The organism is Maricaulis parjimensis, assembly GCF_016817355.1.
In the GTDB taxonomy this organism is placed as follows: domain Bacteria; phylum Pseudomonadota; class Alphaproteobacteria; order Caulobacterales; family Maricaulaceae; genus Maricaulis; species Maricaulis parjimensis.
This window is the reverse complement of the sequence record NZ_JADOTT010000004.1, coordinates 115,344-317,556: the sequence shown is the minus strand read 5'-3', so window position 1 is coordinate 317,556 and position 202,213 is coordinate 115,344. Positions and strand designations below refer to the sequence as shown.

Below are 202,213 nucleotides of genomic sequence, written 5' to 3'. Positions count from 1 at the left end.
CACCATCCGGCTTGTTGCGCTGGTCCGGGGCTTTTCTTTGTCCCGACCAATTCCGATTTGGGTTGTGACAGAAAACAACTTAAAATAGCCTCATGAAACAAAGCGATCTCGGAGTGTTTGTCCCCGTCGCATAATCGGGAGGTAGTCATGGCGCGTTACACGATTTTCGGAGCGGGGCCGGGCGGCCTCTACACCGCCTGGCGGCTGGCCAGCAGCGGCAAGCTGGCGGCGGGCGATGCAATCGAACTCATTGAATGGGGCCAGTACAGTTTTGCAGCCGGCGATGGCGGGACGCGCTTGCCCGCTGGCCGTATCTGCACGCATCACTATCAGGGTGATGCCGGCAATTCCTATATCGAGATCGGCGGTATGCGCTATCTGGAATGGAGTGAAAGCAATCCGGGAGAGGGGCACCAGCTTGTCACCAAAACGATCTCTGCCCTGGGCCTGGATGACGAGGTCGTGCCTTTCCTGACAACGGACAATCCGGCCTTCTATCTGCGCGGTGTGAATTTCTACCAGGACGATCTCGGGGTGAACGGCTTCGTCGCGCCCTACAATACGCCGGGAAACAACGCCAAGCCGGCGGATACATTGTTCGGGAACATCTCGGCCCTGATGACGTCCGGTGCCAATCCCCAAACCCGGGCAGAGCAGTGCCAGTTCTATGCGTCAGGCGTGCTCCCGGACACGACGAATTCCTTCGTCTACAGCGCGGGCGATACCGTGTCGAATATCGGCTACTGGAACTTCTTCTATGACCAGGCCGGCAATGAGGGCTTCTCCTATGCGGCCGATGCCGGCGGGTATTCCTCAAACGTGATCAACTGGAATGCGGCGGACGCGGCCATCTATAATGGCGAATTCGCGCCTGGCGGGGCCTTCAAGACGCTTAAGACCGGCTATTCCAGCCTGTTCACATCCTTGTTCAACGCTGCACAGACGGCGGCTGGGCAAGCGGGCGTGAGCTTCACACTGACGCAAGGGCGCCGCCTGCACTCCATCTGGCTGGAAAATGATGTGCCGACCTATTGCACGGCACCGGCCAGTGATCCTGATCACGCGGACGGGCCGGCTCAGTCGACGGATCATGCCTTTCTCGCCATGCCGCCGAAATGTGTGGAACTTGTCGCCCGCGCGACCCGCTATGCTGACATGACGGGCAAGCTGGACTTCCTCAACGCGCAGACGGTCCAGAACAATCTCCAGGCCGTCATGGAACAGCCGTCCTACAAGGTCGCCATGTTCTTCGACACGCCCTGGTGGGAGACAGCGAAATATCCGCCGAAACTGGTGAGCTCGCAGGGCGACACGAATATTTTCGGACCAACCATCACGGACATTCCGCTGCGCCAGATCTATTATTTCGGCAATAACGCGCCGTCCGGCGGCGGCGCGCCGGTTTACGGCATGCTGGCATCCTATGACGACATGCGCTTTGACGGGTTCTGGCGGGGCATGGAATTACCGCTGGATCAGCGCCGGACCCTGCCGATTTCGGAGGATCTCCAGCCTCTGGAAGGCGGTCGCGCGGCTCCGCCGTCGATGGAGAAAATGCTCCTGCTTCAACTGGCCAAGGTTCACTATAATGACCCGGACGCGGCCTGGCAGATCCCGCAGCCGCTGGAAACCGTGTTCATGGATTGGGGGCTCAACCCGTTCGGGGCCGGCTATCATGCCTGGGCGTCAGATTATGACATCTGCGCTGTGATGAATGATATTCGCGCGCCGGCCTTGCTGGCGGGCGCAGCCACCGGTCCGGTCTATCTGGTTGGCTCTGCCTTCTCCAACGACCAGGCCTGGGTGGAGGGCGCGTTCTGTACGGCGGAATCCGTGCTGGTGGATTATCTGGGTATTCCCACGATCGCGGACACGGCCGCCTATCCGCTGATTTGCCCTTGCAGTTCAGGCGGTTCGCCGCGGACGCAGCCGTCTGCTGCAGAGTTGACGCCGGCGCAATAGCCCAAACGAAAGAAGGGCGCCCGGGGGAAAGGCGCCCTTCATCATTCGGGGGGATCGAATGCCGGCTGAAGACGGCCGGTTTTTATGGGGTCTTCCGGAGCGCGAGGGGGATCAGAACTCCGGTGTCTTCACAATCCCTATGTGTCATCCTCACCCGGTAATTGCACTGAATAAAAAAAGCCCCGGGTTTTTTGCCCGGGGCTTTTCTTTCGTTAACCTTTTTTCGGGTCGTCAGTTCAGCGTGGAGCGGAAGGAGACGCCGATGATGCGCGGCTCGTTGACGAAGCCGGTATTGTTGTTGAAGTCGATCCCGCCGACGAGGTTCTCTTCATCCGTGATATTGCGGACGAACAGGGCGGCCTCGTAATCGCGGCCGGCTTCGCTGGTGCCGGCATAGCCCAGACGCAGACCTCCCTCGAAATTGCCCTCGGAATAGAATTCCTCGGACTCGTATAGGAAGAGGTTGGTGTGACCCTGGTAGAACCAGTCCGTGTAGGCGAACCATTCGCCATTTTCACCGGCCGGGATGGAATAGCGGGCGGTGAAGGACAGGATCATGTCCGGGGCCTGCGGGAAGGGATTGCCGTCGACTTCATAAAAGCCGTCCAGATCCGCATCCGGGTCCAGCACGGTGCACTGGGCGCAGGCGCCGACTTCCAGCGTATTGTCCTGCAGCTCGGTCTCGTTCCAGGAGAAGCCGGCCGTCACGAACAGATTGTCGGTGACGAAGAATTCGCTGTCGACTTCGAAACCATAGCCCACGCCGCGATCGGCATTGATCAGCTGGACCAGATTGCCGCCGCCGCCGACGGCCGAGAGCTGAAGATCATCCACCTGGTAGTAGAAGGCCGTGGCATTGAAGCGGGCCCGGCCGTCAAACGGTTCGGACTTGTAGCCGATCTCATAGGAGATGGAGGTTTCGCTGTCGGCGATAGAGGGCGGATTGAAGAAGGCGACGTCACGGGCCTGGATGGACGGGCCACGGAAGCCGCGGGCGATGCGGGCGAAGACCGCCTGGTCATCGTCCAGATCATAATAGGCCGACAGGTCCCAGCTGATCTGTTCGTCTTCCACCGATACCGGCTGGACGGGGAAGTTCGTGACGATGCCCGTCAGGAATTTCTCGTCATTGGTGAAGCGGATGCCGCCGGACAGTTCCAGGCGCTCAGTGGCCTGGTGGCTGACCTGGGCGAAAGCCGACCAGAGCTGGTTCTTGTGGCGCACCGTGGTGGAGGGCGGGAAACCGCCATTCGGGCCGACCGTGGTGATATTGAACTGACTGTCGAAATAATAGGCACCGATCTGCCAGGTCGTGGCCTGGTCGTCAGCAGACGCCAGCCGGATTTCCTGGGTGAATTGGTCCAGCTCGTCGATCCCGTCCTGGGTTTCCGACGGGAAGGGGATGAAGCCCGGGCCGGTGACCAGATTGCCGCCATCGATATCGCCCAGGCTGTAGCCTTCAGCGCGCTCGATCGCCGTGATGGAGGTCAGCGTCAGGCCGTCCATATAATAGTTCACATTGGCGCTTGTGCCCCAGCTGTCATAGGCCTGCGGGTTATTGAACGTGCTGTCGAACCAGACCGTGTCACGGTCAAAATTGCCGTTCAGATTATTATTGCCCGGGCCCACAATATTGGCGCGGAATACGGCGGAGGTGCCGTTCAGCGAGCGGGCATGGACATTGAACAGGGCTTCCAGGCTTTCTGTCGGCGTGAACAGGAATTGCGCACGGCCGGCCCATTCCTGGTGGCCACCCAGGGCGTCGCTTTCACCGGTGAAGGCATTATCGATCCAGTCGGCGCGGTTTTGTGTCATCACCGAGATGCGGGCGGACAGGACGTCCTCGATCAGGCCGCCACCGATGGCACCCTCTACATTGACCGTACCCAGCGTGCCGGCTGCGACCTGGAAATAGCCGTCGGTTTCCTGCGTTGGACGGGCCGAGCTGAAGGAGATTGTGCCGGCCGTCGTATTGCGGCCGAACAGCGTGCCTTGCGGGCCGCGGGCGATTTCCACCTGCTGGATGTCGAACAGCGGGAAGGATTTCAGGATGACATTCTCCATCACCACATCATCAATGATCACCGAGACCGGCTGGGATGCGGCGAGGTCGAAATCGGTATTGCCCAAGCCACGAATGTAGAAGCGCGGCGCGACACGGCCATTGGAGCTCTCGGCATAGAGGCTCGGCACGCGGGCGGCCAGGGACAGGATGTCGGCTCCGCCCTCGGTGAAGGGGGCCAATTCCTGGCCAGACGCTGCCGTGACGGAATTGGCGATGTCCTGGACGTTTTCTTCACGGCGCGTGGTCGTGACGATGATGGTTTCCACCGTGGAGGTGGACGGAGCGCCTTGCGCCAGAGCAACAGGCGCAGCGGAGAGCGTCAGGGCGAGTGCGCTGGCACCCGTGCGAATGATCGCTTTGCGGGAGAGGGGCGGACGGGTCATGGATATCCCTTTCGAGGCCGGTCGAAGCAGAACGCCGCAAAGGCCCGAGCATGGCCGGGAGCGGCGTACCGGTGAGTGATTTTGCTCCGTTACCGGATATTGAGAATTTATGACAGGTTCCGGGCGGGCAGGGTGTGCGAATCCGCGGGTGGTGTTGCGCTGCAGCAACCGGTGGGCTGGCAGGCTCAGTCTTGGTCCTTATCGTCCTGCCAGAGCGGATGTTTGCCCATGATGGCCGCAAACCTCTCTGATGTCAGATGCTTGGCCAGCCAGGCTTGGAGATGTGGCAGGTCTTGAGCGTCAAACCAGGTCTTGTCGGTATGGGCAAACTGTCTGACGAAGGGAAAAATGGCGGCGTCGGCGAGCGTCATCATCGATCCGTTGAGTTGACCTCGATCTGCGATCAGGGTTTCAAATTTGCGCAAAATATCGAAACAGCTGGCGCGATGGGTGTCCGGATCCGCATCCTCGTATCGGGTCGCGTATTTGTAGCGGTCGAGATGGTGCTTGAACGGGCCGTCGCACAGGCCGATCAGCTCTTCCCGGGTGGCGCGATCATCGTCCAGCCAACCCTCCGGGTCAGATTGTTCCAGCGCCCAGTGCATGATGTCCAGGCTTTCGTCCAGGACCTGTCCATTCGGCATGACGAGTACGGGAACAGTCCCCTTGGGCGAGGCCGCCAGCATGGAGGCTGGCTTGTCGCGCAACAGGATTTCTCGATGCTCAAACTCCATTTCACTGGCATGCAGGGCCAAACGCGCCCGCATGGCATAGGGGCAGCGGCGGAAGGAATAGAGAATGGGGCGGCTGCCCGTCATTCCGCCTCGGCCTTGCGGCCGACATGCCGCTCGCCCCGTGCTTGGGCCAGAATTTCCTGCCGGTGCCGTTCGGCATAGCCCTCGCGTTGGGCGGCATCGCGCGCGTCATGGCAATAGGGGCAGCTCTCGCCCTCGATGAAGAGAGGCGAGGCGCGATCTTCGGCGCCCAGCGGCTCGCGGCAGGCATGGCAGAGGCTGTGCGTGCCTTCCGCCAGACCATGACCAACCGCCACCCGGCGATCGAAGACGAAGCATTCGCCCTGCCAGAGGCTGTCCTCGGCCGGTACGGTCTCGAGATATTTCAGAATGCCGCCCTTGAGATGGAAGACATCCTCGATGCCTTCCTGCTTCACAAAGGCCGTGGCCTTCTCGCACCGAATCCCGCCCGTGCAATACATAGCGATCCGGGCATTGGGACGCGTTTCCCGGAAGCGCCGGAACCAGTCGGGGAATTCCCGGAAGGTCGTGGTGTGCGGATCGACAGCTCCGGCGAATTGGCCGATGCGCACTTCATAATCATTGCGCGTATCGATGGTGACGACATCCGGCGCCTGGATGAGGTCGTTCCAGTCCTCCGGTTCGACATAGGTGCCGACGGTCTCGTTCGGATCGATGCCGGGAACACCCATGGTGACGATTTCCCGCTTGAGCCGGACCTTCAGTCGGAGGAAGGGCTGGTCTTCGGACCGGCTCTCCTTGTGTTCCAGGTCCCTACAGCCGGGCAGGCCGCGGAGAAATTCGAGGACTGTGCGCAGGCCCGTTTCCGGTCCGGCAATCGTGCCATTGAGCCCCTCGGGCGCCAGCAAGAGCGTGCCGGCGACTTGGTTCTCGGCGCAGACATCATGAATGCGCGCCTGCAAATCGGCATCGGCTTTGAGGGGCGTGAATTTGTAGAGCGCAGCGATCAGATAGTCGGACATGTCGGGCACAAGGGTAGCGGGCGGCCTGTATAACGGGCGCGGCGCTCGCCGTCATCGCCCGGTGTGCTCAATGATCATTGGACGCCATGCGTTGCGCGTCCCCGGGCGTATCGGCGGCAGTTTGCGGGATAAACAGATAAAAGCGGCTGCCCAGTCCCGGTTCGGACTCGACCCATATCCGTCCGCCATGCAAATCCGCGGCGCGGCGGCACAGGGCAAGGCCGATGCCCGAGCCCTCGTATTTTTCGGCGGTGTGCAAGCGTTCGAAGACCTCGAAGATACGGCCGAAATGCTCCGGCTCGATGCCGATCCCGTTATCCTCCACGCAGAGCGTGCAACCGTGTTCTGATTGGCGGCTGGAAATGCGGATATGGGGCATGGCATCGCCCCGGTATTTGAGACCGTTTGAAACAAGGTTCTGGAGGGCTCGGGTCAAGAGAAAACGGTCGGCCTGGACGGGACCGTCGAAATCCCATTCCAGCCTGGCACCGCTTTCCTGAATCGGGGCTTCCAGCAATTCCTCGATTTCCTGGGTCAGATCCTGTGGGGCCAGAGTCTCCGGATTGAGCCGGGCGGCATCGGCCTTTGTGTAGGACAGCAGGTCCTGAACCAGGCGCTGGGCGCGTTCGGCCCCCCGATTGATCCGCGCCAGCATGTCCTGGCTTCGGTCGTCCAGCTCGGCATGCCGTTGCACGAGCAGGGCTGACATGCCCTGCATAATACGCAAGGGCGCCTGAAGATCATGGGAGGCATGTGAGGCGAAGCGGGCGAGGTCATGATTCTTGGCCTCGATAATGGCGTGGCTCTCCTTCAACTCGATCGTCTTGCGCGCCACCTCGATGCGGATGTCCACAGCGCGGCGGGCATCTTTCAGCGCCAGCGCGCCCAGTGTCATCGTGGCGAACATGGAAAAAGCCAGGACCAGCCAGGGCAGAGGACCGATGCTCAGGAGGAAAGAACGCCTCGGAATGAGAGAGAGTTCCAAACCTTCGAAGGCGTTTGGCCCGGTCCAGCCGACGCGGAAGGGCGCAGAACGCAGCAGCTCGTTCACAGGCGGCAAGTTTTCGGGCACAGCATCCGAACCGCCGGTGGTCACGACAACTGGATCATCGCCCGGCATGCTGGCGATGACCCACAGGATGGGCGATGGGCTGGTGTCGGGCGGCAACAGGTCTTCCATGGGAGCCGCAGCGTAAATGCGCGATGGCAGGCTTTCCGGTCTGTGGCGCACCAGCGCAATACGAAGGCTCGACACACCGTCATTCGGCAAGGCGATCAGCCTGTGTTCACCGGGCGGTGCAGGCGGCAGGGCGGAGGAAGACAGAGTGAGGTCAATCTGATGGGCGATCTCATCCTGCACGCCGGTGAGGGGCCGTCGGGTATCGCTTGGCGATGGTAGATGGCCAAGTTGTGGCAAGCCCTCGGTACTGGATGAGGCGAAGACGGATTGAACTACCTCGGCACTGAGACCAGCGTCCAGGGCACGGGCATAGGCGTTCAATTGAACTTCCATGTGGTTCAGTTCGGATTCGAATTCCCGGCTGAGCCCTTCAGCGGCCGCCCGGAATTCGCGTTCCTGCGCGCGGCTTTGATTGACCAGGGTCGCGAAGAACAGGGCCAGTGACACGATGAGACCGAACAGGATGATGGTTACAGGCGTGCGGTAGGCATCCAGCAAGCCGGTCAGCGTCTCATAGCGCTGATGCGGCGAGACTTCCGGATCCTTTCCTGGCGCCTGCTGGGTCATCGGGCCTTAGTCCGCCGTGTCACGGATGCGGGTGAACCGGTCTATCAGGACCGGCACAAGCGGCAGCATGAGGACTGCGGTGGCAACGGAGGCAGCGGCCGTCATCAGTTTCAGTATCCCTTCGACATAGTAGAGCGGGTGCCAGAGCACGACGATATTCATGACGTGATTGATGCCGCAGAAGAGAATGAAAATTCCGAACATGATGAATGCCCAGCGAAAGGGCACCGGCCGGTCGAGACGGCGCAGAAAGACCAGGATCGTGATCGGGATGGAAAAATAAGCGAGGGCGATGGCCAGATCGGCGATGACATGCATGCCGACAAGCTCGGGGCGCCAGAGATAACACATGCCATGGGGCATGAAGTTATTGATGTCGAAATAGTCCATGGATCGTCTGCCCCCCGCAACGATCCCGGCTCAAGGCCGGGGCGGATACCTGGTGAGTGCGGCGGTCAATCTAGGACATTCAGGCGAGGGAATACCACAAGTTCATATAATATGAGGTGCGGTCACCGGCTTGCCCGCTCCGACCTCTTCTTTCGCCGCAAACGCCATCAGGGCAAGAAAAAGCCCGGCGTGATTGGCATCACGCCGGGCCGTTTCAAAATTATGACGGGGCCGGATCAGTCGAGCGCCGGCAGCGCCGCTTTCAGGGTATCGGATGCCGCCACGATCATATCGGCATCGGCGGACAGCGTCTCAGGACGCAGAGGCGTCGGGAAAGCGGTCTGCAACAAGGCGATCGCGCTTGCCAAGCCGGCCGCGGCCGTCGGGTCGGCCAGTGCGATAGTGTTCATGTGGCGGTCGGCATAGCGTTCGGCGCCCTTGGTAAAGCCATATCCATCCAGATAGGCCTCACCCGCATCCGGTGTGGAGGCCACGAGACGGTATTGCAGGGCGGCGCGTTCGACCAGGTCGGCCAGGATGCGTGCCTGGACGGCACCGGCGCTCGCGTCGTTCTGCGGGGCATAGGCTTCAGCGTCGTCGAGCGCGGTGATCACGGCTTCGACCTTTGCGGCGATCTCTTCATCGCTCTCACCGCTATAGGGCGCCACAGCTGCAGCCGTCATGGTTTCGCCGAAGAGCGGTGAGCCCAGCGCTTCCAGAACCGGTTCGAAATCGATGTAGATCTCGGAAATCGGGTGGGCGAACATTTCAGCACCCGCCGTTCGGTCACCCGCCTGAAAGGCGTCGATACCGGCCAGATAGTGCGCCCGCATCACTTCAATGGCGATGCCATAGACCACGGGGTCGTTTTCAGCCGCGACGGGGTCAATGCCGAATTCACCGCCGCCACCGCCGCCTTCGCCTTCGCCGCTCTCGCCTTCACCTTCGGAGAAGGCCGGCGTGGACGGGGCCTCGAAGGAGCCGTTTTGTGCGTGTTCGGAGGTGGCAGGGTTGTGCGCGCCAGACTCGCCGACTTCACCGGCCGGATCGCTGCAGGCGGCCAGTCCGCCCACCAGAGCGGCTGTGCCGACAGTGGTCCAGATACGCGTGCGACGCTTGATGCCCATGAAACTTCCCCTTGCCGATGGCATGACTTGTGTTGGACGTAGGAAACCGCCTAAACCCATTTTCAGTAAATGACAATTAGTCGCAGGTGAAATCATGCTGTTGTGTCTGCAAAATCTCTGTTCCCCGGAGGAAGTGGCCCAGTTGCGCCGTTTGGCTGAGGAAAGTGAGTATGCGGACGGGCGCAAGACGGCCGGATGGGCTGCGCGTGAGGTGAAGCGTAATGAACAGGTCGAGGCGGGCCCGCGGATCGACCTGATCCGTACGACGGTGCGCAAGGCGTTGGAGCGTCATCCGCTGTTCAAGAGTTTTGCCCAGCCTAAGGCGATCACCCGTATGCTGGTTTCCCGTTACACGGCCGGCATGGAGTATGGCCGTCATGTCGACGACGCGCTGATGGGCGGGCGCCGTGTGGACCTCTCCTTCACCCTCTTCCTGTCCGACCCGACCAGCTATGAGGGCGGAGAGCTTGTCATGGAAGGCACGGACGGGGAGACCGAGATCAAGCTCGCCCCGGGTGAGGCCGTGATCTATCCCACTGCAGCCCTGCATCGTGTTGCAGAGGTGACTGCGGGGGAGCGTCTTGCAGTGGTCGGCTGGGTGCGCAGCCTGGTCCGGCGGGCTGACCAACGCGAGATCCTGTTCGACCTCGACCAGGTCTGCCGCAGCCTGTTTGAAAAATCCGGAAAAACGCAGGAACTGGATCTGTTGTTGAAGACCAAGTCCAATCTGCTGCGTCAGTGGGCGGAAGACTAGGCTTTCACGCCCTCGATCACATCGGCCCAATCGGGATGCTTGTCGGCCTGCGTCTTGAGGAAGGGGCAGAGCGGAACAATGATGAATCCATTTGCCCGGGCTTCGGCCACGACGTGCAGGGCGAGGGCCTGGGCTATGCCCATGCCGCGGAGTTCGTCAGGCACGCCCGTGTGGTCGACAATGATCCGCGTCGGACTGATGCGGCTGAAGGTCATTTCGCCTTCAGCCTGCTGCCCGGCGATGCGGGCGACATAGCGGCCCTTGCTGCCGGTCTCTTCGAGAGAAATCTGGATATCCATGCCCAATTCGGTTCGGCTTTTCTGTCAGACCGCCTCCATTGACTCCACAACGCCGTCTGCGCCGCGAATAACGAGAGAATGCCCGCTGTCAGGGGCAAAGGATAGAAAAAGCGTGGTCGTGATGCCCAGAATGGCGATCGACAATAGCAAACCGGTCCAGCGCATGATGTGTCTCCTGTTCGGGGAGCACAGATCGGTATCGCCATCAGCATGCGCCAGTACCAAGAGCTGATCGGCGGGTTTGCAAATCTGCATAGCCCGCAGACTTGATTGGGTCGCGTCAGCCCCCAAGGGGCAGGTCCCGCGCCTTGGCGGGCTGGAAGCCTTCGGCGAGGGAGCGCGCTTCCCATGGCACCATCCGGATCATGCCAGGAGTGACGTCCAGGCAATTGAAAGCGGCCGGCTCGTCTCTTGTTCGCAGGGAAAAGGTTGTGCCGGCTCCGACGAACCAGCACGTGCGCTGGTCGATGGTGCAGGGTTCCGCGAAAGTCTCGTGCAAATGGCCGGTGAGGACGAGATCACAAGATTGTGCAGCCAGGCGTGCGGCTTGCGCAGCGCGTGCCGTGCGGGCCCGCCCCCTTGCACCACCCGGCGCCAGAAGAGGGTGATGGCAGGTCAGGACACGCAGGGCAGCCATTTCGCCTGCCGGATTGAGACGGTCTAGCGCCTGTTTCAGAGCGGGCAGAGCGACGCGACCGAGAGACCAGTCCGGCCGCCATTGAGCGCGGCGCGCGGTCAGCAAGGTCTCGATCCGGACCTGCTCGCTGTCATGGCGCGGCTGCAAATGGGGCCGCAAACGGGACTCGAACCGTTGCCAGGGCCGAGTGAAGCGCTCGTGCAGGGCTCTGACCGGTGTGTCGTGATTACCGGGCATGCCGATGGCCGGGACGTTGAGCGCGGCGAAAAAGTCAGCAGCTTGTTCGAACTCGCGTTTGCGGCCCGATTGCGTGAAATCTCCGGCCGCGACTATCAGGTCAGGTTTCAGAGTGCGGGCAGTGTCCTTGAATGCCGCCACGAGAGAGGGGTGTTCGGCGCCGAAATGCAGATCGGCGATGTGAAGGATGCGGGTCATGACGACACCGGGATCAGCTGGAGAGGGGTTCGAGCTCGGCTCAGTTTGACCGCGTTTTCGGTGAAGACAGGCTCGCCATCAATCATCGCGGCCAGGGGTTTCCGGGCCAGGGCTTCGAGCCTTTCGATCTCGCCGGTCGGCAGGCGGTCGGGGTCTGACAGCAATGTCCAGCCGGTCCGAGCAATATCGCCCATTTCGCGCCAGTGCACCGCGATGTAGCGCATGGAGTGCGCGTCGAGATCCGCAAGGTCGACATAAACACCGCTGGCCCGATGACGCCGGTTTCCATCATTGGTCGTGTAGCGGATCCCCGGCGTGAAAGCCTGACGGATCGATGCGGCTACCCGTTTGGAAAAGGAGGGCAGGGGTGGCGGGCCCTCGAACTCGCGCAGGCGCTCTCGGGCCCGGGCAATCGTGGATGGGAAGCCCAGTCCGGCGGCAACCAGGAACACGGAGTCGTTGAGAAGGCCTGGACGGAACTCGCGCATGGGGCCTTCGCAAATGTGGTCCAGCAGATCGATCGGGTCGCGGTCTCCGTAGACGCGTTTGACCAGGAGATTGGCCGTCCCGAAAGGCAAGGGCAGGAGGGGGCAATCCGGCCGGTGCCGATAGACATGTTGTGCGACGGACCGGATCGTGCCGTCGCCGCCGGCAATGGCGATCCCGCCGATGCCGGACTCCCAGCCTGCTGCCAGCCTGTCGGCATTGAAATCGTCAAGCGGCCAGACTTCTGTGATCCGGTTGTGCGATTGTACAGCGTCGGCCACCTCGTCCGCGCCGCCGCGGACGAAGCGGCCAGACGAGGTGTTCACGACAAGGGCAAGGCGCTCTCCCGGTTTCCTGTCAGCCATGGATTCCCCTTGCTCTGTGTGGCGACGGGCCCGGTCCTACTCCGCCGGAACGGCGACCGCTGGCATGTCGGTGAAGGGCTGGATGCCGAATTCCGGGTAGACTTCTGTCGGGTAGTAGAAAGTCCCGTTGGAAGCGACCAGGGAGATCGTCTTGATTTCCCGCAGGTCTGCGGTCGGGTCACCTGGCACCAGGAAGAAGTCGGCCAGCTTGCCCGGCTCGATCGAGCCCAGTTCATCGCCGACCCCCAGATAACTCGCCATGTCCTGGGAGGCCCAGGCCAGGATTTCCGGCGCCGTCATGCCAATGGATTGATAGAGTTCCAGTTCGCGGTGATAGCTGAAGGACCCGCCCAAATCCGTACCCGGCACGATGAAGATCCCGGCTTCACGCATCATGCGCAAGGTCTCGGTGATCTGGTCAAAGGCACCGCGATAATTCTCGTCATCCTCCGGCGTTGCGATATCCGCCCAGGCTGAACGGGCCTGGCGCTGGAAGTCGACCGGCATGTGATCGACATAGTCCACAACACCCGGCGAAACGGTGCCATTTCGGGAGAGCAGCAGGGCTTCGTGAATGGCAAAGGTCGGGTCGATGGCGATACCGCGATCCGCCATTTCCTGGATCGTGGATTGAACCGCCTCCGATTGCAGATCCAGAGCCGGAAGGCGGCGCAGGGCGGTCAGGCGCAGCAGGGTCCGCGTATCCTCGCCATCCTCGAGCACCCAGCCCAGCATGACCTGGTTGATATGGGTCATCTCGTCATAGCCGGCCATGATCATCGTGTCGGCATTGGTGAAGGCGGGTACGTGACCGGCGACGCGCAGGCCCCGTTCATGGGCCCGTTCGATCATGGCGGGCACCCAATCCGGGTTCATCGAGTTGTAGATCTTGATCTGCCAGAAATCGCCGGCATCGGCATAGGTGTCGACGGCCGCGACGGCTTCCGCCTCACTGGAGACGAGGATGCCATTGTTGGAATTGAACTCGGAGCGGCCCTCGATGAAGCCGGAGCGCGTGATGCGCGGGCCGGCAATCTCGCCCGCCTCGATCCGGTCGATCAGGGCCCCGAGGACTTCGTTGTTATTGCCCATGTCCCGAACGGAGGTGACGCCGGCCAGCACGTTCAGCATGGCCGATCCTTCGCCCATATGTCCGTGCATTTCGAACATGCCGGGCAGGAGCGTGCCGCCGGCACCGTCGATCTCGACTTCGCCGTTTGCGGTGGGGATATCCAGCGGATCAATCGCGGTGATGCGTTCTCCGCTCACGACCACGGAGACCGGTTCGCCGAGTGCCTGGGTTTGCGGATCGAAAATCCGCACATTCCGGATCCGCACCGGCGCGTCATAGTCATGGGCGAAACGGGCCTGCATGTCTGCATAGCGCTGCGCCCCGTACCCGGCGGCCAGGCCGCGCAGGCGCTCATCCTCACCTTCATAACCGGTTTCCAGAACTGCAAAGCCCGGCGTGATCAGGCCGAAAAAGGCCTCGCCGGACATCAGGAAATAAGTCGGGTTGGTGCTGGTGCCGGAGAGGGCGTAGACCGTGACGTCGCGCTCACCACCCTCACCATTGACGGTGAGTTGGTCGATTTCGCTCATGCTCAGCGTGCCACCGGGCAGGGCAGCCAGGGTGCCATCCTCCGAATTCATCAGCGCCCGGGCCGCAATGGCCAGCCAGTAGGGGCTGGCATTGTTCGGCACGTAGAAAGCCGGTCCGGCAGGCAGGGCCTGATCCGAACCCGTTGAATCGGTCCAGCGGGCCTCGCTGTCGACCATGGCGAAGCTCTCTTCCACCGGATTGCCGAAGGTTTCCGCACCTTCCACGCTCCAGCTGGAGGGCAGGCCGTCCGCGTCCAGCGTCACGGTTTCGGCCAGGGTCGGGCCGCGGCCATTATTGCGGTATTCGAATTCGACCGTGTAGCCGCCCTCGCCCGGCGTGACGTCCATGGCGCCGATCGGTGTGCCGCCGACCAGGACAACGAAATGCGTGGCTTCCTCGCTGGCCGAGGCGGCCGCGCTCGAAGCATCCGGCGTGGACGGCGCGCTGCACGCGGCCAGTCCGGCCAGGACGACGGCCGCAAGGGCCGGGCGAATATGGGATGACATGGAAACTCCCCCGAAGTTCAAGATGGCCAACGGGTTAACATTCTTCTGGAAGGGAGTCTTGCGAAAGCGGGGCCGGGTGCAACCGGAGTGTCAGATGGCGGCCACCCGCTTGGGAATGGCCGCCATCCGACGGAGGGATTATCCGCGGGGCCGGATCAGGCGACCCACATCATGTCCACAGCCGGTACGGGCTCGAACGCTGCTTCGCCCATCTCCATGGCAGGCTCTGCGTCTGCGCCGCCCATCACGGTCAGGCTGTCCGTGTCGGACCAGCGATAGATCACGGTATCGCCATCGGTTTCCACGGTCGCATCGGACAGGGAATAGCCGTTCAGCTCGAGCACATCGGCATCCGTGAAGTCCATGATGATGTCATTGCCGCCACTGAAGACGAAGGTATCGCTGCCCTGGCCGCCGATCATCACATCATCTCCGGCACCACCGTCGAGATAGTCGCGGGACTTGCCACCATCGAGCCAGTCATTGCCATCGCCGCCTAGCAGGGTGTCCTGGCCGTGATCGGCGATCAGCACATCATCACCGGCACCGCCATCGATCACGCCGTCAATGCGGCCATTGCCGACTGCGGTATAGGTGTCATTGCCACCACCCAGATGTATGTCGCCTTCGATGCGTCCAGCATTCGAGACGATCTCGACAAAGTCACTGCCCTCAATCGCCGTGACGCCGCTGATCAGTCCGCCTTTTTCATTGATGATCGTATTGGTCGTGCCAGCCGGCGGGGCTGGGTAGCCGAACACGCCCAAGCCGGCGCCGGGGTCGACGATGATGGCGGCGTCATGATCCGAACGGATCGTCCCGGAATTGGTGACCACAGCGCCGTCCCAGTTGAGGAACACGGCGGCGGCATGGCCTTCATTGCCGAATGTGGCGTCCAGGGCTTCACCCTCGGCGGCGATCAGGCCGGTATTGGTCAGCTGGGTCGCCCCGGCAACATAAAGACCCGTGGCTCCGTCTCCGGTGGACAGGATCGTCCCGGAATTCACGATGTCGCCATCACCGGAAAAGATCCCGGTCGCGTATTGGCCGGTCGTCATGATGCTGCCGGCATTGCTGACCGGACCCGCACGGACCGCAAACACGGCTGCCGCACCATCCCCGCTCATGTGGATCGAACCGCCAGACCCGATATCGGCGGAGGCGGTCGGGGCGTTCAGGACGAGCCCGTTGGCACCGGCACCGCCCATGTCGATCCCGCCCGACAGGCTGATGTGTCCGTCTCGTACGGCTGCGCCAACGGCCCCTGAACCGAGCAGACGGATCGCGCCGTCAATGTCTATGCTTGTGTCCGGGCCAAGAGCCAGGATGCCAACATCACCATTGCGCGCGCCCTCGATGGATGAGCCGGCTTCCAGGGTGATCGTGCTGCCTGCTCCCAGCGAGAGGATGCCACCGGGTGGATCGCCTTCGGTCAACAGGATGATCTGTCCCTGCTCCAGAACTATCTGATCATCAGCCAGTGCTGACATGATCGGGTCGACATATTCGGTTTGAATCGGTTTGGACTTTGCCACGGCTCTCTCCCTTTTGCGCCTCCGACACGGACCTCCCCGGCGCCTGGCAGGTGGGCAGACGCTGTCCGGGAGCGAGCTAATCGTCCCGAGCGAATTCTGATAAATTTCTGAGAACTGGGCCGAAGCCTTGCTCGCGGCGGGAGATAAAATGCGATATGCAACCCACACCCCGTGAGCCAAAAGAGTGAGCCGTGTCAGAGTCTTCGGATGCTTCCAACCCGACAGGAAATGCCCGGGACGCGGCGATACTCTCGACGTCCAGACTGACGCTCGACCGCCTCAATCACAACGTCACACTTGATGGACAGCCTGTCGCCTTGCGGCCCACCCCGTTCAAGCTTCTCTGGACGCTTATGGCTTCAGCACCGCAGGTGCAGTCCAAGAGCGACCTTCTCGAGACGGTCTGGGACGGTGTCGTGGTCGGGGATGAGGTTCTGACGACGGCAATTCGCGACATTCGCCGGGCCCTGGGCGAAGAGATCCGCGACCCGCACTTTATCCGGACCGTGCCGCGTCGTGGTTATGCTTTCATTCAGCCCGTACAGACCGGCCCTCAAGGAATCGAGGACGCCGCCCAGCCAGAACCGGTTCAGATGAAATCCTGGCTCCCGGCAGGCCTGATTGCAGGGCTTGTCATGGCAGGTGGGCTCGCCCTGGCCTGGCTTGCGGGGATGCTCACGCAGGACGGTGAGGCGCCGTATCGCGCAGCCCTGGCCGCCAGCTTGCCGGACACTGTCACGGCACGGTTTCCCGATCTCGACCGGCATTTGCAGAGCGAAGCCCGCGGAAGTTCCGCCTTCGTAAGCCGCGGCGAGCCGTCCGACCATGTCCTGGATCTGGACGTGGCAGACGGGCAAGACCGGTTGAACGTCCGCATTCTTGGCGCGGATGACACCGTGCCGGAGCACGGGTTTGAGTTGGATCTCACCGGAACCGACAGTGAGGGCCTGGCCCGTCGCATCATCCTGATCACCACGGACCTACTGCACTGTGCAGAAGATGTGCAAGCCATGCTGTTGCCCGCGAACCGGCGGAACCGGAGTGTGGCTAGCCTGGTCTTTGCGCTCTGCGAGACCAGCCGGGTGGCGTCGTCACCCTATGATCGGGTCAACGCTTCGGAGACCTTGCTGAGCGCCATTCCCGATGATCCCGGTGCCATGGCCCTGCAAGCGATCATGCTCGCCAGCCGGCCGGACCAGCACTTGTTCGGCCGGACCGACCCGCGTGCCGAAGAGCTGGAGCAGCGCATTTCCGATTTGCTGGCCAATGCCCGCGCGGAAGGCGGACCGGAGACAGCCATCGCCATGGGCGAGCGTCTCCTGGCGGCCCGCCAGGCCAGTCTAGTCGACCAGGCTGCACTCCTTGATACCGCTCCCTTCAACGACTGGGTCGCCTTGCGGCTCCTGTTCTGGCGTGTGGTCCTGTTGCGCCGGACCGGTCGACTGGCCGAAGCCGCACACTTGCTGGACCAGGCCCGGGCGCGCTGGCCGACCCATTCCGAGCTCCGCATCATTCTCAGTCTCACCCAGACCATGCAGGGCCTGCATGCAGATGCCGCCGCAACGCTTGCGGACGCCGGGATTCTGCTGCCCGAAATTTCAGCCTTCTCGGCGACCCTGGACCGGCAACTGGCCTTTTACGGTCCGGAGGAGGATGCGCGGACGCGCGGCGTGGCGGGAGCGCCGCCACATATCGTCGACTGCATGCAAGCTTTCAATAATGCCCGGTTCGGACAAGCAGACGGGTTCGGAACCAATTGCGACCGGCTGGACATTTCCCATCGGGCCCAGATGTACGCCATCCTGGGCGATGTCGACGGCGCCCTTCGCCTGGTGGAAGACTTCGACCCCGAGGCGGCTGGTATCGGCATCATCCTGCACTACAGCGAGTTCGCACCCCTGTGGGCGACCCCGCGCATGTGGGCCATCGCCGACCGGTTCGGACTGCCTGATTTCTGGCGAGAGACCGGCATCCGTCCGGACATGTGTTTCCAGGAGCGCTTGCGGGAAATCTGCGACGCCTATCTGTGAGGCTCAGGCCTTCTTCACGAATTCCGATTTGAGCTGCATGGAGCCGATCCCGTCGATGCGGCAGTCGATGTCGTGATCACCTTCGATCAGGCGGATGTTTCGGACCTTGGTGCCGACCTTCACCACGAGTGAGGAGCCTTTCACCTTGAGGTCCTTGATCACGGTGACCGTGTCGCCATCGGCCAGCTCAGTTCCGTTTGAATCTCGCCAGATCGGACCAGTCTCGGCCTCGGCAGGTGGTGCATCCGCCGACCATTCATGTGCGCATTCCGGGCACACCAACAGGGCGCCATCCTCATAGGTGTAGACGCAGCTGCATTTGGGGCAGGGAGGAAGCTCGCTCATGTCCGGACTCCTTGAACACTGAGCCCGTTCCTATGACGTCCCGCCCCGGGCTTGTCCATGGACTTGCCCGGGGCGCATTGACGCGGTTCTAGCCGGCCATCTGGTCAAACCAGCCGCGATACATCGGGGCCACGGCTTCGCCATAGTAGAGAAATTCCGGGATGTCCCGGCGCAGGGCGACATGATCGTCCGCCCAGGCCACGAATCCGGCCGTGTCATGGGTCGGCGCGCCGAACCGGTTCGACAGGGCGCTCAGGTGGCCGCTTTCCTCGGAGGCTTCGGTCAGGACCCAGATAAAGGCCAGCTGATCATCCGCAAAGACGAATTCGGCGAGGCGTTCTGCGCCGGCATGATCGAAGCCCTGGCAGTCGATCTGGACATGGCTTGTCTCGGCGATCGGCAGCTCGGCCGGATCCAGCGTGCGGACGTCATAGCTCTCGCACAAGGTGTCGAAGGCCGGGGTCAGGGCCTCAAGTCCGGCTCCGAATTCAATGGCGGCCGGCAGGTCGAGATCATCGGCCTGGGCCGGAGCGCAGGCGGCAGCCAGCAGCAGGGCCGCCAGAATCGGGGAGGCCAGGGTCGGGGTGGAGAGAAGCTGGGATCGCATGGTCATGTCCTTTCAGGTTTCGCAATCTGCGATCTTGAAAGCGCACAATCGGAGCGGCGTCGTCCCGATTCAGGTTTCTGGCCGCTCCTGATCCTGTTTCGGGACCGATTTCCTGTTTCGGGCCGCCTGAAAGGCGTCGGTCGGGGTCTGGCCCGTCATCTCCCGGTAGATCCGGTTGAAGGCGGATTTGGAATTGAAACCGACATCGAAGGCCATATCCATCAGTGTCCGATGGTGGTTGGCCGGATCCGCCATGAGCGTGTCCAGCGCCGCGATGCGGTAGCGATTGATGAAGCGGGAAAAGCTCTCCTCGGTGTGGAGATTGACGGCACGGGAGACTTCGCGCGGACTGATTTGCAGACGTTTGGCCAGGTCGGCGACTGACAGGCGCGGTTCACGCCATGTCTGCTCGGACTGCAGGACGTGCTGGATGCGTTGGAAGGCTTCGCCGTAGCGGCCGGGGTCTTCGCCCGGGGTGTCCGGATCCGCTGGCGCGATGGGCAGGTCGGGCAGGGCACCCTGTGCATCATCATGGGCGCAGGCGGCGACCATCATCGCCGTCAGCAGGGCGATGACCCCCGCAATCACGCCGGTCAGGGCCAGATCATCGGCGATGGCCTGGCTGGTAAAACCGATAACCTCACGCAGAATGTCCAGTCCCGCCAGACCGGCAAATCCGATCAGCGCATAGACAACCCAGTCGAGCGAGATGGCCAGATCGTCCGAGCGCCACTGGCCACGCAGGGCGCGGTGCCGATACAGGGCCCGCAGGGCGAGGCCGATATAGATGAGGAGGCTGGGCAGGCCGAACAGGTAAGGAATCGGCGGTTCCGGCTGCCAGACGGCAATGATGATGGCCGGCAGGGCGTGCAGTCCTGTCAGGGCCGACCAGTCCGAGCCCTCCCGCGTCAGTCCGCGTACAAAAAGGTAGAAAGCGGGACCGTAGAGCAGGCCAAAGGCGCTGGTGATGTCCAGTTCAGGCCCGATGATCTGCGTGCTGACACCCAGATTGGTGGCCATGTGAACCGCGAACACCCCGCAAAACAAGGTCAGCCCGGCCAGGCGGGGCCGGCGTGCCAGGTGAAGCGCCAGCAGGGCCGCATGATAGGCCGCCAGCAATTGGGTCAGATCGAGAAAGCTCAATGTCATGCCGCCGGATCGTATTCATCCGGCCCGATGTCTCAAGTGTTTGGAGCTGCCGGGGCACGCCTTGCCGGGATGATGCATTGCACCCGGCTGCGATCCGGTGGAGAAGAGGCGCGATGACCGGGACTTTTTTGACCATTGCCTATGCCATCGCGGCGGGATCCATCGGTTTTGCGCTGGCGATCGCGCTGACCAAGCCGGGTCAGCGCGTCGACCGGCTTGGCTTCTTCTGCCTGCTCCTGATCGTGCTGCTCGATCACATATTGGGTCAGCTGCTCATCGTGTCGGAGGCCTATCAACTCGCGCCGCATCTGGTGGGGTTCGACCTGGCGATCAAGACATTGCTGGGGCCGGCCGTCTATTTCTACACCCGCTCCCTGATCTCGCCGGACCGCTCGCATCTGGGCGGGCTGGACTGGCTGGCCCTGCTGGCGCCTGTCCTTGTGGTTCTGGCGAGCCTCCCCTTTGCCAGCTTGAGCGCGGCCGAAAAGCTCGCCCTTGTTGATCCGGCCACGCGAAACCCGGACCATTTCAGGATTGCCCTGTTCACCTGCACCGCAGCGCTGGTCATTTTCCTGGCTTTCACGGCCTTCTACCTGGTCTTTGCCCTCCGGCTGCAGGCCCGCCACCGCCGGGCCATGATGCAGCAATTCGCCAATGTCGAGAGACGCTCGCTCGATTGGCTGCGGACCCTGCTTTACGTCTTCGCCGCCGCTTGGCTGTTTTTCGCCATCAAGCAATTGCTCTGGCTTTCCGGTATTTCGATACCGGTTTTCAATATCGGCTTGGCGTTCACCGAAGCTGTTGCGATTGCGGCCCTGGCCTATCTCGGCCTGCATCAACCGGATCTGCCCTTCGAGGCTTCACCTGAAAACAAGACCCGGGACCGGCGTCCCATTCTGTCAGAAGAGCGCCTCGCCCGCACGGCCGGCAAGCTGGTGCGGGCCCTCAATACGGACAGGCTTTATGCAGACAGCAATCTGTCGCTGCGCGTTCTGTCCGATGTCACTGGCGTCACCAAGAACCACATCTCCGAAACGCTCTCCCAGCATTTGGGGATGAATTTCTTCGACTTCGTCAACAGTCATCGCGCGGCCGAGGCCCGACGTCTTCTGACCGAGACCGATCTGAGCATTCTGGAGATCGGGCTGGAGGTCGGGTTCAACTCCCGCTCCACTTTCAATGCGGCCTTCAACAAGCATGTGGGCATGCCGCCCAGCCAGTACCGCGCGGGGGCCAAGGATGAAAAACCGGCCCCGACCCTGTCCGAATAGCCCCATCCGGACGACAGGAGGACTGGGCGTGAGCCATCAGGAAGCACCGGTGATCGACACCGGATTGTTTCACTGCTTCCTGACAGGGGTGCTCACTCAATGTCTGCCCAATACCACCCCAGCCCGTCCGCCGGCCGCATGGCCCGGCTGGCCGGGCTGTCCTATCTGATCTACAGCGCGGCCGGGATCTACATCACCTTCGGACCGATCCCGCCCCTGCGCGCCTTCACAACACTCTCGGCCGCCACTGAGCCGCTGGAATTCCTGTTCCGCACGGGCTTTCTGGCCGAAACGCTGATGTACATCTTCGTCTGTGTCTCGGCGGCAGCGATGTATGGCGTGCTCAGGTCGGTCAACCAGGCGGGCGCCTTGGTGGCCGCTTTCTGTCGGCTGATCGAGGGCGCGCTGGGCGTAACCTTCATCCTGTTCAAATACGCGACGTTTTCAGTGCTTGTTCATCCGGAACTGACGCCGGGCTTCACCGATGACCAGCGCGTTTCGCTGATGATGCTGTTGCGGGACATCTACGGGTCCGGCTTGTACTTCCTGCTGATGCCGATGGCCGTGGGTGGAATCCTCTACTTCTTCCTGTTCCACCGCTCGGGCTTCATCCCTCGCTGGCTGTCAATCTGGGGCATGTTCACCTATCTGGTGATCGGCACGGTGGCCGCCCTGGTCGTCCTGTTCCCGGAAGCCGAAGACCAGGTCATGCTCTTCTTCCTGCCCGGCGCCCTGTTTGAATGGGTTGCGGCAATCTGGTTGCTGTTCGTGGGCATCCGCAAGCCGAAGCTTCGAGATGTGCAGGTGAGCGCCGGTTAGCAAGCCTGGCGTCAACGGACCTGTTGGCCGTTCGCCCGATCAGCGTTGGGAACAGATGCAGTAGTCCTGCTCCACCACGCCAAGATCAGCGCGAACGGCCGCGATCCGGTCAGCCAGATCGAACAGGCGGCGCGCGCCCACTTCCGCGTGGGCGCCGACCAGCATCCAGGCCTGGACTTCCTCTGCCTTGATCTCGATGTCCGGCCAGGTGAGCAGGACATCCTGTGCCAGCTCGGCGGCCTGCAGCGTGACGGTCAGGACGTTGACCCGATCCATTTCCGTGGAGATCAGTCGGGCCACATCAATCTGGCTGGGGCGCAGCAGCTGCAGGGGAGGCAGGATGCGGTCATTGAGCACGGGCGTGGCGGCTGAGAAGGCAGTTGAGGCGGTCCAGCTGGCGAAGTTATTGCCGAAGTCATGATCCTTCCCGACCGGGATGAAGCGTTCATCCTCCATCAGCCGGACATCGCGTTCGATCTCCCGCAGCCAATGGGCCTGGATCTGTTGGGCTGTGTAGAGAATGGTCCGGTAGCGTTCGGCCGCGGACAGGGCGGCCTGCCGGGCTTCCTCGAGCTCCGCATCGCGCAAATCGGCCTCGCGCCCGCAGGTCCGGTACCAGTCGCCGGTCTGGATCGCGGCGAGCAGAATGTCGAGACGTTCCTGACCGGCGCTTAAAACACCGCCCTGGAAGGGCCAGCGCTGCAATTCCGGCAGGATCCCACGATTGTACACGATCGGATCGATCACGCCCATCACATCAATGCTCGTGCGCAGGCTGGAATCTTCGGCGAAGCGCTCAACCAGCGCGTCGCTGACCACGCCGGGCCGGGCCAAGGGCCATTCGCCGTCGAGCTGGTCGTTGGGCCGAAGGGCATTGGCCAGGGCCGTACGGGCTGCCTCGACCGATCCGGTCTGCCGGGTCACTTGCTGAAGTGCCGGGCCGAAGGCTTCTTCGCACCAGGCGAAATCCAGCGCGAGTGTATCCGGCGCCTGTGACTGCCAAGCGGCATTATCGCGATCCTGGATTTCGCTCCAGGCGCGGATACTGGGCTGGAGCCGGGCGCCATTGGGCAGGTCGGCAGGCGGCTCTTCCGGTGTGTCCAACCGAAGGGACAGGCGCAGGGGCAGATTGGAGCCGTCACTCTCCAGAAGGCATTCCCTGTCCGAGACCGGCTCACACGCAGCGCTGCCCGGCAGGAGCGTAAAGGGCAGGTCAGCACTAAGGCGGGCCCGGATGCGATCCGGGGTATCCCCCGACTCCAGGGTGAATTCAGCCGCTATATCGGCGCGGCTGTCTCCGGCGGGGCGGGGCAGGGGAAGAGGGCTGGAAATGGGCTGATCCACCAGGGTCAGGCGCGCTGACACCCGGCCGGTTTCCCGGATCTCGCCGTCCAGGGATATGCGTTGACGCAGGAGTTGGCCCAGGGCTGGCGCTTCGGTGACATTTCCGGCCAGCACGCCGGTGGAGAGCGCCATGGCGCTGTCGGTGACTTCTTGGTGAAGGCGCCAGAAAGCGGCGAGCTGGTGCAAGGCATTCGTCCGGTCTGACGCCTGTGTCCGCGGATTTTCGAGCACCGCTCGGACATTGAGCAGAAAGGCGTGGTGGTGGTCGAAATAGCCGTCGCGGTGCAATAGGCGGGCCTCTGCATCCAGCGGCGCACCGGAACAGCCAAGCCGCGTCTGGTCGAACTGGCAGAGCATGCGCGCGTCGGGCGGGTTCGCGACGGGGTCGAGCGCGGTGGCGAGCTGGTCGAAAGTCCGGCGTAAATCGGATCCCGGCGCGAAGCGGGCGATCCGGTCCATGGGCAGCATGGCATTGAGCAGGCCGGGCGGGACGGGTGTTCCACGCTCGGCCATAGCGTCCAGGTCGTCAGCCGAGTGAACCGGTCCGCGATACATAAAATCCATCGGTGTCTGGGCCTGAACCGGATTCGGCAGACAGAACAGGACCAACCCGGCAAGGAGAGATCGCAACCGCATCATGCCGTGACCATGGCCGCCAAGCGCCCGGCTGACAATGCTGTGCTTGAAGATTTAAAAGGGGCTGGCGGAGAGGATGGGATTCGAACCCACGAGACGGGGACACCGCCTACTCCCTTAGCAGGGGAGCGCCTTCGACCACTCGGCCACCTCTCCACCTGCCGGTTTAGTCGTCCGGCGCGGGTGCATCAAGTCTGACTTGCCGCTAAACACCAACGGATTGCATCAGCTTGCAGCGATCAACTTCGCGAGCGCGCCATGTCGAGCCATTTGCGATGAGTCTTGCGCACGAAGCCGGGAGCATGCTTGGCGCCGGTCAGGATTTCCTGCCAGCGCAAACGGGCGGATTCCCTTGCGCCTTGCTGTTCGAGCAGCATGGCCCAGCGCGCGCGGGCTTCCGGTCCGGGATAATAGCTGGCCGCCTGCTCGTAGGTTTCCAGCGCGTCCTCAACACGGCCGAGCGCTTCCAGTGTGCGGGCATAGAGAAGATGGCCTTCGGGATGGCGCAAGTCAGGTTGAGCCGCTTTCATCGCTTCAAGCTGGAGGCGCGCCTCCTCGTAGCGTTCATTCGCGAACTGGGCCTGGGCGAGCGTGAACATGATGGCCGAATCTTCCGCGAACGGACCCGAAGCGGCTTCCTCGGCCAGGATCAGGGCATCACCCATCTTGCCGATGGCCAGCAGGGCATGGGCGGCCCGCATGAGATTGCCCGGCGTGCGGCTGATCTCCAGCTGGGTGAGGGCCTCACGCGCTTCGCGTCCGGGGTCGAGTGCCTTGCGGGCGGCCGTTCCAGCCTTGCGTGCGGTGGATGAACCGAAAACGTCCGGCAGGATTTCAGCGATCACATAGACTGCCGAGCCCAGACCCGGGAAGATGAAGAGTATCATCAACCAGTACATGGCACGGCCGGTCTTCACGACGTGAACCGCGCACAGCAGCGCCACCAGAATGTGTGCCCCGAACAGAATTGGCATGTGGTCCCCCCCGGCAATCCCGATTCGCCTGAACCGGTGATTGTCTTGATACGGGGAGACACGCCAGCCAACAAGCGCGCAATCGTGCCGGGCCATACCGGCCCGGCACCTTGTCTTTTCAGGCGTCTAGAAGAAGGCCTGCAGGCCGGTCTGGGCACGGCCCAGGATGAGGGCATGCACGTCGTGGGCACCCTCATACGTGTTGACGGTTTCCAGATTGACCATGTGGCGGATGACCTGGAATTCTTCGGAAATCCCGTTGCCGCCATGCATGTCACGCGACATCCGGGCGATATCCAGGGCCTTGCCGCAATTATTGCGCTTGATCAGGGAGATCATTTCCGGAGCGGCACGGGCCTCGTCCATCAAGCGTCCCACGCGCAGGGCAGACTGGAGGCCGAGCGTGATCTCGGTCTGCATGTCGGCCAGCTTCTTCTGGTAGAGCTGGGTCTGGGCGAGCGGCTTGTTGAACTGCTTGCGGTCCAGACCGTACTGGCGGGCGGCATGCCAGCAGAACTCGGCGGCCCCCATGGCACCCCAGGCGATCCCGTAGCGGGCGCGGTTGAGGCAGCCAAACGGGCCTTTCAGACCGGAGACATGCGGCAGGAGTGCGTCCTCGCCAACCTCGACCCCGTCCATCACGATCTCGCCGGTGATCGAGGCGCGCAGGGAGAGCTTGCCACCGATCTTCGGAGCTGAGAGGCCTTTCATGCCCTTTTCCAGCACGAAGCCACGGATCTTGCCCTCATGGGCGTCCGACTTGGCCCAGACCACGAAGACATCCGCGATCGGGGAGTTGGAGATCCACATTTTCGAGCCGGTCAGCTTGTAGCCGGTGGCGGTTTTCTCGGCGCGCGTCTTCATGCCGGCCGGGTCGGAACCGGCATCCGGTTCGGTCAGGCCGAAACAGCCGATCCATTCGCCCGAGGCCAGCTTGGGCAGGTATTTCTGGCGCTGTTCTTCGGAGCCATAGGCATAGATCGGATACATGACGAGGGAGGATTGAACCGACATCATGGAGCGATAGCCGCTATCCACGCGCTCGACCTCGCGGGCGACCAGGCCATAGGCGACATAGCCCAGGCCGGCCCCGCCATACTCTTCCGGCAGGGTGCAGCCCAGCAGGCCGCTTTCACCCATTTCGCGGAAGATTTCCGGATCGGTCTTTTCCTCGCGGAAGGCCTCGATCACGCGGGTCTGCAGGTTTTCCTGCGCATAGGCATGGGCCGTGTCGCGGACCAGGCGTTCTTCCTCGGTCAGCTGGTCATCCAGGTAGAACGGATCGTCCCACTTGAAATCGGCCAGGTCGGGCTTGTCTTTGGCTTTCAGTGCGGGCTTGTCGCTCATCGCTTCGTCTCTTCCCCTCAATGGTCGGCTTTTCTTCCCGAAAAGTCCGGTTTTCTCTTTTCCAGAAAGGCCTTGTAGCCCTCCTTGAAATCGGCGCTGGAAAACGCATTCGCGAACCAGGCGCGAGTGTCGTCATCATCATGATCTTGGCCGTCCAGAATCCGCGCAATCATGGCCTTGGTGTATGTGGCCGAGCGTGGTGACATGTCCAGCAGACGGTTGCAGTAGGCCTCGATTTCTCCATCCAGGGCATCGGGCGAGAACAGGCGGTCGATCAGTCCGCAATCGAGGGCTTCCTCGGCGGCCAGGACCCGTGCGGAGAACAGCATGTCCTTGGCCATGGCGGGCCCCACGGTCTCCACCAGGCGTTTCGTGTCGCCGAACGGATAGAGCAGGCCCATCTTGGCGGGCGTGATGGCCAGGCGGGAGCTCGTGTCGGCAAAACGAAGATCGCAGGCCAAGGCAATGCCGCAACCGCCGCCGACGCAGGCGCCGCGTACAGCCGCAATCGTGGGGTGGGGGAAGCGTGCCAGCGCTTCCAGGCCCGCTGCAATGCTGGCCGAATTGGCTTCGCCGCGTTCCTGCGTCTCATAGATGGCTTCGAATTCGGAAATGTCGGCGCCCGACGCAAAATGCTCGCCAGCGCCGCGCACGACCAGAACCCGGCAACGCTCGGCCAGACTGGCCAGCAGGTCGGGCAGCTGGGCCCACATGGCCTCGGTCATCGCATTGCGTTTTTCCGGCCGGTTGAGGATCAGTTCGGCCCGGTCGCCGGCATGCCGGATCAGAAAGGGTTCAGAAGTCGTCATGAGGGCTGGATCGGTCGGTCGGCGGGTTGGTGATTGGCTGCGAACCAGCTTAAACCTCGTGCTCTGGGCAGGAAACGCACCAGCTGCGTTTTGCGCGAACGGGCCGGGGAGGGCTTGATGAGCGGGGATAACTGGATCGTGCTGGTCACCTTGGTGGCCTACAAGCTCGTCCTGGTCGGTGTGGGGATCTGGGCATCATCACGCAACCGGACCGAGGGGGATTTCCTCCTGGCCAGCCAGGGGTTGGGGGCCTGGGTCGCGGGCCTGTCCTATGCAGCCTCCACCTCGTCGGCCTGGGTATTGCTGGGCTTTTCCGGCTTCGTTTACGCCAATGGTTTGTCCGCCCTGTGGATGGTGCCCGGTATCTGGGGCGGCTATGTCGCGGTCTGGCTGTTCTTCGGCAAGCGGCTGCGCGCGGAAACCCATACGCAAGGCCATGTCACGCCGACGGATTTCATCATTGCCGGTCTGGGCAAACAGTCGCGCCGCATCATCGCGGCGATTGCCTCGGCGATGATCCTGTTTTGTTTCATCTTCTATATAGCGGCCCAGTTCGGGGCTGCGGCGGCCGCCTTTGAAACCCAGTTCGGCTTGGGCGTGACGGAAAGCGTGCTGATCGGCGCGGCGGTGGTCCTGGTCTATGCGGTCCTGGGCGGTTTCTGGGCGGTCAGCGTGACCGACATGTTGCAGGGCGCCTTGATGGCGCTGGTGGCCGTGATCCTGCCTGTGGCCGCATTCCTGGCAGCGGGTGGGGTCAGCGGCATTGCCGAAGCGCTCAGCCAGTCTGCGCCGGACGGCTATCTCGACATCACCGGTGGGCATGGCGGTTTTGTCCTGCTCGGTTTCGTCCTCGGCGTATGGGGGGTCGGCGTGAATGCGATGGGCCAGCCCCAACTGACGGCGCGTTTGATGGCGGTGAAGGATGAGCAGGCCCGCATGCGCGGCTTTTCCATTGCCATCATCTGGGCCGTCATGGTGTTCACCGGGATGACGGTGCTGGCCCTTGCCGGTCGCGCCCTTGTCGGCGGCAGCGCAAATGGCGAGTCGCTCTTCTATGCCCTGTCCAACCAGCTCTTCCCGCCGATCCTGGCAGGCCTGGTGATCGCCGCCGTTTTGTCGGCCGTCATGTCGACCGTGGATTCCATCCTTCTCTCGGCATCGGCTGCCGTGGCGCATGATTTGGGCGTGGCGCAACGGTTCAAGGGGCGGGAAGTCCTGGTCTCACGCATTGTCATGGTGTCGATTGCGGCGATCGCGGTGTGGATGACACTGAGCGTGCCCTCGACGATCTTCGCTCGGGTCCTCTTCGCCTGGTCGGCCATCGGTGCGGCCTTCGGACCGATCATCGCCATGCGCGTCCTGGGTTTTGAGCCCAAGGGCTGGGCAGTCGGCAGTGCGATGTGTCTGGGTTTCGGCCTGACCGTGGTGTTCAATTTCCTCGGCAGCCTGCCTTTGGCCCCGGAGGGGTCGATGTTCCTGATCCAATGGGCCCATGCGCCGGGGGATCCGTTTGAACGGGTGGTCCCCTGGATTCCGGCCTTGTTTGTTCTCTGGCTGGGTGGAAGAGAGCGCTGACATCACCCCTGCGACACCGTGCGCCTTGACCTGCGGGCTTTCCCGTAAGAAGTCCCCCGCATGATTGCAGAACTCGGGCAGTTTGCCCTCATCCTGGCCTTTGTTGTCGCGCTGGCGCAGTCCGTCCTCACCCTGGTGGGGCTGAAGCTCCGTGACCCCGTGATTCACGCATACGCCCGCGCCGGTGCGCTGACCCAATTCGTGCTTCTGGCCGCGGCCTTTGCCTGTCTGACCTTGTTGTTCGCGGTGTCCGATTTCTCGGCCCTCGTGGTGGCCGAGAACTCCCACACGGACAAGCCTCTGATCTACAAGCTGACCGGTGTCTGGGGGAATCATGAAGGCTCCATGCTGCTCTGGTCGGTAATCCTGACAGCCTATACCGCCGCGCTTGCTCTCGCGGCCAAACCCGTGGAGGCGCGGCTTGTCTCGCTGACCTTCGCCGTCCAGTCCCTGGTGACGTCTGCCTTCACGGCTTTCCTGATTTTCACCTCCAACCCCTTCGCCCGGCTTTGGCCGGCGCCGGAGAATGGACAGGATCTCAATCCGCTGCTCCAGGACCCGGGGCTCGCCTCGCACCCGCCAATGCTCTATGCGGGCTATGTCGGCTTCTCGATTACGTTCGCCTTTGCGGTTGCCGCGCTCATTGAAGGGCGCGTGGATGCCCGCTGGGCGCGGATCGTGCGGCCCTGGGCGCTGACGGCCTGGACCTTCCTCACCATCGGCATCGCCCTGGGGGCCAGCTGGGCCTATTACGAGCTGGGCTGGGGCGGCTGGTGGGCCTGGGACCCGGTCGAAAACGCCTCCCTCATGCCCTGGTTGGCGGGGACAGCCTTCATCCACTCCCTGCGGGTGATGGAAAAGCGCGACACGCTGAAGGCCTGGACGATCCTGCTCGCCCTGCTGACTTTCTCGCTTTCACTGGCGGGCGCGTTTCTGGTGCGTTCAGGCGTGATCACCTCGGTGCATGCCTTCGCCGTCGACCCGGCGCGCGGTGTCTTCATTCTGGCCATTCTGATCGTCGTGATTGGCGGTTCGCTGGCCCTGTTCGCCCTACGGGCCGGTCATTTGCGGCCGACAGGCGTATTCTCGATCGTCAGCCGGGAAAGCACGCTGCTGGTCAATAACCTTTTCATCGGCGCGGCCTGTTTCCTGGTCTTCTTCGGGACCTTCTATCCGCTCTTCGTCACGACCGTGTCCGATGAGACGATCACGGTGGGGGCGCCTTTCTACAACGCGACCTTCAACCCGCTGATGGGCGTTCTGATCTTGCTGGTCCCCATTTCAGGCATGCTGGCCTGGAAGCGTGGAAAGCTGAAACGCATCCTGCGTCTCCTGACGCCGGCAGCGATGGCGGCGCTGGCGGCTGCGGTACTGGCCTTCTGGATTGCAGATCGCGTGCGCATTGCAGGGGCGCTTGGTACGGGCCTGGCCGTCTGGGTCGGGATTGGCGTGCTGATCGATCTGGCCCAGCGTATCAAACTGTTCGATCTGCCCCTTGGAGCCAGCCTGACCCGTGCCCGCAATCTGCCTCTGGGCATTTGGGGCATGATTGTCGCGCATCTCGGGCTGGCGGTGACCATATTCGCGATTACCGGCGTGAGTGCGTGGAAGCAGGAAGCCAGCGCCTTCCTCATGCCAGGCCAGTCCATGCGGATGGGGGCCTACACGCTGACCCTGGACGATGTGCAGCGCCAGGACGGGGCCAATTATATCACCGAGATGGGGCAGTTCAGCGCCGCGCGGGGGCAGCGTCCCATGGGCGAGATGGTGGCTGAGCGCCGCTATTATCCGGTGCGCCAGATGTCCACCACGGAAAGCGCGATCCGTACGCGCCTGACCGGTGATCTCTATGTCACCATCGGTGAGCCTGTTCAGGATCGCGGGTGGCCTGTTCACGCCTATGTGTATCCATTTGCAGTGTGGCTCTGGATCGGCTCGGCCATTCTGGCGCTCGGGGGCTTTCTGTCGATTGCCGACCGTGGCCGCCGGGCGTTGATTGCGCGCAAGGACAAGGCTGCGGCCGGGTCTGATGAGGTGCAGGCATGAGCCGTCTCGTACTCTTTCTGCCGCTGGTCCTGTTCGCCGTAATGGCGGTCTATTTCGGTATGGGTCTGCGTGAAGACCCGTCGGAAATTCCCTCGCAGCTGATTGACCGCGAATTGCCTGCTTTCGACCTTCCGGCGATTTCCGGCGATGTCGAAGGCCTGTCCAATACGGATCTGGTGGGGCAGGTGAGCCTGCTCAATGTGTTCGGATCCTGGTGCCCGCCTTGTGCCGTCGAGCATCCCATGCTGATGCAGATCGCCCGCAGTGGCGTCGTGCCGATCTACGGCATCGACTGGAAAGACCCGCCCGGCGCCGGTTCGGCCTGGCTGGAACGCAATGGCAATCCCTATCAACGCGTCGGCGATGACGCGTCCGGCCGGACGGCGATTGATCTGGGCATTACCGGCGCTCCGGAAACCTTCATCATCGATCATCTTGGACGTGTGCGTTACCGCCATGTCGGCGTGATCACAGAACAGGTCTGGACCGACAGGCTGCGCCCACTGGTCGAACATCTTCAGGCGGAGGCCGCAGAATGAAAGCCTTCCTGAGCGCCCTTCTGGCCCTGTTCACCCTGACCAGCCTGGCCCTGGCATCGCCGGGACCAGACGAGCGGCTGGATGATCCGGCGCTCGAAGCCCGGGCCCTGACCCTGTACGCCCAATTGCGCTGCGTGGTCTGCCAGTCCCAAAGCATTCGCGACTCCAATGCGCCGCTGGCTGAAGATATGCGGGCTGTCGTACGCGAGCGTCTCCTGGCCGGGGAAAGTGATGCCGAAGTGCTGGACTATCTCCAGGCGCGCTATGGCGACTATGTCCTGATGATGCCGCCGCTGCAGGCAAATACGCTGGGCCTTTGGCTGGTCCCGGCCCTGGTCTTCTTGGGCGGAGCTGCGGGGCTCGTGATTTTCGTGCTGAGTCAGCATGGGCGGGGTGGCGAAGATGAAGATGACGGCCTTGATTCCGAACGGGCTCGGGCGCTGGACGAGGAAGAGGGGCTGTCATGATCTGGGTGCTGATTGCGATCCTGGCCAGCCTGGCGGTTCTCGCTCTGGTCCTGCCGGTGATGCGCCGGGACAGTGCCGACGTGACACGCCGGGGGCTCGGCGTGTTTGCCGGACAATTGGATGAGTTGAAACGGGACCTTGAACTGGGTCTGGTAGAGCCGGAGGCGGCCCAGGCCGCGGAGCGCGAGATCCGTCGCCGCGAGGCGGCTGCCGAGGCCATCGGTCCGGACGCTGAAAGTGTCCGGCCAGGTTTGCGACTATCCCTCATCCTGTCCAGCGTGGCCGCATCCATGCTGGCAGTCGTCATCTATATGGCGATCGGCAGCCCGTTTCTGGTCGGGCGTGAGGCGCCCGCACAGCCGGAAATGCCACAGGAAATCCAGGCCGTGATGGCCGAGATCGATGCGCTGGCAGCTGATCTGATGGCCAATCCGGACAATCCGCAGGGCTGGGCGGTTCTGGGCCAGGCCTACACGACACTGGGCCGCTATAGCGAAGCCGTTGTCGCCTTCGAGAACGCCATCAATGGTGTGCCGGACAGCGCTTTCCTGTTTTCCGCCCTGGGGCAGGCCTATCTGTTCGAGGCGCAGGGCACCGTCACGCCGGCAGCGCGCGAAGCCTTCTCGCGGGCGCTGGATCTGGACCCGACGGATGTGCGGGCCCGCTTCTTCCTCGCTGAAGCGCAATACCAGTCCGGAAATAGAGAAGCAGCGCTCGCCGCATGGCAAGCGCTGCTAGAGGATGCGCCAGATGACGCGGGGTATCGCCCAATGATTGAGGATCGTCTGGCTGCAGCGCGGGAAGCGCCGGCCGACTAGACCTGGATGCCGTCCTGTTCGTCGTCGTCCTCGCGCGTCTCTTCGTTGCGCTTGGGACGTTCGCCGTCACTCAGGGCCCAGTTGATGAAGTATCCAAGCTGGCGCTCGGCTTCCAGGTAGACATTTTCGGGAAGATTGGTGCGTTCGGCGACATCCGAACGAACGGCCTGCGGTGTGAGGGCAAAGGTCGCCCCGACCATGGCCAGTCCTCCAAGAACAAACATGCTGCCGCGCATCGGTGCCTCCCCAGGCCGTGAATCGAGCATTGCGTATGCTTACGAAAGCGTAATGTCGGACGGGGGTCTATCGCGAGAAACGATAAATCGTCGTTTTTTCGAGCAAATCGGGCAGCGGATACACGCTCTACGGCTCCCGATGGACCGCAAGCTACTCATCCTTGTACGGATTTCGTGCCACGAAAAAGCCCGATTCTGAACGGTATTCACTTATGAGCCCGGGGAGGGAATCGATAACCTTTGCTGCACCCGACTCCGGCTAGGATCAGAATCATAATTGACCCACCGCCCGGGAGACCGGACATTGCGGCCGGGTCGCAGGACCCGACAACCGAATTCTTGACGAGTGAACCCCATGAATCTTGACCGACGGATCGTTGCGCGCTCCGAGGCCATTTTGAAGTCTTGGAAGACTTTGAACTGGGCCAGCGCTTTCTCCGCCTTCATCTATCCCGCGCTCGGCGTGGCTCTGCTCACCACCATGCTGATTCTCGGCCTGGCGCTGAACGGGCTGACCCTGCACTGGTGGTATGCCCCGATTTGCCTGGGCGTTGTCGCCTTCACCATTTTTCTGTGCAATCAGGGCATCGGTCCGCTGCACCGGATCTGGCAGCACCGCGCCGGTGAGATCAAATGGCCGGCCCAGGTGTTGATCATGTTCAACTGCATCCTGGCGATGCAGGGCTCGCTGCGGGACTGGGTGAACTACCACTCCCAGCATCACCGTTTCGCCGACAAGCCGGGTGATCCGCACAATCCGTTCGAGTCCAAACGCTGGGCCTGGGTTGGCTGGATCCTGTGGCGCGACGAGAAGGATCTCGCCCGCCCCATGCCGATGTGGCTCAAGGATAATGCGGTGGTCCGCTTTGCCGACCAGTTCCACATTTCCCTGTCCCTGATCATGCACCTCGCCGTGCCCGCCGTGATCTATCTGATCGTGGCGCTGAGCGGCGGTTCGCTGATCTTCACGGCCCTGATCCATGCTTCGGTGATCATCGGCCGGGCCATCCAGTTCCACGCCACCACGCTGGGTGTGAACGTGTTCGGCCACCTCAAAACGCCGCTCTGGTTTGATTACGTCCTGGCGCTGCTCACGGGCGGTGAGGCTCTGCACGATCATCACCATGATTACCCGCGTTCCGCCCTGCACCTTCCCAAGAAGGGAATCTGGAACCGGATCGTCGATTACAATGGCACCATGCTTCTGGTCCTGCGCCGTCTCGGCCTGGCCAAGAATCTGGAAATTGCGCCGCAATTTGCCTGATCTTCCGGATCAGACTTCGCATACTTGAAAGCCCCGGCCCATCGGCCGGGGCTTTTTCGTTTGTGCAGGAAGGGCTGGACAGCCTGCGACCATAAATCCGCTGAAATCGCCGCATCTCCCCATGGACGGTTTGCTGCAAGGGCGCTAACGTCTTCGCAAGTGCATCATACCGAATGCTCGAAAAATAGACGGAAGGGGAGTCGCATGGCTGATCTTGAAGCATTCCGCCAGGAGGCGCGGGAGTGGCTTGAGGCCAATTGTCCCGATGAAATGCGCCAGCCAATGCAGTCTGAGGCTGATGCGGTCTGGGGTGGCAAAAAGTTCAAGTTTTCCGAACCGCAAAAACTGTGGCTTGACCGGATGGCCGAAAAAGGCTGGACGGTGCCGGAATGGCCGACCGAATATGGCGGTGGCGGATTGTCCAAGGAAGAAGCCAAGATTCTGCGCGAGGAAATGCGCCGCATCAATGCGCGCGTCCCGCTGCAATCTTTCGGTATCTGGATGCTCGGCCCGGCTCTTCTGAAATACGGCACGCACGAACAAAAGCTGGAACACCTGCCGCCGATCGCGCGTGGCGAGATCCGCTGGGCGCAGGGCTATTCCGAGCCGAATGCCGGTTCTGATCTGGCCTCCCTGATGACCAAGTGCGAGGACAAGGGCGACCATTACATCGTCAATGGCCAGAAGATCTGGACCTCCTATGCCGACAAGGCCGACTGGATCTTCGTCCTGGTCCGCACCGATTTCGAGGCGTCCAAGCACAATGGGATTTCCTTTATCCTCGTCGACATGGATCAGCCTGGCGTCACGACCAAGCCGATCAAGCTGATCTCCGGGGCCTCGCCCTTCTGCGAGACCTTCTTCGACGATGCCCGCGCCGAGAAGCACAATCTCGTCGGCGAGCTGAATCGCGGCTGGGATGTGGCGAAATATCTGCTCACGCACGAACGCGAGATGATCGGCGGCATGGGCTCCGGCGGCATGCGTCCGATGGGCGATGTCGCGGTCCAGCAGGTGGGCCTCAACGAGGCCAGTCAGCTCGCAGATCCCTTCCTGCGCGCTGACGTGGCCCGGGCCGAGATCGACGGCATGGCCTTCATGTTCACCATGGAACGCGTGGCCGACGAGGCGAAAGCCGGGCAGGGCACGGGCGCCAATTCTTCCGTGCTGAAATACTATGGCACCGAATTCAACAAGCGCCGCCTGGAGCTGATGATGGACAGTTCCGGTTCCGAGGGCCTGGAGTGGGGTGGCGAGGAAGACGTCGCCCGGGGCTGGCTGCGGTCAAAAGGCAATTCGATCGAGGGCGGGACGAGTGAAGTCCAGCTCAACATCATTGCCAAACGCATCCTGCAATTGCCGTCTGCCTAAGACGCACCACTCAACGGAGAATTGACCTATGGCCATGGTGCTCAATGAAGAAGCCGGCATGCTCAAGGATGCCGCCAAGGGATTCCTGACCGACAGCGCGCCGGTCAGCCAGTTGCGCAAACTGCGTGATGAAAAGTCTGAAGACGGTTTCGACCGCAAAACCTGGTCCGCCATGGCGGAGATGGGCTGGACCAGTGTCCTCGTGCCGGAAGCGCACGGCGGGGTGGAAATGGGCTATGTCGCTGCGGGCGTCATTGCTGAGGAAATGGGCCGTACGCTGACCGCATCGCCCTTCCTGTCCACCGCCATCATGGGCGCGACGGCGTTCAGCCGGTTCGGATCGGATGCCCAGAAGTCGGAATGGTTGCCGCGGATTGCGGCTGGTGATGCGATCACGGCCCTTGCGGTCGACGAGAGCGGCAAACACAGCCCGTCCAAGGTCACTGCTACGGCAGAACGCTCGGGCAATGGGTTTAAGCTGAACGGCAAGAAGACCTTTGTCGCCGAAGGTCATGTCGCCGACATGCTGATCGTGTCGGCGCGCACCGCCGGCAGCGAAGCCGAGGCCGAAGGGATCACGCTCTTCCTCGTGCCGCGCGATGCCGCCGGCGTCGCCGTCGAGCGCAGTGACATGGTCGACAGCCGCAACTCGGCCCGCATCACGCTGGACAATGTCGAGGTTACAGCCGACGCGGTGCTGGGTGAGGTCGATGGGGGGCTGAAGGCATTGGAGGGCATTCTGGATGCCGGCCGTGCAGGCCTGTCCGCGGAAATGTCCGGCTCGGCCCAGCAATGCCTGGAAACGACGGCGGACTATCTCAAGGAACGCAAACAGTTCGGCGCCATTATTGGCACCTTCCAGGCGCTGCAGCACCGGGCGGCGCATCTCTATTCGGAGGTCGAACTGGGCAAGTCCATCGTGCTCAAGGCCCTGCAGACGCTGGACGTCGCGCCGGACCATGCCGCGCTTCTGGTCTGCGCCGCCAAGGCCAAGATGGGGCAGGTCGCCCAGCTGGCTACCCAGGAAGCCCTGCAGATGCATGGTGGGATCGGCATGACGGACGAGTTCGATATCGGCTTCTTCATGAAGCGTGTTCGCGTGGCTGAGGCGCTCTACGGAGACGCCAATTTCCACGCCGACAAATTCGCCCGCATGCGTAATTATTGATCCACGAGATCGGGGAGAGATCGATGGATTATACGGGAAAAGTTGTTGCCATTACCGGCGGGGCTCGCGGCATCGGCTATGCCATGGCGATGGCCTTTCATGACCGCGGTGCCAAGATCGCGCTGGCGGACCTGAACGGTGCGGAAGAGGCTGCCAAGGATTTCGGCGGCGTCGGCGCCACAGTGGATGTGACGAAGGAAGCCGATATCGAGGCCTTCCTGGACATGGTCGAGGCCGAACTCGGCCCGGTCGACGTCTATGTCTCCAATGCCGGAATCCTGCGCACGGATGAACCCAGCTGGGATGCTGCAGGCGCGTCAGACAAGGATTGGCTCGACAGTTTCCAGGTCAATGTGATGGGCGCAGTTCATGGTGCGCGCCAGGTCTGGCCGCGCATGAAGCCACGCGGGGGCGGCATCTTCGTCCTCGTGGCCTCCGCTGCCGGTCTGCTCGCCCAGATCGGTGCGACGTCCTATACCGCGACCAAGCATGCCGCCGTGGCTTTCGCCGAAAGCCTGGCTGTCGCCCATGGTGATGACGGCCTGCAGGTCGTGTGCGTCTGTCCGCAGGCGGTTCGTACGGACATGCTGGGCAATAGCGAGAGTGATGGTGGCATCGCCGGCGCGGACGGGATCAAGGAGCCCGCCGACGTGGCCAATGAAATGCTCGCGGCGATCGAGGAAAAGCGCTTCCTCGCCCTGCCGCATGATACGGTGGCCGGATACGAACAGGCCCGGGCCGGTCAGCGGGATCGCTGGCTGGGCGGAATGCGGAAATTCCGCCGCATGATGATGGGCGATCGGGGCCGTCCGGTCTGATCACGCCGAATACACACAGAAACCAGTGACGAGAGAGACGATAAGGGGAGTTGAATATGGATCTTGGTGTCAGCGAAAAAGTGAAGCCGCTTATCGATCAGGTTCGCGCCATGGTGCGGGACGAGATCATGGAAGCCGACGTCGAATATCATGGCGAAGTCGGCCGCGAGGGGGATCGCTGGTCCTTCACCGCCCGCCAGACGGAAATCCTGGAAGGCCTGAAAGCCAAGGCCCGTGAGCGCGGCCTATGGAATTTCTGGCTCACTGACAGCTCTCGTGGCTATGGTCTCTCCACCGTGGAGTACGCTTACCTAGCCGAGGAAATGGGCTGGTCCCCGCTGGCTCCGGAAGTGTTCAACTGCGCCGCGCCGGACACCGGCAATATGGAAGTCATCGAGCGCTACGGGAATGAAGAGCAGAAGGCCAAATACCTCAAGCCGCTGCTGGAAGGTCAGATCCGCTCCGCCTATCTGATGACCGAGCCGGACGTGGCCTCTTCGGACGCCACCAACATTGCCTTTGATGCCAAGCTCGATGGCGATGAGTGGGTCCTCAATGGCGAAAAATACTGGTCCTCGGGCGCTGGCGACCCGCGTTGCGCCGTCTACATTCTGATGGCCAAGACGGAAGGCGATGACGCCCCGCGCCATGGCCGCCACTCGCAATTCCTCGTCGATGCCAAGACGCCTGGCATCGAGATCCTGCGTCCGATGATGGTGTTCGGCCATGACGACGCACCGCACGGCCACATGCATATCCGCTTCACCAATGTGCGCGTGCCTAAGGATGCGCTCATCCTCGGCCGTGGCCGGGGTTTCGAGATCTCACAAGGTCGTCTCGGGCCGGGCCGGATCCACCACTGCATGCGCGCCATCGGCCAAGCTGAACGGGCCCTGGAACTCCTGTGCCGCCGCTCGCTGAGCCGCGAGGCTTTCGGCAAGCCGCTGGCCAAGCTGGGTGCCAATTACGACATCATCGCCGAGCGCCGCATGGCGATTGAACAGGCCCGTCTGCTCTGCCTGAAAGCCGCCTGGATGATGGATCAGGGCGATCCGCGCGCTGCGGCACCGTGGATTTCCCAGATCAAGGTGATCGCACCGCGGGTTGCGCTGGATACCGTGGACGAAGCCATCCAGATGCATGGCGGTGTCGGCGTGTCCCAGGATACGCCGCTGGCCAGCATGTGGACCGGTCTGCGCACGCTGCGCTTTGCGGATGGTCCCGATGCCGTCCACCGCATGGTGATCGGCCGCAAGGAACTCAAGCAATACATCAACGAATCCCTGGAGGGCTGACGACTCATGGCCCAACGCAAACCCGCGCCCCCCAGGGCACAGCTTGAAGCCATCGCCAAACAGGTCACCCAGGCCGAGGAAGTGCTGAATGTCGGCGAGACGGATGTTCTCGGCGTCAAACAGCTTGCCTATGTCAACGCACCGCCGGACCTGCGCTTCCTGCTCGCCAAATGCCTGGAGCATGGCGATGCGGAAGCGGTCGTGTTCGAGGATCAGCGCTGGACCTTCAACGAGCTGGCGGGCAAGTCCGTCGCCGTGGCCAATGGTCTGATCGAGAAGCATGGCGTCACGCCGGGAACGCGTGTGGCCCTGGCCATGCGCAATTCCCCGGAATGGATGGCCGTCTTCCTCGGCGTGCTGGCAGCCGGTGGTGTCATCGTGCCGATGAATGGCTGGTGGACAAGCGAGGAAATGGCCTTCGCGCTCAAGGATTGCGAAGCCAAGATCGTGATCGCCGGCGGCCGCCAGATCGAGCGTATCCGTCCCCACAAGGACGCCCTGGGGCTGACCCTGATCGATGGGCGCGGCGGAGCCGAGGATGTCGACGATACGCTGGCAGCCGTGATGGCGGCCGGTGCCGGCAAGCCCTTGCCGGAGATCGAAATCGATACCGACAGCGATTTCGCGATTTTCTACACGTCCGGTTCGACCGGTAAGCCCAAGGGTGCCGTCCTGACCCAGCGCGGGGCGGTGACGACCATCCTGTCCTTCGCCCTGCTGGGCGCGGCCCTGCGTCTGGCCAATGGCGACCAGGATTTCACCGATGGCACGCCCAGTATCCTGGTCTGCCTGCCGCTCTTCCACTGCACGGGTTCGCACGCCGTCTTCATGCTGTCGGTCTTTTCCGGCCGGAAAATGGTGCTGATGCGCAAATGGGACCCGGCCGTTGCCGTGGATCTGATCCAGAAGGAGAAGATCACCGATGTGACTGGCGTGCCGACCATGTCGCACGAGATCGTGCTGGAAGCGGAGCGCCGAGGCGTCACGCTGGACAGTCTGCAGAGCCTGGGGACCGGTGGCGCCAAGCGTCCGGAAGCCCATGTGAAGAAGATCAACGAGGTCTTTCCGCAAGCCTGGTCCGCCTCGGGCTATGGCCTGACCGAGACCAATGCGCTGGGCACCTATAATGGTTTGGCGGAATACCAGGCCAAACCGGGTTCGGCGGGCGCACCGCTGCCGGCGGTGACCTTCATCAAGACGGTGGACCCTGAGGGCAATGAGACCCCGGTGGGCGAACCGGGCGAAGTCTGGATCCAGTCTCCGGCCGTGTTCCGCTGTTATCTCAACCAGCCTGAAGCAACCGCCGATGTCCTGACCGAGGATCGCTGGTTCCGCACGGGCGATGTCGGCTATATCGACGAGGACGGTTTCCTCTTCATCGTCGACCGTATCAAGGACATGGTCCTGCGCGGTGGCGAGAATGTCTCCTGTCTTGAGGTGGAGGGCGCTCTGGCCAAACACCCCGACATTCAGGAGGCCGCCGTTATCGGCGTGCCGGACGAACGTCTCGGCGAGACGGTGGGTGCAGCCCTTTACCTGCGTGAAGGGGCGAACCTGTCCGATGAGGACATTCGCGCCTTTCTCAAGCCGCACCTGGCGGCTTTCAAGATTCCCGAAACGATCTGGCGCATGGACGAACCGCTGCCGCGGGGCGGAACGTCGAAGATCGACAAGCCGGGACTTCGCAAAATGCTTCTGACGGACAAGGAGAGCACGTAATGGCCGTAGTGAAGGCACAGGACCTGGCCGGCATGGTCGGCCAGGAAGTCGGTGTGTCCGACTGGATCGAGATTGACCAGGAGCGGATCAATGTGTTCGCCGATGTCACCGAGGACCATCAATTCATCCATATCGATGAAGAGAAGGCCAAGATGACGCCGTTCGGCGGTACGATCGCTCACGGCTTCCTGACCCTTTCCATGCTCTCGGCCCTGGCCAGCGGGACTTCGCTGGTCATCGACGGCATCCAGATGGGCATCAATTACGGCTTCGAGAAAATCCGCTTCCTGCAGCCTGTGCGGGCCGGGAAGAAGATTCGCGGCCGGTTCACCCTGGCCGAGGCGACCGAGCGGAAGCCGGGCCAGTGGATGCTGAAATATGCGGTCTCCGTGGAGATCGAGGGCGAGGAAAAACCGGCCCTGATGGCCGAATGGCTGACGCTTCAGATCGTCGGCTGACAACCAATCGAGTGAAGGGGACACCCGCATGAGTGAAATTCGTTATGACGGCCGTGTGGCCATTGTCACCGGCGCCGGTCTGGGTTTGGGGCGTTGCCATGCCATGGCGCTGGCAGCCCGTGGTGCCAAGGTCGTGGTCAATGATCTGGGCGGCTCGGTCGATGGCGCCGGCTCCGGTTCGGCGGCGGAAGATGTGGCCGAGGAAATCCGGGCCGCGGGTGGCGAGGCCATCTCGCACAAGGCCAATGTGACCAAGGCCGACGAAGTCGCCGACATGGTCGCCCAGGCGATGGACAAGTGGGGCCGTATCGACGTGCTGGTGAACAATGCCGGCATCCTGCGCGACAAGTCCTTCTCCAAGATGGAACTCAGCGATTTTGAAATGGTCGTCGACGTCCACCTGATGGGCTCGGTGGTCTGCACCAAGGCTGTCTGGGAGATCATGCGCGAGCAGAATTACGGCCGCATCGCCATGACCTCGTCTTCCTCGGGCATTTACGGCAATTTCGGCCAGTCCAATTACGGTGCTGCGAAAATGGGCCTGGTCGGCCTGATGAACACGCTGCACCTGGAAGGCCAGAAATACGACATCCGCGTCAACTGCCTGGCCCCGACGGCCGCGACGCGCATGACGGAAGGCCTGCTGCCGCCGGCCGCCCTGGAGCTGATGAAGCCGGAAACCGTGGCCACGGGCCTGGTCTTCCTGGTTTCCGAGGATGGTCCCTCGCGCACCATCCTTTGCGCCGGTGCTGGTGGCTTCGCTGCGACCAAGATCTACGAGACCGACGGTATCTATCTGCCGCCGGAAGAGCTGACGCCGGAAAATGTCGCGGCCCAGTTCGACGCGATCCTGGACCCGTCCGCCCAGAAGGAATTCACCACGGGTGGTGAGCAGACGATCAAATTCCTCACCAAGGCTGCGGCCCATCACGGTGTGAAACTGGGCTGATCGCCCGGACCTGACAGCAAAGAGACGGAGGTCTCCTATGAAAGCGCTTCTGTGCCGGGAATTCGGACCGGAAAAGAACATGACCGTGGAAGAGGTCGCGGACCCGCAAATCAAGCCGGGTCATGTCCTCATTGATGTGAAGGCCGGCGGGCTCAACTTCCCCGACCTGCTGTGCGTACGCGGCCAGTACCAGTTCAAGCCGGAACTGCCCTTCGTGCCCGGCACGGAAGGGGCGGGTGTCATCGCTGAAGTGGGCGAGGGCGTTGAAGGCTATGCGGTGGGTGACAAAGTCATCTTCCGCGGCGCGACCGGCGCTTTTGCCGAAAAGGCTGTCTGTCCGGCCGAGGCCCTGACGAAGTTTCCCGACAGCATGTCTTTCGAGGCGGCTGCCGGTCTCACCATCGTCTACGGCACCTCCTATCACGCACTCAAACAGCGGGCCGAACTCAAGCCGGGTCAGACCCTGCTGGTGCTGGGTGCGGCTGGCGGTGTCGGCCTGGCCACGGTGGAGCTGGGCAAGGCAATGGGCGCCAAGGTCATTGCGGCAGCCTCCAGCGACGAAAAGCTGGCCGTCTGCAAGGAGCACGGCGCGGATGAGGTCATCAACTACTCCACCGAAGACCTGAAGGCCCGGACCAAGGAATTGACCGGCGGCAAGGGTGTGGACGTGATCTATGACCCGGTCGGTGGCGATTACTCTGAAGCGGCATTCCGCGGCATTGCCTTCGGTGGCAAGCATCTGGTGATCGGCTTTGCAGCCGGCGACATTCCCAAACTCCCGCTCAATCTGCCGCTTCTGAAAGTGGCCAGCGTGGTGGGTGTGTTCTGGGGTGCCTGGGCCGGTGCCATGCCGGGCGAGCACGTCAAGAACATGGAAGAAATGTTCGCCATGTTCGAGAAGGGCCAGATCAAGCCGCACGTCGCGGGCACCTACAAGTTCGAAGACTTCCTGGCTGCATTTGACGAGCTGTCGGGGCGTCGTGCGATCGGCAAGGTCGTTCTGGTGCCCTGATCCCGATCAGGAAACCAGACACAAAAAATAGGGCGGTCCCGCAGGGCCGCCCTTTCTTTTTGTTGGCGGGGTGCGCCTAGGCCCCTTTCGGATTGGGACCGTATTTGTTGGAGCCGGACTCGCTGTCGCCGACATAGAAGATGATCAGCACGATCGCACCGACCAGCGGGATCAGCGCAATGAACATCCAGAAACCAGACCGGCCTGTGTCGTGCAGGCGGCGGACACCCATGGCAATACTCGGCAGGATGGTGGCCAGCGTGGCCAGGCCGCCCAGAAGATAGGTGCCGATAATTCCGTCAATAATGCCGGCCACAACGCCAAGCAGGAAGGTGAACAGGATCCAGAACCAGTACTCGCTCCGGCGGGCGCGGCCCTGGAAATTCACGTAGTTGGAAAAGCCGCTTTTTACGGCGTCGACGAAGCCCATATGCTCCCCCCATGTTGAATTGCAGGATTACTGTGTTCCCGTGTGCGGCGAAAAAGCAAGCGCCATAACGTGGTTGTTGGGGAAAACTCCTCGCAGGCAGGCACAGTCTGCGCCTTGACCTCGCTCTCTGTCGGCCCACACTCCGGTTAGCTCAATTGGGGAGTCTCGTGATGCGTCATCTTTTTGCTCCGGCCCTTCTGGCCTGTCTGTCGGCACCGGCCCTGGCCCAGACCCAGGCTCCGCCATCGGAGGTCCTCGCCGTGCATGATTACGTGGCAGCGGTGTCCGCGGACCGGATCGAAGCGGATATCCGGACCCTGGTGGAATTCGGCACGCGTCACACGCTATCGGAAACGGAAAGTGACACGCGCGGCATCGGTGCGGCCCGGCGCTGGATCTTTGACGAATTCGAGCGCATTTCCGCGGAATGCGGTGGCTGCCTGGAAGTCATGTATGTCTCTGACACGATCTCCGGTGAGCGCCGCATCCCCGAGCCGACTGAAGTTGTCTCCGTCATTGCCATTCAGCGCGGCCGGATCGATCCGAACCGCTATGTCATGATGTCGGGCGATATCGACAGCCGGGTCACGGATCCGCTTGACGGAACATCCGACAGCCCCGGCGCGAACGACAATGCTTCCGGCATGGCCGGTGTGATAGAGGCCGCGCGTGTCCTTTCGCAGCACGAGTTCGATGGGTCGATCATCTATGCTGGCCTGTCCGGGGAAGAGCAGGGCCTGTTCGGCGGCCAGATCGTGGCGGCCCATGCCTTGGAAGAGGGCTGGCGCATCAAGGGCGTGCTCAATAATGACATGATCGGGAATATCTCGGGCATTAATGGCGTCACGAACAATACGACGGCCCGGGTGTTTTCCGAGGGGACACGCGATGTGGAAACGCCGGAAGAGGCGCGCATCCGCCGCTTCACGGGTGGTGAGGTCGACAGCCCGTCCCGCAATCTGGCGCGTTTCGTGGACCGCACAGCCGATCAATACATCCCCAATCTTGATGTGATGATGGTCTACCGCCTCGACCGGTTCGGACGCGGCGGTCACCACCGCCCCTTCAATGCCGTGGGCATTCCGGGCGTGCGGATCATGGAGACCAATGAGCATTATGATCGCCAGCACCAAGATTTGCGCACCGAGGACGGCCGTCCTTTCGGGGATACGCTCGACGGGGTCGATTTCGATCATGCGGCGCGTCTGACCTCGCTGAATGTCGCCGTGATGGCGCAGATGGCAGGGGCGCCGCCATTCCCATCTGATGTGACGATCGAGGGGGCGGTGCAGCCGTCCACGACGCTAAGCTGGACCGCGGCCAGCGGCGAAGCCGCCGAAAACCTCGCCGGCTATCGCATCTACTGGCGCCTGACGGACCAGCCGCAATGGCAGTGGAGCCGTTTTGTTGGCCGGGTCGACAGCTTCACGCTCGAGAATGTGGTGATCGACAATTACTATTTCGGTGTGTCAGCAGTGGCGCTGGACGGTTCGGAAACCCCGGTCGTCTTCCCGGGGCCGGCGGGGTCGTTCGGTGAATAGATCCTCGCGGGCTTTTGCGGCTTGCCTTCTGGCAGCCTGCTGTTTGGCACCGGTCTCAGCCAGTGCGCAAACGACCGATTCCGAGCTTTCCGAGCCGGTTTCCTGGAACCTGTCTGACCTCATGACGCCTGAAACGGGGCGCTTTGCGGTGACCAATTGGGTGATGAGGGGACCGGGCCAGAGTGTGGAGCTCGACTTTCTTGTCGACACCCGCCCGGTGCTGGATGGGCAAGGCATCCGAACGGTCTGGCGTGAAGCCGGGACAGGTCGCTTTTTTGGGGAGCTGACACGGACGCAGGACCCTGAAACCGGTGAGCTGGTTCAGCATTGGTATGCGGCCAACGGACAGGTCTGGTCGCAAACCCGCCGCCGTATTGAAATCGTCGCGGGCGGGTATGACGAAGCGTTTGAGGGAGAGGATCCGTTCGGGGCGTTTGAGGCGCGGGTCAGAACGCGCCACGGGCCGGACGGGTATCGCTGGACGATTGAGCGCCGCTATCCCGGAACGGACTGGTTCGTCGTGGATCGGGGCGAGGCTGTACGCTTTGAGGAATGACGGGCGGACACCGGTCCGCCCGTTGGAAATCCGGATCAGCCGCGCGGCACGATCGTGTAGGTGACGGTCACACCCATGGTCGGGTTTTCCGCGTCCCAGGTGTCACCCAGGCCCAGGCCTTCCTGCAGGGGCTGGCAGCCGCCTTCGCCCGTGGAGCGCTGGACGCACAGGTCGGAGCCCTCCAGCCACCAGGTGCCTTCCACGCCAATCGTGGTCGTGTACGTACCGTCTTCATTAAAATAGGTGATGTAGGAGCCGGCGCTGGTCGAGATTTCCAGCGCATTCTCGACCAGGATATCGGCTGCGGAGCCTTGCAGCAGAATGGCCATCGCCATTGTCGTGACAATCATGATTTCCCCCTTGGAAATGTGGTTTGGAAGTCCGGACCGGTTGTTCTGTTTTGGGTCCGGAGGCGGAACGCTACGGCAAAGACTTCGCCTGCTCAATGAAGAAAATTGAGAAATTCGCGTGACAGGCGAGGACTAGCCGTCACTGCCGCACTGCGTCTCCATACGGGCAATCCAGTCAGTGATCAGGGCGATGCCTTCCTCATGCCGGACGCTGCGTCCCAGCTCCGGCATCATCGAGCCGGGATCATTGATTTCCAGCCGGTAGACCAGGATGGATTCTTCAGGATGTCCCGGCTGAATGCCGAAGCGCCGTCCGCCGGTTCCGCCCCCCGCCGCAATCGGCAGTTTGCACAGGCCCAGATTGGGGCCCTCCGGCGCGTCGGCATTGAGGTGCAGGCCGGATGTGTCCGCCGGGCCAACCGGGTTGTGGCAATGCGCGCAATTGATGTCGAGATAGGAGCGGGCCCGGTCATTCAGCGGTGCATCCGGATCCGTATAGACGGCCGCTTGCGGCGTGTCCGCTAGATCAGGGTGTCCGTCCAGATAGCCGGCATTCACCAGCGCGATGAGCTGGTTCTGCGTGCCGGTACCATAATCGTAGTCACGATTGATATGCCGTGCTGCCGGGCCGATCGGCTGGATCTGGCGCGTCGTGTTGTTGATGGCATGGCAGCCGGCACACTGATTAGCATTGGGCACGGCATAGGGCAGGGCCTGGCGCTCGCCATCCTCGCTGACCAGGGTGAAATGCTGCAGATCGCCGGCGCGGCGGAGCTCGGCATCCGTCTGCGCGTCATTCCAGACATAGGGCAGGGCCAGCCAGCCAGTTTCCCGGTGAACAAGAACCCGGGTCTCCACCAGATGGATGTCAGCGAGATCCAGACCGTCCGGTCGCCACCCCGGCGCCCGTGACGTGGTTTGCAGAACTTCGCCCGGCGTTTCACCGCGCGGATAGTAGAAGGTTTTGGTGATCACCGTGCCGACCGGAAAGTCCAGGACGTCTCCCTCGCGATATTCCGCGCTGACCCCCTCGGGCATCCAGATCGTGCGTTGCTTGTGTGCGTAGTCGGAGAAGAGCGGCGTGTTGAGGTCATAGGGCAGGACGCCCTCCGACAGGGTCAGGCTTGCTCCGTCCGAGACCATCATGCCCCAATCGCTCAGCAGGGGCGGATTGCCTTCTGCGATGAAGCTGGGTGTCGCCGTGCGCGGGCCGCCACAGGCGGCCAGCAACAGGGACAGCGCGATCAGTCCGAACCGCATGATCATTCAGCCGCGAGCGGCAGGTCCACGGCGGGCAGGGGCGGCAGTGAGCATTGGTGTTCATCCGTCACCACGGACGGATTGGCATAGCTGTTTGGGCCGTCCGCATTGACCAGTCCGGCCTCGCCATTGTCGAGGCAGATACGGAGTTCGGCCGGCATTTCACCATCGACCATTTTCTCCGCGTCATAATACCCGTCCCACAAAACGTCGGGCATTCGGCCGAGCGGGCCGGCGACGACAAGCTTCAGGCCCTGCAGATCCAGACCGTCCGGATTATTGCCACCGCCGGAGAAGGCATTGCCATGGATATGGATGCCTTCGGGATAAGGATCGAAATCCTCCTGCACGGCGTAGTCGGAATAGCCCGTGGAGTGGAGCGAGGAGATGATGATGTTGGCGGTCCGGTTGTCGGCGATCTGATTGTCGAAAATCTCGACCTGGTCATTGGAGTTCACGACAATGCCCGATCCGGCCGGGATCGAGGCGACCGGCGTGCCTTCATGGCCGAAATTGCCGGTATTGTTGGCAAAGACGTGATTGTTGTAGACGCGCGTCCAATAGCCCGGCTGGGGCAGGTTGGGCATGTTGAAGACCAGGATGCCGCCGGTGTTTTCGGTGGCGACATTCTCATAGACGTCCGCTCCGATCGTGTTCTCGATCTCGATACCGGCGACATTGCGTTCCGCCCGGTTCCGGCGGACCACAACATTGCGGGACTGGCCCACATAAATGCCGGCATCGGCAGCACCGATGGCGATGGAATTCTCGACCAGCACATTCGTCGTCTGCACCGGGTAGATGCCATAGGCGCCGTTATTCGTGTCCGGACCATTCGTCCATTCCACACGCACGCCGCGGATGATGATGTTCTCGCCCTCATTCACTTTCAGCCCATCGCCGACCGTGTCTTCGATCGCGAGGTTCTCAATGGTGAAATCGCTGGCGGTCACCAGCAGGCCTTCAGCGCCCTGGGCCTGGTCCTGGAAGGAGAGAATGGTGCGGTCTGCGCCCTGGCCACGAATTGTCACGCCGTCCACCGTCAGGCTGAGCGAGCGGTCGAAGGCGAACACGCCTTCGGGAATCTCGATCACATCGCCCGGCTGCGCGTCGATGAGTTGTTCGATCAACTGGCTCTGGTAATCGCGGTCGGCGCTGGCGAGGTCCCGCTCGGCAGGACCGCCGCATCCGGTGAGGGCCATTCCGGCCAGGCTGAACCCGGCCAGTGCCCACATGGCGTGGTGCGTGTTCACAATCAACTCTCCCCGTCTGAGCCCTTTTTACAGGGCTTCAGACTAGGAGTGAACAATGTTCATGTCGATTCGGGAAGCGTCTGCCAAGCGGGGGCAGGCGGTGAGGCGGCGGTTAGCCAGCCTCGCGCATGGAGCCCGAGCTGCGCTCACGGGAGCCCAGTTCGCGGTGCGTGACTTCCTGGCCGCTTTCATTGGCGACCTGGATGGGAGCCAGCGTTTCTCCGGTGCGATTATCGAAGACCTCGATCGGCACGTCGCCATCGCCATAGATCCACTTGTCGCCCCATTGCTGCATGGCCATGAGGATCGGGAAGAGAGCTTCGCCGCGCTCGGTCAGGACATATTCCTGACGCTGGCCGCGGACGCCGACTTCTTCACGCACCATGATGCCATTATCGACAAGCTTGTTGAGACGGTCGGTCAGGATGTTCTTCGCAATTCCCGTGCTTTCATGGAAATCTGAAAAACGGCGAGCGCCTTTCATGGCGTCACGGACGATCAGCAGCGTCCACCAGTCCCCAACCTGGTTCAGGGTTTGTGCGATAGCGCACGACATTTCATCGAAACGTTTCCGACCCATTCGAAGGTCCCCCAAATCACGGCTACTGCCCAAGTAGCCTTTTGGATTGATACGCGAAACCAAACGAAATCCCGGCCCTGGCCCTCGGGGTCTCATCTGGTCTACTCAAACAGACTAGCCCTCATCGGGCGGGTCTGCGCATAAAAAAATGTCCAGACAGAATACATGGTCGAACCGTTTTGGCGAGCCCCTCATTGGAATGACAACCATTTGCATCTGACCTAGGCTCGTAATGGTTCAAAGAAAAAAATTTATAACGTGTTGATAGGGCGAGGATTTATGACCCCGGAAGAAATCGATTCCCTCAGGGTAATAGTTGATGACCAAACACGGCTTGCCATGGCGGTCATCCTGGTCGGCATGATGTTCACCGTCGCGCTCGGCTTGCGTGTCAGTGATTTTTCGAACGTCCGGAATGCCCCGGGTCGGGTTCTTGGCGGGGTTTTGACCCAGATTCTGGGCCTGCCGATTCTCACACTCGGCCTGATTCTCCTGTTGCAGCCGCCGGCGAGCATCGCTCTGGGCATGATCGTTGTCGCCTGTTGCCCGGGCGGTAATGTCTCCAATCTTCTGACAATGTTTTCCCGCGGAAATACGGCCTATTCGGTGAGTTTGACCGCTATCTCCAGCGTCATTTCTGCCGTTTTGACGCCGGTCTCGATCTTCGTCTGGTGCTCGGTCTACGGCCCGACCGCAAGCCTAATCGACCGTCTTGATGTCCAGCCGGGTCCCTTCATCACGCAGACGGTCGGCCTGCTGGCGATTCCCCTGGTGGCCGGCATGCTGGTGGCGGCGCGCTTTCCCGGGCCGGCGGCGCGGATCCGCCAGGTCCTCATGCCGCTCGCCATGATCGGGATAGCCGTTCTCATTGTGGTCGGTGCCGCGACCAATTGGACGATCATCGTCCTGTCCGGCGCCATCATCATCCCGCTCACCGTCATTCATAATGCCGCCGCCTTCGGCCTGGGCAATCTGTCCGGCCGGCTGATGCGGCTTGATGGACCGCATCGTCGCTCGCTGACTTTCGAGGTCGGGATCCAGAATTCCGGTCTTGGCCTGCTCATCCTACTCAGCCAGTTCGAGGGGCTCGGCGGGGCCGCCGCCATCACCGGCATGTGGAGTTTGTGGCACCTGATTGCGGGAAGCGCACTTGTCGGCTTGTTCCGGCTGCTCGATTGGCGGACAGTGAAATCATCCTGAAACACGCGCCCAAAAGAGGTGCGGGATAACAACCAGAACGGGGAGGTCAGACCATGTATGATCTGAAAATCACAGGCGGAATCCTGCATGATGGGTCCGGTGCGCCGGGCCGTGTCGCGGATATTGCCGTCAAGGACGGGCGCATTGCCGCCATCGGTTCGGATCTTGGCGAGGCGGCGCGGACGATCGACGCCACCGGCAAGATCGTCACGCCGGGTTTCATCGACATTCACACGCATTATGACGGCCAGGCGAGCTGGGATGACGAGCTGCGTCCTTCCATCGATCATGGCGTCACCACGGCCATCATGGGCAATTGCGGCGTCGGTTTCGCCCCGGTCCGCGAGACCGACCATGACAAGCTGATCAAGCTGATGGAAGGCGTGGAGGATATTCCCGGCACGGCGCTCCATGAAGGCCTGACCTGGGACTGGGAAAGCTTCCCCGACTATCTCGATGCGCTGGCGAAAATCCCGCGCACGATCGATATCGCGGCCATGCTGCCGCATGATCCGCTGCGCATGTATGTGATGGGTGATCGCGCTGTCTTCTCCGAGCCGGCCAATGATGACGACATTGCCCAGATGCGCCGCCTGACCCGCGAGGCGCTGGAAGCCGGTGCGATCGGGTTCGCGACCGGACGGTCCGATGTCCACAAGACCTCCGACGGGGACTGGACCCCGTCCTCGGAATCCACGCGCGAGGAACTCACCGGTATTGCCAAGGCATTTGACGGGCTCGATTTCGGCGTCGTTCAGGCTGTCTCCGATTTCAATCTGGAGCGGGGCGAGCAGGATTTCGACGAGGAATGGGAGATTATCGCCGACTACGCCAAGGCGTCCGGCCGGCCTTTCTCCTTCTCCCTGATGCAGCGGGATTTCGCGCCGGATCAATGGCTTAAACTGATCGAGCGTACCGAGAAGCTCAAAGCCGAGGGCGTGGATGCCCGCATGCAGGTCGCGCCGCGCGCCATCGGTGTCTTCCTGGGCTTCAACTGCACCTTCCACCCCTTCATGGGCTATCCGACCTACAAGACGATCGCGCACCTCTCCCTGGAAGAGCGGGTCGCGAAGATGAAGGATCCGGAATTCAAGGCGAAAGTCCTGGCCGAGAAGACTGACAAACTGTCCGGACCAGGCTCGTCCGTTCCGCCGCTGGCTGATCTCCTGATGGAGCATATCGAGTTCGTGGCGGAGAAATTCTTCCAGCTGGGCGATCCGCCGGACTATGAACAGCCGCCGGAAAATTCGCTCGCCGCTCGGGCCCGGGAGAAGGGCGTGCCGCTGATGGAGATGATCTATGACACCCTGCTGGAACGCGAGGGTCACGAGCTCATCTATCTGCCGCTCTATAATTACACCGAGCTCAATTACGACAATGTGCTCAAGATGATGGAGCACCCCCAAGCGCTTTACGGCCTGTCCGATGGCGGTGCCCATGTTGGCACGGTGTGCGATGCCTCCATGCCGACCTACATGCTCACCCACTGGACTCGCGACCGCAAACGCGGCCGCAAGCTGGACCTGCCCACCGTGGTCAACATGCTGACCGGCCGTCAGGCCGACTATCTGGGCATGAAGGATCGCGGCTATCTGCGTGAAGGGCTCAAGGCCGACATCAATGTCATTGATCTCGACCAGCTCCAGTCCGAACCGCCGCACATGGAGCAGGACCTGCCCGCCGGCGGTCAGCGTCTCCTGCAGGGTGCGCGCGGATATGACGTCACGCTCGTGTCCGGTGAAGTCGTGATGGAAAAGGGCCAACTCACCGGTGCCCGTCCGGGTACGCTGTATCGCGCGGGTCAACATGCGGCCGTCGCGGCGGAATAGCCTGTCCAAGATTTAATCCCACGGACGCATCCGGTTTCATCGCCGGATGCATCCCTTTCCCGTTATCAGGGAAGGGGACAGGTGATGATGATCGGGACAATGCTCGGATTGGCTCTGGGCCTGCAGGCGGCTGCCGCCAGCGAGCCGGAGCCGGTGCCGGCGCAATTGGAGACCTTCATGGCCGAACTGGTCGAGAGCGGCCAGTATGAAGGTGCCATCCATATCGTGTCGGCAGACGGGCCGCTGATCGACCGGGCCTATGGCCATGCTGATGTGGAGCAGAGCCGGGCCAATACGCCGGACATGCGTTTCCACATTGCCTCCATCACCAAGGCCTTCACGGCGACGCTGGTGCTGGGCGCGATGGAGCGGGGCGAGCTGTCGCTGGAGGATCCGGCCGCGCGCTGGATTCCGGAGCTGGATGCAGAGCAATACGGGGATGTCACTCTCCGGCATTTGCTGGAACACACCAGCGGCCTGATGCGCGATCATACCGAAGCGCTGGGTGGGGCGGATAACTCGCCCGAGGCGATGATCGAGGCTCTCAATTCCGTCGGGCCGCAATCCGTTGTCGGCGAGCTCTATAACTATTCCAATTCTGGCTATGCGCTCCTGGCCCTGGTGCTGGAACGCGCCACGGGTGAAACTTATGCCGACCTGCTGCAGGATCGCATCCTGACGCCAGCGGGCCTGGCGGCTACCAGTTATGGTCTTCCGGGTGATCCGGAGCTTCTGGCCGTTGGTCTGGACATGCCCGACCTGGTCAGCCGCGTGCCGGTCGACCCGACGAGTTTCCGAGGCGGTCTGCCCGGCGCGAGCGGGATTTTCTCAACGGCCCGCGATCTGGTCCGGTTCGGCCAGGCGCTGGAGCATGAGGAACTCCTTTCTGTCGACAGTCTTGCCATCATGCTGGCCGGGATCGAGGCGCCGGGCTCGGACGGCACCAATTCCATGGGCTGGATGCGTGTGGGCCTGGGGGATGAGTCCTATGCCTGGGCGGCGACCGGCGCATCGGATGGCTATCTGTCCCTGCTGATGATCGACAATCTGGAAGCGGACGTGTTTGCCGCATCCGTGCAAAACAATACGCGGGCCGGACGGTCCGGCTCGGTCGGCCTCTTGCTGGGCGTGATCTACATCACCGAGCTGGGCAGTCCTGAGTCCGCGGCCATTCCGCCCACGCCACTGGATGACTTCCTGTCGGCGCTCAATACGGTTGGTGTCGAGGCGGCACGCGACTATCGGGATGCGCTGGACATGAGCCGGGCGCCGGTTGCCAGCGCTGCGGATTTCCAGGCTCTGGGCGAGCCGGATGGCGGCGTCGGAGAGACATCGCTCGCCTGGGCCCCCGCCACGGCGGATGCCGGTGCGGAATGGCTGGAGCTGGGCTTTCCGGCCGTGGCCGATGCGCGCTATCTCGACATCCATTTTACCCAGATCCCCGACGCGCTGCAGTCGGTGCGGTTGAGCTCCGGTGTGGTGCTCGATGCGGGGGCGGCCGTGCGGCTGACCTCTGAGGCCGGGGCACCGATTGTCCGCTTTGCCCTCGCAGGTGGCACCGGTCCTGACACTGTCCGTCTGGAACTGGAAACAGCTCAGACGCCGGGCTGGCCACAGATCGATGCCGTCGCCCTGATCGATGCTGCCGATGAGGCACACTGGGCTATCTCGGCGGATGCCAGTACGAGTGCTTTCCTGTCCGGCGGCGTTGCGGCCCATGACCTGCCCAGCGATGCCATTCTGGGCAAGCTGGCCAGTCAGCTGGACGCGCACGGTCATGACGAGATGGCCGGTCGGGTGAGGGCCTTCCTGGCCGCAACGGCGGAACGGGCCTCCGGCATGCCCTGACGCTCGCCATTTCCGGTTCCCGGACGGAAGCTGCTAAGGGTGACAGGAATCGATCCTGTCACCCGGCAGGACGCGGCGGCTGGGGAGTCTTGAATGAAAGTGTTTTCGGGCGTTGTGGTCCTGGTGGCCGGGCTCATTCTGACCTGTGCCATTGCGCTTCTTGTCGTTGATCCGTCCAGCTGGCCGGTGGCCCTGATCGCCATCATCTTCCTGCCCTTCGCCGCCTTTTTCATGCAGACCGTGGCCCGCATCCGGGGCCGTACGGGTTCGAAACGCGGCACGGCCGCTGTGCGGGCCTCCATGGTGGGTGGTGGCGCACTGCTGATCTCCGCCCTGGGCAGCCGGATTGCCGAAACTCAGGGCTGGCTGGGCGATGAGACGCAAGGCCGTTTCGTCGTCAGCATTGCGTTTGTCCTGGTCATCGTCGCAGGAGATTTCCTGGCTGCCCGGATGGGGCAGCAGGATGACGACTAGGCACAGGACTAGCTAGCGCACATAGCTCGCGCCATTGATGTCGATGCAGGAGCCGGTCGCGCTGCGGCAGGCACCGGAGGCGAGGAAGGCGCACATGGCGGCGATCTCTTCGGGCTGGGCGAGATCGCCGATCGGGATCTCCGCCTTGGCCCGGGCCCGGTCTTCCTCATGTTGCGGTCCCATCCGCGTGTCGATCCAGCCTGGCGCCAGGGCATAGGCATAAATGCCGTCACTGCCCCATTGCCGCGCAATCGTCTTGGTGAGGGAGAGGAGGGCCCCCTTGGAGGCGCCATAGGCCATGTGATTGCGGTCCTCGCCGCGATAGCCGGCCCGGCTGGCAATATTGATGATCGAGCCGCCACCCGAGGCGACCATTTCCGGAATGGCGGCCCGGCAGATATCCGCCACGGCCATCAGATTGACCTGCAGCGTCACCGCCCAATTCGCCTCCCACTCCGCATCGCTGCTGTCCAGCGGCGTGGCCCAGTGGATGCCCGCATTATTGACGATGATGTCCAGCTGGCCGGAGGCGAGATGGAGCGCTTTCTCGTAAAGGTCTCGCCCCGCCCCGGGCTGGGAGAGGTCCGCCTGGACGGCGCCGAGCGCCTTGGGACCGATGGCCTGCACCGCAGCATCCGCATCCGCCATATTGGCATTGCCATGCAAGACCACATCCGCCCCCTGCGCCGCAAACAGATGCGCCGACGCCAGACCGACACCATGACTGGAACCGGTGATCAGGGCTTTCTTGCCGGAGAGCGGAAGCGACATGGGACAGGTCCTCGATTGCGAATCTGGTGCGAGTATATCGCTGCTGGCTGAGGGCGGGGGTGGAGATGTGCAGGAGGGCTTCCATCTCCTTTTCCCCCGGGCGAAATCCCGGGGCCGACGGGGCGTGCCGCCTTTTCATCGGATGAGGATGCGGCACCTTCGGTTGGCCCCGGAACAAGTCCGAAAAAAATGCGGTGGGTGCGGGGTATGGGGCCTCTTTCTCCTGAAGAAGAGCGTCTGATTGTCATCCAGGATGGATGCCTCAGAACTTCATTTTCCCCGGGCGCAGTCCCGGGGCCGACAGGGTGTTCCGTCTTTTCATCGGATGAGGGTGCGGCGCCTTCGGTTGGCCCCGGAACAAGTCCGGGGAAAATGCATTTGTGTTTCACGGCGTTCAGCGCCACGGCGTTTCCGCCTGGCGGTATGAGAGGTGTGCGGGAGGCCGGCGACTGCCTGCCGGCATGTTTTCTAAGTGTGTGTGACAGGCACTTGCCTCCCGCACGCGGAGATTTCCCGAACGCTCTCGCCCCCGTTTCCAATCCGGCCGGTACTCAGGTCGGGCGTTTAGTGCCGTCAGACCGGGCCGGACGCCCTGCCGGAGCTCGGGATGTCACCCCCTCGCGCGGACAGGCTCCGCAAACCTCCGGGCACAAGGGACTGAGCTCGCGCCTCTCTTCCCGGAAGTCGCCTGTATTGTGCCTGAGGTTTTGAGGGTGGGGATAAGTTGGGCGCGCTGCGAGGGACATGTACCTTGGGTACGTGTCCTGGGAAGGGGTATCCAAAGGCATTCGCTGCGCGGTTTTCTCCGGGACACGTACCCAAGGTACATGTCCCTCTGCCCCTCATCCGGCGCATGCGCGCCACCTTCTCCCCTGTGGGGGAGAAGGGGTGCCTGCGGCTTGCCCTAACTCAGCTGCTTCTTCGAAATCCGCTCGAACAGTTTCCCATAGGGCGGCGCCAGCAGGCGTGAGGGGTGCCATTTGCCGGTGGAGAAGACTGAGCGGTCATGGGTGAAAGTGTCGAACCCGTCCTTGCCGTGATAGGCGCCCTGGCCCGACGCACCGATCCCGCCGAAGGGCAGGTCGGGGACGGAGAGGTGGAGGAGGTTGATATTCACACCGGCACCGCCCGACTGGGTCGCATCCAGCACGCGCTGGGCCTGGACCTTGTCCGTGGAATAGACATAGAGCGCCAGCGGATGGTCGCGGTCGGTGACATAGCCAATGGCGCTGTCGAGCTCGGAATAGCCGATCACCGGCAGGACCGGGCCGAAGATTTCCTCACTCATCACTTTTGAATCGGCCGGCGGATTGATCAGCACGGTCGGCGGGATCTTGCGGGCGGCCTGGGCGGCTTGGGCATCATGCTCCGGCTGCAGCACGGTGGCGCCGCCCTTGCGGGCCTCGTCAATCATCGCATTGAGCCGCTCATAATGCCGGTCCGAGACGATGGCGGTATAGGCGTCATCGGTGGAGGCATCGGGGAATTGGTGCTGGACGGCGGAGACAATCGCTTCCCCCATCGCGGTTTCCGAGCCCTTGGGCGTCATCACATAATCCGGGGCGACACAGGTCTGGCCGGCATTGAAGAACTTGCCCCAGGCGATGGATTTGGCGGCACTGTCGCGCGGATAGTCCGGCGTGACGATGGCGGGCGATTTGCCACCCAGTTCCAGCGTGACAGGGACCAGATTCTCCGCCGCCGCCTTGGCGACCAGACGGCCCACCTGGGTCGAGCCGGTATAGAAGAGATGATCGAATTTGAGGCCGGTAAAGGCCTCGCCCACGGCCGGACCACCCGTGATGACGGCGACATGGTCCTCCTCGAAGGCAGAAGCCAGCAGGGTCTTCATCAGCTCTGCCGTGGCGGGTGTGTATTCGGACGGTTTGATGATCGCCCGGCAGCCCGCGCCCAGCGCCGCCACCAGCGGCGCGATGGCCAGCTGGAAGGGATAGTTCCACGGCGCCACGATGCCGACCACGCCCTTGGGCTCGCGGCGGATCTCCGCCTTGCCCGGCATCAGCGTCATGGGCACGCCGACGCGGCGCGTCTTCATCCATTTGGCCAGATGCTTCTTGGTGTGGGCCACGTCCTGAATGACGAAGGCGATCTCCGCGATGATGCTTTCCTCGCGGGCGCGATTGCCGAAATCCCGGCTGATCGCCTCTGCGATGGCCTCGGCATTGTCCCGGCACAGCTGGGCGACGCGGTCCAGATCCGCCTTGCGCTTGTCGATGGGACGGTGGCGCTCGGCCTTGAAGGCCGCTTTCTGGGCCTCCAGCATTTGCTTCATGCGTTCGATTTGCTTGGCTTCGGCTTCACTCATCATCCGTCTCCCTAAGCATTGTCTTCAGCGATCATCGCGGCAGCCCGCGTGGCGATCATGATGGTTGGTGCATTGGTATTGCCGCCAACAAGGCGCGGCATGACCGAGGCATCCACGACCCGCAGGCCTTCAATTCCCTTCACCCGGCAGCGGCTGTCCACCACCGAAAGCTCGCCCGAACCCATCGCACAGGTCGAGGTCGGGTGGTAGAGCGTCTCGGCCCGGGCCCGGACATCATCCCGCAGACCGGCCATGGTGGTGATATGCGCGCCCGGGAAGCGTTCCTCCCGGCGATCATGATCAAAGGCCGGAGCGTTGAGGATATCACGAACCTTGGCCAGCCCATCGGTCAAAACATCGAGATCGAACTCGTCCTCAAGATAATTGGGCTGGATCGCCGGGTGATCATTGGGATCCGTTGTCTTGAGGGTAATCTCGCCGCGGCTTCTGGGATAGAGCTGGCACACGTGGAGCGTGACGCCGTGGCCCCGGGCCTTTTCCATGCCGTGAGCGTTGGAAATGGCCGGAATAAAGACCAGTTGCAGGTCGGGAAGATCGTTCTCCGCATAGGCGGACTTGATGAAGGCACCGCCCTGGACCGGATTGTGCGTGAAGGGGCCATCGCCCTTCAGCGCCCAACGCGCGACCATATACATGTGCTGGGGCAGTGAGCGCAGGGAATTGCCGATCGAGGTCGCGGATTTCGTCCAGACCTGGGCCGTGACATCCAGATGGTCCTGCAGATTCTTGCCGACGCCGGGCAGGTCATGCTCGACAGAGACACCGGCCTCGCGCAGCTCATTGGCCGGCCCCACGCCGGACAGGAGCAGGGTTTGCGGTGAGTTGATCGCGCCGCCTGACAGGATCACTTCCTTGCGGGCATTGAGCGTTTTGACCTCGCCCTCGATCTCCACTTCCACACCGGTGGCGCGGCCGTTCTCGATGATGACCCGGCGCACCATGGCACCGGTCTGGACGGAGCAGTTCTCGCGCTCCAGGGCCGGGCGGAGGAAGGCATCCGCGGCCGAACAGCGCTTGTATCCGCGCTGCGTGACCTGGTAGGGGCCAAAGCCTTCCTGCTGGGGGCCATTGAAGTCGTCATTGCGTTTGTACTGAAGCTGGTCCGCGGCCTTGAAGAAGTCCTCGGTCAGCGGGTTCAGCTTTTCGATGTCCTGCACCCAGAGCGGACCGCCCGTTCCGTGCAGCTCGCTCTCGCCACGGGTCTGGTGCTGGACTTCCTTGAAGGCGGGCAGGGCGGACTTCCAGTTCCAGCCTTCCGCGCCATAGGCGCTTTCCCACTCATCATAATTCTCCGGTGCGCCGCGCATGTAATGCATGGCGTTGATCGAAGAGGACCCGCCCAGTGTCTTGCCGCGCGGCCAGAGGAGTTTGCGGTCATTGAGATGCTTTTGCGGCTCGGTCCAATAACCCCAGTTGAACTGTTCGCCGGTCACCGCGTATTGCAGCAGCATGGGTGTGCGGATGATCGGACTATTGTCGGATCCGCCCGCTTCCAGGACGAGGACGCTGGCCGAAGGATCACGCGACAGGCGTTCGGCGACGGTACAGCCGGCCGACCCGGCGCCACAGACGATATAATCAAACTCGGTATTACTCATTCTCGCCTCCCTGGGCCTCGGCATTGTCCTGCGGGGCAGGGGTTTCGATCGGATCTCCGAAATGGGCGGAGAGGGCGCGCATGGCGGCGATGGATTCGGCCAAGCGTTCGCCCCATTGCGTGTCCGCTGCGGTGCGGGCGATCACGATATTGCGGCGTTCATCCACCCAGACATATTGGCCGTAGACACCGGCCATGAAGTATTCTTGGTCATAGCCCTCCGGCACCCAGAAATGCAGGCCATAGCCGCGATGGTCATAGACGCCATCAGGGCCGGGTTCCTGGAAATCGGCATTCGGGCGAGTGGCGCTCTGCACCCAGCCCTCCGGCAGCAGCCGCGTGCCATTCCAAACCCCGTCCTGCAGGTAGAACTGACCGAAGCGAGCATAGTCTTCCAGCGTGGCATTGAGGCAGCAATAGCCAATCGCCATACCGTTCTCGCCCGGAATGTTCTGGTTCCAATAGGCGTCGCCCGTCATGCCCAGCGGTTGCCAGATTTCCTGTTCCATCACCGTGGCGAGCGGGGCGTTCCAGACGCCGCGGACCACGGCAGAGAGAACCTGCGTATTGGCCGAGACATAGTGAAGGTCTTCACCGGCCGGACGATTGCGTTCGATATCGGCGACGAGCGTGTCGATATTCTGGCCGTAGATATTGGCGCCCAGGAAGAGACGCCGGATATCGGAATCGGGAGCATCATAGTCTTCCTCGAAATCCATGCCGGCCGACATCATCAAAAGGTGGCGCAGCGTGGTGGCACCGAAATCACTGCCGGCATATTGCGGCGCGAACATTTCGGCGGTCTGGTCGAGATTGGCGATGCGGCCGTCTTCCATCGCCATGGCGATCAGCGTGGCCACGAAACTCTTGCCGACCGACCAGGATGTGTGGCGTGTGTCAGGCGTCGAGCCCAGCAGGTAGTTCTCGTAAACGACCTCGCCATTGTGCAGGACCATGAGCCCTGTCGAGCGCGATTCCGCGAGCCAGTCATCGACGGGACGGGTGGTTCCGTCAAAGCTGTAGCTCACCGTCGCAGGCGCAATCCGGCGGGGCAGGGGTTGGGCCGATTCGGCGGGATGAATCTCTCTGTAGGGAAATACGTCCGCCATGTTCCGGAAGGTCTCCGGCAAGCGGTCCGGTTGCGTGGCCGCCTGTATCTCGGCGGGTGAATATTCCGACCAGGGCCGGTAGAACCAGCCCGCTCCCGCCAGGCCCACGGCCACGGCAAGGGCGACCAACCCCATGATAATTTTCTTCATTTTTCTCCCCAGTGACAGCTTTTTTGAACGCTGTTCACCGGGCAGCCTAGCAGAGATGCACGTATTGAAAAGAGGTGTTTGGCGCGGCGCGTCTTTACCCGTGTGTGAGGATTACGTGCATCAATAGGCCGGGTTTTTTCGGGATTTGGGATAAAGCGGCTGACAATTTCCGCGAGCGGTGTTCATATATCGGATACCAACGCGGAACGGTTGGCAAAAAAAACCCGCGTTTAGAGGGGAGAAATCCATGAGTAAATTCAACAAGGCGGCCGTGCTGGGTACGACCGCAATTCTGGCTGGTCTTATCGGGGCCACCAGTGCAATGGCGCAAGTCGACGTCATCACCGTGACGGCGCAGAAGCGTGAGCAGACCCTGCAGGACACCCCGGTATCGGTGGCTGCTGTAACGGGCGAACAGATCGAGCAATCCCAGATCCGCGATGCGGCTGACCTGCAGACCCTGGTCCCCTCGCTGCGCGTTTCGGAATTCGCGACCTCCACCAATACGGAATTCAATCTGCGCGGCATTGGTACGTCGAGCTTCAACCCGGGTCTGGAACCGTCTGTCGGCGTGTTCATCGACGGTGTCTACCGTCCGCGCTCCGGTTCCGCGATCAACGACCTCCTGTCGGTTGAGCGCGTCGAAGTGATCCGTGGCCCGCAATCCACCCTGTTCGGCCGCAATACGCCGGCCGGCGTGGTCTCCGTGATCACGCAGGAGCCGGAATTCGAATTCGGCTATGTCGGTGAGATCAGCGCCGGCAATTACGGCATGCGTCTGGCGCGCGCCTCCGTCACCGGCCCGCTGAATGACACGATGGCGATCCGTCTTGACGGCACGATGCACCAGAATGACGGCTATATCGAAATCGAAGACGGCCGCATGGCCAATAATCGCGCCCGTCACTCCTGGCGCGGTCAGCTGCTGTGGAATCCGGGCGATGCCACGGAAGTCCGCATCATCGCCGACTATGGCAATATCGATGAGAATTGCTGCGCGGCGCCGTTTGGCTATTACGACCCGATCGACCTCGGCGCCCTGGTGGGCCTGGGCGGTACCGCGGTTCCGGCCGATCCGGATGGTGGCGACCGTATCGCCATTGACGGCGACCTGAACACGCAGCTCGTGACCCAGGGTATCTCGGCTGAAATCAACCATGATTTCGATGCCTTCACCCTGACCTCGATCACGGCTTTCCGCACCTATGATGAAGACCAGAATTTCGACGCGGACTTCTCCGATCTCGACCTGGTCAGCATTCGCAACATCATGAACAGCTATGAAAGCTTCACCCAGGAGTTCCGCGTGACCTCCACGGGCGACAACTTCATGGACTGGATGGGCGGTGCCTTCTACTACCGCAATGATCTGAACTTCGCGAACACGACGCCCTACGGCGCCGATGCCCGCACCTTCTTCGACGCCGCGTCCGCGCCGTCGGTCGCACCGATCGTTGCAGGCCTGGGCCTGCCGGCCGGTACGGGTGGTGTGAGCCTGCTCGAGATCTTCCTGAACATGAATGCGGCGGCCGGTGTCGGCAATTTCGTGCCGCTGCCGTCGGGCAATGCCGCTCTGCCGGGTGTCCCGGCTGAAGGTTTCGTGGCGACCAGCCATGGCCTGATCTCCGAGCAATACCAGTACGACACCGAAGCCTGGTCGGTCTTCGGTCAGCTCGACTTCCACTTCACGGACCAGTTCACCCTGACCGTGGGTGGCCGTTACTCGGATGAAAGCAAGGAGATGGTGACCTCCATCGACCAGCCGGATCCGCTCTCGGCCTTCTCCTTCGTGGATCTGGGCCAGGACCTGCGTCTGGTTTCGCCGGCGACCTGTGATCCGGGCCTGTTCCCGATCGTGGGCGGTGATGCCTGTGCCTATCTGGTTCCGACCCTGCTTCTGGGCCAGGGCCTGACGCTGTATCCGGACGGGTCCCCGATCGACCCGACCAGCCCGCTCCCGGCCATTTTCGCCGGTACGGCGCTGAACCCGTTGCTGGGCTTCACGGCCTTCCAGAACTTCCCGCCGGTCAATGCGGGCAACTTCCCGACCTCGCGGAACGACACGAACTTCTCGGGCAATATCATCCTGTCCTATGACGTGTCGGACGAGCTGAACCTGTATGCGTCCTACGCAACGGGCTTCAAGCCGGGCGGTTTCAACGTCTCGACCAATGCGGCCTTTACCGGTGTGTTCGAGTTTGAGGAAGAGATTTCCGAGAGCTTCGAAATCGGTGCCAAGGGCACGCTCTTCGATAATCGTTTTGTCTATGCGGTGGCCTATTTCAACCAGACCATCGAAGACTTCCAGACCAATAATTTCGTCGGTAATGGCTTCGCGCTTGAAAATGCCGGTTCGATTGATGTGTCCGGTATCGAATTCGAAGGCCAGTGGTCGCCGGTCGACAATCTGCTCTTCACGGGTGGTTTCACCTACCTGTTCGACAGCTCCTATGGCGATTATGAATTCGCCCCGTGCCCGGACGGGTTCGGCGGTGTTGGCGTGTGGGCTGCGGGTGATCCGAACTTCGCCCTCTGCGAACTGGGCAATGAGCGGACCAATGATGCCGGTGTGACCGCGCTGTTCAACGACCTGACCGGTCGTGATCGCGGCAATTCGGAACTCGTCGGCGCCCTGACCGCCACCTATACGATGCCCCTGTCCAATGGCTGGGAAATCGACTGGCGCGGTGAGGCGACCTATGTCTCCGAATTCCTGCACACCACCTCGCAGGATCCGCGTCCGTTCGCGATGCAGGATGCCTTCACCCTGTTCAACGCGTCGGTCACGATCGGCAGCGATACGGACAGCTGGGCCCTGCAGCTGTGGAGCCGCAACATCACCGATGAGGACTACACCAAGGGTGGTTTCCCGTCGGTCGGTTATCTGGGTACGTCCTACAATGTCTATCCGGGCGACCCGCAGACCTATGGCGTGACGCTCCGCATCCGCGGCTAGTGAACATCGTTCAAAAATGACATTGACGGCGGGCGAAGGCAGGTTAGCCTTCGCCCGTTGTTGTTTTGGCTGTCGTTTCTGAGGCGGATACCAACATGCTCATTCTCTGGGTCCTGCTGGGCTCTGTTGTCGGGATTTCCGCCATGGTGGCGGTCAATGCCTGGCTGGGGCTCTACACGCCCGCCAAGCTGGACAGTCTGGATGACGCGATCGCGCGTCTGGATACCGACTCGGTCGGGTTTGAAGCCGGCGAGGGGGAAATGGCCCCCGACGGGCGCAGTGCCCTGGTCTCCGACGCGACCCAACCGCGTCTGGCCATGCTGGTGGCCCGGGGCAGCGATTTCGTGATCCGCTATCTGGAACCCGGCATCGTCAAATCCGTGGCGACCGAGGGCAGCGAGATTGCTCTCAAACTCAATGATTTCACCTTTGCGCCGGCGCGCCTTGCTTTCGAGACGCCCGAACAGGCCCGTAAATGGGCCGGCCGGCTGGAAACCCTGCAGGGGTAGGATATGGACGCGCCCGCCTTCGTCGAGAATTTCGATCCGGTCTGGATCGCCATTCCCTTTTTCGTGCTCTCGGTGTTCGCCGAGATGCTGTTCTCGCGCATGACCGGCAAGGCGCGCTTCGAGGCGCATGACAGCGCCGCCAGCCTGATGATGGGGTTCGGCAATACCGTGTCCGGCGTGATCTTCGGCGGCGCGATCGGCCTGTGGGCCGTCTTTGTCTATGAACACCGGCTGACCACGATCGGGTTTGCCTGGTGGGCGTGGATCCTGGCCTTCGTGCTGGATGATTTCCTGTATTACTGGTCGCACCGCTGGGCGCACACCGTGCGCTGGTTCTGGGCGGATCACGTCGTCCACCACTCCTCCCAGCACTACAATCTGACCACGGCGTTGAGGCAGCCCTGGCTGAGCCCGCTGACGCTGAAATTCCTCTGGCTGGGTTCGACCCTGATCTTCATCGGTTTCCATCCGGCCATGGTCGCCTTTGTTGGCTCCTTGAACCTGATCTACCAGTTCTGGATCCACACCGAGGCGATCCGGAAAATGCCGCCCTGGTTTGAGGCCGTGATGAACACGCCTTCGCACCACCGCGTCCACCACGCCACCAATCCGCTCTATCTCGACCGGAACTATGCCGGTGTCTTCATCATCTGGGACAAGATGTTCGGCACCTTCCAGCCGGAGCTGGACGAGGAGGCCTGCCGCTACGGGATCGTGAAAAACCTGGGCACCTACAATCCGATCAAGATCAGCCTGCATGAATGGTGGGGGATCGTGAAAGACATGGCGACGGCCAAGAACCCCAGGGATGCGTTGATGTACCTGCTGGCACCGCCCGGCTGGTCTCCCGATGGATCCCGTGCCACATCGAAGCAGATTCTCGATCGCTGGAAGGCGCGCCAGGAGACGGCGGCGCCTGCCCCCGAGGCGGCCGAGTAAGCCTTAGGTCTCAATCTGTTGCGTCACGCGCTTAAAGAGCGCAGGGTGGCTGGCCGTCCAGATTTCAACCGGTCGAGCCATGTCGAAAAAACCACCCCAGCAATTCCCGCCGAAGGCCTATAAGGACGAGGCTTTCATGAATTCCCCGGAAGCGCGCCCGGTGCGCATGCTGGCGGAATATATCGAGCCGCAGACGCGATTCGAGGAATACGGCATCCAGGACACGATCCTGTTTTACGGATCCGCCCGCATCCTGTCGCGCGAAGAGGCCGAGGAAGCACTCGCAGCCTGTGAGAAAGAGGGTGGGGACGTCGAGGCGGCCAAGCGCCGTGTCGAGATGTCCAAATACTATGAAGCCACGCGCGAACTGGCCAATCGGCTGACCCAATGGTCCAAGGATTTGCGCGATGAAAGCGGCCGGCGTTTCGTGATCTGCACGGGCGGTGGTCCGGGCATCATGGAAGCCGCCAATCGCGGGGCCTCCGAAGCGCAGGGCGAGAATGTCGGCCTGGGCATTTCCCTGCCGTTTGAAGTGGGGAATAATCCCTGGGTGACGCGGGCCTTGAGCCTGGAATTCCACTATTTCTTCACGCGCAAATTCTGGTTCCTCTACCTGGCCAAGGCGCTGGTGCTGATGCCGGGCGGGTTCGGGACGATGGATGAATTGTTCGAAGCACTGACGCTTCTTCAGACCCGCAAAATGCGCAAACGCCTGCCGATCATCCTGTTCGGGCGGGAGTTCTGGGACAAGGTGATGAATTTTGAGGCGATGGTCGAGTTCGGCACGATCAGTCCGGAGGATGTCGAGCTGATGGTGAAGACCGACAGTGTCGATGAAGCCTTCAAATACATCACGGATGAGCTGTGTGAACACGCGCTGCATTGTCCCGGTGGGCGGCTTTAAGCGAACGCTGTTCGTTACATTCATCACATTTGTCGGTTTTCCCTTGCCAAGCGAGCGATTTTGAATCACGTTGTGAATGTGAACATTGTTCACCAAAGAACAAGTTCATCCTGACAACGATTGGTCGCCCCTGGGGAGGAATAGCGCCATGGCATCGCTTCGCGAACTCTATCCGATGCCGGACATCGACAAGCACTGGTCGATCCCGCAGCAATTCGACGCCACCTTCGATTTCGAATATGACGAAGGCCGGTCCACGCTCATGCACTTGTACCAAAAGGGCAAGGACATGCAGTGGGATGCGGTCAACCGGATCGACTGGACGCTCGAGCTCGATTTCGAGAATCCGATGCAGCTGCCCGATGAAGGTATTGCGCTGCACGGCTCTCCCATGTGGGACAAGATGACGAAGAAGGAACGCATCGAGTTCCGCCGTCACGCCCAGTCCTGGAACATCTCCCAATTCATGCAGGGTGAGCAGGCGGCCTTGATCTGTGCTGCCAAAATCGTGGAATCGGTGCCGGATCTGGACGCCAAATTCTACGCAGCCACCCAGGTGATGGACGAGGCCCGCCATGTCGAGGCCTACAAGAATCTCATGAAGAAGTTCGGCGTCGCCTATCCGATGACCGAACCGCTGCGTCAATTGGTCGATGAGGCCCTGCGCGATAGCCGCTGGGACTTCACCTATCTGGCCATGCAGGTCGTCATTGAAGGTCTGGCTCTGGCCGCTTTCGGTACGATCCGCGACCTGGCCCAGAACCCGCTGGCCAAAATGGTCAATGCCTATGTGATGGAAGACGAGGCCCGCCATGTGGCCTTCGGTCGTCTGTCCCTGCGTGACTATTATCCGCACCTGACCCAGGCCGAGCGCGATGAGCGCGAGGAATTCCTGGTCGAGGCCTGCTATCACATGCGCGACCGCTTCCAGGCCCGGGAAGTCTATGAAGTCATGGGCCTGCCGGTCGAGGAATGCATCGAGTGGGCGGAAAACTCCGAGATGAACAAGCTCTTCCGCACACTCCTCTTCCAGCGCATCGTGCCGGTGGTGAAGGATATCGGCCTGTGGGGTCCGAAGATCCAGAAGGCCTATGCCGATATGGGCGTGCTCCACTATGCCGACCAGGATCTCGATGTCCTGGCCAAGCAGGACGAGGAAATCGCCAAGGAACTCGACCTGGTCAAGCACCAGGATGTCCGTACCGCCTATGTCCAGGCTGTGGCAGGTCACGCCGAATAGGGCAGGGCAGCGCACCGGGTTGCGCGCTCTGTCAGAACAGGAAAGGGCTCCGCTTGCGGAGCCCTTTTTTGTGCCTAATCCTCGTTGAAGGCGTAGGGGGAGGCGCGCAGCATGTGGGCGTCCAGGACGAGTTTGCGGTTCATGGGCGGGAAGGCGCGCTGGGCGCAGTTTTCCCGGTCGCAGAGGCGGCAAGCAATTCCCACCGGTGCGGCTTCCGCCTCGGCGATTGTGTCGGCGTGGACAATGCGCCCGGCATGCTCCCAGTCGCAGCCCAGGGCGATGGCGTGGATCACCGGCGGCTGGCCGGCCGGCGCGGCGCTGACCTGGCCGCGGGCGAGGGAGAGCATGGAGGCGCCATCCGGCAATTCGAACCGCTGGGCCAGGATGCGTTCCGGTGTGCGCAGGGCGTCATAGAGATTCCATTTCGGGCAGCCGCCGCCGGCGCGGGCAAAGGGCATGATGCCGCCGCCAAAGCGTTTGGAGACATTGCCCGCCGCATCCACCCGGATCATGAAGAAGGGCAGACCGCGCTCACCGGGGCGCTGCAATGTCGTCAGCCGGTGGCAGATCTGTTCATAGGAAACCTCGAAACGCCGTTGCAGGCGGATGATGTCATAGCGCGTCTCTTCCGCATGCTTGAGGAAGGCGGCATAGGGCATGTGGGCGGCGCCAGCGAAATAATTGGCCAGGCCAACACGGTAGAGCTTCTTTGCTTCCGGGGCCTCCAGCTTGGCGGCCTCGGTCAGTGCATCCAGCGTGTCACCCAGTTCCAGTGTCGCGAGGACCACCGCCATGTGGAAGGCGCGTGAGCCAGGGGCCAGGGCCTCGGACAGGAGGAGGCGGCGTCCGTGGAAATCCAGCCGGCGCCGTGCGCCGGCCATGATCTCCTCGTCCAGGACACGCACGGTGAAACCGTGCTGGCTCTGCAGATAGTCCGACAGGATGCGATCACGATTGCGGGGCTTCAGCCCGATCCGCTGACTCAGGGCTTCTGCGGCCTCTTCCAGTTCGGGGAAATGGTTCTGACGGGCATCCAGCGCGTCCCGCACGCTTTCCAGCACGGCTCCCGGTCCTCCGGAGGTCGCGCCAGGGCCGGCCATGCGTGTGGCCAGGTCCGCCGTGGCGGCATTCACTTCGCGGAAAGCGTGGAAGAGGCGGGCAAAGGCTTCGGCCGCACGCGGCTGGGCGTCGGCAAATTCCGACAGCTCCATCCGGTCCATTTCCATGCCGGACAGGACCGGGTCCGCGGCCGCTTCCTGCAGATCGGCGATCAGCTGGCGGTCGCTCTCATTGGCAAAGGCGCGCACATCGACATCGAAAGCGTCGGCGAGTGAGAGAAGGACGCGGGCCGTGACCGGGCGCTGATTGCGTTCCAGCAGGTTGAGATAGCTGGCGGACAGGCCCAGGGCTTCGGCGGCTTCGGCCTGGGTCAGGCCGCGCTCGCGCCGCAGGCGGCGCAGGCGGGCGCCGGCGAAGATTTTTTCTAGGGCCTGGTTCTCACTCATGATTTGTACCAAAATTTACAGAGTTACTTCTACACAATGTAATTATCATACATCTGATCCTCTTTATAGGAAAAGCTGTATCGACACCATCCCTGCCGTTTGACAGTTTCGACGCAACGCATACCGCGTCAGTTCAAAAACCCGTCAGGGAGAAAAATGATGACGAAATTCACGGATCTGGTTCCCTCCGCCCCGGCTGGTCGCTTCGATGGCATCGAGCGCCCCTACACCCCGGAAGATGTCCTGCAGCTGCGCGGCTCCGTGCAGATCCAGCACACGCTCGCTGAACAGGGTGCCGTGAAGCTGTGGAACCTGCTGAAGACCGAGCCCTACATCAATGCGCTGGGTGCCCTGTCGGGTAACCAGGCGATGCAGATGGTGCGCGCCGGCCTGAAAGCCATCTACCTGTCCGGTTGGCAGGTTGCCGCCGACGCCAATACCGCTGGTGCCATGTATCCGGACCAGTCGCTCTATCCGGCGAACTCCGCTCCGGAACTGGCCAAGAAGATCAACCGCACGCTCCAGCGCGCCGACCAGATCGAAATGTCCGAAAGCGGCAAGACGACCCGTGACTGGTTCGCCCCGATCGTGGCCGACGCTGAAGCCGGTTTCGGCGGTACGCTGAACTGCTTCGAGATCATGAAGGCCTTCATCGAAGCTGGCGCCTCGGGCGTTCACTTCGAAGACCAGGTCGCGGCAGAGAAGAAGTGCGGCCATTTGGGCGGCAAGGTCCTCATCCCGACCTCCGCGCACGAGCGCAATCTGGCAGCAGCCCGTCTGGCGGCTGACGTGATGGGTGTTTCCACGATCACCGTCGCCCGGACCGACGCTGAATCCGCCACGCTGATCAATTCCGACATCGATGAGCGCGATCATGAATTCATCGATTTCGACGCTGGCCGTACGCCGGAAGGCTTCTTCCGTCTGAAGCAGGGCGTTGGCGTTGATCACTGCATCAAGCGCGGCTTGGCCTATGCCAAAGTGGCTGACCTGCTGTGGTGGGAAACCTCCAAGCCGAACCTGGAAGAGGCCAAGCGCTTCGCTGAAGCCATCCAGAAAGCCTATCCGGGCAAGATGATGGCCTATAACTGCTCGCCGTCCTTCAACTGGGAAGCCAATCTGGACAAGGCCACGATCGAAACCTACCAGCGTGAGCTGGGTGCGATGGGTTACAAGTTCCAGTTCGTGACGCTGGCCGGTTTCCACCAGCTCAATCACGGCATGTTCCAGCTGGCCCAGGGCTATCGCGATCGCGGCATGGGCGCCTATTCGGAACTGCAACAGGCCGAGTTTGCGTCGGAAGTCGATGGCTACACCGCAACGCGCCACCAGCGCGAGGTTGGCACCGGCTATTTCGACAAGGTCAATCTGGCCATCTCCGCGGGCAAGTCGTCCACGACGGCCATGGGTGAATCGACCGAAACGGCCCAGTTCACCGCCGCTGAATAAGACCGTTTCCGGTCTGCCATACAGGTTGGGGCGCGCCGCCGGGCGCGGCCGCCCCACCTCTCTGCCTCAACCCCAAAGGAGCCTGTCATGACTCTCGTTGCTCCCACCGGTGTCGAAGTTCTGGGCCATCTGGAACCCGGCTATCGCGACATTCTCTCTCACGAGGCGCTGAGCTTCCTCGCGGGTCTGCACCGCCGCTTTGAAAAGCGCCGTCAATCCCTGCTGCGTTACCGCAAGGAACGCCAGGCCGAGCTGGACCAGGGTGCTCTGCTCATGTTCCCGCACGAAACCGCCGACATCCGTGCCGGCGAGTGGACCGTGCGTCCGGCCCCGGCCGATCTGCAGGACCGCCGTGTCGAGATCACCGGCCCCGTCGACCGCAAAATGGTGGTCAATGCGCTCAATTCCGGCGCCAAATGCTTCATGGCCGATTTTGAGGACGCCACGGCCCCGCTCTGGTCGAACCTGGTCGAAGGCCAGATCAATCTGCGCGATGCCATCCGTCGCGAGATCGATTTCACCGACCCGAAAAATGGCAAGCGCTACCAGGTCAATGATGACGCCGCCGTCCTGATCGTCCGCCCGCGCGGCTGGCATCTGGACGAACGCCATGTCCTGATCAATGGCGTCGCCATGTCCGGCTCGCTGTTCGATTTCGGCCTCTATGTCTTCCACAATCACGCGGCTCTGAAAGAGCGTGGCACGGGTCCGTATTTCTACCTGCCCAAGCTGGAAAGCCGTCTGGAAGCGCGTCTGTGGAGCCTGGTTTTCCAGCATGCCGAGGACGAGCTGGGCCTGGATCGCGGCACGCTGCGCGCCACCGTGCTCATCGAGACCCTGCCGGCGGCCTTCGAGCTGGATGAGATCCTCTACGAGCTGAAAGACCATATCGTCGCTCTGAACTGCGGCCGTTGGGACTATATCTTCAGCTACATCAAGCGGTTGAAGTCGCGCAAAGAGCATGTCCTGCCGGACCGTGCGGCCGTGACCATGGCTGTGCCCTTCATGAATGCCTATTCGCGTCGCGTGATCGCGGTCTGCCACCGCCGGGGCGCCCATGCGATGGGCGGCATGTCGGCCTTCATTCCGGTGAAGGGTGATGCCGAAGCCAATGCCGCCGCGCAGGAAAAAGTCCGTCAGGACAAGCTGCGTGAAGTGAAAATGGGCCATGACGGTACCTGGGTCGCGCACCCGGATCTCGTTCCGGTCGCCAAGGCGGTGTTCGACGAATTCATGCCGAAGGCCAATCAGGTCGACCGCGCTCCGGATCCGCATGAACTCCCGGTGACGACCCAGCAATTGCTGGCCGCGCCGGAGGGAGACATCACCGATCAGGGTGTGACGGGCAATATCGATGTGGCGATCCGCTATATCGCCGCTTGGCTGGGTGGCCGTGGTGCCGTGCCGATCCATCATCTGATGGAAGATGCGGCGACCGCCGAGATTGCCCGGGCCCAGCTCTGGCAGTGGCGCACCTATGATTGTTCCACCAAGGAAGGCACGGCTCTGACGGCGGCCTTCCTGGAGAACAAGATCGCGGATATCTGCGCGGCCATCCAGGACGAGGTTCCCGGTCAGGACGAGCTCATCGCCCGTATCCAGACGGCTGCCGACATCCTGGCTGATCTGGTGCTGAACGAGGAATTCGCCGAATTCCTGACCCTGCCGGCCTATGACCGCATCACCTCGGATCTGAAAAAGCCGATGGCTTTGGCCGAATTCGAGGACTGACCACGCCGAAGGCGTGCGAAACGGAAAGCGGGGCCCCCTCAGGCCCCGCTTTTTGTGTGTCCGGATGTCAGATTTGCGATCAGCGCGCGCCGGTATTCACCGGGGCGACGGGCCGTGTATAGCCGCACAGATCGGCCAGTTTCCAGCCGGACGCGGTCTGTTCGAAGCGGCAGGACAGATAATCGCGGCGCGCCACGCCATAGGGCGGCGGTGCATCCACCAGCGGTGTTTCCGGCAGTGGGGCGACGCGGTCGAAATTCTCCTGCGGATAGACCAGGATCTGGCGCATCGCATCGGTCGGCGGCGTGCGCATATCATCCAGGATGCACAGGGGCGGGCGGGCCAGCAGACCGGTCACCGACCCGCGCGTTATGCCCTGGGAGCCCCAGACATGACTGGTCACAGCCGGATCGGAATAGCTCACGGCATCGCGCAGCGGACCCGGGGCTGTGGCATTGGCCAGCGCGGCGCGGTCATGGCTCATGATGGCCCGGAAGGCCTCCATTTCATAACTCGCCGGAGCCCGGCAGGCGGGCACGGTTTCGGTGGCACAGCCGGTCAGGATCGCTGCACTGGCGGCAAGGGAGGCAAACAGGACACGCTTCATCGGTTCTTCCGATTCTCGATCAGCTCGTCGACGACGCTCGGGTCTGCGAGTGTAGACGTGTCACCCAGATTGCTGAACTCATTTTCGGCGATCTTGCGCAGGATGCGCCGCATGATCTTGCCGGAACGGGTTTTGGGCAAGCTTGGCGCGAACTGGATCAGGTCGGGCGTCGCGACCGGGCCGATCTCCTGGCGCACCCAGGCTTTCAGCGCGGCGACATCCTCGTCGGCGGCTTCGCGTCCGCCCATCAGGGTGACATAGCAATAAATGCCCTGACCCTTCACATCGTGCGGATAGCCGACGACGGCCGCCTCGGCGACATCATCATGGGCGACCAGCGCGCTCTCGATCTCCGCCGTGCCCAGACGGTGGCCGGACACGTTGAGCACATCATCCACCCGGCCGGTGATCCACCAATATCCGTCCGCATCCCGGCGGGCACCGTCACCGGTGAAATAAAGGCCGGGATAGGTGGAAAAATAGGTCTCGAAGAAACGCTGGTGATCGCCATAGACGGTCCGCATCTGGCCCGGCCAGGAGCGGGTGATGACGAGATTGCCTTCCGCAGCACCCGTATCCGGCAGGAATTGGCCTTCCGCATCCACCAGGGCCGGCGTGACACCGAACATCGGCGTCGTGGCCGATCCCGGTTTGAGGTCGGTTGCGCCGGGCAGGGGCGTGATCAGCGCGCCGCCCGTTTCCGTCTGCCACCAGGTATCCACGATCGGGCAGCGCTCATCGCCGACGACGCTGTGATACCAGGTCCAGGCTTCCGGATTGATCGGTTCGCCCACCGTGCCCAGCAGGCGCAGGGAGGCCCGCGAATGCTTCTTCACCGGTTCATCGCCTTCGCGCATCAGGGCGCGGATCGCGGTCGGTGCCGTGTAGAAGGTGTTGACCTTGTGCTTGTCCACCACCTGCCAGAACCGGTCCGGTCCCGGCCAGGTCGGCACGCCCTCGAACATCAGCGTGATTGCGCCATTCGCGAGCGGGCCGTAGACGATATAGGTGTGGCCGGTGACCCAGCCGACATCGGCCGTGCACCAGTAGATGTCGCCCGGCTTGTAATCGAACACGTATTCATGGGTCATCGACGCCCAGACCATATAGCCGCCGGTCGTGTGCAGCACGCCCTTGGGCTTTCCGGTCGAACCGGAGGTGTAGAGGATGAAGAGCGGATCTTCCGCGCCCATCACTTCCGGCTCGCAATCGGTGTCCTGGGCGGCGGTCAGCTCGGTATAGTCGACATCCCGGGTCTCGTCCCAGGCGACATCATTGCCGGTATGGCGCACGACGATCACCCGGTCGACATCGCCCGCCGACGCAATCGCCTTGTCGACATTGGCTTTCAGCGGGATCGGCTTGCCGCCCCTGACGCCTTCATCGGCGGTGATGACAAAACGGCTCTCGCAATCCGTGATGCGGCCCGCCAGCGCGTCCGGGGAGAAACCGCCAAAAACGACGGAATGGACGGCCCCGATCCGCGCGCAGGCCAGCATGGCATAGGCGGCCTCGGGGATCATCGGCATGTAGATCGTGACCCGGTCGCCCTTCTGGACGCCGAGGGATTTCAGGCCATTGGCCAGGCGGCAGACCTGTTCGTGCAGTTCGCCATAGGTGATGGTCTTGGACACATCCGGATCATCGCCCTCCCAGATGATGGCCGTATCATCGGCCTTTTCCGGCAAATGGCGGTCAATGCAATTGGCTGAGGCGTTGAGCCGGCCATCGCCGAACCAGCGGATATGGAGATCATCCTTGTCCCAGCTCACATCGGAGATTTCCGTGAAGGGCGTGATCCAGTCGATCCGGCGGGCTTCCTCGCGCCAGAACTTGTCCGGATCCTCGATCGACTGGCGGTATTTCTCTTCATACTGCGCCTTGTTGATCAGCGTGGTCTTGGCGCGATCAGCGGGCACGGGATAGAGGGCGTTGGGGTCATGGTGGGACATAGCGGGCTCCGTGGGTCGCCAGGAGACGGCACGATACTGATTCAGTGCGGCCAGGCAATCGCGCGGTCCGCGAAATGATGTCCCGTTTGGTCTTTAAATGCTGCGGGAAATGTGAAAAGACCGGATGAAGGTTAACGCGGGGGCGTTCACCGTCGGAGGGGGAAACCATGTCTGTATGTCAAACGATGAAGCTTTCTTTGCTGGCCGGTGTCGCCAGTCTGGCCATTTCCGCGGGCGCCGAGGCGCAGACGGTTTGTACACCGACCTTTGAGGACGTCCTCTTCGGACTGACATGTACGGGCGACCAAGGCAGCACGCCCGTGACCTTCGATACAGGCGATTTTATCGTCCTGGACGGGAACTGGACGTCAACGGCGACAGCGATCTTCGAGGACATTCCCTACCAGGTGTTTATCCACGGCGATATCGACACGTCCGCCTCGCTGGCATCGGCCGTTATCCTCACCGGAGGAGCGGGCGGCTCGACCTATAGCTTCCACAATCGGGGAAGTCTGGTTTCAGGGTTTGGAACGACCGTGCAGGTCGCAGGGGATTACGAGCTCGGCGGTTTCTTGAACAATGGAGATATCACCGGCGATGGCATTGCTGTTTCGCTGAGCGGCGTGACGGGGGATGTCGTGAACAACGGATCGATCCGGGGCAGTACGGGACTCCGGCTGGGCGGGCCGGTCGGGGGCAGTATCCTGAATTTCGGAGACCTGACAGCGGGTGCCTTTGGCTTGGTGGTTCTGGGTGACGTCGGGGGCGATGTATTCAATGCGGGGACGATTGCATCGGACACATCTCTTTTCGGTCTCGGAGTTCAGCTTAGCGGTAATATCGGCGGCATTTTCTACAATGGCGGGATAATTTCGAGCAATTATTTCGGTGTTTTGATTGATAGCGACAGTATTGCCGGCGTGTTTGAGAATACTGGCGATATTATTGCCGACGTGGCCGTCGCCAGTATCAGTTCCGATTCCAGTGTTGGCGGGTTTCGCAATTCAGGGACGATTACCGGATATACCGGCGGCATCCAGCTGAGCCGGGTGCTCGGTTCGATCGAGAACAGGGGAAGTATCAGTGCCGGATATGGTTCGTTTTACATCAGCGGGCTCGTGTCGGGAAATTTTGAGAACTCCGGCTATATCGGAGGCACCAGCGAGCTGGGCAATCAGTTTGGTTTGCAGTTCTTCACGGGCCTTGCTGGTCGTTTCGAGAATACCGGCAGGATTTCAGGCAATTACGCGGTCTCCATCAACGCGCTGGGCGGGTATTTCTACAATGGTGGAACCGGTGAGATCGTCGGCAACAACTCGGGTGTGTACATCGGGGACTTCGGCGGGCCGGTTTTCCTGAATGATGGTCTCATCCAGGCCAGTGGCTTCGGGGTTGCGTTGAACAATTCCTACCTGGGTCAGTCGTTCATCGAGAATACCGGAACCATTTTGGGCGAACAGCTGTACGGCCTTGCCCTCGTATCCACGGATCCGGCCAGCGCCCAGACCGCGTTTATCCAGAACTGGGGGTTGATCCAGGGCGGGGATCAGGGCGTGTTCACCGCGGGGCATGACCAAGTCAGCATCTTAAACTTGGGTATCATCCAGGCCACCAATCCCGATGGCGTCGCCATCTCAGCGGCAGATTCCATTGTTGAGGTCTTCAATGGATTCGGTGGTGTGATCGAAGGCGAAGTGGGTATCGAAGCGTCTGACGGTCAGGTCGTGGTTGTCAATTCTGGCACGATCCGGGGATTGTCGGGGCCGGCGATGGATTTGGGCGATGGCGATAGTCTTGTCATCAACATGTCGACGGGCCATTTGGTCGGCGATTTGATTGGCGGGGGTGGCCGGGATGAGTTGGTCCTGAACGGTGGTACCTACTTTCTGGACATGCTGATCGACGGCTTTGAGGAGGTGGTTTTCCTGGGCATCGGCACCGGCTCGCGTGCCGGGCAGACCTATGTCGCGCTGCGTCGGGACCTGATCGCGCTCGAAGAGGGTCGCAATTCGGGTTGGCTCGATATCGCCGATCACACGTTCGAGGCGCAAAACTTCGAAAATTACGGCACCCTTGTCAGTCGCGGTGGCACCATTGATGCCTCCCTCTTCAATGCCGGGGAGTTGCTCGGCTCCTCGCTCACTGTCACCGGCGATGTCATCAATCTGACCCGGATTGATCCGGCCGGAACCGGGATCGGAACCTTCACTTTCCAGGGCGACTTCTTCAATCTGGCAGAAGGTGAAGAGTTCAGCCTGCCCTCACAATCGAGCGGGATGACCGCGTCGGCTGAACCCCTCACGCCCGCTTCGATCACCTCTCCTCAGGACGGGACACTCATTTTCGATGTGTCCGGTACGACGCATGACCAGCTGATCATCGGCGGGGCCGCGTCCATCAACGGCACCATTGCCTTGCGGGGTGACTGGACCGAGCTGGCCCGGTCGCGCCAGACCGCCAGCCTGATCACCGCGGCGGGTGGCATGTCCGGTTCGCCGGACCTGGTCGCTACAGCGGGCCTTCTCTTCACGCCTCAGCTCAGCCTCTCGGCCAACAGTCTGGACCTGATTTTCCAGGCCGCAGATTTCGCCACCGCACTGGCGCCATCGACCTATAATCAGACGCAGGCAGCCTTGGGTCTGCAGGCGCGCTGGAATGCCGGCGCGAGCGCGGTGGATGATCTGATCCTGGCGCTGAATGCGGGCCTGGCTTCCGGGCCGGTTCTGCAAGGCCTGTCGGCCGAGGAAGTGCCAGCCGTCATGCGGGCCGGGGCGAGGCAGGGCAGCCATGTGGCGCAAGCCGTGTCTGATTGCGCACTGGGTCGTCGGGGTTCCGCCTGCAATTCGGCCGGAAACGACCAGGGTGTGACCCTGTGGGCGTCCTACACGACCGGATCGGCGACGCTGGTCGCGGACAGCAATGCCGCTGACGTGGAAGAGAGTTTCGGCGTTGCGACGCAGGGCGTCCAATACGCGCTGTCGGGCGATCTGGCCGTTGGCGGCTTCATCGCGGCCGGCCGGGGTCAGGCGCGGGTCGGTGATGCTATCGGCAATGGCACGGTGGACAGCCTCGGGGGCGGCCTTTACGGCAGCGCCCGGTTCGGCGGGCTCGGCCTGGCGCTGACGGCAGGCTATGCAGACCTGGATATCGAGACCGGACGCGCCACGCCCGGTGGACGGGTTGAAGGCAGCACAGGCGGCAGTGTCGCTTTCGCGCGCCTCGATGCCCGCCTTCAGCGTGAATCCGGGGCGGCCCGTTACGGGATCGACCTGTCCGGACGCTATGCCTATTCGGAGATCGATGCCCATTCGCAAATGGGTGCCAGCCTGTACACGCTGGATGTCCATTCCGACGGCTTCCGCAGCCTCACCTGGACGGCAGACGCGTTCGTTGAGTACACGGCGGCCCCCACCCAAACTGGCCACCACTTCGTTTTCGGGGCTTCGGGCGGCTTCCTGTCCGGTACGGGCGAAGATGCGGCCAGCGGTATTCTGGAAATCCCGGGTGCTGGTCAGGCCTATGAAGTCCGGGGGCCGGCCACGGGTATCGGTGATCTCGGGATGCAAGCCGGTGGCTTTGTCGGATTGCAGAGTGCTGGCGGCGATCTGACCATTCGGGTGAGCCTGGACGGCTATCGGCTGGGTGAGGAGAGCGGCAGCCAGGCCAGCGCCCGGATCGCCTGGCGTTTCTGACCGCGGTCGCTTGCATAAACATATGCAAAATCAATGTGGTGCTTTGAGGCAACGCGGTGATTGTCGTTTCGCGAATTAGGCGAGTTAAACCTTTTTCTCAACGCGTCCTTGTGGAACAAGGTGGCCGTGTTTTGGCGTTCGGGGACGATCATGCGTGCATTGACAGTCATCAAGTCCGGCCTGACGGCTGGCGTGAGTGCGTTGGCTCTTTCGGCGGCGGTGCAGGCTCAGACCTGCAGCTTTGAACCGGATGCCGAAGCGGGCGCTGACAATGTGACGTGTACGTCGGGTCTCGACTACGCGATTTTCTACATTCCCGGTTTTCATGATGTGACGCTGGAAGCCGGTTTTGATTCCCGCGGCCTGGTCTTCATCGACAATAGCGGTGTCCTGACCGTGCGCGGCACGACCGACACGAATGGCTCGATTGGGACGTCCGCCATCCTCATCCGTGCCGGTATCGATTTTGAGGCTTTTGTCCATGAAGGCGTTCTGACGAGCGACGACATGCACGGGGTTGAGCTGGAAGCAGGCGTCACGGTCGGGGAGTTCGTGAATACGGGCTCCATCACGAGTTTCGATCCGGATGCCAGCGCCATCTATCTGGCAGGCACCGTAAGTGGGGATTTCCGCAATTCCGGACTGATCGATTCAGCGGGCACTGGCGTCCACATTCTCGGAACGGTGGGCGGCGACTTCATCAATGATGCGACTGGTGTCATCACGACGGACAATACGGACTATCTGGTCGGCTTTGGCCTGGTCGTGGATTCGGGGGCCGGTATTGGCGGCGACCTGATCAATCGCGGCTTGATCTATGGCGCGGAAGGCGGCGTTTTCCTTCGCACGACGACGCCGCTCGGGGGTGATTTCGTCAATTATGGCGCCATCGTCGGTGATCCCGATGATTTCAGCTATGGCGTGGTCTTCCTCGCCGGCGTGGACGGCAATTTCTACAATTCCGGCGACATCATCGGGGGTTATGGCGGTGTTCTCGCAATTGGCGGCGTCGCTGGCGAAGTCGTCAATTCAGGCACCATTCTGAGTATGACGGATGACGCACTCGTCATGACCGATATCCAGGGCAATTTCTCCAATGAATTGGGCGGTGTGATCGCCGGCGCCTGGGACGGGGCACAGCTGCAGAATTATCTGGGCGAATTCGTATTCAATGCGGGAGAAATCTACGGCGGAACCGGCAATGGATTGTCCGTATGGAATTTCGCGCCGCACGAACTGACCCTCTTCAATGGTGCGACGGGCACCATTTATGGCGGCTATCGCGGGCTCTACGTCTATCCAGATGGTGATTTGCACGTGCTCAATGCCGGCCATATTTACGGCAATCAGAACGGCGCGTACGCGGCCAGTGAAGGCACCGTGCGGTTCGAAAATACCTATTCCGGATTTGTCGGCGCGGATGTCGATGAAGACAGTTCGATCGGTCTGCGAATCCAGGGGACGAATACGCTTGTGTCCAATTTCGGCGTGATCGAAGGCGGACGCGGAATTGTGGGTGATACCGGCTCGGACAGTGTGGTCAATGCAGGTCTGATTACCGGCGGATCGGGCGTTGCGGTCAGTCTGGGTGATGGTGATGATATGTTCGCGATGTCAGACGGCGGGCAGGTCGATGGCGATATCCTGGGTGGCGATGGCCATGACACTTTCATCGTCCAGGGAAGCTGGACAGGAACAGCCGGCATTGCCGAATTTGAAGAGGGTGTCGTTGGCGTCGCGGGTTCGCTGACCCTGGCGCGGGACGACTGGGCCTTCGACATTTTCACCAATCTCGGCACAACCGACCTCGCGGGCCACACTCTGCTGGCTCAGGATACGCTCAATCTGGGTTTCCTCCTGGGCGGTCAGGGGATTTTGGACGGCAATCTCGACAATCAGGCGCTTGTTGATGTCGACGGTCTTCATGTCACTGGCCAGCTCGTCAATTCCGGGGCTCTGCGGTTCGACGTCACTGGATTGCTGGTCGACTCGATGACGGTGGCAGGTTCAGCGACGCTTGGCGGGCAAATCCTGATCAATGGCGACTGGAGCGAACTGGCCCGCGCGCGGCAGGGTGTGACCCTGTTGACGGCTGGTGGCGGTGTCTCCGGTTCGCCCGTCTTGAACGCAGCGACAGGCGTGCTCTTTACGCCCTATCTGTCTCTGGGGGCGACCACACTCGACCTGAATTTCCTGACCGAGAATTTTGACACGGCGCTGGGCGCCTCGACCTATAACCAGACCCAGGCCGCGCTGGGCCTGCAATCGCGCTGGAATGCCGGGGCGAGTGCGGTGGATGATCTCATTCTCTCGCTCAATGCCGGGGCCTCATCCGCGCCGGTCCTGGCGGCTTATTCGGCTGAAGAGACGGCCGCGATCACGCGTTCGGCCGCCCGTCAGGGCAGCCAACTGGCCCGGCTGGTCTCCGACTGTGCCATCGGGCGTCTCGGTGCGGCCTGCGACTCAAGCGAAGAGCGGGGCCGGATCAGCACCTGGACGGCCTATACTAGCGGATCAGCCGATCTGGAGAGCGACGGTAATGCCGCCGCGGTGGAAGAAAGTGTCTCGGTTCTGGCCCAGGGGCTCAATTTCGCACTCAATGACCGGCTCTCCCTCGGCGGTTTCCTGGCTGGTGGCCGCAGTCAGGTTCGCGTTGGTGCAGGGCTGGGTTCCGGCAATTCCCAAAGCCTGGGTGCCGGCGTCTATGGCCGCGCGAAACTGGGCGGTTTCACGGTCGCGATGACTGCCGGTTATTCCGATCTTGATCTGGAAACCCTGCGTCCGGTACCGGGCGGGTTTTCAGAGGGTGAAACGGGCGGTTCGGTGACCTTTGCTGAGCTGGACGTCCGGGCAGAGCATGTCGTCGGCCCGCACGTGGTCGGCCTCGATGCCAGCGGCCGCTATGCCTATTCGGAAATGGATGCCCATACCCAGTCCGGCGGTGGCCTGTTTGATCTGGCGGTGCAGACCGATGGTTTCCGCAGCCAGACCTGGTCTCTCGATGCCTTCTACGAGCATCGCTCGGAGCGCGGGGCGTCCGGCCATGCCTGGCTCTATGGCGCGTCAGGTGGCGTTCTTACAGGACGTGGCGAGGATGCCGCCAGCGCGACCGCCATGGTCCCGGGCGCGACGCACCCGTTCGATGTGCGGGGGCCGGCCAGCGATGTGGATGATCTGGGTGTTCATGCCGGCGGATTTGTCGGGCTGGAAAGCCAGGGCCGTCAATTGACGATCCGTCTGGCGCTGGACGCCTTCCAGTTGGGCTCTGAGACCAGCCAGCAAGCCACAGCCCGTCTCGGCTGGCGTTTCTAGGCAGGCGGTTCAGGCGTCCTCGGCGGGCGTGACACCCTCGGCCCGCAGCGTTGTCTCCGGGTCGAGGCTGCGCAGGGCGGCATAATGGGACAGGAAGACATCTCCGGTCAGGTCTTCGAACAGGCCGGCCTTGATGAGCCCGTCCGCGACCGGGCCCTTCACCTCTGACAAATGGAGGCGGACGCCGGCATCCTTGAGGCGGTCATTGATCTCGCGCAGGGAGCCCAGCGCGCTGGCATCGACGAAATTGACGGCCGGGAACATCAGGACGAGGTCTGTCGTGTCGGGATGTTCGGCCATCAGCCGGGCCACCAGGTCTTCCAGGAAGCGGGCATTGGCAAAATAGAGCGCACTGTCCACGCGCAGCGAATAGACATGGGGCGACACCACCACATCATGCCGGTTCACATTGCGGAAATGGTGTGAGCCCGGGACCTGGCCCAGCCGCGCCCAGTGCGGGGCCATCGTCCGTTGCAGGATCAGGCCGACCGAGACGGTCACGCCCAGTGTGAGGCCGAACTCCACGCCCAGGAAAAGCACGCCGAACAGGGTGAGGAAGGCCGCCGCGCCATCGGCCCGGGCATATTGCCAGGCCTCCCAGGTTTCCTTGAAATCCGCCAGTTTCCAGATCGCTGCCAATATGGTCGCGGCGAGCACGGCCTTGGGCAGATGGTGGAAGGCCGGGGTCAGGAAGATCGCCACGGCCAGGATGATGAGAGCGGTGAAGATCCCGGCAATCGGTGTACGGGCGCCCGCGGCATCATTGACCACGGAGCGGGCAAAGCCACCGGTGACCGGATAACCACCGGACAGGGCGGCGGCCGCATTGGCCGCGCCCAGCCCGACCAATTCCCGATTGGGCAATATGTGCTCGCGCTGGCGGGCGGCCAGGGACTGACCGACTGACACGCTCTCCACAAAACCGATCAGCGAGATCAGGGCGGCCGGACCGATCAGGGCGCGCAACGTGGTCAGGTCAATCAGCGGGAAGGCGAGGGGCGGCAGCCCGGTGGGCAGGGTGCCGACAATCGCCAGCCCGGTGGTTTCATGCAGGTCGAGCTGCCAGGCCAGAAAAGTGGCCGTAGCAACGAGAATGGCCGGGGCTGCCCGCACGATCGCGTCGCCGATTGCCGATGGCAGGCCGGCACGCTTCAGCAGGCCGGGCAGGACCTCCCGCGAACCCAGCAGGAAGGCCAGGCTGGCGCCGCCCACGATGAGCGGCACCCAATGAACCGAAAGTCCGCTTTGAAACAGGGAATGGACCAGTTCGGGCACGGTGGCGCCGTGCATGTCCAGGCCCAGAATGTGGCGCAGCTGGCTGCCGATGATCAGGATGGTCGAGGCGGTGATGAAGGCATGCACGACCGGGCGCGACAGGAAGTTCGCCACACTGCCCAGACGGAAAATCGCGAACAGAAAGAGGAAGCCGCTGGACAGCAGGGCCAACGCTCCGGCTGCCGCCATGATCTCGGCCGGGTCCTGCAATCCCAGCGATCCGATCGCGGCGGCGGTCATGAGGGACACAACGGCCACCGGCCCCACGGCGAGCACCCGGCTCGAGCCGAACAGGGCATAGGCGATCAGTGGTGTGGTGGAGGCATAGAGCCCGGCCTGGGGCGGCAATCCGGCGAGCAGAGCGTAGGCCAGGCTCTGCGGGATCAGCAATATGGCCGTGATGATGCTGGCCAGCGCGTCAGCGCCCAGCGTGGCACGATCATAGGATCGCAGCCATCCCAGAAGCGGGAGATATCGGCTGGGTTTCAGGTCAGACAGCATCGATCGGGAGTTTGAGATAGCGCACGCCATTATCGGCGGGCTCCGGAAGATTGCCGGCGCGCATATTGATCTGGACCGAGGGCAGGATCAGGCGCGGCATGGACAGGGTCGCATCCCGTTCCTCGCGCATTTTGACAAAGGCTTCCTGCGTGGTGTTGGCATTTAGATGGATGTTTTTCGCCTTTTCCTCCGCCACCGTGGTCTCCCAAGCGAAATAGTCCCGGCCCGGGGCCTTGTAATCATGGCACATGAAGAGGCGGGTTTCGTCGGGCAGGGCGTAGATTTTCTGGACGGACTGATAGAGCGTCGCCGCATCGCCGCCGGGGAAGTCGCAGCGTGCCGTACCGAAATCCGGCATGAAGAGCGTGTCGCCGACAAAGGCCGCATCACCGATATGATAGACCATGCAGGCCGGCGTATGGCCCGGCGTCCAGATGGCTTCCGCTTCCAGATTGCCGATCCTGAACGTCTCGCCATCGGTGAAGAGATGGCCGAACTGGGAGCCGTCCCGGGCAAAACCGGGTTCGGCATCGAACAGATCGCCGAAAACTTTCTGGACATCGGTGACATGGCCGCCAATGCCGATCGTTCCGCCGACCTGTTTGTGCAGATAGGGGGCAGCGGACAAATGGTCGGCATGGACATGGGTTTCCAGGATCCAGTCGATCGTGAACCCCTTGTCCTTCACATATTGGAGAAGCTGGTCGGCCGAACGGGTCGAGGTGCGGCCGGAGGCCGGATCGAAGTCCAGTACGGAATCGACAATGGCGGCCCGTCCGGTCTCAGGGTCGCTTACGACATAGCTCACGGTGAACGTGTCCGGGTCGAAGAAGGCCTTGATCTGGGGAGTCTGTGCCATGTCGTCTCTGCTTTCGGTCAAACGCGATGCACCGCATCTCGCTGTTGATATAGTGTACTTGCAGAGTTATGCAAGTATGCGATTTGCGGATATCCGGAACGGCCGGGCCGTCCGGACAGGAAAGATGAGTGACTATGACAGACCTGCGAGAATTTGAACCCGCCGAAGTGCAGGCGGAGCTGGACGCTGGCCGCTGCCTTCTCATCGATGTCCGGGAACCGGGCGAGCATGCGCGCGAACACATTGCTGGCGCCATTCTCTGTCCGCTGTCCAAACTGGAGGCGGGTCAGCTTCCTAAAGCCAAGGGGAAGAGCGTCATCCTGCATTGCCGGTCCGGCATGCGATCGCGTTCGGCCTTCCAGCGCCTGCGTGAGGAGGGACTGAAACCGGCCGGTCACATGCGCGGCGGGATCATGGCCTGGAAATCGGCGGGCCTGCCGGTGGAAGGCAAGGGGGGAGGCGGTCTCTCCCTGCCGGGCCTGCCCTGGATCCTGGGCTTTTTCGCCGTCATCATCCTGGCCCGCCTGATCGGCAATTGGGCCAGCTAGGTCTGGCAGTAGGTCGCGTACAGGGCGGACATGATGCTGCGCAGTTTTTCGTCCGCCAGGGCGTAATACACGGTCTGGCCGGACTTGCGCGTCTTCACCAGGCCCTTGTTCCGCAGGATCGCCAATTGCTGCGACATGGCCTGCGTGGTCAGTCCCAATTGCTCCGCGAGTTCCCCGACAGAGCGTTCTTCCTCCGTCATCGCACAAAGGGCGAGCAGACGGTTGGGGTGCGCCAGGGTTTTCATCAGTTCGGCGACATCTTCGGCCACCGGGAGCATGGTCTGGTAGTTCATGGCGCATATTCTGCGCTTATGTGCAGACTTGTGCAAATAAGAAGTGATGTTGAATAGCAGGGCTCGCCGGGCCGGGTGCAGCGGAAGCGGCGGTCAGCCTGCTTGTCATCCCGCTTTTCCGGGCGGTACTTTGTCCTCAAATGGGGAGAAACAGGACAACATGGTCGAGACGAGTGTAGACACCGCCGAACCGGGTGAACTGGCAGACTGGACTGAATTTCTGGAAGACTATGCCCGTGATTGGGATGCGACCTTTGCCGGTCAACCGCACTATTTCACGCAGGAATTCTGGTATCTTTTCGTGGCCTGCCTTCGCGCCAAATGGCGCGGTGCGCCGCTGACGATTTCCCAGGCCTGCCAGGTCATGAAAACCGGCTCCAACCGGACGCGGGAAGAGCGGATCAATCGTGCGGTATCCGATGGTTTCCTGAGCAAGGAAAAAGCCGGGGATGACCGCCGCCAGACGGTGTTGATGCCATCCCCGCGCCTGGAAGACATGCTGCGCTCCCATTTTGAACGCACCCTGGTCATGGCGAAAGGCGTTCTGCCCCGGATCTGATACGGCTTGCGGATGCCCGCAAGCGGTGCGCGGAAATACCCGCAGATTTTGCGGCTATTCTCTCCGCTATATCTCCCGTTGAGCCGATCAGCCCTCATTCCCGATGATGGCGCCACTTGGACAGTTCCGGCGATGAATCGGAACGCAGGGAGGGCAAAATGAAGAAACAACTCACTCAATCCGCATCTTTGCGCGTTCTGGCATTGGCGGCTGCAGGCCTGGGCCTGGCCACCACGGCTCCGGCCGTGGCACAGGACAATGCGCCGTCCAGCCGCGCCAGCGAGGACGTCATCACCGTCACGGCGCGCCGCCGCGAGGAATCGCTGCAGGACGTGCCGCTTTCGGTTTCCGCTTTCGGCGAGACCCAGCTGGAAGACTTGCAGGCGACCGACATCACCACGCTGCAGAATGCGGTTCCCAATCTCACCATCCATACCGGCGATGCCGAGAATGCCGTGATCTATATCCGCGGTGTCGGTCAGGTGGATTCGCTGGCTTTCGCGGAACCCGGGGTCGGCGTCTATCTGGATGATGTCTATCTGGCCCGCACCCAGGGCGCGATCCTCGATGTCTTCGATGTCGAGCGCGTGGAAGTCCTGCGCGGCCCGCAGGGTACGCTTTATGGCCGCAACACGATCGGCGGCGCCGTCCGATTCATTTCCACACGCCCCGGCGACAATCCCGGTCTCCAGCTGGAGATGGGCTATGGCAGTTATGACCATGTCTTCGGTCGGGCGCGCCTGTCCGGTGATCTCGTCGAGGATCAGGTCGCCGGCAAGCTGGCACTCTTCTATTCGGCCCGTGACGGTTATGCCACCAACGAGCTGGACGGTACGGATGATGGCGATGTGAACCGGATTGCGGGCCGGACGGGGCTTCTGTTCACGCCGCGTGATGATTTCGAATTCGAGATCACGCTGGAAGGCATGGTCGACCGGCCCGACACGTCACGGACCCCGGCACGGGCAACGGCGGTGGCCGGTGTCGATCCGGGCACGGGCAATATCGCAATCTTCGATGCCCAGGATGATCCCTATTCCATTCGCGCCAGCTTCAATGATCTGGACGACCTGTCCAGCTGGGGCGTGACCGCGCGCGCCGAGTGGCAGGTCAGCGATGCGATCAAGCTCACCTCGATCACCGCGCTGCGCCAGATGGATTATGACAGCAATCTGGATCTCGACGCGACCGAGCTGGAGATTTTCGAGATTTTCGTGCGCCAGGAAGCCGAGCAGTTCAGCCAGGAATTCCGGGCTGAATATGATGCCGGTGGCCCGCTGCAGATGACCGGGGGTGTCTATTATTTCGACGATGCCGATGACACGTTCAACGGTCTGGCCGGTGCCTCCATCGCCCTGCCGCTTGGCGGGGGTGTCTACTTCCCTTATCCGCTGCAGAGCGCCTCGACCAATGACCAGGACACGCAGGCCTGGGCGGCCTATTTCGACGCCAGCTACGCGTTGAGCGATAATCTGCGTCTCTCCGGTGGGCTGCGCTATACGCGGGAAAGCAAATCCTTCGCCCGCATCCAGGAACTCTATGCTCCGGGCACGCCCAATCCGCCGCCCTTCCGGGACGGAACCGGATTTGAGGTCACCAATGTCGATGTCGAGGAAGACTTTGAAGCGCTCACGCCGCGCATCGGCCTCGACTATCGGGTCAATGATGATCTCCTGCTCTACGCGCTCGCTTCGCGGGGCTTCAAGAGTGGCGGTTTTGACGGACGCTCGAATACGCCTTTCGACGCAGAACCCTATGATCCCGAATTTGTCTGGTCCTATGAGGCCGGGGTGAAGTCCACGCTGGCAGATGGCGATGTCACGCTGAACTTTGCGCTCTTCCGCAATGACTATACCGATCTCCAGCTCTCCAGTTTCACGGCCAATCCGGGAACCGGCGCCTTCGAGGCGCAGTTCACCAATGCCGGTGAAGCCGTGATCCAGGGGCTGGAGGCTGAAGCCATCTGGCGCGCGGCACCGGGCCTGACCTTCAGCGGCCATGTCGGCGTGATGGATGCCCATTACGAGGAATATATCGGCCCCGGCGGGATCGATATTTCTGATCAGCGCGAACTGGTGAATGCGCCCGCCTGGAGCGGGGGTCTGGCCGCGACCTATGAATGGGTGTTGGACAATGACCTCTTCGCCCGGGTCCATGCCGACGCCGCCTGGCGCTCCAAGACCTATCCCACCGTGTCCAGCTCGGAGACCCTGGCCCAGGACGGCTATGCGGTGGTGAACGGTTTCATCGCCTTCGGCGCGGGCGATGATGCCTGGGAAGTGCGGACCGGTGTGCGCAATCTGTTCGACGAACACTATGTCACTCAGGCTTTCGATCTGGCTGAATTCCCCGGCTATCAGCTGGCCTATTACGGCGCGCCCCGCACCTTCGATGTGCGGCTCGTCCTGCGGCGATAGGCCGGACCCATGTGGTTCAAACCCTACTCCTCTCGGCCCGTCGGCGTGCGTGAGGCACGCCGGCGGCCTCTTTCTCGGGGAACCCGGGCCTTTCTGGACAGTGCGGATCCCGACGCGCCGCCGATCCGGGACATGCCGCTGGACCAGGCCCGCGCCGTGATGGACGCCATGATGGGCGAGATCGACCAGCCGGGACCTGCCGTGAAATCCGTAGCGGACGTCACGGGGCCGGAGGTCGAGGGTCAGTCTGCCAGCTTGCGCGTTTATGAGCCCAAGGGCAGGGCGCGTGGCATTCTGGTCTTCTTTCATGGTGGCGGTTGGACGCTGGGCGGTGTGGCCTCCTATGACGGGTTTGCCCGCCGCCTGTGCCAGGCGACCGGCCAGATTGTCGCCAGTGTCGATTATCCGCTCTCACCGGAGCACAAATATCCACTCGCCCTGCAGGCCGGTCTCTCGGCTGTGCATTGGGCGCGGGAGGAGATGGTCCGGCGCAAGCTGAAGACGGACGCGATCAGCCTGGCTGGCGACAGTGCCGGCGGCACGCTGGCTGCCGCGCTTGCCCTGCGGCTGGCCAAACAGCCGGAGTTTGCGCTGGCCCATCTGGCGCTTTTCTATCCGGTGATGGTGATCCCGGATCTGCCGGAACATGCCTCCCGTGAGCTCTTGGGCGATGGCCGCTATTTCCTTTCGCGGGAGGATGTCAGCTGGGCGGCGGGCAATTATCTCGCCGATCCTGATCTGGCGACGACACCGGATGTTTCGCCGCTTCTGGCGGAGGATTTCACCGGTTTGCCGCCGGTCAGTGTGATCACGGCGGGTTATGATCCGCTGCGGGATGAGGGTGCTGATTTTGTCCGCCGCGTCCGGCGCGCGGGCGGCCAGGCCGAACTCTTCTGTTTCGAGACCACTGTGCACGGTTTCATGGGCCTCAGCGGGGTCATGCCGGAAGCCAGGCCGGCCTTTCAGGTCGTGAAGAAACGCCTGGGCTGACACCGGCCTCATTCGGAAATGAGATGCTTGGAAAGGCGGTCTTCGGGCCGCCTTTCTGCATTTCACCGCAGTTGAGCTATTGTGTTAGCGCGCTAACACGCTATATCGGCGGTCAAGGAGCAAAATCCATGGCCGAAATGACTGCCGATACCCGTTCCGCCCAGCCTGATCTGGGCCCACTTTGCGAGGCGATCCTGCTGATCGAGGACCGTGCTGAAGCCGAACGCTTCCTGCGTGATCTTCTCACACCGGGGGAGATCAAGACGCTGACCGAACGCTGGCGCGTCGCCCGTCTGCTCAATGAGGGCGGGATTTCCTATCGCGAGATCGCCGAAATGACCGGTGCCTCCACCACCACGGTCACCCGGGTCGCCCGTTTTCTCAGCCAGGAACCCTGGCAGGGCTATCGCACCATTCTCAACCGATTGAAGGAGCAGGACTCGTGAGTTCGCGTCTGCGTATTGCCGTTCAAAGCAAGGGCCGCCTCGCCGAGGGCGGCATGGATCTGCTCAAGCGCTGTGGTCTGCGTTTCGCCTATGGCCGTGACAAGCTGCACCAGCGCGCCGAGAACATGGATGTCGATCTCATGCTGGTACGGGATGACGACATTCCGAACTTTGTCGCCTCCGGCGCCTGTGATTACGGGATTGTCGGTGAGAATGTTCTGGCCGAGGAGCAGGCCGCCGGTGGCCGCGCCCAGGAATTGGAGATCGCCCTGCGTCTCGGTTTTGCCGGCTGCACGCTGAAACTCGCTGCGGCTGAAGGCGGAGAGATCACCTCGGTGAAGGATCTGGACGGCAAGGCCGTTGCGACATCCTATCCCGCGCTGACGGCGAAATACCTGGCCGATAATGGCGTGAAAGCCGAGATCGTGGAAATGCGGGGTTCGGTGGAAGTGGCCCCGCGTCTGCGCATCGCTGACGCTATCTGTGACCTGGTCTCTTCCGGTGCCACGCTGCAGGCCAATGGGCTCAAGGCTTTCGAGACCGTGCTGGAGAGCGAGGCGGTTTTGATCCGTCGCAAATCCGGCCGGGATGCGACCGCCGACGAGATTGCCAATATCCTCATGCGTCGCGCCCGCGGCGTGATCGATTGCGCCCAGACCAAATACATCATGCTGAACGCGCCGGTGGACCGTCTGGAAGCCATCCGCTCGCTTCTGCCGGGGGCTGATGCCCCGACCGTGGCCCAGATCGCCGGCCGCGATGATGTCGTCGCCCTGCACGCGGTCTGCCGGGAGCGGGTCTTCTGGGAAACCCTGGAAGCCCTCGAAAAGGAAGGTGCCCGCGCCATCCTCGTCCTGCCCATTGAGAAAATGCTGGCCTGATCATGAGCATGCTTGAAACCCTGATCTGGAGAGACGCCTCCGAGGCGCAGCGCCGCCAGGCTCTGGCCCGTCCGGTCGAGACCGGAACGGCCGATGCGGCCGCCCGCGAGATCGTCGATGCCGTACGTGCCCAGGGCGAGACCGCCGTGCGGGCCTATGCGTCGCGGCTGGATGGCTATGCGCCGGAGGATTTCCGCATCCCGGCTGAGGCCCTGTCTGCAGCCCGCGCAGCCATGGACGCGGCGGATGTCGAAGCCATCAAGGCCGCTGCCGATGCGGTGCGCCGTTTCCACATCAAGCAGGGGTATTCGTCCTATTCCGTGGAGACCTGGTCCGGTGTGAAGGCGTCTCGCCGCGCGACCCCGGTTGATGTCGCAGCACTCTATGTGCCGGCCGGCAGCGCGCCTCTGGTTTCCACCCTGATCATGCTGGCCGTGCCGGCCCAGCTGGCTGGCGTGCCGCGGATTGTCGTCGTGGCGCCGCCGAACGGGCAGGGCGGGGTGAATCCGGCTCTTCTGGCCGCCGCCGAAATCCTCGGCCTTGACGAAGTCTACGCCATTGGCGGGGCCCAGGCCGTGGCGGCCCTGGCGACGGGTACGGCCGGCCTGCCGCGTGCCGACAAGATTTTCGGACCGGGCAATGCCTATGTCGCGGCCGCCAAATCCTATGTCGCTGGCCTGCCGGGCGGACCCGCCATCGATCTGCCCGCCGGACCCAGCGAGGTCATGGTGATCGCCGATGCTGAGGCCGATGTCGACTTCGTTGCCAGCGATTTGTTGAGCCAGGCTGAACACGATCCGTCCGCCCAGGTCGTCCTGGTCTGTTTCGACACCGCCACGCGCGACCGCGTACTGGCGGCCACAGAAACCCAGCTCGCCCGATTGCCGCGCGAAGAGATTGCCCGCGCGGCTCTGGAGAATTCCCGCACCGTGATCTGCGAGAGTCTTGAAGACGCCGCGGAGGTCGCCAATCAATATGCGCCGGAACACCTGATCCTGCAGACGGAAAGTGCGGAACGCCTGGTCGATCTGGTGCGTCATGCCGGCTCGATCTTTGTGGGCGCGTGGACCCCGGAAGCTGCCGGTGATTATGCCGCCGGACCCAACCACACCCTGCCTACCTCGGGCGCCGGCCGCGCCTATGGCGGGGTGTCGGTGGAAAGCTTCCAGAAGACCACGACCATCCTGCGCGCGTCGGCCGAAGGCGCTGCCGGGCTCGCCCCGACCGTGGAACGGCTCGCCGCCCTGGAAGGTCTGGAAGCCCACGCCACGGCCATGCGTCTGCGCCGCGAGAAGGCCGAAGCGCTGAAGGTCCAGTCCACGGCGGCCGCCGGTCCGCGCGCGGGCACCAAGCGCCGCAAGACCGGCGAAACGGATGTCACGGTCACGGTCAATCTGGATCGCAATGGCCCCAACCGGATCGAGACCGGCGTGGGCTATTTCGACCACATGCTGGACCAGATCGCCCGCCATGGCGGGATTGCGCTGGACGTGGCGGTGGAGGGGGATCTCCACATCGATGCCCACCACACGATCGAGGATGTCTGCCTGACCTTCGGGGAAGCCCTGCGCGAAGCCCTGGGTGACAAGCGCGGCATTGCCCGTTTCGGCTTTGAACTGCCGATGGACGAGACGCTGGCCTCGGTCTGGATCGATCTGTCCGGCCGGCCCTACGCCAAGTTCGAGGGCGAGATCCCGGGCGAGATGGTCGGCGGTTTTCCCGTCGAGATGACGCCGCACGCTTTCCGCTCCATCGCGGAAAGCCTGGGTGCGGCCATCCATGTGAAAGTGGAGGGCGAGAACGCCCACCACATGGTGGAAGGCTGTTTCAAGGCCTTTGGCCGGGCCCTGCGCGGTGCGGTTCGCATTGAGGGCGATGCCCTGCCATCCACCAAGGGCATGCTGGCATGACCATCGGTTTGATCGATACCGGCTGTGCCAATATTGCCTCGGTCCGCTTTGCCCTGGAACGGGCCGGGCTGGATCATGTCGTGGTGCGTGATCCGTCCGAGACCGGCGATTGCGACCGGCTCATCCTGCCCGGTGTCGGTGCCGCCGGTGCCGCCATGGCGCGGCTGGACGAGCGCGGCTGGCCGGAGGCCTTCCGCACGGATGACCGGCCGCTCCTGGGCATTTGCCTGGGCATGCAGCTCCTGTTCGAACACTCCGCGGAAGGCGATGTGGATACGCTGGGTCTGATCCCGGGCCGGGTGGAGAAACTGCCTCTGACCGAAGGCCTGGTCTGGCCGCATATGGGCTGGAATGCCCTGCAGGCCTTTGCCAGTGACGAGCCGCTTCTGCGCCATGTGTCGCTGGGTGAATACGCCTATTTCGTCCACGGCTTCTATGCCCCGGTCGGGCCCGCCACGGTGGCGCAGGCCGATTATGGCGCTGAAGTCTCCGCCATCGTCCGTTCCGGACACATTGCCGGCTGCCAATTCCACCCGGAACGCTCCGGCCGTGTCGGTGCCCGTATCCTTTCCAACTTCGCGAGTTGCTAGTCCCGTGATCCTCTATCCTGCAATCGATCTGCTCGACGGCCGTGTCGTGCGTCTTCACAAGGGCGCTTTTGACGCGGTCACCGATTATGGCGACGACCCGGTGGCGGTCGCGGAACGCTTCGGCGAGGCCGGGGCCAGCTGGGTGCATGTCGTCGACCTCTCCGGCGCCCGCGATGGCAAACGCCGCCAGAGCGATACGATCCGCGAGCTCTGCCGCACGGGTCTGCGCGTCCAGACGGGCGGCGGTGTGCGTTCCGCGGAAGATGTGGAGAGCCTTCTGGCCATTGGCGTTGAGCGGGTGATTGTCGGCTCGCTCGCCGTCACCGAGCCTGAACAGGTCTCGCGCTGGCTGGAACGCTATGGCCCCGACCACATCACCCTGGCACTGGATGTGAAACGCACAGGCGGCCAATACCGTCCGGCCCTGTCCGGCTGGACCGATTTGATGATGACCACGCTGGATGATGTCGTGAAAGCCTATGACGGGACGGGGCTGGCCCATGCCCTGGTGACCGATATCGGTCGGGATGGTGATCTGTCCGGTCCGAATCTGGCGCTTTATCGTGGTCTGGTCGAACGCTTTCCGGATGTGCAATGGCAGGCCTCTGGCGGCATTGCCTCGCTGGAAGATATCGAAGCGGCCCGGGAAACCGGCGTGGCCGGGGCCATTTCCGGCAAGGCGATCTACGAGAAACGCTTCACCATCGAAGAGGCGCTGGCATGCTCGCAAAGCGCATAATTCCCTGCCTCGATGTGCGCGATGGCCGCGTCGTGAAAGGCGTGAAATTCCGCGACCACGAGGATGTCGGCGATATCGTCAAACTCGCCCGCCGCTATGCCCGCGAAGGGGCCGACGAGCTGGTCTTCTACGACATCGCCGCTTCGGCGCGCGGCGATACGGTCGAACCGGAATGGGTCAGCCGGGTGGCCCGCGAGATTGATATTCCCTTTTGCGTGGCGGGTGGAATCCGCTCTGTCGAGGATGCCCGCGCGCGTCTCTTCGCCGGGGCCGACAAGATTTCCATCAATACGCCGGCGCTGGAAAACCCGGACCTGATCGACACGCTGGCCCGCGAATTCGGCAGCCAGTGCATCGTGCTGGGAGTGGACAGCCGCATCATTGACGGGGCCTGGCGCGTGCACCAGTTCACCGGCGATCCCGACAAGACGCTGACCGATCATCGCAAGACGCTCGACTGGGTGCGCGAAGGCATTGAACGCGGTGTCGGTGAGGTCGTCCTCAATTGCATGGACATGGACGGTGTGCGCGATGGCTATGACATCGAGCAATTGGCCGCCGTGCGGGCCGTGTGTTCCACACCTTTGATCGCTTCGGGCGGCGCGGGACGGAAAGAGCACTTCAAATCCGTCTTCGAATTGGCCAATGTCGATGGAGCGCTGGCGGCCAGCGTGTTTCACAAGGGGGTCATCGAAATCGGCGATTTGAAAGCCTATCTCGGTGATGAGGGACTCAGAGTCAGACCATGATTGATGCCAAAAGCCTGGACTGGAAAAAGTCCGACGGGCTCATCCCGGCCATTATCCAGGACCATGCCACCCGCCAGGTCCTCATGCTGGGCTATATGAATGAAGAGGCGCTCGCCCGGACGGTCGAGACCGGCAAGGTGCATTTCTATTCCCGCTCGCGCCAGGAACTCTGGAAAAAGGGCGAAACCTCCGGAAACACGTTCAAACTCGTTTCCCTGGCGGCTGATTGCGACAATGACACTCTGCTGGTCGAGGTGAAGCCGAAAGGCCCGGCCTGCCATACCGGCACGGTGACCTGTTTCGGCGATGACCCGGCTCCGGGCCTGGGCTTCCTGGCGCATTTGCGGGCGATCATCCGCAAGCGCAAGAAGGACAAGCCCAAGGGCTCCTATGTCGGAGGCCTGATGGCCCGCGCCCCGAAACGCCCGGCCCAGAAGGTTGGCGAAGAGGGCGTCGAGGTCGCCATGGCCGCCGTGTCGGAAAGCAAGGCCGCGCTCAAGGGCGAAGCGGCGGACCTGCTCTTCCACCTCATGGTCCTGCTGGAATCCCGCGATCTCAGCCTGGATGATGTCGTGGCCGTTCTGCGCAAACGCCATGCCGTGCGGGCCTCCAAACCGGGTGAGAAATAAGGATCAGACCGATGATGAAGTCCGCAGCGCTGGGTCTGTCAGCCCTTTTCCTGGTCTCCCTTCCAGCCTGCGCCCAGGACTATGTCCCGCCCCGCGGGGATGAAAACTGGGAACATCGCGACCCGGCATCGCTCGGACTTGATCCGGTCGCTCTGCAGGACGCCATCGATTTCGCCATCGCCAATGAGACCGCTGCGCCGGAAGGCTATGACGGGATTGATGTCCGTGATCTCTCCCTCATGGTGCCGTTGACCTGGGCCTATGAACCCCATTCCAGCCCGGTCGGTGAGCTGCGTCCGCGCGGCGAGCCATCCGGCATCATCCTGCGTGACGGCTATATTGTGGCTTCCTGGGGCGAGCTGGAACGGGTCGACATGACCTTCTCCATCTCCAAGACCTTCCTTTCCCACACGATCGGCCTGGCCCTGGCCGATGGGCTGATCGGGGATGTCAGCGATGCGGTCTCGTCCGACGTCGCCGACCCGCTCTTCCACACAGACCACAACGCACCGATCACCTGGGACCAGATGCTGCGCCAGACCTCGGGCTGGTGGGGCACGCTCTGGGACAAGCCGGCCTGGGCGGACCGTCCGGCGCGTGACAATCCCGCTCGCGATTTGGTTGCTGGTCCGCCGGAGCCGGGTTCGGCCTGGGAGTATAATGATGTCCGTGTGAACGCCCTGGCCCTGGCCGGGCTGCATGTCTGGGGGCGTGAACTGCCGGACGTGCTGGCCGAGCGCATCATGGATCCGATCGGTTCCTCCGGGACATGGGAATGGCACGGCTATGAAAACAGCTATGTCACGCTGAATGGCGAGGAGATGTGGTCCGTGTCCGGCGGCGGGCATTGGGGCGGCGGGATGATGCTGTCCGCCTATGACCAGGCCCGTTTCGGCCTGCTGGGTCTGCGCCGCGGCAATTGGGGCGGTGAGCAGCTCGTGCCGGACGCGTTCTACACGGCGGCGACCACGCCGACCGATGTCATGCCGTCCTATGGCTATATGAACTTCTTCCTCAACACGCCCAGCGATGATCGCGCCGCCATTTCGGTCGAGGAAGCCCCGGCCTCAAGCTTTGCGTATCTGGGTGCCGGCGCGAACATGATCTATATCGATCCCGAGCACGACATCATTGCCGTGGTCCGCTGGATCCAGGCCTCCGAGCGCAATGAATTCATCCGCCGGCTGATGGCGGCGATCGAAGACGAGTAGGGCGCTTCGCCGTCAGGGTTGCTTGACTGGCGCTTTCAATTTGAAATTGCTTCGCGGGCCCGTTCACTCCAAAATACGCCTCAGAAGCGAGTCCTTGCCGGGTCTCGCGACAATGGGAGGGGCGTGGCATGGATATGCGGGATCTGCGTGCGTTGAGTGTGGTTCTGTTGGGGACTTGGCTTCTGGCGGCGTGTTCATCGCCCGAGACTGAAGCGGCGACCGCCGAAGCCGAACCGCCTGCCGAGGCGGTCCGTAGCGATGATCCGCCCCCGCGGGCCGATGCTTTCGAGCATGTTTCGAATTTCCTTGCCTGCAGCGGCAATCCCTATGCGCTCTGCTATTATTCCGGTCCTCCGGGTGCCCAGCCGACGCTGGATGGCAGCACGCAGATCCTGCCCTGCAATCCGAATTCGACGGAAACGGCGGCCGACTGCACCTGTTTTGCGGTGACAAACGGGGTCTATGTCGAGGATGGCGAGCCGCTGGTCTATAATTTCGTGGAGATCGGTTCGATCCTGAACCCGCGCGTGCGGGCGGAAACGATTGAGGTCTGTCACGAGGACGGCTCAAACTGTCTCAACATGGCGAGCCTGGCGACGGGGCTGTGCGATTACAGCGACAATCCGATCATTGCGGCGCTGGAGGCTTGCCAGCCGGCCCCGGTCTGCAGCTATCTCGGCGATGTCGTCACCGGTACGCCGCAGACGCTCTATCCCGACCAGCCCGATGTCGAGCTGATCTCGACCTTCTCCATGGCCTATCAGGATGTGATGTATTTCGGCTCGACCGACTGCTCCAGCGAGGCGGACCCGCTTTATGCCGGCTGCATGACGGCCCCGTGCACGGGGCCTGACGAGAACGGCCAGACGACGTGTACCTGTCCGACCTATGACGGTCCCTATCAGGTCGGTCAGGAATATCCGCAAAGCACGCCTTCGGACCCGAATGCGCCGCAAGTGCAGTGCGATATCTCACCGAATGTCTGGTCGGCGGCCTACAATAATATGGATCTGCCATCCCTGCCGCGGGATTGAGCCGGGCCTAGGCCCCCGGGCCGAAACGCTCGGTCATGGAGTGCCGGTTGCCCGGGTGGATGAGGCGGGCATAGGTAACCACGTCCTCGCCCTGGAAGGTCCGGCGTTCCAGGACCAGGAGGGCGTCACCCGGGGCCGTGCCCAGGCGGCGGGCCTGGTCGGGCGTGGCATTGACGGCGGAGACCGTGTGTTCCGCCTCGGTCCAGGGGGCTGCACGCAACAGCCAGCTGCCCGGCCCGACCTCTGAAAAGTCTGCCCGGGCGGCTTCCGGCAAGAGATTGAGATTGATCCAGCGCTGCTCGTATTCGACGATCTTGCCATCGGCCGTGTGCAGGCATTCCACATGCTGCAGCCGTGTCCCGAAGGGCAGGCGCATGCGCTTGGCAATCGCGTCCGGCGCCGGAATGGTCTCATTGATTTCAAGCCGGTAGCCATAGGTCTCGCCCCGGGCGGGAATGGCCGTCGCCATGTCGACAATCTGCAAAATGGCGGCTGGAGCGTCCGGCTGCGCCACGAAGGTTCCGGCGCGACGCTTGCGGACGAGGAGGCCATCCTCGGTCAATTCCTTTAGGGCGCGATTGACGGTCATGCGGGCGATGGAGAGGGCGTCGCTGAGCTCAGATTCGGCGGGCAGGCGGTGGCCGGGTTTCCAGTGGCCCGAGCGGATCAGGCCGGAGATGGCGCGCTTGATCTGGTCATAGACCGGTCCCTCGCCATCAAGCCGGATATCGCTGATCACATTGCTCATCCCAATCCCTCCATCACGTCTGTCATCGCGCGGCGCCAGGCCTTGTCCACGCTGTCGCGGGCGAGGGCGCGGCCCTCGCGCACGCATTCTGTCCCGCCGACATGGACGGAGCGGACTAGGCTTCGCTCGCCGCAGAACAGCCAGCTATCCAACAGCGAGTCGCCACGACGCCCGATCAGACTGGGATGGTCCATGTCCAGTTCCACGAAATCGGCGCGATAACCGGTCGCCAGCCTGCCCTGTTTCTGCATCAGCGCCCGGGCACCGCCGGCAAGACAGGCCTCGAACAGGCGGCGGCCCGTACTCTGTCCCGCCTCAGCGAGCACATTGCGTTCGCGCCGGGTGAGGCGCTGGCCATATTCCAGCAGGCGGATTTCCTCGGCCAGATCGATGCGGATATGGCTGTCCGACCCGATACCGATCGCGCCGCCGGCGGCCAGGTAATCCACGGCCGGGAAGAGGCCGTCGCCCAGATTGGCTTCGGTCAGCGGGCACAGGCCGGCGACAGCCCCGCTGCGGGCCAGATCGCCTGTCTCGCCAGCGTCCATATGGGTGGCGTGGACGAGGCACCAGCGCTCATCCACCGGCTGATGGTCCAGCAGGAAGCGCACCGGCCGCGCCCCGGTCGTCGCCTGACAATCCTCCACTTCGCGCACCTGTTCGGCGATGTGGATATGGATGGGCGCATTGTCTGCCAGCGGCCGGATCTCGTCGATATCCGACAGGTCTGCCGCGCGCAGGGAGTGCGGCGCGATCCCGATCTGTCCATGCTCCAGCACTGCCACATGACGGGCCGCAGCGGCGTGCAGCTCGGCATAGCTGTCCGGCGTGTTGAGGAAGCGTCGCTGGCCTTCGCTGGGCGCCTGCTGACCAAAACCGGACCAGCGATAGAAGACGGGCAGGAGGGTGAGGGCGATGCCGCTTGTCCCCGCCGCGGCACAGATCCGGCCCGCCATTTCCGCGGGGTCGTCATAGCGCGACCCGTCGGGGGCATGGTGGAGATAGTGGAATTCGCCGACGGATGTGTATCCCGCCTCCAGCATCTCCACCTGGACCAGGCCGGCAATCGCTTCGACATGGTCCGGGGTGAGGCGTTCATTGAAGGCGTACATCAGTTTCCGCCAGGACCAGAAACTGTCCGAACCGGGTCCACGGCGCTCGGTCAGACCGGCCATGGCACGCTGAAAACTGTGCGAATGCAGGTTCGCCATGCCGGGCAAACAGCATCGCAGACGTATCGAATGGGGATCAGGATCAGCGTCCGGCGTCACTGAAACAATATCACCGTGGGCGTCCACACTGATCGCAACACGATCAGCCCAACCTTCCGGCAGAAGGGCGCACTCGGCGAAAAATTCAGTCATCACGGTTCAACCCGGCTGGACAGACTCACTTCCGGGTTTTTATTGTATAGACAATTAGCCGATTGCAAAGGGTGCCTGCGATGCACTTCGACAGATTGCTGACCAACGCCCGGATTGCGACCCTGGCCGAGACCGGCACGCCCTATGGCGAGATCGGTCATGGTGCGATCGGGATTTCCGGCGACAAGATCGCCTGGGTCGGGCCGATGGATGAAATTCCCGGCACGGCGGATATCACCGAGGATCTGGAAAACCGCTGGGTCACGCCGGCCCTGATCGACTGTCACACCCATCTCGTCTTCGCCGGTGACCGGTCGGACGAGTATGAGCGCAAGCTGGCGGGCGAGAGCTATGAAGTCATCGCGCGTGAGGGCGGGGGTATCCGCAAGACGATGACCGCGACGCGCAAGGCCGGGGCTGCCGAACTGGCAGCGCTCGCCCTGACGCGGCTGGATGCCTATGCGGCCGAAGGTGTCGGCACGATCGAGATCAAGTCGGGCTATGGGCTGACGGTTGAAGCCGAGCTGGCCCAGCTGAAAGCCGCGCGGGGTGTTGGCCTGGCCTCGGGCATGCGGATTGTTCCGACCCTGCTGGCCGCCCATGCCGTGCCGCCGGAATATGAGGGACGTTCGGGCGATTATATCGACGAGGTCTGCATTCCCTTGGTCCGCGAGATTGCCAAGACCGGATTGGCCGAGGCGGTGGATGCCTATTGCGAGGGCATTGGTTTCAGCCCGGAAGAGACACGTCGTCTCTTCATTGCGGCCAAGGCAGCCGATCTGCCGGTGAAACTCCATGCCGACCAATTGTCCGATACCGGCGGGGCCCAGCTGGTCGCTGAATTCGGCGGGCTGTCGGCGGACCATATCGAATACACGAATGAGGCCGGGATCGCGGCCATGGCCAAGGCGGGCACGGTGGGCGTGCTCTTGCCGGGCGCCTTCTACGCCCTGCGCGAGACCCAGCGTCCGCCGGTCGAGGCGATGCGCGCGGCGGGGGTGAAAATGGCGGTAGCCACGGATGCCAATCCGGGCACCTCGCCCATGGTCTCCTTGCTGATGGCCGCCAACATGGCCTGCACGCTCTTCCACCTCACCGTGGAAGAGGCCTTTGCCGGTATTACGCGCGAAGCGGCGCGGGCCCTGGGCAAGCTGGACGAGATCGGAACCCTGGAGCCGGGGAAGATGGCCGATCTGGCGATCTGGGACATCGAACGCCCGGCCGAGCTGGTGCAATGGATGGGAAAACGGCCCCTGCATGGCCGTATCCTCGGAGGAGAATGGCTGTGACATCTGTTGTCGTGAAACCGGGCGAAATGCGCCTGACGGACTGGGCCGCGATCTATCGCGGTGCCTCGGTCACGATTGATCCGGCGGCGAAAACCGAGGTCGATGCGGCCGCGCAGACGGTCGATAATCTCATCGCCTCCGGTCAGGCCGTCTATGGTCTCAATACCGGTTTCGGCAAGCTGGCCCAGACGCGGATCGCGGATGATGAGCTGGCGACGCTGCAGGAGCGCCTTGTCCTCTCCCATGCCGCCGGGATTGGCGACCCGCTGCCGGCGCCGATTGTCCGCCTCATCCTGGCGCTGAAAATGGCCTCTCTGGGCCGCGGCGCGTCCGGTGTGCGCTGGACCACGATTGAGGGCATCCAGGCCCTTTTGGATGCCGACTGCCTGCCGGTCATCCCCTCCCAGGGTTCGGTTGGTGCGTCTGGCGATCTCGCGCCGTTGGCCCACATGTCCGCGGCCCTGATCGGGGCAGGTGAGGTGACATACAAGGGCGAACGCCTGCCGGCCGCTGAAGGCTTGGCCAAGGCGGGTCTGAAACCGCTCCAGCTGGGCCCCAAGGAAGGCTTGGCCCTGCTCAATGGCACCCAGACCTCGACAGCATTGGCTCTGGCCGGGTTGTTCGGCGTCGAGGCCGGTTTCCAGGCGGCTCTTGTTTCCGGCGCGCTCTCCGTGGAAGCGGCCAAGGGCTCGGTTGCGCCCTTTGATCCGCGCATTCACAGCCTGCGCGGCCATCCCGGCCAGATCGCCGTGGCCGGTAGTTTGCGGGCGCTGCTGGACGGATCGAACATCCTCGCCAGCCATGAGAATTGCGACAAGATCCAGGATCCCTACTGCCTGCGCTGTCAGCCCCAGGTGATGGGCGCGGTGATGGATCTGCTCGGCCAGGCCGCGCAGGTGCTGGAGCGTGAGGCCAATGCCGTGACCGACAATCCGCTCGTCTTCACCGATACGGGCGAAGCCATTTCCGGTGGCAATTTCCACGCTGAACCGGTCGCTTTCGCCGCCGACCAGATCGCCATGGCCGCCTGCGAGATCGGCTCGATCTCCGAGCGGCGTATCGCGCTTCTGACCGATCCGGCCGTCTCCGGCCTGCCGGCCTTCCTGACACCCAATCCGGGTATCAATTCCGGCTTCATGATCGCCCATGTCACGGCCGCTGCCCTGGTCTCGGAGAACAAGCAGAAAGCCTATCCGGCCTCGGTCGACAGCATTCCGACCTCGGCCAATCAGGAAGACCATGTCTCCATGGCCACCCATGGCGCCTTCCGTCTTCTGAAAATGGCGGACAATCTTCATGCCGTGGTCGGTATCGAGGCGCTCAGCGCGGTGCAGGGGATGGAGTTCCATCTCGGCCTGCAATCCTCCGCCCGGCTCGAAAAAGCGCGGATAAGCTTGCGCGAGGCCGTTCCCGCCTATGGCGATGACCGCTATTTTGCCAGCGATATCGAAGCAGCCCGCGATCTGGTTGCCGGCGGTGGGCTGGTAGCGGCGGCGGGCGAGGTTCCGGGGATCGTCTGATGGACGTTTTTGAGCTGCACCGGGGACATTCCCCGCTGATCATTTCCATGCCGCATTCGGGCACGGCCTTGTCGCCGGGTCTTGAAGCGCGCCTGACGGGCGAGGGCCGGGGCCTGCCCGATACGGACTGGCATGTGCCGCAGCTCTACAACTTCCTCTCCGGCTTCAAGGCCTCGGTCATCAAGGCGAACTTTTCACGCTATGTGATTGATCTCAATCGTGATCCCACCGGCACTTCGCTCTATCCCGGCCAGGCCACGACGGAGCTGGTTCCCACCACGCTGTTTGATGGCACGCCGATCTACAAGGACGGCCAAGAGCCCGACGAAGACGAGATCGAGCAGCGGCGCTTTGAGTATTACGACCCCTATCACCGCGCCCTGACCGAGCTGATCGTGCAGACCCGCATGGAGCATGGCTATGTCCTGCTCTGGGATGCCCATTCCATCGCGTCCGAAGTGCCGCGCCTGTTCGAGGGCGTGCTGCCGGATCTCAATCTGGGCACGAATGGTGGTGAGAGCTGTGATCGCACGATCGAGCGCTGGGCCGTGAAAGCCATGATGGATCACGAGGAATACGCCTCCATCGTCAATGGCCGTTTCAAGGGCGGCTGGATCACGCGGGCCTATGGCCGGCCCAGCCAGAATGTCCACGCCCTGCAGATGGAATTGGCCCAGTCCGCCTACATGAAAACCGAAAGCGCCCCCTGGGCCTTTGACGAGACCAAGGCCGACGCCCTGCGCGCGGCCCTGAAAGACACGATCAAGGCGGCCCTGGATGCCGCTGCCATGCTGTATTCCGGAGAGGTGAAGTAGTGACCCAGACCCGCCGCGACAATTCCCGCATCATCCGCGCCAAGCACGGCACCGAACTCGACGCCACGCATTGGGCCGCCGAAGCCCCGCTGCGCATGCTGATGAATAATCTCGACCCGGAGGTGGCCGAGAAGCCGGAAGAACTCGTGGTCTATGGCGGGATCGGCCGTGCCGCTCGGGATTGGGAGAGCTTTGACCGCATCGTCTCCACGCTGAAACGCCTGAAGGAAGACGAGACCCTGCTGGTCCAGTCGGGCAAGCCGGTCGGTGTCTTCCGCACCCACAAGGACGCCCCGCGCGTGCTGATCGCGAACTCCAATCTCGTGCCGCACTGGGCCAATTGGGAGCATTTCCGCGAGCTCGATAAAAAGGGTCTGATGATGTACGGCCAGATGACGGCCGGGTCCTGGATCTATATCGGATCGCAGGGCATCGTTCAGGGCACCTATGAGACCTTCGTGGAGGCCGGACGCCAGCACTACAATGGCGATCTCACCGGCAAATGGATCCTGACCGGTGGTCTGGGCGGTATGGGCGGGGCCCAGCCGCTGGCCGCGACCATGGCGGGTGCCAGCATGCTGGCCGTGGAATGCCAGCCCAGCCGGATCGAGATGCGGTTGAAGACCGGTTATCTGGACAAGAGCGCGACCTCGCTGGACGAAGCGCTGGCGATGATCAACGAAGCCTGCGCCAAGGGGGAGGCGGTCTCTGTCGGCCTGCTGGGCAATGCCGCCGAGATCTTCCCGGAACTGGTCAAGCGCGGCGTGCGTCCGGACATCGTCACCGACCAGACCTCCGCCCATGACCCGGTAAACGGCTATCTGCCGCTGAACTGGACGCTGGATGAGTGGGAGAGCAAGCGCGAGAGCGATCCGGAGGCGGTTGCCAAGGCGGCCAAGGCCTCCATGGCCATCCAGGTCAAGGCGATGCTGGATTTCCACGCCCAGGGCATTCCCACCGTGGATTACGGAAACAATATCCGCCAGATGGCCTTCGATGAGGGTCTGGACAACGCCTTCGATTTCCCCGGTTTCGTGCCGGCCTATATCCGCCCGCTCTTCTGCCGGGGCATCGGCCCCTTCCGCTGGGCGGCCCTGTCGGGTGATCCGGAGGATATCTACAAGACCGACGCCAAGGTGAAGGAACTCATCCCGGACAATCCGCATCTGCACCGCTGGCTCGACATGGCGCGCGAGCGCATCCAGTTCCAGGGCCTGCCGGCGCGCATCTGCTGGGTCGGCCTGGGCGAGCGCCACAAGCTCGGCCTGGCCTTCAATGAAATGGTCGCAAAGGGCGAACTGAAAGCCCCGGTCGTGATCGGCCGCGACCATCTGGACTCAGGCTCCGTCGCCAGCCCGAACCGCGAAACCGAAGGCATGATGGACGGCTCCGACGCCGTCGCCGACTGGCCCTTGCTCAATGCCCTCCTGAACACCGCATCCGGCGCCACCTGGGTCTCCCTGCATCATGGCGGCGGCGTCGGCATGGGCTATTCAATGCATTCCGGCCAGGTCGTCATGGCCGACGGCACGCCGGAAGCCGCCGAACGCGTCGGCCGCGTGCTCTGGAATGATCCGGGCACAGGCGTGATGCGCCATGCCGATGCGGGGTACGACATCGCCAAGGATTGCGCGAAGGAACAAGGGCTGGACCTGCCGTCGGTGTGATCCAACTCCTTCTCCCTCTACACCTCTGACCCGTCATCCCACGGTGCCCGCAGGGCATCCGGGGGACCTCATCCATCCTGACGACGGGTGAGCTCAGGTCCCCCGGACAAGCCGGGGGATGACGGTGTTTGGATGATTGGAGGCCAGGATATAGGCCCAGGGATGACAAGCTCATGGTGGGTGGATAGAACGCCCCAAACCCCGACTCATCCGCAGGAGCCCCTTCATGTCCGACGCGTTTTTCTCTGATCTCAAAGCCGAGCTCGCCCAGATCGAGGCGGACGGGCTGTACAAGCGCGAGCGGATCATCACGTCGGAGCAGTTCTCCGAGATCGATGTGACGGCGGACGGGCAGGAGAGCCATGTCATCAATTTCTGCGCCAACAACTATCTCGGCCTCGCCAATCATCCGGCGCTGATCCAGGCGGCGAAGGATACGCTGGACAGTCATGGTTTCGGCATGGCTTCGGTGCGCTTCATTTGCGGCACGCAGGACCTCCACAAGGAGCTGGAAGCCAAGATCGCGGAGTTCACGGGGCAGGAGGATGCCATCCTCTATGCGGCCGCTTTTGACGCCAATGGCGGCGTGTTCGAACCGCTGCTGGGGCCGGAGGATGCGATCATTTCCGACGCGCTCAACCATGCTTCCATCATCGACGGCGTGCGCCTGTGCAAGGCGAAGCGTTATCGCTATGCCAATTCGGACATGGATGATCTGGAGACCCAGCTGAAACAGGCCCGGGCCGATGGCGCGCGCCACATCCTGATCGTCACCGATGGCGTCTTCTCGATGGATGGCTATATCGCCAAGCTTCCCGAGATCGTCAGCCTGGCCAAGCGCTATGACGCGATGACCATGGTGGATGATTGCCATGCGCACGGCTTCATGGGCGCCAAGGGGCGCGGCACGCCGGAGCATTGCGGTGTGATGGGCGAGATCGACATCATCACCGGCACGCTGGGCAAGGCGCTGGGCGGCGCGATGGGCGGGTTCACCGCGGCGCGCAAGGAAATCATCGACATGCTGCGCCAGCGCTCGCGCCCCTATCTCTTTTCCAACTCCATTGCTCCGGCGATTGCCGGTGCTTCGCTGAAGGCGCTGGAGCTGGTGGCCGGGGGCGATGATCTGCGGGCCCGCCTGTTCGACAATGCCCAACGTTTCCGCAAGGGCATGTCGGAGGCCGGTTTCGACCTCCTTCCGGGCGAGCATCCGATCATTCCGGTCATGCTGGGCGACGCCAAACTGGCCCAGGACATGGCGGCCAAGCTGATGGGCGAGGGCGTCTATGTGATCGGCTTCTTCTTCCCGGTCGTGCCCAAGGGCCAGGCCCGTATCCGCACCCAGATGTCCGCCGCCCACACGCCGGAAATGATCGACCGCGCCGTCGCCGCCTTCACCAAGGTCGGCAAGGAGCTGGGTGTGATCTGACCCCGGTCAGATATCTGAAATATTACAACTATTTGTGTTGAGTTGCGGGGCTTGATCACCGATCCCCTGCGGTCCGAACGCATGGGAGATGATGATGACACGTATTCTGGCCGCCCTGGTCCCCGCCTGCCTCGCTGCCTGCAGCGCCCAGGCCGATAATGGATGGGTGTTGCGCGATGTTGTTCTCATCTCGCCGGAACGCGAGGCGCCTTTGGCCGGCCAGTCTGTCTGGATCCGGGACGGACGGATCGAGGCGATCCTGACGGCCGATGCCGATTTGCCGACCGGGGTGGAGATTGTCGACGGGGCGGGGCGCTATCTCGTGCCCGGCCTGATGGATGCGCACCATCATGTCTCGCTGGTTCCCGGCATGGGTCCGGCCGGGATCACGGTCGCGGCGGACAATCCCGATCTCGTCGCGCTCTACATGGACCAGCAGCCGCGCAGCCTGCTCTATCATGGTGTGACCCAGATCCTCGATCCCTCGCCGCTCAATGCCTGGCGCGATTTTGAAGCCTCGGACGTGCGGCCGGACCTGTTCCGCTGCGGGGAAATCCCCACGCCGGGCGGCTATCCCGGCAATCAGCAGGACGAGGGCGCCGAGGCCGGTCTGCACAGTTATGAACTCGATCCGGATGAGGCCGGAGCCGCCGGTCCGCTGGTCGACCGGATGGTGGAAGACGGCGCGATCTGCGTGAAACTCTATATCGAGGACGGGTTCGGTGCGGCGAGTGACTGGCCGGTCTTTGACGCCGAAACCCTCGGCGAGATCCGCGAGGCCGCCCATGCCCGGGACTTGCCCGTGCTGGCCCATGCCAATGCCATCGACATGTACCAGATCGCCCTGGACGCCGAGCTGGACATTCTCGCCCATGGTCTGTGGAACTGGAACTGGCCGGAGGGCGACCCGCCGGTCGTGGAAACCCTGGACCGTCTGGCAGCATCCGGCACCGGCTATATGCCGACCCTGATGGTGATGAGCGGGATTTCCGCGCAATTGCGCCCCGGTTCGCTGGATGATCCGGATCTGCTTCCGGTCGTGCCGTCCGCCCTGATGGATTTCTACCGCGCTGGTGGTTCGGATTTCTTCACCGAGGAACTGGCGTCGGACTTCCCGCCCGCCATGCCGCGCGAGGAGATGGCCGACATCATGGGGTTCGCGATCCGGCGGGACCAGCAGGCCACGGCCTATCTCCACCAGGCCGGTCATCCGCTGCTGCTGGCCTCCGACTGCCCCGGCAGCCCGAACCATGCCAACCAGCCCGGCCTGTGCACCTATCGGGAAATCCTGTTGATGGCGGAAGCCGGTGTGTCGCCGCAGGCCATTTTCGAGGCCGGCACGATCAATAATGCGCGCCGTTTTGGACTGGATGCGGATTATGGAACGCTGGAGCCGGGCAAGATCGCCAATCTGCTTCTTCTGGAGGCCAATCCGTTGGAGGATGTGACGGCCTGGAACCGGATCGACACGGTGATCCTGCACGGCGAAGCGCATGCGCGGGACAGCTTCCGCGCCGCAGCGGACTGATCCGGACCCCGTCTGCGGGGTGACGCATGGCCGTTGGCGCGATTACATTAAAATGCGCGGTGTTTGCGCATGGATTGAGGTGTCATGGCGTTTGAAACGGATGCCATCATTGTCGGGGCCGGAGCGGTCGGTCTGGCCTGTGCGCGGGCCTTTGCGGCGCGGGGTTATGAGACGATTGTCCTCGAGCGCGAAGCGGGGATAGGCCAGGGCGTGTCCTCGCGCAATTCCGAGGTCATCCATGGCGGGCTCTACTATCCGACCGGCTCTTTGAAGGCGCGTTTCTGCAATATCGGGCGGGGATTGATGTATTCCTTCCTCGATCTGCACCGGGTCAATCACGCCAAATGCGGCAAGCTGGTCGTGGCCACCGAGCCCGACGAAGTGCCCCGCCTGCAGCTCATCCTGCAGCAGGCCGAAGCCAATGGCGTGCCGGGCATGAAGCTGATCTCCGGTGATGAAGCCCGCGAGCTGGAACCCAGCCTGCGCGCCGAGGCGGCGCTGCTCTCCCCGGAGAGCGGGGTGATGGACAGCCATGCCTATATGGAAGCGCTCGCCGGAGAGCTGAGTGCCCGGGGCGGTGCCATCGCGCTCAACACGCCTTTTGCCGGGGCGCAGGCGCGTCCGGAAGGCGGGTTCGTGGTGCGCACGGGCGGTGATCAGGCCACCGAAGTCGTCTGCCGCTATCTGGTCATTGCCGCCGGACTGGGCGCGCAGGCGGCGGCAGCGATGATCACGGATTATCCGGCCGCACAGATCCCGGAACTGCATTATGGCAAGGGCGTTTATTTCGCCCTGACCGGCAAGGCGCCCTTTGAGCATCTGGTCTATCCGCTGCCGATCCCCGGCGCGCTGGGCACGCATTACCGGCGCGATCTGGGCGGGCAGGGGCGGTTCGGGCCTGATCTGGAATTCGTCGAGGCAGAAGATTACAGCGTCGATCCCGCGCGCGCGGACGCTTTCTACGACACGATCCGGCGTTTCTGGCCGGACCTGCCGGACGGGGCGCTGGTGCCGGATTATGCGGGCATCCGCCCCAAGCTGCACGGACCCGGTGAGGCCATGCCGGACTGGCGGATCGACACCCAGGCGGTGCATGGACTGCCGGGCCTGATCACCCTGTTCGGGATTGAAAGCCCGGGCCTGACGGGATCGCTGGCGATCGGCGAAGCGGTGGCCGGCGAGCTCTGCCAGGTGTCGGGCCGGGCCTGACCCCGGATTCCCGGTCTTCCATTCCCTCCCGGATTGCAGACTGTCCAATCCCTCCCGGATTCAAACGTTTCCATTCCCTCTGAAATGACCTGCTATGACAGGCTAATCTGTCCGTGTTCATGAGATTTCAAAGGAGGGACGTCCATGAGAATTGGTATTCTTGTGACGGGTGCGGCGATTGCCGCCGTCTTCATCGCCGGACTGATGTGGGGCCTGCCCCAATACGGGGTCTGGCAGCAGGAATTGGCAGGCCGCGCCGAACTGGTGCGGGCGGAGCAGAACCGCCGCATTGCCGTTCTGGAAGCCCAGGCGCGCCTGGAAGCTGAAGAGCTCAATGCCCAGGCCGAGATTGCCCGCGCTCATGGTGTGGCGGAAGCCAATGCCATTGTGGCGGAAGGGCTGGGCGGGCCGGATGGCTATCTGCGCTATCTGTGGATCCAGTCGCTCGGCGAGAACGCGCAGGATGTGATCTACATCCCGACCGAGGCCGGACTTCCCATTCTGGAAGCCAGCCGCCACATCGCCCAATAGGCGAAACACACAGCGGTGCGGCCGGTCCTTCACGGGCCGGCCGTTTCCGTTTGAGGGGACAGGCCTGGCTTCATTCCCGGTGACCCTTGCTACAAAGCGGCGTAGACAGTGAGGGTGTGTGGTTCGCCAATCAGGCGAATTTGCATCCGTTTGATCGCTTGGGGGCATCACAACGGTAACCTGTTTGGAGGGGAGCCATGACGGACTCGAACACGACGGAAAACCTGGCAGCACGTCCCCAGGACGAAATGCTGCCCTTCTTGAATAATTTCCACGACATCTTCACCACGATCGGCGTGCTGATCCTGCTGGGCGGGCTGGGTGCCGGCGCAGTCCAGGTGCTCAATTCGCTGGATCTGCCGGAAGGCGAGCAGGGCTGGCAGGCCGTGCTGATGGGCCTGATCGGCGGTATCGCGGTTATCGTCTGGGCGCTGTCCGCCCTGCTGGTCGGCAAGCAACGCCGCATCCTGCCCGGGATCGTGCTGAGCGGCGCTTTCGCCGTCGCCTCGATGATCGTCCTGGTCTGGGCCTATGTGCAGTTCCTGATCCACGGTGTCGGCATCAGCGAAGCCTCGCTGGAAGCCGCCGTGGCGCCTGTCGAGGACATGGAGTTCGGCCGGGAAGCCGTACTGGCTGTCGCCAATGCCCTGCCGGTCTGGGTCCGCATCCTGCCGATTGTCGCCGCCTTGGCAGCCCTGGCGCCGATGATCGCCTATTATCTGAATTTCCGCCTGCCCTTCGCGGGTGGCCTGACGGGCGTCGGCCTGGTCGGTCTGGCCGTGGCCACGGTTTTCACGATCGATCCCTACACCACGATCATCTGGATGCCGGCCGTCAATGTCGCCGCCGGTGCCGCCCTGCTGCTGGCGGGCATCATGTTCGACAGCCGCGACCCGGACCGCAATACGCGCATTTCGGGCACGGCCTTCTGGCTGCACTTCTTTGCCGCCCCGATCCTGCTGACGGCCGTGCTGAATGTCGCCCAGCTGGGCTGGAGCTTCTCGGAAGCCGATTTCGAGAACCCGGAAGCCTTCTCCCTGCTGGCTGCCATGGCCAATGACGGGGCTGAAGCGACCGGTCTGGCCGCGATTGCCCTGGCGGTGATTGGCGTCTTCGCCGTGATCTCCCTGCTGATCAATCGCCGCGCCCTGATCGTGTCCGGCCTGTTGACTGCCGGTGTCGCCATCAGTGTCCTGGTCGGTTCGTCCGGTCTGGGTGTCGGTGCCGTCGTCGCGGTGACCATGCTGGTCCTGGGCGGGATTGTTGTCCTGCTGGGCGCGGCCTGGAACCCGGTCCGCAAGATCCTGCTGACGCCGCTGCCGAGCGAGGGCCCGCTGGCCCGCATTTTCCCGCCGGCCAATGGCGCTGTCGGCTAGGCATTGCTTGACCTGAACTCTGGCTTGCGGCCTCATTCCCCGTGCAACTCTTCATTGGGGGATGGGGCCGCATGCGTATCAAGGCAAGCCTGTGGGTTTTCGGGCTCACGCTTCTACTGGCCGTTCTGACACTGGCCTTTCCGCTGGCCCTGTTCGGTTCGCCGCCGGAACCCGCCGCACCGCTGCAGGACGGGTTCAAGACACCCATCCTCGCCTTTGAATTCGCCACACGGGTGGAGCATCTCGCCTTCCTGCAGGGCGAAGCCGGCGCGGAGATGCGGACCTATTTGCGCCATGTCCAGTTTCTCGACTGGTTCTTCCCCGTCGCCTATGCCGGCATGGCCGCCAGCTTCTTCATGGCACTGGCCCTGCGCGGCAATTTCCTGGCCCTGATCGGGGTAGGTCTGGCGCTGGCGACGATTCCCGCCGACTGGCAGGAGAACGCCACGATGAATGCCATTCTCGACGAGATCGAGAACCCCGTCTGCAATGAGGCGACCATCCCGCCGGAGCGGGCCGGGGATTATGTCCTGCGCGATTGTCTGGGCGAAGACGCGCTGGCCGAGGCCTCGCCGGCGCTGGATATTGCGAGTTTTGCTCTGGATAGTTTTCTGCCCCTGCGGGTGGAAATGCTGCGCATAGACACCTGGATCAAATGGGGGCTGATCGCCGCCTATGCCGGCTGGCTCGCCATCCTGTTTTTCCTGGCCAAACGGCCCATTCTGGCCATCCCGCCAACCCTCGCAGCCCTGTCGCTGGGCGCCTGCTGGGTGGCGGTCATGACGGGGACAGGCGCGGGGATAGCGGCGGAACTGATGTCGCTTGTGCTGATCCCCTTCATGCTCACTTTTCCCGTCGCTGCGGTGATGTATGTTCTGGGTCATAAAAAGCGCCGCCGATAGACGCGGCCGCAACCCCAATCCCGAGGAAGTCCATGAAAGCGCTGGTCAAAGCCAAACCGGAAGAAGGCATCTGGATGGAAGATGTCGACGCACCGAAGATCGGTCCGGACGACGTGCTTATCCGCATCCGCAAGACCGCCATCTGCGGCACCGATATCCATATCTATAATTGGGATGACTGGGCCGCGAAAAACGTGCCGACACCCATGGTGGTCGGCCATGAATATTCCGGCGAGATCGTCGAGGTGGGCGGCAATGTCACCCGCGTCAAAGTCGGCCAGCGCGTCTCTGGTGAAGGCCATGTCGTGGGCGCGTCCAGCCGCGCCGCCCGGGCGGGACGCTTCCACCTGGATCCCGACACGATGGGCGTGGGTGTGAACATCCCCGGCGCTTTCGCCGAATACATGAAACTCCCGGCTTTCAATGTTGTACCCCTGCCTTCTGATGTATCGGATGAAATGGGGGCGATCCTCGATCCGCTCGGCAATGCCGTGCATACGGCGCTCCAGTTCGACCTGATCGGCGAGGATGTGTTGATCACCGGTGCCGGTCCGATCGGCATCATGGCCGCCGCGATTGCCCGCCATGTCGGTGCCCGTCATGTCGTGCTGACCGATATCAATACCCACCGTCTCCACCTGGCCAGCCAGGTCGCCCCGAACATCCGCACCGTGGATGTCTCCAAGGAAGACCTGAATGATGTCCGGGCCGAGCTGAAAATGACGGAAGGCTTTGATGTCGGGCTGGAAATGTCCGGCGCGCCGAAGGCCTTCGGCTCCATGCTCGACAATATGGTGATGGGCGGAAAGATCGCGATGCTGGGCCTGCCCGCCAAGCCGATCGAGGTCGATTTCGGCCAGCTTGTCCTCAAGGCGATCACGCTGAAAGGCGTCTATGGCCGGGAAATGTTCGAGACCTGGTACAAGATGATCGCCATGCTGGAGAGCGGTCTGGATGTCTCCCGCATTATCACCCACCACTACAAGGCCGATGAATTCGCCAAGGGTTTCGAGGCCATGCGCTCGGGTAAATCCGGCAAGGTCGTGCTGGACTGGGGTTGATCATGTCCGCTGAAAAACGCGTCCCTCTGGAAGGGTTCATCGAATATCCCGAAGCAGAAATGTCCGCGCGGGTGACGGAATTCTCCGAGAATCTGCGCCGCCGCCGCACCGTGCGTGATTTCGATGATCGGCCGGTGGACAAGTCCATCATCGAACAGGCCATCCTGGCGGCCGGTTCGGCCCCGTCGGGTGCCAATCACCAGCCCTGGCATTTCGCCGTCATCCAGGACCCTGCCAAGCGCCACGCCCTGCGCGAAGCCGCCGAAGCGGAAGAACGGGCCTTCTATGCCGGCAAGGCGTCGGATGAATGGCTGGAAGCCCTGGCCCCGCTGGGCACGGATGCCAACAAGCCCTTCCTGGAGCATGCGCCTGTCCTGATTGCCGTTTTCGCCCAGAAGCGCGGCGGCGAGAAGGCCGGCCAGTCCAAGAAGAATTACTACATCAATGAAAGCGTTGGCATTGCTTGTGGCTTCCTGCTGGCGGCCCTGCACGAGGCCGGACTGGTGACCCTGACCCACACGCCCAATCCGATGCGTTTCCTCAATCAGGTCTGCGAACGTCCGGTTGATGAGAAGCCCTATATGCTGATCGTCGGCGGCTATCCGGCCAAGCATGCGACCGTGCCGGAACATGCGCTGATCAAGAAATCACTGAGCGACATCACGTCCTGGCTCTGACACCAAAAAAAGGGCGGCTCGATGAGCCGGCCCTTTCATGTGCGGGTTCGACGGTCCGGCTACCGTCCGAAACGCGCATTGATCCAGTCTTCGATCAGGGCGAGGGCCTGCGGATTGAAGGTCTCCTCGATCCGGGCGTATTCCGGGATCGTGCCGGTTTGGGCGGTCTGGAACATGTGATTGAGGCCGGGCAATTCCATCAGCGTGACATCGCCATTATGGGCAAGGCCCGCTTCGATGCCGGCCAGGTTGGGGCCTGGCACGACTTGCAGGTCCAGGGAACCATTGAGGGCCAGGACCGGCTGGTCCACATCACCCAGATAATCCGCCGGGTCATGGTTCAGGAAGGCGCGCTGCCAGGCCCGCACATTCTGGCTGATGAAAAGGGATTTCTGGTCCGGCGTGGCCCCCAGGAAGGTCAGCACGTCGGGCGTCAGGATCTCGTCCAGCGCGGCGCGGGCGGCGGCTTCATCCGGGGCTGTGCGGGCGGCGTCGGTGATCTGCAGGACAATGCCGTGCAAACGTTCCAGATCCGCCTCGCTGCGGCCCGAGGCGCGGGCTGCGGCGATGGACTGGTCCAACACGATCTCTTGCCCGTCCGTACCCGGCCCGGCGAGCAGGACGATATAGGCGATGTCCGGATTGTCTGCGGCAACAACCGGGGCGATCAGCCCGCCCTCGGAATGGCCGATCAGGCCGATTGCGTTCGCATTGATGACGGGCTGGGTGCGCAGCCAGTCCGTGACGGCCTGTGCGTCGCTGGCGAAATCCATGGAGGTCGAGGCGGCGAAATCGCCGGTGGATTCGGCATAGCCACGATCATCATAGCGCAGCACGGCAATGCCATTGCGGGTGAGATGGTCGGCCAGAACGGCAAAGGGCTGGTGCGTCCAGACGGTTTCATTGCGGTCCTGCGGGCCCGAGCCTGAGATCAGGACGGCTGCCGGGAAGGGGCCTTCGCCCTGGGGCAGGGTCAGCGTGCCGGCCAGGGTGACACCCTCGGCCGCCGGATTGTCGATGCGCACGTCGAACGCGCGATAGGGGAAGGGGGCGACGGGCGTTTGCGGGCGGTTGGGCTGTTCCACTTCCATCGACTGGCGCTCAAAGCGCACGACGGCATCGTCAAAGCCCGGGCGTTGCCAGCTGCCCGTCAGGGCGCGGCCATCCGCGTCCAGCTGACCCTCATAGGTCACATTGGCGGCCGGAATGCGGAAACGGACCGTGTCGCCCTCGCGTTCCAGGCCGGCGACCGGAATGCCATAGGCGCCCTGGGTGACCGAATCCAGACTGGCAATCGTGCCATCTTCGCCGGTTTCGATATTGAGGGTGAATTCCAGCTGGATGGCTTCGCGGTCGAGCTGGCCGGTCCAGCTGCCGTCCAGGCCGTCGATCACGACGACAGGAACGGTTTCGGGGCGGGCGAAGTCCAGCTCCAGCGTCGCGCCCTGGGTGAATTCGCCATCATAATGCCCGGCCTGGGCATCCCATTCGCCCTGATAGCTGGCGCCGAGCGCGCTGATCTCGAACCGCATTTCTGTGTCATCGATATGGAAGGCGGACATGGGGATGCGTTGTCCGGGCGCCTGGTCGAGGCTTTCCAGTGTTGCGGTCATGGCGCCATCATCGGTTTCGCGGGCATGCACCATGAGGCGCAGCGCGCCATTCGGCGTGGTCAGCGTGCCCAGCCAATCGCCCGAACGGTCATCCTGGGCGAGCGCCGGGCCAGCCAGGCCCAGGCCGATCATCAGGGCGGTCCGCGTCATGGCCGTAGCCAGTTTGAAAGTGTGAGCCATTCAAGTCTCCTGTGTTCAGGCAAGCCGGACCCGTTCGCCCGTTGGGGCGGTCTCCGTTCGGGGGTGGCCGGATTGCGATAAGTGCGCGTTTTCGCGCGGATCAGTTCATGAGTAGAAGATTAGCTAATTATCGAAATGAAGGCAAGAGTTATTTTGATGAATGTCTAATTGAAAGCTGCACCGGCCCGTCTGACGGGCAAAAAGAACGCCCGGATCTGGGGCGATCCGGGCGTCTGATTTCCGACCAACCGTTATGTCTGTCGGGACGCGTATGCCGTGAAGGTCCGGGAGTGAGGCAGGGACCGGTTCCTTCGTTCAGGGTGGGCAACCCTCTAGGCCCGCACGCGTCTGCGGATGGCGGTGAAAGACCAGATCAGGGCGACAAGCCAGCCAATCCCGGTCCAACCCAGGAGCAGATTGGTGAGGAAGATCGCGAACGTATTGTCATGTCCGCGCAGCAAGGCGATCAGGGCCGGCAGGAAGAAAACGACCAGTGCCGCAATTCCCGTCTCCACACCACCCAACATCACGATCTCCATCTCGACTGCTCCGTATTATCGAATTTCGATATGAATGTATGAGCGTCTGCCGCGGGGCACAAGGGAGGAGCAGGGGGGAACAGACGGGATTTTGTCCCCCCAGCTGCGCCACAAAAAAGCCCCGGTCGAAGGACCGGGGCTTTGTCTGTTTTTGTGAGGCCCGGATCAGGCCTCGACGCTCGGGAATTCGTAATCCTTGTAGATTTCCCGCAGCTTGGTCTTGAGGATCTTGCCGGTGGCACCGATCGGCATTTCGTCGATGAATTCGACAGCATCCGGCACCCACCATTTGGGCACTTCACCGCGCAGATAGTCCAGAATGCTCTCGGCATTCTGTTCGGCACCGTCCTTGACCTGGACGACGAGGAGCGGGCGCTCCTGCCATTTCGGGTGCGGCATGCCGACGGCGGCGGCCATGGCGACATCGGGATGGCCCATGGCGGCGTTTTCCAGGTCGATGGAGGAAATCCACTCGCCGCCGGTCTTGATGACATCCTTGGAGCGGTCGGTGATGGTCATGAATCCATTGCCGTCCAGATGGGCGACATCGCCGGTCTGGAACCAGCCATCATCGGTGAAGCTCTCGGCACCAGCGCCACGGTAATAGGCCGAGGCGATCCACGGACCGCGGACCTGGACATGGCCGGAGGATTTGCCGTCCCAGGGCAGTTCCTTGCCTTCATCATCGACGACACGCATGCCGACGCCGAAGACCAGACGGCCCTGTTTCAGCTTGATCTTGATCTGCTCTTCGCGATCGAGCTTCTCCTGCTTGGGCAGGAGGACATTGACCGTGCCCAGCGGGCTCATCTCGGTCATGCCCCAGCCTTGCTGCATGACGACGCCATACTTGTCTTCGTAAGCGCGCAGCAGGGATTCCGGCAGGGCGGAGCCGCCGATCAGCACGCGCTGGACGCTGTCGATGCGCTTGCCTTCCTGTTCCAGATAATTGAGCAGGCCGAGCCAGACGGTCGGAACACCGGCGACATAGCTGACATCCTCGCTCTCGATGAGTTCATGCAGGCTGGCACCGTCAAGCTGGGCGCCCGGCATGATGAGTTTTGTACCGTTCATCGGCGCCGCATAGGGCACGCCCCAGGCATTGACGTGGAACATGGGCACGACCGGCATCATCACGCCGCGGGCACCCACCCCAACCACGTCCGAAGCCGATGTGGCCATGGCGTGCAGCACGTTGGAACGGTGCGAATAGAGCACGCCCTTGGGATCACCCGTGGTGCCGGATGTGTAGCACAGGCCGGCAGCGGCATATTCGTCGAAGACCGGCCAGTCGAAATCGGTGGACTGGTCGGCGATCAGTTCTTCATAGGTCTTGTGCTTGACGTCGACCGCATCGGAATGGGTCTTGTCGGTCATCAGCACCCAATTCTTCACCGACTTGCAGGCCTTGGCGATCGCATTGACGATCGGAGCAAAGGATTTGTCGAAGAAGACGGCCTTGGCCTGGGCGTGATCCAGCATCCAGATGATCTGTTTGGGATCGAGGCGCGGATTGACTGTGTGCACGACGGCACCCACGCCGGAAATGGCGTAGTAGAGCTCGAAATGCCGGTGTGAATTCCAGGCGATGGTGGCGACGCGGTCGCCTTCCTTGATCTTGAGCTTTTTCGTCAGGGCATTGGCGAGCTGCTTGGTGCGCTCGTGGGCCTCGGCATAGGTTTCACGGTGGATCGTGCCGCTCTCAGGCAGGCGGGACACGATTTCCTGGTCACCATGGCACTTGGCTGCATGGACAAGGATGTCCGAAATCATCAACGGACAATCCATCATATGTGCGCGCAAGGTCATGTTTCTCCCCTAATCTGATCGACCATTCGACGTTTTGGTATTTTCGCCCATGAAAGGGCCTAACTGGCGGCAGCGCAATCCCTTTGCTCAATCCTACTGTTTTGCCTAAGGCTTCTGGTGCGGTGGCTGAACCGGATTCGTTCCGGCTCCGGGGGGCACCCAATGCAGAGGCTGAAAACGCGTATGAACCAGGTCCCGCTCACTCCGCCGACCCCTAGTGATATTGTCAGGGCGGCTGAACGCCTCAAGGGCGTCGCTGTCAGAACGCCGCTTTTGCGCAGTGATGTGCTGGATGAGCGCCTGGGCGGACGGGTCTTCATCAAGGCGGAATGCCTGCAGCGCACCGGCTCTTTCAAATTCCGCGGGGCCTATAACCGGATCTCCCGCCTGGACGATGCCGAGAAGGCGCGCGGTGTGATCGCCTATTCCTCCGGTAATCATGCCCAGGGCGTCGCGGCTGCAGCCCGCCTGACCGGTACCACGGCCAAGATCCTGATGCCGCTGGACGCACCGCGCGCGAAAGTCGAGGGCGTGGAATTCTGGGGCGGGGAAGTCGTCGGCTATGACCGCGCGACCCAGAGCCGTGAAGCGATGGGGCGGGAGATTGCCGAGCGCGAGGGCCGTATTCTCGTTCCGCCCTATGAGGATCCCTTCATCATCGCGGGGCAGGGCACGGCCGGTCTGGAAGCGATCGAACAACTCGATGAAGCCGGTGCCCGGGCGGATGCCGTTGTATGCTGCGCAGGCGGTGGTGGACTGATTGCCGGCGTTGGCCTGGCCTTCAAGCATCATGACGCCACGACCGAAGTCTGGGCGGCCGAACCGGCCGGCTTCGATGACCACAAGCGCTCGCTGGAAAGCGGCAAACGCGAAACCAATGCGCAGCGGACCGGATCCATTTGTGACGCCATTATCACCCCGACGCCGGGCGAGCTGACCTGGCAGCTGAATGCCCGGCAATTGTCCGGTGGTGCGGCGGTCAGTGATGACGAGGCGCTCGACGCCATGGCTTTCGCCTGGCGCCACCTCAAGATCGTCACCGAACCGGGTGGGGCGGCCGCTCTGGCAGCCGTGCTGGCCGGACATGTGCCCGTGAAAGACCGGACCGTGTGCGTCCTGGTGACGGGTGGCAATGTCGACCGCGAGATGTTCGGCCGGGCGCTGGAGCGGCTCTAGCGCTTAATTCCCGTCATCGATGACGATCCGGACGGATTCGCCGCGGCGCAGATCATTGTCGATCTCCAGCGGCACGCTCGTATCCTCGTTCAGGCGGGACCGGTAGACCTGCAGATTCTCCAGCACGCGCTGGACGTAATTGCGGGTTTCGGAGAAGGGAATGCTCTCCACCCAGTCAATCGGGTCCACGTCCGGGTCGCGCGGATCGCCATAATCCTCGATCCAGCGGCGGGCGCGGTGGGCGCCGGCATTATAGGCCGCCAGGGCGAGGACGTAGGAGCCGTCGAACTCATCCACCACTTCGGCCAGATGGTGCATGCCGAGGGTGAGATTATAGTCCAGATCATCGGTCAGCCAGTTGAACCGGTAGGGCTCTCCCAGGGAGCGGGCTGTCGAGCGCGCTGTCGCAGGCATCATCTGCATCATGCCGCGAGCGCCGGCGCCGGAGACGGCGTGCTGGCCAAATTCGGTTTCCTGACGGATCACGGAATGCACCAGGGCCTCTTCCGGTCGCAGGGCCGCGACGGTCTGGGCCGGCAGGTCGATCGTGGGATAGGCCGATTGCGGCAGGATGATCCCGCGCAAGCGGGCCGCCTTGGCCGCGCGAACCGCCTGACGCAGGAAGAGATAGTCGCGCGCCAGTTCCGACAGGAGCACAGCCTCGGCCGGATCGGTCAGCTGGTCATCCAGCCGGTAGGAGAAGAGGCGGAAATAATACTCCTCCCCTTGTTCCGCGAGCAGGCGCATGGCGCGTACCAAGGGCCGCGCTTCGAAGCGCACGCGCGTGGCGTCATCCGGCTCGGGATCCTGTTCCAGGGCGAGGATGGGCGTGTCGGCACTCAGCTGGGTGAGGGCCAGCTGGCCGTAATAAGCGGTCGAGTGGGAGCCGGCCTCGGCATAGAGCGCCGCGGCGGCATCGGCCCGGCCCAGCGCATCATTGGCCCGCGCCATCCAGTAGGCGCCGCGCGACTGGGACACCGGCGTGGACACATTGTCCCGCAGGCGCGTGAAATGGGTGAGGGCGGAGTCCGGCCGGTCCAGATGAACCAGGGCGAGCCAGCCGGCCATGAATTCTGCGTCGGCGAAATCCGCACCGGAGGACAGGCCGTGGGCCCGGGCCAGCTCGTAAGCCGTCACGAAGTCCTGGTCACGGATCAGATTGAGGATCATCAGCTTGCGCTCGGTCCACATCAGTTCCAGCGCATTCACATCGCCATGGGCGTCGGGCAGTTGTAGCAGCAGCGGCAGGACGGTGTCGCGCATGCCGGAGCGGCGGCGCCAGCGGGCCCGCTCGAACACCAGGCCCGGATCATTCGCCATCGAAGCCGGAATGCGGTCGACCGCGCGGTCCACACCGCTCTGGCGGCCGGCCAGGCGAAGCCGCGCATCGGCCAAATCGCGATTGGTGCCGGACAGGAGGGGCAGGACGCGGCGGGCCGCGGTCCGCTGGTTCGACCAGATCAGATAGTCGATCCGGGCCATGTGATCGTCTTCGGTAAAGAAGTCGCTGTGGTCCCGGTAAGTGTCGCGCTGGACGGCGAGGGGCAGGAATTCGCCGCGCCAGGTATCGCGCAGCATTTGCTCGCCTTCCTGGATGCGGCCCGTTTCGATCAGGGCTTCGGCATAGGCGACACGGCCCCGTCCGGTTGCCACGCCATTGGCATCAAACCAGTTGACGACGAAGGGGGCGGTCAGCCCGCTTTCATTGATCTTGGACTCCGCTTCGGAGCGGATGAAACTGTCGCGCGGCCAATTGTCGAGCTCGCTCAGGGCGAGATCGAGTTCCAGGAAGGTGGCGCGGGGATCGCCCAGGGCAATCCGCCAAAGCAGGACATTGCGGGCCGACGTGTCGGTCAGTTCCAGCCGGATGTCGCGGACCCGGTCCCATTCCTCGTCATCGGCCGCATCGAGGCCGCGCCGGAAGCGTTCGAAATCGGCATCGGACAGGTATTGCGAGAAGTTCACCGGTTCGGGCCGCTGGCGCGGTGTCGGGATCTGGGCGAAGGCGGGTTGCACAAGGCAAAGCAGAGCCAGAAGGCTCAGCGTCAGGAGGCTCAATCCGCGAAAATGCGGGGCCTGGAGACGGCAGCAAGATGCGATCATGGACGCAAGGACACTTTCTGATCGAGTAACAACCCCATATTCGTCCCATTCCTCCCTCACTGTCCAGACTTGACAATGAGGCTTGGCCGAGTCCGCCACCATGGATATGGTCGCGCGCTCATTTTGCCGTATCCGGGATTGAAACATGTTCAAAGGGTCCATCACTGCGCTCGTCACTCCGTTCAAGAATGGGGCCGTTGACGAGACCGCCATTGCGGCACTGGCGGAACGTCAGATCGCGGCCGGTACGCATGGCCTGGTTCCGTGCGGCACCACGGGCGAAAACGCCACGCTGACCTTTGATGAACACATGCGTGTGGTCGAGATCGTGATCGAGGTGGCGGCGGGCCGTGTGCCCGTGATTGCCGGCACCGGGTCGAACAATACGGCTGTGGCGATCGAGAACCATGCCCGTGCCAAAACCCTCGGTGCCGATGCCGGCCTGGTGGTCGCGCCCTATTACAACAAGCCCAATCCGGAAGGCCTGTACCAGCATTTCAAGGCGATCCACGATGCGGTCGACCTGCCGATCGTGGCCTATAATGTCCCGGGACGGACCGTTGTGGACATGTCAGCCGATACGGTGGCCCGAATTGCGACACTGGAGCGCGTTGTCGGCATCAAGGATGCGACCGGGGACATGGCCCGTGTCAGCCAGCATCGCCGTCTGATCAGCGAGGACTTCATCCAGCTGTCCGGTGATGATCCGTCCGCCCTGGGCTTCAATGCCACGGGCGGGGTCGGTGCAATCTCGGTCACCTCGAATGTGGCACCCGCCTTGTGCGCCCAGTTCCAGGAAGCCACTCTGTCCGGCGACTGGGAGACGGCGCGGGCGCTGAATGACCGGCTGATGCCGCTGCACCATGCCCTCTTTACCTCCGCCAGCCCGGGCCCGACGAAATATGCCATGTCCCTGCTGGGCGTTATGAATACCGAGCTTCGCCTGCCGCTGACCGAGCCGGATGAAGCGTCAAAGAAGGCGGTCCGCTATGCCATGCTGCATGCGGGTCTCCTGGAAAGCGCGCACGCGTAGAGAGCGATGAGCAAGCCCAAGACGGAAACCGGGACCGTCGCCGTCAACAAACGGGCCCGGTTTGATTACGAGATCGAGGAAGTCTTTGACGCCGGCCTGATGTTGCAGGGCTCGGAAGTCAAATCCCTGCGCGAAGGGCGGGCGAATATCGCGGAGAGCTATGTCTCTCCGGAGCGGGACGAGATCTGGCTGATCAATGCGGACATTCCGACCTATGGTCCGGCGAACCGCTTCAATCACGAGCCGCGCCGTCACCGCAAACTCCTTCTGAAACGCAAGGAAATCGAGAAGCTGGCGGGTGCTGTCTCACGCGATGGCCGGACCATCATTCCGCTGAAGCTCTATTTCAACGGTCGGGGTCTGGCGAAAATCCAGATCGGTCTGGCCAAGGGCAAGAAGACGATCGACAAGCGCGAGACGATCAAGAAGCGCGATTGGGACAAGCAGAAGTCCCGCCTGATGAAGAATTACGGCTAGGCCGTGATCTCTTCGCGCAGGCTCTGCGCGACGTCGACGGCAAACCGGTCCCGATAGGCTTGGGGTGTGATGCCCAGCAGGCGGGCAAAGGAGCGCCGCATGCGCTCATCATTGCCGAAACCGGTGCGGACCGCGATCGTCTTGATGCTGACCGCCGGATTTTCCAGCATGGCCCGCGCCGCTTCCACCCGCATGTGTTCGACGGCCCGGGCCGGGGTCTGGCCGGTCTCGTCGGTGTAGAGCCGGGCAAAATTGCGCGGACTCATGCCCGAGCGTTCGGCCAGGGCATCCACGCGCAGATTGGCCGTCAGATTGTCCCGCATCCACATGTGCAGCGCGTCGAACCGGCCGCTGGCCGATTGGGTTTGCTGTTTCAGCGCTTCGGAAAATTGTGACTGGCCGCCCGGGCGTTTGACATAGACCAGGAGGCTGCGCGCCAGTTCCAGCGCGATCTCGCGGGAATGTTCCGCTTCCACCATGGCCAGGGCCAGGTCGATGCCGGCGGTGACACCAGCAGACGTCCACACCCCGTCATCCTCGATGAAGATCGGATCGGGATCGACTTTGGCCTTGGGACAGGCGCGGGCGAGGGCGTCGCACTTCTTCCAGTGGGTGACTGCCGAGCGGCCATCCAGGAAGCCGGCGGCACCCAGCAAGAAGGCACCGGTACAGACCGACGCCAGCCGGCCGGCTTTTTCCGCGGTTTTCTGCAGGGCCGAGACCAGGCGCAGATCCCGGCAGGCGGTTTCAATCCCCTGTCCGCCACATACGATCAGCGTGTCAGAGGTATCCAGTCCGACACCGGCCAGGCGACGCGTATTCAACAAGACGCCCGTATCCGTCGTTACCGGCCCGCCATAGAGCGAGGCCAGCGTCGTCGTATAGGCCTGCCAGCCCAGGATTTCATTGGCGTCGGCAAACACCTGCAGCGGCCCCGTGACATCGAGCAGTTTTGCGCCATCGAAAATCAGGAAGGCGATGTGCCGCGTGAGCGTGTCAGATTTGGCAGAAAAAGTAGACATTATGTCATTTGTGCCAGACGGAGCCTGTCCTAGCAAAGGGTTTCAGAGCTGTAGGGGTTGAAGAAGTATGAACGCACTTAAGAGCGATGTATCAAAAAATGCAAGCTGTCCCTGGTCGGGAAATCCGGTCCGGAACGACAGTCTGACGCGATATCGCGGTCATGTGGTCGGATTCTGCAATCCAACCTGCCGGGACAAGTTCGAACGGGCCATCGCGCATTTCGACGCAGCCATAGACCGGGCCGAGGCGGAACAAGCCGGAGAGGCGAGTGGCTGAAACTGCCAGTTGTGCAAAATGCCTCAGCGGCGCTGCATTAACCTTGTTTCACGGGCTCGCTCGGGGTTTTCGTCCCATCCGCCATGTCCGGCTGGGCCCACCAATTCTGCCATGGTTAACGCCGTGGCGCGGTGATCAGCGGTCCAGGAAGGTGCGGATATCAGCAAAGACGGCGTCAAACATGGCTTCCGTCAGCCGGCCGGTATTCGTGTTGTAGCGGGAGCAGTGATAGCTGTCGAAAAGGCGGAGCTTTCCGTTCGGCCCGTCCAGTTCCGCCTGGGCGCCATGCCCGAATGTGGCGTCCTTGATCCGGTGTCCCAGCGCGCGCAGCGTATTGTCGTGCGAGATCTTGCCGAGACAGAGCACGGCTTCCAGCCGGGGCAGGGCGGCGATCCGGCTGGTCAGGAAGGGGCGGCAGGCGTTGGCCTCGGCTCCGACCGGCTTGTTCTCCGGTGGCACACAGCGCACGGCATTCGTGATCATCGCATCGACCAATTCCAGCCCGTCCCCGGCATGGCTCTGATAGGTGCCGCGCGTGAAGCCGAACTTGCCCATGGTCGCGTAGAGAAGATCGCCCGCCCAGTCGCCGGTGAAGGGACGGCCGGTCCGGTTGGCACCGCGAAGACCCGGGGCCAGCCCGATCACGAGAAGTCGGGCATCCGCATTGCCGAAACTCTCCACAGGCGCATTGTGCCAGTCAGGATGATCCACGGCCGTCGCTTCGCGGAAGGCGACGAGGCGCGGGCAGAGCGGGCAGTCCAGCGGGGCTTCCGCCGGATGGGATTTCGAAACAGGCATGATCGCGTCAGTTCGGTCCGCCGGAGCGGCCGATCATGGTTTCCAGATCGGAGAGTTCGATGAAGGTGTCAGCGGCGCGGCGCAGATCATCCGAAATCATCGACGGATTGGTCTTGAGCGAGGAGACGACGCTAACGCGGGCCCCGCGATGCTGGGCCGCCTGCACGGCGCGGCGGAAATCGCCATCGCCGGAGAAGAGAATGATGTGATCGAGATAGGAAGCTGCCTCGATCATGTCGACGGTCAGCTCGATATCCATATCGCCCTTGATGCGGCGGCGGCCGTTTTCGTCCGTGTATTCCTTGGCAGGCTTCGTGATCACGGAGAAGCCGTTATAGTCCAGCCAGTCGACCAGCGGGCGCAGCGGATTGTAATCCTCCTGCTCGAGCAGGGCCGTGTAGTAATTGGCACGGATCAGCTTGCCGCGCTTGCGGAACTCGTCGAGAAGGCGTTTGAAGTCGATGTCGAAATCGAGCGCCTTGGTGGTCGAAAAGAGATTGGCGCCGTCGATGAAGAGGCCGATGCGCTCGTCCGGGTAAAATGCCATTGGGTTTATCCTCTGAAATATATCGGTCTGAACATGAATGATGCCGCCATTTATATAGCGCTCGGCGCCAATCTTCCATCTCGCGGGCGCACGCCTTTGCAGACGATCGCCGCTGCGCTGGAGGCGCTGAATGAGGCGGGGCTGCCGGTTGTCGCCGCGTCCTCGGCCTGGTCGAGCCCGGCCTGGCCGGACCCGAGCGATCCGCCCTATGTGAATGCCGTGGCGCGGATCGAATCCGGCTTGCCGCCCCGGGACTTGCTGGATGCGCTGCACGCGATCGAAGCGGATTTCGGGCGGGAGCGGAGCGTGCTCAATGCCCCCCGGCCGCTGGACCTGGATCTGCTGGATCATTCCGGCCAGGTGTTGAAGCAGGAAAACGGTCTGGAAATCCCCCATCCACGGGCGGTGCAGCGCGCCTTTGTTCTTCTGCCGCTGCAGGAGATTGCGCCGGACTGGCAGGACCCGGTCTCGGGCATGGGTATTGAAGAATTGGTCGCGCGCTTGCCGCAAGCGGATCGTGACGCCATGTCCAAGCTGCAAACTCTTGCTTCCGGCACACCCGAAAGCCTTGCCTTTGCAAGACGGGAAGGGTAGTTAGCGCGGTTCCAACACCAGCGCTGTTTCAAGGAGATCGCGCGCATGGCTCGCGTCACCGTCGAAGATTGTATCGAAAAAATCCCCAATCGTTTCCGCCTCGTCCTGATGGCGGCGCATCGCGCTCGCAATATTTCCGCGGGTTCGGCGCTGACGATTGACCGGGACAATGACAAGAATCCGGTTGTCGCCCTGCGCGAGATTGCTGACGAAACCCTGGATATGGACAGCCTGAAGGAAAGCCTGGTCCACGGCCTGCAGCGCGTGCTGCCGAGCGAGGACGAGGAAGAGGCTGCCCGCGAAGAAGCCACGCCGGAGCTGGAAGCTCTGCCGGCACCGCCCGTCGAGATGGACGAAGCGGAAATGCTGAAGGCTCTCCAGAACGACAGGGATGGCGCGCCCGACGGCCGCCTTTAAGCCATCGTGACCCTCGGCGCGACGTCACCGGACTTGGCCTCGCCGCCGCCCGCCATTCCCAGTGCGGACGAGCTGATCGACCGTATCCGGCGGTATTTCCCCAAGGTCGACGCGGACTTTGTACGCCGCGCCTATGATTTTGCCGAAGAGGCACACCGGCCGCAGCGCCGTGCCTCCGGCGAACCCTATTTCGCGCATGTTGCCGCGGTTGCGATGATCCTGGCGGATTTGCGCATGGATGTGGCGACCGTGTGCACGGGCCTGCTCCACGATACGGTGGAAGACACGCCGGCTACGCATGAGGATATTGTCCGCGAGTTTGGCGAGGAAACGGCCAATCTGGTTGATGGCGTCACCAAGCTGGGCCAGATGGAGCTGCGCTCCAAACGGACCAAACAGGCTGAAAATCTCCAGAAACTGGTTGTCGCGATCTCCGCGGATGTCCGCGTCCTGATCGTCAAACTGTGCGACCGGCTGCACAATATGCGTACGCTGGATGCGATCTCGCGCCAGGACAAGCGCGAGCGGATCGCGCTGGAGACGCTGGAAATCTACGCCCCGCTGGCCCGCCGGATCGGGATCAACCGGGTTTGTGTGGAACTGGAAGACCTCGCCTTCGAGCACATCAATCCGGCCGCCCATGAATCGATCAATAACCGGCTCAAACTGCTGCGCGAGCAGCATAGTGATGAAGTGGCGGACGTCTCGGCCACGCTGATCGATCATCTGGAGAGTGCCGGGATCGAAGCGCGGATTTTCGGCCGGGAGAAGCGGCCCTATTCGATCTGGCGCAAGCTGGAACGCAAGGGGCTGACCTTCGAGGAAATCGCCGACATCTACGCCTTCCGCCTGATCGTGCAGACGCCGGATGAGTGCTATCGGGCCCTCGGCGTGATCCACCAGGCCTGGCGCTGCATGCCGGAACGCTTCCGCGATTTCATCTCCCTGCCCAAGCCGAACAATTACCGCTCGCTCCACACCACGGTGATCGGCCCGCACAATGTCCGTGTCGAGCTGCAGATCCGCACCGAGGAGATGGAGGCAGTGGCCGAGAGCGGCGTGGCGGCGCATTGGCGCTACAAGAACTCCACCTATCGCTATGACCCGGAAGCCGCCCAGGCAGCCGGTGGCGATCCTCTGGAACGCCTGCGTCCCTTCGTGGAAATCCTCAATCAGGGCGGCGATCCGGACGAATTCCTCGAGCATGCCAAGCTCGAAATGTTCGCCGACCAGGTCTATTGCTTCACACCCAAGGGGGACCTCATCTCCCTGCCGTCCGGCGCCACGCCGCTGGACTTTGCCTATGCGGTCCATACCGAGCTGGGCCACACGACGGTGGCTGCCAAGGTCAATGGCCGCGAACGTCCGCTGCGCACGCAATTGCGCAATGGCGATGTCGTCCAGATCGTGAAGGGCGGGGTGCGCCAGCCGCCGCAGGGCTGGGAAAACCTGGCCATTACCGGCCGCGCCCGTGCCGCCATCCGCCGCCTGATCCGCGAAAGCGAACGCGATGAATTCCAGCGTATCGGCCGGATCATGACCGAGCACGCCTTCCGCCGCGAAGGCCATGCCCTGATCGAGAAGGATCTCGCGGATGCGCGGGCCCGCCTCGATCTGAAAGAGATGGACGATGTCTATGAGGCGCTGGGCCGGGGCCGGATTTCCACCGGTGATCTGCTCAATGCGGCTTTCCCGGGCCGGCTCGACGAGCGCGGCGAGGACGTCATCAATCGCGAGCTGATCGAGGACGAGAAGGCGCGTCTCTTCGTGCGCGGCCGTGGCCTGACGCCCGGCGTGACCCTGCATTTCGCCAATTGCTGCTCGCCCCTGCCGGGCGACCGGATTGTCGGCCTCCTGATCCCGGAAAAGGGGATCGAGGTTCACACGATCGACTGCAATGTCCTTGCCGAGCACGAAGAGGACGAGATGGACAAATGGCTCGACCTGGCCTGGACGGCCGAGGCCGAGGCCAATGCCGTGTCCATCGCCCGCATCGTGGCTGTGCTGCACAATGGCCGCGGCGTGCTCGCCGAGATTGCCAAGACGGTGAGCGAGAACCGCGGCAATATTGCCAGCGTGCGCACCAAGAATCGCGCCACGGACTTCTTCGACATGGAATTCGATGTCGAGGTGTTCGACACACGGCATCTGGCCAATATCCTGGCCGCCCTGCGCATGTGCCCCTCGGTCGTCTCGGCCGAGCGCAAGCGCGCCGAACATGAAGAGAGCGACGACTAAATGACCCGTGACGAAGTCCTGGCCGAATTCAAGGCTGCCGGTGCCCTGCTGGAGGGCCATTTCATCCTGTCTTCCGGCCTGCGCAGCCCGGTCTTCCTGCAAAAAGCCAAGGTGTTCGCCGATCCGCAGACCACGGCCAGGCTTTGCAAGGCGCTGGCCGACAAGGTGAAGGCGGAACTCAAGGAGACGCCGACCGTCATCGTCTCGCCGGCCGTGGGCGGGATTGTTCCGGGCTATGAAACCGCGCGCCAGATGGGGCTGAAAGCCCTCTATGTCGAGCGCGAGGGCGGCGAATTCACCCTGCGTCGCGGCTTCGAACTCTCCAAGGGTGACAAGGTTCTGGTGGTCGAGGACATCGTCACCACGGGCCTCAGCTCGCGCGAATGCATCGAGGCCATCAATGCCACGGGCGCTACGGTGATTGCCGAGGCTTGCCTGGTTGACCGGTCCGGCGGCGAAGCCGATGTCGGCGTGCCGCTGATCGCGCTGACCGAGTACAAGGTGCCGGCCTATGAGGCGGACAATCTGCCGCCGGAGCTGGAAGCCATTCCGGCGATCAAGCCGGGCAGCCGCGGCCTCGCATGAGCCGGCCGCTTCCGTCCAGCGTCCGCCTCGGGGTCAATATCGACCACGTCGCGACGATCAGGAATGCGCGCGGCGGTGCGCATCCTGATCCCGTGCGCGCGGCGCGCCAGGCGTCTGAGAGCGGCGCGGACGGCATCACCGCACACCTGCGCGAGGACCGCCGCCATATCACGGACAGCGATATCGACCGGCTGATGGCCGAGATCGATCTGCCGCTGAATCTGGAAATGGCCGCGACCCCGGAAATGCTGGAAATCGCCCTGCGTCACAAGCCGCATGCGGTTTGCCTGGTGCCGGAAAAGCGCGAAGAGCGCACGACCGAGGGCGGTCTGGATGTCGCTGCCGGCCACAACCATATCGCCCCCTATGTCCGCCAGCTGGGTGAGGCGGGTTGTCGTGTTTCACTCTTCATCGAGCCGGACCCGGTGCAGATCGCCGTCGCCGAAGCCATGGGCGCTGCCGTCGTGGAACTCCACACGGGCGCCTATTGTGAAGCTGCACTGGAGGGCGATGCCGCCAAACAACAGCGCCTGCTGGAACGCATGATCGAGGCCTCCCAGATCGCCCATGAGCGCGGTCTGGAAGTCCATGCCGGTCACGGCCTGACCTATGACACCGTCAAACCCATCGCCGCCATCGCCGAAATTGCCGAGCTCAATATCGGCCATTTCCTGATCGGCGAAGCGATCTTCCGCGGCCTGCGCGAAAGCGTCGAGACGATGCGTGGACTGATCCTCGAGGCGCGCTCCTGATGTTTTGGCGGGGCCAACATCATTCCGCATTCCGACACCACGTCGCCTTATTGGGGCTGCTTGCGGTGATCGTACTTTTCGGAGCGATTGCATTTGCATCAGGGAACGTGATGCTGATCATCATCGAGATGATGTTGATCGGCTGCATGTTTCTTGGTCTTCGAGCGCCGATTCCGGCTTTTGGCCTTTCAGGCGTCTTGGTGGTTGTGGCCAGCCTAGTGATGTTCGCAATGGGATTTGAGCGCTACGGCATGCTCAATGGATTTGCACTGTCCTTGCTCGCTTTGGCGATCCCCATGCTGGGCAGCGCCTGGCGGGGACGCGATAGTCTCGTGAAGCGGGGTGCGAAATGATCATCGGCCTCGGCTCCGACTTGATGGATATCCGGCGTATCGAGAAATCGCTGGAGCGTTTCGGCGACCGGTTCGTGCAGCGTGTCTTCACCGAGATAGAGCAGGCAAAATCCGACAAGCGGCGGATGCGGGCGGCGAGCTATGCCAAGCGTTTTGCGGCCAAGGAGGCTGGCGCCAAGGCACTGGGCACCGGGATTGCGCGCGGTGTGTCGTGGAAGGAAATCGGCGTGGTGAACCTGCCCGGGGGCAAGCCGACCCTGGAATTCCGCGGCCGGGCGCTGGAGCGCTTGCAGGCGCTGACCCCGCAAGGCTATCAGGCCTTCACCCATATCACGATCACGGATGACCATCCCTATGCCCAGGCCTTCGTGGTGATCGAGGTGCATCCGCTGGGCCATCATCTGGACGGGATGGCGCATGGCTGACGAGAAAGCCCGGCTGGAAGCGCGCATCGGCTACACATTCCAGGATCGCGAATTGTTCGACCGCGCCCTGACCCATGCCAGTTTTGGCGATGGCCGCAAGGGTGTGCGCTCCTATGAGCGGCTGGAATTTCTCGGCGACCGTGTGCTCGGCCTGATGACGGCGGAAGCCCTGTTCAAACTCTTCGACAAGGCCGATGAGGGCGCCCTCGCACCGCGACTGAACTCGCTCGTGCGCAAGGAAACCTGCGCCGATGTCTCGCGCGATATCGGTCTGGGCGAGGCGCTGAAAATGGGCCGGTCGGAAGACAAGGGCGGTGGCCGCGACAAGACTTCCATCCTCGGCGATGCCTGTGAGGCGCTGATCGCGGCCATTTATCTCGATGGCGGGCGTCCCGCGGTGCAGGCCTTCTATGACCGTTTCTGGGGCGCCAAGATCGAGGCTCTCAAAGCCAAGCCCAAGGATCCCAAATCCGCGCTGCAGGAATGGGCGGCCCGTGTCGGCCATGCCGCGCCGCGCTATACTCTGACGGAACGCTCCGGCCCGGATCATCGTCCGGTGTTCACGGTGGAAGTCTTTGTCGCCCCGCTCGATCCGGCGGTGGGCGAGGGCGGTTCCAAACAGGCAGCCGAACGCGAGGCCGCCACGACGCTTTTGAAACGTGAAGGACAGCATGTCTGATCAAACCCGGTGCGGTTTCGCCGCCATTCTCGGTTCGCCCAATGCCGGCAAATCCACCCTGACCAATGCGCTGGTCGGTGAGAAAGTCTCCATCGTCACCCACAAGGTCCAGACCACGCGCTTTGCCGTGCGCGGTGTGGCCCTGGAGGGCGGCAGCCAGATCATCCTGGTCGACACGCCCGGCGTGTTCGCGCCCAAGCGCCGCCTGGACAAGTCCATGGTCGCCGCCGCCTGGGCCGGGGCCGAGGATGCCGATGCCGTGGTCCATGTAATCGATGCGGGCGCCCGCTCACGTCTGGAAGACGGCACACCCAAGAGCGGCGACCGGCTGATGGTGGATGATGACAACCGCGTCACCGCCGGTCTGGAAAAGTCCGGCCGCAAGGCGATCCTGGCGCTCAACAAGGTCGATCTGATCCCGCGCGACAAACTCCTGGCCATGTCCCAGGCCCTTTTCGAGACCGGCGTCTATTCCGACGTTTTCATGATTTCCGCCAAGACTGGGTCCGGCGTGAAACAACTCAAGAGCTTCCTGGCGGAGAAAATGCCGGAGGGCGTCTGGCACTATCCGGCAGACCAGGTCGCCGATCTGCCCTCGCGCATTCTCGCTGCCGAGATCACGCGCGAGAAAGTTTATCTGCGCCTGCACGAGGAATTGCCCTACGCCTCCATGGTCGAGACCGAGGTCTGGAAGAAGCTGCGTGATGGCTCCCTGCGTGTGGAACAATCCATCATCGTCGAGCGCGACACGCAAAAGCCGATTGTGCTGGGCAAGGGCGGTTCCGCCGTGAAAGCCATCGGCGAGGCCGCCCGCAAGGAGATGGAGGAAATCCTGGGCTGCAAGGTCCACCTCTTCCTCAATGTGAAGGTCGACGCGAAGTGGATGGCGCGGCGTTCGCACTACAAGGATGTCGGTCTGGATTTTGATGTGGATTAGTCCGCTCATCACCGTCATCCCGGCGCATGCCGGGACCCAGTCCATCCGGCCGACTGGGTCCTGACTTTCGTCAGGATGACGGAGAATTTGTCTGAAGCAGCGGATACCTGCCTCCGTGAGACTCAGGCATAACACCCCCATGGAATGGCGTGATCGCGGCATTGTTCTCCAGGTGCGGCCGCACGGGGAAACCAGTGCCATCGTGGATATCCTGACGGAAAACCAGGGCCGGCATGCCGGTCTGGTCAAGGGCGCGCGTTCGCGGGCCCTGCGGCCTGTGCTGCAGCCGGGAAACCAGGTGTTGGCAAGCTGGCGGGCGCGTCTGTCAGAACATCTCGGCATGTTCCAGATCGAGGCCGATGATCTGGGCGCCGGCGCCGTGATGGAAGACCGCACCGCCCTGGCCGGGCTCAATTCCGCCTGTGCCCTGGCTGTCATGGCCCTGCCGGAGCGCGAGGCGCATCCCGCGGTGCATGCCGGTTTTCAGCTTCTTCTGCAGGCCTTCGAAGACCCGGATCTCTGGCCGGCCATCTATGTGCGCTGGGAGGCGGGCCTGCTGTCCGATCTGGGCTATGGGCTCGACCTCGCTAAATGTGTGGTCACCGGCGAGACCGAGGATCTCACCCATGTCTCACCGCGCACCGGCCGCGCCGTCTGCCGCGAGGAAGCCGCCCCCTATGCCGCCAAACTCCTGGAGCTGCCCGGCTTCATGCGCGGACGCGGCGCCATTGAAGAGGGCGATATCGCCAAGGGGCTGGAGTTGACGGGCTATTTCCTGGAACGACGGGTCTTGTGGCCGGTCGACAAGCAATTGCCTGAAGCGCGGGGGCGTCTGATCAGCGAGCTGGAGCGGGTGGGGCGGTTATAGCTTTCGCCAGAACCGCCCCTGCCGGGTTCAGGAGCGCGGCGTCGGCGGTGTGGCACCGGCCTCGACACGGATCATCATCGCTTCAGCTTGACCCTCGGAATAGTTCAGGAAGTCGATGAGATAGTCCTCGCTGTCAGCAAAGCGGAATGTTCCGGGCGTCATAGGGAGCAGGGAGTTTTCCGGACGTCCCTCGCGCTGGTACATCAGCGTCCCGTTTTCCAGCCAGATCCGCCTCGGGCCATAGGTTCCGACGAAGGCCTCAAGCTCGTCCGGGCCTGGAGTCCAGGGCGTGAAACGGGCCTGCAGGGGCGCCAATTGCCAGGCCGCCAGCATGGCCGTGCCGGGATCCTCGGCGGTCTCGGCAATACGGGCGTAGATTTCCATCAAGGCCCGGTCGAAGGCATTTCCGGCCTCGATCATCAGGTCGGGCTGGACGCCCGTTCCGTCCCAATTGGTTCCGGTGAACGGACTGATGGATGTCGCCGTCGGGATGAAGATGGAATAACCGCTGTCCGCGAGGAAAATCTCCCCGGGATTGCCGCCGCCTGCCGTGACCTCCCCGACAATGACGGCACGGCCCATCGCCTGGAGATGGTAGGCGAGGGCTTCGGCTGCAGACAGGCTGTCCGGCGAGACCAGGACATAAAGCGGCACATGCGGGCGATGTCCGGCCGGGTGATCAGACAGCGTGTGCATCTCCTGCACATCGCCGTTTCTGGACCGGAATGTATTGTAGAGACGGTTCTCGCCGCCGGGCAGGAAATGGCTCAACACATATTGCACCATTTCCGGAGCGCCGCCGCCATTCTCTCTCAGATCGATGATGATGGCGTCGGTATAGGCGACAAAGTCCAGAGCCGCGCGCGCCGTGGCCTCGGCAGGTTCCAGCGGCGCAAATCCGGTCAGATTGATATAGCCGATATTTCCATCCAGCACGCTGACATCGGCGAAGGCGAAATTGCGCCGCCGCAGGCTGGCCCAGCGGTCAATGTCGGGGGATTGCGGCTGCGCCTCGGCGGCGTCCAGGGCGGCCCACTCCGCGCGGGTGAGGGCAATTTCCTCAACGCCGCGCCAGCGGACGTCGAAATGCCGGTCTTGCTCCTGCAGATGCGCGGTGAGCGCGGCGGCCAGTTCGTCGCCCGCTCCCAGGGACGCAATCTCTTCGCGGCCCGCAAAGCGGATCATGTCCCGGGCAATGTGTTCGCCGCCCGCTGCGTCATAGTAATTCTCAGAAATCAGCCCAGCGATTTCGGCAATTGCAGTCTCCCCGGCCCGGACCGGGTCCGACATGTCCTGCGCGCCAGCAACGCTGAACGCATGAATTCCCCAAAGAGCAGCGATACCTGCCTGCAATATTCCAAACTTCATGGCATTTCCCCAATTATCTAACTCAATTGCGTAACAGGCTGGATTTTCCGTTTCCCGGACGGAAGCTTAAATGCGGGTAAGGTCGGCGGTGGGTGAAACCCCGCTTCCCCACAGCTAATCCTGCGCTGTGGCCCTGCCTCGCCAGTCCTGTCCGCTATAGTGATGACTGACCGAATCACGAGGCGTTGAGACATGGGTGAGCATTTCGATCCCGATGGCGGGCATATCGTCGAGGAAAAGTTCGATGAAGCGCTGTCCAAGCGCTATCTGGCCTATGCGCTCTCGACGATTACTCAGCGGGCCCTGCCGGATGCACGCGATGGTCTGAAACCGGTCCACCGGCGTCTCATGTACGCCATGCGCGAGCTGAAGCTGAACCCGGACCAGGCGTTCAAGAAGTCGGCGCGTGTCGTGGGCGATGTGATCGGTAAATATCACCCCCATGGCGACCAGTCGGTTTATGAGGCGCTGGTGCGTCTCGCCCAGGATTTCGCCTCGCGCTATCCGCTGGTCGAGGGGCAGGGGAATTTCGGCAATATTGACGGCGATAGCGCTGCCGCCATGCGATACACCGAAGCCCGCCTGACCAAGGCGGCCGAGCTGCTGCTGGCCGATATCGAGCACGGCACGGTGGATTTCGAGGAGACCTATGACGGATCCGAGCGTGAGCCGCTCGTCCTGCCGGGCGCGTTTCCGAACCTTTTGGCCAATGGCTCGACCGGCATTGCTGTGGGCATGGCGACCTCCATCCCGCCGCACAATGTCGCCGAGCTCTGCGCCGCGGCCACGGCGCTGATCGACAATCCGGAGAGCGATACGGATGCGCTGCTGAAGCACGTCCAGGGACCGGATTTCCCGACCGGCGGCACGATTGTCGAGCCGGCCGAAGCGATCCGCGAAGCTTATCTGACCGGCCGCGGCGGTTTCCGCGTGCGCGCCAGATGGGAAAAGGAAGATCTCGGCCGGGGCACCTGGCAGATCGTCATCACCGAGATCCCCTATCTGGTGCAGAAGTCCAAACTGGTCGAACGCATCGCCCAGTTGATGGACGCCAAGAAACTGCCCCTGCTGGACGATGTGATGGATGAGAGCACGGAGGATATCCGTCTTGTCCTGGTGCCCAAATCCAAGCTCGTCGATCCGGAAATGCTGATGGAGAGCGTGTTCAAGCTGACCGATCTGGAAAGCCGGATCTCGCTGAACATGAATGTGCTCGACCCGACCGGTACGCCGCGCGTGATCGGTCTCAAGGAAGTGCTGGAAATCTGGCTGGAGCACCGCCGCGAGGTGGCCGTGCGCCGCGCCCAGACGCGTCTGGCCAAGGTGGAAGACCGGTTGGAAGTCCTGGCCGGCTATCTCATCGTCTATGCCGATCTGGACGAGGTGATCCGCATCATCCGCTTCGAGGACGAGCCCAAGGCCAAGCTGATCGAGACCTTTTCGCTTACCGAGCGCCAGGCCGAAGCCATTCTCAACATGCGCCTGCGCGCTCTGCGCAAGCTGGAAGAGCTGGAAATCCGCAAGGAAGACAAGTCCCTGCGGTCGGAGCGTTCCGAGCTGAAAGCGCTGATCGGCTCGACCGAGAAGCAGTGGGAAAAAGTGCGCGGCGAAGTGGCCGAGGTCGGCGAATACTATGCCGAGACGACGCCCCTGGGTAAGCGCCGCTCCATCTTCGGCGAAGCGCCGGACATTGCCGGCGACGCGCCGATCGAAGCCTTCGTGGTGCGCGAGCCGATTACGGCCGTTCTGTCGGAGCGCGGCTGGGTGCGCGCGCTGAAGGGGCATATCAACGACGTCACCGAGCTGAAATTCAAGGAGGGCGACCGCTCCGCCTTCGCCGTGAAGTGCGAGACGACGGACAAGCTCCTCATGTTCGCCACGGACGGGAAATTTTACACGCTGGAAGCCTCCAAACTCCCGGGCGGCCGGGGCCATGGCGAACCGGTTCGCCTGCATGTCGACCTGCCCGAGGATGCCGCCCCGATCGGCCTGTTCAAATACGATCCGGAACGCACGCTGCTGGTCGCCTCGACCGGCAATACCGGTTTCCGAATCCAGGAAAAGGACTGTGTCGCCATGAAGAAGGGCGGCAAGCAGATCCTCAACCTGGTCGAGGGCAGCGAAGCCCTGCTCTGCATCCCGGCCATGGGCGATACTTGCGCCGTGATCGGCGAGAACAAGAAACTGCTGGTCTTCCCGCTCGAGGACATCCCGATGATGTCGCGCGGCAAGGGTGTGCGTCTGCTCGGCGGCAAGGGGGCCCTGTTGGCCGATGCCACGACCTTCACGGCAGAAGAGGGGCTGACCTGGCTGGACGGGGCCGGGCGCCGCTTCAATCTGGATGACTGGCATTTGTGGACCGCGAAACGGGCCCAGGCCGGCAAGATGGCACCGCGCGGCTTCCCGCGCTCGCTGCGCTTTGCCCCGCGGGGCTCGGAATTCCTCGCTTCACAGGCGAAAGCGGAATAGGTAACACTCAACCCCTTGGTTGCACCGACAGGAGTTTGTCATGGACGCCGGACTTATCGTTCTGATCTTGCTTATCGGCCTCGGCATTGTCCTGGTCGTCATCTACAACCGGCTCGTCGCCCTGCGACAGACCTGCAACCAGGCCTGGGGTGATATCGACGTCCAGCTGAAACAGCGCCATGACGTGGTGCCCAATCTCGTCGAGACCGTGAAGGGCTATGCCAAGCACGAGCAGGAGACGCTGGAAAACGTCATCAAGGCGCGCCAGACCGCGATTGATGCAACCTCGTTGAAAGGCCTGGCCGAGGCGGAGAACATGCTCTCCGGCGCGCTGCGCCAGCTCTTCGCCCTGTCGGAAAGCTATCCGGACCTGAAGGCGAACGAGAACTTCCTGAAACTGCAGACCGAGCTGGCCGATCTGGAAAACAAGATCGCTGCCGCCCGCCGCTTCTTCAACAATGCGGTCAATGAGTACAACACCTCGCTGGAGCAATTCCCGGCGGTGGTGATTGCCAACTCCTTCGGCTTCAAGTCGCGCGACTATTTCGAAGCCGGCGAGAGCGAGCGCGCCGCCCCGAAAGTGCAGTTCTAGGCCATGTTCCTGGGTGCGACCGGACTTCGCTCCCATATCTGGAACAATAATCTCAAATCCGTCCTGCTACTGGCCGGGTTCCCGGTCCTGCTGATCTTGCTCGGCGTGGCGGTGACCTGGCTTATGTTCGGGGTCGCTGAGCCCTATGCCGTCTCCGGCGGCAAGGGCGGTGGCGTGCCCGATTTCTGGCAGGCCGAGCTGCAGCGCCTGCCCCTGATTGCCGCCTGGTCGCTGGGCTTGGCAGGCATCTGGTTCGTGATCGCCTGGTTTGGTCATCAGGCCATGATCAATGCAGCGACCGGTGCCCGCCCGGTGACCCGCCAGCAGGAGATGCGGGCCTGGAACCTGCTGGAAAATCTCTGCATCTCGCGCGGCATGACCATGCCGAAACTGGCGGTCATCGAGACGCCGGCCCTCAATGCCTATGCCTCCGGCCTGCATGAGGGTCAGTATACGGTGACGCTGACGCGCGGCTTGATGGAGCGGCTGGATGATGCCGAGCTGGAAGCCGTCATTGCGCACGAGCTTTCCCATATCCGCCACAAGGATGTCCGCCTCCTGGTGATCGCGATCATCTTTGTCGGCATCATTTCCTTCGTGGCCGAGATCGTTTTTCGCCGCATTTTTTGGCTCGGCATGCGGGCCGGGGGCGACCGCCGGTCCGGCGGGCGCGGAGGCGGTCTGGTCATCGTGGCCGCGATTGCCATTCTGGTCGTGGCCTATGTCCTGGCGATCCTGATCCGCTTCTCCCTGTCCCGCCGGCGCGAATACATGGCCGATGCCGGGGCGGTGGAGCTGACCCATAACCCCGACGCGATGATCTCCGCCTTGCGCAAGATTTCCGGCCATGCCGATATCGAGGACGCGCCGGACGAGGTCCGTGAAATGTTCATCGAGAACCCCAAACAGGGCTTCATGGGCGTGTTCGCCACCCACCCGCCGATCCCGAAACGGATCGAGATGCTGGTGAAATATGCCGGCGGGACGCCCGGGCTGGGCCGGTCCAGCGTGCCGGAGGTCTGATCTGATGGCGGGCTGGAAATCCATGGCCTTCGCCGCCCTGGCCGGATTGGCGGTCAGCGCCTGTTCCACCCCCGGCTATCGCACGCTCAATCCCAGCTGCGTCGATCCTTTTCCGGACGCCAAATACAATCGCGATGGCCACCAGGACACGACTTATCTGGTCGCCGTCATGGCCGGTCGCTCACCGCGTGAGGCGGCGCTCCTGTCTTTCTACAATGAAGCGGCGGATGATCTGGCCCTGCGCTTTGCGGCGCCCCAGGTGAGCGTGTGGGCGAGCTTTGGCGGCTGGACTTACCGCCACCGGATCGTCGGCGTGCTGCATTCCCTGCATGGCGGGGGACCCGAAGCGGTGGACCGGCGGCGCGCCGATCTTCAGCGCAGCCTGGCCAATCGGCCTGCAGGCGAAAATGCCGACATCTGGCAGAGCGGGCTGATCATCCATGCGTTGGGTGACAGTTATGCCCATACGACGGGTGTGGGGGGCGACCAAGGCGCCTATGGCGAGCTCTACGGGCATCTCTTTGACGGCCATTCGCCGGATTATGTCGCCATGCGGCCGCCGGTCTATCGGGCTTATATCGAGGCGCTATACGCGGCGCTGGAAGTGCCGGGATCGGCAGACAGGGCGGCGTTCGAGGCCTTCAGCCGGCGGATTGCGGACCTGCCCTCCGGAGCGGGCGAGATCAGCCGTTTCGTCGAGACGATCCGCGCAGCGCGCGATGATGTCGCCCCGGCTCCGCGGATGGATTGCGAGGCTCTGGCCGGGCGTTTGACCATGCGCGAAGTGAGCCGCTTCCTGCGGGAGCTGGAAGCCGGGTTCAGCGGCTAGTCCTCGATATCGTCCGCGTCTTCTTCCTCATCTTCGTCTTCATCCAGCAGGCCCGCATAGGTCTCGCGGAAGAGGAACCAGATCGAGGAGAAGAGGGCGGCGATGACCGGGCCGAGAATGATGCCGACCGCACCGAACAGGGTCAGCCCGCCCAGGGTTGAAATCAGCACCATGAGGTCGGACATTTTGGCGTCCTTGCCGACCAGGATCGGGCGCAGGATATTGTCCGACGTGCCCACGAAGAGCGCGCCCCAGATCACCAAGCCTGCACCGGCAATATAGTGGCCGGTACCGATCAGCCAGGCGGCAGCCGGGATCCAGATCAGCGGCGGTCCGATCATCGGGATGATGGACAGGAGGGCGGCAATGGCGGCCCAGAAGATTGCGCCGGGAACACCGGCCACGAAGAGGCCGATCCCAGTCAGTACGCCCTGTACAATGGCGATCAGGAAGGAACCCTTCACTGTCGCGCGGATGGTCGACAGGGCGCGTTCGGCCAGGAGGTCGCGGCCTTCCTTGGTCATCGGCAGGAGCGAGACGGCGGAACGTCCCAGGGTGCGGCCGGACATCAGGAAATAATAGAGCGCATAGATCAGGATGAAGGTGTTGAGCGTGGCGATCAGGAAACCGCCTGTGCCCGCACGCAGGGAGTTCACCAGCACACGGCCGACCGTGCCGGCCAAATTGCCCAGCTGGGCCGTGACGCTGGCCTGGTATTCAATGATCTCGTCGCGGAAGGGCAGCCAGTCCGGCAGGCCGGTCAGCCCGTCCTGGCGGATCAGATTGACCTGTTCCTGAACCCAGGGCGAGACCATCTGGGTGACCTCGATCGCCTGGTCGGCAATGACGCCGAGCAAGATGGTGGCGGGCACGACGAAAGCCAGGATGGAGACGGTGACCAGCAGGCCCGCCGCCAGTCCACGGCGATCACCCAGTGTCTTCGCCAGCCAGTCATGCGGCGGGGCCAGGAAGAGCGCCAGAACACCGGCCAGGAAAAGCGCGGCGAGATAGTCCCGGATCATCCAGACGAAAACGCCGGAAATGATCAGGGCCAGCGCCGCGATGAAAGCGCGTTGCAGCTCGAGCTTGCGATGCGGGGTCATGGCCGGGCTCTATTCTCCTCGCCCTTGATGGGCGAGGGGGACCATTGCGCAGCAATGGTGGAGTGGGTGGGGGCGAGATCCATGAAATGGCGCACTCCGGGATTCACCCCTTCCGTCTCGACGCTTCGCGACGAGCCACCTTCCCCATCAAGGGGAAGGACGGATTTGGCCCTAGTCATAGAGCAGGCCCGGCAGCCCGGTCGCCAGCCAGGGCACGGCGGCGACGGCGATGATCGCCAGGATCTGGATGATCACGAAGGGAATGGCGCCGCGATAAATATCCATCGTCTTCACACTCGCGGGCGCGACGCCGCGCAAATAGAAGAGCGCGAAGCCGAAGGGCGGGGTGAGGAAGCTGGTCTGGAGATTCATCGCCATCAGCACGCCCAGCCAGACCGGGTCCACGCCCATCATCAACAGGATGGGGGCGACGATCGGCACGACGACGAAGGTGATCTCGATGAAGTCGAGGAAGAAGCCGAGGATGAACATGACCAGCATGACCACGGCCAGCGCGCCGAACACACCGCCGGGCACGGCGCGCAGGGCGTCGGCCACCGTGTCATCCCCGCCGAGCTCCCGGAAGATCAGGGAGAAGAGCGAGGCCCCGATCAGGATGACGAAGACCATGGCGGAGATGGTCGCCGTGGAGGACATCACCTCGTCCAACACGCCGGAGCGCTTGAGGCGGATCAGGCTGAGCCCGGCTCCTGCCAGGGTGATGAGGCAGAGAAGTCCGGCGGCCAGCATGCCCGGCAGGCCGAAATCGCTCACGAAATACCGTTCGCCCGAAATCAGGTTGGGGATGATGACGAGGGCGATGAGGGCGACCAGGGAGAAAAGGCCGGCATAGGCGAGGAGTTGTCCACGCTTGGCATTGGTCTTGGCACCGGCATTTCGGGCGCCGGCGATGAAGGTCGCGCCGACGGCACCAACGCCGGCGGCTTCGGTCGGCGTAGCCAGGCCGGCCAGGATGGAGCCCAGGACGGCGATGATGAGAGCGAGCGGCGGTACGAGGGCGTGCAGGATGGCACCCCAATCCGCCTTGGCCTCATCGCGCGGCGTGGCTGGCGCGCTTTCCGGTTTCCAGATGGCCATGGCGATCTGATAGGCGATGTAGAGACCGACCAGGAGCAGGCCCGGGATCAGGGCACCGGCAAACAAATCGCCGACAGACACGATATCCGGCGAGAAAATGCCCTGGGCGCGTTGCGCTTCCTGATAGGCATTGGAGATCTGGTCGCCCAGTAGAACCAGCACGATGGAGGGCGGAATGATCTGTCCCAGCGTGCCGGAAGCCGCGATGGAGCCGGCGGCAAGGCCTGGGTCGTAGCCACGCTTGAGCATGGTGGGCAGGGACAGAAGCCCCATCGTCACCACGGTGGCGCCGACAATGCCGGTCGAGGCGGCCAGCAAGGCGCCCACGACCACGACGGAGATGCCCAGACCGCCACGCAGGGAGCCGAACAGGGCGCCCATGGCTTCCAGCAATTCCTCGGCGATCTTGGACTTTTCCAGCATCACGCCCATGAAGACGAATAGCGGGACGGCGACGAGGATGGACCGGTCCATCTCCATCAGATTGCCGTAGATGCGCTGCGGGAAGGCCCGGAAATGGATCGGGTCGAACAGGTTCAGGCTGATCCCGATCAGCGCGAAGACGAGCGCCACACCGGCCAGGGTGAAGGCCACCGGATAGCCCCGCAACAGCGCGGCAAAGGCCGCGATGAACATGAGGAAGGGCAGGAGTTCGATGAAGAGTGTCATGCTCAGACCTCGGCCTCCAGCGATGCCGGAAGGTCGGGCGTTTTCTGGCCGGCCAGGGTCATGGCGGCGCGGGCGGCCATCGCCACACCCTGGATGATCATCAGGATGGCGAAGAGGGGAATGGCCGTTTTCAGAATGAATACAAAGGGAAGGCCGTCACTCTCGCGCGAACGCTCCAGAATGCGCCAGGCCGAGGCCATGTATCCGGTCGAGGACCAGAGGATGAGCGCGCTCATCGGAATGAGGGCGAGATAGGTGCCGAACAGATCGATCCAGGCTTTCGCCTTCTCGGAGGCCTTGGAATAGAAGACATCGACCCGGACATGTCCGCCACTCAGCAGGGCAGAGGCCGAGGCGAGCAGGAAGAGCAGGGCGTGCATGTAGATCACGCTCTCCTGCAGTTTCGTCGAGGCGAAACCGAAGACATAGCGCTGCACCACGATCACGGCGGTGACGATGACCAGGCCCAGGGCGAACCAGCGAGCCGCGCCGCCGATGGAGCGGGTGATGGTCTCTATCAGACGGATAACCCGGTCGTGCAGGGTCCAGACAAGACCGCGCATTTTAATGAAACGGCCGAGAATTCCTGTGACAAGCGGCAGGAAGGCCAGCGGGGCCAGCACGATGCCGATCCGTCCGGCCCACAGGCCGAATGTGTGGGCGATACCGGGGAGATTGGCTTGCGCCCAGCCGGCGACACCGCCGCCGCTGACACCATCCAGGATGACCAGCGCCACAGCGAGAATGAGGCAGGCCAGGATCAGGCGGTCGCCGTCACGCATGATCTAGCCGCCGAGCACGCGTTCGCGCTGGGCCATGTAGGGGAGTTCGGAAATCCGGCCCCAGCCCCGCATCTTGTCGCGCGCATCCAGATAGCTGTCATAGACCTGGCGCGTGAAGGGGTCGGCATTGCCGGTATCGGCGACGACCTGTTCGGAGATCGTGCCGATCTGTTCCCAGATCTCGTCGGAGAAATGACGCAGCTGCACGCCATGCTCATTGAGCAGCACGTCCAGCGCCAGCGCGTTCTGGTACTGGAATTCGGCAAGGGAGAGATTGTTCGCCGTGCGGCAGGCCGAGGCGATGATCGCCTTGTGGTCATCGGCCAGCCCATCCCAGACGCCGCGATTGATGCCGACGCTCAGGCAGGCGCCCGGCTCATGGAAACCAGGACCGTAATAGAAGGGGGCTTCGCGGTAGAAGCCGAAGGCGAGGTCATTCCAGGGGCCGACCCATTCGGTGGCGTCGATCGTGCCGTTCTGCAGGGCCGGATAGATTTCGCCGCCGGACAGGGTGACAGCGGCGCCGCCCAGTTCGCGAAGCACATTGCCGCCCAGGCCCGGAATCCGCATGCGCAGGCCCTGGAAATCGTCCAGCGTATTGATCTCGCGCTTGAACCAGCCGCCCATCTGATGGCCGGAATTGCCGGCCTGGAAGGGTTTGATGTTGAAGCCGCCGGACAGCTCGTCCCAGAGCGCCTGGCCGCCGCCATATTCCACCCAGCCCATGATCTCATAGGCGGTCATGCCGAAGGGAACAGCGGTGAAATAGTTGAAGGCCGGGGATTTGCCCTGCCAATAGTATTCGGCGCCGTGATACATGTCCGCCGTGCCCTCGGAGACCGCATCAAAGGCCTCGAAGGCGCTGACGATCTCGCCGGCCGCGTAGACGCGCACTTCCAGCGAACCGCCGGACATGCGGTTGATGTAATCGGCGACATTATTGGCAGCGGTACCCAGGCCCGGGAAATTCGCCGGCCAGGTGGTCACCATGCGCAGGCGGGTGACGCCGCGATTGACCGCCGGAGCGGCCGGTCCGGTGTTTTCCTGTCCGGTTTCCCCGCAAGCGGTCGCAACCGTGGCGGCAGCGATGGCGCCACCGCTGATGAATGTACGTCGATCCATGTCCGTCTCCCCCGGGAATCACTGGCGGCGCGCTGCGCCACTGCGTCATTCTTCCTCGTCATCCTCATGGATATCCAGTTCGGACAGGGCCTGCCAGCCCGAACTGGTGAGAACTTGCAGCGGTGTATACTGGGCCTTGTAGTTCATCTTGCGGCTGTCGCGTACCCAATAGCCCAAATAAACGAAGGGCAGGCCGGCCGCCTCGGCCTGGCGGACTGCGTCGAGGATGATGAAAGCCCCCAGGCTGCGGCGGTCCTGTTCTGGGTCGAAATAGGAATAGATCAGCGACAGCCCGTCCTTGAGGACATCCGTCAGGACGCTGGCCGTCAGCTCGCCCGCCGCGTCGCGGTATTCCGCGATATGGGTGCGCTGGGCGCCTTCCTCGGCCATCATCACGTATTCGCCGAAGGACATGCCCACCATGTCGCCATCGCCATGGCGCGAATTGAGATAGCGCGACAGAAGATCGAACTGTTCCAGCGTGGCGGTCTGGGCTTCGGTCGAGACCGTCAGATCCTCATTGCGGTTGAGGATTTTGCGCCAGCGGCGCTTCCAGTCGAATTCGGCGACATCGATCCGGACGGACTTGCAGGCGTCGCAGGCTTCACAGGCCGGCCGGTAGAGCACGCCCTGGCTGCGGCGGAAGCCGGCATGGGTCAGCGCGTCATTGAGGGCGGGGCCTTCGCCGACATCGATCCGGGTAAAGACTTTCCGCTCCCACCGGCCCGGCAGGTAGGGACAGGGCGAGGCCGCTGTCAGGAAAAAGGGTATCTGGCGTGTCGCAAACGGATGGGTCACGGGCCGGGCTTGTCGCTACTGCTTCGTGGACAGACTAACTCACGCCCATCCAAACGCGTAGAGCACAGAGATGTAAATCGTAAAGGCCAGCCAAAACAGGATCACCATGGGCGCGCCGGCCCGGATGTAGTCGGAGAAGCGGTAATGGCCCGGACCCATCACGAGCAGATTGGTCTGATAGCCGATCGGCGTTGCAAAACAGGTGTTTGCTGCAAAGAGCACGGTCAGGGCGAAGAGGATCGTATTGTCTGATCCGATCTGTTCGGCGGCCCCTATCGCGATCGGTGTGAACAGGATGGCCGTGGCGCTGTTGGACAGGAAATTGGTCAGCACGGCGACCACGATGAAGAGAGCGGACATCAGCGCCACCTCACCGAAGGGCGCAAACACGCTCACCACGGCGGAGGCCAGAAGTCCCGCGCCCCCGGTATCCTGAAGGGCCGTGCCCAGCGCGATGGCCGAGCCGATCAGCAGGAAGACCTTCATGTCGATGGCCCGCGTGGCCTGGCGCGTATTCAGACAGCCCGCCGCAATCATCCCGACCGCACCCAGGAAGGAAGCGACGACAATCGGCAGAAGGCTGGTGGCCGCGCAGACCACAACAGCACCGAAAATGATGCGGGCAGCAGTGGCCCGGCGCGGATCGGCCAGCGCCTGGGTCGCCCATTCCATCAGCAGCAAATCCCGGTCGGCGCGGAGCTGACGCATGGATTCAGCCGACCCGAACAAGAGGAGGGTGTCACCGGCTTCCAGACGGATCTCGCCCATGCGCGAGCGGATCATGCGGCTGCGGCGCTGCACGCCCAGCACGATACAGCCCGTGGCGTGGCGGAAACCGATCTGCTGGATCGTGCGGCCTGTCAGACGCGAACCCGGTGCGACGACCGCCTCGGTCATCAACAGGCTTTCACCCGGGGTCGGGTTCTCGCCTGGTCCGGAGGCGGCCAGCATGCCGCGCATGAAATCGGCGCGCTTGGAGAAGAGATTGGACAGGGTCTGGCGCGTGGCCGCCACGATGACGAGATCGCCGGCTTTCAGCTCGATCTGGTCGAAGGGCGGCAGGAGCGCGTGTTCGCCCCGCTGGATCATGCGGACCGTCATGTCCGGCAAGTCCTGGAACATGCCCATGACCGGCTTCTTGCCGACCAGGGGGTGATCCGAAGTGACTTCCAGCTGGGCGATATACTGACGGCCCTTGGCACCACCGGCGATCTCCGTCTCCATCGTCGCCCGGTCCGGCAGAAGGCGCGGCAGGATGAGGACGATGTAGATCAGACCGACCCCGGCCAGGTAGAGACCCGGACCCGTCGGCGTGAAGAAGTTGAGATCGAGGGCCGAGATCGCGCGCAATTGTTCGGCTACCAGAAGGTTGGTTGAGGAACCGATCAACGTGGTCATGCCGGCCAGAATGCAGACATAGCTCAGCGGAATGAGGAGTTTGGACGGGCTCTGTTCCATCCGGTGGGCGATGGCTACCAGGATGGGCACGAACATCACCACGACGGGCGTATTGTTGATGAAGGCCGAGACGATGAAGGCAAAGGCGAACATCGTCACCAGGGTCAGGGTGGGCCGCTGGTCATAAGAGGAGAGCAGGAATTGCGTCGGCCCCTCCATCGCCCCGGTCTGGAATATGCCCTGACCGACGATGAGGAGGCAGAGAATCGTGAACAGCGCCGGATTGGCGAAACCGGCCAGCATGCGCGCCGACCAGTTCACATCCTCATGCCCGGCCAGTTCGACCGGGAAGACATTGAAGAAGAGCAGAAGCAGGGCGACGATGCCCGCCGACACCATCTCGATCGGGAACCGGTCCCAGATAAACAGGCCCACGGCGATCACCAGACCGCCCAGAACCACCCACATCTGCCAAGCGCCGAGCGCCGCCAATTCAGCCGCCAAATCACTCATCTCGATTTCGGGAAAAACAGGTTCGGGTCATCCGTTCCCGGACGCTACCATGCGTCCGGCGGACTTGCGAAGCCTTTCCTGAATGTCTGAGTGAATTGGTCGCGGATCAGAGTTCGTGACCGTTGGGAAGAACCGGGGCTTCACGTAGCAGGACAATGGAAATCCGGCGATTGCCCGGCATGAAGGGATCATCCGGATAGAGCGGTTCGGACCCGGCCTTGCCGCGCACTTCATAGATCCGGTCATTGGAGATGCCGGCGCGCTGCAGGACGGCGCGGGCCGCATTGGCGCGGTCAGCGGACAATTCCCAATTCGTGTAGTCCAGATTGGTCGCCGGAGCGCTGTCCGTGTGACCGGCAATGGAAAGCCGGTTGGGCAGGCGTTCGGCGATCCGGGCGACGGCGCGCAACAGGGTTACGGCGCGGTCATTGGGTTCCACGGCCCCCGGATTGAACATCGGACGGCCTTCCTGGTCGATCAGCTGGATGCGCAGACCTTCCGGGGTTTCGTCGACAATGATGTGGTTGGAGAGCTCGGCCAGTTCCGGCATGTCCTGCATGGCCTGACGCAGGGACATGGCGGCAGAGTGCAGCTGCGCGCTGTCGCGGCGCTGCTGGGCTTCGGCAAGAGCAGAGGCGGTGACTTCGACTTCCGATTCCTCGACCGCTTCCGGCGAGCCTTCCGGCTGCTGCTGGCGGTCGCGGTCATTGAGTTGCGGGGCGGTCGGCGCGAGGCGCTGGCGCATGGAACTGTCGCCGGAACCCTGCACGCCATCATCACCCGGTGCGGTACCGGCAAGCGGGGCGCCGGAGCCGGAATTGGCCGGCGAGACGCTGGCCGGGGCAAAATAGTCGGCAATGCCGCGCTTTTGCTCAGGCGTGGTGGTATTGATGAGCCACATCAGCAGGAAGAAAGCCATCATCGCCGTCACGAAGTCGGCATAGGCAACTTTCCAGGCACCGCCATGGTGTCCGCCGCCGCCGCCCTTGACGACTTTCTTGATGACAATCGGCTGATCCTTGGCCGCCATGTCCACCCACCTTGTTTCTAGGTCCGTCTCTCCTGTAGACGGTTAGCGTTAAGGCCAGGTTTCATTTCTCGATTGCGAAAGGTTCCGCATTGACCGACAGCCGCACCTACCGCGACGCACTCGGGCGCTATCCGACCGGGGTCACCATCGTCACTACGTTTGACGAGGGCAAGGCGATCGGCATGACGGTGAATTCCTTCGCCTCGGTCTCGCTGGATCCGCGCCTGGTCCTGTGGTCGGTCGAGCACGGGACGGAGCGTTACAAGCGCTTCGTGGATGCCAAGGATTACGCGATCAATGTATTGGCGGCGGACCAGGCTGGCCTGGCCCATGCCTGTGCCATCGAACCGGATCTGCGCGCCTGCCATGCCGCCTGGGAAGGTGAGACCGCTCCGCTGATCGAGGGCTGTGTGGCGCGTTTCCTGTGCCGCCAGAATTCGGTGATCACGGCGGGCGACCATGACATCATCATCGGCGATGTCGTCGATTTCGATACGCCGCGCGACGTCTCCGCCCTGGTCTTCTACACCTCGAATTATTGCGAGCCGGGCTGAAGCACCAGCACGCTGGCGCCCTCGGGCGGCGTGTCCGCCGTCCATCCCGTCGGGATTTCCAGATATTCGCCACGGCCCCAGAGCGGAGCCAGATCGTCATAATGGCGCGACATGACATTGCCGGACTGTCCGGTGGTGATCATGAAGCGCGAAGCGTCCGGATCGGCCATGTCATAGAGCGCCCGGTAGGAGGCACCGTGATAGACGGAATAGCCCGGCCGGCGGAAGGAATAGTGCGCCACATTCACCGTCGCTCCATCGCCCGGAATGGGCGTGGTGATGGTGAAAACATCCCGCAGGACCGGGAAATCGGAAAACGGCGTGTGGGCATGGCGGGCATAATGGACATCGCCCCAGCGCCAGGCGTCGAGATCCGTGCCCTGGTCGGCGGCCGTCAGCGTCAGGGCGCGGTCCAGCGCCGGGCCCAGCAGGTCTTGGCAGGTCTCTGTCTGCGGCGAGTTGATGTCATCGCACCAGGCTGACAGCTCTCCCGTCAGCACATCCATCAACAGGACACGGCGGTCGGCATACCAGCGCGGGAAAAGCTCACCCAGATCATCGGCATAGATGGCGCGGTTCAGTTCGCGCACCCAGGCGGCATAGATCAGCGGTTCCGGCCGGTCGACGGCCATGTCGCCGTCCCAGCTTTCCAGCATGGTTAGCGCCTGGCTGCCCAATTCGGTATCCGGCTGCGCTGTCAGAAGCACGGGCAGGATGCGCAGCGCCATGTCCGAAACCGTGTCGGTCTGCAGCGCGGCCATCGAGTCCAGATCATGCACGGGCTGACTTTCAATCCCGTCATAGATGCGGCGGATACGGGCGACGCCATACCATTCACTGGTCAGATAGTGCGGATAGCCGTCCGGCACGATCTTGTTGTTGGCGGTGGCAATGAAGCCGCGCTCCGGATTGCGGGTATGGGGCAATTCCTCGAAGGGAATGGTGGAGACCCAGTTTCCGTCTGCATCCCGCACAGGGATGCGGGAGGGGGCGTAGAAGCCGATATCGCCATCGCGGGCGGCAAAGACGATATTCTGCTGCGGGGCGACGAAGCCGCGGACGGCGGCCACGAAATCATCCCAGTTTTCCGAGGACAGAATGTGCAGGCCAACGCCCGTCGTGGCGTCGTCCGGCTCATCCAGCATCCATTGCAGGGCGAAGAAATCGGCGCCCTCCGGCACGGCATAATCGAAATGGGCCGGGTCCAGGACCGGGCCGGTCGCGGTCTCGCGCCGGGTGAGGGTAATGTCCTCGCCGAAGCGGACGGAAATGTGTTCCTCGCGCTCACCGATGACGGCATCGGCGGTGACGGCGTGGAGATCACCGACATCGGGACCGGTATTGGTGAAACCCCAGGCAATGTCGTCATTGCGCCCCAGCGTGACAAAGGGCGTGCCGGGCAGGGTGGCACCGACGGCACTGCCCTCTGGCGTGGTCAGGCGGGCGAGATACCAGATGGCGGGCGCGCGCAGGCCCAGATGCGGGTCATTGGCCAGGATGGGCAGGCCGGAGGCGGTTCGGCTGCCGGAGAGAACCCAATTGTTGGAGCCGTCGCGGCCATTATCCTCGGGCCCCTGAACCGGGGCAGGTTCCACCAGGTCGGGCATGTCCTCGCTCAGCCCGATATCCGCCATGGTGAGCGAACGCGGCGCGTCGTCGGGATAGCGGCCAATGAATTCCTCGGCACGTTCGGCGCCCAGATGCGCGTCCAGCGCAGCGCGGGCGGGTTCTTCAAAAGCATTGCCGAACAGGTCCAGCGCGATCGCCTTGTAGACAACCACCGTATCGGCCGGCGTCCAGGGCTCCGGCGAGGCCATCAGGATCTGGAATTCTGGCGGCGGGATGAAGCCGGGCGCCCCGATCACCGCATTGACGCCATCGGCATAGGCTTCCAGCGCGGCAATGACATCGGCGGGCAGGGCGTTGACGGCTTCATCGGCCGCCTCGCCCAGTCCCATCGTGCGGAAGAAGATGTCGGTCTCCACGGCCGGCGGTCCGATCAGTTCGGCGACCCGGCCGCGCAGGGCCCGGCGGGTGATCTCCATCTGCCAGAGCCGGTCCTGGGCATGGGCCACGCCCAGCGCGTAATAGGCGTCATGACCATTGCTGGCGAAGATGTGGGGAATGCCGTGCGCGTCACGGATGATCCGGGCTTCATCCTCCAGCCCGGCCATCGCCATCTCACCGTGGGTCTGGGGCAGGGAGGCGTAGAGTCGGTTGGCCATCACCAGGACAAACAGGACAGCGAAACCGGCCAGGCCGGCCACAGTCCAGGCGGCATAGCGAAGAAGACGTGCGATCATGATGACTTGCTCCCCGAATGGCGGAAGACTAGCAAGGGGTTGAAGAGAAGGGGAGCCGCTTATGTCACGCTGTACATTCCTGGGCCTGGGCGTCATGGGCTATCCGATGGCCGGCCATCTCGCCGCCGCCGGACATGAGGTTGTCGTGTGGAATCGCACGGCCAGCAAGGCGAAAGCCTGGGCGGACCAGCATGGCGGCCAAGCAGCCGATACGGTCGAGGCGGCGGTGGCCGAGGCGGATTATGTGATGGCTTGTCTGGGCGATGATCCGGATGTCCGCGCCGTCGCGGAACAGGCGATTCCCGCCATGAAGCCGGGCGCCATCCTGATCGATCACACCACGGCCTCTGCCGAGCTCGCCCGCGAGCTGGACCTGGAAGCGCGCGAGGCCGGGATCGGCTTTCTCGATGCGCCGGTCTCCGGTGGGCAGGCGGGTGCGGAAAACGGCCAGCTGACCATTATGTGCGGCGGTGAGGCGGACACGTTCGAGCGGGCCGAAAAAGTGATGGATGCCTATGCCAAGGCGATGTCGCTGATCGGTCCGGCGGGCGCCGGCCAGCTGTGCAAAATGGTCAACCAGATCTGCATTGCCGGCATCGTCCAGGGGCTTTCGGAAGGTTTGCATTTCGCCAAGCGTTCCGGGCTCGATCCGGAATTGGTGATTGGCGCCATTTCCAAGGGCGCGGCCCAGTCCTGGCAGATGGAAAATCGCTGGAAGACGATGGTCGAGGACAAGTTCGACTATGGTTTTGCCATCGACTGGATGCGCAAGGATCTGCGCATCACGTTGGAAGAGGCCCGCCGCAATGGCGCGCGCCTGCCTGTCGCGGCGCTGGTCGACCAATTCTATGCCGATGTGCAGGCCATGGGCGGCAATCGTTGGGACACGTCCAGCCTGATCGCTCGGCTGGAGCGCGATCTGTGACAGAGGATGGCCGCCTCATCCGGACCGATCCGGTGGCGATGGGCGTCTGGAAACGCCTGACGACCCAATTTGCGGTCTGGCGAATGATCGTGTTTGCCGGTTTTTCGCGGCGCGCCCTGCTGCAATTTTCCAATGACCAGATGACGCCTCTGGCCAGGGCGGTGCATTGGAAGGTCGGGCTGGGCCTGCTGGGCGGTCTGAGTGATGAGCAGGTGGACTTCCTGCTCGCCTTTGCCCGGATCAATGCGCGCAAGGTGGAACGGGTGTTCCGCACCTCGACCCTGATTCTGGTCTCGGTTCCGGTGGCGGGCGTCTTCGGTCTGACCGAGATTGATCCGGGTATCTGGGTGCGGCTGGGCTTTGCCCAGATGGATACGTTGATCCTCGTCCTGGCGATCTGGATGCTGGCCAGCGGGGTCATGTTGGCCGCGTCCTGGCGCGCGAACGAGCTCGTGGAACTGATCGAGTTCGAGCAGGCACGCCGCCAGTACGACGCCGCCCGGCGCGACAAGGCCTCTGCCGAATGAGTGTCGAAACCCTCTTCCTCTGGCTGGACTATGCCGGGATCGGCTTCTTTGCCTATTCCGGCGGCATGCTGGGTGCCCGCAAGGCGCTGGACCCGTTCGGCGCGGCCATTGTCGGTGCGGTGACCGGCATGGGCGGCGGCACGCTGCGCGATGTTCTGCTGGGCGAGCTGCCGGTCTATTGGATCGAGGAACCCAATTATCTCGCCGTCGCCGTGGGCGGGGCGCTGCTGGGCTATTTCACCTCACCCTGGGCCCAGGCCATCGCCACCCGGCGCGCTGCCCTGATCTGGGCCGATGCGATCGGCCTGTCCGTTTTCTGCGTCATCGGTGCCCAGGCCGGCCTGGCGGCGGGTGCGCACTGGACCATCGCCATCCTCACCGGAATGATGAGCGCGGCTTTTGGCGGCTTGCTGCGCGATATCATCGTCAATGATGTGCCGCTCATCCTGCGCGAGGACATCTACGCGCTGGCGGCTCTGGCGGGTGCTGCGGCCTATGTCGCGGGACTGGCGCTGGACCTCAATCCCAGCCTGGTGACGCTGGTTTCAGCCGGTCTGGCCTTCGTGCTGCGCGGCTGTGCCATCCAGTTCAAATGGCATTTGCCACCGATCAAGCTGGGGGAGTGAGGGCCTAGCCCGCCGCTTCCAGCGCCTGCTTCAGGTCGGCCAGCAAATCCTCCGGCGTTTCCAGGCCGACCGACAGGCGGACCAGATCCGGCGGGCAGGGGCTTTCGGCGCCTTCAATGGGTTTTCGGTGCTCGATCAGGCTTTCCACCCCGCCCAGCGAAGTGGCCTGGAAGAAGAGTTTCGTGCCGGCCGCAAGCTTGCGGGCGGCGTCATAGCCGCCGTCCAACTGCACTGAGAGCGTCCCGCCGAACCCGCCTGTCATCTGCTTGGCCGCGATGGCATGCCCGGGATGGGTTTCCAGGCCGGGATAGTGGACGGCGGAAAGCTTGGGATGGTCCTGAAGCGCCTTCGCCAGGAAAAGCGCGCTGGAACTCTGGCGCTCAAACCGCACGAAGAGCGTGCGCAGGCCGCGCAGGAGAAGCCAGGTTTCAAACGCTCCGGGCACGCCGCCGGTCTGGCTGTGCAGGGTGGAGATGGTCTGCCAGTTTTCGTCCGCCTTGGCCGTGACCAGGGCGCCGGCCAGCACATCGGAATGCCCGTTGAGATATTTGGTCGCCGAATGCATGACCATGTCCGCGCCCAGCGCGATCGGGCGCGTGGTGCAGGGCGGGGCGCAGGTGCTGTCGACCACGAGGCGCGCGCCCACGGCATGGGCGATATCGGCCGCCTTGGCGATGTCGACAATGGCCCAGGACGGGTTGGCCGGCGTCTCGATCCAGATCAGATCCGTGTCGGGACGACAGGCCGCCGTCAGCGCGTTGAGATCACCCGGCGCGACGAGATTGAGCGTGATCCGGCCCAGTTTCTGGGCTCGCTGGAACAGCATGCGCGCGCCGTAATACATTTCCGATTGGGCGATGACATGCCCGCCCGTCGGCACGCTTTCCAGCACCGCCGCAATCGCCGCCATGCCCGAGGGAAAGAGCCGTGCCTCCGCGCCGCCATCCAGCATGGCCAGCACCTCGGCCGCCTGCATCTCCGTCGGTCCTTCCGGCCGCCGGTAATCGGTCGGCCCCACCAACTCATTCTGCGCCCCGCGCAGATAGGTGGTGGAGGAATGAATCGGCGGGATCACCGCCCCGGTTTGCGTGTCCGGCGCATGCATCGCCTGGACGGTTTTGGTCTCGCGGGAGGTGGGTGTGTCAGGTGTCTGGCTCATGCACCATGGATGCCGGAAGTCGCGGAAGGCGTCAAAGGGTGGGTGACCTGATCCGGGCGTTCAGTAATGCCCGCATCGGATGGGCTTGGCGACGCTGTATCCCCAGATCATGGCGATGAAGCCGGCGATGAATATGCCGAGGCCGAATTTGACGACCAGCTCGACCAGATCAGGTGGAAAGTCGATCTTCTGGCTTATGGCCATTCCGAACAAGCCGATGCACGACGCCAGCCACAAGGGAATGACAATGAAAAGAGCCGGCCAGAAAGCCGCCCGGACGCGCAATCCGCATTCCGGGCATTTGATGGGATCGAATGTGCCCGTGACGCTGGGCCGCCGGAAGCTCGGCATGCCGCCATACTTCTCTTCCTGCTCACGATATTCAGCTTCCAGGGCGGCCAGCGCCTTGTCCGCATTGATTTCGTGACCGCAGTCGGGACAGATGAGACGGTTCCAGCCCATTACCGCCTTACCCCAACAATTTCGCCGCCCGTGGCGCGAAATAGGTGATGATCCCCGCCGCTCCCGCACGCTTGAAGGCCAGCAGGCTTTCCATCATGACGCGGTCGCCATCGATCCAGCCGTTTGCGGCGGCGGCCTCGATCATGGCGTACTCGCCGGAGACCTGGAAAGCATAGACCGGGACGGGGAAGGCGTCGGAGAGGGCGCGGACGATGTCCAGATAGGGCAGGCCGGGTTTGACCATGACCATGTCGGCGCCCTCGCCAATGTCGAGCTCGACCTCGCGCAGGCATTCATCCCGGTTGGACGGATCCATCTGATAGGTCTGCTTGTCGCCCTTGAGCGCGGCGGCCGAGCCGATCGCCTCGCGATAGGGGCCGTAGAAGCCGGAGGCATATTTGGCGGCGTAGGAGAGGATCATTGTATTGATGTGGCCCTCATTCTCCAGCGCTTCGCGGATGGCGCCGATACGGCCATCCATCATGTCGGAAGGGGCGACGACATCGCAGCCGGCCTCGGCCTGGACCAGAGCCTGTTCGATCAAGCGGTCGACCGTGGCGTCATTATCGATCACATCGCCGTCCAGAATCCCGTCATGGCCGTGCGTGGTGAAGGGGTCGAGCGCAACATCACAGATCACGCCGAGATTGGGTGCGGCCTCCTTGATGGTCTTGATCGCCTGCGGCACCAGACCGTCGCGATTGAGGGCTTCGGAACCCTCATCATCCTTCTTCGACGGATCGATGTGCGGGAAGATCGCCATGGCCGGAATGCCCAGATCCTGGGCTTCCTTGGCGGCCTTCGCCAGTGCGGAAAGTGACAGGCGTTCCACCCCCGGCATGGCGGCCACCGGCTCGATCGGATCGGCTGTGTCGGAGACCACGACAGACCAGATGAGATCATTCACCGACAGGGCATTCTCACGCACGAGACGGCGGGACCAGTCGGCCTGGCGGGTACGGCGCAGTCGGGTATTGGGGTACATGCTGATCTCTTTCCGGTCTGGGGTGACAGACACATATCAAACTTGCCGCGGACGGAAAGCCGCGTTACGCCTCCCGCCAAATCAGCGGGAAGCAATATTTGTCTCCCATTGGCGTGTTCAGCAACAGGAGTGCTGCGGTGCATTTCGCTCTTACAGAAGATCAGACCCTTATTCGCGATATGGCGAGAAAATTCGCCGATGACCGCCTCAAGCCGAATGCGGCCAAGTGGGACGAGGAAAAGCATTTCCCGGTCGAAGCGATGCGCGAAGCCGCCGAACTGGGATTCGCGGGTATCTATACGCGTGAGGATGTCGGCGGGTCGAATTTGACGCGTCTGGATGCGGCCCTGATCTTTGAAGAATTGTCGCGCGGCTGTGTCGCCACGGCGGCCTTCCTGTCGATCCACAATATGTGCGCCTGGATGATCGACACATGGGGCAATGAGGAACAGCGTCAGCGCTTCCTGCCGCCCATGATGAGTATGGACAAGATCGCTTCCTACTGCCTGACCGAGCCGGGTTCCGGTTCTGACGCGGTGGCGATGCGCACCCGCGCCGTGCGCGATGGCGATGAGTATGTCCTCAATGGCTCCAAGGCCTTCATCTCGGGCGCGGGCACGTCAGACTATCATGTGGTCATGTGCAAGACCGGTGAGGACGGCCCCAAGGGTGTCTCCACCATTCTGGTCGAGAAGGACACGCCCGGCCTCTCCTTTGGCGCCAATGAGAAGAAGATGGGCTGGAATGCCCAGCCGACCCGTGTCGTGACCTTCCAGGACTGCCGCGTGCCGGTCGCCAATCGGATCGGCGATGAGGGCCAGGGTTTCTCCTTTGCCATGCAGGGCCTCAATGGTGGCCGCATCAATATCGCCGCCTGCTCGCTGGGCGGGGCTGGCGAGGCGCTGGACCAGGCGATGGCCTATACGAGCGAACGCAAGCAGTTCGGCCGCGCCATTGGCGAGTTCCAGGTCACCGAGTTCAAACTGGCCGACATGGCGACCGAGCTCGATGCTGCGCGCCTGATGGTCTATCGCGCCGCCGCGATGCTGGACGCCAAAGACCCGTCCGCACCGCGCTATTGCGCCATGGCCAAGCGTTTTGCCACGGATACGTGTTTCGATGTGGCCAACCAGGCGCTGCAGCTGCATGGTGGCTATGGCTATCTCAAGGATTATCCGATGGAGCGGATCGTCCGTGATTTGCGCGTGCACCAGATCCTGGAAGGCACGAACGAGATCATGCGCGTGATCATCGCCAAGGACATGAAGCGCAGCTGGCCGAGTAATTCCTAGTCTGTTTTTAGAGTTGAAACGGGGATCCCGAACGTGACCGAAGAACCCGAAGTCATCACACGCAAGATCGGCCAGGTCGGCCGGATCACGCTGAACCGTCCCAAGGCGCTCAATGCGCTAACCCATGGCATGTGCCTGGGCATGATCGAGGCGCTGGAGGCCTGGCGCGGGGATGATGAGGTCAAGGCCATCGTCGTCGACGGGGCCGGGGAGAAGGGTTTTTGTGCCGGCGGGGATATCCTCAAACTGCACAATTCGGGCAAGGCGGGCGATGACCAGGCCTGGCTGTTCTGGCGTGATGAATACCGGCTCAACACGCTGATCTATCACTATCCCAAACCCTATGTGGCGCTGATCGACGGCATCACGATGGGCGGCGGTGTCGGCGTCTCCGTGCACGGCTCGCACCGTGTGGCCGGTGATCGGACCATGTTCGCCATGCCGGAAACGGGCATCGGTTTCCACCCGGATGTCGGCGGCGCCTTTTTCCTGCCCCGCCTGGCGGGCGAGATCGGCACCTGGATGGGTTTGACTGGCGCGCGTCTGAAGGCGGCCGACAGTGTCGCGGCCGGTCTGGCCACGCATTACTGTCCGTCCGCGCACTATGACGAACTGGTTGCCGCGCTGGAAAGTGCGGACCTGTCGGACGAAGACGCGCTGGAAGTCCTGCTTGAGGAATTCTCTGGTGATCCGGGCGATAGCGAGCTGGCGCATACGCGCGGCCTGATCGATGCGGCCTTTGCCGGCGACAGTGTCGAGGAAATCGCCAGCCGGATCGCGGCAGCCGGTGACAGCTGGTCGGAGAAACAGGCCAAGGTGATGGCCTCCAAATCGCCGACCGCGCTGAAACTGACCCTGGCCTGTCTGCGCAAGGGCGGCGATCTCTCCTTCGAGGACGTGATGCGCCAGGACCTGCGCGTGTCGAGCTGGTGCCTGAAAGGCGTCGATTTCTATGAGGGCGTGCGCGCCGTGATCATCGACAAGGATCACGCGCCGAAATGGTCGCCGGCGGTTATCGGTGAGGTGGATGATGCCTGGATCGCCACGGCGTTTGACGCACTCGACGCAGACCATGAAATGACATTTCTCGGCGAATAAGACCGGGCTTCAAAGACAATCCACGGGGAGTAATTCCATGGCGACGATCGCATTCATTGGTCTGGGCAATATGGGGTCCGGCATGGCCATCAATCTGGCCAAGGCCGGTCATGATGTGCGGGCATTCGATCTCAGCGAGGCGGCGGTCGCCAAGCTGGTGGGCGAGGGCGCTTCTGCCGCATCCTCTGCCGCCGATGCCGTTTCCGGTGCCGATGCCGTCGTCACCATGCTGCCCGCGGGCAAGCATGTCCGCGCTGTTTATGAAGGCGAGATCTTCGGGGCCGCGGCACCGGGTACGCTTTTCATGGATTGCTCCACAATCGATGTGGACAGCGCCCGCCATGTCGGTGGCCTGGCCAAGGAGAAGGGCTTCCGCTTTGTCGATGCGCCGGTCTCCGGCGGTGTGGCGGCAGCGACGGCCGGCACGCTGACCTTCATGGTTGGCGGATCCGAAGAGGATTTCGCGGCGGCTGAGCCCTTCCTCCAGGTGATGGGCAAGGCGGTGATCCGCGGCGGTGATCTGGGCGCCGGTCAGGCGGTGAAGATCTGCAATAACATGCTGCTGGCCATCACCATGATCGGCACGTGCGAAGCCTTCTCGCTGGCCGAGAAACTGGGCCTGGATCCGCAGAAATTCTTCGACATTTCCTCCAAGGCGTCCGGCCAGTCCTGGTCCATGACCAGCTATTGCCCGGTGCCCGGACCGGTGCCGACCACGCCCGCAAACAATGGCTACAATCCCGGCTTTGCGACCGCGATGATGCTCAAGGATCTCAAGCTGGCGCAGGATGCGGCGCAGGCGGCGGGCGCCTCGACGCCCCTGGGTGCACAGGCCGAAGCGCTCTATGCCATGTTCGACAATCTGGGCGGCGGTTCGACCGATTTTTCCGGTATCATCCAACTGCTCAACGGAAGCTGGCAGGCCCGTTAAGGGGTTTTTTGTCCTTTTTGCCTAAGCTCACTCCAAAGATCGCAAAAGATCGGGTGGAGTGTAGACATGGCAATGGCAGAAAACATGGCGCCGGAAGCGGCGCCGGACGGGCAATATCTGGAACTTCTTCAACTCGTGGAACGGCTGCACCGTCAGCTGCTCGACGTGGTGAAAGACGAGCTGGACCGCGAAGGCCTGGACGATCTGAACTCGGTGCAGGCCCTGCTCCTGTTCAATATCGGCGACCAGGAGCTGACCGCAGGCGAGCTGCGGACGCGCGGCCACTATCTCGGCTCCAATGTCTCCTACAATCTCAAGAAACTTGTTGATGCAGGCTATATCCGGCACGAGCGCTCTGCGGTCGACCGCCGCTCGGTCCGCGTCAGCCTGACGGAAAGCGGCCATGCCGTGTGCGCGCAGCTCAACACGCTGTTCGAGCGCCAGGCCAATTCGCTGGAAGCTGTCGGCGGTGTCGATACGACGCAATTGCCGGGCATGAATACGGCACTGGCCCGTATCGAGCGCTTCTGGGCGGACCATATCCGCTTCCGCATGTAATCGAGCCAACCCGATCAGATTGAGGGCGTGAGCGATCCAGTGTCGCTCGCGCCCTTTTTACATCCGGGATTCCGCATATATACTGAGGTCATCGAGGCAATCTACCGGTCTTATTGTGTAAATTCATGCAGGTGCGGCGGTCTGTCCGGTCGCCTCCTGCAAAAGATGCCGGTAAAGAGTCGAGTCAGTGATTGGAATAGGCAGACGTCTGACGAAAGGCCCCGCCCATGAATTACCAGAGCGCCTTCGAGGATGCTGTCCGCCGGGTCAAGGCCGAGGGCCGTTACCGGGTGTTTGCCGATCTGCTGCGCCGCAAGGGTCAATTCCCGGTCGCGCGCTGGCGGTCCGAGGGCGGTGATGTCCGCGATGTGACGGTCTGGTGTTCCAATGATTATCTCGGCATGGGCCAGGTGCCCTGTGTCGTGGAATCAATGAAACAGGCGATCGATGATGTCGGTTCCGGCGCCGGCGGTACGCGCAATATTTCCGGCACCACGCATTATCATGTCGAGCTGGAGCGCTCGCTGGCGGACCTGCACCGCAAGGATGGCGCACTGCTCTTCACCTCCGGCTATATCGCCAATGAGGCGACGCTCTCGACCCTGTCGAAAATCCTGCCGGGCCTGATCATCTTCTCCGACGAGCTGAACCACGCCTCCATGATCGAGGGCGTGAAGGGCGCGCGCTGCGCGAAGCATATCTGGCGCCATAATGACGTTGTCCATCTGGAAGAATTGCTGGCCGCGGCTCCGAAGGACGCGCCGAAAGTGATCGCTTTTGAAAGCGTCTATTCCATGGATGGCGATATCGGTCCGATCGAAGAAGTCTGCGACCTGGCGGACAAATATGGCGCACTGACCTATCTGGACGAAGTCCATGCTGTGGGCCTGTACGGCCTGCGCGGCGCCGGCATTGCCGAGCGCGACGGGGTCATGCACCGCGTCGACATCATTGAAGGTACGCTGGGCAAGGCATTCGGCGTGATGGGTGGCTATATCGCCGCGGATGGCGCGATCTGCGACGCCATCCGCTCCATGGCGCCGGGCTTCATCTTCACCACGGCCCTGCCGCCGGCTCTGGCGGCCGGTTCGCGTGCCAGCGTGGAATATCTGAAATCGGCCCATTATCTGCGCGAACAGCACCAGGAACGCGCGGCGACGCTGAAATCCCGCCTCAATGCGGCCGGTTTCCCGGTCCTGGAAAGCTCCGTCACGCATATCGTGCCGGTGCATGTCGGCGATCCGGTCCTGTGCAAGCGGATTTCCGATCTCTTGCTCGACGAGCACGGCATCTATGTCCAGCCGATCAACTACCCGACCGTGCCGCGCGGTACGGAACGCCTGCGCCTGACGCCGACACCGCTGCATACGGACGCCATGTTCGACCAGCTGATCGAGGCGCTGGAGGATGTCTGGAAGAAGGCGTCCGAGCAGACCGGGGTGGCACGGGCCTGATTCTGGGGCATCATTCCCGCCAGACTTGAGCGGGATGGCCATGAGCGGCGAAATCTATATCGAGATCATCGGGATCGGGAACGCTTTGCGCGTGGCCGCGATCGATGCCGATACCGCTGAAGAAGTCGTCTTCCAGGTTCCCAAGAACACGCCCCGGGCCGAGGTGGAATATCTCGCCAAGGCCAAGCTCAACTGGAAGCTCAACCGGAATACAGACAAGAAAAAACGGCCGGACACAGGGTCCGGCCGTGGAATTACGGTCTAGACGAGGCGCTTGGACCTAGTCTTTCTTGCCGCGGCCCAGGCCAATATCCTTGGCAAACTGCGAGCGCTTGCGGGAATAGGCGGGCGCGACCATCGGATAATCGGAGGGCAGGTTCCACTTCCGGCGATAATCATCCGGCGACATGTTGTATTGCGAGCGCAGATAGCGCTTCAGCATTTTCAGCTTCTTGCCGTCTTCCAGACAGACAATGTAGTCGTCGCTGACGGACTTGGAGACGGCGACAGCCGGCTTGGACTTGGGTTCCTGCTTTACAGCGGACTCCGACACTTCCTTCATCGTGGCGTGCACGGACTTGATCAGTTCGGGGACATTATCCGCCGGCATGGAGTTGTGGGACAGATAGGATGCCACAACGTCCGTGGTCATGCGCAGAAGTTCTTCTTTATCGATTTCGGGGAGCATGTCGTCTGACATTGTCTTACCTTCCAAGCGTCTGTTTGTTTTTGCTCAGTCAACCAAGGCCGATTCAAAGCGGCCTGCAGGTTGGTTATTATGACGTGATATGAAGTTCAACCACAATAAACAAAATTTCATTGTGTTGTGAAACGTTGTCCCGGGCGACATCAAATAATGCGAAATCCAGATGTCCCGGGGGACATTGCCAGTGAGAGCGGGCAAACATGGCTTGTATCGCGACCGCGCCAGCCGTATCACACGGGGCAAATACCCCTTAAGGAGTCGTCATGCCGGACAATCAGGTCGATAGCGGGAGCGCCGCCGCATTCTTCACCCGATCCATCGTGGAGTCCGATCAGGATGTGGCCCAGGCCATTCACGCCGAGATCCAGCGCCAGCAACAGCAGATCGAGCTGATTGCATCGGAGAACATCGTCTCCCGCGCTGTGCTGGAAGCCCAGGGCTCGCCGCTGACGAACAAATATGCCGAAGGCTATCCGGGCCGCCGTTATTATGGCGGTTGCGAGCATGTCGATGTGGTGGAAACGCTGGCCATCGAGCGCGCCAAGGCGCTGTTCGGCGCGGCCTATGCCAATGTCCAGCCCTCTTCGGGCAGCCAGGCCAATCAGGGCGTCTTCCTGGCCCTGCTCAAGCCGGGCGACAAGATCCTGGGCATGTCGCTGGATGCCGGCGGCCACCTGACGCATGGCGCACGTCCCAACATGTCCGGCAAATGGTTCGAGGCCCATGCCTATGGCGTGCGCGAGGATGATGCCCGGATCGATTATGACGCGGTCCGCAAACAGGCCCATGAGGTCCAGCCGCAGCTGATCATCGCTGGCGGTTCGGCCTATCCGCGCGAGATCGACTTTGCCGAATTCCGCAAGATCGCGGACGAGGTGGGGGCCTATTTCATGGTCGATATGGCGCACTTCGCCGGCCTGGTCGCCGGTGGCGTCTATCCCAACCCGCTGCCGCACGCCCATGTCTGCACCACGACCACGCACAAGACGCTGCGCGGTCCGCGTGGCGGCATGATCCTGTCCAATGACCTGGATCTGGGCAAGAAGTTCAACTCGGCCATCTTCCCGGGCCTGCAGGGCGGTCCGCTCATGCATGTCATCGCCGGCAAGGCTGTGGCCTTCGGTGAAGCCCTGCAGCCGGAATTCGCTGATTATGCCCGTCAGGTTGTCGCCAATTGTGCGGCCATGGCGAGTGCAGTGATCGAGGGCGGTTACGCCATCGTCTCCGGCGGTACGGACAGCCATCTGGCGCTGATCGATCTGCGTCCCAAGGGCCTCAAGGGCAATGCCGCCGAGGAAGCGCTCGAGCGCGCTTACATCACCTGCAACAAGAATGGCGTGCCCTTCGATCCGGAAAAGCCGACCATCACCTCCGGTCTGCGCGTCGGTTCGCCGGCCGGCACCACGCGCGGCTTCGGCGAGGCGGAATTCACGCAGGTCGGCCAGATGATGGTCCGCGTGCTGGATGCGCTGGTCGACAGCCCGGAAGGCAATGCCGAGGTCGAGGCGGAAGTCCGCGAGGAAGTGAAAGCCCTGACAGCGCGCTTCCCCATTTACCCGGAACTGGCCTAGACTTCGCTCATGCGTTGTCCTTTTTGCGGTCATCCCGATACCCAAGTGAAGGATTCCCGTCCGGCTGAGGACGGGAATGCCATTCGTCGCCGCCGGCAGTGTCCGTCCTGCGCGGCCCGTTTCACCACGTTCGAGCGCGTGCAATTGCGCGAGCTGACCGTGATGAAGAAGTCCGGCCGCCGTGTGCCGTTCGACCGCGAGAAGCTCAACCGGTCGATCGCGCTGGCCATGCAGAAACGCAATATCGAGCCGGACCGGATCGATCAGATGATTTCCGGCATTGTCCGCCGCTTGGAATCCACCGGCGAGACCGATGTGACCTCCGACCGTGTCGGTGAATTGGTCATGGAAGGCCTGAAGAATCTCGATGCGGTGGCCTATGTCCGCTACGCCTCGGTCTACAAGGACTTCCACAAGGTCGAGGACTTCCGGGAATTCATCACGGACGAACACCTCGCCAATATCCGCAAATCGGCGAAAGACGGCGAGGAATGACCGGCGCGGCGCGTCCGCGTGTCACCCTGAAATTGGCCACTTCGCTGGACGGGCGCATCGCGCTCGCCAATGGCGCCTCGCAATGGATCACCGGACCGGAAAGCCGGGCTGAGGTCCACAAGATGCGGGCGGCCCACCAGGCCATACTGACCGGTATCGGTACCGTGCTGGCCGATGATCCCCGAATGACGGCCCGGCCCGAGGGCGGCTGCGAGCGCCAGCCGGATGTCCTTGTCATGGACAGCCAGGGACGCACCCCGTCCGGCGCGGCCCTGTTTGCCGAAACGGGCCGCAATATTGTGCTGGTCCCGCACCGCGATCTGGCTCGCGCCATGGCCGGCTATGAGAGTGTGATGATCGAGGCCGGCGCCCAGATTGCCGCCTCCGCCATTGCTGCAGGCCTTGTCGACCGGATCGAATGGTTCCGCGCGCCCATGCTGTTGGGCGGGGATGGATTGTCCGTGATCGCAGCGCTGGGCCTTGAGACGCTGGACGCAGCGCCCATCTTCACGCGTACCGGCGTGCGCGAGCGCGGCGCCGATCTGCAGGAAAGCTACGAACGGATCCGCTGATGTTCACCGGTATTGTCACAGCCCTGGGCCGGATCCGGTCCATCTCCGGCACGGATGTGCGGCGCTTCGAGATTGAGGGGCCCTGGGCACCGGACACGATCGATATGGGCGCATCCATCGCCCATGCCGGTGCCTGTCTGACCGTGGTCGAAAAAGGCGAAACGGGTGAGGGCGGCTGGTATGCGGTCGAAGTCTCCCCGGAAACCCTGCGCCTGACCACTCTGGGCGATTGGGCCGAGGGCGACCGGGTGAATCTGGAACGCGCGCTGAAAATCGGTGATGAGCTCGGCGGCCATCTTGTGACCGGCCATGTCGATGGTGTCGGCGCGGTTCTGGACCGGCGCGAGGAGGGCGAGTGGCTGGTCTTCACCGTCGAGCCGCCGGAAAACCTCAATCAATTCATCGCGAAGAAGGGATCGATCACCGTGGACGGCGTTTCGCTGACCGTGAATGAGGTGACGCGATCGAGCTTTGATCTGATGATTATTCCCCATACGGCCGAGGTGACGACGCTCGGTGCGCTGCAAAAAGGTGCACGCGTCAATCTTGAGGTCGACACGATGGCGCGCTACGCCGCCCGCCTGAACGAGTTTTCGGAGACGCGCGCGTGAGCGATATCCCCCTTTCTCCCATCGAGGACGTCATTGAGGATGCCCGCAATGGCCGGATGTTCATCCTGGTCGATGCGGAGGATCGCGAGAATGAAGGCGATCTGGTCATCCCGGCGAAATTTGCCACGCCTGATGCCATCAATTTCATGGCCAAGCATGGCCGCGGCCTGATCTGCCTGGCGATGAGCCAGGAGCGGATCGAGCATCTCGGCCTGAAACTCATGTCGACGGAAAACCGCTCGCGGCACCAGACGGCGTTCACAACGTCGATCGAGGCGCGCGAAGGCGTGACCACCGGCATTTCGGCCCATGACCGGGCCCGCACGATCGAAGTGGCGACAGACCCGTCCAAGGGCGCTGACGACATCGCCACGCCGGGCCATGTCTTCCCGCTGGTTGCCCGCGATGGCGGTGTGCTGGTCCGCGCCGGGCATACGGAAGCCTCTGTGGATGTCGCGCGCCTGGCCGGTGCCGGTTCGGCCGGTGTGATCTGCGAGATCATGAATGAAGATGGTTCCATGGCCCGCCTGCCGGACCTGGTGGCCTTCGCCCAGTTGCACGGGCTCAAGATCGGCACGATTGCCGACCTCATCGCCTATCGCCGCCGCAATGACCGTTTCATCGAGCGCCGGTTGGAGAGCGAGTTCACCAGCCAGTATGGCGGTCCGTTCAAACTCGTTGTCTTCCGCAATACACTGGATGGTTCCGAGCATGTCGCCCTGGTGAAGGGCACGCCGTCGGTGAATGCTCCCACCACGGTGCGCATGCACAAGGTCTCCTTCGTGGATGATGTTCTGCATGAGGCCGGTCCGCGCGGCGCGCTGGTCGAGGCGGGCATCAAGGCGATCGCCGAGGCCGATGGTCCGGCCGTGATGGTCTTCATCCGCGAGACCTCCCACACCGCCATTATCGAACGCCTGGGCGCCCATTCGCCGGTCCCCGATGGTGAGCGCGAAGCGCGCCGCCTGCGGGAATATGGCGTCGGTGCGCAGATCCTGCTGGATCTGGGCGTGCAGGAAATGATCCTGCTGACCACGAAACCGCAGACCATTGTCGGCCTGGAAGGCTATGGTCTGAGCGTGCGCGAAGAGCGCCACTTCCCGGAGGAAAGCGCATGAGCGCGCCGAAACTTCTCGTCATTGCCGGTGCTTTCTACCGCGATATCGCCGATGCCTTGATCAAGGGGGCCACCGAAGCGGCCGCCGCCGCCGGCGCCGAGGCCGAAGTGATCGAAGTTCCCGGTGCCCTGGAAATCCCCGGTGCGATCGTGCAGGCGGAAATCGCCGAAGCCGGGTATGATGGCTATGTGGCGCTGGGCTGTGTCATTCGCGGCGAGACCACGCATTATGATTATGTCTGCGGCGAAAGCGCCCGTGGCCTGATGGAATTGAACCTCAATGGCGTGATTGCCGGCAATGGCATTCTCACCGTCGAGAACCGCGCCCAGGCGCTCAAGCGCGCCGTGGACAAGAATAAGGGCGCTGACGCTGTCGAAGCCGCCCTGTCGCTGATCGCCTTGCGCGACAAGTTTGGAGCCGCCTGATGAGCGCCAGCGAAAACGCCAAGGAAAACCCGTCCGAAGCCCGGGCCCGTCTGCGCCGGGCGGCGCGTCTGTCGGCTGTCCAGGCCCTCTACCAGATGGACATCGCCGGCCGTGGTGCGTCCTCCGTGATCCGCGAATTCCGTGATCACCGGTTCGGTGACGCCCATGAGGGTGATGAGTTCGTGGAAGCGGACGAGGATTTCTTTGAAAGCCTGGTGGCTGGCGTCGTGGAAAAACAGGCCAAGGTCGATCCGATGATCGACAGCCTGCTGGCCGATGGCTGGCGCATGGAACGCCTGGATGCCACGGTCCGCGCCATCCTGCGGGTGGCCGGCTATGAGCTCTTCCAGCGCAAGGATGTGCCGGCCCGTGTGGTGATCGACGAATATATCGAGGTCGCCAATGCCTTCTTCGAAGGCTCCGAGCCGAAATTCGTCAATGCGGCGCTGGACCGCTGTGCCCGTCAGGCCCGTCCGGACGAATTCTGATCCATGAGCGGGCGCGGCGAGTTCGACTGGATCCGCTCGCGCCTGGTTCCGTTGACCCGGAACCATGCCGCTGCCCGTGGTCTGGCAGATGATGCGGCCGTGTTGGACTGCCCGCCTGGCCACGAATTAGTGATCGCGTGCGACACGCTGGTTGAAGGCGTCCATTTTCTTCCCGGTGACACACCCCACACAGTGGCCGCGCGTGCCCTGGGCAGCAATCTGTCCGATCTCGCGGCCATGGGGGCTGACCCCTTGGGCTATCTCAGCGCCATCTCCTGGCCGCAGGACCGCTCCGAGGCCTGGCAGAATGAATTCACGCAGGCCCTGGGCGAAATCCAGGACCGGTATGGCGTCGTTTTGCTGGGCGGGGACACGACACGTACGCCCGGACCCCTGACCCTCTCACTGACGCTTATCGGTCAGGTCGCGACCGGTGCTGCACTGTCGCGTTCGGGTGCGCAGCCTGGTGATGTCGTGTGGGTTTCAGGATCGATCGGTGATGCCGCGCTGGGACTGGCCTGGGAGCAGGGCGATGCCAGCTTGCCCGCTGAAACCGCCCATCGCTATCGCGAACCGGAGCCGCGCCTGGCGGTCGGGCAGGGGCTGGCAGGGCTTGCCAGTGCGGCGCTGGACGTCTCCGACGGGCTGGTGGCCGATGCCGGGCATCTGGCCGCGGCGAGCCGTGTCGGGATCGAGATCGACTTGCCCGCCGTCCCCTTGTCCGCCACGTGTGAAGCCTGGGTTTCGGGGCAGGGGGATGCCGGGCTGATCCGCCTCATCACGGGCGGCGATGATTACGAGCTGCTGTTCACGGCGCCGGTCAGCGCGACCCCGCGCATCCTGGCGCTGGGCGAATTGTGCGGCGTGCGCCTGACGCAGATCGGCCGGGCTGTCTCCGGGCAGGGCGTTGTGTGCCGGGATGGGGAGGGTCGGGCCGTACCGGTCGCCACGCCCGGGTTTACGCATTTTTGAGGCGGATCTGCCAGTGTGGGGACAGGAGATCCTCGCATGACCCGTATCTGGCTCGCATTTCTGATGTCGCTCCTTGTGAGCGCCGGCGCCCATGCCCTGGGCGGGGGTGGTGCTGAACCGCCTCCCAGCAGCGGTCATGGATCCTCCTCCCAGCAGAGTGGCAACCGGTTTTCGCTTTTCTTCAATCGCAGCGATTCTGAAGAGGATGCTGATGCGGATGCAGAAGAGGATGACGATCCGCGCGCCTTCAACCTGCCGGCGCTAGTGGTGCCGCTGTCCTCGCATGGCCGTCTGACCGGCTTTGCCTATGTGAATGTCCGCGTTCGTGCGACGGACGGGCAGAATGTCTGGGACATGCAGGAGAATTTCCACTTCGCGCTCGATGCGCTGGTGCGGGCCTGCTATCGCACGCCGGTCTCGACAGAAGACGGCAGTGGGCTTGACGAGGAACGGGCGATCGAACTGTGGCAGGAGGTGCTGCAGGACTTCTATGGCGCCAATTCGATCGACTGGGTCGAGATTCGGGCCTCCGATACGCGTCTCCTGCGCCGCTAGCCCGTCTAGAAAATTTCCCCAACCAATTGAATTTTCAGGCTTAATACAGTCTGTTGCGTCGCCCGTGTGTCTTATGCATAGTCTCTAGCATAATGATAACAAAATGCGGGGGGCATGCAGAGGTTGGCGTGGTTCTCACGCGTATGCTTCCCTCTTTCCTTCCAAGACTAAAAATAGAAGTGAAGAAACGGGGCAGGAAGCCATGAACATAATTTTGTTGGCCATTGCAGCCGCCGTGCTCGCGATCATCTACGGAGTCGTCCAGACACAACGTCTGATGGGAGCCAGTGCCGGCAGCGAAAAGATGCAGGAAATTGCATCGGCCATTCAGGAAGGCGCAAACGCATATCTCAAGCGCCAGTACACAACCATTGCCATTGTCGGCGTCATCGTCTGCATCCTCATTGCGGTTTTCCTCGGTTGGGAAGTCGCACTGGGCTTTGCAGTGGGCGCCTTGTTGTCGGGCGCAGCCGGATTTATCGGCATGCTCGTCTCTGTGCGCGCCAATGTGCGGACCACCCAGGCCGCTTCGACCAGCCTTGCAGCAGGTCTCAGCATCGCCTTCCGCTCGGGCGCCGTCACCGGCATGCTCGTTGCCGGTCTCGCTCTCCTCGGCGTGGCCGGATATTTCTGGATTCTCACAAGCGGAATGGGTCATGCCAGCGGGGACCGGGTCGTGATCGACTCCCTGGTTGCCCTGGGCTTCGGGGCCTCGCTGATCTCGATCTTTGCGCGTCTGGGCGGCGGTATCTTCACCAAGGGTGCGGATGTCGGCGGGGACATGGTCGGCAAGATCGAAGCCGGCATCCCGGAAGATGATCCGCGCAACGCCGCCACCATTGCCGACAATGTGGGCGATAATGTCGGTGACTGTGCCGGCATGGCAGCGGACTTGTTCGAGACCTATGCAGTGACCGTTGTGGCCACCATGGTGCTTGCCTCGATCTTCTTCGCCGGAGAGATGGGACCGGCCCTGATGGCTTATCCGCTGGCGATTGCCGCGGTCTGCATCGTGACCTCCATCATCGGCACCTTCTTTGTCTCCCTGGGCAAGTCCACCAATGTGATGGGCGCGCTCTACAAGGGGCTGATCGCGGCCGGCGTACTGTCGATCGGCGGTGTCTGGCTGGCCACGACCTACGCCCTGCCGAACGGCATGGGTGATATCGGCATGGTCGGGGATCGCATGATCACCGGTCAGAACCTCTTCATCTCCGGCATTGTCGGCCTGGCCGTGACCGCCGCCATCATCTGGGTGACGGAATACTATACCGGTACAGGCTATCGTCCGGTGAAGTCGGTCGCGAAAGCGTCGGAGTCCGGCCATGGCACGAATGTGATCCAGGGTCTGGCCGTGTCGCTGGAAGCGACGGCGCTGCCGGCCCTGATCATCATTGTCGGGATCGTCGTCACCTATAATCTGGCCGGCCTGTTCGGCATTGCCATTGCGGTGACCACCATGCTGGCCCTGGCCGGGATGATCGTGGCGCTCGATGCCTTCGGTCCGGTGACGGACAATGCCGGCGGTATCGCGGAAATGGCGGGTCTGGAGGACAATGTCCGCGAGACCACGGACACGCTGGACGCGGTGGGCAATACCACGAAGGCTGTCACCAAGGGTTATGCGATCGGCTCTGCCGGTCTGGGTGCCCTGGTCCTCTTCGCGGCCTATACGACGGATGTGGAACACCTGCTCGGCCTCGATCCGGACTTCTCCCTGGAGAATCCCTATGTGATCGTCGGCCTGCTGTTTGGCGGTTTGCTGCCCTACCTCTTCGGCGGCATGTCGATGATGGCGGTCGGCCGGGCTGCGACCTCGGTCGTGGCGGAAGTGCGCCGCCAGTTCAAGGAAATCCCGGGCATCATGGAGTTCAAGGCGAAGCCGGATTACGGCCGCGCCGTGGATATCCTGACCCGCTCGGCGATCCGCGAAATGATCGTGCCCTCCCTGCTGCCGGTCCTGTCGCCGATCATCCTCTACTTCGTCATCCTGGGCATTTCGAGCCAGGAACAGGCGCTGGCCGCTGTCGGGGCCATGCTTCTGGGCGTGATCGTCAACGGGCTCTTCGTCGCGGTCTCCATGACCGTTGGCGGCGGTGCCTGGGACAATGCCAAGAAGTATATTGAGGACGGCAATCATGGCGGCAAGGGATCCGAAGCCCACAAGGCCTCGGTGACCGGTGACACCGTCGGTGATCCCTACAAGGACACCGCCGGTCCGGCCGTGAACCCGATGATCAAGATCACGAATATCGTGGCCTTGCTCCTCCTGGCCTTCCTGGCCAAAGGCGTGACCGGCCACTAGGCCGACACGTCACACGCAAGGGAAAAGCCCCGGTCGGTCAGGACCGGGGCTTTCCTATGCGAGCAAGAGGGCATCAATCACCGACTGCGGGGATGAACCAGACAAAATCGGAGTCGATACGGTCGACTTCGGGCGTGGAGCGCGCCAGGAGGGCAATGCCATCCTGTGTAGCTGTCAGTGTAGGAGGAGAGGCGACTGGTGGTTTGGGCAATTTTACATTGTCCTGCATTTTCCAGTCTGTGCTACCATCGACGAGATAGTGGAGTTTGACGTTATTGTCGGCCACGACGGCCAGATAAAGTGAACCTGTGACGGGATGCCGGGCCGCCGAAAGCGGGCGGATCGTGGGATGAAGAACCGTATCGGCAGTGATTTTGGGGTTAGGGCTCTGCCACCCGGTCCAACCGGTTTCTCCGCTGTTCTGGACATTGATTTTGACGCAATTTTCGTCCCGGCCCGTTGCCACGAACAGATGGATATGGCCTTGTGCATCCGTCACGGTGGTCAGGGCTGCTGTCCCCAGATCGACGTTGGGATCGCCCAGCTGATGCCAATCGCTCCAAACACCGTTCGGTGTGTTCTGGTATTTGTGCCAGACCATCCCGCCTCCATCGATGAAGAAGAGTTCCAGGCGTCCATCGCCATTGGTGCCCACCGTCCAGTCATAGGCGACGCCGCCGCCGGCATGCATGGGCGACCAGTCCGTCCATCCGCCAGGCCCCGCGAAGGCATGGTAGATATCGACAGCATCGACCTTGGCGAATATCTCAAGGCGCCCGTCTTGATTGGAGACGACCTGTACCTTGGAGATGTGGCCACCAAGATATTTGAGTTTGGTCCATTCGGCCCACCCCGTCGCGCTGCCTGAATCCGACCAGGAATGGTAGACCGTGCCTCCGATTGCCACGAAGGCTTCCAATGCGCCATTGGACTTGTAGCCAACGGTCATGAAGCGCGGGTCTCTCAGGATCGGATCTGACAAGGGCTTGTCCCGGTCCGGACCGAGGCCTTCAGCTTTGGACCAGTATTTATAGGCATCGTCGGCGTTTTCGCCTTCAGCAGACCGGTCCATCCACTGGTGACTGACCTGCCATGTGTCTTTTTGATAAGGAATGAAAAAGTGCTTGAAGCCAAAGGCTTCCAACCGGTCCGGGTTCGGCCGCATGAGGCCGACCGGAATATAGGTCGGACCGTAGTCATGACCCGACCTTCGGTTCGGACTGTATTGGTTTGTCCACCCGGCAATCTGTGTCCAGGTGTTCATTACCATTTCGGATTGCGTCATGTTTCCCTCCCAGGATGCAATCAGCAAACATTAGTCAAAAATGGTGTGGCCGGAACGGGAAAAATGGAGCCGGCGAGACTGTCGGAACTGTGCGAGCAAAGCGGCCAACAACAAAAGCCCCGGCCTGTGAGAGCCGGGGCATTGATGCGCTGAAGCGTTGTGTGACGTGGAATCTATTGATCCCGGCGCGGACCGCCGGCGCCGCCGGGCAGGTTCTGCTCGCCGCCGAATTGTTCGGTCGGCAGACGGCCGACATTGCCGAGGATCTGTTCGATGAAGGTCAGCTCGCGGCCCCGGGTCGGGGTTTCGCGGCCGGCATAGGCGACCAGACGGCCATCTTCCAGCGAGTATTCGGCCACGGTCTCGACCACGCCGGTGTCGTCAAAGCTGACGGCAATGATGCGGCGGTCGCGCGTCACCGGGCGCAGATAGGCCAGGCTCTCGCGCGTCGTGGAGATGTAATACCAGGTGTTCTCTTCAAACGTGCCGCGGGTCGACGGATTGCCGAGACGCGCCAGCACGGTGTCCTGCGTGTCTTCTTCCGGCGTGATGTTCGGTTCTTCCTGGATGGCATAGCGATAGCCGTGCGAGCGCAGGACCGGGTTGCAGGCGGAGGCTCCCAGAGCACAGGCCAGCACCAGAAGGGAGACACTGAGGCGACGCTTCATGTAAACCGAACTCCTTGCCGTTCCGGCGACATGCCGGACGTGGACAGCAGCAAGGTCGCAACCGGCCTGCCGCCATGTCTTGACCTAAACAAGGCGCACCTTAGCTTCAAGCGCCGATTGTTGGGAGCCCATAATCACATGTTGCGCGGTCTGTTTTCCCCCAAACCCGAAAAGCGTACGGCCCAGGCGCTCCATCGCAAAGTGGTCGAGGCGGCCCGGCAGCCTGCCCTGTATGGTGAGGACGGCGTTCCGGACACGATTGACGGCCGGTTTGAACTGATCGTCCTGCACACCGCCCTGGTGGTTCTGGTCCTGCAAAGCGGTGAGGATCCGCGGGGCAAGGCGGTCAGCCAGGCCCTGTTCGACGCCATGTTCGACGATTTCGATGCCGCTATGCGCGAGCTGGGTGTGGGTGACTCGGCCGTGGGCAAGAAGATTCGCTTCATGGCGGAAGGCTTTTACGGCCGGGCCAAGGCCTTGGGAGAGGCGCTCGAAGCGCAGGATGACAGTGCGGCCCTGATCGATGTCCTGTCGCGCAATACGCTGGCCCAGGAAAGCCCGGATGCCCGGGCGGAACGCCTTGCCCTATACGTCAATTCGGCCTTCGCCTCGCTGCAGGCGCAGGGGGCGGATGCCCTGATCGCCGGAGCCGATCCGGACTTCCCCTCGGCCTGAGCACGGTCTTGCCGCCTTGCATCTGACCAAGCATGGTCTAAGTTCCGCGGGCATTTTTGGGCGGCTGCCGCCTTTGTCAGGGACATACAATCGCAGCTCATGACAGGTATCCCCACGATCTCCGTTGACGCCATGGGGGGCGATCTCGGACCGCAGGCTGTTGTTGAGGGTATTGCCAATACGCTCAAGCGCTGGCCGGACCGGAAAGCCCGTTTTCTCCTGCATGGTGATGAGGCCCAGCTGAAACCCTTGCTGGAGGCCCACCCCAAAGTGGCCGCCGTGTGCGAGCTTCGCCATACCGACACGCTGGTCCAGATGACCGACAAACCGTCCGACGCGGTGCGCCGGGCGCGCGGTTCCTCCATGTGGAATGCGATCCAGAGCGTGAAATCGGGTGAGGCCGGAGCCGTTGTGTCTTCAGGCAATACCGGCGCTCTGATGGCGATTTCCAAAGTCATCCTGCGCATGAAGAAGGGCGTTCACCGCCCGGCGATCTCGGCCAATTGGCCGACGCCGAAAGGTCATACCGTCGTGCTCGATGTCGGTGCCAACGTGCAGTGCGGCGCCACCCAGCTCGTCGAATTCGCCATTCTGGGCGAAGCCTATCACCGCGCCGTGTTCGGCGGCGAAAATCCCAGCGTCGGCCTGCTCAATGTCGGGCAGGAAGAGCTCAAGGGGAATGACACGGTGCGTGAGGCGGACCAGCTGATCCGCTCCTCCGGTCTGGACATGGCCTATAAGGGCTTCATCGAGGGCAATGACATCTCCACCGGCGATATCGACGTCGTCGTGACCGATGGTTTCACCGGCAATATCGCGCTGAAGACCGCCGAGGGCACGGCCCGTCTGGTGGCGGGCTGGGTTCGTGATGCGCTGACCTCGTCCTGGACCGCCAAGCTGGCGGCCGGCCTGTTGTCGCTGGGCGCGCTCGACCGGCTGCGCCAGCGCATGGACCCACGCTATATCAATGGCGGCGTGCTGCTGGGCCTGAAAGGCATTGTTGTAAAAAGCCATGGCGGCGCAGACGGGGAGGGGTTCGCCTCGGCCCTCGGTCTTGGCTATGTCATGGCGCAAAGCGACTTCATGACCGAGATTCGCAAGAATCTCGACAAGTTCGCCGAGTCTGAAGAACAGGATGTGGCAGCGGCCTCATGACCGAATTCAAGGCCCGCATTGCCGGGATCGGGTCCTATCTGCCCGAGCGTATTCTCACCAACGAGGAAATCTCCTCCATGGTGGACACCAGCGATAGCTGGATCCGTGAACGTACCGGCATCCGCCAGCGCCATATCGCGCCAGACGGTGTCACCACAGCCGATCTCGCGGAACAAGCCGCCCGCCGGGCGCTGGACGATGCCGGTATTTCGGCCGAAGACGTTGATCTTATCGTGGTCGCCACCACGACCCCGGATTTCACCTTTCCCTCTGTCGGAACCCTGCTGCAGGCGCGCCTTGGCGCGACGCAGGGCGCGGCCTTTGATGTCCAGGCCGTGTGCACGGGTTTCGTCTACGCGCTCTCTGTTGCCGACAACATGATTGCCCGGGGTCAGGCCAAGACGGCGATCGTCGTCGGTGCCGAAACCATGTCGCGCATTCTGGACTGGACTGACCGGACCACATGCGTCCTGTTCGGGGATGGGGCCGGGGCCATGGTTCTGACGGGCCAGGATGCCGGTGATGAGGCAAGCCCGGGCATAATGGGCACCTATCTGCGTTCCGACGGCCGCTTCAAGGATCTCCTCCATGTCGATGGCGGTCCGTCCTCCACGGGCACGGTGGGGCAGTTGCGCATGATCGGGAACCAGGTTTTCCGCCATGCCGTCACCAATATCGCGGAATCCATGACCACGATCGCCGGCCGGGCCGGTGTGACGATCGAGGAGATCGACTGGTTCGTGCCGCACCAGGCCAATCAGCGCATTCTGGAAGGCGTGGCCCGTAAACTCTCCATCCCGACCGAGAAGGTGATTTCCACGGTCGCGGACCATGGCAATACCTCCGCAGCCTCCGTGCCGCTCGCCTTTGATCGTGCCGTCCAGGATGGCCGGATCAAGCGCGGGGATCTGGTGCTGATGGAGGCGCTGGGCGGCGGATTTACCTGGGGCGCAGCGCTGGTTCGCTACTGATCCGTGCAGTTTTTTGCGGCAAGCGCGTGATTTCAGTCTTTTTTGCAAGGTCTTGGCGTTGACGATACGGCCCCGGGAGGCGTAGCCTGTTTACGTCTATGCGGGGATAGCTATGTCAGATAAAACCTTAACGCGAGCAGATCTGGCCGAAGCGGTCTATCAGGAAGTCGGTCTGTCGCGGCAGGAATCTGCGGATCTGGTCCAGTCGGTGCTGACCATGGTGTCGGACACGCTGGCCTCCGGAGAGAACGTCAAGCTTTCATCCTTCGGTTCCTTCCTGCTTCGGGACAAGCGTGGCCGCGTTGGCCGCAATCCGAAAACCGGTGTGGAAGTGCCGATTGAGGAACGCCGTGTGCTGGTGTTCAAACCATCGCAAGTGCTCAAGGAGCGCGTCGATTCGTCCCTGTCCAAGGACTAGGCCTCAAACGGGTCTGGCCCGGACAGAACAGGGGTGATGCTGGCGCGGTGTGATCATGTCGGTCAGCAAGAAATCACCGGAAGCCTTCCGGACCATCTCTGAAGCCGCGGACGAAATCGGCGTCCCGGCCCATGTGCTGCGCTTTTGGGAAAGCAAGTTTCCGCAGATCAGCCCGCTCAAGCGGGCGGGTGGAAGGCGCTTTTACCGGCCGCAGGACCTGCAATTGCTGCGCGGCGTGAAACGCCTCCTCTATGAGGACGGGTTCACCATCAAGGGCGCCCGCAAATTCATCAAGGATAATGGCGTGGCCTCCGTCCTCGAGCTGGGGGATGGCGCGCCGTCGCCCGTGGCCGCCCAGGCCGAGCCTCAGGCCGTGGATGCCTCGGATATCGAGCGACCCGAACCGCGGCCGCAGCCCGCCCGCCCGGCCGGATCTCCCCAGCGCCAATTGCAGGATATTCTCGACGATCTGGAAGGCGCCCGCGCCAAGCTCAAGGCAGCTATCGAACCGCACAATTAGAGGCGATTTGAGGGGCTGGACCCGTCAGCCGCATTTTGCGCTGACAGGCTGGTTGCCGAGCCGCAAACTGCACCCTATAACCGGCCTCCCCATCGGACGGGCCTGCCTGTCCAACAAAGAGTGTCGGAGCGTGGCGCAGCCCGGTTAGCGCACCGGTCTGGGGGACCGGGGGTCGCGAGTTCGAATCTCGCCGCTCCGACCATTTCTTCCCGATTTCAGGATCAATCCGCCACCGGCGGTTCCCACAACTCCACCGGATTGCCTTCCGGGTCGTGGATGCGGGCGAATTTGCCAAGGCCGGCTTCTTCCATCTCGTGGGTCACTTCGATCCCGGCCTCGCGCAATTGGGCGGTGAGGGCGGTGAGGTCATCCACGCGGAAATTGAGCATGAAGGCCTTGCCGGCGGGGAAATACTCCGTGTCGGCCTTGAAGGGGGCGAAGACGGTGACACCCTCTGTCCCCACCCAGGGCTGCATTTCCATGCCGGTCGGGGCCGGATTGATGCCCAGATGGGTCTGATACCAAGCGGCGAGTGCCTTGGGGTCTTTCGACCGGAAAAACACGCCACCCATTCCCACAGCCTTGGCCATGTCCGTCTCCCTCGCTTTTGCGGGCGGGGCCGGGACCTATTTGGCCAGCGCCGCCTTCATCACATCCTTCATGGAAATCTCCGGATTGGCCAGATCATCCGGGTTCGGGCTGGCGCGCTGGGCGATCATCATCTTGGCCGCCATGAAGCCATGCGCGTCATTGACGCAATCGGCGGCGATGATCACGCCATCCTTCAGATGGAAGAGGGAGAAATGGCCCAATTCCGTATTGTCCGCCGGGCGACGCTGGATCGTGGTGTCCTGCGTGCCGATGAGGCCGGCGGTCTGGAGTTTGAGATGATACTGGTCCGACCAGAACCAGGGCACTTCCGGTTTCGGCGCCGGTGAGCCGCAGATCGCGGCCGCGGCATGCTTGGCCTGGTCCAGCGCATTGGGCACGCTTTCCAGGCGCAGCCGCGTGCCGGTCAGCCAGTTTTCCTGTTCGGCGCAGTCGCCGATGGCGTAGATCGCCGGATCGGAGGTGCGGCATTGGGAATCCACCTCGATCCCGTTACCCGTCGCCAGACCGGCCTCGGCGGCAAGTTCCTGATTGGGCAGGATGCCGATCCCGACCAGAACACTGTCACAGGCCAGGGTGCGGCCATCGGCCAGTTTCACCCCGGTGATCTTCTTCTTGCCGCCCAGCAGGCCGCCGCCCTTGGTGATGATCTCCGCCACCTGGGCGCCCAGCTCAACGGTCACGCCATGATCGCGATGGGTGTCGAGATAGAATTGCGAGAGCTCCGGTACCGCGACCCGCGCGAGCAGCCGGTCCATGGCTTCCAGCACAATCGGTTCTGCGCCCAGCTTCTTGGCGACCGAGGCCGCTTCCAGACCGATATAACCGCCGCCGATAATGGCGATCCGCTTGCCGGGAATGAAATCACCCTTGAGATGGTCGACATCGGCGATGGTGCGCAGATAGCGCACGCCGTCCTGATCAGCGCCAGGGACGGGCAGGGTGCGCACGCGTGACCCGGTGGCGATCACCAGCGCGTCATAGGTCTCGCTGCTCCCGTCATCAAAGCTGACCGTGCGCGCCTCGCGATTGAGGCTTGTGGCGGTTGCGCTGGTACGCAGTTCGACATTCTGCGCGTCCCAGGTTTCCGGCGGTTGCAGCCAGAGCCGGTCTTCGCCGATCTCGCCGGACAGATAGGCCTTGGACAGGGGCGGGCGCTGATAGGGCGGGTGGGGTTCGCTGCCGGCCAGAATGATGCGGCCGGTCCAGCCATTGCGGCGCAGGGAGGCGGCACATTGGCCTCCGGCCTGGCCCGCCCCGATAATGATCACGGTCTGGTCTTCACCGCTCATGGCAACTCCCCGTTATCGCGCCGGCCCGATCATGCGGAACCGGTCTGGTTCTTGATTCACTATCCCCTATCCCTGCGGCATCATGGCGCGTGGGGGCAAGGGGATAACGGGGATTATCACCGTGCTTTGTGCGGCGTGTGAAGTCGCTCTCTTGCCTGATGTGAAGATTGCGGTAGTTAGCGCGCCATGTCCTATCACACCTCCCTGACCAGCCGTGCGGTCTCGAACTGGTTGCTTGTGGTCGCCATCATGGTGATCGCCATGATCATTGTCGGCGGCACGACCCGCCTGACCGACAGTGGTTTGTCGATCACGGAGTGGAAGCCGATCTCCGGTGCCATCCCGCCGCTGACCCAGTCGGACTGGGAAGAGGAATTCCGCCTATATCAGCGCACAACGGAATTCCAGGAACAGAATTCCGCCATGACTCTGGCCGAGTTCGAACTGATTTTCTGGTGGGAGTGGGGACATCGCCAGCTGGGCCGTCTGATCGGCCTGGTCTTCTTTATCCCGCTGGTCTTCTTCTGGCTGAAAGGCCGTCTCAGCGCGCGTCTCAAGCCGCGCCTTCTCGTCCTGCTCCTGATGGGCGGCTCCCAGGGTGCGATCGGCTGGTGGATGGTGGCCTCCGGCCTCGTCGACCGTCTCGACGTGTCGCAATACCGGCTCGCCACGCATCTGGGCATGGCTTTCATCATTCTGGGATATTCGATCTGGCTGTCGCTGGAGGCGCGCTTCGGACCGCCACCGCTGCGCCGGGGCACGCTGACGGGGATTTCCTTCGGCCTCCTGGCCCTGGTCTTCCTGCAGATCATCCTGGGCGCCTTCGTGGCCGGTCTGGATGCCGGGCGCATCTACAATACCTGGCCGCTGATGAATGGTGATCTCATTCCGGAGGGCTATCTGGCGGGCATGAATTTCTTCCCGGCCATTTTCGAGAGTCATGCCGCCGTGCAGATGCACCATCGCTGGACCGGCTATCTCGTGGCGCTGGCAGTGGCCGCCTATGCGGCCAAGATCTGGTTTGAGCCGCGGGTGTCGCTGAAGCCCTTCATGGTGATCCTGCCTGCCCTGGTGATCGCGCAGATCGGGCTGGGCATTGCCGCCCTGCTGGCCGTGGTGCCGTTGAGCCTGTCCTTGCTGCACCAGTTCGGCGCGGTCCTGCTCTTCATCGCCACGCTGTGCGCCGCCTGGACCGCCCGCCGTTCCGTGTGAGCGTGACCTCGATTGAAACAGAAAAAGCCCGGGCGCTGGCCCGGGCTTTTTTTTGTGTCGCGTGAGAGCCTGGCCGGCCTAGTTCGGCGTCTGGCTCTCTCCGGTGATCACGGCGCGGGAGAAGGCATCGCGGGAGATCACTTTGAGCCGCTGATCGGCCTGGTCGAAGACGGCCAGCATGCCGTTTGTGTAGGCTGTGAAGCCGAAATTCGCCATGGAGGCGTCAATCGCGCCGGGCTGTTCGACACCGGGCGTGGACAGGCCGTCGATGACATCGACATCGGCGCGGGCTTCCAGCGTGCGGCCGTCAAAACTCATCAGCGTGTCGCTGGCACCATCCGTGGTCAGCACCAGGCGCGTGCCGGAGAATTCCGACACGGTGATCGACGTGCCACGAGCGGAGCTTTCGGCAAGGAGATTGCCATTCGCATCCAGACGGGCCAGGCCGCCGGCCGGGCTGAGCGTGTAGATATCGCTGTCGAACGTGTCGCACTGACGGGCCGGAGCGGGCAGGGCGAAGCTGCGCAGGCTTTCCACCGACAGCGCATCATCGCCGGCATCGCGCACGCGCCAGATTTCGGCATTGGCGCCTGTGCCCAGGATGACAAGGTCGACATAGCCCGCGCCTTCGCGCAGCAGGCAGATGCCGGCAATGCCGTCAGCCGCCTCGACGCTGGCCAGCGGCAGGTCGAGCACGCGGGCACCGGCCCGCACCACGGCATAGCCATAGATCTGGCCATTGTCCGGCGAAGCGCCGAAGACGAGCGGCAGGCTTTCCCCGCGCAGTTCAAAGTCCGGGGCAATCGCAATGCCGGACAGGCGGGCGCCGGCATGGCGGGTGACCAGTTCACCGTCCAGATTGAAGAAGTCCAGCCCGCCTTCACGCGGGGCCGCGACGACATAGCCCAGCGAGGGGGCGTCCGGGTCCGGCAGGAAGCCGACATCGCCGCCACCGCCCTGCACGCCGGTGAAGGCGGCCGTGACGAGCACTTCCACCGTATTGGCGTCCGGGCCCTGATCGGGCAGATCCGGTTCTTCGATCGGGTCGCTACAGGCCGCCAGGGCCAGCAGGCTGACGCCTACAGCACAGGCTGAGGCCAGGGACCGCGCACGGCGAAGGTACGGCCGGGATGGTTTTGCACGTTGAAGAACAGCGTCGAACCGTCGGGACTGAAACATGGACCACAAATCTCGCTTTTTTGACCATCGGGGCCAGAGGCCGCGTTGCGACCGATGGTATACACCTCGCCTTGGGGCGTCACGCCGCGGATGTACTGTTCTGCATCTCCGTCTTCAACCACGATGAGATCACCCCAGGGCGCGACACACAGATTGTCGCAAGCCTCCATCACGGCATCATCATCGCTTTCAAAGAAGAGCTGGATCCGGCCGCCATTTTCGCCCGGCTGATAGCGCCAAATCTGGCCGAGCCGGCGCGGGCCGCCATCCGTGCAGGCGAAATAGCATTCGCCGTCGCCCCACCACAGGCCTTCACCACGGGTGAATTGCGCGGCCCCGGCGACCACACCGCGATCAGCGAGATCGGCATGGGGCGCTTCGACATCGTCCAGATCGATCCATTCCACATCCATCCACTCGCCGACACGGACGGTCTGGTTCTGCCAGTTGCGCATGTCGAGCGAAGGCCGACCCGTGATGGCCAGGCCCTGCAGGCGGCCACCCTCGGCAAACTGTTCCGGCACGTTGGGGGTGAAACGATAGAAGAGGGCGCGATTGGAGCGGTCCTCGGTCTGGTAGGCAATCGAGGTCGCCGGATCGATGGCAACAGCCTCGTGGCGGAAGCGGCCCATCGCCTTGAGCGGGACCGGCTCGACCAGGCCGCGGGCCTCGGCCGGCACTTCGAACACATAGCCGTGCTCGACACCCGCACCATCACCGGCATTGCGCTCGGTCTCTTCACAGCTCAACCAGCTGCCCCAGGGCGTCGGCCCGCCGGCACAATTCACTTCGGTCCCCGTCAGGGAGAGGAATTGTTCCTCCACGGCCAGCGTGCCCGGGTCGAGGACGAGATGCGTCGTGCCGCCCAGATGGGGTTCACTCTCGGATGCCCAGTCATGAACCCGGGCCCGGTCAATCTGGTCGAGGCCTTCCGCATCCTCACCAAAAGGCGATTTGGCCAGTTCATTGGCGCGCAGTTCGTGATTGCGGATCAGGACGATCTTGCCGTCGGCGCGTTGGAAACAGGCCATGCCATCGGGATCGCCCGGTACGATCAGCCCGTCCGTCATGGCATCACCGGTCTGGGACAGGATCTGGTAGGTGAAGCCTTCCGGCAGGTCGAAGACTTCCGCCGGATCGCGGACCAGATCACCGAGCCCCTCGACCTGGTTGAGATAGCCCTGGCGGATCGCGCCGCCGGTGTCGCGCTGGCGCTGGCAGGCAGCCAGTCCGGAAAAGGCGAGGGAGGTCGCTGCTGTGGAATGCAGGAACTGGCGGCGGGACAGGGACATGAGTCGGGCTCCAGGCTGGAAATTTAGTCACGGAAATACAAGGGCTTCGCGACGTGATTATGACGCCTCTGCTCGATGCGGTATTATGACACCGTATTGCTAGGTGTATAAAAATACACCCGAAATCCGAAGAGCGCTTGACCGAGTGGAAAATCAGCTCTAAACGGCCCGCTCGAATTCAACCCGAGCCCCCCAAAGGCCTGAGGATTATTATGAAGACCTATTCCGTTAAACCGGCGGATGTCGAGAAAAAGTGGGTCGTGATCGACGCAGAAGGTGCCGTTGTCGGCCGCCTCGCTGCCTACATCGCCACCCGCCTGCGCGGCAAGCACCGTCCGGACTACACCCCGCATGTCGATATGGGCGACAATGTCATCGTCGTGAACGCTGACAAGGTCGTCTTCACCGGCAACAAGCGCAACGACAAGCGTTACTACTGGCACACCGGTCACCCGGGTGGCATCAAGGAAACCTCTCCGGCCAAGCTGCTGGACGGCCGTTTCCCGGAACGCGTTGTCGAGAAAGCCGTGCTGCGCATGCTGCCGAAAGACAGCCCGCTGGCCCGTCAGCAATTCTCGAACCTGCGCGTTTACGCCGGTGCCGACCACAAGCACGAGGCTCAGCAGCCCGAAGTGGTCGATTTCAAGTCCATGAACTCCAAGAATACGCGAGGCTGATATGAGTGAAGAAGCCCGCTCGCTCGAAGACCTGAAGGACGTCATGAAAGACGGTGGCAGCGATGTTGCCGTTGCTGACGAGGCGATCCCGACCGAGCCGCAGATCGACGAACACGGCCGCTCCTATGCGACCGGCAAGCGCAAGAACGCGGTCGCCCGCGTCTGGATCAAGCGCGGTTCCGGCAAGATCACGGTCAACGGCCAGGAACAGGAAAAATATTTCGCACGCCCGGTTCTGCGCATGCTGCTCCAGCAGCCGCTGGAAACCGCCGAGCGCGTGAACGAGTTCGACATCGTCGCCACCGTCAAGGGTGGTGGCCTGTCCGGTCAGGCCGGTGCCGTGCGTCACGGTATCTCCAAGGCTCTGACCCTGTTCGAACCGGGCCTTCGTGGCGTCCTGAAAGCCAATGGCTTCCTGACCCGCGACAGCCGCGTTGTTGAGCGTAAGAAGTACGGCCGCGCGAAAGCCCGCCGCTCCTTCCAGTTCTCCAAGCGCTAAGCTTACCGAACAGACCCGACTACAAGACGGGCGGTGCTTCTGGCACCGCCCGTTTCTTGTTTTGGGGCAGCCGTTTCTACCCTTCGAAAGGCGGCCGTGTGCATGACAGGCTCTTTGTCCTCCTTCTCCCTCGGGGGGAAGGTGCCGCGAAGCGGCGGATGAGGGGGATCGTCGAGGTCTTCGCGATTACCTGCAATACCGGGATTTCCCCCTCTCCCGGCGCATACGCGCCACCCTCTCCCCAGGGAGAGAGAATACCCCGCATCGCCAACTTATCCCCACCCCCAACATCCCACTCCATACTCCCCCGGCCTCTTCACCACTCGAGGCCCGGCCCGGTCAGGTCGGGGGTGAGGCGGTCGCGGAGCGTTCCGGGTGTCTGGGCTGACCGCCAGAGGGAAGGAACGGCTATCAGGGGGTCCAAGAGTGCCGAGGTTTGGCTCCAGTATCCGCCTGGTCTTGAATACCCGTCGCGAGGCGGGAGGAAATCTTCGCGTGCGGGACGCCTTGCGGTGTCACTCACAACTTCATTAGCGACGATGCCGGATGGCGTCCCGCACTCCTCATATCGCCAGGCGGCAACGTCGTGGTGGTCTTGCTGTGCAAAATCGCATACCGCCCAACAGTCCGATCAACTTGATGGAAAGCCCGCACGGGATTATGTGCTGCTCATGGCCAATCTGATCGACAATACGGCGCGCAGCGCTGCTTCCGAGGCCCGTGCGGCCCGGCATCCGGAAAAGCAGAAGCGGGCGGATACGCCGGTTCTGCGCAAACCGGACTGGATCCGCGTGAAGGCGCCCCTGGGCAAGACCTTCTCGGAAACCCAGAAGATCGTGAAAGAGGGTGGCCTCGTCACCGTGTGCGAGGAAGCTGGCTGCCCCAATATCGGTGAGTGCTGGGAACAGAAGCACGCCACTTTCATGATCCTGGGCGATACCTGCACGCGCGCCTGTTCCTTCTGCAATGTGAAGACCGGCCTGCCGGCCGCCGTCGATCATGACGAGGCCCGCCGGGTCGCCGAGGCCGTCGCCCAGATGGGGCTGAACCATGTCGTCATCACCTCGGTGGACCGGGATGATCTGGATGATGGCGGGGCCCAGCATTTTGTTGATGTGATCGAAGCGATCCGCGCGGCCACGCCGGGCACGACGATCGAGATCCTCACCCCGGATTTCCTGCGCAAGCCGGGTGCGGCAGAACGCGTGATCGATGCCAAGCCGGACGTGTTCAACCACAATCTGGAGACGGTGCCGCGGCTCTATCTCTCCATCCGTCCGGGCGCGCGCTACTACCATTCCCTGCGACTGCTGGAGCGCGTGAAAGAGCGCGATCCGGCGCAATTCACCAAGTCCGGAATCATGGTCGGCCTCGGCGAGACCAAGGAAGAAGTGATGCAGGTGATGGATGATATGCGCTCCGCCGGCATCGATTTCCTGACCATCGGCCAGTATCTCCAGCCGACCCGCAAGCACGCGGCCGTCGACCGTTTCGTAACGCCGGACGAGTTCAAGGCCTATGAGACGATCGCTCGCGCCAAGGGCTTCCTCATGGTCTCGGCCACGCCGCTGACCCGGTCCAGCCACCATGCCGGTGATGATTTCCGCAAACTGCGCGAGGCGCGTGACGCGCAGCTGGCGCGCGGCTGACGGGGCTGTTGTGGCGGTCGAAACGCGTGAACGCCTGAGGCTGCTGCACGCACCGGACGATGTCTTTGATCTCGTCCTGGATGTGCGGCGCTATCCGGGCTTCATTCCCCAGATCACGGCGATGCGCGTGCTCAATGAGGCGCATGACGGCCCGCTGACCGAGCTGACCGCTGAGGCGCGTGTGCGCTATAAATTCGTCGCCGAACGCTTCACCTCGCGCGTTGTGGCGGATGCCGCCCACCGCACCATTGATGTGAGCTTTGTCTCCGGGCCTTTCCGGGTGCTGGAGAATGCCTGGCGCTTCCATGCGCTGTCGGACGGCTCCACCCTGGTGGATTTCACAATCCGCGCCGAGTTCAAGAATGCCATCCTGCAAATGCTGCTGGAGAGCAATCGCGACCGGGCCGGCCGTATCCTGATCGGCAAATTCTCCGCTGAGGCGGAAAAGCGGTGTGCGGTTGCCGGTGACCCCGCCGCTGACCTAGCGGAAGAGATCGACGCCCTCGGCTAACAGGTCGAGCGCCGTGGCGACGCTGGCCAGCCGGACGGCATCGCGGCCGCGATCCCCGAAACGCTGGACGATGGTGCGGGTGGGATGGTCCCGGCAGGCCAGTCCGAAATGGACCAGTCCGGCGGGTTTGCGTTCCGAACCGCCCGGCCCGGCGACACCGGTGATCGCCACAGCGATATCGGCATTGGACCGGAGCAGGGCCTCTTTCGCCATGATCTTGGCAACTTCGGCCGAGACCGCACCATGCCCCTCGATAATGCGGGCCGGAACACCCAGCATTTCCGTTTTGGCTTCGTTGGAATAGGTGATGAAAGCCCGGTCCACCACGTCGGAGGAGCCGGGGATTTCCGTCAGTAATCCGCTCACCAGCCCGCCCGTGCAAGACTCGGCGGTGGCGATCATAACGCCAGCGGTGCGGGCGCGGTCCAACAGGGTCTCCGCCTGGTCGATCAGGGAGTGGTTGAAAATCATGTCATCCTCGCCGTTACGATGGCCTGTGCGGCCAGGCCTTCGCCGCGCCCGGTAAAGCCGAGCTTTTCTGTCGTGGTCGCCTTGATATTCACCCGGGCCTCCGGAAGTCCCAATATCTCCGCCAGACGGGTCCGCATGGCGTCGCGATACTTGCCGATTTTCGGGCGTTCGCAGATCAGGGTGACATCCGCATGCACGATCTCACCGCCGGCTTCGCGCAGGAGTTTGAGGGCGTGCAGCAGGAATTTGTCCGACGCGGCGCCGCGCCATTGCGGATCGGAGGGCGGGAAATGCTGGCCAATATCGCCGGCTCCGGCACAGCCCAGTACCGCGTCCGTGACCGCGTGCAGCCCGGCATCTGCGTCGGAATGGCCGACCAGGCCCAGGCCTTCCTGCAGCTCCACGCCGCACAGCCACATCCTGTCGGCCGGTTCCAGCCGGTGCACGTCAAAGCCCTGTCCGGTCACTGTGATTGCGGGTGACATCATTTCGGCCTCGGCACGTTGGAAATCCTCCGGACGGGTGAGTTTGTAATTACCGTTCTCGCCCGGCACGGCAAAGACCGCACCGCCTGCCGCGCGAATGACCGCGGCGTCATCGGCATAGCTGGCCCCCGCGGCGCGCTCATGGGCGGCGATGAGCGTGTCGAGCCGGAAAGCCTGGGGTGTCTGGGCGGCACCCAGCGTTTCACGGTCCACGGGTTCACTGATCTCGCCGGACGCAGACAGACGCATCAGGGCATCCGTCACCGGTATGACCGGGATGATTGCGGCATGGTCTTCCAGCGCTGTGGCGAGCCGGTCGATCAGATCGGCCGAGACGAAGGGACGGGCGGCGTCATGGACCATGACGGCATCGACACCGGCCTGCGTCATGGCGGCCAGCCCGGCCCGTACCGAGTCGGATCTTGTAGCCCCGCCAGGAATCTTGACCGTGGTTTCGCCGACTTCCTTGTCCACGCCCTCCAGCAAGGCGGTATCCTGCGGGTTGGTCACCAGGACAATTGCAGCAATCGCAGGGTGAGCCCGCAAAGCCGCATAGCTGCGCGCCAGAACGCTCTTTCCCGCCAGTCTACGGAATTGTTTGGGAATTCCGCCGCCTGCGCGCTCGCCGCGCCCGGCGGCAACTATGATGGCGCCGATCTTCATCCCAAATCCTCATCCATTGCCGCAACGCAGCATAGTCGCTAGCTTATTTTTGTTTTTCAGCCTGTTCAGGATTAGTCCAGCCGCATGCCCTTTGCCATTGGGAACCACAGGATCGCGAATCCGGCCGTTCTGGCCCCGATGTCGGGTGTCACGGATCTGCCCTTCCGCTGTCAGGTCCAGGCTTTCGGCGCGGGCATGGTCGTGTCGGAAATGGTGGCGAGCGATGCGCTGGCCCGCGGACGCGTCGACATGGTGCGCAAAGCGGCGCTGGATGCCTCCCTGTCGCCCTGCGTGATCCAGCTGGCCGGCCGCGAGGCGCACTGGATGGGCGAGGGGGCGAAGATCGCCGCTGATGCCGGCGCCGACATTGTCGACATCAATATGGGCTGTCCGGCCCGCCAGGTGACCAAGGGTCTGTCCGGCTCCGCCCTGATGCGGGATCTGGACCATGCCCTGACCCTGATCGAGGCGACCGTGGCCGCGGTGGAGATTCCCGTGACCCTGAAAATGCGCCTGGGCTGGGATCATGACAGTCTCAACGCGCCGGAACTGGCGAAGCGGGCGCAGGATGCCGGTGTGCAAATGGTCACGGTGCATGGCCGCACGCGCCAGCAATTCTACAAGGGTGAGGCCGACTGGTCGGCGGTTCGCCCCGTGAAAGAGGCCGTGTCCATCCCGGTCATCGTCAATGGTGACATCCTGACCGCCGATCATGCCCGCGAAGCCCTGGCCCAATCGGGCGCCGATGCCGTGATGATCGGACGGGCGGCCCAGGGTCGACCCTGGCTGGTCGGCGAGATCGGTGCCGAACTGATGGGGCAGCCCCGTCTCGCCAGTTGGGATGAGAAGATCAAAGCCTTGGCGGCGCAGTTCGAGATCTCTCTGGAGCATTATGGCGAGCATCTCGGCATTCGCATGATGCGCAAGCATTTCGCCTCCTTCATGGATGATGAGGCTTCGACCTGTGATGCAGAATGGCGCACTGCCATCCGCGCGACCCTATGCCGGGCTGACAGCCCGGCGGCGGTCCGTGATGCCTTGGCCCGGTTGGAGCAGCCGGAAGGCCGGGCGGTCGCATGAGCGAGCTGCCTGTCACGGATCCGGCCGAACTGGCGGCAGAGATGGCGGCGATTCCCTTGCTGCAATTCTCGCAGGAGGGGGCCTTCATCTGGGCCAATACCCAGGCGGAGGAATGGCTGGGCCTGTCCAAGCGCGTCATGCGCAAGGGGCAGTTCGGCACGCATTCACCGCTCTGCTCCCATCTGGCCGAGATCGTGGAACAGGCCTGTGCCGCCCGACGAACGGTCGTCGGGCTCGGTCTGGCTCTGGGCCATGGGGGGCCGTTCGATTTGCACGCACGCTGGGCGGATGAGAGCGGCAGTGTCACCCTGTCCGTCCTGCCGCACCGGGAGACCGGTGCCCGCGCATCGGAAGCGCCAGCGCTCGGCTTTGGCCGCATGCTGGCGCATGAGCTGAAAAACCCGCTCGCCAGCGTCCGCGGTGCGGCGCAGCTGATCAAGCGCGAGAATGATATCGATGCCGCCGCCGAACTGGCCCATGTCATCATCCAGGATGTCGACCGGATCACGCGTTTGGCCGACCATTGGAGCCGGGTCGGGGATATCCGTCTTGGCGAGCTCAGCGAGATCAATCTCAACCGGCTGGCGGTTGCCGCGATGGAATCGCTGGCCCGTGCTGACGCGGATGCCAAGTCGATCCTGCGGGAGGGTTTCGATCCCTCCCTGCCCAATGTCATGGGTGACCGGGACCTGCTGCTTCAGGTCGTCCTGAACCTGTTGCGCAATGCGCTCGATGCGCTGCGCGGCCAGCCCGATGCCCGGATCAGCGTGGAAACACGCTTTGATACGGGCCCGAAAAGCCGGACCGGGGCCAATTCCACGCCGCTCGTTCTCAGCGTGCGCGATAATGGGCCGGGCATTCCCGATACGCTGGGATCGGGTATCTTCACCCCCTTCGTCACGACGAAGCCGGCGGGTGAGGGATTGGGACTGGCCTTTGCCGCCCGTGTGGCTGCCCTCCATGACGGGCAGCTCGATTATGAAAGTCATCCGGGGCAGACCGTCTTCCATTTGCGGCTGCCGATTGCCAGAGAGGTCACACCGTGAGCGCACGCATCCTGCTCCTCGAGGACGATGAAAGCCTGAAACTCATCCTGTCGCGCGCACTGGGCTCGGCCGGTTTCCAGGTCCGCGCCACCGCCTCGCCGGACACGGCGCTGGGCTGGATCCGCAATGGGGAAGGCGATCTCCTTTTGGCCGACGTTCTGCTGGACGGGACCAATTTCCTGGAAAATCTTGGCCTCGTCTCGCGCCTGCGTCCGCAAATGCCGGTCATCGTGATGAGCGCGCAAGCGACCGCCTCCACCGCCATCAATGCGGCCAAGGGCGGGGTGTTTGAATACCTGCCCAAACCGTTTGATCTTGATGACATGGTCGCCGCCGTGGAAGCGGCTCTGGGCGATGTGAAGACCTCGCAGCGCACCCGCACGACCGAAGAGCCGACCGGTTTCATTGGCCAGTCCGTTGCCATGCAGTCTGCCTTCAAGGCGATCGCCCGGGCAGCGACCAGCCAGGCCCATGTGATGATCACGGGCGAGCCCGGGGTCGGAAAGCGCCAGGCCGCCGAAGCCCTGCTTCGCGCGCGCGGCATATCGTCGGACGATGCAGTTGTCGTCACGCCGTCGAACACGGCGTCGGAAATCTTCGGCTCGACCCAGGCCGCCAAACAAGTTGTCTGGCTGCGGCTGGAAGAATGGAATGCCGACCAACAGCGCGCCGCCCGGGATGCGCTCGATGGCGGCGGGGGCCGCGTGATCGCCACCGCCTCCCAGGCGCCGTCCAGCCCGCTCGATACGCGCCTGGCCGCCCGGCTCAGCGAATGCATCATCACGGTGCCGCCGCTGCGTGAACGCCGCAGTGATATTCCGGCCCTGTGCGAAGCCTTCCTTTCGCAATTCGCCCGTCGCGACCAGCAGGCCGTGGTCCGTCTGTCGAAGGAAGCGGTCGATTATCTGACCAATTCGCCTTGGACCGGGAATGTGGTCGAGTTGCGAAGTGTCCTGTCGCGCCTGTCGCTGGCCACACGGGGGCGGGTTGCCTCGTTGAGTGATGTGGTGGACGCGCTGAAAACCGATAGTGGCGATACGGCAGAGGAAATCTCCGTGCATGCCAATGCCCTGGCGGCGCTGGCACTTTCCAGTCCGGATGCGCGTCAGGTCGCGGTGGACTCGGTGGAGCGGGCCCTGTTCTCGCAAGCGTTGGACCGCTGCAATGGCAATCGCTCCAAGGCGGCCGAATTGCTGGGGCTCAATCGCAACACCCTGGCCCGGCGTCTCGCCGAGCTGGACGAGGAAGAGGGCGAATAGGCCTGCCACACCAGTCTGTTGCCCATGCGTAACGTTTGTTGATTTTGTGCAACGTGAGCGTAAAGATGCGTGCCTGACTCACGCATGAGAGCGTCCTTGCCGCAATCTTCGACCAGAACCCTGATCCGCAACATCTCGCCCCAATCGGCGGCGCTGTTCGGTATTGGCTTCGTCGTCTCGCTCAGCCTGCTCTCCGCTGCGGCCTTTATCCTGCTGAACGAAGGCGGGCTGACCGGTTCGCGCAGCCGTTATGCGATCGGCATCCTGATCGGCAATGCCGTCCTGATCACCGGTCTGGCCGGCGTGGTCACCTTGCGTTTTGTGCGCCGTTTCCGGGCCCGCCGCTTCGGCGAGCCGGCGCCGCGCCTGCATCTGCGCTTCGTCGCCCTGTTCTCGATTGCGGCTGCCACGCCAGCCATTCTCTCGGCCCTTTTCCTCGGCGCCGTGATCAGCCGGGGTGTGGACTATTGGTTCGGCAATCGCGTCTCCACCATGGTCGACCAGATGGAGACGGTGGCGCTGGGCTTCTACAACCGCGAAGCGGAATTCGCGTCCGACCAGCTGCGCGCCATGGCCTATGACCTGAGCCAGCCGGAGGCTGTAGATGCCTTCACCTCCAGCCGGATCCAGTATGTGCGCTACCTGTCCAACCAGGCGGCCCAGCGCGGCTTCGTGGCGGCCTATCTGGTGGATGGTCGCGGCACGCTGCTGGCGCGCACCCAGTTCCGGGAGAATGAGGAATATGTCGCGCCGTCACCCCGGCTCTACGAGTTGGCGGGTGAGGGCGATGTGGCGGTCACGACGCCCGACACCTCTGCAGACGCTGCCGATGTGATGCGCCTGCTCTACCGCATCGAAGCCTATCCGGACGCCTATCTTTTCATTTCCCATCCGATGGATATTGCCCTTTTCCGCCAGATGGGGGCGGCCCGCCGTGAATTGCGCGATGCCTCGCAGCAGGAAAGCCGGATCCGGCAGACCTTCTATTTCCTTTATTTCGAAGTGGGTATCCTGCTTCTCATCGGTTCGATCTGGCTGGCCCTGACAGCGGCGACCCGCGTGGCGACGCCGGTCTCCCGCCTGGTCGCGGCCGCCGAACGCGTGCGCCGCGGGGATCTGGACGCACGCGTGCAGATGGGCCGGGATGATGACGAGATTTCCGCCTTGGCCCGGGCCTTCAACCGGATGACCCGGCAATTGCGCTCCCAGCGTCGCGAGCTGATCGAATCCCACGCCGAGTCGGAAAAGCGCCGGGCCTTCATGGAAGCCATTCTGGCCGGTGTGCGGGCCGGCGTTATCGGTCTGGACGGCGATGACCATATCACGCTGATAAACCGCTCCGCGATTTCCCTGCTCAGCCCGGGAACCGATGATCTGATCGGGGTAGATATCGGCGAAGTGACGCCCGCCCTCGTGGAAATCGTGCAGCAGGCCCGCCGCCGTCCGGGCTCGGTGGCCGAAGGCCAGGTTGATCTGCAGGGTGATGACGAGCAGGAGCGCCATCTGACGGTCCGCGCCTCGATGGATGAAGAGGCCGGGCTGGTGATCACATTTGATGATGTGACGCGTCTGGTCACGGCACAGCGCAATGCCGCCTGGCGGGAAGTCGCGCGCCGCATTGCCCATGAAATCAAGAATCCGCTCACCCCGATCCAGTTGTCGGCCGAGCGGATCCGCCGCAAATACCGCGATGATATCCAGACCGATGTCGAGACTTTCGACCGGTGTGTGGAAACCATTGTTCGGCAGGTCAGCGATATCGGCCGGATGGTGGACGAATTCTCCTCCTTTGCCCGCATGCCGCAGCCGAAAGTGGAAAGCGTCGAAATGACCGATCTGGTCAAATCCGCTGTCTTCACCCAGCGCGTGGCCTCACCGAATATCGAGATTCCCTTCGATCAGCCGTCTGCCCATGTGCACGCCCTATGTGACGCGCGCCTGTCGAGCCAGGCATTGGCCAACATCCTCAAGAATGCCTGCGAAAGCGTCAGTTCGCGCATGGAGAAGGATGATCAGCCGGGCCGGGTCGCTGTCAGCTTGCGGGCTGTGGATGGCTTCGCCGTGATCGAGGTTCAGGACAATGGGCTGGGCTGGCCGGTTCCCAACCGTGAACGGCTCACTGAGCCTTATATGACAACGCGCGAGAAGGGGACGGGCCTCGGCCTGGCCATCGTCAAGCGCGTCATGGAAGACCATAAGGGACGACTGGAACTGGATGTGCCGGAAGAGGGCGAGGGGGCCATTGTGCGCCTTGTCTTTCCACTGACCGACACGGCCACGGACCAGTTTGCGTCTGCGCAGGAGGCATGATGCATGGCTAGGGATATTCTCATCGTTGATGACGAGGCCGATATCCGGGAACTCATCGGGGGGCTGCTCGAGGATGACGGGTATGAACCGCGCGAAGCCGGGGATGCCGATGCCGCCCTGGAGGCCATCCGGGCGCGCAAGCCGTCCCTGATCATTCTCGATGTCTGGCTGCAGGGCTCGCGACTGGACGGGATTGAGCTGCTGGATGAGTTCCGGGCGCTCGATCCGGACCTCCCGGTCATCGTGATCTCCGGTCACGGAACCATCGAGACGGCGGTCGCAGCCATCCGCAAGGGGGCCTATGACTTCCTGGAAAAACCGTTCAAGAGCGACAAGCTTCTGCTGACGGTGAAGCGGGCATTGGAGACCAGCCGGCTGCGCAGCGAAAACGCGCAATTGCGGGCGCGTACAGAGGTGCAGAGTTCGCTGATCGGTGAGAGCACGGGCATCGTCCAGGTTCGCCAATTGATCGAGCGCGTTGCGCCGACCAATAGCCGGGTTTTGATCCGGGGCCCATCGGGCGCGGGCAAGGAGACCGTGGCGCGCCTGATCCATGAAGCTTCGCCGCGTGCTGCGGCTGATTTTGTCGCGGTGAGCGCTCCCGGCATGTCACCGGAAGGTGTCGAGCTGGAGCTGTTCGGCCGCGAAAATGATGACGGTTCGGTCAAGCATGTCGGTCTGCTGGAGCGCGCCCATGGCGGGACGCTCTATCTGGACGAGATTGCCGACATGCCGCGAGAAACCCAATCCAAGCTTCTGCGGCTTCTGGTGGAGCAGCGCTTCCGCCGGATTGGTGGAGCCAAGGATGTGCAGGTCAATGTGCGGGTGATTTCCTCCACAGCGCAGGATCTCAATACGCGCATCCAGGAAGGCACTTTCCGCGAGGATTTGTACCATCGCCTGGCCGTTGTGCCGGTTACGGTTCCGGCTCTGGCCGAGCGTCGCGAGGACATACCCTCGCTCGTCCACCATTTCGTGGATCGTCTGACCACATCGGCCGGATTCGCCAAGCGGGAGTTCGGCGAGGATGTGATGGCGGCCCTGCAGGCGCATAGCTGGCCCGGGAATGTGCGCCAATTGCGCAATAATATTGAGCGCTTGCTGATCCTGGCCACGGGTGGTGCGGCTGAGCCGATCACGCTGGAAAGCCTGCCGTCGGAAGTCGTGACGCGGGAAAATCAGGAAGCCGGGTTTGACGCAGAGAAAATGATTGCCTTGTCTTTGCGCGAAGCCCGGGAGAATTTCGAACGCGAATACCTCAAAGCGCAGATCGACCGGTTTGGTGGCAATATCTCGCGAACGGCAGCCTTTATCGGCATGGAGCGCTCGGCCTTGCATCGCAAGCTGAAATCGCTTGGTGTCGGCAATACGGGTCGGGAAGGCGCGGCCTAGCGCGGAACGGACGGAAATCGAATGAAAGCCATAGTCTGCGGCGCCGGCCAGGTTGGTGTCGGTATCGCCCGGGCCCTCGCCCGGGAAGGCAATGCGGTCACCGTCGTCGACTGGTCGACCGAGCTGATCGACAATGTCGTCACCGATCTGGATGTCCGCGGTGTGGTCGGCCACGCCTCGCATCCCGATGTGCTGGAAAAAGCGGGCGCGCGGGAAGCGGACCTTCTGGTCGCCGTCACCTATTCGGACGAAACCAATATGGTGGCCTGCCAGGTCGCCCATTCCCTGTTTTCGACCCCGACCCGGATTGCCCGGGTGCGAGCCCAGAACTATCTCGATCCGGCCTGGGGCGATCTCTTCTCGACCGGCAATATGCCCGTGGATGTGGTGATCTCACCGGAGCTTGAAGTGGGCCGGGCCATTCTTCAGCGGGTCGAGACACCGGGTGCCTTTTCCACGGCGGTGTTCTCGGGCGGACGGGTCCAATTGCTGGGCCTGCGCCTGGAAGACAGTTCGCCGGTGGCGGGGTCCACGACGGAACAGGTCATGGAGCTCTTTCCAGACCTGCGGGTTGCCGTGGTGGGTGTTCAGCGCGAGCGCACGCTCTTCATTCCCAAAATGCATGACCCGCTGCTGGCGGGCGATGATGTCTATGTCGTCACCGAAAGCGCCCAGGTCAAACGTGTGCTGGATATTTTCGGCCGGAATGCCGACCAGATCCGCCGCGTGGTCGTGGTCGGAGCCGGCAATATCGGTGTCTATGTCGCCCGGGCGCTCGAACGCGCCGGCGGCGTGAAGGTCCGCCTGGTCGAGGCGGACAAGGCACGGGCTGAAGCTGCGGCCGAACGGCTCAAGAAGACGGTCGTCCTTCACGGCGACGGGCTGGATGCGCGGATGTTGCGCGAGGCCGGTGTCGAGCAGGCCGAGCTGGTCATCTGTGTCACCAATGATGACAAGGTGAATATGCTGTCGGCCGTCATGGCCAAGCGTGAAGGCGGCGAGCGGGCGTTGAGCCTGATCAATGATCGCACCTTTGAGGGCATGCGCGAGCCCTTGGGCATTGATGTCCTGATTGATCCGCGGGCGACCACCGTGTCCACCATCCTGCAGCATATCCGCCGCGGCCGGATCACCGGTCTGCAAAGCCTGGGCGGTGGTGAGGCGGAGGCGCTGGAAGGTGTGGCCCTGTCCACCTCGCCGCTGGTCGGAAAGACGCTGGAAGAACTGGAATTGCCTGACGGGGTCGCCCTGGGTGCCGTCGTTCGCGGTGACAAGGTGATCCTGCCCTGCGATGAGGGCCGGATCCGGGAAAACGACCGGGTTCTGCTGTTCTGCAACACCGCGCTGATCCCCAAGGTCGAGCATCTCTTCCGCGTCAGCCTCGAGTATTTCTAGACCATGTCGCTGGCCGCACTCCTCCGGCCCCTCGGTGCGCTCTGGGTGCTTGTGGCGATGATCTCGCTGCTGGCCGCACTGGCGGCCTTTGCGGTCAGTGAACCGCATCTGGCACCGTTTTTCCTGATCTCGGCAGGACTGGCTCTGGTGCCCGGCCTGCTGATCCTGTCGGCCACACGCGGTATCCGCTTCCGCGCCAGCGCGCTGGACGCGCTGGGATTGGCCCTGCTGGCCTGGGTGACGACACCGGCCGTAGCGGCTTTGCCCTTCTGGATTTCTGGCTATTTCGATCCGATCGACTCTCTGTTCGAAGCCTATTCTGCCGTTACGACAACCGGGGCGACCCTTTTACCGGCTGATCAATTGCCGCGCTCCCTGGTGTTCTGGCGGGCGATCATGGCCTGGTTTGGCGGATACGGGACGCTGGTCCTGGCTATCGCCATCCTGGCTGCCTTGGACAAGGACGTGCCGGCCATCCGGCGCTCGCCGCTGCTGACCATCCGTCCGGATAATGTGTTTTCCCACCTGCCGCAGGCCGCGCAGCGCGTCGGGCTGATCTACACGGTCATCACGTCACTCATCTGGCTGGGCCTGATCCTGTCGGGGACGGGATTGTTCGATTCGACGGTTCTGGCGATGGGCGCCATATCGACCAGTGGCTATACTCCCGCAGATGGCGGTTTGCTGCCCGCTTTCGGGGCCCTGGCAACGCTTCTGGTCGCCATTGGAAGCCTGGCAGGCAGTCTCAATATCGCTTTGTTCTGGGACGTCCTGCGGGACTGGCGCGTGATGAAGGATCCGGACCTTCTGGGGATCTCGATCCTGACAGTGGGGCTCGCGGTGCTCTATGTGGTCGCGGCTCCGGAGCAGGCGCACACGCATGTTCTGGACGCGCTCTTCATGGTGACAACATCGGGCTACTCGGTGGCTGGTACCCTGTCACCTGTGCCGATCGCGGCGGTCTTCGTGGCGCTGATCGGTGGCGCGGCGGCCTCGACATCCGGCGGGATCAAGGTGTCGCGCATCCTGCTGCTGTGGCGGCGGATGGGGTCTGAACTGGCCTTGCTGGCCGACCCGTCGAGCGTGGCGCCAGTGACGTTCCGGGGGCGTCAGGCGCGGGATTCCGCCCTGATCGGCATCTGGGCCTATGTGCTGGGCTTTCTGGCCTGTCTGGGCCTGGGCACGCTTCTGCTTAGCCTGACGGACATGGATTTCGTCACCGCCTTCCTCGCCAATGCATCGGCCCTCGCCAATATCGGTCCGCTTCTGAACGAAGTGCAGGCGGGCGATGGCTGGCGCGATATCACCGATAATGCCAAGCCCATCCTTATTTCCGCCATGGTGCTGGGGCGTCTTGAAGTCCTCGCTGCAGTCGCGGCGATCTGGGCGCTTTTCATCCGCAACTGAGAACTTCGCTGTGTCCCGATATTCCTACGTCAATGGCCGTTTCCTGCCGCATCGCGACGCGCATATCTCGATTGATGACCGGGGCTTTCTGTTCGGTGATGCCATCTATGAAGTCTGGAGTGTGCGCAAGGGGGAGCTCCTGGATGCGGACGGGCATTTCGGACGCCTGCAGCGGTCGCTGGGAGAGTTGCGGATCGCCATGCCTGTCACCATCCCGGCGCTCAAACTGGTCATTCGGGAACTCCTCCGCCGCAATCGCGTGCGGGACGGCCTGGTCTATTTGCAGATTTCCCGCGGCGCGGCGCGGCGTGATCATGCCTTTCCGCCGGCCGGAACGCTGCCGACACTGGTGATGACAGCCAAACGCGTGGACTTCACGGCAGCGGATGCCCGGGCGGATCAGGGGATTGGTGTCCTCAGCTTGCCTGATCAGAGATGGGCGCGGTGCGATATCAAGACCGTGAATCTGCTCCCCAATGTGCTGGCGAAACAAGCCGCGCGGGAGGCGGGCGCTTTCGAGGCCTGGCAGGTTGATGAGGCCGGCAAGGTTACCGAAGGCGCCTCGAGCAATGCCTGGATCGTGACCGCAGACGGTGTGCTGGTCACGCGCCCGGCCGACAATGCCATTTTGCATGGTATTACAAGGGCCACCATCCTGCGCATTGCGCGTGAAGCGGGCTTGGGTGTGGAGGAGCGCGGCTTCACCCTGGCGGAGGCACACGCGGCGCGGGAAGCCTTTATAACCTCCGCGACGACATTCGTGACACCGGTCGTGCGGATCGATGACAAACCTGTTGGCAATGGCGCGCCGGGATCTCTCGCAACTCAGTTGCGGCAGGCCTATCTGGGGCCGAACTGACGGGAATTCGAACTCTGCTTGCAAGATGAGATGGTTGCAGGGTGGAGCAGGGCCTGTATACCCTATCAGGCGAATCGCATTTGCAACGGCGCTTTTGGAGCCAACATGTCGCACGATAAAAAACAAAATCTGCAGGACGCCTTCCTGAACTCTGTGCGTAAGACGAAAACGCCCCTGACCATCTTCCTGGTCAATGGGGTGAAACTTCAGGGCGTTGTGACCTGGTTCGATAACTTCTGTGTTTTGCTTCGCCGGGACGGTCTGTCCCAGCTGGTCTACAAGCACGCCATCTCGACGATCATGCCGGCCGCGCCGGTCCAGTTGTTCGAAGGCGACAAGGCTGACGAAGACGACACGGTAGCTGAGAGCGCCACCGATTGATCGAGCGCGAGGCGCCGGTTTCCCGCGCCCTTGTCATTCATCCGACGGACCGTGACGGTCTGGGCCGTGCCGATGCACGGCTAGAAGAGGCGGCCGGTCTGGCCGAGGCCCTCGACCTTGAAGTGGTCGAGGCTTTTGTTGTGACTCTCAGGAAGGTCGATGCCGGCAAGTATTTCGGCCGTGGCAAGCTGGCCGAGCTGAAGGAGCGGATCGAGGCCGGCGAGGTGAATGTCGCCGTCATCGACACAGCCCTGTCCCCGATCCAGCAGCGCAATCTGGAAAAAGCCTGGAATGTGAAAGTCGTCGACCGGACCGGGTTGATCCTGGAAATCTTCGGTCAACGCGCGCGCACCAAGGAAGGTGTGCTGCAGGTGGAACTGGCCCGGCTGGCCTATGAGCGCTCGCGCCTGGTGCGGACCTGGACCCACCTGGAGCGCCAGCGCGGTGGTCGCGGCTTCCTGGCTGGCCCGGGGGAAACCCAGATCGAGACCGACCGGCGTCTGCTCAACGAGAAAATGGCCAAGCTGCGCCGTCAGCTGGAGGAAGTGCGCCGGACCCGCAGCCTGCACCGAGCTCAGCGCCAGGATGTGCCATTCCCGACCGTGGCCCTGGTCGGCTACACCAATGCCGGCAAATCCACCCTGTTCAACCGCCTGACGGGCGCGGGGGTGTTCGCCCAGGACATGCCCTTCGCCACGCTGGATCCGACCGTACGGGCCCTGGAGATGGACAATGGGACGACCTTGCTCCTGTCCGACACGGTGGGCTTCATCACCGACCTGCCGACGGAGCTGATCGCGGCTTTCCGGGCGACACTGGAGGAGGTGCGTGAAGCTGACCTCCTGATCCATGTCATCGACGCTTCGGATCCTGACCGGGACGGCCGTATCCAGGACGTGGAGTCGGTGCTCGATGCTATCGATGCGGGGCCGCGCCATGAACAGGCGATGATCGAGGCCTGGAACAAGGCGGATTGCCTGGACGAGGATGCCGCCGAGGATCTGGCCTATTCGACCCATGTCGCCAATCTGAAGGCGGAACGGGCCGTCAAACTGCCGATCTCGGCGGTAACGGGTGCTGGCGTTGACGTGCTCATGGAGGCTGTCGAGCGCGCCTTGGCTCGCGATGACGAGAAGCTGGTCATCGAAATTGCGCCGGCCCAGGCCCGTGCACTGGCCTGGCTGCACGAGAATGGCGATATTCTGGATACCCAGATCAATCCGGAAACGGGCGCTTCAACCGTTGAGGTCCGCCTGCCGCCAGCTCAGGCAGGCCGGTTCCGGGCGCAGTTTCCCGAGGTTGCGGTTCCGCAAGGGATCGCCGAACCCCCGCCCGAGGATGACTACTAGGCCGACTTCGCGGCCTTGTCGGCCCGCTTGGCCTCGTCCCAGAGCACTTCCATTTCTTCCAGGCTGGCCTCGTCGGGAGATCGGCCCTGATCCTTGAGCCGGCGCTCGATATGCCGGAAACGGCGTTCGAACTTGGCGTTGGCACTGCGCGTAGCCGTTTCAACGTCTACTTTCAGTTTGCGCCCCAAGTTCGTGCAAACAAACATCAAATCGCCAATTTCTTCGGCGATGTCATCGGCGTGCTGCCGGCCCATGGCCTCGCGGACTTCGCCCAACTCTTCGTCAATCTTGGCAAAGACCTGTTCTGCGCCCGGCCAGTCGAAGCCGACCCGCGCGGCGCGTTTCTGAAGTTTCTGGGCGCGTTTGAGGGCCGGCAGGGCCACGGGCAGATCGTCCAAAACACCATCGCCCTTGTCGGAGGCTTTGCGTTCGGTCGCCTTGATGGCTTCCCACTCCTCGGTCTGGGTTTGGCTGTCGCGTGTCGTTGCGTCCCCAAAAACATGCGGATGGCGGCGGATCATCTTGTCATTGATGGCCTGACAGACATCGTCGAAATCGAACAAGTCCTGTTCCGATGCCATTTGGGCATGGAAAACCACCTGCAGCAGCAAGTCGCCCAGCTCGTCCTTGAGCTCGGCGAAATGGCCCCGTTCGATGGCATCGGCCACTTCATAGGCCTCTTCGATCGTGTAGGGCGCAATCGTGGAGAAGTCCTGTTCGAGGTCCCAGGGGCATCCGCCATCCGGATTGCGCAGCTTGGCCATGATGGCGCGAAGTTGCTGGATCGGGGTGAGGGCGGTCTGGGTCATAGCGGTCATCCGGATCTGTGATATCCCGGCTTATGCCCTGATTTGCCCAGCACGCCATACTTCAAGCAGGAAAGCGTGAGGCTTGCTAACCCCCTTTGATACCTCAAGCAGTGTCTTTGAGGTTATCAGGAGATTGGCTTAAGCAATGAGAAAACAATAGAAAAGTGTCCTCTTCCGCGAGCCTGAGTGTTTGTCGCGTCTATTGCGTTTCGAATTATTGTCCGACAATTGCGTTGTTTGCTGCGCTGCAGCAAGTGGCGAAAAATCCTAATGAGGCGTAAATCGATGCTTCTGCCAAAATGCAATTCCATGTAGTGTCTGTTTTGAAACCGGATTCACACGCGAATCCGATTCGTATCCGGCATTGGGCAAACCGGGCATTACATTGATGGTGCGGCATCCGGCAGGGTGCTTGGGGGGAAATATGAACGTCTCGAAGATCTCGTCGCTCATGGGCGCCGCTGAAACGGCTCTGGCCCGTTTGGCAAAAACAGTCCTCCCGGCATTTGTTATGGGCGCTGCCGTTGTGGCCGGTGCCTCCGGCGCTGCCCTGGGACAAGCCTTCTCGACCACTTCAGTCATCTCGGATACGGATGGCGGTGAATTGCTGGCCGGGGACGAACTCCAGCTTCTCGTGAACATCTGGGACTCGGACGGGACCTACTCCTTCAAGGACATCAGCTATTCGATCGATTTCTCGACGGCCGATTCCGATATCGCGATCGAGTCCGTTCAATTCAGCAGTTTTTGCCTGAACAGCACGGCGAGTTTCACGCAGCAGCCTGGCCCGACCGTGAGTGTCTCCGGTCTGGAGCCCTTCAATATCAATAACGAAGTGTTCGGGTGTTACTCACTCATCACCTTCACCCTGCCTGACGATATTGCGGCGGGAACCTACACAGTCGATGTATCGGATGCCTCGGCCACGGCGGTTGATGGCGCCATGGCCGAAACCGGTTTCACGCAGGCGCTGAATGATGCCAGTTTCACGGTGGTGGCCGATACGGTGGGCCCGACGCCGGTCATTTCCACACCGGGGAGTGATCTTCCCGATGAGCCTTTCAATATCAGCATTGATTGGGGCGAAGTCGTCCAGAACTTCGTATCGGGTGATATCAGCGTCACGAATGGTAGTGTGACAAGCTTTGACCCGGTTGTCGGTGAGGCGGGTGGCACCGATGCGCGGCGGTATGTCGTCACCATCACCCCGGATGGTCCCGGGACGCTGATCATTGATATCCCCACAGGGGTGGCCGACGATCAGGTTGGAAACTCGAACACGGATACGGCGTCGGCCACGGTGGAAATTCTCACCCTGGCCACACTGTCGATGCAGGTTCTGACCAATCCCGTGGATCCGGGTGGATCATTCGTTGTCCGCTTCACCGTTGAAAATGACAACGCGACGGCGGCCCTGACCGGCGGCAGTTTTAACTTTTTCGCCAGCGATTTCGTCTCCGGCCTGACTATGAGCCTGGCCTCTACGCCAGCCGAACCTTGCGGTACCGGTTCCGGTGCCAGCCTGTCCAATGCGGATGGCTATTTGGCCCTTTCCGGCATGAACCTGGCGGCAAATTCCAGCTGTACCTTTGATGTGGATACGACCATCCCCGGCGGAACCAGTAGTGGAACTTATGTGCTGGGTCTGAGTTCTTGGTCCTACTCGCTGGATGGCAATGGGATCAGCGGCCCGGCCACCAGTGCCTCGCTGCAGGTTTCCGGCGCTGAAGGCGCCGGCTCGCCGCTTGTTTTCACAAAGACCTTCTCCGCCGACCAGGTGAATCCGGGCGATGAGATCGACCTGGAATTCCATATTGTGCCGGAAGAGGGCACGGATCTCAGCTCGGCGGCCTTCACGGATGATCTGGATGCCGTGCTCAGCGGTCTGGCCGTGACCGGAGATTTGCCGACGGCACCGTGTGGCGTAGGCTCCAGCCTGACCGGCACCAGTTCGCTGACCTTTACGGGTGGCAATCTGGCCGATGGGGAGAGCTGTACCTTCTCGGTCACCCTGACCGTGCCCGAAGGCGCGTCAGCCGGTTTCTACACGAATACCACCAGCGATCTGACAGGTTTCTCCGATGATGGCGGTGGCGCTGCAGCCTTCACCGAAAGCGGTGCCAGTGACAGTTTCTCCGTGAACAATCTCGTTCCGGGTGTAACCCTGTCGACCGACACGACCTCGCCGGGCGTGGGCGAGGCTTTCTCGGTGACCATCCGTTTTTCGGAAGCTGTCACAGGGTTCGAGCTCGCGGATTTTGATGTCCTCAATGCTGTGTTGAGCAATCTTGCGGCGGTCACGGGGGAGAATGCCTACACATTCGATGCCACGGCTTCAGCCACGGGTGCGCTGACCATCCAGCTGCCGGCGGGTACCGTAGAAGACGCCGACATGAATATCAACACGGCTTCCAACGTGATCTCGTTGACGGCCGTCGCAGCGGAACCTGAAATCGACGTGACAGGGGCCGGAACAGACATCACCTCGGGTGCGACAACGGCGGACCTGAATGATGGTACGCATTTCGGCACCGTCGGCACATCCGGCAGCACGCTGGTGAAGACATTCGTCATCACCAATTCGGGCTCCGGGACGCTGACCTTCACCGGTGGCACTCCGGTGACGCTGAGCGGCACGGATGCGTCGGAATTCTCCGTGGTCAGCCAGCCCACTACGCTTGCGCCGGGCGGCACTTTCGACCTGCAGATTTCTTATGACCCCACAACATCCGCGACCGATGATGCGACCGTGTCCATCGCGTCCGATGATGCGGACGAAGACCCGTTCACATTCGCGATCCGCGGTATCGGTTCGACCGGGCCGGAGATCGCCGTATCGGGCAATTCGGTC

At 62.7% G+C, this 202,213-nt stretch carries 183 protein-coding genes and 2 tRNA genes (1 of these 185 running past the window's edge); 118 read left to right on the top strand and 67 right to left on the bottom strand.

Annotated features, from left to right (window positions below; all coding sequences use genetic code 11):
* The first annotated feature begins 147 nt into the window (after nucleotides 1-147).
* Nucleotides 148-1,962 (top strand): flavin monoamine oxidase family protein, encoded by a 1,815-nt coding sequence (locus I0K07_RS09055; RefSeq protein ID WP_203292574.1) that lies wholly within the window; start codon nucleotides 148-150, stop codon nucleotides 1,960-1,962.
* A 231-nt stretch (nucleotides 1,963-2,193) separates the two neighbouring features.
* On the opposite strand, the gene I0K07_RS09050 is transcribed toward I0K07_RS09055, so the two are convergent.
* The 6 genes from I0K07_RS09050 to I0K07_RS09025 all read right to left on the bottom strand — a co-directional run bounded on the left by I0K07_RS09050 (nucleotide 2,194) and on the right by I0K07_RS09025 (nucleotide 9,412).
* Nucleotides 2,194-4,410, bottom strand: a complete 2,217-nt coding sequence (locus I0K07_RS09050) for a TonB-dependent receptor (RefSeq protein ID WP_203292572.1) — start codon at nucleotides 4,408-4,410, stop codon at nucleotides 2,194-2,196.
* Between the two features lie 185 nt (nucleotides 4,411-4,595).
* Complete coding sequence (locus I0K07_RS09045) at nucleotides 4,596-5,228, bottom strand: glutathione S-transferase (RefSeq protein ID WP_203292570.1); 633 nt, start codon at nucleotides 5,226-5,228, stop codon at nucleotides 4,596-4,598.
* On the bottom strand, nucleotides 5,225-6,148 hold the full coding sequence (gene trhO, locus I0K07_RS09040) for an oxygen-dependent tRNA uridine(34) hydroxylase TrhO (RefSeq protein WP_203292568.1): 924 nt from the start codon (nucleotides 6,146-6,148) through the stop codon (nucleotides 5,225-5,227). The genes I0K07_RS09045 and trhO overlap by 4 nt, the downstream gene beginning before the upstream one ends.
* A gap of 67 nt (nucleotides 6,149-6,215) precedes the next feature.
* Complete coding sequence (locus I0K07_RS09035; protein WP_203292567.1) at nucleotides 6,216-7,895, bottom strand: sensor histidine kinase; 1,680 nt, start codon at nucleotides 7,893-7,895, stop codon at nucleotides 6,216-6,218.
* Nucleotides 7,896-7,901: 6 nt separating this feature from the next.
* A complete protein-coding gene (locus tag I0K07_RS09030; protein WP_203292565.1) occupies nucleotides 7,902-8,285 on the bottom strand; it encodes a hypothetical protein in 384 nt (127 codons plus the stop codon).
* Between the two features lie 236 nt (nucleotides 8,286-8,521).
* On the bottom strand, nucleotides 8,522-9,412 hold the full coding sequence (locus I0K07_RS09025; protein WP_203292563.1) for a hypothetical protein: 891 nt from the start codon (nucleotides 9,410-9,412) through the stop codon (nucleotides 8,522-8,524).
* Between the two features lie 94 nt (nucleotides 9,413-9,506).
* On the opposite strand from I0K07_RS09025, the gene I0K07_RS09020 reads away from it, so the two are divergent.
* The gene (locus tag I0K07_RS09020) at nucleotides 9,507-10,166 is read left to right on the top strand and encodes a Fe2+-dependent dioxygenase (protein WP_203292561.1); all 660 of its coding nucleotides are present in this window, start codon (nucleotides 9,507-9,509) and stop codon (nucleotides 10,164-10,166) included.
* On the opposite strand, the gene I0K07_RS09015 is transcribed toward I0K07_RS09020, so the two are convergent.
* The 6 genes from I0K07_RS09015 to I0K07_RS08990 all read right to left on the bottom strand — a co-directional run bounded on the left by I0K07_RS09015 (nucleotide 10,163) and on the right by I0K07_RS08990 (nucleotide 16,032).
* Nucleotides 10,163-10,465: a GNAT family N-acetyltransferase gene (locus I0K07_RS09015; RefSeq protein WP_203292558.1), complete on the bottom strand. Its 303-nt coding sequence runs from the start codon at nucleotides 10,463-10,465 to the stop codon at nucleotides 10,163-10,165. The genes I0K07_RS09020 and I0K07_RS09015 overlap by 4 nt on opposite strands.
* Before the next feature lie 24 nt (nucleotides 10,466-10,489).
* Nucleotides 10,490-10,630 (bottom strand): hypothetical protein, encoded by a 141-nt coding sequence (locus I0K07_RS09010; RefSeq protein WP_203292556.1) that lies wholly within the window; start codon nucleotides 10,628-10,630, stop codon nucleotides 10,490-10,492.
* A 115-nt stretch (nucleotides 10,631-10,745) separates the two neighbouring features.
* Entirely contained in the window at nucleotides 10,746-11,537 is a 792-nt protein-coding gene (locus tag I0K07_RS09005; protein WP_203292554.1) for a metallophosphoesterase family protein, read from the bottom strand.
* Nucleotides 11,534-12,388 (bottom strand): diacylglycerol/lipid kinase family protein, encoded by an 855-nt coding sequence (locus I0K07_RS09000; RefSeq protein ID WP_203292553.1) that lies wholly within the window; start codon nucleotides 12,386-12,388, stop codon nucleotides 11,534-11,536. Before I0K07_RS09000 ends, I0K07_RS09005 begins: the two co-directional genes overlap by 4 nt.
* A gap of 36 nt (nucleotides 12,389-12,424) precedes the next feature.
* A complete protein-coding gene (locus I0K07_RS08995; protein ID WP_203292551.1) occupies nucleotides 12,425-14,497 on the bottom strand; it encodes an amidohydrolase family protein in 2,073 nt (690 codons plus the stop codon).
* A gap of 155 nt (nucleotides 14,498-14,652) precedes the next feature.
* Nucleotides 14,653-16,032 (bottom strand): hypothetical protein, encoded by a 1,380-nt coding sequence (locus tag I0K07_RS08990; RefSeq protein ID WP_203292549.1) that lies wholly within the window; start codon nucleotides 16,030-16,032, stop codon nucleotides 14,653-14,655.
* A 191-nt stretch (nucleotides 16,033-16,223) separates the two neighbouring features.
* Here I0K07_RS08990 and I0K07_RS08985 point away from each other — a divergent pair, with 191 nt between their 5' ends.
* On the top strand, nucleotides 16,224-18,062 hold the full coding sequence (locus tag I0K07_RS08985) for a winged helix-turn-helix domain-containing protein (RefSeq protein WP_203292547.1): 1,839 nt from the start codon (nucleotides 16,224-16,226) through the stop codon (nucleotides 18,060-18,062).
* A gap of 3 nt (nucleotides 18,063-18,065) precedes the next feature.
* On the opposite strand, the gene I0K07_RS08980 is transcribed toward I0K07_RS08985, so the two are convergent.
* From I0K07_RS08980 to I0K07_RS08970, 3 genes are all read right to left on the bottom strand, one after another.
* Nucleotides 18,066-18,407, bottom strand: coding sequence for a zinc ribbon domain-containing protein YjdM (locus I0K07_RS08980; protein WP_203292545.1), 342 nt, complete (start codon nucleotides 18,405-18,407; stop codon nucleotides 18,066-18,068).
* An 88-nt stretch (nucleotides 18,408-18,495) separates the two neighbouring features.
* Nucleotides 18,496-19,014: a hypothetical protein gene (locus tag I0K07_RS08975; RefSeq protein WP_203292543.1), complete on the bottom strand. Its 519-nt coding sequence runs from the start codon at nucleotides 19,012-19,014 to the stop codon at nucleotides 18,496-18,498.
* Between the two features lie 69 nt (nucleotides 19,015-19,083).
* The gene (locus tag I0K07_RS08970; RefSeq protein ID WP_203292541.1) at nucleotides 19,084-20,163 is read right to left on the bottom strand and encodes a helix-turn-helix domain-containing protein; all 1,080 of its coding nucleotides are present in this window, start codon (nucleotides 20,161-20,163) and stop codon (nucleotides 19,084-19,086) included.
* Nucleotides 20,164-20,276: 113 nt separating this feature from the next.
* Between I0K07_RS08970 and I0K07_RS08965 the strand changes: the two genes are divergently transcribed.
* Together I0K07_RS08965 and I0K07_RS08960 are read left to right on the top strand one after the other, a co-directional pair.
* Complete coding sequence (locus tag I0K07_RS08965; RefSeq protein ID WP_203292539.1) at nucleotides 20,277-21,434, top strand: helix-turn-helix transcriptional regulator; 1,158 nt, start codon at nucleotides 20,277-20,279, stop codon at nucleotides 21,432-21,434.
* Between the two features lie 99 nt (nucleotides 21,435-21,533).
* Complete coding sequence (locus I0K07_RS08960) at nucleotides 21,534-22,253, top strand: DUF4386 domain-containing protein (protein ID WP_203292537.1); 720 nt, start codon at nucleotides 21,534-21,536, stop codon at nucleotides 22,251-22,253.
* A 39-nt stretch (nucleotides 22,254-22,292) separates the two neighbouring features.
* Here I0K07_RS08960 and I0K07_RS08955 read toward each other — a convergent pair whose 3' ends face one another.
* From I0K07_RS08955 to I0K07_RS08935, 5 genes are all read right to left on the bottom strand, one after another.
* The gene (locus tag I0K07_RS08955) at nucleotides 22,293-24,110 is read right to left on the bottom strand and encodes a hypothetical protein (RefSeq protein WP_238934704.1); all 1,818 of its coding nucleotides are present in this window, start codon (nucleotides 24,108-24,110) and stop codon (nucleotides 22,293-22,295) included.
* Between the two features lie 188 nt (nucleotides 24,111-24,298).
* Nucleotides 24,299-24,389: transfer RNA gene (locus I0K07_RS08950), tRNA-Ser, on the bottom strand.
* A gap of 83 nt (nucleotides 24,390-24,472) precedes the next feature.
* The gene (locus I0K07_RS08945; protein ID WP_203292533.1) at nucleotides 24,473-25,207 is read right to left on the bottom strand and encodes a CDC27 family protein; all 735 of its coding nucleotides are present in this window, start codon (nucleotides 25,205-25,207) and stop codon (nucleotides 24,473-24,475) included.
* 126 nt (nucleotides 25,208-25,333) lie between these two features.
* Entirely contained in the window at nucleotides 25,334-26,554 is a 1,221-nt protein-coding gene (locus I0K07_RS08940) for an acyl-CoA dehydrogenase (protein WP_203292531.1), read from the bottom strand.
* Between the two features lie 17 nt (nucleotides 26,555-26,571).
* Nucleotides 26,572-27,363: an enoyl-CoA hydratase/isomerase family protein gene (locus I0K07_RS08935; RefSeq protein WP_203292529.1), complete on the bottom strand. Its 792-nt coding sequence runs from the start codon at nucleotides 27,361-27,363 to the stop codon at nucleotides 26,572-26,574.
* 117 nt (nucleotides 27,364-27,480) lie between these two features.
* On the opposite strand from I0K07_RS08935, the gene I0K07_RS08930 reads away from it, so the two are divergent.
* From I0K07_RS08930 to ccmI, 5 genes are read left to right on the top strand one after another with little or no spacing between them, the layout of a single operon-like run.
* Nucleotides 27,481-28,938: a sodium/proline symporter gene (locus I0K07_RS08930; RefSeq protein WP_203292527.1), complete on the top strand. Its 1,458-nt coding sequence runs from the start codon at nucleotides 27,481-27,483 to the stop codon at nucleotides 28,936-28,938.
* A 60-nt stretch (nucleotides 28,939-28,998) separates the two neighbouring features.
* Nucleotides 28,999-30,984 carry a heme lyase CcmF/NrfE family subunit gene (locus tag I0K07_RS08925; RefSeq protein WP_203292525.1) on the top strand — a complete coding sequence of 662 codons (1,986 nt, stop codon included), beginning with the start codon at nucleotides 28,999-29,001 and terminating at the stop codon, nucleotides 30,982-30,984.
* Complete coding sequence (locus I0K07_RS08920; RefSeq protein ID WP_203292523.1) at nucleotides 30,981-31,523, top strand: DsbE family thiol:disulfide interchange protein; 543 nt, start codon at nucleotides 30,981-30,983, stop codon at nucleotides 31,521-31,523. The genes I0K07_RS08925 and I0K07_RS08920 overlap by 4 nt, the downstream gene beginning before the upstream one ends.
* On the top strand, nucleotides 31,520-31,990 hold the full coding sequence (locus I0K07_RS08915; protein ID WP_203292521.1) for a cytochrome c-type biogenesis protein: 471 nt from the start codon (nucleotides 31,520-31,522) through the stop codon (nucleotides 31,988-31,990). Before I0K07_RS08920 ends, I0K07_RS08915 begins: the two co-directional genes overlap by 4 nt.
* Complete coding sequence (ccmI, locus tag I0K07_RS08910; RefSeq protein WP_203292519.1) at nucleotides 31,987-32,808, top strand: c-type cytochrome biogenesis protein CcmI; 822 nt, start codon at nucleotides 31,987-31,989, stop codon at nucleotides 32,806-32,808. Before I0K07_RS08915 ends, ccmI begins: the two co-directional genes overlap by 4 nt.
* Here ccmI and I0K07_RS08905 read toward each other — a convergent pair.
* Nucleotides 32,805-33,044: a hypothetical protein gene (locus tag I0K07_RS08905; RefSeq protein WP_203292517.1), complete on the bottom strand. Its 240-nt coding sequence runs from the start codon at nucleotides 33,042-33,044 to the stop codon at nucleotides 32,805-32,807. The genes ccmI and I0K07_RS08905 overlap by 4 nt on opposite strands.
* Nucleotides 33,045-33,399: 355 nt before the next feature.
* Between I0K07_RS08905 and I0K07_RS08900 the strand changes: the two genes are divergently transcribed.
* From I0K07_RS08900 to I0K07_RS08860, 9 genes are all read left to right on the top strand, one after another.
* Nucleotides 33,400-34,308 (top strand): acyl-CoA desaturase, encoded by a 909-nt coding sequence (locus I0K07_RS08900; protein WP_203292515.1) that lies wholly within the window; start codon nucleotides 33,400-33,402, stop codon nucleotides 34,306-34,308.
* 204 nt (nucleotides 34,309-34,512) lie between these two features.
* Nucleotides 34,513-35,679: an acyl-CoA dehydrogenase family protein gene (locus I0K07_RS08895; protein ID WP_203292513.1), complete on the top strand. Its 1,167-nt coding sequence runs from the start codon at nucleotides 34,513-34,515 to the stop codon at nucleotides 35,677-35,679.
* A gap of 28 nt (nucleotides 35,680-35,707) precedes the next feature.
* Nucleotides 35,708-36,847, top strand: coding sequence for an acyl-CoA dehydrogenase family protein (locus I0K07_RS08890; protein ID WP_203292511.1), 1,140 nt, complete (start codon nucleotides 35,708-35,710; stop codon nucleotides 36,845-36,847).
* Between the two features lie 23 nt (nucleotides 36,848-36,870).
* A complete protein-coding gene (locus tag I0K07_RS08885) occupies nucleotides 36,871-37,665 on the top strand; it encodes an SDR family oxidoreductase (RefSeq protein WP_203292508.1) in 795 nt (264 codons plus the stop codon).
* 56 nt (nucleotides 37,666-37,721) lie between these two features.
* Complete coding sequence (locus tag I0K07_RS08880; protein WP_203292506.1) at nucleotides 37,722-38,960, top strand: acyl-CoA dehydrogenase family protein; 1,239 nt, start codon at nucleotides 37,722-37,724, stop codon at nucleotides 38,958-38,960.
* 6 nt (nucleotides 38,961-38,966) lie between these two features.
* A complete protein-coding gene (locus I0K07_RS08875) occupies nucleotides 38,967-40,679 on the top strand; it encodes a class I adenylate-forming enzyme family protein (protein WP_203292504.1) in 1,713 nt (570 codons plus the stop codon).
* Entirely contained in the window at nucleotides 40,679-41,137 is a 459-nt protein-coding gene (locus tag I0K07_RS08870) for a MaoC family dehydratase (RefSeq protein WP_203292502.1), read from the top strand. The genes I0K07_RS08875 and I0K07_RS08870 overlap by 1 nt, the downstream gene beginning before the upstream one ends.
* Nucleotides 41,138-41,165: 28 nt before the next feature.
* Nucleotides 41,166-42,086, top strand: coding sequence for an SDR family NAD(P)-dependent oxidoreductase (locus I0K07_RS08865; protein ID WP_203292500.1), 921 nt, complete (start codon nucleotides 41,166-41,168; stop codon nucleotides 42,084-42,086).
* A gap of 37 nt (nucleotides 42,087-42,123) precedes the next feature.
* Complete coding sequence (locus I0K07_RS08860) at nucleotides 42,124-43,098, top strand: NADPH:quinone oxidoreductase family protein (RefSeq protein WP_203292498.1); 975 nt, start codon at nucleotides 42,124-42,126, stop codon at nucleotides 43,096-43,098.
* Nucleotides 43,099-43,174: 76 nt separating this feature from the next.
* Here the strand turns inward: I0K07_RS08860 and I0K07_RS08855 are convergent, their stop codons facing one another.
* The gene (locus I0K07_RS08855) at nucleotides 43,175-43,528 is read right to left on the bottom strand and encodes a DUF805 domain-containing protein (RefSeq protein WP_203292496.1); all 354 of its coding nucleotides are present in this window, start codon (nucleotides 43,526-43,528) and stop codon (nucleotides 43,175-43,177) included.
* A 170-nt stretch (nucleotides 43,529-43,698) separates the two neighbouring features.
* Between I0K07_RS08855 and I0K07_RS08850 the strand changes: the two genes are divergently transcribed.
* Nucleotides 43,699-45,069, top strand: a complete 1,371-nt coding sequence (locus I0K07_RS08850; protein WP_203292494.1) for a M28 family metallopeptidase — start codon at nucleotides 43,699-43,701, stop codon at nucleotides 45,067-45,069.
* Complete coding sequence (locus I0K07_RS08845; RefSeq protein WP_203292492.1) at nucleotides 45,062-45,625, top strand: hypothetical protein; 564 nt, start codon at nucleotides 45,062-45,064, stop codon at nucleotides 45,623-45,625. The genes I0K07_RS08850 and I0K07_RS08845 overlap by 8 nt, the downstream gene beginning before the upstream one ends.
* A gap of 35 nt (nucleotides 45,626-45,660) precedes the next feature.
* On the opposite strand, the gene I0K07_RS08840 is transcribed toward I0K07_RS08845, so the two are convergent.
* From I0K07_RS08840 to I0K07_RS08825, 4 genes are all read right to left on the bottom strand, one after another.
* Entirely contained in the window at nucleotides 45,661-45,975 is a 315-nt protein-coding gene (locus I0K07_RS08840; RefSeq protein ID WP_203292490.1) for a hypothetical protein, read from the bottom strand.
* A gap of 132 nt (nucleotides 45,976-46,107) precedes the next feature.
* Nucleotides 46,108-47,235: an SO2930 family diheme c-type cytochrome gene (locus tag I0K07_RS08835; protein WP_238934701.1), complete on the bottom strand. Its 1,128-nt coding sequence runs from the start codon at nucleotides 47,233-47,235 to the stop codon at nucleotides 46,108-46,110.
* A gap of 2 nt (nucleotides 47,236-47,237) precedes the next feature.
* A complete protein-coding gene (locus I0K07_RS08830) occupies nucleotides 47,238-48,470 on the bottom strand; it encodes a parallel beta-helix domain-containing protein (RefSeq protein WP_203292725.1) in 1,233 nt (410 codons plus the stop codon).
* Nucleotides 48,471-48,600: 130 nt separating this feature from the next.
* Nucleotides 48,601-49,068 carry a winged helix-turn-helix transcriptional regulator gene (locus I0K07_RS08825; RefSeq protein ID WP_203292486.1) on the bottom strand — a complete coding sequence of 156 codons (468 nt, stop codon included), beginning with the start codon at nucleotides 49,066-49,068 and terminating at the stop codon, nucleotides 48,601-48,603.
* A 279-nt stretch (nucleotides 49,069-49,347) separates the two neighbouring features.
* Here I0K07_RS08825 and I0K07_RS08820 point away from each other — a divergent pair, with 279 nt between their 5' ends.
* The 4 genes from I0K07_RS08820 (at nucleotide 49,348) to I0K07_RS08805 (ending at nucleotide 54,419) form a co-directional block, all read left to right on the top strand.
* Nucleotides 49,348-50,268 carry a bile acid:sodium symporter family protein gene (locus tag I0K07_RS08820; protein ID WP_203292484.1) on the top strand — a complete coding sequence of 307 codons (921 nt, stop codon included), beginning with the start codon at nucleotides 49,348-49,350 and terminating at the stop codon, nucleotides 50,266-50,268.
* Between the two features lie 53 nt (nucleotides 50,269-50,321).
* Nucleotides 50,322-52,097, top strand: a complete 1,776-nt coding sequence (locus I0K07_RS08815) for an N-acyl-D-amino-acid deacylase family protein (protein ID WP_203292482.1) — start codon at nucleotides 50,322-50,324, stop codon at nucleotides 52,095-52,097.
* 84 nt (nucleotides 52,098-52,181) lie between these two features.
* Nucleotides 52,182-53,945 (top strand): serine hydrolase domain-containing protein, encoded by a 1,764-nt coding sequence (locus I0K07_RS08810; protein WP_203292480.1) that lies wholly within the window; start codon nucleotides 52,182-52,184, stop codon nucleotides 53,943-53,945.
* A 93-nt stretch (nucleotides 53,946-54,038) separates the two neighbouring features.
* Nucleotides 54,039-54,419: a hypothetical protein gene (locus I0K07_RS08805; RefSeq protein WP_203292478.1), complete on the top strand. Its 381-nt coding sequence runs from the start codon at nucleotides 54,039-54,041 to the stop codon at nucleotides 54,417-54,419.
* Between the two features lie 12 nt (nucleotides 54,420-54,431).
* Here I0K07_RS08805 and I0K07_RS08800 read toward each other — a convergent pair whose 3' ends face one another.
* From I0K07_RS08800 to I0K07_RS08785, 4 genes are all read right to left on the bottom strand, one after another.
* Nucleotides 54,432-55,190, bottom strand: a complete 759-nt coding sequence (locus I0K07_RS08800; protein WP_203292476.1) for an SDR family NAD(P)-dependent oxidoreductase — start codon at nucleotides 55,188-55,190, stop codon at nucleotides 54,432-54,434.
* Between the two features lie 904 nt (nucleotides 55,191-56,094).
* Nucleotides 56,095-57,516, bottom strand: a complete 1,422-nt coding sequence (locus tag I0K07_RS08795; RefSeq protein WP_203292474.1) for a coniferyl aldehyde dehydrogenase — start codon at nucleotides 57,514-57,516, stop codon at nucleotides 56,095-56,097.
* 11 nt (nucleotides 57,517-57,527) lie between these two features.
* Nucleotides 57,528-59,135 (bottom strand): GMC family oxidoreductase, encoded by a 1,608-nt coding sequence (locus I0K07_RS08790; protein WP_203292472.1) that lies wholly within the window; start codon nucleotides 59,133-59,135, stop codon nucleotides 57,528-57,530.
* Nucleotides 59,128-60,393, bottom strand: a complete 1,266-nt coding sequence (locus I0K07_RS08785) for a serine hydrolase domain-containing protein (RefSeq protein ID WP_238934698.1) — start codon at nucleotides 60,391-60,393, stop codon at nucleotides 59,128-59,130. Before I0K07_RS08785 ends, I0K07_RS08790 begins: the two co-directional genes overlap by 8 nt.
* A gap of 247 nt (nucleotides 60,394-60,640) precedes the next feature.
* Between I0K07_RS08785 and I0K07_RS08780 the strand changes: the two genes are divergently transcribed.
* The 5 genes from I0K07_RS08780 to I0K07_RS08760 all read left to right on the top strand — a co-directional run bounded on the left by I0K07_RS08780 (nucleotide 60,641) and on the right by I0K07_RS08760 (nucleotide 66,941).
* Complete coding sequence (locus I0K07_RS08780) at nucleotides 60,641-63,349, top strand: TonB-dependent receptor (protein ID WP_203292470.1); 2,709 nt, start codon at nucleotides 60,641-60,643, stop codon at nucleotides 63,347-63,349.
* A gap of 95 nt (nucleotides 63,350-63,444) precedes the next feature.
* Nucleotides 63,445-63,858 (top strand): hypothetical protein, encoded by a 414-nt coding sequence (locus tag I0K07_RS08775; RefSeq protein WP_203292468.1) that lies wholly within the window; start codon nucleotides 63,445-63,447, stop codon nucleotides 63,856-63,858.
* A 3-nt stretch (nucleotides 63,859-63,861) separates the two neighbouring features.
* On the top strand, nucleotides 63,862-64,797 hold the full coding sequence (locus I0K07_RS08770; protein WP_203292466.1) for a sterol desaturase family protein: 936 nt from the start codon (nucleotides 63,862-63,864) through the stop codon (nucleotides 64,795-64,797).
* A 79-nt stretch (nucleotides 64,798-64,876) separates the two neighbouring features.
* Nucleotides 64,877-65,701: an LOG family protein gene (locus I0K07_RS08765; protein WP_203292464.1), complete on the top strand. Its 825-nt coding sequence runs from the start codon at nucleotides 64,877-64,879 to the stop codon at nucleotides 65,699-65,701.
* 148 nt (nucleotides 65,702-65,849) lie between these two features.
* Nucleotides 65,850-66,941, top strand: coding sequence for a ferritin-like domain-containing protein (locus tag I0K07_RS08760; RefSeq protein ID WP_203292462.1), 1,092 nt, complete (start codon nucleotides 65,850-65,852; stop codon nucleotides 66,939-66,941).
* Between the two features lie 74 nt (nucleotides 66,942-67,015).
* Here the strand turns inward: I0K07_RS08760 and I0K07_RS08755 are convergent, their stop codons facing one another.
* A complete protein-coding gene (locus I0K07_RS08755; protein ID WP_203292460.1) occupies nucleotides 67,016-68,446 on the bottom strand; it encodes a helix-turn-helix domain-containing protein in 1,431 nt (476 codons plus the stop codon).
* A gap of 159 nt (nucleotides 68,447-68,605) precedes the next feature.
* On the opposite strand from I0K07_RS08755, the gene aceA reads away from it, so the two are divergent.
* A complete protein-coding gene (gene aceA, locus I0K07_RS08750; RefSeq protein WP_203292458.1) occupies nucleotides 68,606-69,895 on the top strand; it encodes an isocitrate lyase in 1,290 nt (429 codons plus the stop codon).
* 87 nt (nucleotides 69,896-69,982) lie between these two features.
* On the top strand, nucleotides 69,983-71,626 hold the full coding sequence (aceB, locus tag I0K07_RS08745) for a malate synthase A (RefSeq protein WP_203292456.1): 1,644 nt from the start codon (nucleotides 69,983-69,985) through the stop codon (nucleotides 71,624-71,626).
* A gap of 79 nt (nucleotides 71,627-71,705) precedes the next feature.
* Here the strand turns inward: aceB and I0K07_RS08740 are convergent, their stop codons facing one another.
* Nucleotides 71,706-72,233, bottom strand: a complete 528-nt coding sequence (locus I0K07_RS08740) for a hypothetical protein (RefSeq protein ID WP_203292455.1) — start codon at nucleotides 72,231-72,233, stop codon at nucleotides 71,706-71,708.
* Nucleotides 72,230-74,185 carry an acetate--CoA ligase gene (acs, locus tag I0K07_RS08735; protein WP_203292454.1) on the bottom strand — a complete coding sequence of 652 codons (1,956 nt, stop codon included), beginning with the start codon at nucleotides 74,183-74,185 and terminating at the stop codon, nucleotides 72,230-72,232. The genes I0K07_RS08740 and acs overlap by 4 nt, the downstream gene beginning before the upstream one ends.
* Nucleotides 74,186-74,370: 185 nt before the next feature.
* On the opposite strand from acs, the gene I0K07_RS08730 reads away from it, so the two are divergent.
* Both I0K07_RS08730 and I0K07_RS08725 read left to right on the top strand, forming a co-directional pair.
* Nucleotides 74,371-77,877, top strand: coding sequence for an autotransporter domain-containing protein (locus I0K07_RS08730; RefSeq protein ID WP_203292453.1), 3,507 nt, complete (start codon nucleotides 74,371-74,373; stop codon nucleotides 77,875-77,877).
* Between the two features lie 150 nt (nucleotides 77,878-78,027).
* Nucleotides 78,028-81,189, top strand: a complete 3,162-nt coding sequence (locus I0K07_RS08725; RefSeq protein WP_203292452.1) for an autotransporter outer membrane beta-barrel domain-containing protein — start codon at nucleotides 78,028-78,030, stop codon at nucleotides 81,187-81,189.
* A 9-nt stretch (nucleotides 81,190-81,198) separates the two neighbouring features.
* Here I0K07_RS08725 and I0K07_RS08720 read toward each other — a convergent pair whose 3' ends face one another.
* On the bottom strand, nucleotides 81,199-82,965 hold the full coding sequence (locus tag I0K07_RS08720; RefSeq protein WP_238934697.1) for a SulP family inorganic anion transporter: 1,767 nt from the start codon (nucleotides 82,963-82,965) through the stop codon (nucleotides 81,199-81,201).
* On the bottom strand, nucleotides 82,955-83,824 hold the full coding sequence (locus I0K07_RS08715) for an MBL fold metallo-hydrolase (protein WP_203292451.1): 870 nt from the start codon (nucleotides 83,822-83,824) through the stop codon (nucleotides 82,955-82,957). Before I0K07_RS08715 ends, I0K07_RS08720 begins: the two co-directional genes overlap by 11 nt.
* 134 nt (nucleotides 83,825-83,958) lie before the next feature.
* Here I0K07_RS08715 and I0K07_RS08710 point away from each other — a divergent pair, with 134 nt between their 5' ends.
* Complete coding sequence (locus tag I0K07_RS08710; protein ID WP_203292450.1) at nucleotides 83,959-84,372, top strand: rhodanese-like domain-containing protein; 414 nt, start codon at nucleotides 83,959-83,961, stop codon at nucleotides 84,370-84,372.
* Here I0K07_RS08710 and I0K07_RS08705 read toward each other — a convergent pair.
* Nucleotides 84,369-84,665, bottom strand: coding sequence for an ArsR/SmtB family transcription factor (locus I0K07_RS08705; protein ID WP_203292449.1), 297 nt, complete (start codon nucleotides 84,663-84,665; stop codon nucleotides 84,369-84,371). The two genes, I0K07_RS08710 and I0K07_RS08705, sit on opposite strands and share 4 nt — an antisense overlap.
* 160 nt (nucleotides 84,666-84,825) lie before the next feature.
* On the opposite strand from I0K07_RS08705, the gene I0K07_RS08700 reads away from it, so the two are divergent.
* From I0K07_RS08700 to I0K07_RS08640, 12 genes are all read left to right on the top strand, one after another.
* Entirely contained in the window at nucleotides 84,826-85,224 is a 399-nt protein-coding gene (locus I0K07_RS08700; RefSeq protein WP_203292448.1) for a hypothetical protein, read from the top strand.
* Between the two features lie 158 nt (nucleotides 85,225-85,382).
* Entirely contained in the window at nucleotides 85,383-87,641 is a 2,259-nt protein-coding gene (locus I0K07_RS08695; RefSeq protein WP_203292447.1) for a TonB-dependent receptor, read from the top strand.
* Nucleotides 87,642-87,650: 9 nt separating this feature from the next.
* Nucleotides 87,651-88,631, top strand: coding sequence for an alpha/beta hydrolase (locus tag I0K07_RS08690; protein ID WP_203292446.1), 981 nt, complete (start codon nucleotides 87,651-87,653; stop codon nucleotides 88,629-88,631).
* Nucleotides 88,632-88,759: 128 nt separating this feature from the next.
* Nucleotides 88,760-89,077, top strand: a complete 318-nt coding sequence (locus tag I0K07_RS08685) for a YerC/YecD family TrpR-related protein (RefSeq protein ID WP_203292445.1) — start codon at nucleotides 88,760-88,762, stop codon at nucleotides 89,075-89,077.
* Nucleotides 89,074-89,958: an ATP phosphoribosyltransferase gene (gene hisG / locus I0K07_RS08680; RefSeq protein WP_203292444.1), complete on the top strand. Its 885-nt coding sequence runs from the start codon at nucleotides 89,074-89,076 to the stop codon at nucleotides 89,956-89,958. Before I0K07_RS08685 ends, hisG begins: the two co-directional genes overlap by 4 nt.
* 2 nt (nucleotides 89,959-89,960) lie before the next feature.
* Complete coding sequence (gene hisD, locus I0K07_RS08675; protein WP_238934696.1) at nucleotides 89,961-91,868, top strand: histidinol dehydrogenase; 1,908 nt, start codon at nucleotides 89,961-89,963, stop codon at nucleotides 91,866-91,868.
* Nucleotides 91,865-92,458, top strand: a complete 594-nt coding sequence (hisH, locus tag I0K07_RS08665; RefSeq protein WP_203292443.1) for an imidazole glycerol phosphate synthase subunit HisH — start codon at nucleotides 91,865-91,867, stop codon at nucleotides 92,456-92,458. The genes hisD and hisH overlap by 4 nt, the downstream gene beginning before the upstream one ends.
* Before the next feature lie 4 nt (nucleotides 92,459-92,462).
* Nucleotides 92,463-93,197, top strand: a complete 735-nt coding sequence (hisA, locus tag I0K07_RS08660) for a 1-(5-phosphoribosyl)-5-[(5-phosphoribosylamino)methylideneamino]imidazole-4-carboxamide isomerase (RefSeq protein ID WP_203292442.1) — start codon at nucleotides 92,463-92,465, stop codon at nucleotides 93,195-93,197.
* Nucleotides 93,179-93,946 carry an imidazole glycerol phosphate synthase subunit HisF gene (hisF, locus tag I0K07_RS08655; RefSeq protein WP_203292441.1) on the top strand — a complete coding sequence of 256 codons (768 nt, stop codon included), beginning with the start codon at nucleotides 93,179-93,181 and terminating at the stop codon, nucleotides 93,944-93,946. Before hisA ends, hisF begins: the two co-directional genes overlap by 19 nt.
* A complete protein-coding gene (hisIE, locus tag I0K07_RS08650; protein ID WP_203292440.1) occupies nucleotides 93,943-94,575 on the top strand; it encodes a bifunctional phosphoribosyl-AMP cyclohydrolase/phosphoribosyl-ATP diphosphatase HisIE in 633 nt (210 codons plus the stop codon). The genes hisF and hisIE overlap by 4 nt, the downstream gene beginning before the upstream one ends.
* 11 nt (nucleotides 94,576-94,586) lie before the next feature.
* Nucleotides 94,587-95,786: a serine hydrolase domain-containing protein gene (locus I0K07_RS08645; RefSeq protein WP_203292439.1), complete on the top strand. Its 1,200-nt coding sequence runs from the start codon at nucleotides 94,587-94,589 to the stop codon at nucleotides 95,784-95,786.
* A gap of 128 nt (nucleotides 95,787-95,914) precedes the next feature.
* Nucleotides 95,915-96,820 carry a hypothetical protein gene (locus tag I0K07_RS08640; protein ID WP_238934695.1) on the top strand — a complete coding sequence of 302 codons (906 nt, stop codon included), beginning with the start codon at nucleotides 95,915-95,917 and terminating at the stop codon, nucleotides 96,818-96,820.
* 7 nt (nucleotides 96,821-96,827) lie between these two features.
* Here I0K07_RS08640 and I0K07_RS08635 read toward each other — a convergent pair whose 3' ends face one another.
* Complete coding sequence (locus I0K07_RS08635; protein WP_203292438.1) at nucleotides 96,828-97,568, bottom strand: UTRA domain-containing protein; 741 nt, start codon at nucleotides 97,566-97,568, stop codon at nucleotides 96,828-96,830.
* A complete protein-coding gene (locus I0K07_RS08630) occupies nucleotides 97,565-98,932 on the bottom strand; it encodes a formimidoylglutamate deiminase (RefSeq protein WP_203292437.1) in 1,368 nt (455 codons plus the stop codon). The genes I0K07_RS08635 and I0K07_RS08630 overlap by 4 nt, the downstream gene beginning before the upstream one ends.
* 80 nt (nucleotides 98,933-99,012) lie before the next feature.
* Here I0K07_RS08630 and hutI point away from each other — a divergent pair, with 80 nt between their 5' ends.
* The 12 genes from hutI to I0K07_RS08570 all read left to right on the top strand — a co-directional run bounded on the left by hutI (nucleotide 99,013) and on the right by I0K07_RS08570 (nucleotide 112,936).
* A complete protein-coding gene (hutI, locus tag I0K07_RS08625; protein ID WP_203292436.1) occupies nucleotides 99,013-100,221 on the top strand; it encodes an imidazolonepropionase in 1,209 nt (402 codons plus the stop codon).
* Nucleotides 100,218-101,741: a histidine ammonia-lyase gene (gene hutH, locus I0K07_RS08620; RefSeq protein ID WP_203292435.1), complete on the top strand. Its 1,524-nt coding sequence runs from the start codon at nucleotides 100,218-100,220 to the stop codon at nucleotides 101,739-101,741. The genes hutI and hutH overlap by 4 nt, the downstream gene beginning before the upstream one ends.
* Complete coding sequence (gene hutG, locus I0K07_RS08615) at nucleotides 101,741-102,556, top strand: N-formylglutamate deformylase (RefSeq protein WP_203292434.1); 816 nt, start codon at nucleotides 101,741-101,743, stop codon at nucleotides 102,554-102,556. The genes hutH and hutG overlap by 1 nt, the downstream gene beginning before the upstream one ends.
* On the top strand, nucleotides 102,556-104,223 hold the full coding sequence (hutU, locus tag I0K07_RS08610) for a urocanate hydratase (protein WP_203292433.1): 1,668 nt from the start codon (nucleotides 102,556-102,558) through the stop codon (nucleotides 104,221-104,223). The genes hutG and hutU overlap by 1 nt, the downstream gene beginning before the upstream one ends.
* Nucleotides 104,224-104,449: 226 nt before the next feature.
* Nucleotides 104,450-105,652 (top strand): glycine C-acetyltransferase, encoded by a 1,203-nt coding sequence (kbl, locus tag I0K07_RS08605; protein ID WP_203292432.1) that lies wholly within the window; start codon nucleotides 104,450-104,452, stop codon nucleotides 105,650-105,652.
* Nucleotides 105,653-105,746: 94 nt separating this feature from the next.
* Complete coding sequence (locus I0K07_RS08600) at nucleotides 105,747-107,180, top strand: amidohydrolase family protein (RefSeq protein ID WP_203292431.1); 1,434 nt, start codon at nucleotides 105,747-105,749, stop codon at nucleotides 107,178-107,180.
* An 84-nt stretch (nucleotides 107,181-107,264) separates the two neighbouring features.
* Nucleotides 107,265-108,389, top strand: coding sequence for an NAD(P)/FAD-dependent oxidoreductase (locus tag I0K07_RS08595; RefSeq protein WP_203292430.1), 1,125 nt, complete (start codon nucleotides 107,265-107,267; stop codon nucleotides 108,387-108,389).
* A gap of 144 nt (nucleotides 108,390-108,533) precedes the next feature.
* Nucleotides 108,534-108,920, top strand: coding sequence for an SPFH domain-containing protein (locus I0K07_RS08590; RefSeq protein WP_203292429.1), 387 nt, complete (start codon nucleotides 108,534-108,536; stop codon nucleotides 108,918-108,920).
* Between the two features lie 197 nt (nucleotides 108,921-109,117).
* Nucleotides 109,118-110,296: a hypothetical protein gene (locus I0K07_RS08585; protein WP_203292428.1), complete on the top strand. Its 1,179-nt coding sequence runs from the start codon at nucleotides 109,118-109,120 to the stop codon at nucleotides 110,294-110,296.
* 71 nt (nucleotides 110,297-110,367) lie between these two features.
* Nucleotides 110,368-111,198: a hypothetical protein gene (locus I0K07_RS08580; protein WP_203292427.1), complete on the top strand. Its 831-nt coding sequence runs from the start codon at nucleotides 110,368-110,370 to the stop codon at nucleotides 111,196-111,198.
* Nucleotides 111,199-111,230: 32 nt separating this feature from the next.
* A complete protein-coding gene (gene tdh / locus I0K07_RS08575; protein WP_203292426.1) occupies nucleotides 111,231-112,259 on the top strand; it encodes an L-threonine 3-dehydrogenase in 1,029 nt (342 codons plus the stop codon).
* Between the two features lie 2 nt (nucleotides 112,260-112,261).
* The gene (locus tag I0K07_RS08570; RefSeq protein ID WP_238934694.1) at nucleotides 112,262-112,936 is read left to right on the top strand and encodes a nitroreductase family protein; all 675 of its coding nucleotides are present in this window, start codon (nucleotides 112,262-112,264) and stop codon (nucleotides 112,934-112,936) included.
* Between the two features lie 59 nt (nucleotides 112,937-112,995).
* Here the strand turns inward: I0K07_RS08570 and I0K07_RS08565 are convergent, their stop codons facing one another.
* The 3 genes from I0K07_RS08565 to I0K07_RS08555 all read right to left on the bottom strand — a co-directional run bounded on the left by I0K07_RS08565 (nucleotide 112,996) and on the right by I0K07_RS08555 (nucleotide 117,077).
* Nucleotides 112,996-114,729 carry an alpha/beta hydrolase family protein gene (locus I0K07_RS08565; RefSeq protein ID WP_203292425.1) on the bottom strand — a complete coding sequence of 578 codons (1,734 nt, stop codon included), beginning with the start codon at nucleotides 114,727-114,729 and terminating at the stop codon, nucleotides 112,996-112,998.
* 332 nt (nucleotides 114,730-115,061) lie between these two features.
* Nucleotides 115,062-115,268, bottom strand: a complete 207-nt coding sequence (locus tag I0K07_RS08560) for a superinfection immunity protein (RefSeq protein WP_203292424.1) — start codon at nucleotides 115,266-115,268, stop codon at nucleotides 115,062-115,064.
* A 165-nt stretch (nucleotides 115,269-115,433) separates the two neighbouring features.
* Entirely contained in the window at nucleotides 115,434-117,077 is a 1,644-nt protein-coding gene (locus I0K07_RS08555; RefSeq protein ID WP_203292423.1) for a long-chain-fatty-acid--CoA ligase, read from the bottom strand.
* Between the two features lie 162 nt (nucleotides 117,078-117,239).
* On the opposite strand from I0K07_RS08555, the gene I0K07_RS08550 reads away from it, so the two are divergent.
* Nucleotides 117,240-118,253 (top strand): threonine ammonia-lyase, encoded by a 1,014-nt coding sequence (locus I0K07_RS08550; protein ID WP_238934693.1) that lies wholly within the window; start codon nucleotides 117,240-117,242, stop codon nucleotides 118,251-118,253.
* A 3-nt stretch (nucleotides 118,254-118,256) separates the two neighbouring features.
* On the opposite strand, the gene I0K07_RS08545 is transcribed toward I0K07_RS08550, so the two are convergent.
* On the bottom strand, nucleotides 118,257-120,311 hold the full coding sequence (locus tag I0K07_RS08545; protein WP_238934692.1) for a lytic transglycosylase domain-containing protein: 2,055 nt from the start codon (nucleotides 120,309-120,311) through the stop codon (nucleotides 118,257-118,259).
* Between the two features lie 190 nt (nucleotides 120,312-120,501).
* On the opposite strand from I0K07_RS08545, the gene dapA reads away from it, so the two are divergent.
* Nucleotides 120,502-121,389: a 4-hydroxy-tetrahydrodipicolinate synthase gene (gene dapA, locus I0K07_RS08540; RefSeq protein WP_203292421.1), complete on the top strand. Its 888-nt coding sequence runs from the start codon at nucleotides 120,502-120,504 to the stop codon at nucleotides 121,387-121,389.
* 6 nt (nucleotides 121,390-121,395) lie between these two features.
* Nucleotides 121,396-121,866 (top strand): SsrA-binding protein SmpB, encoded by a 471-nt coding sequence (smpB, locus tag I0K07_RS08535; RefSeq protein WP_203292420.1) that lies wholly within the window; start codon nucleotides 121,396-121,398, stop codon nucleotides 121,864-121,866.
* Here smpB and I0K07_RS08530 read toward each other — a convergent pair.
* The 3 genes from I0K07_RS08530 to I0K07_RS08520 all read right to left on the bottom strand — a co-directional run bounded on the left by I0K07_RS08530 (nucleotide 121,863) and on the right by I0K07_RS08520 (nucleotide 124,510).
* Nucleotides 121,863-122,888, bottom strand: a complete 1,026-nt coding sequence (locus I0K07_RS08530) for a GlxA family transcriptional regulator (RefSeq protein WP_203292419.1) — start codon at nucleotides 122,886-122,888, stop codon at nucleotides 121,863-121,865. The two genes, smpB and I0K07_RS08530, sit on opposite strands and share 4 nt — an antisense overlap.
* Nucleotides 122,889-123,300: 412 nt before the next feature.
* Nucleotides 123,301-123,963, bottom strand: coding sequence for a uracil-DNA glycosylase (locus I0K07_RS08525; RefSeq protein WP_203292418.1), 663 nt, complete (start codon nucleotides 123,961-123,963; stop codon nucleotides 123,301-123,303).
* Nucleotides 123,964-123,970: 7 nt separating this feature from the next.
* Entirely contained in the window at nucleotides 123,971-124,510 is a 540-nt protein-coding gene (locus I0K07_RS08520) for a LabA-like NYN domain-containing protein (RefSeq protein ID WP_203292417.1), read from the bottom strand.
* 33 nt (nucleotides 124,511-124,543) lie between these two features.
* Here I0K07_RS08520 and folK point away from each other — a divergent pair, with 33 nt between their 5' ends.
* The 10 genes from folK (at nucleotide 124,544) to recO (ending at nucleotide 132,358) form a co-directional block, all read left to right on the top strand.
* On the top strand, nucleotides 124,544-125,104 hold the full coding sequence (folK, locus tag I0K07_RS08515) for a 2-amino-4-hydroxy-6-hydroxymethyldihydropteridine diphosphokinase (RefSeq protein WP_203292416.1): 561 nt from the start codon (nucleotides 124,544-124,546) through the stop codon (nucleotides 125,102-125,104).
* A gap of 45 nt (nucleotides 125,105-125,149) precedes the next feature.
* Nucleotides 125,150-125,521, top strand: coding sequence for a DNA-directed RNA polymerase subunit omega (rpoZ, locus tag I0K07_RS08510; RefSeq protein ID WP_203292415.1), 372 nt, complete (start codon nucleotides 125,150-125,152; stop codon nucleotides 125,519-125,521).
* A gap of 6 nt (nucleotides 125,522-125,527) precedes the next feature.
* Nucleotides 125,528-127,759: a RelA/SpoT family protein gene (locus I0K07_RS08505; protein WP_203292414.1), complete on the top strand. Its 2,232-nt coding sequence runs from the start codon at nucleotides 125,528-125,530 to the stop codon at nucleotides 127,757-127,759.
* Nucleotides 127,760-128,344: an orotate phosphoribosyltransferase gene (gene pyrE, locus I0K07_RS08500; RefSeq protein ID WP_203292413.1), complete on the top strand. Its 585-nt coding sequence runs from the start codon at nucleotides 127,760-127,762 to the stop codon at nucleotides 128,342-128,344.
* The gene (locus I0K07_RS08495) at nucleotides 128,341-129,096 is read left to right on the top strand and encodes a pyridoxine 5'-phosphate synthase (RefSeq protein WP_203292412.1); all 756 of its coding nucleotides are present in this window, start codon (nucleotides 128,341-128,343) and stop codon (nucleotides 129,094-129,096) included. The genes pyrE and I0K07_RS08495 overlap by 4 nt, the downstream gene beginning before the upstream one ends.
* A 110-nt stretch (nucleotides 129,097-129,206) precedes the next feature.
* Entirely contained in the window at nucleotides 129,207-129,449 is a 243-nt protein-coding gene (locus I0K07_RS08490; protein ID WP_203292411.1) for a hypothetical protein, read from the top strand.
* Nucleotides 129,446-129,874, top strand: a complete 429-nt coding sequence (gene acpS / locus I0K07_RS08485) for a holo-ACP synthase (protein ID WP_203292410.1) — start codon at nucleotides 129,446-129,448, stop codon at nucleotides 129,872-129,874. The genes I0K07_RS08490 and acpS overlap by 4 nt, the downstream gene beginning before the upstream one ends.
* The gene (gene rnc, locus I0K07_RS08480; RefSeq protein WP_203292409.1) at nucleotides 129,867-130,553 is read left to right on the top strand and encodes a ribonuclease III; all 687 of its coding nucleotides are present in this window, start codon (nucleotides 129,867-129,869) and stop codon (nucleotides 130,551-130,553) included. Before acpS ends, rnc begins: the two co-directional genes overlap by 8 nt.
* Nucleotides 130,546-131,490: a GTPase Era gene (gene era / locus I0K07_RS08475; protein ID WP_203292408.1), complete on the top strand. Its 945-nt coding sequence runs from the start codon at nucleotides 130,546-130,548 to the stop codon at nucleotides 131,488-131,490. Before rnc ends, era begins: the two co-directional genes overlap by 8 nt.
* A gap of 139 nt (nucleotides 131,491-131,629) precedes the next feature.
* Nucleotides 131,630-132,358, top strand: a complete 729-nt coding sequence (recO, locus tag I0K07_RS08470; RefSeq protein WP_203292407.1) for a DNA repair protein RecO — start codon at nucleotides 131,630-131,632, stop codon at nucleotides 132,356-132,358.
* A 27-nt stretch (nucleotides 132,359-132,385) separates the two neighbouring features.
* Here the strand turns inward: recO and I0K07_RS08465 are convergent, their stop codons facing one another.
* Nucleotides 132,386-133,726, bottom strand: coding sequence for a S41 family peptidase (locus I0K07_RS08465; protein WP_203292406.1), 1,341 nt, complete (start codon nucleotides 133,724-133,726; stop codon nucleotides 132,386-132,388).
* A gap of 192 nt (nucleotides 133,727-133,918) precedes the next feature.
* On the opposite strand from I0K07_RS08465, the gene parC reads away from it, so the two are divergent.
* The 4 genes from parC to I0K07_RS08445 are packed head-to-tail and all read left to right on the top strand — an operon-like array spanning nucleotide 133,919 to nucleotide 138,639.
* Nucleotides 133,919-136,195 (top strand): DNA topoisomerase IV subunit A, encoded by a 2,277-nt coding sequence (parC, locus tag I0K07_RS08460; RefSeq protein WP_203292405.1) that lies wholly within the window; start codon nucleotides 133,919-133,921, stop codon nucleotides 136,193-136,195.
* Between the two features lie 40 nt (nucleotides 136,196-136,235).
* Entirely contained in the window at nucleotides 136,236-136,787 is a 552-nt protein-coding gene (locus I0K07_RS08455) for a LemA family protein (protein WP_203292404.1), read from the top strand.
* Nucleotides 136,788-136,790: 3 nt separating this feature from the next.
* Nucleotides 136,791-137,810 (top strand): M48 family metallopeptidase, encoded by a 1,020-nt coding sequence (locus I0K07_RS08450; RefSeq protein ID WP_203292403.1) that lies wholly within the window; start codon nucleotides 136,791-136,793, stop codon nucleotides 137,808-137,810.
* Nucleotides 137,811-137,814: 4 nt separating this feature from the next.
* Entirely contained in the window at nucleotides 137,815-138,639 is an 825-nt protein-coding gene (locus tag I0K07_RS08445) for a hypothetical protein (protein ID WP_203292402.1), read from the top strand.
* On the opposite strand, the gene I0K07_RS08440 is transcribed toward I0K07_RS08445, so the two are convergent.
* The 7 genes from I0K07_RS08440 to I0K07_RS08410 all read right to left on the bottom strand — a co-directional run bounded on the left by I0K07_RS08440 (nucleotide 138,636) and on the right by I0K07_RS08410 (nucleotide 147,152).
* Nucleotides 138,636-139,742, bottom strand: coding sequence for an AI-2E family transporter (locus I0K07_RS08440; RefSeq protein ID WP_203292401.1), 1,107 nt, complete (start codon nucleotides 139,740-139,742; stop codon nucleotides 138,636-138,638). The two genes, I0K07_RS08445 and I0K07_RS08440, sit on opposite strands and share 4 nt — an antisense overlap.
* 171 nt (nucleotides 139,743-139,913) lie before the next feature.
* Entirely contained in the window at nucleotides 139,914-141,509 is a 1,596-nt protein-coding gene (locus I0K07_RS08435; RefSeq protein WP_203292400.1) for a TRAP transporter large permease, read from the bottom strand.
* Between the two features lie 2 nt (nucleotides 141,510-141,511).
* A complete protein-coding gene (locus I0K07_RS08430) occupies nucleotides 141,512-142,291 on the bottom strand; it encodes a TRAP transporter small permease subunit (protein ID WP_203292399.1) in 780 nt (259 codons plus the stop codon).
* A 3-nt stretch (nucleotides 142,292-142,294) separates the two neighbouring features.
* On the bottom strand, nucleotides 142,295-143,413 hold the full coding sequence (locus I0K07_RS08425; protein ID WP_203292398.1) for a TRAP transporter substrate-binding protein: 1,119 nt from the start codon (nucleotides 143,411-143,413) through the stop codon (nucleotides 142,295-142,297).
* A gap of 45 nt (nucleotides 143,414-143,458) precedes the next feature.
* Nucleotides 143,459-144,211, bottom strand: coding sequence for an arginyltransferase (locus tag I0K07_RS08420; RefSeq protein ID WP_203292397.1), 753 nt, complete (start codon nucleotides 144,209-144,211; stop codon nucleotides 143,459-143,461).
* Between the two features lie 39 nt (nucleotides 144,212-144,250).
* A complete protein-coding gene (locus tag I0K07_RS08415) occupies nucleotides 144,251-146,122 on the bottom strand; it encodes an SLC13 family permease (RefSeq protein WP_203292396.1) in 1,872 nt (623 codons plus the stop codon).
* 106 nt (nucleotides 146,123-146,228) lie between these two features.
* The gene (locus I0K07_RS08410) at nucleotides 146,229-147,152 is read right to left on the bottom strand and encodes a flagellar motor protein MotB (protein WP_203292395.1); all 924 of its coding nucleotides are present in this window, start codon (nucleotides 147,150-147,152) and stop codon (nucleotides 146,229-146,231) included.
* 89 nt (nucleotides 147,153-147,241) lie between these two features.
* Between I0K07_RS08410 and I0K07_RS08405 the strand changes: the two genes are divergently transcribed.
* On the top strand, nucleotides 147,242-147,706 hold the full coding sequence (locus I0K07_RS08405) for a flavin reductase family protein (RefSeq protein WP_203292394.1): 465 nt from the start codon (nucleotides 147,242-147,244) through the stop codon (nucleotides 147,704-147,706).
* Here the strand turns inward: I0K07_RS08405 and I0K07_RS08400 are convergent.
* Complete coding sequence (locus tag I0K07_RS08400; protein ID WP_203292393.1) at nucleotides 147,688-150,009, bottom strand: penicillin acylase family protein; 2,322 nt, start codon at nucleotides 150,007-150,009, stop codon at nucleotides 147,688-147,690. The two genes, I0K07_RS08405 and I0K07_RS08400, sit on opposite strands and share 19 nt — an antisense overlap.
* Nucleotides 150,010-150,070: 61 nt before the next feature.
* On the opposite strand from I0K07_RS08400, the gene I0K07_RS08395 reads away from it, so the two are divergent.
* The 3 genes from I0K07_RS08395 to I0K07_RS08385 are packed head-to-tail and all read left to right on the top strand — an operon-like array spanning nucleotide 150,071 to nucleotide 152,087.
* Nucleotides 150,071-150,934 carry an NAD(P)-dependent oxidoreductase gene (locus tag I0K07_RS08395; protein ID WP_203292392.1) on the top strand — a complete coding sequence of 288 codons (864 nt, stop codon included), beginning with the start codon at nucleotides 150,071-150,073 and terminating at the stop codon, nucleotides 150,932-150,934.
* Nucleotides 150,931-151,461, top strand: coding sequence for a hypothetical protein (locus tag I0K07_RS08390; RefSeq protein ID WP_203292391.1), 531 nt, complete (start codon nucleotides 150,931-150,933; stop codon nucleotides 151,459-151,461). The genes I0K07_RS08395 and I0K07_RS08390 overlap by 4 nt, the downstream gene beginning before the upstream one ends.
* A complete protein-coding gene (locus tag I0K07_RS08385; protein WP_203292390.1) occupies nucleotides 151,458-152,087 on the top strand; it encodes a trimeric intracellular cation channel family protein in 630 nt (209 codons plus the stop codon). The genes I0K07_RS08390 and I0K07_RS08385 overlap by 4 nt, the downstream gene beginning before the upstream one ends.
* Nucleotides 152,088-152,091: 4 nt before the next feature.
* Here I0K07_RS08385 and I0K07_RS08380 read toward each other — a convergent pair whose 3' ends face one another.
* The 3 genes from I0K07_RS08380 to hemB are packed head-to-tail and all read right to left on the bottom strand — an operon-like array spanning nucleotide 152,092 to nucleotide 154,693.
* Nucleotides 152,092-153,246: a trans-sulfuration enzyme family protein gene (locus tag I0K07_RS08380; RefSeq protein ID WP_203292389.1), complete on the bottom strand. Its 1,155-nt coding sequence runs from the start codon at nucleotides 153,244-153,246 to the stop codon at nucleotides 152,092-152,094.
* Nucleotides 153,247-153,306: 60 nt separating this feature from the next.
* Nucleotides 153,307-153,708 carry a hypothetical protein gene (locus I0K07_RS08375; protein WP_203292388.1) on the bottom strand — a complete coding sequence of 134 codons (402 nt, stop codon included), beginning with the start codon at nucleotides 153,706-153,708 and terminating at the stop codon, nucleotides 153,307-153,309.
* A 7-nt stretch (nucleotides 153,709-153,715) separates the two neighbouring features.
* On the bottom strand, nucleotides 153,716-154,693 hold the full coding sequence (hemB, locus tag I0K07_RS08370; RefSeq protein ID WP_203292387.1) for a porphobilinogen synthase: 978 nt from the start codon (nucleotides 154,691-154,693) through the stop codon (nucleotides 153,716-153,718).
* A 137-nt stretch (nucleotides 154,694-154,830) separates the two neighbouring features.
* Between hemB and I0K07_RS08365 the strand changes: the two genes are divergently transcribed.
* The 6 genes from I0K07_RS08365 to I0K07_RS08340 all read left to right on the top strand — a co-directional run bounded on the left by I0K07_RS08365 (nucleotide 154,831) and on the right by I0K07_RS08340 (nucleotide 160,291).
* On the top strand, nucleotides 154,831-155,985 hold the full coding sequence (locus I0K07_RS08365) for an acyl-CoA dehydrogenase family protein (protein WP_203292386.1): 1,155 nt from the start codon (nucleotides 154,831-154,833) through the stop codon (nucleotides 155,983-155,985).
* A 33-nt stretch (nucleotides 155,986-156,018) separates the two neighbouring features.
* Complete coding sequence (locus I0K07_RS08360; RefSeq protein WP_203292385.1) at nucleotides 156,019-157,083, top strand: 3-hydroxyisobutyryl-CoA hydrolase; 1,065 nt, start codon at nucleotides 156,019-156,021, stop codon at nucleotides 157,081-157,083.
* Nucleotides 157,084-157,120: 37 nt separating this feature from the next.
* Nucleotides 157,121-158,014, top strand: a complete 894-nt coding sequence (gene mmsB / locus I0K07_RS08355; RefSeq protein WP_203292384.1) for a 3-hydroxyisobutyrate dehydrogenase — start codon at nucleotides 157,121-157,123, stop codon at nucleotides 158,012-158,014.
* Nucleotides 158,015-158,080: 66 nt separating this feature from the next.
* Nucleotides 158,081-158,572, top strand: coding sequence for a transcriptional regulator LdtR (ldtR, locus tag I0K07_RS08350; protein WP_203292383.1), 492 nt, complete (start codon nucleotides 158,081-158,083; stop codon nucleotides 158,570-158,572).
* 227 nt (nucleotides 158,573-158,799) lie between these two features.
* Nucleotides 158,800-160,026, top strand: a complete 1,227-nt coding sequence (gene hemA / locus I0K07_RS08345) for a 5-aminolevulinate synthase (RefSeq protein ID WP_203292382.1) — start codon at nucleotides 158,800-158,802, stop codon at nucleotides 160,024-160,026.
* 40 nt (nucleotides 160,027-160,066) lie between these two features.
* Nucleotides 160,067-160,291, top strand: coding sequence for a DUF6898 family protein (locus tag I0K07_RS08340; RefSeq protein ID WP_203292381.1), 225 nt, complete (start codon nucleotides 160,067-160,069; stop codon nucleotides 160,289-160,291).
* Nucleotides 160,292-160,306: 15 nt separating this feature from the next.
* Here I0K07_RS08340 and I0K07_RS08335 read toward each other — a convergent pair whose 3' ends face one another.
* Nucleotides 160,307-160,678, bottom strand: coding sequence for a Ros/MucR family transcriptional regulator (locus tag I0K07_RS08335; protein ID WP_238934687.1), 372 nt, complete (start codon nucleotides 160,676-160,678; stop codon nucleotides 160,307-160,309).
* Nucleotides 160,679-160,995: 317 nt separating this feature from the next.
* On the opposite strand from I0K07_RS08335, the gene glyA reads away from it, so the two are divergent.
* From glyA to I0K07_RS08285, 10 genes are all read left to right on the top strand, one after another.
* The gene (glyA, locus tag I0K07_RS08330) at nucleotides 160,996-162,303 is read left to right on the top strand and encodes a serine hydroxymethyltransferase (protein WP_203292379.1); all 1,308 of its coding nucleotides are present in this window, start codon (nucleotides 160,996-160,998) and stop codon (nucleotides 162,301-162,303) included.
* Nucleotides 162,304-162,312: 9 nt separating this feature from the next.
* The gene (nrdR, locus tag I0K07_RS08325; RefSeq protein WP_203292378.1) at nucleotides 162,313-162,798 is read left to right on the top strand and encodes a transcriptional regulator NrdR; all 486 of its coding nucleotides are present in this window, start codon (nucleotides 162,313-162,315) and stop codon (nucleotides 162,796-162,798) included.
* Complete coding sequence (locus tag I0K07_RS08320; RefSeq protein ID WP_203292377.1) at nucleotides 162,795-163,370, top strand: RibD family protein; 576 nt, start codon at nucleotides 162,795-162,797, stop codon at nucleotides 163,368-163,370. Before nrdR ends, I0K07_RS08320 begins: the two co-directional genes overlap by 4 nt.
* Nucleotides 163,370-163,981 carry a riboflavin synthase gene (locus tag I0K07_RS08315; protein ID WP_203292376.1) on the top strand — a complete coding sequence of 204 codons (612 nt, stop codon included), beginning with the start codon at nucleotides 163,370-163,372 and terminating at the stop codon, nucleotides 163,979-163,981. Before I0K07_RS08320 ends, I0K07_RS08315 begins: the two co-directional genes overlap by 1 nt.
* Nucleotides 163,978-165,099: a 3,4-dihydroxy-2-butanone-4-phosphate synthase gene (gene ribB / locus I0K07_RS16045; RefSeq protein ID WP_203292375.1), complete on the top strand. Its 1,122-nt coding sequence runs from the start codon at nucleotides 163,978-163,980 to the stop codon at nucleotides 165,097-165,099. Before I0K07_RS08315 ends, ribB begins: the two co-directional genes overlap by 4 nt.
* Complete coding sequence (gene ribH / locus I0K07_RS08305) at nucleotides 165,096-165,524, top strand: 6,7-dimethyl-8-ribityllumazine synthase (RefSeq protein ID WP_203292374.1); 429 nt, start codon at nucleotides 165,096-165,098, stop codon at nucleotides 165,522-165,524. The genes ribB and ribH overlap by 4 nt, the downstream gene beginning before the upstream one ends.
* A complete protein-coding gene (nusB, locus tag I0K07_RS08300) occupies nucleotides 165,524-166,012 on the top strand; it encodes a transcription antitermination factor NusB (protein WP_203292373.1) in 489 nt (162 codons plus the stop codon). The genes ribH and nusB overlap by 1 nt, the downstream gene beginning before the upstream one ends.
* Nucleotides 166,013-166,015: 3 nt before the next feature.
* A complete protein-coding gene (thiL, locus tag I0K07_RS08295; protein WP_203292372.1) occupies nucleotides 166,016-166,984 on the top strand; it encodes a thiamine-phosphate kinase in 969 nt (322 codons plus the stop codon).
* Between the two features lie 36 nt (nucleotides 166,985-167,020).
* Complete coding sequence (locus I0K07_RS08290) at nucleotides 167,021-167,539, top strand: hypothetical protein (RefSeq protein WP_203292371.1); 519 nt, start codon at nucleotides 167,021-167,023, stop codon at nucleotides 167,537-167,539.
* 202 nt (nucleotides 167,540-167,741) lie between these two features.
* On the top strand, nucleotides 167,742-169,844 hold the full coding sequence (locus tag I0K07_RS08285; protein WP_203292370.1) for a sodium-translocating pyrophosphatase: 2,103 nt from the start codon (nucleotides 167,742-167,744) through the stop codon (nucleotides 169,842-169,844).
* A gap of 73 nt (nucleotides 169,845-169,917) precedes the next feature.
* Here I0K07_RS08285 and I0K07_RS08280 read toward each other — a convergent pair whose 3' ends face one another.
* Nucleotides 169,918-171,129 (bottom strand): DUF8189 domain-containing protein, encoded by a 1,212-nt coding sequence (locus I0K07_RS08280; protein ID WP_203292369.1) that lies wholly within the window; start codon nucleotides 171,127-171,129, stop codon nucleotides 169,918-169,920.
* 173 nt (nucleotides 171,130-171,302) lie between these two features.
* Complete coding sequence (locus I0K07_RS08275) at nucleotides 171,303-171,797, bottom strand: outer membrane protein assembly factor BamE (protein WP_203292368.1); 495 nt, start codon at nucleotides 171,795-171,797, stop codon at nucleotides 171,303-171,305.
* 138 nt (nucleotides 171,798-171,935) lie between these two features.
* Between I0K07_RS08275 and I0K07_RS08270 the strand changes: the two genes are divergently transcribed.
* From I0K07_RS08270 to I0K07_RS08245, 6 genes are all read left to right on the top strand, one after another.
* Nucleotides 171,936-172,472 (top strand): ubiquinol-cytochrome C chaperone family protein, encoded by a 537-nt coding sequence (locus I0K07_RS08270; protein ID WP_203292367.1) that lies wholly within the window; start codon nucleotides 171,936-171,938, stop codon nucleotides 172,470-172,472.
* A gap of 99 nt (nucleotides 172,473-172,571) precedes the next feature.
* Nucleotides 172,572-173,627, top strand: a complete 1,056-nt coding sequence (gene plsX / locus I0K07_RS08265; protein WP_203292366.1) for a phosphate acyltransferase PlsX — start codon at nucleotides 172,572-172,574, stop codon at nucleotides 173,625-173,627.
* Entirely contained in the window at nucleotides 173,624-174,598 is a 975-nt protein-coding gene (locus tag I0K07_RS08260) for a beta-ketoacyl-ACP synthase III (RefSeq protein WP_203292365.1), read from the top strand. Before plsX ends, I0K07_RS08260 begins: the two co-directional genes overlap by 4 nt.
* A 112-nt stretch (nucleotides 174,599-174,710) precedes the next feature.
* Nucleotides 174,711-175,016, top strand: coding sequence for an integration host factor subunit alpha (locus tag I0K07_RS08255; protein ID WP_203292364.1), 306 nt, complete (start codon nucleotides 174,711-174,713; stop codon nucleotides 175,014-175,016).
* 55 nt (nucleotides 175,017-175,071) lie between these two features.
* The gene (locus I0K07_RS08250; protein WP_203292363.1) at nucleotides 175,072-175,536 is read left to right on the top strand and encodes a MerR family transcriptional regulator; all 465 of its coding nucleotides are present in this window, start codon (nucleotides 175,072-175,074) and stop codon (nucleotides 175,534-175,536) included.
* 124 nt (nucleotides 175,537-175,660) lie between these two features.
* Nucleotides 175,661-175,738: transfer RNA gene (locus I0K07_RS08245), tRNA-Pro, on the top strand.
* Between the two features lie 19 nt (nucleotides 175,739-175,757).
* Here the strand turns inward: I0K07_RS08245 and I0K07_RS08240 are convergent.
* Both I0K07_RS08240 and I0K07_RS08235 read right to left on the bottom strand, forming a co-directional pair.
* Nucleotides 175,758-176,126 carry a VOC family protein gene (locus tag I0K07_RS08240; RefSeq protein ID WP_203292362.1) on the bottom strand — a complete coding sequence of 123 codons (369 nt, stop codon included), beginning with the start codon at nucleotides 176,124-176,126 and terminating at the stop codon, nucleotides 175,758-175,760.
* 36 nt (nucleotides 176,127-176,162) lie between these two features.
* Nucleotides 176,163-177,437, bottom strand: a complete 1,275-nt coding sequence (locus I0K07_RS08235; RefSeq protein ID WP_203292361.1) for an NAD(P)/FAD-dependent oxidoreductase — start codon at nucleotides 177,435-177,437, stop codon at nucleotides 176,163-176,165.
* A gap of 186 nt (nucleotides 177,438-177,623) precedes the next feature.
* Between I0K07_RS08235 and I0K07_RS08230 the strand changes: the two genes are divergently transcribed.
* The gene (locus I0K07_RS08230; RefSeq protein ID WP_203292360.1) at nucleotides 177,624-178,649 is read left to right on the top strand and encodes a COX15/CtaA family protein; all 1,026 of its coding nucleotides are present in this window, start codon (nucleotides 177,624-177,626) and stop codon (nucleotides 178,647-178,649) included.
* Between the two features lie 78 nt (nucleotides 178,650-178,727).
* Here the strand turns inward: I0K07_RS08230 and I0K07_RS08225 are convergent, their stop codons facing one another.
* Together I0K07_RS08225 and I0K07_RS08220 are read right to left on the bottom strand one after the other, a co-directional pair.
* Nucleotides 178,728-179,828: a hypothetical protein gene (locus tag I0K07_RS08225; protein ID WP_203292359.1), complete on the bottom strand. Its 1,101-nt coding sequence runs from the start codon at nucleotides 179,826-179,828 to the stop codon at nucleotides 178,728-178,730.
* On the bottom strand, nucleotides 179,729-181,120 hold the full coding sequence (locus tag I0K07_RS08220) for an alkaline phosphatase PhoX (protein WP_203292358.1): 1,392 nt from the start codon (nucleotides 181,118-181,120) through the stop codon (nucleotides 179,729-179,731). Before I0K07_RS08220 ends, I0K07_RS08225 begins: the two co-directional genes overlap by 100 nt.
* Nucleotides 181,121-181,332: 212 nt before the next feature.
* Between I0K07_RS08220 and rplM the strand changes: the two genes are divergently transcribed.
* The 4 genes from rplM (at nucleotide 181,333) to I0K07_RS08200 (ending at nucleotide 184,456) form a co-directional block, all read left to right on the top strand.
* Nucleotides 181,333-181,797, top strand: coding sequence for a 50S ribosomal protein L13 (gene rplM, locus I0K07_RS08215; RefSeq protein ID WP_138509723.1), 465 nt, complete (start codon nucleotides 181,333-181,335; stop codon nucleotides 181,795-181,797).
* Nucleotide 181,798: 1 nt separating this feature from the next.
* The gene (gene rpsI, locus I0K07_RS08210) at nucleotides 181,799-182,296 is read left to right on the top strand and encodes a 30S ribosomal protein S9 (protein ID WP_203292357.1); all 498 of its coding nucleotides are present in this window, start codon (nucleotides 181,799-181,801) and stop codon (nucleotides 182,294-182,296) included.
* 671 nt (nucleotides 182,297-182,967) lie between these two features.
* Nucleotides 182,968-183,945 (top strand): lipoyl synthase, encoded by a 978-nt coding sequence (lipA, locus tag I0K07_RS08205; RefSeq protein WP_203292356.1) that lies wholly within the window; start codon nucleotides 182,968-182,970, stop codon nucleotides 183,943-183,945.
* The gene (locus I0K07_RS08200; protein WP_338041047.1) at nucleotides 183,920-184,456 is read left to right on the top strand and encodes a type II toxin-antitoxin system RatA family toxin; all 537 of its coding nucleotides are present in this window, start codon (nucleotides 183,920-183,922) and stop codon (nucleotides 184,454-184,456) included. Before lipA ends, I0K07_RS08200 begins: the two co-directional genes overlap by 26 nt.
* Here the strand turns inward: I0K07_RS08200 and I0K07_RS08195 are convergent.
* Entirely contained in the window at nucleotides 184,427-184,927 is a 501-nt protein-coding gene (locus I0K07_RS08195; protein WP_203292355.1) for a CinA family protein, read from the bottom strand. The two genes, I0K07_RS08200 and I0K07_RS08195, sit on opposite strands and share 30 nt — an antisense overlap.
* Nucleotides 184,924-186,075 (bottom strand): bifunctional 2-C-methyl-D-erythritol 4-phosphate cytidylyltransferase/2-C-methyl-D-erythritol 2,4-cyclodiphosphate synthase, encoded by a 1,152-nt coding sequence (locus I0K07_RS08190; protein ID WP_203292354.1) that lies wholly within the window; start codon nucleotides 186,073-186,075, stop codon nucleotides 184,924-184,926. Before I0K07_RS08190 ends, I0K07_RS08195 begins: the two co-directional genes overlap by 4 nt.
* Nucleotides 186,076-186,159: 84 nt before the next feature.
* Between I0K07_RS08190 and dusB the strand changes: the two genes are divergently transcribed.
* The 10 genes from dusB to hflX all read left to right on the top strand — a co-directional run bounded on the left by dusB (nucleotide 186,160) and on the right by hflX (nucleotide 198,553).
* Entirely contained in the window at nucleotides 186,160-187,155 is a 996-nt protein-coding gene (dusB, locus tag I0K07_RS08185) for a tRNA dihydrouridine synthase DusB (RefSeq protein WP_203292353.1), read from the top strand.
* Nucleotides 187,152-188,201, top strand: coding sequence for a two-component system sensor histidine kinase NtrB (locus I0K07_RS08180; protein WP_203292352.1), 1,050 nt, complete (start codon nucleotides 187,152-187,154; stop codon nucleotides 188,199-188,201). The genes dusB and I0K07_RS08180 overlap by 4 nt, the downstream gene beginning before the upstream one ends.
* Nucleotides 188,198-189,460 (top strand): response regulator, encoded by a 1,263-nt coding sequence (locus I0K07_RS08175; RefSeq protein WP_203292351.1) that lies wholly within the window; start codon nucleotides 188,198-188,200, stop codon nucleotides 189,458-189,460. The genes I0K07_RS08180 and I0K07_RS08175 overlap by 4 nt, the downstream gene beginning before the upstream one ends.
* 96 nt (nucleotides 189,461-189,556) lie before the next feature.
* Complete coding sequence (locus tag I0K07_RS08170; protein WP_238934685.1) at nucleotides 189,557-191,770, top strand: sensor histidine kinase NtrY-like; 2,214 nt, start codon at nucleotides 189,557-189,559, stop codon at nucleotides 191,768-191,770.
* Between the two features lie 3 nt (nucleotides 191,771-191,773).
* Nucleotides 191,774-193,162: a nitrogen assimilation response regulator NtrX gene (gene ntrX / locus I0K07_RS08165; RefSeq protein ID WP_203292349.1), complete on the top strand. Its 1,389-nt coding sequence runs from the start codon at nucleotides 191,774-191,776 to the stop codon at nucleotides 193,160-193,162.
* A 21-nt stretch (nucleotides 193,163-193,183) separates the two neighbouring features.
* Nucleotides 193,184-194,557: a Trk system potassium transporter TrkA gene (gene trkA / locus I0K07_RS08160; RefSeq protein ID WP_203292348.1), complete on the top strand. Its 1,374-nt coding sequence runs from the start codon at nucleotides 193,184-193,186 to the stop codon at nucleotides 194,555-194,557.
* A 3-nt stretch (nucleotides 194,558-194,560) separates the two neighbouring features.
* Nucleotides 194,561-195,964: a TrkH family potassium uptake protein gene (locus I0K07_RS08155; protein WP_203292347.1), complete on the top strand. Its 1,404-nt coding sequence runs from the start codon at nucleotides 194,561-194,563 to the stop codon at nucleotides 195,962-195,964.
* A 10-nt stretch (nucleotides 195,965-195,974) separates the two neighbouring features.
* Nucleotides 195,975-196,823: a D-amino-acid transaminase gene (locus tag I0K07_RS08150; RefSeq protein ID WP_338041046.1), complete on the top strand. Its 849-nt coding sequence runs from the start codon at nucleotides 195,975-195,977 to the stop codon at nucleotides 196,821-196,823.
* A 105-nt stretch (nucleotides 196,824-196,928) separates the two neighbouring features.
* Nucleotides 196,929-197,204, top strand: coding sequence for an RNA chaperone Hfq (hfq, locus tag I0K07_RS08145; RefSeq protein WP_203292345.1), 276 nt, complete (start codon nucleotides 196,929-196,931; stop codon nucleotides 197,202-197,204).
* Nucleotides 197,201-198,553, top strand: a complete 1,353-nt coding sequence (hflX, locus tag I0K07_RS08140) for a GTPase HflX (RefSeq protein WP_203292344.1) — start codon at nucleotides 197,201-197,203, stop codon at nucleotides 198,551-198,553. The genes hfq and hflX overlap by 4 nt, the downstream gene beginning before the upstream one ends.
* Here the strand turns inward: hflX and mazG are convergent.
* Nucleotides 198,550-199,362 carry a nucleoside triphosphate pyrophosphohydrolase gene (mazG, locus tag I0K07_RS08135; RefSeq protein ID WP_238934683.1) on the bottom strand — a complete coding sequence of 271 codons (813 nt, stop codon included), beginning with the start codon at nucleotides 199,360-199,362 and terminating at the stop codon, nucleotides 198,550-198,552. The two genes, hflX and mazG, sit on opposite strands and share 4 nt — an antisense overlap.
* 511 nt (nucleotides 199,363-199,873) lie before the next feature.
* Between mazG and I0K07_RS08130 the strand changes: the two genes are divergently transcribed.
* Nucleotides 199,874-202,213, top strand: the beginning of a protein-coding gene (locus I0K07_RS08130; protein ID WP_203292342.1) for an Ig-like domain-containing protein. It continues 7,167 nt past the right edge of the window; 2,340 of the gene's 9,507 nt are visible here — the first part of the coding sequence; its start codon is at nucleotides 199,874-199,876; its stop codon lies off the right edge, out of view.

Bases quoted from the DNA above. Each gene is read 5' to 3' on its own strand.
- I0K07_RS09055 (WP_203292574.1), top strand. From the start codon at position 148: ATGGCGCGTTACACGATTTTCGGAGCGGGGCCGGGCGGCCTCTACACC.
- I0K07_RS09050 (WP_203292572.1), bottom strand. From the start codon at position 4,410: ATGACCCGTCCGCCCCTCTCCCGCAAAGCGATCATTCGCACGGGTGCC.
- I0K07_RS09045 (WP_203292570.1), bottom strand. From the start codon at position 5,228: ATGACGGGCAGCCGCCCCATTCTCTATTCCTTCCGCCGCTGCCCCTAT.
- trhO (WP_203292568.1), bottom strand. From the start codon at position 6,148: ATGTCCGACTATCTGATCGCTGCGCTCTACAAATTCACGCCCCTCAAA.
- I0K07_RS09035 (WP_203292567.1), bottom strand. From the start codon at position 7,895: ATGACCCAGCAGGCGCCAGGAAAGGATCCGGAAGTCTCGCCGCATCAG.
- I0K07_RS09030 (WP_203292565.1), bottom strand. From the start codon at position 8,285: ATGGACTATTTCGACATCAATAACTTCATGCCCCATGGCATGTGTTAT.
- I0K07_RS09025 (WP_203292563.1), bottom strand. From the start codon at position 9,412: ATGGGCATCAAGCGTCGCACGCGTATCTGGACCACTGTCGGCACAGCC.
- I0K07_RS09020 (WP_203292561.1), top strand. From the start codon at position 9,507: ATGCTGTTGTGTCTGCAAAATCTCTGTTCCCCGGAGGAAGTGGCCCAG.
- I0K07_RS09015 (WP_203292558.1), bottom strand. From the start codon at position 10,465: ATGGATATCCAGATTTCTCTCGAAGAGACCGGCAGCAAGGGCCGCTAT.
- I0K07_RS09010 (WP_203292556.1), bottom strand. From the start codon at position 10,630: ATGCGCTGGACCGGTTTGCTATTGTCGATCGCCATTCTGGGCATCACG.
- I0K07_RS09005 (WP_203292554.1), bottom strand. From the start codon at position 11,537: ATGACCCGCATCCTTCACATCGCCGATCTGCATTTCGGCGCCGAACAC.
- I0K07_RS09000 (WP_203292553.1), bottom strand. From the start codon at position 12,388: ATGGCTGACAGGAAACCGGGAGAGCGCCTTGCCCTTGTCGTGAACACC.
- I0K07_RS08995 (WP_203292551.1), bottom strand. From the start codon at position 14,497: ATGTCATCCCATATTCGCCCGGCCCTTGCGGCCGTCGTCCTGGCCGGA.
- I0K07_RS08980 (WP_203292545.1), bottom strand. From the start codon at position 18,407: ATGAGCGAGCTTCCTCCCTGCCCCAAATGCAGCTGCGTCTACACCTAT.
- I0K07_RS08975 (WP_203292543.1), bottom strand. From the start codon at position 19,014: ATGCGATCCCAGCTTCTCTCCACCCCGACCCTGGCCTCCCCGATTCTG.
- I0K07_RS08970 (WP_203292541.1), bottom strand. From the start codon at position 20,163: ATGACATTGAGCTTTCTCGATCTGACCCAATTGCTGGCGGCCTATCAT.
- I0K07_RS08965 (WP_203292539.1), top strand. From the start codon at position 20,277: ATGACCGGGACTTTTTTGACCATTGCCTATGCCATCGCGGCGGGATCC.
- I0K07_RS08960 (WP_203292537.1), top strand. From the start codon at position 21,534: ATGTCTGCCCAATACCACCCCAGCCCGTCCGCCGGCCGCATGGCCCGG.
- I0K07_RS08955 (WP_238934704.1), bottom strand. From the start codon at position 24,110: ATGGCCGAGCGTGGAACACCCGTCCCGCCCGGCCTGCTCAATGCCATG.
- I0K07_RS08945 (WP_203292533.1), bottom strand. From the start codon at position 25,207: ATGCCAATTCTGTTCGGGGCACACATTCTGGTGGCGCTGCTGTGCGCG.
- I0K07_RS08940 (WP_203292531.1), bottom strand. From the start codon at position 26,554: ATGAGCGACAAGCCCGCACTGAAAGCCAAAGACAAGCCCGACCTGGCC.
- I0K07_RS08935 (WP_203292529.1), bottom strand. From the start codon at position 27,363: ATGACGACTTCTGAACCCTTTCTGATCCGGCATGCCGGCGACCGGGCC.
- I0K07_RS08930 (WP_203292527.1), top strand. From the start codon at position 27,481: ATGAGCGGGGATAACTGGATCGTGCTGGTCACCTTGGTGGCCTACAAG.
- I0K07_RS08925 (WP_203292525.1), top strand. From the start codon at position 28,999: ATGATTGCAGAACTCGGGCAGTTTGCCCTCATCCTGGCCTTTGTTGTC.
- I0K07_RS08920 (WP_203292523.1), top strand. From the start codon at position 30,981: ATGAGCCGTCTCGTACTCTTTCTGCCGCTGGTCCTGTTCGCCGTAATG.
- I0K07_RS08915 (WP_203292521.1), top strand. From the start codon at position 31,520: ATGAAAGCCTTCCTGAGCGCCCTTCTGGCCCTGTTCACCCTGACCAGC.
- ccmI (WP_203292519.1), top strand. From the start codon at position 31,987: ATGATCTGGGTGCTGATTGCGATCCTGGCCAGCCTGGCGGTTCTCGCT.
- I0K07_RS08905 (WP_203292517.1), bottom strand. From the start codon at position 33,044: ATGCGCGGCAGCATGTTTGTTCTTGGAGGACTGGCCATGGTCGGGGCG.
- I0K07_RS08900 (WP_203292515.1), top strand. From the start codon at position 33,400: ATGAATCTTGACCGACGGATCGTTGCGCGCTCCGAGGCCATTTTGAAG.
- I0K07_RS08895 (WP_203292513.1), top strand. From the start codon at position 34,513: ATGGCTGATCTTGAAGCATTCCGCCAGGAGGCGCGGGAGTGGCTTGAG.
- I0K07_RS08890 (WP_203292511.1), top strand. From the start codon at position 35,708: ATGGCCATGGTGCTCAATGAAGAAGCCGGCATGCTCAAGGATGCCGCC.
- I0K07_RS08885 (WP_203292508.1), top strand. From the start codon at position 36,871: ATGGATTATACGGGAAAAGTTGTTGCCATTACCGGCGGGGCTCGCGGC.
- I0K07_RS08880 (WP_203292506.1), top strand. From the start codon at position 37,722: ATGGATCTTGGTGTCAGCGAAAAAGTGAAGCCGCTTATCGATCAGGTT.
- I0K07_RS08875 (WP_203292504.1), top strand. From the start codon at position 38,967: ATGGCCCAACGCAAACCCGCGCCCCCCAGGGCACAGCTTGAAGCCATC.
- I0K07_RS08870 (WP_203292502.1), top strand. From the start codon at position 40,679: ATGGCCGTAGTGAAGGCACAGGACCTGGCCGGCATGGTCGGCCAGGAA.
- I0K07_RS08865 (WP_203292500.1), top strand. From the start codon at position 41,166: ATGAGTGAAATTCGTTATGACGGCCGTGTGGCCATTGTCACCGGCGCC.
- I0K07_RS08860 (WP_203292498.1), top strand. From the start codon at position 42,124: ATGAAAGCGCTTCTGTGCCGGGAATTCGGACCGGAAAAGAACATGACC.
- I0K07_RS08855 (WP_203292496.1), bottom strand. From the start codon at position 43,528: ATGGGCTTCGTCGACGCCGTAAAAAGCGGCTTTTCCAACTACGTGAAT.
- I0K07_RS08850 (WP_203292494.1), top strand. From the start codon at position 43,699: ATGCGTCATCTTTTTGCTCCGGCCCTTCTGGCCTGTCTGTCGGCACCG.
- I0K07_RS08840 (WP_203292490.1), bottom strand. From the start codon at position 45,975: ATGATTGTCACGACAATGGCGATGGCCATTCTGCTGCAAGGCTCCGCA.
- I0K07_RS08835 (WP_238934701.1), bottom strand. From the start codon at position 47,235: ATGCGGTTCGGACTGATCGCGCTGTCCCTGTTGCTGGCCGCCTGTGGC.
- I0K07_RS08830 (WP_203292725.1), bottom strand. From the start codon at position 48,470: ATGTGGGCACTGGCCGGGTTCAGCCTGGCCGGAATGGCCCTCACCGGA.
- I0K07_RS08825 (WP_203292486.1), bottom strand. From the start codon at position 49,068: ATGGGTCGGAAACGTTTCGATGAAATGTCGTGCGCTATCGCACAAACC.
- I0K07_RS08820 (WP_203292484.1), top strand. From the start codon at position 49,348: ATGACCCCGGAAGAAATCGATTCCCTCAGGGTAATAGTTGATGACCAA.
- I0K07_RS08815 (WP_203292482.1), top strand. From the start codon at position 50,322: ATGTATGATCTGAAAATCACAGGCGGAATCCTGCATGATGGGTCCGGT.
- I0K07_RS08810 (WP_203292480.1), top strand. From the start codon at position 52,182: ATGATGATCGGGACAATGCTCGGATTGGCTCTGGGCCTGCAGGCGGCT.
- I0K07_RS08805 (WP_203292478.1), top strand. From the start codon at position 54,039: ATGAAAGTGTTTTCGGGCGTTGTGGTCCTGGTGGCCGGGCTCATTCTG.
- I0K07_RS08800 (WP_203292476.1), bottom strand. From the start codon at position 55,190: ATGTCGCTTCCGCTCTCCGGCAAGAAAGCCCTGATCACCGGTTCCAGT.
- I0K07_RS08795 (WP_203292474.1), bottom strand. From the start codon at position 57,516: ATGAGTGAAGCCGAAGCCAAGCAAATCGAACGCATGAAGCAAATGCTG.
- I0K07_RS08790 (WP_203292472.1), bottom strand. From the start codon at position 59,135: ATGAGTAATACCGAGTTTGATTATATCGTCTGTGGCGCCGGGTCGGCC.
- I0K07_RS08785 (WP_238934698.1), bottom strand. From the start codon at position 60,393: ATGAAGAAAATTATCATGGGGTTGGTCGCCCTTGCCGTGGCCGTGGGC.
- I0K07_RS08780 (WP_203292470.1), top strand. From the start codon at position 60,641: ATGAGTAAATTCAACAAGGCGGCCGTGCTGGGTACGACCGCAATTCTG.
- I0K07_RS08775 (WP_203292468.1), top strand. From the start codon at position 63,445: ATGCTCATTCTCTGGGTCCTGCTGGGCTCTGTTGTCGGGATTTCCGCC.
- I0K07_RS08770 (WP_203292466.1), top strand. From the start codon at position 63,862: ATGGACGCGCCCGCCTTCGTCGAGAATTTCGATCCGGTCTGGATCGCC.
- I0K07_RS08765 (WP_203292464.1), top strand. From the start codon at position 64,877: ATGTCGAAAAAACCACCCCAGCAATTCCCGCCGAAGGCCTATAAGGAC.
- I0K07_RS08760 (WP_203292462.1), top strand. From the start codon at position 65,850: ATGGCATCGCTTCGCGAACTCTATCCGATGCCGGACATCGACAAGCAC.
- I0K07_RS08755 (WP_203292460.1), bottom strand. From the start codon at position 68,446: ATGAGTGAGAACCAGGCCCTAGAAAAAATCTTCGCCGGCGCCCGCCTG.
- aceA (WP_203292458.1), top strand. From the start codon at position 68,606: ATGACGAAATTCACGGATCTGGTTCCCTCCGCCCCGGCTGGTCGCTTC.
- aceB (WP_203292456.1), top strand. From the start codon at position 69,983: ATGACTCTCGTTGCTCCCACCGGTGTCGAAGTTCTGGGCCATCTGGAA.
- I0K07_RS08740 (WP_203292455.1), bottom strand. From the start codon at position 72,233: ATGAAGCGTGTCCTGTTTGCCTCCCTTGCCGCCAGTGCAGCGATCCTG.
- acs (WP_203292454.1), bottom strand. From the start codon at position 74,185: ATGTCCCACCATGACCCCAACGCCCTCTATCCCGTGCCCGCTGATCGC.
- I0K07_RS08730 (WP_203292453.1), top strand. From the start codon at position 74,371: ATGAAGCTTTCTTTGCTGGCCGGTGTCGCCAGTCTGGCCATTTCCGCG.
- I0K07_RS08725 (WP_203292452.1), top strand. From the start codon at position 78,028: ATGCGTGCATTGACAGTCATCAAGTCCGGCCTGACGGCTGGCGTGAGT.
- I0K07_RS08720 (WP_238934697.1), bottom strand. From the start codon at position 82,965: ATGCTGTCTGACCTGAAACCCAGCCGATATCTCCCGCTTCTGGGATGG.
- I0K07_RS08715 (WP_203292451.1), bottom strand. From the start codon at position 83,824: ATGGCACAGACTCCCCAGATCAAGGCCTTCTTCGACCCGGACACGTTC.
- I0K07_RS08710 (WP_203292450.1), top strand. From the start codon at position 83,959: ATGACAGACCTGCGAGAATTTGAACCCGCCGAAGTGCAGGCGGAGCTG.
- I0K07_RS08705 (WP_203292449.1), bottom strand. From the start codon at position 84,665: ATGAACTACCAGACCATGCTCCCGGTGGCCGAAGATGTCGCCGAACTG.
- I0K07_RS08700 (WP_203292448.1), top strand. From the start codon at position 84,826: ATGGTCGAGACGAGTGTAGACACCGCCGAACCGGGTGAACTGGCAGAC.
- I0K07_RS08695 (WP_203292447.1), top strand. From the start codon at position 85,383: ATGAAGAAACAACTCACTCAATCCGCATCTTTGCGCGTTCTGGCATTG.
- I0K07_RS08690 (WP_203292446.1), top strand. From the start codon at position 87,651: ATGTGGTTCAAACCCTACTCCTCTCGGCCCGTCGGCGTGCGTGAGGCA.
- I0K07_RS08685 (WP_203292445.1), top strand. From the start codon at position 88,760: ATGGCCGAAATGACTGCCGATACCCGTTCCGCCCAGCCTGATCTGGGC.
- hisD (WP_238934696.1), top strand. From the start codon at position 89,961: ATGAGCATGCTTGAAACCCTGATCTGGAGAGACGCCTCCGAGGCGCAG.
- hisH (WP_203292443.1), top strand. From the start codon at position 91,865: ATGACCATCGGTTTGATCGATACCGGCTGTGCCAATATTGCCTCGGTC.
- hisF (WP_203292441.1), top strand. From the start codon at position 93,179: ATGCTCGCAAAGCGCATAATTCCCTGCCTCGATGTGCGCGATGGCCGC.
- hisIE (WP_203292440.1), top strand. From the start codon at position 93,943: ATGATTGATGCCAAAAGCCTGGACTGGAAAAAGTCCGACGGGCTCATC.
- I0K07_RS08645 (WP_203292439.1), top strand. From the start codon at position 94,587: ATGATGAAGTCCGCAGCGCTGGGTCTGTCAGCCCTTTTCCTGGTCTCC.
- I0K07_RS08640 (WP_238934695.1), top strand. From the start codon at position 95,915: ATGGATATGCGGGATCTGCGTGCGTTGAGTGTGGTTCTGTTGGGGACT.
- I0K07_RS08635 (WP_203292438.1), bottom strand. From the start codon at position 97,568: ATGAGCAATGTGATCAGCGATATCCGGCTTGATGGCGAGGGACCGGTC.
- I0K07_RS08630 (WP_203292437.1), bottom strand. From the start codon at position 98,932: ATGACTGAATTTTTCGCCGAGTGCGCCCTTCTGCCGGAAGGTTGGGCT.
- hutI (WP_203292436.1), top strand. From the start codon at position 99,013: ATGCACTTCGACAGATTGCTGACCAACGCCCGGATTGCGACCCTGGCC.
- hutG (WP_203292434.1), top strand. From the start codon at position 101,741: ATGGACGTTTTTGAGCTGCACCGGGGACATTCCCCGCTGATCATTTCC.
- kbl (WP_203292432.1), top strand. From the start codon at position 104,450: ATGTCCGACGCGTTTTTCTCTGATCTCAAAGCCGAGCTCGCCCAGATC.
- I0K07_RS08600 (WP_203292431.1), top strand. From the start codon at position 105,747: ATGACACGTATTCTGGCCGCCCTGGTCCCCGCCTGCCTCGCTGCCTGC.
- I0K07_RS08595 (WP_203292430.1), top strand. From the start codon at position 107,265: ATGGCGTTTGAAACGGATGCCATCATTGTCGGGGCCGGAGCGGTCGGT.
- I0K07_RS08590 (WP_203292429.1), top strand. From the start codon at position 108,534: ATGAGAATTGGTATTCTTGTGACGGGTGCGGCGATTGCCGCCGTCTTC.
- I0K07_RS08585 (WP_203292428.1), top strand. From the start codon at position 109,118: ATGACGGACTCGAACACGACGGAAAACCTGGCAGCACGTCCCCAGGAC.
- I0K07_RS08580 (WP_203292427.1), top strand. From the start codon at position 110,368: ATGCGTATCAAGGCAAGCCTGTGGGTTTTCGGGCTCACGCTTCTACTG.
- tdh (WP_203292426.1), top strand. From the start codon at position 111,231: ATGAAAGCGCTGGTCAAAGCCAAACCGGAAGAAGGCATCTGGATGGAA.
- I0K07_RS08570 (WP_238934694.1), top strand. From the start codon at position 112,262: ATGTCCGCTGAAAAACGCGTCCCTCTGGAAGGGTTCATCGAATATCCC.
- I0K07_RS08565 (WP_203292425.1), bottom strand. From the start codon at position 114,729: ATGGCTCACACTTTCAAACTGGCTACGGCCATGACGCGGACCGCCCTG.
- I0K07_RS08560 (WP_203292424.1), bottom strand. From the start codon at position 115,268: ATGGAGATCGTGATGTTGGGTGGTGTGGAGACGGGAATTGCGGCACTG.
- I0K07_RS08555 (WP_203292423.1), bottom strand. From the start codon at position 117,077: ATGACCTTGCGCGCACATATGATGGATTGTCCGTTGATGATTTCGGAC.
- I0K07_RS08550 (WP_238934693.1), top strand. From the start codon at position 117,240: ATGCAGAGGCTGAAAACGCGTATGAACCAGGTCCCGCTCACTCCGCCG.
- dapA (WP_203292421.1), top strand. From the start codon at position 120,502: ATGTTCAAAGGGTCCATCACTGCGCTCGTCACTCCGTTCAAGAATGGG.
- smpB (WP_203292420.1), top strand. From the start codon at position 121,396: ATGAGCAAGCCCAAGACGGAAACCGGGACCGTCGCCGTCAACAAACGG.
- I0K07_RS08530 (WP_203292419.1), bottom strand. From the start codon at position 122,888: ATGTCTACTTTTTCTGCCAAATCTGACACGCTCACGCGGCACATCGCC.
- I0K07_RS08525 (WP_203292418.1), bottom strand. From the start codon at position 123,963: ATGCCTGTTTCGAAATCCCATCCGGCGGAAGCCCCGCTGGACTGCCCG.
- I0K07_RS08520 (WP_203292417.1), bottom strand. From the start codon at position 124,510: ATGGCATTTTACCCGGACGAGCGCATCGGCCTCTTCATCGACGGCGCC.
- folK (WP_203292416.1), top strand. From the start codon at position 124,544: ATGAATGATGCCGCCATTTATATAGCGCTCGGCGCCAATCTTCCATCT.
- rpoZ (WP_203292415.1), top strand. From the start codon at position 125,150: ATGGCTCGCGTCACCGTCGAAGATTGTATCGAAAAAATCCCCAATCGT.
- pyrE (WP_203292413.1), top strand. From the start codon at position 127,760: ATGACCCGTGACGAAGTCCTGGCCGAATTCAAGGCTGCCGGTGCCCTG.
- I0K07_RS08495 (WP_203292412.1), top strand. From the start codon at position 128,341: ATGAGCCGGCCGCTTCCGTCCAGCGTCCGCCTCGGGGTCAATATCGAC.
- I0K07_RS08490 (WP_203292411.1), top strand. From the start codon at position 129,207: ATGCTGATCATCATCGAGATGATGTTGATCGGCTGCATGTTTCTTGGT.
- acpS (WP_203292410.1), top strand. From the start codon at position 129,446: ATGATCATCGGCCTCGGCTCCGACTTGATGGATATCCGGCGTATCGAG.
- rnc (WP_203292409.1), top strand. From the start codon at position 129,867: ATGGCTGACGAGAAAGCCCGGCTGGAAGCGCGCATCGGCTACACATTC.
- era (WP_203292408.1), top strand. From the start codon at position 130,546: ATGTCTGATCAAACCCGGTGCGGTTTCGCCGCCATTCTCGGTTCGCCC.
- recO (WP_203292407.1), top strand. From the start codon at position 131,630: ATGGAATGGCGTGATCGCGGCATTGTTCTCCAGGTGCGGCCGCACGGG.
- I0K07_RS08465 (WP_203292406.1), bottom strand. From the start codon at position 133,726: ATGAAGTTTGGAATATTGCAGGCAGGTATCGCTGCTCTTTGGGGAATT.
- parC (WP_203292405.1), top strand. From the start codon at position 133,919: ATGGGTGAGCATTTCGATCCCGATGGCGGGCATATCGTCGAGGAAAAG.
- I0K07_RS08455 (WP_203292404.1), top strand. From the start codon at position 136,236: ATGGACGCCGGACTTATCGTTCTGATCTTGCTTATCGGCCTCGGCATT.
- I0K07_RS08450 (WP_203292403.1), top strand. From the start codon at position 136,791: ATGTTCCTGGGTGCGACCGGACTTCGCTCCCATATCTGGAACAATAAT.
- I0K07_RS08445 (WP_203292402.1), top strand. From the start codon at position 137,815: ATGGCGGGCTGGAAATCCATGGCCTTCGCCGCCCTGGCCGGATTGGCG.
- I0K07_RS08440 (WP_203292401.1), bottom strand. From the start codon at position 139,742: ATGACCCCGCATCGCAAGCTCGAGCTGCAACGCGCTTTCATCGCGGCG.
- I0K07_RS08435 (WP_203292400.1), bottom strand. From the start codon at position 141,509: ATGACACTCTTCATCGAACTCCTGCCCTTCCTCATGTTCATCGCGGCC.
- I0K07_RS08430 (WP_203292399.1), bottom strand. From the start codon at position 142,291: ATGCGTGACGGCGACCGCCTGATCCTGGCCTGCCTCATTCTCGCTGTG.
- I0K07_RS08425 (WP_203292398.1), bottom strand. From the start codon at position 143,413: ATGGATCGACGTACATTCATCAGCGGTGGCGCCATCGCTGCCGCCACG.
- I0K07_RS08415 (WP_203292396.1), bottom strand. From the start codon at position 146,122: ATGAGTGATTTGGCGGCTGAATTGGCGGCGCTCGGCGCTTGGCAGATG.
- I0K07_RS08410 (WP_203292395.1), bottom strand. From the start codon at position 147,152: ATGGCGGCCAAGGATCAGCCGATTGTCATCAAGAAAGTCGTCAAGGGC.
- I0K07_RS08400 (WP_203292393.1), bottom strand. From the start codon at position 150,009: ATGATCGCACGTCTTCTTCGCTATGCCGCCTGGACTGTGGCCGGCCTG.
- I0K07_RS08395 (WP_203292392.1), top strand. From the start codon at position 150,071: ATGTCACGCTGTACATTCCTGGGCCTGGGCGTCATGGGCTATCCGATG.
- I0K07_RS08385 (WP_203292390.1), top strand. From the start codon at position 151,458: ATGAGTGTCGAAACCCTCTTCCTCTGGCTGGACTATGCCGGGATCGGC.
- I0K07_RS08380 (WP_203292389.1), bottom strand. From the start codon at position 153,246: ATGAGCCAGACACCTGACACACCCACCTCCCGCGAGACCAAAACCGTC.
- I0K07_RS08375 (WP_203292388.1), bottom strand. From the start codon at position 153,708: ATGGGCTGGAACCGTCTCATCTGTCCCGACTGCGGTCACGAAATCAAT.
- hemB (WP_203292387.1), bottom strand. From the start codon at position 154,693: ATGTACCCCAATACCCGACTGCGCCGTACCCGCCAGGCCGACTGGTCC.
- mmsB (WP_203292384.1), top strand. From the start codon at position 157,121: ATGGCGACGATCGCATTCATTGGTCTGGGCAATATGGGGTCCGGCATG.
- ldtR (WP_203292383.1), top strand. From the start codon at position 158,081: ATGGCAATGGCAGAAAACATGGCGCCGGAAGCGGCGCCGGACGGGCAA.
- hemA (WP_203292382.1), top strand. From the start codon at position 158,800: ATGAATTACCAGAGCGCCTTCGAGGATGCTGTCCGCCGGGTCAAGGCC.
- I0K07_RS08340 (WP_203292381.1), top strand. From the start codon at position 160,067: ATGAGCGGCGAAATCTATATCGAGATCATCGGGATCGGGAACGCTTTG.
- I0K07_RS08335 (WP_238934687.1), bottom strand. From the start codon at position 160,678: ATGACCACGGACGTTGTGGCATCCTATCTGTCCCACAACTCCATGCCG.
- glyA (WP_203292379.1), top strand. From the start codon at position 160,996: ATGCCGGACAATCAGGTCGATAGCGGGAGCGCCGCCGCATTCTTCACC.
- nrdR (WP_203292378.1), top strand. From the start codon at position 162,313: ATGCGTTGTCCTTTTTGCGGTCATCCCGATACCCAAGTGAAGGATTCC.
- I0K07_RS08320 (WP_203292377.1), top strand. From the start codon at position 162,795: ATGACCGGCGCGGCGCGTCCGCGTGTCACCCTGAAATTGGCCACTTCG.
- I0K07_RS08315 (WP_203292376.1), top strand. From the start codon at position 163,370: ATGTTCACCGGTATTGTCACAGCCCTGGGCCGGATCCGGTCCATCTCC.
- ribH (WP_203292374.1), top strand. From the start codon at position 165,096: ATGAGCGCGCCGAAACTTCTCGTCATTGCCGGTGCTTTCTACCGCGAT.
- nusB (WP_203292373.1), top strand. From the start codon at position 165,524: ATGAGCGCCAGCGAAAACGCCAAGGAAAACCCGTCCGAAGCCCGGGCC.
- thiL (WP_203292372.1), top strand. From the start codon at position 166,016: ATGAGCGGGCGCGGCGAGTTCGACTGGATCCGCTCGCGCCTGGTTCCG.
- I0K07_RS08290 (WP_203292371.1), top strand. From the start codon at position 167,021: ATGACCCGTATCTGGCTCGCATTTCTGATGTCGCTCCTTGTGAGCGCC.
- I0K07_RS08285 (WP_203292370.1), top strand. From the start codon at position 167,742: ATGAACATAATTTTGTTGGCCATTGCAGCCGCCGTGCTCGCGATCATC.
- I0K07_RS08280 (WP_203292369.1), bottom strand. From the start codon at position 171,129: ATGACGCAATCCGAAATGGTAATGAACACCTGGACACAGATTGCCGGG.
- I0K07_RS08275 (WP_203292368.1), bottom strand. From the start codon at position 171,797: ATGAAGCGTCGCCTCAGTGTCTCCCTTCTGGTGCTGGCCTGTGCTCTG.
- I0K07_RS08270 (WP_203292367.1), top strand. From the start codon at position 171,936: ATGTTGCGCGGTCTGTTTTCCCCCAAACCCGAAAAGCGTACGGCCCAG.
- plsX (WP_203292366.1), top strand. From the start codon at position 172,572: ATGACAGGTATCCCCACGATCTCCGTTGACGCCATGGGGGGCGATCTC.
- I0K07_RS08260 (WP_203292365.1), top strand. From the start codon at position 173,624: ATGACCGAATTCAAGGCCCGCATTGCCGGGATCGGGTCCTATCTGCCC.
- I0K07_RS08255 (WP_203292364.1), top strand. From the start codon at position 174,711: ATGTCAGATAAAACCTTAACGCGAGCAGATCTGGCCGAAGCGGTCTAT.
- I0K07_RS08250 (WP_203292363.1), top strand. From the start codon at position 175,072: ATGTCGGTCAGCAAGAAATCACCGGAAGCCTTCCGGACCATCTCTGAA.
- I0K07_RS08240 (WP_203292362.1), bottom strand. From the start codon at position 176,126: ATGGCCAAGGCTGTGGGAATGGGTGGCGTGTTTTTCCGGTCGAAAGAC.
- I0K07_RS08235 (WP_203292361.1), bottom strand. From the start codon at position 177,437: ATGAGCGGTGAAGACCAGACCGTGATCATTATCGGGGCGGGCCAGGCC.
- I0K07_RS08230 (WP_203292360.1), top strand. From the start codon at position 177,624: ATGTCCTATCACACCTCCCTGACCAGCCGTGCGGTCTCGAACTGGTTG.
- I0K07_RS08225 (WP_203292359.1), bottom strand. From the start codon at position 179,828: ATGTTTCAGTCCCGACGGTTCGACGCTGTTCTTCAACGTGCAAAACCA.
- I0K07_RS08220 (WP_203292358.1), bottom strand. From the start codon at position 181,120: ATGTCCCTGTCCCGCCGCCAGTTCCTGCATTCCACAGCAGCGACCTCC.
- rplM (WP_138509723.1), top strand. From the start codon at position 181,333: ATGAAGACCTATTCCGTTAAACCGGCGGATGTCGAGAAAAAGTGGGTC.
- rpsI (WP_203292357.1), top strand. From the start codon at position 181,799: ATGAGTGAAGAAGCCCGCTCGCTCGAAGACCTGAAGGACGTCATGAAA.
- lipA (WP_203292356.1), top strand. From the start codon at position 182,968: ATGGCCAATCTGATCGACAATACGGCGCGCAGCGCTGCTTCCGAGGCC.
- I0K07_RS08195 (WP_203292355.1), bottom strand. From the start codon at position 184,927: ATGATTTTCAACCACTCCCTGATCGACCAGGCGGAGACCCTGTTGGAC.
- I0K07_RS08190 (WP_203292354.1), bottom strand. From the start codon at position 186,075: ATGAAGATCGGCGCCATCATAGTTGCCGCCGGGCGCGGCGAGCGCGCA.
- dusB (WP_203292353.1), top strand. From the start codon at position 186,160: ATGCCCTTTGCCATTGGGAACCACAGGATCGCGAATCCGGCCGTTCTG.
- I0K07_RS08180 (WP_203292352.1), top strand. From the start codon at position 187,152: ATGAGCGAGCTGCCTGTCACGGATCCGGCCGAACTGGCGGCAGAGATG.
- ntrX (WP_203292349.1), top strand. From the start codon at position 191,774: ATGGCTAGGGATATTCTCATCGTTGATGACGAGGCCGATATCCGGGAA.
- trkA (WP_203292348.1), top strand. From the start codon at position 193,184: ATGAAAGCCATAGTCTGCGGCGCCGGCCAGGTTGGTGTCGGTATCGCC.
- I0K07_RS08155 (WP_203292347.1), top strand. From the start codon at position 194,561: ATGTCGCTGGCCGCACTCCTCCGGCCCCTCGGTGCGCTCTGGGTGCTT.
- hfq (WP_203292345.1), top strand. From the start codon at position 196,929: ATGTCGCACGATAAAAAACAAAATCTGCAGGACGCCTTCCTGAACTCT.
- mazG (WP_238934683.1), bottom strand. From the start codon at position 199,362: ATGACCCAGACCGCCCTCACCCCGATCCAGCAACTTCGCGCCATCATG.